This window comes from Bacteroidales bacterium, from assembly GCA_014860575.1.
Taxonomy (GTDB): Bacteria; Bacteroidota; Bacteroidia; order Bacteroidales; family JAAYJT01; genus JAAYJT01.
Genome location: JACZJK010000016.1, coordinates 115,344 through 346,029 on the forward strand (window position 1 = coordinate 115,344; position 230,686 = coordinate 346,029).

At 43.2% G+C, this 230,686-nt stretch carries 163 protein-coding genes and 1 tRNA gene (2 of these 164 only partly in view); 84 read left to right on the forward strand and 80 right to left on the reverse strand.

The genetic code is table 11. The features are described 5' to 3' along the window. The 11 genes from IH597_03410 to IH597_03460 form a co-directional block, all read left to right on the forward strand. Positions 1–970, forward strand: the 3' portion of a protein-coding gene (locus tag IH597_03410) for an inorganic phosphate transporter (GenBank protein ID MBE0661493.1). It extends 776 nt beyond the left edge of the window; the window shows 970 of its 1,746 coding nt (coding positions 777–1,746); its start codon lies off the left edge, out of view; the stop codon is at positions 968–970. A 114-nt stretch (positions 971–1,084) separates the two neighbouring features. Further along, complete coding sequence (locus tag IH597_03415) at positions 1,085–2,668, forward strand: porin (GenBank protein MBE0661494.1); 1,584 nt, start codon at positions 1,085–1,087, stop codon at positions 2,666–2,668. A 29-nt stretch (positions 2,669–2,697) separates the two neighbouring features. Continuing rightward, entirely contained in the window at positions 2,698–5,163 is a 2,466-nt protein-coding gene (locus IH597_03420; protein ID MBE0661495.1) for a lamin tail domain-containing protein, read from the forward strand. A gap of 187 nt (positions 5,164–5,350) precedes the next feature. Then, on the forward strand, positions 5,351–5,992 hold the full coding sequence (locus IH597_03425; protein MBE0661496.1) for a hypothetical protein: 642 nt from the start codon (positions 5,351–5,353) through the stop codon (positions 5,990–5,992). A 351-nt stretch (positions 5,993–6,343) separates the two neighbouring features. Further along, positions 6,344–6,811 (forward strand): CYTH domain-containing protein, encoded by a 468-nt coding sequence (locus IH597_03430; protein ID MBE0661497.1) that lies wholly within the window; start codon positions 6,344–6,346, stop codon positions 6,809–6,811. A 245-nt stretch (positions 6,812–7,056) separates the two neighbouring features. Continuing rightward, positions 7,057–8,691, forward strand: coding sequence for a DASS family sodium-coupled anion symporter (locus IH597_03435; protein MBE0661498.1), 1,635 nt, complete (start codon positions 7,057–7,059; stop codon positions 8,689–8,691). A 34-nt stretch (positions 8,692–8,725) separates the two neighbouring features. Next, positions 8,726–10,192 (forward strand): hypothetical protein, encoded by a 1,467-nt coding sequence (locus tag IH597_03440; GenBank protein MBE0661499.1) that lies wholly within the window; start codon positions 8,726–8,728, stop codon positions 10,190–10,192. A gap of 22 nt (positions 10,193–10,214) precedes the next feature. Continuing rightward, positions 10,215–11,414, forward strand: a complete 1,200-nt coding sequence (locus tag IH597_03445) for a T9SS type A sorting domain-containing protein (GenBank protein ID MBE0661500.1) — start codon at positions 10,215–10,217, stop codon at positions 11,412–11,414. Positions 11,415–11,599: 185 nt separating this feature from the next. Then, positions 11,600–15,472 carry a PKD domain-containing protein gene (locus IH597_03450; protein ID MBE0661501.1) on the forward strand — a complete coding sequence of 1,291 codons (3,873 nt, stop codon included), beginning with the start codon at positions 11,600–11,602 and terminating at the stop codon, positions 15,470–15,472. Between the two features lie 162 nt (positions 15,473–15,634). Beyond that, positions 15,635–17,326: a choice-of-anchor J domain-containing protein gene (locus IH597_03455; protein ID MBE0661502.1), complete on the forward strand. Its 1,692-nt coding sequence runs from the start codon at positions 15,635–15,637 to the stop codon at positions 17,324–17,326. Positions 17,327–17,407: 81 nt separating this feature from the next. Continuing rightward, the gene (locus IH597_03460) at positions 17,408–18,019 is read left to right on the forward strand and encodes an archaeosortase/exosortase family protein (GenBank protein MBE0661503.1); all 612 of its coding nucleotides are present in this window, start codon (positions 17,408–17,410) and stop codon (positions 18,017–18,019) included. Here IH597_03460 and IH597_03465 read toward each other — a convergent pair. The 5 genes from IH597_03465 to miaB form a co-directional block, all read right to left on the reverse strand. Further along, positions 18,002–18,913: a hypothetical protein gene (locus tag IH597_03465; protein MBE0661504.1), complete on the reverse strand. Its 912-nt coding sequence runs from the start codon at positions 18,911–18,913 to the stop codon at positions 18,002–18,004. The two genes, IH597_03460 and IH597_03465, sit on opposite strands and share 18 nt — an antisense overlap. A gap of 135 nt (positions 18,914–19,048) precedes the next feature. Further along, on the reverse strand, positions 19,049–20,731 hold the full coding sequence (locus tag IH597_03470; GenBank protein MBE0661505.1) for a C69 family dipeptidase: 1,683 nt from the start codon (positions 20,729–20,731) through the stop codon (positions 19,049–19,051). A 144-nt stretch (positions 20,732–20,875) separates the two neighbouring features. After that, positions 20,876–23,404, reverse strand: coding sequence for a polysaccharide biosynthesis tyrosine autokinase (locus IH597_03475; GenBank protein ID MBE0661506.1), 2,529 nt, complete (start codon positions 23,402–23,404; stop codon positions 20,876–20,878). 13 nt (positions 23,405–23,417) lie between these two features. Next, positions 23,418–24,209 (reverse strand): polysaccharide biosynthesis/export family protein, encoded by a 792-nt coding sequence (locus tag IH597_03480; GenBank protein ID MBE0661507.1) that lies wholly within the window; start codon positions 24,207–24,209, stop codon positions 23,418–23,420. Between the two features lie 111 nt (positions 24,210–24,320). Next, complete coding sequence (gene miaB, locus IH597_03485) at positions 24,321–25,685, reverse strand: tRNA (N6-isopentenyl adenosine(37)-C2)-methylthiotransferase MiaB (GenBank protein ID MBE0661508.1); 1,365 nt, start codon at positions 25,683–25,685, stop codon at positions 24,321–24,323. A gap of 167 nt (positions 25,686–25,852) precedes the next feature. Between miaB and topA the strand changes: the two genes are divergently transcribed. Both topA and IH597_03495 read left to right on the forward strand, forming a co-directional pair. Next, complete coding sequence (topA, locus tag IH597_03490; GenBank protein MBE0661509.1) at positions 25,853–28,177, forward strand: type I DNA topoisomerase; 2,325 nt, start codon at positions 25,853–25,855, stop codon at positions 28,175–28,177. A gap of 157 nt (positions 28,178–28,334) precedes the next feature. After that, positions 28,335–29,507, forward strand: a complete 1,173-nt coding sequence (locus tag IH597_03495; protein ID MBE0661510.1) for a formimidoylglutamase — start codon at positions 28,335–28,337, stop codon at positions 29,505–29,507. A gap of 207 nt (positions 29,508–29,714) precedes the next feature. On the opposite strand, the gene ruvC is transcribed toward IH597_03495, so the two are convergent. Next, on the reverse strand, positions 29,715–30,266 hold the full coding sequence (ruvC, locus tag IH597_03500; protein ID MBE0661511.1) for a crossover junction endodeoxyribonuclease RuvC: 552 nt from the start codon (positions 30,264–30,266) through the stop codon (positions 29,715–29,717). Between the two features lie 17 nt (positions 30,267–30,283). On the opposite strand from ruvC, the gene IH597_03505 reads away from it, so the two are divergent. Continuing rightward, positions 30,284–31,315 (forward strand): flippase-like domain-containing protein, encoded by a 1,032-nt coding sequence (locus IH597_03505; GenBank protein ID MBE0661512.1) that lies wholly within the window; start codon positions 30,284–30,286, stop codon positions 31,313–31,315. After that, positions 31,312–32,457 (forward strand): glycosyltransferase, encoded by a 1,146-nt coding sequence (locus IH597_03510; protein ID MBE0661513.1) that lies wholly within the window; start codon positions 31,312–31,314, stop codon positions 32,455–32,457. The genes IH597_03505 and IH597_03510 overlap by 4 nt, the downstream gene beginning before the upstream one ends. A 20-nt stretch (positions 32,458–32,477) precedes the next feature. Here IH597_03510 and IH597_03515 read toward each other — a convergent pair whose 3' ends face one another. From IH597_03515 to IH597_03545, 7 genes are all read right to left on the reverse strand, one after another. After that, on the reverse strand, positions 32,478–33,386 hold the full coding sequence (locus IH597_03515; GenBank protein ID MBE0661514.1) for a cation transporter: 909 nt from the start codon (positions 33,384–33,386) through the stop codon (positions 32,478–32,480). Further along, positions 33,383–34,105 (reverse strand): 2-C-methyl-D-erythritol 4-phosphate cytidylyltransferase, encoded by a 723-nt coding sequence (locus IH597_03520; protein ID MBE0661515.1) that lies wholly within the window; start codon positions 34,103–34,105, stop codon positions 33,383–33,385. Before IH597_03520 ends, IH597_03515 begins: the two co-directional genes overlap by 4 nt. 18 nt (positions 34,106–34,123) lie before the next feature. Then, a complete protein-coding gene (gene queA / locus IH597_03525) occupies positions 34,124–35,179 on the reverse strand; it encodes a tRNA preQ1(34) S-adenosylmethionine ribosyltransferase-isomerase QueA (protein MBE0661516.1) in 1,056 nt (351 codons plus the stop codon). A 211-nt stretch (positions 35,180–35,390) separates the two neighbouring features. Continuing rightward, positions 35,391–36,113 (reverse strand): tRNA pseudouridine(55) synthase TruB, encoded by a 723-nt coding sequence (gene truB, locus IH597_03530; protein ID MBE0661517.1) that lies wholly within the window; start codon positions 36,111–36,113, stop codon positions 35,391–35,393. A gap of 33 nt (positions 36,114–36,146) precedes the next feature. After that, positions 36,147–36,938, reverse strand: coding sequence for an undecaprenyl-diphosphate phosphatase (locus IH597_03535; protein MBE0661518.1), 792 nt, complete (start codon positions 36,936–36,938; stop codon positions 36,147–36,149). After that, positions 36,939–37,223 carry a DUF3098 domain-containing protein gene (locus IH597_03540; GenBank protein MBE0661519.1) on the reverse strand — a complete coding sequence of 95 codons (285 nt, stop codon included), beginning with the start codon at positions 37,221–37,223 and terminating at the stop codon, positions 36,939–36,941. A gap of 23 nt (positions 37,224–37,246) precedes the next feature. Beyond that, a complete protein-coding gene (locus IH597_03545) occupies positions 37,247–38,125 on the reverse strand; it encodes a cell division protein FtsX (GenBank protein MBE0661520.1) in 879 nt (292 codons plus the stop codon). A 313-nt stretch (positions 38,126–38,438) separates the two neighbouring features. Here IH597_03545 and IH597_03550 point away from each other — a divergent pair, with 313 nt between their 5' ends. Continuing rightward, positions 38,439–41,435: a leucine--tRNA ligase gene (locus tag IH597_03550; GenBank protein MBE0661521.1), complete on the forward strand. Its 2,997-nt coding sequence runs from the start codon at positions 38,439–38,441 to the stop codon at positions 41,433–41,435. On the opposite strand, the gene IH597_03555 is transcribed toward IH597_03550, so the two are convergent. From IH597_03555 to IH597_03590, 8 genes are all read right to left on the reverse strand, one after another. Next, positions 41,432–44,374: an SPOR domain-containing protein gene (locus IH597_03555; GenBank protein MBE0661522.1), complete on the reverse strand. Its 2,943-nt coding sequence runs from the start codon at positions 44,372–44,374 to the stop codon at positions 41,432–41,434. The genes IH597_03550 and IH597_03555 overlap by 4 nt on opposite strands. A gap of 70 nt (positions 44,375–44,444) precedes the next feature. Beyond that, entirely contained in the window at positions 44,445–45,005 is a 561-nt protein-coding gene (locus IH597_03560) for a DUF4402 domain-containing protein (GenBank protein ID MBE0661523.1), read from the reverse strand. Then, positions 45,002–45,886 (reverse strand): molecular chaperone, encoded by an 885-nt coding sequence (locus IH597_03565; GenBank protein ID MBE0661524.1) that lies wholly within the window; start codon positions 45,884–45,886, stop codon positions 45,002–45,004. Before IH597_03565 ends, IH597_03560 begins: the two co-directional genes overlap by 4 nt. A gap of 127 nt (positions 45,887–46,013) precedes the next feature. Further along, entirely contained in the window at positions 46,014–46,526 is a 513-nt protein-coding gene (locus IH597_03570) for a DUF4402 domain-containing protein (GenBank protein MBE0661525.1), read from the reverse strand. Between the two features lie 90 nt (positions 46,527–46,616). Then, a complete protein-coding gene (locus tag IH597_03575; protein ID MBE0661526.1) occupies positions 46,617–47,123 on the reverse strand; it encodes a DUF4402 domain-containing protein in 507 nt (168 codons plus the stop codon). A gap of 258 nt (positions 47,124–47,381) precedes the next feature. After that, the gene (locus IH597_03580) at positions 47,382–51,335 is read right to left on the reverse strand and encodes a DUF2341 domain-containing protein (protein MBE0661527.1); all 3,954 of its coding nucleotides are present in this window, start codon (positions 51,333–51,335) and stop codon (positions 47,382–47,384) included. A 461-nt stretch (positions 51,336–51,796) separates the two neighbouring features. Next, positions 51,797–52,234: a hypothetical protein gene (locus IH597_03585; GenBank protein ID MBE0661528.1), complete on the reverse strand. Its 438-nt coding sequence runs from the start codon at positions 52,232–52,234 to the stop codon at positions 51,797–51,799. 409 nt (positions 52,235–52,643) lie between these two features. Beyond that, entirely contained in the window at positions 52,644–53,993 is a 1,350-nt protein-coding gene (locus tag IH597_03590) for a sigma-54-dependent Fis family transcriptional regulator (protein MBE0661529.1), read from the reverse strand. A 369-nt stretch (positions 53,994–54,362) separates the two neighbouring features. Here IH597_03590 and IH597_03595 point away from each other — a divergent pair, with 369 nt between their 5' ends. Beyond that, positions 54,363–60,425 carry a hypothetical protein gene (locus tag IH597_03595; protein ID MBE0661530.1) on the forward strand — a complete coding sequence of 2,021 codons (6,063 nt, stop codon included), beginning with the start codon at positions 54,363–54,365 and terminating at the stop codon, positions 60,423–60,425. Between the two features lie 171 nt (positions 60,426–60,596). Here IH597_03595 and IH597_03600 read toward each other — a convergent pair whose 3' ends face one another. Together IH597_03600 and IH597_03605 are read right to left on the reverse strand one after the other, a co-directional pair. After that, positions 60,597–63,968: a S8 family peptidase gene (locus IH597_03600; GenBank protein ID MBE0661531.1), complete on the reverse strand. Its 3,372-nt coding sequence runs from the start codon at positions 63,966–63,968 to the stop codon at positions 60,597–60,599. 266 nt (positions 63,969–64,234) lie between these two features. After that, a complete protein-coding gene (locus tag IH597_03605; GenBank protein ID MBE0661532.1) occupies positions 64,235–65,446 on the reverse strand; it encodes an aminopeptidase in 1,212 nt (403 codons plus the stop codon). A gap of 94 nt (positions 65,447–65,540) precedes the next feature. Between IH597_03605 and aspS the strand changes: the two genes are divergently transcribed. From aspS to IH597_03625, 4 genes are all read left to right on the forward strand, one after another. Next, the gene (gene aspS / locus IH597_03610) at positions 65,541–67,283 is read left to right on the forward strand and encodes an aspartate--tRNA ligase (protein MBE0661533.1); all 1,743 of its coding nucleotides are present in this window, start codon (positions 65,541–65,543) and stop codon (positions 67,281–67,283) included. An 87-nt stretch (positions 67,284–67,370) separates the two neighbouring features. Continuing rightward, complete coding sequence (locus IH597_03615; protein MBE0661534.1) at positions 67,371–67,565, forward strand: AbrB/MazE/SpoVT family DNA-binding domain-containing protein; 195 nt, start codon at positions 67,371–67,373, stop codon at positions 67,563–67,565. 44 nt (positions 67,566–67,609) lie between these two features. Continuing rightward, positions 67,610–68,824 (forward strand): U32 family peptidase, encoded by a 1,215-nt coding sequence (locus IH597_03620; protein ID MBE0661535.1) that lies wholly within the window; start codon positions 67,610–67,612, stop codon positions 68,822–68,824. Further along, on the forward strand, positions 68,824–69,669 hold the full coding sequence (locus tag IH597_03625; GenBank protein ID MBE0661536.1) for a histidinol-phosphatase: 846 nt from the start codon (positions 68,824–68,826) through the stop codon (positions 69,667–69,669). The genes IH597_03620 and IH597_03625 overlap by 1 nt, the downstream gene beginning before the upstream one ends. 344 nt (positions 69,670–70,013) lie before the next feature. Here IH597_03625 and IH597_03630 read toward each other — a convergent pair whose 3' ends face one another. From IH597_03630 to IH597_03660, 7 genes are all read right to left on the reverse strand, one after another. Then, positions 70,014–71,000, reverse strand: coding sequence for a ketoacyl-ACP synthase III (locus IH597_03630; protein ID MBE0661537.1), 987 nt, complete (start codon positions 70,998–71,000; stop codon positions 70,014–70,016). Positions 71,001–71,012: 12 nt separating this feature from the next. Further along, positions 71,013–71,987, reverse strand: coding sequence for a phosphate acyltransferase PlsX (gene plsX, locus IH597_03635; protein MBE0661538.1), 975 nt, complete (start codon positions 71,985–71,987; stop codon positions 71,013–71,015). A 103-nt stretch (positions 71,988–72,090) separates the two neighbouring features. Then, positions 72,091–72,276 carry a 50S ribosomal protein L32 gene (gene rpmF / locus IH597_03640; protein MBE0661539.1) on the reverse strand — a complete coding sequence of 62 codons (186 nt, stop codon included), beginning with the start codon at positions 72,274–72,276 and terminating at the stop codon, positions 72,091–72,093. A gap of 22 nt (positions 72,277–72,298) precedes the next feature. Further along, on the reverse strand, positions 72,299–72,814 hold the full coding sequence (locus IH597_03645) for a DUF177 domain-containing protein (protein ID MBE0661540.1): 516 nt from the start codon (positions 72,812–72,814) through the stop codon (positions 72,299–72,301). A 301-nt stretch (positions 72,815–73,115) separates the two neighbouring features. Beyond that, on the reverse strand, positions 73,116–73,691 hold the full coding sequence (locus tag IH597_03650; protein MBE0661541.1) for a hypothetical protein: 576 nt from the start codon (positions 73,689–73,691) through the stop codon (positions 73,116–73,118). 382 nt (positions 73,692–74,073) lie between these two features. Further along, a complete protein-coding gene (locus IH597_03655; protein MBE0661542.1) occupies positions 74,074–77,697 on the reverse strand; it encodes a fibronectin type III domain-containing protein in 3,624 nt (1,207 codons plus the stop codon). 1,049 nt (positions 77,698–78,746) lie between these two features. Continuing rightward, the gene (locus tag IH597_03660; GenBank protein ID MBE0661543.1) at positions 78,747–81,980 is read right to left on the reverse strand and encodes an FAD-dependent oxidoreductase; all 3,234 of its coding nucleotides are present in this window, start codon (positions 81,978–81,980) and stop codon (positions 78,747–78,749) included. 239 nt (positions 81,981–82,219) lie between these two features. Here IH597_03660 and IH597_03665 point away from each other — a divergent pair, with 239 nt between their 5' ends. The 3 genes from IH597_03665 (at position 82,220) to glmS (ending at position 86,395) form a co-directional block, all read left to right on the forward strand. After that, entirely contained in the window at positions 82,220–83,047 is an 828-nt protein-coding gene (locus IH597_03665) for a glycogen/starch synthase (GenBank protein MBE0661544.1), read from the forward strand. Between the two features lie 42 nt (positions 83,048–83,089). After that, the gene (locus tag IH597_03670; GenBank protein ID MBE0661545.1) at positions 83,090–84,418 is read left to right on the forward strand and encodes a DUF4270 domain-containing protein; all 1,329 of its coding nucleotides are present in this window, start codon (positions 83,090–83,092) and stop codon (positions 84,416–84,418) included. Positions 84,419–84,556: 138 nt separating this feature from the next. Next, complete coding sequence (glmS, locus tag IH597_03675) at positions 84,557–86,395, forward strand: glutamine--fructose-6-phosphate transaminase (isomerizing) (GenBank protein MBE0661546.1); 1,839 nt, start codon at positions 84,557–84,559, stop codon at positions 86,393–86,395. Here the strand turns inward: glmS and IH597_03680 are convergent. Together IH597_03680 and IH597_03685 are read right to left on the reverse strand one after the other, a co-directional pair. Beyond that, positions 86,382–88,049, reverse strand: coding sequence for a S41 family peptidase (locus tag IH597_03680; GenBank protein ID MBE0661547.1), 1,668 nt, complete (start codon positions 88,047–88,049; stop codon positions 86,382–86,384). The two genes, glmS and IH597_03680, sit on opposite strands and share 14 nt — an antisense overlap. Positions 88,050–88,161: 112 nt before the next feature. Next, positions 88,162–88,245, reverse strand: a tRNA-Leu gene (locus IH597_03685). Positions 88,246–88,407: 162 nt separating this feature from the next. Between IH597_03685 and IH597_03690 the strand changes: the two genes are divergently transcribed. From IH597_03690 to hemH, 9 genes are all read left to right on the forward strand, one after another. Next, positions 88,408–89,340, forward strand: a complete 933-nt coding sequence (locus IH597_03690; protein MBE0661548.1) for a ribose-phosphate pyrophosphokinase — start codon at positions 88,408–88,410, stop codon at positions 89,338–89,340. 28 nt (positions 89,341–89,368) lie between these two features. Then, positions 89,369–90,004, forward strand: a complete 636-nt coding sequence (locus tag IH597_03695) for a 50S ribosomal protein L25/general stress protein Ctc (protein ID MBE0661549.1) — start codon at positions 89,369–89,371, stop codon at positions 90,002–90,004. Positions 90,005–90,117: 113 nt separating this feature from the next. Then, a complete protein-coding gene (locus IH597_03700; protein MBE0661550.1) occupies positions 90,118–90,681 on the forward strand; it encodes an aminoacyl-tRNA hydrolase in 564 nt (187 codons plus the stop codon). A gap of 214 nt (positions 90,682–90,895) precedes the next feature. Continuing rightward, on the forward strand, positions 90,896–94,495 hold the full coding sequence (locus IH597_03705) for an alpha-amylase (GenBank protein ID MBE0661551.1): 3,600 nt from the start codon (positions 90,896–90,898) through the stop codon (positions 94,493–94,495). 180 nt (positions 94,496–94,675) lie between these two features. Beyond that, a complete protein-coding gene (locus IH597_03710) occupies positions 94,676–95,023 on the forward strand; it encodes a hypothetical protein (GenBank protein ID MBE0661552.1) in 348 nt (115 codons plus the stop codon). A gap of 217 nt (positions 95,024–95,240) precedes the next feature. After that, on the forward strand, positions 95,241–97,340 hold the full coding sequence (locus IH597_03715; GenBank protein ID MBE0661553.1) for a TonB-dependent receptor: 2,100 nt from the start codon (positions 95,241–95,243) through the stop codon (positions 97,338–97,340). A gap of 209 nt (positions 97,341–97,549) precedes the next feature. Further along, entirely contained in the window at positions 97,550–98,800 is a 1,251-nt protein-coding gene (locus tag IH597_03720) for an MFS transporter (protein ID MBE0661554.1), read from the forward strand. Between the two features lie 20 nt (positions 98,801–98,820). Then, complete coding sequence (gene hemG, locus IH597_03725; protein MBE0661555.1) at positions 98,821–100,191, forward strand: protoporphyrinogen oxidase; 1,371 nt, start codon at positions 98,821–98,823, stop codon at positions 100,189–100,191. Continuing rightward, complete coding sequence (gene hemH / locus IH597_03730; GenBank protein ID MBE0661556.1) at positions 100,188–101,207, forward strand: ferrochelatase; 1,020 nt, start codon at positions 100,188–100,190, stop codon at positions 101,205–101,207. Before hemG ends, hemH begins: the two co-directional genes overlap by 4 nt. Before the next feature lie 182 nt (positions 101,208–101,389). Here hemH and IH597_03735 read toward each other — a convergent pair whose 3' ends face one another. Both IH597_03735 and IH597_03740 read right to left on the reverse strand, forming a co-directional pair. After that, positions 101,390–102,913: a glycine--tRNA ligase gene (locus IH597_03735; GenBank protein ID MBE0661557.1), complete on the reverse strand. Its 1,524-nt coding sequence runs from the start codon at positions 102,911–102,913 to the stop codon at positions 101,390–101,392. A 151-nt stretch (positions 102,914–103,064) separates the two neighbouring features. Then, complete coding sequence (locus tag IH597_03740; protein MBE0661558.1) at positions 103,065–103,691, reverse strand: DUF3795 domain-containing protein; 627 nt, start codon at positions 103,689–103,691, stop codon at positions 103,065–103,067. A 260-nt stretch (positions 103,692–103,951) separates the two neighbouring features. On the opposite strand from IH597_03740, the gene IH597_03745 reads away from it, so the two are divergent. The 3 genes from IH597_03745 (at position 103,952) to IH597_03755 (ending at position 107,141) form a co-directional block, all read left to right on the forward strand. Continuing rightward, on the forward strand, positions 103,952–104,716 hold the full coding sequence (locus tag IH597_03745; protein MBE0661559.1) for a T9SS type A sorting domain-containing protein: 765 nt from the start codon (positions 103,952–103,954) through the stop codon (positions 104,714–104,716). A gap of 74 nt (positions 104,717–104,790) precedes the next feature. Further along, a complete protein-coding gene (locus tag IH597_03750; GenBank protein ID MBE0661560.1) occupies positions 104,791–106,428 on the forward strand; it encodes a tail fiber domain-containing protein in 1,638 nt (545 codons plus the stop codon). A 110-nt stretch (positions 106,429–106,538) separates the two neighbouring features. After that, the gene (locus IH597_03755) at positions 106,539–107,141 is read left to right on the forward strand and encodes a DUF3109 family protein (protein MBE0661561.1); all 603 of its coding nucleotides are present in this window, start codon (positions 106,539–106,541) and stop codon (positions 107,139–107,141) included. Positions 107,142–107,153: 12 nt separating this feature from the next. Here IH597_03755 and IH597_03760 read toward each other — a convergent pair whose 3' ends face one another. From IH597_03760 to IH597_03780, 5 genes are all read right to left on the reverse strand, one after another. After that, positions 107,154–107,669, reverse strand: a complete 516-nt coding sequence (locus tag IH597_03760; GenBank protein ID MBE0661562.1) for a ferritin — start codon at positions 107,667–107,669, stop codon at positions 107,154–107,156. Between the two features lie 375 nt (positions 107,670–108,044). Further along, positions 108,045–109,124 (reverse strand): chorismate-binding protein, encoded by a 1,080-nt coding sequence (locus IH597_03765; protein MBE0661563.1) that lies wholly within the window; start codon positions 109,122–109,124, stop codon positions 108,045–108,047. A gap of 13 nt (positions 109,125–109,137) precedes the next feature. Further along, positions 109,138–109,554, reverse strand: coding sequence for a hotdog fold thioesterase (locus tag IH597_03770; protein MBE0661564.1), 417 nt, complete (start codon positions 109,552–109,554; stop codon positions 109,138–109,140). Positions 109,555–109,666: 112 nt separating this feature from the next. Further along, on the reverse strand, positions 109,667–111,283 hold the full coding sequence (lnt, locus tag IH597_03775; GenBank protein ID MBE0661565.1) for an apolipoprotein N-acyltransferase: 1,617 nt from the start codon (positions 111,281–111,283) through the stop codon (positions 109,667–109,669). Positions 111,284–111,292: 9 nt separating this feature from the next. Beyond that, positions 111,293–112,486, reverse strand: a complete 1,194-nt coding sequence (locus tag IH597_03780) for a phosphoglycerate kinase (protein MBE0661566.1) — start codon at positions 112,484–112,486, stop codon at positions 111,293–111,295. Positions 112,487–112,692: 206 nt separating this feature from the next. Here IH597_03780 and IH597_03785 point away from each other — a divergent pair, with 206 nt between their 5' ends. Both IH597_03785 and IH597_03790 read left to right on the forward strand, forming a co-directional pair. Beyond that, positions 112,693–113,850 (forward strand): methionine aminotransferase, encoded by a 1,158-nt coding sequence (locus tag IH597_03785; protein ID MBE0661567.1) that lies wholly within the window; start codon positions 112,693–112,695, stop codon positions 113,848–113,850. After that, positions 113,838–114,632 (forward strand): amidohydrolase, encoded by a 795-nt coding sequence (locus IH597_03790; protein ID MBE0661568.1) that lies wholly within the window; start codon positions 113,838–113,840, stop codon positions 114,630–114,632. Before IH597_03785 ends, IH597_03790 begins: the two co-directional genes overlap by 13 nt. Before the next feature lie 9 nt (positions 114,633–114,641). Here the strand turns inward: IH597_03790 and IH597_03795 are convergent, their stop codons facing one another. The 3 genes from IH597_03795 to IH597_03805 all read right to left on the reverse strand — a co-directional run bounded on the left by IH597_03795 (position 114,642) and on the right by IH597_03805 (position 116,777). Further along, on the reverse strand, positions 114,642–115,346 hold the full coding sequence (locus IH597_03795; protein MBE0661569.1) for a pirin family protein: 705 nt from the start codon (positions 115,344–115,346) through the stop codon (positions 114,642–114,644). Between the two features lie 165 nt (positions 115,347–115,511). Continuing rightward, entirely contained in the window at positions 115,512–115,985 is a 474-nt protein-coding gene (locus tag IH597_03800) for a DNA starvation/stationary phase protection protein (GenBank protein ID MBE0661570.1), read from the reverse strand. A gap of 138 nt (positions 115,986–116,123) precedes the next feature. Further along, positions 116,124–116,777 carry a peroxiredoxin gene (locus tag IH597_03805; protein ID MBE0661571.1) on the reverse strand — a complete coding sequence of 218 codons (654 nt, stop codon included), beginning with the start codon at positions 116,775–116,777 and terminating at the stop codon, positions 116,124–116,126. Positions 116,778–116,959: 182 nt separating this feature from the next. Between IH597_03805 and IH597_03810 the strand changes: the two genes are divergently transcribed. Together IH597_03810 and IH597_03815 are read left to right on the forward strand one after the other, a co-directional pair. After that, positions 116,960–117,895, forward strand: coding sequence for a LysR family transcriptional regulator (locus tag IH597_03810; protein MBE0661572.1), 936 nt, complete (start codon positions 116,960–116,962; stop codon positions 117,893–117,895). 244 nt (positions 117,896–118,139) lie between these two features. Beyond that, positions 118,140–118,634 (forward strand): prolyl-tRNA synthetase associated domain-containing protein, encoded by a 495-nt coding sequence (locus tag IH597_03815; protein MBE0661573.1) that lies wholly within the window; start codon positions 118,140–118,142, stop codon positions 118,632–118,634. A 196-nt stretch (positions 118,635–118,830) separates the two neighbouring features. On the opposite strand, the gene IH597_03820 is transcribed toward IH597_03815, so the two are convergent. Then, on the reverse strand, positions 118,831–119,289 hold the full coding sequence (locus tag IH597_03820) for a GNAT family N-acetyltransferase (protein MBE0661574.1): 459 nt from the start codon (positions 119,287–119,289) through the stop codon (positions 118,831–118,833). Positions 119,290–119,347: 58 nt separating this feature from the next. Next, positions 119,348–120,499 carry a metallophosphoesterase gene (locus IH597_03825; GenBank protein MBE0661575.1) on the reverse strand — a complete coding sequence of 384 codons (1,152 nt, stop codon included), beginning with the start codon at positions 120,497–120,499 and terminating at the stop codon, positions 119,348–119,350. Between the two features lie 140 nt (positions 120,500–120,639). Between IH597_03825 and IH597_03830 the strand changes: the two genes are divergently transcribed. The 8 genes from IH597_03830 (at position 120,640) to IH597_03865 (ending at position 131,133) form a co-directional block, all read left to right on the forward strand. Continuing rightward, complete coding sequence (locus IH597_03830) at positions 120,640–121,200, forward strand: sigma-70 family RNA polymerase sigma factor (protein ID MBE0661576.1); 561 nt, start codon at positions 120,640–120,642, stop codon at positions 121,198–121,200. A 44-nt stretch (positions 121,201–121,244) separates the two neighbouring features. Continuing rightward, entirely contained in the window at positions 121,245–122,432 is a 1,188-nt protein-coding gene (locus IH597_03835; GenBank protein ID MBE0661577.1) for a FecR domain-containing protein, read from the forward strand. 101 nt (positions 122,433–122,533) lie between these two features. Further along, positions 122,534–125,821: a TonB-dependent receptor gene (locus IH597_03840; GenBank protein ID MBE0661578.1), complete on the forward strand. Its 3,288-nt coding sequence runs from the start codon at positions 122,534–122,536 to the stop codon at positions 125,819–125,821. Between the two features lie 12 nt (positions 125,822–125,833). Beyond that, positions 125,834–127,192: a RagB/SusD family nutrient uptake outer membrane protein gene (locus IH597_03845; protein MBE0661579.1), complete on the forward strand. Its 1,359-nt coding sequence runs from the start codon at positions 125,834–125,836 to the stop codon at positions 127,190–127,192. 20 nt (positions 127,193–127,212) lie between these two features. After that, positions 127,213–128,121, forward strand: coding sequence for a choice-of-anchor J domain-containing protein (locus IH597_03850; protein ID MBE0661580.1), 909 nt, complete (start codon positions 127,213–127,215; stop codon positions 128,119–128,121). Between the two features lie 55 nt (positions 128,122–128,176). Next, a complete protein-coding gene (locus tag IH597_03855) occupies positions 128,177–129,040 on the forward strand; it encodes a choice-of-anchor J domain-containing protein (protein MBE0661581.1) in 864 nt (287 codons plus the stop codon). 83 nt (positions 129,041–129,123) lie between these two features. Next, positions 129,124–130,263: a beta-aspartyl-peptidase gene (locus IH597_03860; GenBank protein MBE0661582.1), complete on the forward strand. Its 1,140-nt coding sequence runs from the start codon at positions 129,124–129,126 to the stop codon at positions 130,261–130,263. An 18-nt stretch (positions 130,264–130,281) separates the two neighbouring features. Continuing rightward, complete coding sequence (locus IH597_03865) at positions 130,282–131,133, forward strand: cyanophycinase (GenBank protein MBE0661583.1); 852 nt, start codon at positions 130,282–130,284, stop codon at positions 131,131–131,133. On the opposite strand, the gene IH597_03870 is transcribed toward IH597_03865, so the two are convergent. Together IH597_03870 and IH597_03875 are read right to left on the reverse strand one after the other, a co-directional pair. After that, positions 131,127–133,124, reverse strand: coding sequence for a Type 1 glutamine amidotransferase-like domain-containing protein (locus IH597_03870; protein MBE0661584.1), 1,998 nt, complete (start codon positions 133,122–133,124; stop codon positions 131,127–131,129). The two genes, IH597_03865 and IH597_03870, sit on opposite strands and share 7 nt — an antisense overlap. Before the next feature lie 31 nt (positions 133,125–133,155). Then, positions 133,156–134,649, reverse strand: a complete 1,494-nt coding sequence (locus IH597_03875) for a right-handed parallel beta-helix repeat-containing protein (protein ID MBE0661585.1) — start codon at positions 134,647–134,649, stop codon at positions 133,156–133,158. A 76-nt stretch (positions 134,650–134,725) separates the two neighbouring features. Here IH597_03875 and IH597_03880 point away from each other — a divergent pair, with 76 nt between their 5' ends. Continuing rightward, positions 134,726–136,627, forward strand: a complete 1,902-nt coding sequence (locus IH597_03880) for an amidophosphoribosyltransferase (GenBank protein MBE0661586.1) — start codon at positions 134,726–134,728, stop codon at positions 136,625–136,627. Between the two features lie 226 nt (positions 136,628–136,853). Here the strand turns inward: IH597_03880 and IH597_03885 are convergent, their stop codons facing one another. The 6 genes from IH597_03885 to IH597_03910 all read right to left on the reverse strand — a co-directional run bounded on the left by IH597_03885 (position 136,854) and on the right by IH597_03910 (position 147,479). Beyond that, on the reverse strand, positions 136,854–137,246 hold the full coding sequence (locus tag IH597_03885) for an HIT family protein (protein MBE0661587.1): 393 nt from the start codon (positions 137,244–137,246) through the stop codon (positions 136,854–136,856). Positions 137,247–137,262: 16 nt separating this feature from the next. Beyond that, positions 137,263–137,736: a transcription elongation factor GreA gene (gene greA / locus IH597_03890; protein MBE0661588.1), complete on the reverse strand. Its 474-nt coding sequence runs from the start codon at positions 137,734–137,736 to the stop codon at positions 137,263–137,265. 99 nt (positions 137,737–137,835) lie between these two features. After that, positions 137,836–138,894, reverse strand: a complete 1,059-nt coding sequence (locus IH597_03895) for a PorV/PorQ family protein (GenBank protein ID MBE0661589.1) — start codon at positions 138,892–138,894, stop codon at positions 137,836–137,838. Positions 138,895–138,939: 45 nt separating this feature from the next. Continuing rightward, the gene (locus tag IH597_03900; protein ID MBE0661590.1) at positions 138,940–143,178 is read right to left on the reverse strand and encodes a T9SS type A sorting domain-containing protein; all 4,239 of its coding nucleotides are present in this window, start codon (positions 143,176–143,178) and stop codon (positions 138,940–138,942) included. A gap of 51 nt (positions 143,179–143,229) precedes the next feature. Then, a complete protein-coding gene (locus tag IH597_03905; protein MBE0661591.1) occupies positions 143,230–146,901 on the reverse strand; it encodes a carboxypeptidase regulatory-like domain-containing protein in 3,672 nt (1,223 codons plus the stop codon). 119 nt (positions 146,902–147,020) lie between these two features. After that, complete coding sequence (locus IH597_03910; protein MBE0661592.1) at positions 147,021–147,479, reverse strand: hypothetical protein; 459 nt, start codon at positions 147,477–147,479, stop codon at positions 147,021–147,023. A 561-nt stretch (positions 147,480–148,040) separates the two neighbouring features. Here IH597_03910 and IH597_03915 point away from each other — a divergent pair. Beyond that, positions 148,041–148,430, forward strand: coding sequence for a hypothetical protein (locus tag IH597_03915; GenBank protein MBE0661593.1), 390 nt, complete (start codon positions 148,041–148,043; stop codon positions 148,428–148,430). Between the two features lie 204 nt (positions 148,431–148,634). Here IH597_03915 and IH597_03920 read toward each other — a convergent pair whose 3' ends face one another. Then, positions 148,635–150,056, reverse strand: a complete 1,422-nt coding sequence (locus IH597_03920) for an adenosylhomocysteinase (GenBank protein ID MBE0661594.1) — start codon at positions 150,054–150,056, stop codon at positions 148,635–148,637. A gap of 166 nt (positions 150,057–150,222) precedes the next feature. Here IH597_03920 and meaB point away from each other — a divergent pair, with 166 nt between their 5' ends. Further along, positions 150,223–151,332: a methylmalonyl Co-A mutase-associated GTPase MeaB gene (meaB, locus tag IH597_03925; GenBank protein ID MBE0661595.1), complete on the forward strand. Its 1,110-nt coding sequence runs from the start codon at positions 150,223–150,225 to the stop codon at positions 151,330–151,332. 141 nt (positions 151,333–151,473) lie between these two features. Then, entirely contained in the window at positions 151,474–152,976 is a 1,503-nt protein-coding gene (locus IH597_03930; protein MBE0661596.1) for a glutamine synthetase, read from the forward strand. On the opposite strand, the gene IH597_03935 is transcribed toward IH597_03930, so the two are convergent. Further along, positions 152,977–154,053 (reverse strand): flippase-like domain-containing protein, encoded by a 1,077-nt coding sequence (locus IH597_03935; GenBank protein MBE0661597.1) that lies wholly within the window; start codon positions 154,051–154,053, stop codon positions 152,977–152,979. A 248-nt stretch (positions 154,054–154,301) separates the two neighbouring features. Here IH597_03935 and IH597_03940 point away from each other — a divergent pair, with 248 nt between their 5' ends. Further along, on the forward strand, positions 154,302–154,727 hold the full coding sequence (locus IH597_03940; protein ID MBE0661598.1) for an Hsp20/alpha crystallin family protein: 426 nt from the start codon (positions 154,302–154,304) through the stop codon (positions 154,725–154,727). A gap of 100 nt (positions 154,728–154,827) precedes the next feature. Next, on the forward strand, positions 154,828–155,727 hold the full coding sequence (locus tag IH597_03945; protein MBE0661599.1) for a DMT family transporter: 900 nt from the start codon (positions 154,828–154,830) through the stop codon (positions 155,725–155,727). Positions 155,728–155,744: 17 nt separating this feature from the next. On the opposite strand, the gene IH597_03950 is transcribed toward IH597_03945, so the two are convergent. The 4 genes from IH597_03950 to IH597_03965 all read right to left on the reverse strand — a co-directional run bounded on the left by IH597_03950 (position 155,745) and on the right by IH597_03965 (position 160,324). Then, a complete protein-coding gene (locus IH597_03950) occupies positions 155,745–156,821 on the reverse strand; it encodes a phosphatidylserine/phosphatidylglycerophosphate/cardiolipin synthase family protein (GenBank protein MBE0661600.1) in 1,077 nt (358 codons plus the stop codon). A 150-nt stretch (positions 156,822–156,971) separates the two neighbouring features. After that, positions 156,972–157,286 carry a hypothetical protein gene (locus IH597_03955; GenBank protein ID MBE0661601.1) on the reverse strand — a complete coding sequence of 105 codons (315 nt, stop codon included), beginning with the start codon at positions 157,284–157,286 and terminating at the stop codon, positions 156,972–156,974. Positions 157,287–157,585: 299 nt separating this feature from the next. Then, the gene (locus IH597_03960; protein ID MBE0661602.1) at positions 157,586–158,353 is read right to left on the reverse strand and encodes a response regulator transcription factor; all 768 of its coding nucleotides are present in this window, start codon (positions 158,351–158,353) and stop codon (positions 157,586–157,588) included. A 27-nt stretch (positions 158,354–158,380) separates the two neighbouring features. Further along, positions 158,381–160,324 carry a tetratricopeptide repeat protein gene (locus tag IH597_03965; GenBank protein MBE0661603.1) on the reverse strand — a complete coding sequence of 648 codons (1,944 nt, stop codon included), beginning with the start codon at positions 160,322–160,324 and terminating at the stop codon, positions 158,381–158,383. 135 nt (positions 160,325–160,459) lie between these two features. On the opposite strand from IH597_03965, the gene IH597_03970 reads away from it, so the two are divergent. From IH597_03970 to IH597_03990, 5 genes are all read left to right on the forward strand, one after another. Next, entirely contained in the window at positions 160,460–161,335 is an 876-nt protein-coding gene (locus tag IH597_03970; GenBank protein ID MBE0661604.1) for a YicC family protein, read from the forward strand. A 10-nt stretch (positions 161,336–161,345) separates the two neighbouring features. Next, positions 161,346–161,912, forward strand: coding sequence for a guanylate kinase (gmk, locus tag IH597_03975; protein ID MBE0661605.1), 567 nt, complete (start codon positions 161,346–161,348; stop codon positions 161,910–161,912). Between the two features lie 103 nt (positions 161,913–162,015). Beyond that, entirely contained in the window at positions 162,016–163,311 is a 1,296-nt protein-coding gene (locus IH597_03980) for a (Fe-S)-binding protein (GenBank protein ID MBE0661606.1), read from the forward strand. A gap of 22 nt (positions 163,312–163,333) precedes the next feature. Continuing rightward, entirely contained in the window at positions 163,334–164,125 is a 792-nt protein-coding gene (locus IH597_03985) for a (Fe-S)-binding protein (GenBank protein MBE0661607.1), read from the forward strand. A gap of 10 nt (positions 164,126–164,135) precedes the next feature. Beyond that, positions 164,136–164,783, forward strand: coding sequence for an oxidoreductase (locus IH597_03990; GenBank protein MBE0661608.1), 648 nt, complete (start codon positions 164,136–164,138; stop codon positions 164,781–164,783). Positions 164,784–164,820: 37 nt separating this feature from the next. On the opposite strand, the gene IH597_03995 is transcribed toward IH597_03990, so the two are convergent. Further along, complete coding sequence (locus tag IH597_03995; protein MBE0661609.1) at positions 164,821–165,909, reverse strand: bifunctional 3-deoxy-7-phosphoheptulonate synthase/chorismate mutase type II; 1,089 nt, start codon at positions 165,907–165,909, stop codon at positions 164,821–164,823. Between the two features lie 350 nt (positions 165,910–166,259). Between IH597_03995 and asnS the strand changes: the two genes are divergently transcribed. From asnS to IH597_04030, 7 genes are all read left to right on the forward strand, one after another. Continuing rightward, positions 166,260–167,657 (forward strand): asparagine--tRNA ligase, encoded by a 1,398-nt coding sequence (gene asnS / locus IH597_04000; protein ID MBE0661610.1) that lies wholly within the window; start codon positions 166,260–166,262, stop codon positions 167,655–167,657. A 235-nt stretch (positions 167,658–167,892) separates the two neighbouring features. After that, complete coding sequence (gene rpoN / locus IH597_04005) at positions 167,893–169,377, forward strand: RNA polymerase factor sigma-54 (GenBank protein ID MBE0661611.1); 1,485 nt, start codon at positions 167,893–167,895, stop codon at positions 169,375–169,377. 13 nt (positions 169,378–169,390) lie between these two features. Then, a complete protein-coding gene (locus IH597_04010; protein MBE0661612.1) occupies positions 169,391–170,014 on the forward strand; it encodes a hypothetical protein in 624 nt (207 codons plus the stop codon). Positions 170,015–170,067: 53 nt separating this feature from the next. Then, positions 170,068–171,204 (forward strand): DNA polymerase III subunit delta, encoded by a 1,137-nt coding sequence (locus IH597_04015; GenBank protein ID MBE0661613.1) that lies wholly within the window; start codon positions 170,068–170,070, stop codon positions 171,202–171,204. A gap of 119 nt (positions 171,205–171,323) precedes the next feature. After that, positions 171,324–172,442, forward strand: coding sequence for a hypothetical protein (locus tag IH597_04020; GenBank protein MBE0661614.1), 1,119 nt, complete (start codon positions 171,324–171,326; stop codon positions 172,440–172,442). Positions 172,443–172,549: 107 nt separating this feature from the next. Beyond that, positions 172,550–173,008: a gliding motility lipoprotein GldH gene (locus tag IH597_04025; GenBank protein ID MBE0661615.1), complete on the forward strand. Its 459-nt coding sequence runs from the start codon at positions 172,550–172,552 to the stop codon at positions 173,006–173,008. An 18-nt stretch (positions 173,009–173,026) separates the two neighbouring features. Next, positions 173,027–175,378 (forward strand): transglycosylase domain-containing protein, encoded by a 2,352-nt coding sequence (locus IH597_04030; GenBank protein MBE0661616.1) that lies wholly within the window; start codon positions 173,027–173,029, stop codon positions 175,376–175,378. Positions 175,379–175,390: 12 nt separating this feature from the next. Here the strand turns inward: IH597_04030 and IH597_04035 are convergent, their stop codons facing one another. The 3 genes from IH597_04035 to IH597_04045 form a co-directional block, all read right to left on the reverse strand. Next, a complete protein-coding gene (locus IH597_04035; GenBank protein MBE0661617.1) occupies positions 175,391–177,394 on the reverse strand; it encodes a S8 family serine peptidase in 2,004 nt (667 codons plus the stop codon). Positions 177,395–177,623: 229 nt separating this feature from the next. Further along, complete coding sequence (locus IH597_04040; GenBank protein ID MBE0661618.1) at positions 177,624–179,423, reverse strand: hypothetical protein; 1,800 nt, start codon at positions 179,421–179,423, stop codon at positions 177,624–177,626. A 75-nt stretch (positions 179,424–179,498) separates the two neighbouring features. Continuing rightward, on the reverse strand, positions 179,499–180,236 hold the full coding sequence (locus IH597_04045; protein MBE0661619.1) for a glycosyltransferase family 2 protein: 738 nt from the start codon (positions 180,234–180,236) through the stop codon (positions 179,499–179,501). A 301-nt stretch (positions 180,237–180,537) separates the two neighbouring features. Between IH597_04045 and IH597_04050 the strand changes: the two genes are divergently transcribed. The 6 genes from IH597_04050 (at position 180,538) to IH597_04075 (ending at position 188,183) form a co-directional block, all read left to right on the forward strand. Next, entirely contained in the window at positions 180,538–181,404 is an 867-nt protein-coding gene (locus IH597_04050) for a glycosyltransferase family 2 protein (GenBank protein ID MBE0661620.1), read from the forward strand. Continuing rightward, positions 181,401–182,135 carry a methyltransferase domain-containing protein gene (locus tag IH597_04055; protein MBE0661621.1) on the forward strand — a complete coding sequence of 245 codons (735 nt, stop codon included), beginning with the start codon at positions 181,401–181,403 and terminating at the stop codon, positions 182,133–182,135. The genes IH597_04050 and IH597_04055 overlap by 4 nt, the downstream gene beginning before the upstream one ends. Continuing rightward, positions 182,122–183,438 carry a Coenzyme F420 hydrogenase/dehydrogenase, beta subunit C-terminal domain gene (locus IH597_04060; GenBank protein MBE0661622.1) on the forward strand — a complete coding sequence of 439 codons (1,317 nt, stop codon included), beginning with the start codon at positions 182,122–182,124 and terminating at the stop codon, positions 183,436–183,438. The genes IH597_04055 and IH597_04060 overlap by 14 nt, the downstream gene beginning before the upstream one ends. A gap of 232 nt (positions 183,439–183,670) precedes the next feature. Continuing rightward, positions 183,671–184,627: a flippase-like domain-containing protein gene (locus IH597_04065; protein ID MBE0661623.1), complete on the forward strand. Its 957-nt coding sequence runs from the start codon at positions 183,671–183,673 to the stop codon at positions 184,625–184,627. Further along, positions 184,620–185,624, forward strand: a complete 1,005-nt coding sequence (locus IH597_04070; protein MBE0661624.1) for an NAD-dependent epimerase/dehydratase family protein — start codon at positions 184,620–184,622, stop codon at positions 185,622–185,624. Before IH597_04065 ends, IH597_04070 begins: the two co-directional genes overlap by 8 nt. A gap of 6 nt (positions 185,625–185,630) precedes the next feature. Beyond that, positions 185,631–188,183, forward strand: coding sequence for a glycosyltransferase family 2 protein (locus tag IH597_04075; GenBank protein MBE0661625.1), 2,553 nt, complete (start codon positions 185,631–185,633; stop codon positions 188,181–188,183). Here the strand turns inward: IH597_04075 and IH597_04080 are convergent. Further along, complete coding sequence (locus tag IH597_04080) at positions 188,180–189,628, reverse strand: hypothetical protein (GenBank protein ID MBE0661626.1); 1,449 nt, start codon at positions 189,626–189,628, stop codon at positions 188,180–188,182. The two genes, IH597_04075 and IH597_04080, sit on opposite strands and share 4 nt — an antisense overlap. Before the next feature lie 222 nt (positions 189,629–189,850). On the opposite strand from IH597_04080, the gene IH597_04085 reads away from it, so the two are divergent. Both IH597_04085 and IH597_04090 read left to right on the forward strand, forming a co-directional pair. Next, positions 189,851–191,500 (forward strand): hypothetical protein, encoded by a 1,650-nt coding sequence (locus IH597_04085; protein MBE0661627.1) that lies wholly within the window; start codon positions 189,851–189,853, stop codon positions 191,498–191,500. Positions 191,501–191,619: 119 nt separating this feature from the next. Beyond that, the gene (locus IH597_04090; protein MBE0661628.1) at positions 191,620–193,497 is read left to right on the forward strand and encodes a mucoidy inhibitor MuiA family protein; all 1,878 of its coding nucleotides are present in this window, start codon (positions 191,620–191,622) and stop codon (positions 193,495–193,497) included. Positions 193,498–193,509: 12 nt separating this feature from the next. Here the strand turns inward: IH597_04090 and IH597_04095 are convergent, their stop codons facing one another. Continuing rightward, complete coding sequence (locus IH597_04095) at positions 193,510–195,999, reverse strand: bifunctional UDP-N-acetylmuramoyl-tripeptide:D-alanyl-D-alanine ligase/alanine racemase (protein MBE0661629.1); 2,490 nt, start codon at positions 195,997–195,999, stop codon at positions 193,510–193,512. 239 nt (positions 196,000–196,238) lie between these two features. Then, on the reverse strand, positions 196,239–197,321 hold the full coding sequence (pdxA, locus tag IH597_04100; protein MBE0661630.1) for a 4-hydroxythreonine-4-phosphate dehydrogenase PdxA: 1,083 nt from the start codon (positions 197,319–197,321) through the stop codon (positions 196,239–196,241). Positions 197,322–197,486: 165 nt separating this feature from the next. On the opposite strand from pdxA, the gene IH597_04105 reads away from it, so the two are divergent. The 4 genes from IH597_04105 to IH597_04120 all read left to right on the forward strand — a co-directional run bounded on the left by IH597_04105 (position 197,487) and on the right by IH597_04120 (position 200,685). Continuing rightward, complete coding sequence (locus tag IH597_04105; protein MBE0661631.1) at positions 197,487–198,350, forward strand: nucleotidyltransferase domain-containing protein; 864 nt, start codon at positions 197,487–197,489, stop codon at positions 198,348–198,350. A 54-nt stretch (positions 198,351–198,404) separates the two neighbouring features. Further along, a complete protein-coding gene (locus IH597_04110; GenBank protein ID MBE0661632.1) occupies positions 198,405–198,818 on the forward strand; it encodes a GxxExxY protein in 414 nt (137 codons plus the stop codon). A gap of 121 nt (positions 198,819–198,939) precedes the next feature. Beyond that, positions 198,940–199,797, forward strand: a complete 858-nt coding sequence (locus IH597_04115) for a metallophosphoesterase (protein MBE0661633.1) — start codon at positions 198,940–198,942, stop codon at positions 199,795–199,797. 132 nt (positions 199,798–199,929) lie between these two features. Continuing rightward, positions 199,930–200,685 carry an alpha/beta hydrolase gene (locus IH597_04120; GenBank protein MBE0661634.1) on the forward strand — a complete coding sequence of 252 codons (756 nt, stop codon included), beginning with the start codon at positions 199,930–199,932 and terminating at the stop codon, positions 200,683–200,685. 24 nt (positions 200,686–200,709) lie between these two features. On the opposite strand, the gene IH597_04125 is transcribed toward IH597_04120, so the two are convergent. The 4 genes from IH597_04125 to IH597_04140 all read right to left on the reverse strand — a co-directional run bounded on the left by IH597_04125 (position 200,710) and on the right by IH597_04140 (position 205,776). Continuing rightward, a complete protein-coding gene (locus IH597_04125; GenBank protein ID MBE0661635.1) occupies positions 200,710–201,105 on the reverse strand; it encodes a BPSL0067 family protein in 396 nt (131 codons plus the stop codon). Between the two features lie 94 nt (positions 201,106–201,199). Next, positions 201,200–202,729 (reverse strand): trypsin-like peptidase domain-containing protein, encoded by a 1,530-nt coding sequence (locus tag IH597_04130; GenBank protein ID MBE0661636.1) that lies wholly within the window; start codon positions 202,727–202,729, stop codon positions 201,200–201,202. Further along, positions 202,722–203,615, reverse strand: a complete 894-nt coding sequence (locus IH597_04135) for a hypothetical protein (GenBank protein MBE0661637.1) — start codon at positions 203,613–203,615, stop codon at positions 202,722–202,724. The genes IH597_04130 and IH597_04135 overlap by 8 nt, the downstream gene beginning before the upstream one ends. A 190-nt stretch (positions 203,616–203,805) precedes the next feature. Beyond that, complete coding sequence (locus tag IH597_04140; protein ID MBE0661638.1) at positions 203,806–205,776, reverse strand: tetratricopeptide repeat protein; 1,971 nt, start codon at positions 205,774–205,776, stop codon at positions 203,806–203,808. Positions 205,777–206,006: 230 nt separating this feature from the next. Here IH597_04140 and IH597_04145 point away from each other — a divergent pair, with 230 nt between their 5' ends. Beyond that, complete coding sequence (locus IH597_04145; GenBank protein ID MBE0661639.1) at positions 206,007–206,579, forward strand: DUF1684 domain-containing protein; 573 nt, start codon at positions 206,007–206,009, stop codon at positions 206,577–206,579. A 20-nt stretch (positions 206,580–206,599) separates the two neighbouring features. Here IH597_04145 and IH597_04150 read toward each other — a convergent pair whose 3' ends face one another. The 3 genes from IH597_04150 to IH597_04160 are packed head-to-tail and all read right to left on the reverse strand — an operon-like array spanning position 206,600 to position 213,134. Continuing rightward, complete coding sequence (locus IH597_04150) at positions 206,600–208,762, reverse strand: T9SS type A sorting domain-containing protein (protein ID MBE0661640.1); 2,163 nt, start codon at positions 208,760–208,762, stop codon at positions 206,600–206,602. A 5-nt stretch (positions 208,763–208,767) separates the two neighbouring features. Beyond that, a complete protein-coding gene (locus IH597_04155) occupies positions 208,768–210,948 on the reverse strand; it encodes a T9SS type A sorting domain-containing protein (protein MBE0661641.1) in 2,181 nt (726 codons plus the stop codon). A gap of 5 nt (positions 210,949–210,953) precedes the next feature. Beyond that, complete coding sequence (locus tag IH597_04160) at positions 210,954–213,134, reverse strand: T9SS type A sorting domain-containing protein (protein ID MBE0661642.1); 2,181 nt, start codon at positions 213,132–213,134, stop codon at positions 210,954–210,956. A gap of 197 nt (positions 213,135–213,331) precedes the next feature. Here IH597_04160 and recJ point away from each other — a divergent pair, with 197 nt between their 5' ends. Next, complete coding sequence (gene recJ, locus IH597_04165) at positions 213,332–215,083, forward strand: single-stranded-DNA-specific exonuclease RecJ (protein MBE0661643.1); 1,752 nt, start codon at positions 213,332–213,334, stop codon at positions 215,081–215,083. On the opposite strand, the gene IH597_04170 is transcribed toward recJ, so the two are convergent. The 3 genes from IH597_04170 to IH597_04180 form a co-directional block, all read right to left on the reverse strand. After that, positions 215,080–215,703: a LysE family transporter gene (locus IH597_04170; GenBank protein ID MBE0661644.1), complete on the reverse strand. Its 624-nt coding sequence runs from the start codon at positions 215,701–215,703 to the stop codon at positions 215,080–215,082. The genes recJ and IH597_04170 overlap by 4 nt on opposite strands. Before the next feature lie 214 nt (positions 215,704–215,917). Further along, positions 215,918–217,069, reverse strand: a complete 1,152-nt coding sequence (gene hemW, locus IH597_04175) for a radical SAM family heme chaperone HemW (protein ID MBE0661645.1) — start codon at positions 217,067–217,069, stop codon at positions 215,918–215,920. A gap of 168 nt (positions 217,070–217,237) precedes the next feature. After that, the gene (locus tag IH597_04180) at positions 217,238–218,740 is read right to left on the reverse strand and encodes a hypothetical protein (GenBank protein MBE0661646.1); all 1,503 of its coding nucleotides are present in this window, start codon (positions 218,738–218,740) and stop codon (positions 217,238–217,240) included. A 204-nt stretch (positions 218,741–218,944) separates the two neighbouring features. Between IH597_04180 and IH597_04185 the strand changes: the two genes are divergently transcribed. Beyond that, positions 218,945–220,852: a S9 family peptidase gene (locus tag IH597_04185; GenBank protein ID MBE0661647.1), complete on the forward strand. Its 1,908-nt coding sequence runs from the start codon at positions 218,945–218,947 to the stop codon at positions 220,850–220,852. Positions 220,853–220,965: 113 nt separating this feature from the next. Here IH597_04185 and metG read toward each other — a convergent pair whose 3' ends face one another. After that, the gene (gene metG / locus IH597_04190; protein ID MBE0661648.1) at positions 220,966–223,062 is read right to left on the reverse strand and encodes a methionine--tRNA ligase; all 2,097 of its coding nucleotides are present in this window, start codon (positions 223,060–223,062) and stop codon (positions 220,966–220,968) included. 395 nt (positions 223,063–223,457) lie between these two features. Between metG and IH597_04195 the strand changes: the two genes are divergently transcribed. Both IH597_04195 and IH597_04200 read left to right on the forward strand, forming a co-directional pair. Beyond that, positions 223,458–224,483 carry an LD-carboxypeptidase gene (locus IH597_04195; GenBank protein ID MBE0661649.1) on the forward strand — a complete coding sequence of 342 codons (1,026 nt, stop codon included), beginning with the start codon at positions 223,458–223,460 and terminating at the stop codon, positions 224,481–224,483. Between the two features lie 193 nt (positions 224,484–224,676). Beyond that, positions 224,677–225,039: a YraN family protein gene (locus IH597_04200; GenBank protein ID MBE0661650.1), complete on the forward strand. Its 363-nt coding sequence runs from the start codon at positions 224,677–224,679 to the stop codon at positions 225,037–225,039. A 14-nt stretch (positions 225,040–225,053) separates the two neighbouring features. On the opposite strand, the gene IH597_04205 is transcribed toward IH597_04200, so the two are convergent. Then, positions 225,054–226,175, reverse strand: coding sequence for a universal stress protein (locus IH597_04205; protein ID MBE0661651.1), 1,122 nt, complete (start codon positions 226,173–226,175; stop codon positions 225,054–225,056). Positions 226,176–226,586: 411 nt separating this feature from the next. Between IH597_04205 and IH597_04210 the strand changes: the two genes are divergently transcribed. Further along, a complete protein-coding gene (locus IH597_04210; protein ID MBE0661652.1) occupies positions 226,587–228,092 on the forward strand; it encodes a pseudouridine synthase in 1,506 nt (501 codons plus the stop codon). Positions 228,093–228,337: 245 nt separating this feature from the next. Here IH597_04210 and IH597_04215 read toward each other — a convergent pair whose 3' ends face one another. The 3 genes from IH597_04215 to IH597_04225 all read right to left on the reverse strand — a co-directional run. Further along, the gene (locus IH597_04215; GenBank protein MBE0661653.1) at positions 228,338–229,312 is read right to left on the reverse strand and encodes an adenosine kinase; all 975 of its coding nucleotides are present in this window, start codon (positions 229,310–229,312) and stop codon (positions 228,338–228,340) included. A 265-nt stretch (positions 229,313–229,577) separates the two neighbouring features. After that, a complete protein-coding gene (locus IH597_04220) occupies positions 229,578–230,480 on the reverse strand; it encodes an aldo/keto reductase (GenBank protein ID MBE0661654.1) in 903 nt (300 codons plus the stop codon). Positions 230,481–230,534: 54 nt separating this feature from the next. Next, on the reverse strand, positions 230,535–230,686 hold the 3' portion of the coding sequence (locus tag IH597_04225; GenBank protein MBE0661655.1) for an endonuclease. Its footprint extends 1,006 nt past the window's final position; the window shows 152 of its 1,158 coding nt (coding positions 1,007–1,158); the start codon falls outside the window, past its right edge — the gene reads right to left on this strand; the stop codon is at positions 230,535–230,537.

The window sequence follows — 230,686 nt, forward strand, 5'->3', positions numbered from 1 at the left end:
GCTTTTTATATTTTCAGCGCAATCGTTGGCCACACTCATTTCATCATTGGGGCTGCCTCCTTTGCCAATGGTACCCGTTTCGAGCACACAGGTGGTAATTGGATCGCTTTTAGGTATTGGCATGGTAAAAGGGGTTCGCGAAATAAAGTTTAAAGCGTTATGGGGCGTTGCAATTGGTTGGATACTTACACCTATAGCTGCCGGGGTACTCACCTATGTTGTGCTGTTTTTTGTGCAGAATGTCTTTAACATGCAGGTTACACTGAGCCGGTTGCCCGAAACCATTGCACAGCCCAGACCTGCTGAGTTACAAGAAGCTGTTGAAAAAATAAACATGGTGTTGCCCGGAATATTCATTGCTGCTGCAGCAATCATTATTGTGCTGGTAGTGCTTTATTTTAACCAGCAGAAACTCAGGATGAAAGCCGAGAACGAACTGTTGTTTGAGCAGAACCAATCGTACACATCGCAAAAAGTTTTGAATGAGTTGGCGCTGAATGTGATCCAGATGGAGAACGAATTGCTGAACAGTAAGCTGGAGTCAAAGCGAAGGGAATTCATAAATGTGGCGCTTAATATTACCGAGCAGCGGTCATTCCTCGATAATGTTGCAACGGATCTTGACCATATTATTAAAGAAAGCGACCACCAGGAGGGCAAAAGCAAATTAGCAGAGTTGCTTTTGCTTATCAAACAGAAAATGTCGTTTTCAACTGAAACTGCGGAGTTTTACACAAGGATCGAAAAAATACATAAGGATTTCCAAACCAAGCTCGAGGCTGGATTTCCTGATTTAACCGATCAGGAAAAACGACTGGCCACTCTACTGCGGGTTAATCTTTCAACCAAGGAAATAGCTTCGCTGATGAACATTACACCCAAAAGCGTAGAGATAGCACGGTATCGTTTAAGGAAAAAACTCAAGCTAACCAAAGGGGATAACCTGATTCAGTATCTCACGAATTTATGAATAAACCCAAATACAGATTATTATAAGGCTTCCATGATTGCAGTATTCTAATTAACAATGAAGACAAGTTATATTCACAAACAGGTCCATTTATACACCAAAATCAAAATTTTTATGAAACAGAAAAGTGTTTTATTAAGCATCGTGCTAAGCATCTTATGCCTGGTTTCGTTTGCACAAACCCGGATTGTTAACGGCAAAGTAACATCTTCGGATGGCGATGTTCCGCTGGCCAATGTCAGCGTACGCCTGAAAGGAGCAATCACTGTTGCCCAAACGAAAGAGGATGGAACTTTTTCAATTGAAGTGCATCAGGGATCAACGGATATGTTGATATTTTCACACCCGGATCACGATGAAATTGAATTCTTCCTGAACGGTAACACTACGGCCAAGGTTCAAATGACCGTAAACATACGCTATAATCAATACGGCGTAAGGGTAAACCGCAACCCATTATTTGTTGAAGAGCGGAATGGAATCCTTGTTTTTGAGAACAAGGATCAGACCCATAGGGTTTGGTACGATGTACGCGTCCAGGCTGATGGTGCCATGTTTTTTGGCGAAACCTATAACGATATAGGCAATGGAACTTCTATTCGGCGCGCACGTTTTGCAGTTAAAACAGAGTTTGCCAAACATTGGTACGCTGAATTTGATATGGATATTGCCAATTCACAGCTTGAACTGAAGGATGCCTATTTACAACGCAGTTTTGGTAAAAACTTTGAATTAAGGGTTGGTAACTTCAAAGAAAGTTATTCGATGGAATCAACAACTACTTCCCGTTACCTTACATTCATGGAAAGGCCAATGGCCGTTCATTGCTTCGCCCCATCCCGCCACATTGGACTTGCAGCCAATTATAATAAAAACTGGCTACTTGCCCTCGGCGGCATCTATTTCCAAAAGGTGGATGACATTGAGGAGAGAACCTTCTCACTCGACAATAACAAAGACTTTGGCATAGATGAAGGCTACTCGCTGACCGGGAAACTGGTTATCATGCCATTTTATAACGATATGAATAAAGGACTGCATTTTGGTGTGGCAGGTTCATACCGCACTCCCAAATCCGATGCCGAAGTGGCCGGAACGCATAGGTATAGTGTGCGCTCACTTACTTCCATCAACAGGAAGAAATATATGGATACCGACCTTATCGGGAAAGTTGACAATACAACCCTGGGCGGTTTTGAACTGGCCGGATATTACAAAAACATCAGGATACAAAGTGAATACCTGATGAGCAGTGTTAACAGGTTAGAGGATTTGGAAACCCTCAATTTCGATGGCGGATATGTGTTTGGAAGCTGGCTGCTGTTTGGTGGTAAATACAATTATAACACCAGCGAAGGAGAATTTACCCAGGTAACACGCGGCAAGTCGTGGGGCGATGTTGAACTGGCCTTACGTTTTGATTACCTCAGCCTGAACAGTGATATGGAAACGCTGATGGGTGGCGCAGGCGAAGGCATAACTTTTGGCCTGAATTATTACGCAAACAATAACGTAAAAATTATGCTTAACTATGCTTACCTGAACCATGACCGTTATGCAAGTGGAAAGAACAAGCTGTTTGTAGGATACGATGCCAATGGCGAACTCACCCGCATCCCACAGCTTGTGGTTGATGGTAAAGGCAAGGCCGGAGAAGACTATAGCATGATAAGCCTCAGGTTCGAAGTTGATTTTTGAGAAGTCTAAAACATTAATAATTGAAGAAAATGAAAACAAAGTATTTAGTATTGATCGCGCTAGTACTCAGCCTTGCTTTTAATGGCTGTGTGAAAGATGAAATCTTCCAGGGTCCTCCTATCATCAGTGACATGGTGCTTAATCCGCAGGTTCCTTCCGAAAACCAGGCTGTAACCGTGACTGTGAAAGTGACCGATATGAATGAATTGAAAACGGTAACATTGCATTACACTCCCGGAAGCGGTGCCAGGGTTTCAATTCCGATGACTTCAACTGTTAACAACCTGTTTACTGCGCAAATACCTGGACAGGCAGCAGATGTAACTGTCAATTTTTATATAGAGGCTGAAAACAATTCTGGTAAAATATCTTATCATCCTTCCGGCGCCCCAGCTACAACTGCTGCTTACACAGTAGGTGCACCACTTATTGTTATGAATGAGATATATTCCCGTGGTCTTCCTGAGGATCCGGATTGGATTGAAATATACAATGGTTCTGATGTACCTGTTGATATCAGTGGTTATACAGTTTATGATAATGGAGGTCAATCCGGAGCCAAACCAAAACTTCCAGTTCCCGATGGAACCATCATTCCTGCAAAAGGATTTTATGTAGTTGTAACCGATATTGGCGGTGAAAACGGCTTTGGAATTTCAAGCGGAGGCGAAGAACTTTGGCTGGAAAACGACAAAGGGAATGTCATTGACAATGTGAATTGTCTGGCTATGGATATTACACAGAGTTATGGCCGCAATCCCGATGGCGTGGGTAGCTGGGAGTTGCTGAATACTATCACCCGTGGCGGAGCCAATAGCACATCTGCTCCTGCCCCGCTGGTCAAAATGAATGAAATTTTCAGCCAGGGCGCAGTTGATAACCCGGATTGGATTGAACTTCACAATGGTTCTAATTTTACTGCTGAAATTGGTGGATATAAAATTTATGACAGCGGCGGACAATCGGGAAGTAAACCGAAATTTGAAATCCCGGCTGGTACTACCATTCCGGCATTCGGATTCGTGGTTATCGTGGTTGATGATGGAACTGCCAGTGGTTTTGGGCTCTCAAGCGGAGGAGAAGAAGTTTGGCTGGAAAATGCTGCCGGAACCATCCTTGATAATGCAACCTTCCCGGCACTTGAGGCTACGCAGTCGTACGGCAGATATCCCGATGGCACTGAAAACTGGCAGGTTTTGTTTGTGGTTACCCGTGGTTTAGCAAATGACAATTCCACTCCTCCTCCACCCGCACCGGTGCTGATGAATGAAATATATTCACGGGGAACTACTGATGATCCCGATTGGATTGAAATTTATAATCCTACAAACAATCCGGTTGATATCAGCGGGTATAAAATCTATGACAGCGGCGGCAATGCCGGAACCAAACCCAAGAAAGAATTTCCGGCCGGAACATCCATCCCCGCAGGTGGTTTTGTCGTGATCGCAACTGAAGGCACAGGCGACGCAAGCGATTTTGGTCTTTCCAGCGGAGGCGAAACAGTCTGGCTCGAAAATATTGAAGGATCAGCTATAGATAGCATTGCTTTTCCGGCGATGGATGTAACCCAATCCTTTGGGCGCATGCCTGATGGAACCGAAAACTGGCAATTGCTGAATACAATCACCAGGGGAGCGCCAAACAGCAATGCGACGCCCATTGTCGTACTATTGAATGAACTATATTCCCGTGGCACAACTGAAGATCCTGATTGGATTGAAATATTTAACGCCTCAACAACCGATGCTGATATTAGCGGTTTCAAGATTTATGACAGCGGTGGCAATGCAGGCACCAAGCCTAAGAAAGAAATCCCGGCAGGTACAATCATTCCGGCAGGTGGTTTCTTTGCGATCGCAACTGAAGGCACAGGCGATGTAAGTGATTTTGGCCTGTCAAGTGGAGGCGAAAAGGTATGGCTCGAAAATGTAGCTAATACGGTGATTGACAGCGTTGAATTTATAGCAATGGAAGCAACTCAAAGCTACGGGCGTTTCCCTGATGGTTCGGAGAATTGGCAGATTCTGAACACGATAACACGGGGTTCAGCAAATAGCAATGCGATGCCAAATCCCATATTTATGAATGAAATATTTTCAAGAGGAACTACTGAAGATCCCGACTGGATTGAAGTTTATAACACTTCAACTACAGACTTTGATATCAGTGGGTATAAAATTTATGACAGTGGCGGACAGGCCGGCACAAAACCTAAAAAGGAATTTCCGGCCGGTTCAGTTATTCCGGCATCAGGATTCCTTGTGATTGTGGTTGACGATGCCGATGCAAGCGGTTTTGGATTATCCAGTGGCGGAGAGGAAGTTTGGCTCGAAAATGCAAATGGTGAGCTGATTGACGATATCGTTTTTCCGGCGATGACGGAAGTCACCTATTCATACGGTCGCAAACCTGACGGATCGGCTAATTTTTTCATCTTCACTGAGATAACCAGGGGCGCTTCAAATAACAATGCTGCAACATTAGGCAAATAGTATATAATTACAGTGACTGCCTTAACCTGTAAGTCTGGCTATTTTTGTCAATCTGATCCGCCACGGCGGATCAGATTGACATGAATTAGTCTCTTAAGACAGCCTCGGTTCTTGTGAACCATAAAGACTCTCTTGTTTTACAAGTGGTGGTTACCAATGTTATAGATCACTTTAATACTACAATACAATGACAAAAGAAAAATTTGAGATAGGCCAGATTTCGAAACCCCGCTTCGAATTCCGCTCCTTTGGACAGAACTTTGACAATGCCCATTTCAGGATGGCCAGATTTTCGGCTCCGGTGCCGGAGAAAGTCTGGGAACGCCACTCTGACGAGATTTACATCTTATCGAGAACCAACGACATCAATAACACCAAGATTCGCGATGGCAAAATGGATATAAAAACCTATGTGCAAACCGTTGACGGCCTTGAGCAATGGAACCCGCTGATGAAAGGCGAATTCCCGATCAATGCCGATGTTTTAAAAAACGAGGTGTTTCCTGCATTTCAGGTTCAGATGCCGGAACTCACAAAAGAGGTTTATACCTACGATGAATTCCTTGAAATGATTAGCAAGCACCCTGATCTGCAGGCTGTAAAGGTGCACAAACAGCGCCTGGGCTACATGGTTAACGATACAATCTGCGAGTTCGGAGAGGTACTCATCAACGGTGCCAGGGTAGTTACAATCAATTCGGAGTCAACAGAAGTTGCTGATATTTTAAAAACCCTCAGGGATTGCAACCTCGAAGGAGTGGAAAACATCAACTACCTGCAGGCCATCAAGCGTGTAATAGGAATGATTGACAAACCTTTGGCAAACTAATACAAATAGGTTTAGGAGTTTAGAAGTTTATATGTTTAGTAATTGACAACCCTAAACCCCTAAACCTCTAAACCTCTAAACCTCCTAAACTCCCTAAACCTCCTAAACTTCTATACTTCTAACCTGAAAACTCCAGAAACAACAAAAATCAAATATCAAAAACCAAATAAATCCAAAATTTTAGTGACCGAAAATATAAACAGTCGAAATAGCTAACTCTCTGAAAATGTTTTGAATTTGATGTTTTTATTTTTGGATTTTGGATATTTTGAATTTTGAATTTTATACCCCCAAAGCAAAAATTATTAAAACAAGACACTAAACCCCCTAAACCCCCTAAACTTTGTAAAAATGGCACAAGAAATAGAACGTAAATTTTTGGTGAAAGGCGAATTTAAACCCTTTTCACAGAAACAAACCCGCATCACCCAGGGTTATCTTTCATCGGTTCCGGAACGCACGGTGAGGGTTCGGATCAAAGGCGACAAAGGATTTATAACCATCAAAGGAATCGGAAGCGCTTCTGGTGCAAGCCGCTATGAATGGGAAAAGGAAATCCCTGTTGCTGAAGTGGACGAACTGTTGAAAATCTGCGAACCGGGCGTAATTGACAAAACCCGTTACCTGGTGAAAGCAGGAAAGCATACCTTTGAAGTGGATGAATTTTATGGTGAAAACCAGGGACTGGTGGTAGCCGAAGTTGAACTGGAATCAGAAGAGGAAAACTTTGAGAGACCCGATTGGCTGGGCGAAGAAGTAACCGGCGATGTGCGTTACTTCAACTCCATGCTGATGAAAGAACCGTATAGTAAATGGTAGCGTTTGGCGTTTGACGTTCGGCGTTGGGCGAATTGAGAGCGATTAATGATTTACGAATGACGATTTTGAATTTTGAGCCTACTTCGAAAAGTCTTTTTTTTTCTCTATAGAGGCTTTCAAATAGGCTGATCTTGTCATCCTGATCCGCCGCGTCGGAGAAGAGTGACAAAAAAATACTAAGCTCAGTAGTTTGAGACTTTTCGAACTAGACTCAATTTGGATTTTGAATTTTGAACAAATTAAACATGGCTGACCAGGAAAAGCATCTCATTGAAAATGGTGTCGAAAAAGGGTTCGATCCGTTGGACATGCACAATTACCGTATTGAAAAACTTCCAAAACGGCAAAAGTCGGATTTTGAACGATACCTGGCCATGGCTGGGCCACCGCTGGCGCTTATTGCCTTTTTCCTGCTTGGTTTTGTAATCAAAATTCCATTTTTGCAGGAAATTGATGCGGCCAGCCTGGTAGATAATGCAGCGAGAAAGGCTTTTGATAAAATAGGCCCTGAAGCATTCATCCGCAGCAATTATCTGATGCTGGCAATTTTTGTGGCAGCCATAATTCTCTGGATCACCGAAGCCATTCCCAACTATCTTACTTCACTTATTTTAATTGTGAGCCTTGTATTGACCGGTGTTTTACCGGAAAAGGAAGCCTATGCCCAGCTAGGACATCCGGTGATGTGGCTCAATATTATGTCGTTTGTGCTGGCAAGCATGCTCGTGAAAACCGGGGTTGCCAAACGGTTTGCCTTGTGGTTCATACTTCGGTTCGGGAAAAATGCCTCCAACATTTTCCTGAGTTTTATCGTCATCAATATGGTGTTGTCGGCTTTTATCTCTGCCACAACGGCCAAAGCAGCAATTCTGTTGCCGATATTTATGGTCATTGCGGCCATTTACGGCGCACGCAGCGGCGATGGCAAGAATAATTTTGGCCGCAGCATTGTATTGCAAAACCTGCTCAACATCAATCTTGGCGCGGGGGCTTTTCTTACAGGTTCAGGCGCCAACCTTCTTGCTGCTGCAATCATTGGAGGTGCTATTGGTGGAACCATTTATTTTTCTGACTGGATGCAGGCCATGTTTCCGGTTATGCTGATCCTGATGTTCACCGGCTATATACTCGCTATGAAGGTGTTCTTTCCCTTACCCGAAAATGAACGTGTTCCGCAAATCAAAGGAGGAATGGAACGTTTGCGCAATGAATACGTCAAACTTGGCAAAATTGATTTCCAGGAAGTGAAGGCAACAATCATTTTTATTCTGATCCTTACTTTCTGGGCTACAGATAAACTGCATGGCATCAGCGCCACCGCAGTGGCCTTTGTGGGAGCAATTGTTGCACTGCTTCCGGGAATCGGGATTGTGAAGTGGAATGATGTTGACATTCCCTGGCACCTGATGCTGTTTTCGGCAGGCGCTTATGCCCTTGGCTCAGGCTTTGCCATCACCGACCTGCCTTCAATCAGCGTCAATGCTTTTTTCGATCATCTTGGCATTGGCGATCAAACCCATTTCTGGGTGCTTTATTTATTACTCACAGGGGTCATGATTTTCAGCGCACTGATTTTTCAATCCAAAACCATGCGGGCAATGATTTTTGTGCCAATAGCAATAGGGGTGGCCAACAGGTTTGGATACCCTGTGATAAGCCTGGCGCTTCCGGTAGCATTTATGATAGAACATGTGTATGTGCTGCCATTTAACAGTAAACCGGCCGCGCTGCTTTATGAAACCGATATGTATAGTTATGGCGATTCTTTTAAATTTGGATTCACCATGATGGTTACAGGCTGGTTGCTGAACATAGTAGCCGGAGAAACCTGGTTCCGTTATCTGGGAATTACACCCGATGGAGTTTTTGGGATATTCTGAACAATAACTCAACGGAATCATAAAAAACAGATGAATGATTGAAGAGGTTCTGAAAATACACGATAAGTTTTCAATTGAGATAAAACTTGGGTTCATTGCCAGGAAAAAAATGAAGGTAAGTGATTTTGCCTGCAATACCTGGATGTTTATTCCCAACAGCCTTGATGTAAATCAAGCCACCCTTTCTAAAATGGATTTCTACCGGATGATAAAATCCAATATCAGGCTTATCACTCCTGTTTTTCTTCTGCGCGATATTGCTGACGCCAATGGCTCTCCGTTCAAATTTCTTGAGCAATCATTTGTTAATCTTGCTTCATCGCCCACAAGATCAAAAACGGCTGAGTATGAGTATCAGATTAAAATGTTTTTGTCCATTCTCAAAAGTGCCATCCGAAACGAGATAAACCATATCAGCGGCAACAACATCCATGACGACCTGGCCTTTCTCATTGATAATTATACTAGCAATATCTACAAGATTGCTGAGAATTACAGGAACCTGCGCAGGATCATTAATGTGCCAACAGTTACAAAAGAGGTGCTTAATTATTATTTGTTTGGCGACGAATTCATGAGCAACCTCATTGAACAGCACACATTTACACTTATCAGCGAATTGGAGAAAAACACGAATGTTAAAAAAGGGTCCTATCAACAACTTTCTTCACTTATCAGTAAAGAAATCGCTTATAAAAAAGAAAAGGGCTACCTGGTAGTTGAAAAGAACAGCCCGGATAAAAACAAGGATTTGGTATTCCGCCTGGGTTTGCTGAAAAAATATGCCGAAAACGAATTGTTTCTGAATGCCGATAGAAAAAGGGATGGCGCTATTGCCGAGCAGGTTTATTATAGCCTTGCGGCGGGTTTATCAATGATCTTTGCCACAGCAATTGCGTTTTCATTTCAGCAACGGTATGGTAGTCTGACCATGCCCTTTTTTGTCGCCCTCGTGATTAGCTATATGTTGAAAGACCGGATTAAAGACCTGAGCAGGTTTTATTTTGCCCATAAATTAGGCCGGAGGCATTTTGATCAAAAAACACAGATAACATTAAACGAAAACGAAATTGGCTGGAGTAAAGAAGCCATGGATTTTATTTCAGAAACCAAAGTGCCTGAGGAAGTGATGCGCATGCGGGCCCGTTCAGCAATTCTGGAAGCCAATAACAGGAACAATATGGAAAAGATCATTTTGTACCGGAAATTGGTGAGGTTAAACCGCGAAGCCCTTGATCGAAGCAGCAAGTTTGCCACCTCCGGCATGAATGAAATCATCCGCATAAATTTTTCAGGCTTTATCAATAAAATGGACGACCCGATTGTTCCTGTTTATATGCAAGGCGAGGATGGCGGCAAAAGATATGAAATTGTTAAAGGTGAGAAAATCTATTACGTGAACCTGATCATGCAGCTTAAGAGCGAGGATCAAATGGAATACCACCGTTATCGCATTGCCCTGAACCGTAAAGGGATCAGGAACATAGAATCCTTTCAGTAATTTTAATGTGAACCATGATACCATGAACCTTATGATAAAACCGCTTACGCTCCTGATCCTGCTTTTATTTGCCCTGCCCGAATCCCAAACACAGGTGAAGGAAGCCATGAAACTGTGCGAACACAACGCTTTTTCAACAGCCAATCCCAAAAGTCAGTCCTATACAATTGATCTCAGGACCATCACAAGGCTACCCGCATCGCTTTATGAAAGCTCTGGGATTGTGGTCAGCAATGAAAACCGGATATGGTCGCACCAAGATTCGGGCAATGAAAACATGCTGTATTGCTTTGATACCACTGGCAGCATAATCCGCACGCTTGTGATTTCAAATGCGCAAAATATTGATTGGGAAGATCTTGCTATTGATGATCAGAACCGGATTTACATTAACGATGCAGGCAATAACAACAACAACCGAACCGATCTTGTGATTTACCGCATCCCCGATCCCGAAACTTTCACGGGCAGTTTTGTCAATGCTGAGATCATCAGCTTTACATTTGAAGATCAAACCCAATTCCCACCCCCTCAGTCAAACCTCAATTTCGATATTGAAGGGCTCATCTGGCATGACGACTCATTGTTTCTTTTCACGAAAAACCGCAGTGTTCCGCAAAATGGCTATTGCAAGATGTATAAGCTTCCATCTGAACCTGGAACATATACTGCTATTTTGCTGGATTCCGTTTATTTGGGAAATACCAATGCCATGGCCCGTGTCACAGCCGCTGATATTCTTGCTGAAACAGGAGAATTGGTTTTACTTACCGAAACCAGAATTGTTTCTTTTACCAACTATACCGGCAACAGGTTTTTTAATGGTGAAATGCTTGAATATGTTTTCACATACGCACCCGGACAAAATGAAGGCCTGGCGTTCATAACGCCAAACAGACTGTACATGACCCAGGAAGGAACAGGAGGAATTCCAGGATTTTTATACGAGATTGTTATGCCAATCACCGGCATACCGGATGGTCCAACCGGTCAGTTGAAGTTTAATGTTTTTCCAAACCCAGCCAGGGATATTCTCAGCATTAGCAGTTATTTTTCTGATCCGGCCTTGCTGGAGCTTTACGATATTCACGGCAAGCTCTTATATCAATCCGAAATAGGCAGCAGCCGTCAGCTTGATGTTTCCGGCTTTGAACCTGGAGTCATTTGCGTCAGGCTCACCGGAGATAATCAGTATTTTACAAGAAAGATTGTTAAATTGTGATGCAGGGCTGAATAAAGGATCATATTCATTCAATCTGTTTAAAACTCCTGTTAAATATTAACATTCAGGTAATGGCTCATCGGTTTATAATGTGTTATTTTGCATAAAAATAGGCTTGAGCAAGCAAGTCATTCTCAAAATAAAACATATCATTTTAAAATATTAATAACCAATAATTTAATATCATGAGAAAAAAGGTGCTACTTTTCAACAAGATCACATTTATTGCATTTATTCTTTTGCTGGGCAGCAATATTGCCAAGAGCCAGCAACTGCTTTATTATTGGAATTTTAATGACAATGTTCCCCCTACAAATGCCAACTGGGCTCAACCCATTCCTTCTCAGATTGGTGGTGCTCAGATTAGCTACACTTTTACCGAAGCATTTTCCTTTGCTGGGACAACCTTCAATGGCATTGAAGGTGAGGTAAATGGTGGAAGCTTATCCCCGCGCGGTGGTGTTGATAATATTAATAATGGTGAGTCTTTTACGATGTCAATTCCTACCACGAGTTACGAGAATATAGGATTATCATATGCCACCCGAAGGACATCCACCGGTTTTACTACACAGGAAGTTCAATATACTACCAATGGCAGCACCTGGCAAACGAAACAAATAATTGATATCTCTGGCTTTGATAACAATTGGTTGGCAAACCAAGTGATTACATTAGATTTTACCGGAGATGCCGGCGTAAACAACAATCCGAATTTTGCTATACGGATTATTGTTACCGGATCTACATCTTCTGCTGGTAACAATCGTTTTGACAATATCAAAATAACCGGCTTGCAACCTGGTGCAGTTCTCCCCCCGGCTAACCTCAATGCCGAAGCCGTCAGCACTTCACAAATTAGCCTTGACTGGGATTTGAACAGCAACAACAACGATGTACTGCTGGCATGGTCAGCCGATGGTGTTTTTGGCAATCCTACCGGTACTTACTCCGTTGGCGCTCCGATTACAGGTGGCGGCACTGTGCTTTATTTTGGATCGGCTACATCCATCAACCATTCCGGTCTTGCTGCCGGCACAACCTATTATTACAAAGCCTGGTCGAAATCAGGCAGCGATTATTCAACTGGAATAACAGCCAGCGAAACCACCTTCCCTGATCCGGCCACCACTACCCTGCCCTATACTGAAACTTTTGACGCTGATCTGGGCAACTGTTATGTTTACAGTGTTTCCGGACCCACTAAATTCTGGAATTATGCAACCTTCAGTGGCAATGGTTTTGCACAATCGAATGGTTTCAATTCAGGCGATCTTGAAGAAGACTGGCTGATCCTGCCAGGCATAAATCTTAATGATTATATCAATGAAGTACTCACCTTTGAAACATGGTGGAGATACGGAACCGACGATGTGAATAATTATCTTAAACTTTTTTATTCAGCAAATTATCCCGGAACAGGCGATCCGACATCTGCAACCTGGACAGAACTTGCGTTCATTCAGCCAGCAATTGAACAAACATGGACAGGATCAGGTAATATTGATTTGTCTGGAATCAGTGGTTCCATGGTTTATATTGGTCTCAAATACAGATACGAATCCGGCAGCTATAGGTGGTGGGAAGTAGATAATCTCTCTGTCACCGGAATTCCTAGCGGATCGACTGCCACTAAACTGAGTGTTTCTGACGTAAACAATGGTACTTCTCCTTCGGTGCTTACACCTTTTGAAGTAACCGTTACAGCCTTAAACGACAGCAACATGCCCGCTGCAGTCAATGCTGATACACCGGTGACTTTATCGCTGGCAAGCGGAACCGGAGCGCTCGGAGGAGCACTGGGTGGAGTCATTCCGCAAGGCGAAACCAGCGTTACACTTGCAACAGTTACCTACAATATTGCTGAAACCGGTGTTTCAATCAGTGCTTCCGCTACAGGCCTTACTTCAGGAACCAGCGCTCCATTTGAGGTTCTGTCTGCGGCTAACCATCTGGCATTTGTAAATGTTCCTGCCTATGGACAAATCAGTTCTCCAGTTACACCTTTTACCGTTGAAGCGCGCCGGGCAAACAATACACTTGATCTTAACTTTACCGGAAACATTACCCTGTCAAAAGCAAGTGGTCCGGGAACCATAACCGGAACTCTTGTTTTACCGGCGGTGGCAGGTGTTGTTGAGTTCAGCGATATTGAATTTGATCAGGCGGGAACTTATACATTGCAGGCTGCTTCGGGAAGTTTAACCAGCGCCACAAGTACTGCATTGGTTATTTTGGGTGAACCCCAGGTTGTAGCAGAAATCTTACCACAATACATAATGGGCAATAACCCTGGCAACAACAGGCTTCCCTTTGCTTTCCGGGCAACTTTCAGTAACCTGATACCCAATGCTATCTATAAATACATTAATCAGGCTGTTATTAATACCGACGAGCCGACCTCAGCCGGTGCCGGAAATGCCATTTATGTTACCACAAGTGGTGATTTTATCCGGTCAACAGGAACGAGTTTTACCAATCCCGATCAGCATTACGAATTTACTACCAATGCAAGTGGCACTTTTACCGGATGGTTTGTTACGGAGCCCACAGGAAATGCTAGGTTCACACCAGGCAACCAGGTATTTATGCGTATCAGGTTGAACAATGGTGCAGGCGGAACTTCAGCAGCCCATTACCTGACAATTGCAGAATCTGTTACTGTGCTTGGACTGGGAACCGAAAATGATGCGTTACAGGGCTCTGGTGTTTACGGCAAGCATTTCTCAACAGGCAAGAACTTCGCATTACTTTACGATAATATTGCAGGAACAGGCAGGCCACTTTCCGCTTCATTTATCGAAAATGACGGAACCACCGGGGGTACTGCATACCCAATATTCTATCAGAATCATGTTGATGGCCTCGAAGGCTCATGGGGCGCTTTGATTCCCAATCAGCTGGTCAATGGCCTTCGCCGCGTTGAAATCCGCGACAGGACAAGTGGAAGTATTATTGCCGGATCTGCTACCGTTGCGAATGGTATCTGGCCTTATGGTTCTAATACTGTGAACCCAACAACTGGCACTACCGGATTGCTTATCACACCCTGGCCTAATTTTGTTGCCAGCGCTGTTAATGTGGCTCCGGGAACTACAGTTACATTTACAGATCTCACATTGGGATCACCAACTGCCTGGAACTGGGAATTTATTGGGGGAACACCAAGTTCCTCTTCGCTGCAAAATCCATCCGTTATATATTATAATACCGGTGAGTTTGATGTGACCCTGGAAATAACCACAGAATTCGGAACCGAAGTTATCTCCAAGACCGAATACATCAATGTGAACCCCTTGCCCTGGCCCGAATTCTCAGGAACACCCACCGTTGTACCCATTGGCGAAGGCGTTACATTTACCGATATGAGTACGGGCGATCCAACTTCATGGTCATGGACTTTTGAAGGAGGCACACCGGCCACTTTTAACGGACAAACTCCGCCTGCAGTGACCTATAGCACACCCGGCCAATACGATGTTACCCTCGTAGTTTCGAACCAATGGGGTTCAAACGACATTACCAAAACTGATTATATCACTACTGGATTCCCACCTGTGGTTGACTTTTCGGCAAATACTACCAATATCATCGAAGGACAGACGGTAATTTTCAGCGATCTTACGCAACATGACCCAACCACCTGGGCTTGGGAGTTTGAAGGTGGAATACCGGCAACTTCTGCGAACCAAAATCCTCAGGTTGTGTATAATGCTCCCGGAAGTTTTTCAGTGACACTTACCGCAACCAACCAATTTGGCGAAGACATGTTGACCAAAACCACGTACATTGTGGTAAATCCTGTTGGGATCAGCAATCCGGAGGTGCCTCAATTAGTGCTTTGGCCAAACCCAGGCAGCGGTCTTTTCAACATAAGTTTACCGCAAGCAGGAATGGTAGTAAAAATTTACAATCTCACAGGGCAGATGTTGATGCAAACAATCTTAAACAAAGGAATCAGAGAATTAAATATTAGCCATTTAGATAAGGGAGTTTACATTATTGAGGGTGCTGCAACCGATGGTTTCATTGCCAGAACCAAACTACTGCTTCAATAGTGAGTTCTTAACCAGCATTAAAATTCAATTCCGGCAAATGTTTTTTGAGCAAATGCCGGGATTGTAAATATAATTCGTGGTACAAAAATTGTTGCTTAAAACTGCTACTTTTATGCTTTAATTTTAAAGAAAAATCTTTTTACGAACCAAAATAATTTAATCATGATTAAAAACTTACATTCAATTTTTAGCGCATTGGCAATCACACTATTGTTAGTGTTTGCAACCAATGCTTTGCATGCACAAACGCTGCTTTATTACTGGAACTTTAACGACAATGTTCCGGCAACTGACGAAAACTGGACTCAGCCCATAATGTCGCAAATTGGCGATGCAGAAATAAGCTACACATTTACTGAAGCATATTCATTTAGTGGAACTACCATCAATGGAATAGAAGGTGAAGTAAATGGTGGAAGTTTTGCCCCTCGTGGTGGCGTTGATGTTGTAAACAATGGAGCTTATTTTACAATCACAGCCCCAACAACAGGTTATCAGGACATCATCCTCACCTATCCCACGAGGCGTACTTCCACAGGTTTCCATACTCAGGAAATACAATATACTATTGATGGTACCAACTGGCTGCCCAAGGAGAGTATTGATATTTCGTTATTTGTTAGCAATTGGGTAGAAGGGCAGGTAATAAACGTTAATTTCAGTGGGGTTGCCGGTGTTGACGACAATCCGGATTTTGCTATCCGGGTAATTCTGACCGGAGCAGGCACTTCTGCTGGAAATAACAGGATTGATAATATCAAGGTGACTGGTTCGCAGCCAGGCGCTGTATCACCACCAGCAAATTTTTCAGCCGCCACGGTGAGCGTTTCGCAAATTGACCTTAACTGGGTATTAAACAGCAATAACAACCCGGTTCTCATCGCCTGGTCAGCCGATGGTGTATTTGGAAACCCCAGCGGTTCTTACGATATTGATGACCCAATTACGGGCGGTGGCACTGTGATCTACATGGGTGCGGCAACAAGCTTTTCACACGAAGACCTTAGTGCTGGAACCCCATATTATTACAAAGCCTGGTCTCAGCAAGGAAGTGATTATTCAGCGGGAGTAACAGCACAGGCAACTACCACACCATTGCCGGCGGTTACTGCTTTACCGTATAATGAAGTTTTTGAAGCCGATTTAGGCGATAGCTATGTTTACAGCGTTTCGGGGCCTACCAAATTATGGAATTTTGCAATTTATGAAGACAATGGCTATGCACAGATCAATGGCTTCAATTCAGGTGATGTTGAAGAAGACTGGCTCATTCTGCCAGGAGTAAACTTCGATGACTACGAAAACGAAGTTATGACTTTTGATACATGGTGGCGCTATGGAGAAGATGATGACAACAATTACCTTAAACTTTTCTATTCTACCGATTATCCGGGAACTGGTAATCCTGCCACGTCAACATGGACAGAACTTGCATTTACAAAGCCAACTGCTGAGGATACCTGGGCTTCATCGGGACAAATTGACCTCACCGGAATTACCGGCGAAATGGTTTATATTGGATTTAAGTACCGCTATGAAGCCGGAAAATACAAATGGTGGCAGGTGGATGATATTTCTGTTCTTGGCGATCCAACAGGTATTGACGATGGGCCGGCAGCTTCATTATTACAAATCGGGCCTAACCCAACATCAGGAAGGGTTACGCTAATGTTGCCAGAAACCAACCAGAAAATATTGGTTTACAACATAACAGGAAATGTGGTTCTTGAAACTACGAATTTGGAAAAGAGTTTCGAGCTTAACATGGGATCACACAGTAAGGGAATTTATATCATAAAAGTAATTTCGGCTGATGGCGTAAGATCGTCACATTCAAAATTGATTGTACAATAGCGTCTGTTCGATCCCGATAATAAGCTGCGGCAAAAATCATAATTTATCCTTTGTCAGGTATATTTTTATGATCTTTGCCGCATGGCTTTTTACTCCCGTACCACAGCACAGCTGAATCATTTTATACGCAAGTACCAGTTACAGGCGCTACGCGAGGTGTTGATCTTTTCGGTCATAACCATAAGCTTCCATTATTTGTTCCGGGCTTTTTCCGGTACAATTATGAGTACATGGCCAATTCCTGACATTTCAGGATTCACAGTTGATTTGCTTTTTAAGAACAGTTTGTGGTTTAATGTTAACGTTCTTGGAATGGACATTACAACGGTTGATACAACCTTCTTTTTTAGTGATAAAGGATATATTCACATCAACCATTCCTGTTCCGCCGTTAAACAATTCCTGCAATGGCTGGTGCTGATGATACTTTACCCCGGTCCGTGGAAACACAAATTATGGTTTATTCCGGCAGGTATTGTGGTGCTTCACTTTACCAATATTTTCAGGATCGTTGGCTTATCGGTAGTTTTATTACAATGGCCTGAATATTGGGATTGGAGCCACGATTGGGTTTTCCGTCCGTTTTTCTATGTGGTGATTTTTGCTATGTGGGTATTCTGGGTTGAGCGCTTCTCAAAAAGAAGCCTGAAAAAACAAACAGCCGGGGCAGGAAATTTACCGCAAGGTGAATGACGTTTGCCCGATTTCACTGTCGTCGGCAAAAATGGTCACCACATAAGTTCCTGCCATCATGGGTTCCTGGTTATTACGATTGATCCAGTTGGTGCAAATTTCAATCTCTTCATTTTGGTAGTCAACTTCCCGGTTCAGGGAATACTGCATCACATTGCCTTTGTAGATAAATGAATAATCATCACCCAATCCGGCAACAAGAATCAGGTTATCGGGTTGTGCAATTCTTACATATACTTCTCTTTTACCAGCAGGGGTAAGCCCGTTTGCAGCCAGTGAGTAACAAACCCTAACCAAATCCACCCGCCTTGCACGGTCAGTTTCAACTTGTTTGCCGCCTATTCCACGAATATTCAGTGGTGTTGCTGTAATGTTAAAAGCCCTTAAAACGGCTGCTACTTCCACTTGCTCAGTAAGTATTTCTTTGTCTTTCTGTAGTTCCTGGGTTAGCATTTTTTCACGCTCAAAATTTGCCCTTATGGTAACGTTCTCGGTTTTTAATTCTCGGTTTTCGGTATAGAGTGAATCCATCTGGCGCAGGTAGCCTTGTGAGATGCTGCGTAGTTGTTCCAGTTTGCGTTGCACCTTTACATATTCCCATTCAGTATCAAGCAAGCGTTTGATTTCGCTGGCGTTGGCCAGTATAAGGCTGTCTTTCTGATTTAATACTTCAGTGAGGTTACCAAATTCAAGTTTCACATTTTCGTGTTCGATGAGGAGGGAATCAAGCTCATATTGAAATGCGGTACGCTGAATTTCTTTCTCTGTCGCAAGTTGGGTGAGTTTGCTTGTGTTCACAAAGAGTAAGATGCCAAGCACAACAGCCAATAAGGCAAGAATTATGATAATTATCAGCGATAACCACGACGATCTTTTGTTTTCAGTTGCTTCCATATACTACTTATGATTGATGATGATTATAGGAAAATAAACCTAATTATTGTTGGTTCGTGCAAAGATAACTATAAAATACTCAAATGAAAAAGGCTGCCATCTGGTGGCAGCCTCTTTTAAGCATCATTCAAGGTCTTACTCAACCACTTTTAAATGATCACCTGTTTCTTTTACAATCCGCCTGTACCATTCTTCGCCATATCCCGGGAATGAGACTTTGGGATTACGGTTTGGCGGATCGGCGTATTTTATGTTGCCGTCGAGGTACTTCATAAAGAGGTCCTGGTAAAGCAGGCTCCAGCGCTCAAACGTATAATCTCCCTGTTTTACCGAGTATTCAGTAAGGAATTGAACGGCAAGGTTTTTATCGGCAGCATACAATTCTTCGGCTGCTTTATCAATGGCAGGAGTATAAACAATAAACTTATTTTCAAGTTCTTTTTGAACCTTTTGTATATCAACAATCACTGAATCATAACGCATATAAGCGAGATGGGCTACTTTGTTGAATATCCAGAATGCAGCATTGTCCGACCACTCCATCATTGCACCGTTACCTTCGGCAAAGGATGCAGGGGTTTCTGTGATTGAGCAATACATGGGTGTAAAAACAGTGCTTTTGGCGTCATCAACGCCAAACCAGATAATGCCACCAATGGAATTGGGCAGCCATGAACGGGATTGGGTCACAAACACAAAACCACTCTGTTGGGTAGCCACAGCGCGTTCGTTGCAATAGGCAACATCATCAACTTTCCAGGTGAGCGGACGCCAGCGATAAGGTTTTCCGTGAGCTCCGGCACCCATGTCTTTGGTCATATCAAGCGCTGTGCCTTCGTAGGCATCGCGCATAAATTCCATCATATCCTGAACCGAAACTTTCCGGTTTGGCTTGATCCAAAGTGGCATGCGGTTTTCAAGATTGTGACCCATGGCGTAATCGAGGTATTGGTCCATATCGTCATGAACCTTACGAAATACTGTCCATACACGTGCTTCACAGAAACGTGCACCGCCAAATTCAACCGGTGCATAGATATCAGAAAAACTAAAGTCCTGGTCCTTGCCTTCAAAAAAGCCTTTTGCACGCGCAAAGCTTATCACATCGTGCGAATAAATTACTTCAACGGCTGGTTCGTAAATTTTATCAAATTGCTTTGAGTTGATGGAAGTTTTCTTGTTAGCCAGCGGAAAAGTTGTGATCCTGGCCTGGTTAGCATGCCCTGAAATATAACCGTCGGGGATGCGCATGGCCACCCAAACAGCTCCTTTTTCGCCTTCGCCTTTGCCTATCATTTCAAAAATCCAGACTTCATTCGGGTCAGAAACCGAAAATGATTCGCCTGAACTGTAATACCCATATTCATCAACCAGTTCAGCCATAATCTTAATGGCTTCGCGGGCAGTTTTGGCCCGTTGCAGGGCCACATAAATGAGGCTGCCGTAATCCATGATTGCACCTGCCTGGGATTCAAGTTCAGACCGGCCGCCATAAGTTGTCTCGGCGATGGCTACCTGGTGCTCGTTGATGTTTCCGACAACATTATACGTTTGGCTTGCCTGTTTAATTTGTCCAAGATATTTTCCGGTATCCCATTCATAAATATCGAGCATTGAACCTTCGGGCCATGTTGCAGCTTTCCAGTGGTAGAGTTCGCCATACAGCACATGCGAGTCTGCCGAATAACTTATCATGGTGGAACCGTCAGTTGAAGCGCCTTTGGTAATCAGGAAATTGGTACAGGCCTGAACGGTCCTGGCCGCTCCGATTAGCAGGAATAATCCCAGCAAGACAACGGTCAGATGGTGTTTCTTCATTGTTTAAAAGTTTTGGTGAGCAATTACTTAACGTTGACAAAAGTAACGCTTTTCCCCGAAATAGCAATCAGCCAATGGTTCGCAACGGCAGACAAATGAAAGGATTTATATGAAACCCAGGGAATATGAAGCAGTATAAAAGGCTTAGGCCTTAGTGTTCGGATTATTGGTGTCGGTATTCGGAGTAGGCGCTGACGGTTTTTTGAAAAGGCGCTTCCATGCAGATTCCTTGTTGTCGTTGGCGTCATCGGAATAGTAACCGTAGCCATAACCATAGCCATATCCGTAACCGTAGCCATAACCGTAACCATAGCCATACCCATAACCGTAGCCATACCCATACGAATTTTTAGTAAGCTTCACGTCGTTGATAAGGATGGTAGTATTGGGAATGCCCCTGAATTCAACATCTTTCATAATGGCGGCAAAAACCTTTTTAATTGTATAGTTCTGACGGGCTACAAAGATTTTAACATCGGCATGCTGCATGAGCAGGAAAGCATCGGTTACGAGGCCTACCGGGGGTGTATCCACTATTATATAATCATACAACTTGCGAAGTTCACTGAACATTACCCCTGTTCTATCTGAAGCGATTAATTCCGAAGGGTTCGGGGGTATAGGCCCGGCCATGATAATATCAAGGTTCTCAAGTGGCGATTGTTGTATGATCTCCTGCAAGGTGTTTTTGCCAATCAAATATTTGCTGAGCCCATTTTCGTTTGACAATCCGAAATCCTGATAAATCTTTGGTTTACGTAAGTCGAAACCGATTAACAATACTTTTTTACCATACATGGAATAAACCGTGGCCAGGTTGGTTGAGGTAAATGTTTTTCCTTCGCTTGGCATAGTAGAGGTAAGCAAAACAACCAAACTATCCTTTCCTTTTGAGAAAAACTGGATATTGGTCCTGATGGATCGGAAGGCCTCTGCAATTGAAGATTTTGGTGATTGTGCCACAATGATATTGCTGTCGTAGCGGCTGTTAATTATATGGCCGATAATAGGTATGTTCGTAATGCTTTCAACATCTTTGCGTTCAATAACCTTATCATTAAAGTAATCCTTACCCATGATATAGCCAACCGGAAGAACCAGTCCCAGCAGCAACGCGATAGTAAAATTCAGGGTTTTTTTTGGGAAGACTGATTCGAAAGAGCCTGGGCGTGCGATATCAATCACCTCATTGTCAGGGAAATTGGAGGCTTTGGTAATGGCAGCTTCTGACCTCTTTTGCATCAGGTAGGTATAAATTGCGTCGTTGAACCTGAATTTTCTTTCAATACCAAAAAGCTGACGTTGGGTTGCAGGCAGGGTGCTGATTCTTTGCGTAAGCAGATTTATCTGCTTGTTTTTTTCTGCAATCGCTATTTCTGAAGCCCTGATAATACTTTCAACATTTTCGAGCAAATTATTCTTCACATTACCAATCCTGCTGTCCATGGCTATAACCAATGGGTTTTTGGGCGTTGTCCGGATAAGTAGATCCGATTTTTCAGAATGCAATTTTAGCAACTCAGCGATCAATTGTGTAATCATCGGGTCATCAATTCCCATTGAGGAAGGCACAATGATTTCGTCAATATCATCACGCGATTCCTGTATATATCTGCGGAGATGGTTATAGTATTTTGATTGAACCACGAGTGCAGCCTTGTCCGTTTCAAACTGTTTCATCTGGTCAAAAACCTGTTGAGCCTGGAAATCGAGGTTCATGACTTCTGAAGCAATTTTGAAATCCTGTAATCTTGCTTCGGCCATGTTCAACGAATCGGTAATATCACCCAGTTGGGCGTCAATAAAATCAATGGTATTGGTAGCAACCAGGTTTTTCTTGTCCAGCGACCTGTCGAGATAAACATCAATAAGTGTATTGATGAAATCTACGGATTTATTAATGTTGTTGCCCTTAAAGGAAACCTCAAGGATGCTGGCTTCACGGTTGATGGGTTCAATTTCGATATTAGCGCTAAAGTCCTTGGTAAGTGCATCAAGATTGTTGAAAATGAAAATAAACTTTTTGTTGCGGATGTCTTCGTCCAGGAAGTCTTCATTCAGCAGCATCTTAAAATTAAAATACTGCCCTTCAATTGTCTGGCCGAAACTATAAACCCCTGACAGGTTAATTTTGTCAGCGCCCTTTTCTGTAGCCTTGAAAGTGGTGAAATCATAAAGGTCGAGGTTCTCACCTTCGGCCTCAATTTTAAACTCATTGTTGGATAAAACGCTCACCATGAATTTCAGGTTCGCAGGCTGAATATTCGCAATGTCAGGGATCACAACAAAAGGGCTTTCATTATATAATTCCCTGATGATGAAGTTTTCCTCGAGATAATACGAAACTTTAAGATCCAGCTCCTTTATAGCCCGGTTTGAAAGCCAGTAAGATTTGAGAATCCCTATTTCATTCTGGATGTTTTGCGTACTGCTCATCAATGAAATGCCCAGCAATGCCTGGGGGTCCATTCTCGATTTGTCGTCCTTGATGAGGACGGTGGTTTTAACCTTATAAACCGGAAGGGTGTATTTATTGAACAGAAATGCTATAAGCAGGGAGATAAAAATAGTTATCAAAAAAAAGTACCAATAGCTGTAAAGTTTGAAAAACAGCGTTTTGAAATCAATGCTTTCTTCTACTTGTTGCTGGGAGTTATCTCTGATTGGATCCACGATGCGGTCTTATTTATTTAAAGAAGTTTAAAATCAACAATGTTGTTGTGACGGTTGAAAGCAAAATAGCATATGGGAATGTGGTAAAGGCAAATGTTTTTGATTTCATTGCGGAAACATAAATCACATCGTCTGGCATCAGGTAGTAATACTCTGATTCAAGGATTCTTCTTGATGATAGGTCCAGCGAATGGACTTCCGATCCGGTAGCCGTCCTGCGAACCAACTGTACATTTTTCCGGTCGCCCCAGGTACTCATATCTCCCGCCATTGCCAGGGCTTCGAAAATACTCAAGCGGGTTTGAAAAACAGGAAACTGGCCCGGGCGTATCACTTCGCCAAGCACAGCAATGCGGAAATTAACAAGTTTTACGATCACCGTAGCATCACGCATGTATTCATTGATTGCTTCCTGCACCTGTGCTTTAATTTCATCAAGCGTTTTGTCCTTCACCAACACATTGCCAATTACGGGAAATTCAATGAAACCCTGAGGGTTCACACTATAACTGCTTAGATAAACACTCAGCTCATTGTTCAGATACTGACTGTAAACCCCACCCGGTTGAATGCTGAAAAGGTCTGCCGTTTGGTTGTCGAGTCCCAGCACCCTGATGTACAAATTGTCGCCGGGCTGGATCAGATAGTCTTTCTTGAAATCATTGTCATAGTGTATCTTTGGTTCTTCGTCAACAAGGTATTTCAGTTTTTTTTGCGGAACACAAGAACCCAGGAGCGCAAGAACAATTATTGACAGGGTCAGCAACCGGAAATTTGCTTTCAGGGAGGGAATGGTATGTTTCATTGTTTGTTTTGAGTCAAATTTGGCTTGCAAAAGTAATATTTTCAGCGGAAATCTAAGATACCCGAAGTGATTAAGCTTAACATTATGATACAATGAACCAAAATGACGGTGTTAATTTTTCATCTCACCAATGAGTGTTGCCGGTGTGCATTTGGTAATCAGCACTTTTACATAGGTTCCGGGTTTGCTCTCAGCGCCGGTAAACACCACCACTTTGTTCTGGCTGTTGCGCCCCATGAATTGTTTGTTTGAGCGTTTTGAAGTACCCTCAACGAGGACGGTAAAAGTTTGCCCAACATCCCTAAGATTACTCTGGTGTGATAACTGCTGCTGCAGCTCAATAATTTCGCTGAGGCGACGACTTTTTACAGGTTCGGGAACATCATCGGGCAGTTTTTTTGCTGCTATTGTACCAGGGCGTTCAGAGTATTTAAACATATAGGCATAATCGTATCCAACCCATTGCATCAGCGAAAGGGTTTCCTGATGCTCATCTTCGGTTTCGCTACAAAAACCGGTAATAATATCGGTGGTAATGCTGCATTCAGGCAGGTTTTGCCTGATGGCTTTTACGCGATCCATATACCATTCGCGGTCGTAACGGCGGTTCATAAGTTTAAGAATGCGCGAGCTTCCTGATTGAACCGGAAGGTGAATGGAGCGGCATATATTTTCATTGCGAACCATGATTGCAATCAATACATCGGATAAATCTTTTGGATGAGATGTTGCGAACCGCACCCGAAGCAAGGGGTTCACCGCTGCCACTTTTTCAAGCAGCATCGGAAAGCTCACATGGCCAGCGTCACTTTCCCATGCATACGAATTTACGTTTTGGCCCAGCAGTGTTACTTCGCGATAGCCATTATTAAATATATCATGGCATTCAGCGATGATAGTTTCAGGATTCCTGCTTCGCTCAACGCCCCTAACCGAAGGCACCACACAATAGGCGCAATGGTTTTCGCATCCACGCATGATGGAAATGAACGCCGAAACATGATTGCTGTCTAACCTGACGGGGTTGATATTAGCATAGGTTTCGTCGGCTGAAAGTATCACGTTGATAGCTTTCTGCCCGCTCCCGGCAACTTTGATCAGTCGCGGGAGGTCGCGATAGGCATCGGGTCCTGCAATCAGGTCAACATAGGCGGCTTTTTCAAGCAAGGACTCTTTCATGCGCTCGGCCATGCAGCCAAGCACACCAATCACCATTTCCGGTTTTTCCTTTTTTAAATGCCGGAACTGCTGCAAACGTTGCAAGACCCTTTTCTCTGCATTTTCACGGATAGAACAGGTGTTCACAAAAACAACATCAGCATCTTCCAAATTCTGGGTTGGTTCATAGCGGTGATCAACTAAAATGGAGTTCACAATTTCGCTGTCAGAGAAATTCATCTGGCAGCCAAAAGTTTCAATATATAGTTTTTTACTCAAACTGTCGTTTATTAATGATATGGTATAGCGGGAGTTCATAAAAGAACAATGCGTTCAAAACCCCTGCAAAATTAGTACTATAACAACATTGAGTGTGAATAATTGTTTTGAAATTAAAAAGTTGATTTGGCACAACTTAACTTAAATGCGTTACTTTGCAGCCGTTTTTGAAAAAATAACAACCAATAATTCAGGAGCTAAAAAGCATGATAAAAAACCTTGTAATTGTTGAATCACCCGCGAAAGCAAAAACCATTGAAAAATTTCTCGGCAAGGATTTTCAGGTAAAGTCGTCATTTGGTCATGTGAGGGATCTCTCTAAAACCCAGTTAGGCATAGATATCGAAAAGAACTTCGCTCCGAATTACGAAATATCGCCTGATAAAAAGAAGATTGTTGCGGAACTGAAAAAACTTGCCGGCGAAGCTGAATTGGTTTGGCTTGCCACTGATGAGGACAGGGAAGGGGAAGCTATTTCATGGCATCTTGCTGACTCCCTCAATCTTGAAGAGTCAAAAACCAGGCGCATTGTTTTTCATGAGATCACAAAAAATGCAATCCTGAAAGCGGTTGCGAACCCGCGCGCAATCAATAAACAACTGGTTGATGCCCAGCAAGCCCGCCGTGTGCTCGATCGTTTGGTTGGGTATGAAATTTCCCCGATTCTCTGGAAAAAAGTGAAGCCTTCCTTATCTGCTGGTCGGGTACAGTCCGTAGCTGTAAGGCTGATTGTTGAACGCGAAGAAGAAATCAAAGCTTTTAAAACAACTCACTTTTATAGGGTTGTCGCTTTGTTTGAAGTTAAAAACGATGATGGCATTTATCAGTTCAGCGCTGAACTGCCCGAGCGGTTGAAACTTGAAACTGATGCAAAGACGTTTCTTGAGAAATGCATTCCCGCCAGTTTTTCCGTTGCGGATATCGAAACCAAACCTGCTAAAAAATCACCGGCCCCTCCTTTTACCACATCTACTTTACAACAGGAAGCAAGCCGCAAACTTGGTTTCTCAGTAGCTAAAACCATGTTGGTGGCCCAACAGCTCTATGAAGCCGGAAAAATCACTTACATGCGAACCGATTCGGTAAATCTTTCTGATACAGCCCTGGGTTTGGCAAAACAGGAAATAGAAAATCTTTTTGGAGGCAATTACGTTAAAATCAGAAAATACGCTACCAAAACCAAGGGAGCGCAGGAAGCCCACGAAGCCATCAGGCCAACGTTTCTCAGCGACAGGGAAATTGAAGGCGACGCTTCACAACAAAGGCTGTACGAACTGATCTGGAAAAGAACCATCGCTTCACAAATGAGCGATGCTATACTCGAAAAAACCAATGTTGACGTCAAAATTTCCACAACACCCGAAGTACTTGTTGCTAAAGGTGAGGTAATCAAATTTGATGGGTTCCTCAAAGTTTACATGGAATCAACCGATGATGATAACACTGAAGGCAAGAGCGATGTTTTACCTCTTATGAAGATTGGCGATCCGCTGGATTTGAAGGAAATGAGCGCCACGCAGCGGTTCACACAGCATCCGCCACGATATACTGAAGCCAGCCTGGTTAAAAAACTTGAGGAACTTGGAATCGGACGCCCTTCTACCTATGCGCCTACCATCTCAACAATTCAGAAAAGAGAATACGTAGTTAAGGAAGACCGGCCGGGTCAGCAACGGGAATTTGTACAACTTTTATTAAAGAAGGGTAAGATTACACAAACCAACAAAGCCGAAAATGTTGGATTTGAAAAGAACAAATTGTTCCCAACAGATATCGGGATGCTCGTAAACCAGTTTCTGGTTCAGAATTTCATCAATATCCTCGACTATAATTTTACCGCCAATGTTGAAAAAGAATTTGATGAGATTGCCTTAGGCAATAAAATATGGAATGATGTTATCAAAGACTTTTATCATCCTTTTCATAAACAGGTGGAGGAGGTGCTAACAACTTCTGAAAAAGTGAAGGGAGAAAAATTACTTGGCCAGGATCCGAAAACAGGAAAGAATATTTATGTGAAGCTTGGCAGGTATGGTGCCATTGTGCAGTCAGGAGAATCGGACAGCAATGAAAAACCACAGTTTGCAGGCCTTAGAAAAGGACAAGGCATGGAAACCATTACACTTGAAGACGCACTTGAGCTGTTTAAGTTTCCACGCATCATTGGTTCGTACGAGGATAAGGAATTGAGCATTGGGATTGGTCGGTTCGGGCCGTATGTAAAACATGGTTCACTTTTTTTCTCTTTAAAAAAAACCGACAACCCGTATACGGTTGAGGAAGAGAGGGCGATTGAAATCATTGAGGAAAAAAGGAAAGCTGAAAGAGAAAAACTGATCAAAGAATTTAAAGAGAACGCAGACATCAAAGTGCTCAACGGGCGCTACGGGCCATATATAGCTAAGGGAAAAGAGAATTATAAGATTCCTAAAAAGATGGATCCGGCTTCCCTTTCGCTTGAGCAATGCCTTGAAATAATTGAAAAAGAAGGCCCGAAAAAGCCATCAAAAGGGCGGGGCAGGAAAAAGTAAGTCAGATTAGGTACTTACAAATTCGAACTTAACTGGAGATTATTTCAGATTTCAGATTTACGATTTCGGATTTTGCCGCGTTTGAGCAAATAATGCAATCTCCGGAAGCCTGGCAATTGTTTTATTCGCATATTTGCCTGCACAATCCCTGCTCCCAATGGAAAACAGTTTCTTTTTACAGCCCGTTGATTTACCGGACGACTCTTCTTCTCTGAAAACCGAATCGTTGCTGGCGACTCAGATTACACAACACATTGCCGGCAAACAATTTCCTGACATTTCATCTTGCCAGGTTGCCATCATCGGTGTTGAAGAAAGCCGCTATGCCGTTAATAATGCTGCCGGTTCCGGTGGACCTGATTTTGTCAGGCAATGCCTCTATAATTTGCATGAAGGGCCATTCAAACTTGAAATTGCCGACCTCGGAAATATCAGGCAGGGCCATACTGTTGAAGACACTTACGCGGCTCTTACGGAAGTACTCGTTGAACTGCTTGAAAAGAAAATAACGCCCATCATCATCGGCGGCAGCCAGGATCTGACTTACGGTTGCTATAAGGCTTATGAAAAACTCAAGCGCATCATTAACATTGTTGCGGTTGATAATCAATTTGACCTTGGAACCGAGGAGAATTCGATGACTTCTGAAAGTTACCTCCGGAAAATTATCGTTCAGCAACCCAACTATCTTTTCAACTACAGCAATATCGGGTATCAATCCTATCATGTTGATCAGGCAGCCATCAAATTAATGGAGAATATGTTTTTTGATGTGAGCCGCCTGGGGGTCGTGCGATCCGACCTGCATGAAGTAGAGCCGTTTATCCGCAATACCGATCTCCTTACTTTTGATATTGGAGCTATCCGTGCTGGTGATGCCCCTGGTCATGCTACCGCAGGCCCCAATGGGTTTTTTGGCGATGAAGCTTGCCAGATTGCCCGTTATGCAGGGCTTTCGGAAAAACTTACAGCCATTGGTTTTTTTGAGTACAATCCGAAATTCGATCAGCGGGGATTTACGGCAAATCTTATCGCTCAAATGATCTGGTATTTTCTTGAGGGTTTTTATAACCGTAAAAATGAAGATCCTGCTGTGAACATGGACGACTTCATCAAATATTACGTTCCGGTGAACTCAACCGAAGAAGGAATTGTGTTTTACCGCAGCAAAAAAACCGACCGCTGGTGGATGGAGATCGGTGCGAAACTCAATATCAAAAATGAATACCGCCGGCACAACCTTATACCATGTTCGTTCAAAGACTATAATACTGCTACCGAAAACGACATACCCGATCGCTGGTGGAAGGCATATCAGAAGCTGATGTGATTTGCGTCTAAATCAAACAATATTTTGTCCAGCTGTGGAGGATGAGGATGTCTCAAAACCACTGAGTTTGGTGTTTTTTGTCATTCTGAGCGCAGCGAAGAATCTAATGTACAATCAAATAGAGTTCCTTCACTTCGTTCAGGATGACAAGATTTGACCTTCTAAGACAGCCTGTTAATATTGGTAATAAAAAAACACCAAAATCGTCTATAAAATCCTTTTCGGGTTGTCCTGTATAAAGGCTTTCCAACTACTGTGTTTGTGGTTGGTTTCGCTTACTGGATTATTTTGATACGAATGGCAAACTGCTGCAGCCAGTCCGTCGCTGGCATCCAGGTTTTCAGGAATTGGAACCGATAACATTCCGGCCAGTATTGCCGCCACCTGTTCCTTTGAGGCATTGCCGTTACCTGTGATGGATTGTTTGATGCGGCGCGGAGAATACTCATATACTTCAACACGCCGATATAAAGCAGCCGCCATGGCTACACCCTGTGCACGGCCAAGTTTAAGCATGGACTGAATGTTTTTCCCGAAGAAAGGCGCTTCAATGGCCATTTCATCCGGGAGATACTGGTCAATAAGCTCAAGCGTAGTTTGAAAAATTGAATTTAATTTCAGCAGATGCGAATCTTTCCTGCCAAATCCTTTCGATCCAAATGAAATAAGCTCCAGGTTCTTACCTTTGCACCTGACAATTCCATAACCCATGATATTGGTGCCCGGGTCAATACCTAGTATAACACGATCTTTTTCCAAAACCTGAAGCGTTTTTAATGAAGGCAAAAGTACGCAAATCGTTAAACTTCCTGCTGCAAATCGGTATCATCCTGGTAGCTTATGGGTTTATTTACAGGCAAGTGGTTCAGAAAATGGAAATAACAGAGCTGGTGACCGGTTTAACTGCAAAATTCCATGACAGCACTTTCTTGATTTACCTGGGTTCGGTATTCCTGCTAATGTTTGTAAACCTTGGCGTTGAGGCCTGGAAATGGAAGTTCCTGATCAGTAAATTTGAAACTGTCTCCTTTATGAATTCCTTCAAGGCTGTATTTTCCGGCATTACCGTCAGCGTGTTCACACCTAACAGGGTTGGTGAATATTTCGGTAGGGTGTTCATTCTTAAATCGCTACATCCGGTGAAAGGCATTCTGATCACCTTTATCGGTAGCATGGGGCAATTAATGGCAACAATCCTTATCGGTTCATTCGGAGTGTTGCTTTTTCTGCCACGCATTATGGATGCATTTATTTTTCCGAACCATTTGATTTTTATTGGCATTGTGATAACAACGCTGATAATATTGACCTTACTTGTTGTTTTATACCTTCATTTTTCGATACTGTCGCAGTTTGCCAGAAAGCTTTTTCCGGCTAAGACTGAGAAAATAAACAAATACGCCGGTGTATTTGAGAGTTATAGCAGCGCTGATCTTTCCTATGTGCTTTTACTCAGCATCCTCAGGTATTGTGTGTTTACAACGCAGTTTATCCTTTTGCTGCTGGCGTTCGAAATGAAATTACCCTTCATGCATTACCTCATCGTAATCCCGGTAATTTTTCTTGTCATGACTTTAATTCCATCAGTTGCGCTTTCTGAATTAGGAATACGCGGAAGTGTATCGCTTTACCTGATTAGTTTATTTTTGAATGAAAGCGCTGGAATTTACGATCCTTCATCGCTTGGAATTGTTGTTGCTTCCACCTTGTTGTGGCTTATCAATCTTGCGATCCCGGCCATCACCGGGGCTGTTTTTGTGTTCAACCTCAGGTTCATCCGATCCAAAAATAATCAATCAGGATCATGATTGTCGTAAGCACAATTTTCGTAACAATTGCGATTCTTTATGCAATCCTGATTTTAAGTCTTGCGTTGGGTTGGCGAAGAGTTCCTGATTTCAGTTGTGAGAGAAATATCGCTGCGCCATCAACAACTTTTGCCAGCATCATCATTGCGGTTCGAAACGAAGAAAAAAACATTGCAACATGCCTGAATGATTTACTCAAACAGGATTTTCAGCTTTCTAATTTTGAAATCATAGTGGTTGACGATCATTCAATTGATGCTACGTATTCTGAAGTGAACGAAATTGTGCTTAAACATAGCAATGTTAAATTATTCAGTCTGGCCAATTTACCTCAGCACGCCAGTGGAAAAAAGGCTGCAGTTTCTTTTGGTGTGGGGCAGGCCCATGGCGAACTCATCATCACTACCGATGCCGATTGCCGGTTCTCAACAGACTGGCTTACCTGCATAGTGGCATATTTTGAGCAGCACAAACCGGTAATGATCAGCGCCCCGGTTGCCTTTATACCCCAGGGGAGCATTATTGGCAATTTCATGGAACTGGAATTCATTAGTCTTGTTACCGCCGGAGCAGGCGCACTGGGATTGCGAAAACCATTAATGTGCAACGGTGCGAACCAGGCCTTTCGTCGGAATGTTTTTCTTGAACTCAATGCATTTGAGGCCAACAGCAATATGGCATCAGGCGATGATATGTTCCTGATGCATGGTATCCGAAAAAAGTATGGCGCAAATGCCATTCACTTCCTGAAATCAGTAAAAGCGATAGTAAAAACACCGGCACCAGCAAACCTGCATGAATTCCTGATGCAACGCATCCGCTGGGGTTCAAAAACAAGGGCTTATCCGGACAGTTTTACAGCCGTCGTAGCATTGGTTGTTTTCCTTAACTCCATGCTTTTGTCGGGAGGAGTAATATCATTGCCATTTTATAGTGGTCTACTCTACCCGGTTCTGACAGGCTGGGGTCTTAAAATTGCAAGTGATTTTTTATTGCTTTACAGGGGATGCGATTTATTTGATCGCCGCAAATTACTATTTTGGTTTATTCCCTTTCAGGCAGTGTATGTGGTTTATATTACCCTGGTTGTGTTTATGTCCTTATTTTCAGGATACCGTTGGAAAGGACGGAGTCACCGCTAAAAAATTCCTGAACATTCACTTTAAGATTGATTCCTGCTTAATCCGGCTGTGCTGTTAGGCTCCATGTGTATGGTAGCCGTTATTCCGGTTTCTTCGAGTATGGCGATCTCAATTTTTGAAGCAATATCGTGCGCGTTGTGAAGGGTCATATCGTGTGGCAGCTTGATATGGCAGGTAAGCTCGGTGTGATCTCCATAATTATGCGTGTGAACGTGATGAAGCTCAACATCACGGCCAATTACTTTTATAGGAATTTCTCTCAGTAAATCAACAAGTTGCTTGCTTGGCTTTTCACCAAGAATGCTCTGTGTTGAGTCTTTAATTATATCATACGCAGCATAAAATAAAGCTATTGAAACTAATATTCCAAGAGCGCCATCCATCCACCAGAAACGTGATCCGAAAATAATACCTACCAGGATCAGCAACGAAGATACCGAATCGCTACGATGGTGCCAGCCGTCAGCTTTTACGGATTTAGCGCCGGTTTTCCTGTAAATCCAAAATGCATATTGGGCCAGTGCCTCCTTTATAACCACCGACAGCACCGTTGCTACCAAAGCAATTGTGCCATATTGAGCTCCTTCATGATCCCGAAGCTTCCCGATCGAGTCAATCAGGAAGTTCAAACCAACAACTGCAAGCAAGGTTCCGATTATAAGTGCTGCAATCCATTCGGCTCGCCCATGACCGAAAGGGTGTTCATGATCGGCAGGCCTTGCAGAAATCCTGATCCCCACCAATAGGATCACAGAAGTAAGTGAGTCGCTGAGCGTATGCCATGCATCGGCAATGAGCGCTACTGATCCGCTTACAATTCCCGCCCAATATTTGATCAGAAATAGCCCAAGGTTGGCTGCCAGGGAGAACCAGCCTTCTTTTTTTGCAAGGCGAATGTTGTTTTTGGGATCGCGGCGACTAACAATCATAAGTCCTTGATTTTTGCATTCAGCAAAGCCTCGGCAATAGTTAAGTCCTGCGGGTTAGTTACTTTAATATTCCCAGCACTTCCTTCAATCAGTGTTACTTTTTCACCTGCTGCTTCTACCACTGTTGCATCATCAGTGAAATGAACCTGGTATTGATGCAGATAAGCTGCTTTAATTATGGAACATTTGAAAACCTGTGGTGTTTGAACCAACCTTAGCGTATTTCGCTCAACTGATTTGTGAGCCGGGCCGTTAACCATGCGAACCGAGTCACTTATGCCTACCACGGGAACCACAGCACCCGATTTCTCTGCCGATCGGAAAGTATTCGTTATTAATTCGGAACTTACCAATGGTCTTGCTCCGTCATGAATAGCCACCAAACTATCATCATCTATAAGGCCAAGACCATTTTTAACGGAATGAAAGCGCTCAGGCCCGCCTTCAACAACTTTATGTGGAATTATGAAATTGTATTGTAAGCAGAGCTCACTCCACGGGTTCATATAATCCTTTGGGATCACAACAACAATGCTGATACCGGGTTCGGCTTCGTAAAAAGCTTCAATGGGGTGCATCAGCATGGGCCTGCCGCACAAAAGTTCAAACTGTTTCGGGAGCTTGTTACTAAAGCGCTTACCGGTTCCGGCAGCAACTATGATCACGGATTTTTTCAAAGCTCTTGCACTTAATGCTGAGTAATAAAATGTGCCAGGCACTGCTTGCCGAAAGTCATGTCAGATAATTAACATGGCATCACCGTAAGAAAAGAATTTGTATTTCTTCTCAACAGCAACTTTATAGGCTTCCATAAGGAAGTCATAGCCTGCAAATGCGCACACCATCATCATCATGGGCGATTGAGGTAAATGGAAATTACTTATCATGCTGCTGGCAATACTGAAATCGTAAGGCGGAAAAATAAACTTGTTGGTCCAGCCTTTATAAGGTTTTAACAAGCCCGATATAGTAACTGAAGATTCTATGGCTTTCATAGATGTGGTTCCAACAGCACAAACCTTTTTCTTGTTTAGTTTGCTTTTGTTTACGATTGAAACGGCCAGGTCCTCAATAAGCATCTCTTCCGAATCGGTTTTGTGCTTGGTGAGGTCTTCAACTTCAATTCCCCTGAAGTTGCCAATACCAGCATGTAAAGTTACTTCGGCAAACGATACGCCTTTGAGCTCCAGCCTTTTCATAAGTTCCCGGCTGAAGTGGAGTCCGGCAGCAGGAGCTGCAACAGCGCCGATATTTTTGGCGAAGATGGTCTGATACCTTTCTTTGTCTTCCGGTTCAATATCACGCATACGCTGAATTTCTTCCGGCAGGGGCGGCCTTCCGATAGCTTCAATATTCCGTTTGAACTCATCGTACGATCCATCGTACAGAAAGCGAATGGTCCGACCGCGAGAGGTTGTGTTGTCAATTACTTCAGCTACCAACGAGTCGTCGTCGCCGAAATACAATTTGTTGCCAATACGGATTTTACGGGCAGGATCAACCAAAACGTCCCAAAGGCGTGTTTCGGCATTGAGTTCGCGTAATAAAAAAACAGTGATTTTTGCGCCGGTTTTTTCCTTTTCGCCGGTAAGCAAAGCTGGAAAAACCTTAGTATTATTGAGGATCATCACATCACCATCGCCGAAATATTCGAGGATGTCAGTAAAGTGTTTATGCTCAATGGTCTGGCCCTTTCTATTGAGCACCATGAGCTTTGCTTCATCGCGGTTACGCGCTGGGTGTTGTGCGATCAGGTCATTAGGCAAGTGAAACCTGAATTGTGATAACTTCATACAGTTCTAATAATCAATACCGATCTTGGAAAACGGGTGCAAAGATATGGCTTTTGCCTCTGAAAATCAAGTCCTAAAGTAAATTACTCATGAATCTTTTTTAATTTCATGATTTTTGCCATACTAGCTGTACTGACATTACCAGGCTATGATCCTGAATAACAGACAAGGCAGGATAATCAGAAACGATTTTAAAAATGCACGTAAATTCCTACAGTTCGCCTGGCATTTTTCCTATTTCCATTATACTGTTCAAAAGGTCATCAACTTCAAAGGCACTAATTGATTCAAAGTGGCCAATCCTATCGCGGTGCAAGGATTTGAGGTAAGCACCGCTGTTAAGCATAATGCCTAAATCACGGGCGATTGATCTTATATAAGTTCCTTTGCTGCAAACGATGCTGAACCCAACATCAGGCGGTTCGTAAGAAGAGATTGTAAATGCACGGACCGTTACTTTGCGGGATTTCAGCTCAAGTTCTTCCTTGTTGCGTGCAAAATCAAAAGCCCTTCGTCCTCCGATTTTTATTGCCGAAAATACTGGTGGAACCTGGTCAATTTCTCCTGTTAAATTACAGACCGCTTTTTGGATATCTTCTAAACTGATGTGGTCAAAAGGGTATGTTTGATCAATCTCAGTTTCCAGATCAAATGAAGGTGTGGTAGCGCCAAGTTGAAAGATGCCTGAATATTCTTTTTCCAGTTCCTGCATGCTTTCAATCTGTTTTGTGTGTTTACCACTGCACAGTATGAGCAACCCGGTGGCCAGCGGATCAAGCGTTCCTGCATGTCCGATGCGAAGTTTGGGAATGCCCATGTGCTTTTTTACCGCGTAACGCACCTTATTCACGACATCAAAAGAAGTCCAGCGATAGGGTTTGTTTACCGGAATAGTTTCGCCGGCTAAAAAGTCGAATGATTTTAATTTGTGCATCAGCAAGAGTTAAGAATGCGGCCCGATAAAGGCTCAGAATATTGAAAAAGCGATTGCAAGCAGACCAATAACAAGGCAATAAATAGAGAAGTAAGCAATATTGCCTTTGCGAACCAGCGCCAGCATCCAGCCACAGGCAATAATCCCTGAAACAAAAGCGGCGATAAAACCGACACCGAGTGGTAAAAGTTCATTGTCAACTGAAAAAGGTTCGGTAAACAAATCTCTGGCTTTCATCAACGTGGCCCCTGCAATTGGTGGCAAAACCATAAGAAATGAGAACTGGGTGGCGGCGCTTCGTTCGACGCCCAGCAATAAGGCGGTGCTAATGGTTGCACCCGATCTGGAAATCCCAGGTAAAATGGCTATGGTCTGGGCTATGCCAATGATCAGCGCATGAAAGTATCCCACTTCTTTGGTATTTGTTTTTACGAACCGTGTTAAAAATAAAATGGAGGCTGTAAGCAGTAACATAAAACCTACCAGCATAATGTTACCATCAAAAAACTGTTCAATCTGCGATTCAAAAAGTAAGCCGACAATCCCGGTTGGGATCATAGAAATTATAATCAGCGTGACGTATCGTGTTTCGGGGTTCCATTCAAAACGTAAAGTTTGGGTTATCAGATGCCAGATATCTTTTCTGAACACCACCAGAATGCTAAACATTGTAGCTGTATGAACAACTACCGAAAACATCAGATTATCAGAAAATTCAGTGCCGAGAATGGCTTTTCCGAGTTCGATATGACCGCTGCTGCTAACGGGAAGAAATTCAGTAAGCCCTTGAAGTAATCCAAGGATGAGCGCTTCTAACCAGGTCATTTAGTCTGCTTGTTTGTCAGATACTGGCTTTTTCATTATCGCATAAACGCCGATGACATACCCGGCAAGCACTAAAATAGGTGCAAGTGTGATGCGGCGGAAACTGAAAATAGAGCGGTCAAAAACATTAGGATCTTCTGAACCACCTCCGGACATCATGATGAATCCCAGCATGATAAAAAGCAAGGCAAGTATCACAAGAAAATAGTTTGACCTGTCAAAAACGAGTTCGGATACGTTTGAAGACTTTGGATTGGATCTGGAGGTGTCGGGTTTTGGTGTCATGGTAAAATGATATATGGTAAATCTTATTGATGCAATTCGTCGAGACTGGAACGCAAATACTTTCCAACTGCAAAGTAAGTTGAAATAAACGAAATAAGAACACCGAGAATTATCACTGACCCCATCAGGATCAAAAGCATATCAATATCTTGAATGGCTGATAGTTCCGGCATTTCCTGCCGTAAAAGATACAATACTCCCGCAAGTAGCAAAATGGCAATAAGAGCGCTGTAAATACCATGCAATATTCCTTGTACGATAAATGGTTTACGGATAAACGACTGGTTTGCCCCCACCAGTTGCATGCTGCGGATCAAAAAACGTTTTGAGTACACTGACAATCGGATTGTATTGTTGATCAAAGCGACGGCTATGAGCAGTAACAACAAACTAAATGCAAGCAAAACCAGGCTGATACGCCTTATGTTTTCATTTACAAGGTGAACGAGCGATTTCTGGTATAGCACTTCTTCAACAGCCGCATTGGTAAGCAGACTGTTTTCAATGTGCATCATGCTGTCAATGTTGGCCCAGTCTGCATTTAGTTTTATATCAATGGTAGGAAGCAGGGGATTATAACCAATAAAAGCGATGAAATCTTCGCCAAGCGCTTCTTTCAGTTCTTCAGCAGCCTTTTCGCGTGGAATGTACTCGGTTTGTTTAACATAGGATTCGCTTTCAAGCTGCTTAAGCAAACTACCAATGGCTTTTTCCTGAACATTGTTTTTAAGGATTACCGAAAGCCCGATATTTTCTCTTATCAATATTGAAAGCCGCTGCCCATGCAGCACAATCATTCCGATCATTCCGAGCATGAACAGCACCAGGCTGATGCTGATTATCGTAGTGATGTACGACGATTTTAATCTTCGCCGTGTATGCTTATCATCTTGTTTTGCCATAATCCTGATTAGACGGGCGAAATTACAAAAAAGAACGCTTCACAGGGTGAAGGTGAATTTGTGAGTGGTTAATTAGTAGAGTGATGCAGTATTGGAGTGATGGAGTGGTGGAGTGTGGGAGTGATGGACTTGACGGGATGCAAGCCCCGAGGCACGAGGGGATGGCATCCCTGATTGCTTAAGTCCACTTTCCCTTGAACTTTGAACCTGGAACCTTGAACCCGGACCCCACAACCTTCACTGAATTTTCCTAATTTTGCGCTCTGCCAAATTTAAGCAACAGATAGATAAACACTAAAACATACCCCGGAATATGGATTACAACTTCAATGAAATAGAACGCAAGTGGCAGCAATACTGGAAAGCAAACGATACCTACAAAGTTGGTATTGATCATAACAGGCCCAAGTATTATGTGCTTGATATGTTTCCATATCCTTCCGGCGCCGGCTTGCACGTTGGGCATCCACTGGGATATATTGCATCTGATATTTATTCCAGGTACAAACGGCTGAATGGGTTCAATGTATTGCATCCTATGGGTTTTGATGCCTACGGACTGCCTGCCGAGCAATATGCCATCCAAACCGGGCAGCATCCTGCGGTAACCACTGAGAAAAATATCCTACGCTATAAAGAACAGCTTGAAAGAATAGGCTTTTCATTCGACTGGAGCCGCGAGGTTCGAACCTGTGATCCTAAATACTATAAATGGACGCAATGGACTTTCATAAAACTTTTTGAGTCGTGGTATAATAAGAAAACCGATAGAGCCGAATCCATTGATAGCTTGATTGCTGCTTTTAAGGAAACCGGAAATACAGGTATTGAAGCAGCAGGTCCAGCTGTTGAAAGTTTCACAGCGGCTGAATGGAATGCAATGAGCGAAAATGAGCAACAGCAAATGCTGATGAATTACCGGCTGGCGTATTTATCTGAAACCCTCGTAAATTGGTGTCCCGAACTGGGAACCGTTTTGGCTAATGATGAGGTAAGCAATGGTTTTTCGGTTCGCGGAGGACATCCGGTTGAGCGCAAAATGATGCGGCAGTGGCAATTGCGCATTACTGCCTATACCCAGCGACTGCTTGAAGGACTTGATACAATTGACTGGTCGGAATCTATCAAAGAAATCCAGCGAAACTGGATAGGCCGCTCCGAAGGAGCTGAATTAAGTTTTACAGTTACTGCTACCAATGGTGAACAGCTTGAAATTGAAGTTTTCACAACCCGCCCCGATACCATTTTCGGAGCCACTTATATGGTTTTGGCCCCTGAGCATGCATTGGTTGAAAAGATTACAACTGCCGAAAAGGCAATTTCTGTTGAGGAATATGTAAAGTGGGCAAAGAACCGCAGCGACCGTGAGCGCATGACAGAAGTCAAAAAGGTGAGCGGGATGTTTACCGGCGCTTACGCGGTCAATCCGCTGAACAATAAAAAAATTCCCGTATGGATTGCCGATTACGTGCTCATGGGTTATGGAACCGGCGCCATCATGGCGGTTCCCGGTCACGACAGTCGCGACTTTGCTTTTGCCCGCCATTTCAACCTGCCCATTGTACAGGTAGTTTGTGGACATGGTGAGGAACCTTCTGACCCAGCAAACTGGGAGGGATCCTACGATGCAAAAGAAGGCGTGATGATCAACTCAGGCTTCATCAACGGAATGGATGTTCAGGATGGGATCAGTAAAACAATTGAGAAGATCGAAGAAATGGGCATTGGACGCGGAACCATTAACTACCGTTTGCGCGATGCCATTTTCAGCCGCCAACGTTATTGGGGCGAACCTTTCCCGGTTTATTATAAAGACGATATGCCTTACATGCTTCCAGAAGAGGAGCTTCCGCTCGAATTGCCTGAAGTTGATGCTTATTTGCCTACCGAAGCCGGCGATCCGCCGCTGGCCCGTGCAAAGAATTGGAAAACCCAAGAGGGTTGGCCACTTGAAACCAATACCATGCCTGGCTTTGCTGGCTCCAGCGCTTATTATCTGCGCTATATGGACCCGCAGAACGATGAAGAATATTTCTCGAAAGAAGCCAATGAATACTGGGAGAATGTAAACCTGTATATCGGGGGAGCGGAACATGCCACCGGTCATTTGATCTATGCCCGTTTTTGGAATAAATTCCTGTTTGACCTCGGCCTTGTATGCAAGGATGAGCCTTTTCAAAAACTGATCAACCAGGGGATGATACAGGGAGTAAGCCAAATGGCCAGAATACTTTATTATAGCCCAGAGAAAACGGAAGAGAACTTATTTGGTGGCGTTTCAAGTAACTCTTTGAATCAACCACCGTTTGAAGTTCCTGAAGAAAGTAATAATGTCACAACATTCATACTCCCAGCTAATTTCCCACAAATGTTTGTTACTGAACACTTAAGGCATATTCCATTAGAGTTTGTTGATGAAAAAACTGGCGTGTTATCTGAGCAATCCTTATTAGAATTAAAGAAGCATTATCCTTTATTTGAGAAAGATAACTATAGGATTCCAAATTCTGATGAAGTTAGAAGTGTTATCAAGCCGTATTACTATGATGAGTTCAAGTCTGACTGGAATGATGAATGGGATTCATATTTTGAAACTGGGAAAGTGCTACTTAAGCCAGAAGTTGAAAAAATGTCTAAGTCCAAATTTAATGTTGTTAATCCCGATCAACTGATTGAAAAATACGGAGCTGACACCCTTCGGTTGTATGAAATGTTCCTTGGCCCGCTGGAGCAATCCAAACCCTGGGACACCAACGGTATTGAGGGCGTTTTCCGTTTCATTCGAAAACTCTGGCGCTTGTATCACGATCACGAAAACAATTTCGTGGTAAGTGATGAGGAGCCAAGCCCACAGGAATTAAAAATCCTGCACCGTACCATTAAGAAAGTAAGGGAAGATATTGAGCGCTTTTCGTTCAATACAGCAGTGAGTAGTTTTATGATCTGCGTAAACGAATTGGCTGAAATCAAGTGCAACAAACGCCCAGTTTTACAGGAGTTGGCAATTCTTATTTCGCCGTATGCGCCACACCTTGCCGAGGAGTTATGGCATCAACTTGGCAATGCCGGAAGCGTTTGCGATGCAACTTATCCGGCTCACAACGAAAAATACCTGGTTGAAAACACCTTTGAATACCCGGTTTCATTCAACGGGAAAATGCGGTTCAAACTTGACCTGCCTCTGGACATGCCGGTTCCTGAAATTGAACAGGCAGTGTTGAATGCCGAAGAATCAGAGAAATGGTTAGGTGGAAACCCACCACGTAAGATCATTGTGGTTCCGAGAAGGATTATCAATGTGGTAGTTTAATCGCCTATTCTTCCCTGGAAGGAATTTATCCCTTGATTTTGCAATGTTGTGAAGCATTCAAGCGCTTCGGCCTGAGTTCTGAAATATCCGAACCTTAATTTGAACAAACCATCTTCCATCACTATTCCTGAAGGGAATGGAATAAATTCCATCAGCTGAATTTTTAAGACCCTGGCAGCTTGCTCCGTTGTGAATGCTCCGGCCTGAATGTAATACACTCCCCTGTTCAGATCGAACCCATCAGGGTTTTCATTTTCTACGATTTGTGGTTCTATCTCTTCAGCTATAGTTTTATCCGTTGATATTGCAACCCCTTGCTCTGAAATTACAGTTTGCTGTTCTTCAACCTGACCGGGAACAGTCAGGGTTGCGCCTTCTTCACTAATACGGTGCAGGGTAAAATCGAGTCCGTCAACAATATCGCCATAGCTTAAAGCTTCAATCTTGAAGTCAATGCGATTTGGCTCCACACGTAATCCCAACTTTTGTAATTGCGCTGAATCAACTTCTGCATAATAACTGCCCGGCGACAGGCCGAGATAAGTCAGATAACCATCTGATTCCGACATGATTTTTTTCACAAATGTGCCATCGGCCTTGTAGAAGTTCACAAGTATACGGCCCAGGCCTCTGCTTACGCGATCCTCATACAAAGCTATCATACCATTGACTTCGCCCACTGGCAGTATAGGTATTTCAAGTTTTTTGAACTGGTTGGGATCAATGTAAACGCTTAATATCTTTTCACGTAGGTGCCAGGCTATGTTATCCAGTCCGCTTTCATCCAACTCAAGCAGATAGCTTGCATATGGTTCAAGTTCAATAACGCGGATCAATGTATCATTAAGTGTTCGAATAATACGGCCACCGTTAATCCTGACTGCCAACCCGGTTGCCAAAGGCTCGTCCTTATCACGGATGCCATTGTGATTTATATCAAGGAAAGGTATAATGGTTAAGCCACCACGCCCGATTGAAGAACGGTTATCAGTGTGAATATAATTGTTGCCACTTCCAAAAGAAATGCTGCCACGCGCTCCCTGGCTTGTGGTAAGGAAGTCTTTGGTGATACGCGCCCCGGCATTTGTTTGTGCAAATGAAAGATCCCAGCGGAATGAAAAATCCAGGCTACGATAGGCCATCCGGACATTTTCTTCGTATGAAACTGAGAAGTAACCTGATCGTAGAATTTTCTTTTCAAGTTCAGCCTTAATGGAAATCAGTTCTTTATTATTAACATCAAGCTGGGCCTGGGGTCGGAGAGAGAAGCCGCGGCCCAGCCGCATACCAAGTGCAAGATTGCTGTAAACAAACGGAGTGCGCTGGTCAATCCAGCTTGCATAGGCCGAAAGGTTCGCACTTATTCCCCCTAAATGCGTAGAGAGGGTCATGTCAGCGGTGTTGTAATTCAGGTTTTCATAAATATTCTGTCTGAATGATAAACGAGTGAAACCTTTGAACTTTAAGAAACGCAGAGGAATTGCAAGCATGGCCTTGCGTTCTTCAAGATAATTAAAACGGATGGCTTGCTGGTCTTCTTCATAATTGGCATAATCCAACTCAAACATCAGATTTGATGGAAGCCGGTAACTGAACAAGGCCCTGGCTCTGACACCATGGGCATATTCCCCGCTCAACAGCATATTATTAAAGGGAGTAACAGAAGCTGACATGAATGGAATTTCTGCCCCAGCGCTAATGGATGAGAGATATTCCATACCGCCACCAAGTGTAAGAAAGCGATTCACTCCATAATTCAAAGCAGCACGCGAATAAATGGATTGATCTCCATCCTGTACCATACCGCCGGTAATATTGTACTCCAGTTCACCTTTGGGCAAAAAATTATAAGGGATATTAAGATATTGTTCCTGGATACGCTCTTCACCATAAGGCCCATAAAACTTAAGCACAACCTGCGAAGTTCCATAAACCATCGGGACATCGAAACTGAAAAACCCCGAAGCATCAGCAGTTACGTAATCAACTATTACATTATTAATGTAAAGTTCAACAGTCCAGCCGGGTTCAGTAAAATCAGTTAGGGTATATTCTCCAAAGGAGCGACGGAAAGTTGTTGGAGCATTGGTTGCTGTGACCCCTATAACCGGATTGTATATTGATGAAATTGAACCAGTACTGATTTTTCCAACCCTTACCTGTTTGATTAATATTGTATTATTATTAGCCCAACGCCAGAGGTAATGCTGGTTTCGATCATTAAATCCGTCGCGTGTTGAGTAGTTGAGATAGATATTGGTTTCACCGCCCAGCATCTCGGATCCAATACCCAGTGATGCACGCGTATCAGATTCATTGCCATTGATCTGGCTTGAACTGATTCCCCAATCTATCATTCCGAACCTTAAAAGATTGTAGTGACGAAAAATGGTTGTGTCTACTTCAACCTCCCCTCTTAACCTTTCAATGTTTTTACGCATCTGTTCCAACCTTAGTTCCCTTATCGCCGGCAATTCAAGTTCGGTTTTTAGTTCGACTGACAGGCTGCGGAAATGAAAAGTACAATATAATCCGAAGGCTTTGCCAAAAACACCTGTGTAGAGGAATAATCCAAAATCTGTTTTAATGAGCTCGCCTTCTTTTAAGGGTATGGATGTTCCGTCAATCTGTATTTGCTGGTTGGTATGATCAACGAGGTAGCGTTTTTCTTCATCAATTAAAAATCCGCTGATAGAATCCAGATGGTGGGATACTTTATGATTGATCCGCAGGTATTGAAATAACTCAGCAAGAGGTAACAGCAATTGGTCGTTTTCATAGGAATAAAGTGCATTGATCTCGAAACTTCCAACGCCTTGTACACGCATAAAAACAAATATCTCCTCGTATTCGGGCTCAGATACAATATCAGCAGCTAACAACCTGCACGGATACAGGCAGCAAACAACCAGGAATGCCAGTAAAATTGATCTGTTCATAGAAAATAACAATCCGTTTGATTATTTGATGAGGCTGCAAAAATGGTGAAAAATTAATGGTTGGTAGTTATCATTCCTGGATAAAAGTCACATTAAAATTACCTGTATATTCTCCTGCCGGATTCGAAATAATGCTCCCAACATGAAGCGTGCCTCCGATTTGCACAGGGGTTCTGAATGGGTGTCCGGCTGAAGTTACAAAACTTGTCCCCTTATCGGTAGGTCCTATGGTCATAGTCATGGTTTCCCCTCCTGCAATACGTGTAAGGAAAGTGGTTTGAGGACTGATCATGATATTTACAAGTCGTCCGGGAAGCAATTCAATTATAAAAATAGCAGGCTGACCTAAGCCACCAGCCAGCACAACGGTTCCTGTTGCAGAGCGCGAGCCAGTTGGGCTGATGATTACATTTCCTCCGGCACTGCCTGTATAAAAACCACCAAATCCAAGTTCCTGTGTTGCAAAAACTCTTATCTCACGTGGAGGTGGGAATGGAGAACCTTGTGCAAAAACGTTGTTAAAGACGCCAATTGTTAAAAAGAAAACGAAAAACAGCATCCGGAAAAAGCCAATGGTATTGTTGCTTTGGACGAAAAGAGGAAAGAATATTATTCTAAGGTGTTCAATCATTTATTCAGTAAAAGTTCCTGCTCATCATACATTTCTGGCTTGGCTTCGCTGGCGCTGCTATACCGGACAACAAGCTTGCCGGAACTATAGTCAACTCCATCGGGTTGACTTAGCTGCATGGAGAAGTTACGTTTGGAATTGGGCGTATATATGGCTATTCCCCTTACTATTCCCACTTCAATGGGTTCGCCGACAGAAGGAACATAGTTTATCGTCAGATCTCCATACACCGATTGATTACCTTCACGATTCATGGTCAGCGAAAAATCAGGTGGAGTATCTTCATTCAACTTAAGCGTCAGGTTGCTAAGCCTAACTCCGGCATTCAATTCGCCAATCCTGATAATAACAGGTATTGTGATACCAAATATGGGTGTAAGCCTGATACCGATAGCGGAAGTATCGGCTAGCATGTCTTCTTCTCCAAGAGGCTTCTCGTCAGGGACAGCCCTGAAGTACATATGCGACCTGTACTCTCCATTAACCATATCGGGCAATCTTCGCAATTGCATGCGAACCACCTGCGATTCGTTTGGAGCCAACGTTACTGAACGCGGGAAAAACCGGAGATATGCATCAGCAAAAAACTGTCCCGGTTCGGGACTTTCTATTTGTTCAAAGCCTCCCTCTTCGGTCATTCGGTATTGCACAAATGAAATTGAATATTTTGCTGTATCCTGGCCGGTATTTGCCAGGGTTATTTCCTGCTGTTGTCTGTTGCCTTCAAATACAACCCTTCGGGGTGTGATTAATAAATCACCCTGTGCACTCAAAGCTAGAGGATAAGTGGACAAGGCAATAACAACTATAACAAACATAAACTTTACAGTTGCAAGAATCTGATATCCACACATGTTTTTGTGAAGGTTTGTTGATGTCATGGCAATGAATTTTAATGAATCCTCAAAACTACTATTTTTTTGAATCTAAATATTTAATCCGTTGAGGCAGCTATAAATAAATTGTTGTGCTGGTCCAATGGAATAATGAAAAACCACCGTTTCAAAATCAATTATACGAGAAAGTCAGTTGAAAAGTTCCTGCATAGACGCCTACCGGGTTATCTTCATTGGGGCCAACATTAAGCACAGCGCCAATGCTCACCAGTCTTGAACCATCGGGCAAAGTGCTTGCTTCTGCACCTGCCGGCGGGTCAGACACCCATCCATCAACAAGCATAGTATTGCTGCTGCTCTGGTGTGTTAATACCGAAGGCCCATCGGGCAACTGTATTGTAAATGTGGCATCAGGCGCACCGGTGATAGTAAAGCGTCCGGGAGTATGTGGCCCGGATGCCAATATTACCGTTCCTTGCGCCGAACGAATACCGTCCGGACTGATCACAATGTTCCCCCCATTGGTTTCTGGTGAAAAACGGCCAAAGTTAAGTTGCTCATTTTCCTGCACAGTAAGGGCTTCGATGACCTCGGCAAAGGCTTGTGCCGTTATGCTGGACTGCGACCATGCATTGCCGGAAAGCATCACAAAAAGAGCGATTGCGGTAATGAGGCTGCGGTTCATAGTATTGTGTTAGTTTATAAGTTCCTTGAGCTAAAAAGAAAAAAGGGCAAGTGATCTGCATCATTTGCCCTTCCGTTCCCAATTTATTTTTTAGTTGTAGTTAACAATCACATCAAAAACACCTGTGTATGCGCCAGCTGCTTGGTCTGCATTTACATTCAGTGTGGCACCTACCTGGAAGGTTTCTGTTCCTCCGGTTAATACTTCTTCAGCATTGTGTACAAAAGCTGTCAGTTCCATATCTGGACCAACTCCGCTAAGCTTGATTGCTCCGTCTGCGGGCAAGGTAATGGAGTAAACAGCTCCCGAAAATCCTGTTGCAGTAAATTCTGCTGATGAAATGGTTCCTGGTACTGTTGGAAACGTTGCTCCTCCTGCTTGTGTCCTGTTATTTGAAACATCAACTGTTACTGTGCCGATTGTAGCGCTGGCAATAATGTTACCAAATGCTAAATCTTCAATTTTTTCAATTGAAATAGGGGTAATGATAAATGCGGTAGCAGTGGCTTGATCTGAAACATTGTACTGGGCGTTTACGTTTTCAACTGCGATTGTCATCAGGAAAAGACCGGCGAAGAGAGCGATTAATTTTTTCATTGTTTTGAATTTTTGAGTTAATGATTTTTATTTGCTTGAATTTTTTGTTCTGTGTTTGCTGTTAACAAAATGTTAAAAAACCATGCCACAAAAATAAAGCACACGTTATCAGCAACATGTCATTTGGTATGGCATCAGAATCAGTCCCAAAACGGGAAAAGCGTTATAAAGTCAGGACAAAATTGCCCGGATTTGGGCAGACGATTATATGGTTTAGGCAATGGAGGTTCGGATCACACATGAATTGTAGCCCAGGCTTTAATATAGGAAGATTTTGCGTGAGAGAGAACCCTTATTACCAAGTATGCGTGCGATGTACAAGCCTTTTGAGTAATGAAGAATATTGGTAGTTGTCCCTCCATTGATAACCTCATGCCTGATTTTTCTACCCGACAAATCGTAAAGCTCAAAAGTAAATATACCTTCTGCCAGCCGGAGGTCTATTTGAATTTGTTGGTTGTACGCATATATGCTACCCGGAATAGCCTGATGTGGGTCAGGGAAATCACCAGCTACAAATTGGAGGATAAAACGACCGGGTCTATCGTTTGTGCCGGCTTCAAAAGTATAAGATGGATTAATCTTCAGGTTATGGATTTTGCCAGTCTGCTTATCATGAAGTTCGAGCATATCAAACAATCCGGTTGGGAAAACCGCTTCAAGAGAATAAGCGCCATTTTCGCCTGCCTTAAAAGCGATAGGGATCACAGGATATTCAGCATTTTTCCCAAGTAATTGCAAAGAATAGTTTTGTCCGTTTTTAGGAATAAATAAACTAGGAGCTTTTTTAACAAAACTGAATTTTTTTGGGGAACCGGTGGCTGTTTTGGGCTGGTTAAACTCCAGCATTACTTCATCGTATCCAAATCCGTCAGATGATTTTACAACCAGGTGTAGAGCATCACCAACTTCTTTCGAGCTTTTTAGCCAGTTTCCGGCATCATCATGAACACGAACTTCATCGGTCATTCCAAGCATGCCTGATGCAACGGCTGATTTAATAAAGAAACCCTGGGTTGGTGCAATATAACGCTTAACTCCGAGCGTGCCTTCGTCGCTTACCGAAGCGGAATTGAATATGCCATAATTAAAAGCGGTGTCGTTCCAGATCCAGATATCATAACCATCGTTTGAAATTTCGAGGTCGTTTCTTGACCAACCGCTTGAGGCTTTCCAATCAATTGATGAAGGGTATGGGTTTCCAACCAGATTGGCGCCAGACTCATTGCCCAACCCAACTGACTTGGTTATAGCTATATTCATCGGCCCACTATTTAGAATCCCGGCGAAGTTTTTTGTCGGGTGTTCATCCAGATAGGCTACAAGATAACCCTTTCCTGGTATGAAATCAGCACTGCTATGAACCTCATTCCATGTTGGTGGATTTTGTGTGTTGAGCAAATATACCCATGAGGTATCGGGTTCGAACCAGGTGTAAAAATCATACCTTGTTCCATCGCCATAGCTGCCAGGACCGCCGGTTGGAGTGAATTCCCCTGAAATTTCCTGATTTGAAACAGCTGAGGAAAGCAGGTGCCAGGCTTCGGGTTCACCACTTATATAACGTTGAAATGTGGCTGGCGTATTTGAAGAATAGTGCAAAAGCGAACCTGTTCCAAGGCTCGATGACCTGATTATCAATCCTGATTCCCCCGAATAGTTGGTAAGCTGGTTCAGCACAGTTAATGTGCTTGTTGAGTTTGTTGTCAGTAATGCCCCGGATTGTATTTCCAGATCGAATATTGTTACATCTGAAGATATTATTTCCGGATCATTGTTAGAGATTGGGATGATTACGAATGATGATTCGTCGGGCAATACGGGCTTGCTCCAATTACCAGGTTTATTCCAGTCGCTGTCAATATTGCCGGTCCAAACCCATTTACACAGATTTCCAGCACTCAATTCGCCGGAAATGATAAAGAAGTTTGATGGGTCATTTTGATTATTGAATTCTGTTGCGATCCAACCAGCATCATGAACTTCTGCCGAGATGGAGACTTCATCAATTTGTCCGACGAAGTAATTGTCTCTCCTGCCAATAAACTGTATAGCCGTTGCAACAGGGTTTAAATCATTGCAATTGCTTGTGAAGGTAAAGTTCAGAACACCGTCAATAAACAACTGCTGAGGTTGACCGGTTTCGTAAGTATAAACTATGTAGTGCCAATTTGCGCCTGCCCCGTTTGTAATACTTCCGGGGTTGTTTATCCAGCTACACCAGGTGCTGTTATTGCCATATCCTCCATGAATAGTAGTGTGTGAGTAAATCCATAAACCTGGTGAGCGGATAGTTGTACCACCAGCTCCACTCCCTATGAACCCATGATAAGCATTATCAGGTTGATTGGATCGGATCCAAAGGGAGAAAGTGCCTTTGGTTCCCGGAAGGATATTGGTTCCAAGGTTAATGGCATCGCTTCCTGAAAACTGTGTTGCGGATCCTATTTTCCCATTTACCTGCTGCGGATTGCCTTCATAAGAAACGCTATGGTGAGCATTAGCCGTGTAATCTGTTGTGATTTCGGATGGCGTATTTTGATTTAAGTGGTAACGAGCCTTGTATTTCGATGACCATGTATTTGCAGTAGAAAGATCAATAGAGACGTTACCTTTTCCATAATACATCTGTATAATGGTGTTCTGAAGATTGCTTAACACAGGAATTCTGATCCAGGCGATGAATTCTCCAGTGCTTCCGTCGTATTTTTCAACCTGGTAATCCAGTGTTGTTGAACAGTCATCGAGGGTAAATAGAATGTCATAACCATTGGGGTTTTGCACTTTTCCACCATGTAAAGTATGCCTCAGATCGGGGTCAGTGAAACTTACCAGCACCGGAAAATCCTGGTGCGATCCACTGCCTTCCACCTTTGATGCAAGGATTGTAATTTGTTTTCCATTGGTAAACAACGCCGGTGGGTAGAAATCCAATACTTCGATATAATTTGTCTTGGTTTCAGTGTACGTCCCATTGAGGGTGAGGCTGACTGTTTTACTGCCGGATGTGCTATAGATTACATCATGTGGCCCTGGTGTGGTAGCTGTTGCGGGTATTGCACCTGCTCCGAAATCCCAAAGCCATGATGTTATGACTCCGGTTGAATTATCCGAAAATGTAATTGTTTCTCCAGTAAAGGTTGTTAGCGGATCAGCAATAAAATCAACTTCATATATAGCTGGCGTGCCGGTTAACGTAACATCATCAACTGACCAATACCAATCCCAGGTGCCGGTATAATTCCATTTTATACTCACTTGCGATTGATTGTCCAGTTCAGGAACGACGATGCTAAAGAAAGTGGGATTAGAAATGGTTTGTGTCCATTGCTGAATATTGGACCAGGATTGGCCACCATTAGTACTGTAGGCCAAACTGGCTGTAGAATATATGTATTGGCGAAAGTAATGCGAAAATGACAAAGTAATACTGTTGAACCCTGAACAATCAATTATTGGTGAAATTAAGTCAGTGTTTTGAGAATTTCCACTGCCATAGGCATCACTATTTAAGTACGCGTAGTTTCCAACGGTACCATTCATTGATCCACCCCTTCCTATTTGCCATATCTGGCCGCTACCCTGATGGTCGGTTATTATCCAGTCAGTTGGAAGGTTATCTGAAGTGTTAAAGTTTTCGGAAAAGGGCAACGAATAAAGGTTAACTACCGGCGTATAATTTAACTCCAACTCAATAAGATCAACATAAACCAGACGGCGATTACCGCCTCCAATGCTGCCAGTGGAGGTAATCAGGACTTGCAGCGAATTCAGGTCTTCCCTGGTAAAATTATAACCACTCCAGGTCTGAGTATACATGGTAAAATTGTGGCTCATGTCTAAAGTCATGATTTTATTACCAAGAAGGTTGTTGTTGACCCTTAGATTAATGTCCAACCCTCTTGTATTTCCACTACTACTGCTTTTACAAACCCTTGCCCTTACAGTAATTTCAGAATAAACTCCCGGGTAGGTTGGGTTTCCTATGCTCACTTCGGCTGTTGAATTTGCATTATTTGGGCAGGTAATAAAAGCCCCATTTGGGTTTTGTGATCCTTCATTAATTTTAGACCACAATGGCGGTGTTGTCCACACTCCTGTTGTTATATCACCGTCTGGCTGTCTGATCTGGTTAGTTGGCTGTGCATTGGCCAGCAGCATTCCCGAGAACAAGACACTAAAAAGAATCAACGTCTTTAATCTTACGATCATTGTAATAAAGAGTTAAAAACCGTCATGATGCTGTAAAAATAGAATATTTTATTCACTCCGGGTATATAATTCAATTAAGTTCGAAAATCTCGTTCATTCTGTAGAGCCAATGTTGAAAGAGCCATTTACAACTTTCATTTTAATCAAGAAAAGCCGCAGTATCTTACTGCGGCTTTCAAACCAATAAACCAACCAACCAATTATTATGAAAATTTATAATATGCTTCTTGTAAGAAATCAATATTTATAACTTAAATGCAACCAGAATCATCGTTCCTTCTAATGAAGCATTTGTATAAAGCGGACAAACAAATTTGGTTCGGGAAAACGAATCCGCAATCCACATTGGAGAATTTTGAATTATACTTTGTTTGCCATTTGTAACGGTCAAATACGATCTAAAATCAGTTAAAGTGCTTGGTAACTCGTGATAGAGAGTCATTGCTTTTTTTGTTAGTGCATTAATTGTAGGCAAAAATTACGTGGTAGCTGGCAGAAAAGTTTTTCTCGGCTTCGGCGCACAATTTCTCTTTGACCGAACCGTACAACCGGAACACCCGCTTACCATGGGAGTCGAGCATGTATGATAAGTTTCCAAGATCAGTAGTAGCCAGGAACGATGCTTGTGTTCCGGCTTCTCCGGTCATAACATTTGTTTTCACTATCAGGTCGTATGCAGCCATTGCGCCACCATTTAAAGAAATTTCACCAAGATCAAACTCTTTGCCTGAGCTACTTTGAGGCACCATTACCCAGTCATTTGTATTCGATGAAGTACCAATACTTTCAACAACTTCAGCGAAAATATGTCCTGTTACCCGCACCTGTGCAATCAAAGAACCTTCAAATAACGGAAACATTAAAACAATTAAACCGATTATCGTTTTTGTTTGCGCCACCGTGCAAATGTTTTACATTGCGTTAATTAATGCGCTAAAATAGTAAAAGATATTGCCGCGAGTAAAATAAACAGGTAATAAAATTTTAATAACTGAGATGTTGAGGAAAAATTATCGTTGTATTTCCCATTAATACAGGAGTATAACAGAAATTCATTAATTCCAGAAAGGTAAAATATATTTACATGGTCCTTGCGCGTACTGTAAAATATTCAGCAGAACCAATATAAAGAATTGGTCCTTTCGAATTTTTGAGAAAAATTTGAGTTGAAAACCAGAGTTTACTTTGAAAAATCAGCAGCTTGTTAAAGTCCTCGCCGTAGCGAGGATTCAGCATCAAAATGACTTTGTGGAGTAGACTCAAACTTAAAGGTCGTGAGGCGTATTGAAAAGAAAACTCCAAATGGGTTTAGTCCCTTTTGAGTTTATATTTTTCGATTTTTGCATTTAGCGTTGGGCGGGTGATATCAAGTATTCTTGACGCTTCCAGTTTGCTCCAATGCACTGCCTTAAGAATTCGTTGTATGTGATCCCTCTCAACATCGGCTAGCGAGACCAGGCTAATATTTTCATTATCCGACAAAGATTTATCCTTGTAATTAAGGTGAACATGTTCGCGTTCCAACACATCGCCGCGTGATAGTATAACGGCCTGGGTCAAAACATTCTCCATTTCCCTTATGTTACCGGGCCAGTTGTAGCTTTTAAGCAGTTCAACAACACCATCTTCAATCTTAACAATATTCTTGTTTAGTTTCCTGTTCAGTTTCTGGATCAAATGAGTTAACAATTCAGGAATGTCTTCAAGCCGGTCCCGTAATGGGGGCAAAACAATATTGAAAACCTTGAGATTGAAATATAATTCTTTCAGCAACGTACCTTTTGCAACAAGATCATCAAGGTTTTTACTCGACGAAGCAATTATCCTGGATTGGAAAGCAGGAGTGTGTTCCAGGTCATTTTTTTGGAATTCCATTTCCTGTAAAACCCGTAGCAGTTTACCCTGAAGATGAATGGATAATTGTGGAAATTCATCAATAAGCACAGTGCCTTCGCCCGCCAGATCCAGTTTTCCTCTTTTATCTCTTTTTGCACTATCAACCAATCCTTTGGTATTACCGAAAAGTTCTGCTTCAAGCTCGGCTTCATCAGCGGCGCTGCAATTTACAACTACCAATGGATGATCACGTGTTATTCCGCTGTAATGAATAAGCCTGGCTACCTGTTCTTTGCCCGTGCCGGTTTCTCCGGTTACAAGCACATTCATTTTAGTAAGCGAGATGCGACCAATGTTTTTAAATATTTCCCGCATAACAGGCGTCTTGCCTGCCAAGAGGTTATCTTCAATGGCTTTACGGGCGGTATATGAAATTGTTTCCGTTAAGCTCTGACTTTGAATCGAGGCCTGGATCCCATTACGTATGGCTTCTAGTAATTCTTTTGGCTGGATGGGCTTTTCAATAAAATCATAAGCACCTGCCTGAATGGATTTTATAGTTAATGAAACATCGCCATGAGCAGTTAACACAATTACCGGGATGCCAGGCTGCATCCTCGCCATTTCAGCTACGACATCAAGCCCCGAAATACCTGGCATTCTGAAATCAGTTACAACAAGATCCGGGTTCCGGTTTTTAGCTACAACCAGACCCGATTCTCCATCACTTGCCGTCATCACCTCATATCCCGATTTTTTAAGCAGGTTGCCAAGCAGCAATAAAATAATCTCATCATCATCAATTACCAGTATTTTTTTCATGATGCTACCAGTTTAAAAAATAATTGTTGTCCGAATTGATCCTGATACATTCTGAATCCCTATAAAAACTTTACACTTGTAAAACTATTATCAAAGGTAAAATATTTGTTGACAAGTCCGACCCATATTTTAGCCAAATAAAATTTTCAATTATCTGACTATATGTTGAGTAATTTAGAAGTTTTGCGAACCGACTCCCAACGATAAAAAATGTTTACAAAAAGATAATGGCTGAGAAAGTGAACGAATATCTTAAAAGCTGTTTCTGTTTTTATGAACCAAATTAAATACCAAGGTAAATTTTGAACTCATGGAACAATTGTTGATATTTGCGTAGCTTCGAAGTTTCAAACAATAAAATAATGTGCAATGAAAACGATCTTATTCAAAACTCTTGCTGGTTTACTGGCGGTATTAGCCCTGTTTTTGTATTTCACAACTTACTCATCCAAGTCATCTATTATGCAACCAACCATTTATAAAGAGTTTTGGCAAAAAGCTGACTCTTTGAAAGATGCAGGAATACCGGGCGCCGCAATGACTGTTGTGGAGCAAATCCATCAACAGGCAAGGCTCGAAAATAATCCACCTGAACTTGTCAAAGCAATTCTTTACAAAATCAGTCTGAGTTCTGAATTTGAAGAAGATCATCTTGAAAAAAGCCTTGCCATGGTTGACGAAGCCATAGCCTTGGCCGATATGCCTGCCTTTTCGGTGTTGCATTCCATACAGGCTGAATTATATTTCAGATATTTTACAACCAACAGGTATTTGATCCTGGATCGCACCACAATTGATCAAGCTCCAGGCAACGACTTAAAAACATGGGATGCTGAAGCCATTATCACAAAAGCAGCATGGCATTATCTTCAGTCAGTTAAAGATACTGACGAGCTTAAAAAAACAACTGCAGATTATTTTTCATCCATCATCGAAGAAAAGGAAGAGTCAAAAATTTATCGCCCTACGCTGTTTGACTTGCTGGGGCATCGTGCACTTGATTTTTTCATGAACCCTCAAGCTTCAATTATTCAACCCAGAGATCCTCTCAGCCTGAACCAGGAATCTTATTTTGCCAGGGCAAATAGCTTTTCAAACGAGGTTTTGCCCGAGCCATCATCATTGTCATTTAACTATCATTCACTTGAAATACTCAGGCAATTGATCGGGTTTCATCTTCAGGTAGATAGAACATTGGCGCTTGTTGATTTGGATCTGAAAAGACTTGCCTGGCTTCGCAATAACGCAACATTAGAAACCAAAGACCAGCTTTATTATCAGGCGCTTGAGCATCTTGAAAAAGAATATGCGAGCACTGCAACATTTCCTGAAATTACGTATGCCATTGCAACCGAATTGGTTAGAATGGGCAATACTTACGATCCCTTTAACAATCCTGAGCCGCGCCTGAAAATTAAGGAAGCGATTGAGAAACTGGAAATCGCTATTAAAAATAATCCTGGACTACCTTCAGCGAAAAACTGCAGCAACCTACTGACGCAGATAACCCAGCCAAATCTTCAGGTTCAGATGGAGTATGTCAACCTACCGGACAAACCTTTTAAGGCGTTGGTTTCGCATAAAAATGTAAAAAAAATATATCTGCGTGTTATCAGCCTCGAACCTGAAGCTGACCGAGAACTCAGAAATACCAACAAGGAAGAAAAGGACTTAATTAAGGCCTATCTAAACTTGGAGCCTTACACTTCCTGGCATCAGGAATTGCCAGATGACGGAGACATGCAAACACATAACACCGAAATTCCCTTTCCGGCCTTACCCAAAGGATATTACATCCTGATCGCAGGTCTTGATTCAGCTTTCAGTTCTGAGCCGCAAACGCTGGCGCACACTTCATTCTGGAATTCTGCAATAAGTTTTGTTACTCGCAATAACGCGGATGGAAGCATAAAATTCCTGGTGTTGGATCGCGAAAACGGTAAACCGCTGCAAAATATTAGTGCTACCACTTATCAACGGCAATATAATTCAAATACCCGCTCGCATGATTTTATAAAAGGCAAGAGCTTTACAACTTCAAGTGATGGAACTTTTACCATACAGGCTCCGGAAAAGCGTGCACCGCATTCATCCTATGCACTTGATTTTCATTCAGCTAAAGATCGCTTGTTTACAGAAAACTTCTTTTCACAACAACGTTATGATCACGACAACCGCATGCGCACCCAAACCTTCTTTTTCACCGATCGCGCTCTGTATCGCCCTGGCCAGCTTGTTTATTTCAAAGGTATAGTAATTGACACCAACGGTGAAACGCATGAACTGAAAACAAATTACCGCATCACTGTTACACTCTATGATGCCAACTATAGGAAGGTTTCAGAGTTAGCGTTGGTTAGCAATGAGCATGGATCATTTTCAGGGAATTTTGCGCTGCCTTCTGATTTGCTCACCGGCAGTTTGCAGTTAAGCAACGAAAATGGAAACATTTCATTTTCAGTTGAAGAATATAAATTGCCCCGATTCGAAGTAAAATTCGATACGCTGAAAGAAAGCTACAAACTCGGAGAAACATTAAGCATTCATGGGCAGGCTATTGCTTATGCCGGAAATCCCATTAGCAATGCGCAAGTCAGGTTCAGGGTTACGCGTCAAGCCCGTTTCCCATTCAGGGACTACAGATACAGATCAATTTTTCCATCCGGTCCACCAACTGAGATTCTTAACGGAGAAATTCAAACCGATGCAGAAGGGAAATTTACAGTCACTTTTATTGCTGCTCCAGACCTGACAATTTCATCGGCACACAAGCCAGTATTTATATTTAATGTGATGGCCGATGTAACCGACATTCAAGGTGAGACCCAAAGCGGAAGCACCATGATCGGTGTTGGATATATCTCCCTAATTCTTAGCTCCAATATCAATGAACTGATTGACCGCAATGAATTCGACGGATTTACCGCCAAAGCCACAAACCTAAACGGTATAGAACAGGAAGTTAGCGGTGAAATGAAAGTAAGTCGGCTTAAACAACCCAGCCGGCTGATGCGAGAAAGAAATCATAGCCGCCCCGATCGCTTTGTTATGGATAAAGCCACTCATGATAAATTGTTCCCGCTCGATGTGTATAATTATGAAAATGATCCGGAATCCTGGGAAATTGAAAGCATGGTGTTCTTATCCGAGTTCAACACCGGATTGAAAGATAAATTAATGCCACCCAGCTTTGGATCGTGGGAACCCGGAACGTATGTAATTGAATTGAAAAGCAAAGATGCATTCGGCGAAACAGTTGAGTTTAAAAGGCATTTCACAATTTTTAAACCATCGGATCGCAAGCTTCCTGGACAGCATATTTGGTGGTCGCATGTATTAACACCAACGTTGGAACCGGGTCAGAAAGCTAAAGTACTCATTGGTTCATCTATCCGGTTGACAGTTCTTTACGAGCTTGAAGTAAATGGCGAAATCGTTAGTAGCCAACGCCTGCGTTTGAACCGTCGCACACGGATGCTGGAAATCCCTGTTACCGAAGCCCATCTTGGCGGATTCAGGGTGTTGTTAACCTCAACAGCGCATAACCGGGCGTTTACTGAGGCCATTGACATTATCGTACCGGATAAGCGCAAAGAGCTAAAGATTGAACTGGAAACCAAACGCAACAAGCTTGAACCAGGAGGCCGTGAAGAATGGAAAATACTTATCAGCGATCACAAAGGAAAACCTGTGATTGCCGAAATGCTCGCTGGCATGTACGATGTTTCACTTGATGCTTTGAAGCCTCATAACTGGAATTTCAATCTGTATCAGCATTATAAACGACGCTTCAATTGGGAAGCAAATTCTGCCTTTAGCCAAACAACAGCTAATGCAGCATTTTTAAGAACCTACCCGGATTTTTACAATCGCGAATACGATAAGCTAAACTGGTTCGGTTTCGAAATGTATGGATCTCCTTTCATGGATTATCGTTCCGGCGGTATGCGTTATGCGAACGCCACAATGATGATGGACCAGTCACTTCCTGAGGCAAAAGGCCTGCTTGTTGATGCTGAAGCTGATATGGAAGAGATGGCAGTCGCAGATTCTGAGCCGGCTACTTTATCAGCGCCGGTCAACATGGTTCGCAGAGATTTCCGTGAAACTGCATTTTTTTATCCACAATTGCTTAGCGATGAAAAGGGTGCGGTGAGCCTGAGTTTCACGGTTCCTGAATCACTTACCCGTTGGCGACTTATGGGCTTGGCTCACACCACTGACCTCAGCCAAGGATATTTTGAAGAATTCTTTGAATCCAGCCGCGAAGTAATGGTGGTTCCCAATCCGCCACGGTTCTTCCGCCAGGGCGATCAGATGGAATTCAAAACCAAAGTTGTGAACACAACCGATAAGGAATTGGACGCACTTGTGAAACTGGAATTGTTCGATGCGGTAACAATGGAGCCAGTAAATAATGAGTATGAGCTGGATGCTGAACTCCAAAAACTTGTAATTCCGGCAAAAGGTTCGAAGGATTTTGCCTGGAGCATCAGCGTACCACTCGACGGGCCTTATGCCGTAATTTACCGCGTAACCGCCATGGCAGGTTCGCATAGCGATGGCGAAGAAAACATGCTGGCCGTACTCACAAACCAACAGTTGCTTACCGAGACGATGCCAATGTTTGTGGGAGCCGGTAGCAATACCACCTTCACACTCGATAAGTTGTTGCAGTCCGGAAAGCCCGGCTCAACGGCAATGCACCACCAGCTTACACTTGAATTTACCTCCAACCCGGTGTGGTATGCTGTGCAGGCCCTTCCATATTTGTCAGAACCTAATTACCGCAGCGCCGAAGCCCTTTTCAATCAATATTATGCGAATCAGATGGCAATGCATATCATTAACAACAATCCTGAAATTGAGCGTGTATTTGAGGTGTGGCGTAAAACAGATCCTAATGCATTGCTCTCCAATCTTGAAAAGAACCAGGATCTGAAAAGCATTGTGATAGAAGAAACTCCCTGGCTGAATGATGCCCTGGGCGAATCAGAAAGAAAAAGACAGATTTCCGCGTTGTTCGAACGCAACCATATTGAGAGTGAATTGCAAAAAAGCCTGAAGGCCCTGCTTGAAATGCAACTGAGCAACGGCGGCTGGCCCTGGATGCCCGGCATGCACGACAGCCGCCATATTACCCAACAAATTGTAGCAGGCTTTGGAAGGTTGCAAGCAATCGTAACATTAAAGATTGAAGAAAATCCGGAATTGCTAAAACGCTTGCAGCAAGCAGTTCAATACCTTGATGAGCGTATGGAAGAAGAATACAGGAAAATAAAAAATCCTGAAGATCCAAAGCTAAATGCTTTGAATGCTGGAGTAATCCAATACCTCTGGGCAAGGAGTTACTGGGCCGGCAATTTCGCTATGACCCCAAAGTTTCAGGAAGGATTTAGTTTCTGGAAAGCCCAGGCAGAAAAGCATTGGACTGGTCAGAACCTATACTTACAGGGAATGATTGCCCTGGCACTGCATCGCATTGGTGAAGGAACTGTTCAGCAAGGCATCATGCGATCCATTGAAGACAGGTCGTTGGTAAGTAATGAAATGGGAAAATACTGGAGAGATTTGCGTCAGGGTTATTACTGGTACCAGGCACCCATCGAAACGCAAGCGCTTTTAGTGGAAGCTTATGCTATAATAAATAAGGATATGGCTTCGGTTGAGAAAATGCAACAGTGGCTTATTACACAAAAACGCACACAGGCCTGGAAATCGAACCGTGCCACTGCCGAAGCCATTTATGCCATTTTGATGCGTGGCACCCAAACACTGGCAACTAACCGCGACCTCAGCATTAAGATAGGTAATCTGACCATCAATCCATCCAACGATCCCGCCATCCGTGAAGAAGCTGGTTCGGGCTATTTCAGGATTTCGTGGTACAGGGATGAGATAAGTCCGGACATGGCAAAGATTACCGTTAACAATGCCGGAAACACAATTGCCTGGGGCGGTTTGTACTGGCAGTATTTTGAGCAACTGGATCGCATTACACCTCATGAAACGCCGCTGAAGCTCAGCCGCAGCATTATGCGTGAAGTACTGACGCCATCTGGCCCAATGCTGGAAACTGTTACAACTGAAAAACCCCTGAAAGTAGGTGATAAAATGATCATGCGAATTGAATTGCGCGTGGATCGTGACCTTGAGTACGTTCACATGAAAGACCTGCGTGCTCCAGCCTTCGAACCCATAGAACAAATTTCCGGGTATAAATACCAGGGCGGACTTGGGTATTACGAGAGCCCGCGCGATGTAGCTACGCACTTCTTCTTTCAATATCTGCCAAAGGGAACATGGGTATTTGAATACCCGGTGGTGGTTTCGCAAACCGGCGATTTCTCCTCCGGAATCACAACTATACAATGTTTGTATGCACCTGAATTTACGGCACACAGCGAAGGCATCAGGATAATGATTGATTAGAATTTCCTCGTAGAGACGCGATGCATCGCGTCTCACAATGACGAATTTTGTCATCCTGAACGAAGTGAAGGATCTCTCTACGTAATTGTAAATAAGATTCTTCGCTTCGCTCAGAATGACATAAATTGTAGAATAAGAGGATTTTGAGGCAACCTCGTCTCTACAGAATGCCTATCTGAATATTAAAATCCGCGTAGAGGATTGGCCCTGATCGCTATATACAACCAGGTTGTAAATGCCCTGTGAAAGCTGGCTCAAATCCAATGAATAACTGAAATGACCATTTTCGATGGCAATGGGTTCGGAATACACCGTTTCACCCAATGAATTGCTGACAAAAATAAACCCGTCTGTTTTTACCCTGCTGTCGAAGGCAATGATAAACCTTCCCTCAGAAGGATTCGGGAAAACCCTCATGTTGAGCAAATTGATTTCTGCTATACCCACCGAATTGAACAATTCAATTTCCAACTCCTGCGACACTTCACTTTGTCCGCAATGGTTTATAGCAATGACTTTCAAAGTGGCATTGCCAAGGAAATCAGTATTCCATGCAATTGTTGCCTGAACTCCATCCGCGCTTAACGCACCGGCTTCTTCGGGTTCTAACACCCATTCGTAATGATCTGCATTTGTGATGCTTTCGATTTGATAAGAACTTTGAGTGATCTTGTGAAGGTCAACAGAAGCGGGTCCTGCGGGAGTGGCTGGCTGGACAGGCAATTCTTCAATTGTTAGAAGCAAAACATCTGTTACGCTTTCCTCTCCGTCAGAAACTGTAAGTGTGAGAGTCACCTGGCCGATCTCAATATCTTCCAGCCCCGGTGTGTAAACCGGATTCAGAATATTTGGATCGCTAAATGAACCGTTTCCGCTGCTTGTCCATTCAATGCTGCTAAAGTTGCTGGCGTATGCCTGTAATTGAAGGATAAGGTTCTCGCAAATAGTGGCATTAATACCTGCCCAGGCAGTTGTAACAGGAGACAGTGGAAAAGAAACCACATCAATCCATGCGGCATCTTCTCCTGAAGAGATGGTTGTATTTTTTTTGTACATCCAGGCAAAACTATTTGAACCGGCGCTTACAGGGTAAGTAACTTTGTCCCAGTCAACTTCACCGGACCATTCTCCCATTAGTTGCCAGTTAATGTAAAAGCGAAGGAAGTCGTTGGTCGGTTCGCTCGAAACACGCCTGTAGAAAGATACGGAATCATCTGCGCTGACATCGTAATTCAGCAGGATAACTGACATTTGATCATGATCAATATCGCCCGACTTTGCACTGAAAGAACCCTGGTAGGGATCCGCAGGTGTTACCACCCACGGTTGATGGCCGACAAAATCCCAGTTATAATTGCTGAAGTTGCCGGCTTCAAAACCTTCTACTTCCAGCCCAACCCTCATGAAGAATGTTCTGGTGAAGATGTAACTGCCATATTGCACATTGCAAACCATTTCAATTACTGAACCAATAGGAGCAAAGTCCTTCACTTCTGCATCAAAAAGTACTGTTTGAAAGCTTGAAGGAGGCATGGTTTCAAATGGGAAATGACTATTATGGATCGTTAAAAACGGACTGCTCACTGTTATTGTAAGCTCCGGATTAATGGCATCCATTTGCCCGTTGCTGAAAATATCAAAGCTCATTCCAACCAATTCTACCGGATCAAGTTGCCCGTTTCCATTACCAGCGCTGTCGTCAATGAGCATGGAACCAATCACCATATTTGGGGCATGTGCCATGATCGAGAATGAATTTTTCCAGACCAGGTTTCCGTCAGTACTTTCAACCTTAAAAACCATCACATAACCTCCCGGAATCTGACCCGAAGTGTTGAATGAAACCGCATCAGCAATTTCAATAGTTTCTCCCGGTTCAAAAGATCCGAAACTTACAGTATCGCTCACCATGCTTACATAAGGGGATTCTGTAGTAATCGTTGTTTCAACATTTTCAAATCCAAGCCCTGAATCATTTACAAGGGTAAGACTCAGCTTTATGAATTCCTGTGGGTTTACGAACCCGTTGTTATTGCCTTCATCATCGTTAACACCGTGAGAAACATACACAGGCCCTGCAAAGTTGGTTTGAATGATGGCTGCAAGAGCATCAACCCTTCCGGCTCCAAAGGTGTTACTTTTAAGTGGGGTCATAGCCAAAGCGGTTTCTTCCAGCACCTGGCTGAGTTGTGCCGGTTTCAGCCAGGGATTTTTTGAGAGCACTAAGGCCATAACTCCTGCCGCGCCGGGAGCAGCCATTGATGTTCCGCTCATTACTGCATAACCCGAAGTGTTTGAGTGCGAGAGTGATTTCACATTCACTCCGGGAGCGGTTACATCAGGAGTGATCAGGCCTGAGCCCGGATTATAGGGATAATCGCTATAAGGTTGGATGTTTTGCCATGTTACCGGTCCCCGGCTTGAAAAAGCTGCAAGGTCATCTGATGCATCAGTTGCACCAATTGTAACAACGGCTGAACGACCTCCTGTATCAGGCTGATCCGGATTGCGCCAGGGCGCAGGAACATCGCCCGGAGTGCGCACATTTGACGGGGCTGAACCACCTCCTTCGTTTCCTGATGCTACTGAAGCAATTACACCCGCAGCCAGCGCATTGTCCATGGCATCACGCCAGCTTGCCCTGTCGGGGTTCCAGGCATGTTGCCAACCCAGCGATAAGCTCATCACATTTGCACCGTGTTCAACGGCAAACTGTATCCCGTCCCACACACCTGCTTCAGTTCCTCCGCCATCGGATCCGAGCACCTGAAGCGCCATGATTTTTACCGAAGGGGCCATTCCTGTTTGCGAACCGGCATTGCCATTGCCTGCCACGGTTCCGGCACAGTGGGTGCCATGTCCGTGATAGTCCATTGGATTGTTGGTGTTGTTTATAAAGTTCCAGCCATGGAGGGGAAAATCGGCATGGGACCACATGTTCCCTTCCAGATCGTCATGATCATAGTTCACTCCGGTATCCAGCACAGCCACCACAATGCCTTCGCCTGTGAAGCCCAAGCTCCAAACCTGTGGTACATTCATGATGTTGACATTGTATGTGATCTCTTTCGAACCAACATATTCAAGCTCAGTGATTTCAACAGGATCAATCAGAATGCGTTCTTCATCCAGATCTATTCGTTCAATATCGGAACGGTTGGCAAGCTGCGTGATTGCTTCCGGAGTTGCGTAACAGTTGATCACATTGGCGATCCAAAGCGGTTTTACCTGGATGACTTCACCTGTCTTGCTCAAAGCATCAAGTTCCTTCAACAGACCTTCCTGCGATGCGTTCGCAAAGGATTTCAGTTCAGTTACGATATATGAGCGGACTTGTGCCTGGTTCAGATGCTGAAGGATATCTTGTTTTGATGTAGGATCATATTGTTCTACAAGCCGGATGTTTATGGGTAACAACTCAGATTTGTGGGTTTTGCTTATCTCTGAAACCAAATCAGGAGTCAGCTTATTTTGTGCAACTGCTGTTGTTGCAACCTGCGCTACAAGCAATACAACCAGCAAAAGGGTCAGTTTATTTTTCATTAAATTCTGATTAGCATTGTGATGTTGAGAAAGAAAGCAAAAGTAGGCAAAAGGACTCACAATAAACTGAATTAACGTTTCTGCGACAGGTTGGACTTTTGTGACCTTGTGTCCACTCCGGAAAGAAATTTGAACCACATAGACACATAGCTCACATAGACGGCACATAGTATAAAACGCTGATTAAAAACTATGTGAAGACTATGTTTCTATTGTGTCTATGTGGTAAAAAACGGTTTTGTTATATTTTTGGAACAGGCTCAACCTTACAACCCCAACTTCCCCCTTATTTTCCTTGACATGGCATTCTTGTTCACCATGAGAGAAATGGTTTTGTAACGGACAAATGTTTCGGAAGCATAAAGGTATCCGCCATAAGGGTTGTTATCGGTTCCCCATGAGTTTTTAACAATGTAATACTTGTTGCCATTTTGGTCTCTTGCGGTACCAATAATATGCATGGCATGATCGTCGGTAGTCGTGAAATTATCGAATCCGGTTTGGCGGTCTTCCTGCGTGATTTTCTTTTCCTGTATAGGTTCCTTGAAGCTGTAAAGCATATCATCTTTCTCCTTTTGTGTTAGCTTCTCCCATCGTCCGCGTTCCATTCCGTCAAGCACTCCGGGATCAGTTTCGGGAACAATGGCAACACCATTGCGGTGCGAGAACCCTTTTTCACTGATATCGCTGGCCCACACAACAGTATATCCGTTGGCAAGTGCGCCGTCAATCACCTCCATAAGCTCATCAACAGGAAGATTCCAGGCTTTTTCCCAGTTCCAGTTGTCGGGCACCTCCAGGATGAAATCTGTATAGAACGGGTGATGAGTGAATGAAGTTAACTGCACAAAATCATCGGCTTTTACTCCCAGCATTTCAGCAAAACTTTTTGGGGTATAGGTTTTTCCTTTAAATGTAAATTCTTCAGGGTAAGAACCAAGATAGGCATCCAGTAAGCCGTTGAACCCATCTTTCCAAACCGGTGTAAGTTTGCGGTTTGGGTTCTTGATCACGGCATCTACGTAAGCCTTCAAAACGGCGTCCATCTCACCATGCACATGGTTTTCCTCACCAATTACCTTGCCTGCGTAGGCTTCTTCCGAAACCACGCCAAAGTTGGCCATCACCCAGAATGGATCAGGCAATGCGCCACCTGCTGCAAAATTTAAACTCCCGTTTAATCTCACGTATCGTTCTGCTTTTGCAGTATAGGTATGTCTGACCACAAACATTTCGGAAAGTGGAATTTCACCAATTCCCATGCGGAGTAATTCTGATTCAATAAGGGCATGTGTTCCGAAGCTCCAGCAAGTACCGGAACGGAATTGATTTTTTACAGGAGTTGCAGGCAAGCGGATCTCATCAGTAAAAACATAGCCTTTATTCTTTTCCGTAGCCGTGTCTTCCTGGGCCAAAGCCTGGGTAGTTGAAAATACCAGCGCGAGCAAAAGAGCTGTAATTAAATGTGTTCTAAGCATGGCAAAAAGTTTTAAAAGTGAATAATGATGTGTTACGTTGGCGCAAAGGTAGTAAATAGGTAATTTCGCAGGCTCAAATTTAAAGCAATACAGCATGTTACGAACACATACCTGCGGAGAACTTAGAATAACTGATGTAGGAACCAAAGTCAGCCTGTGCGGGTGGGTGCAACGTTCCCGCGATTTTGGCGGGATGACCTTTTTAGATCTGCGCGACCGATACGGAATTACCCAATTGGTTTTCAATATGGAAACCAATGCATCACTTTGTATAAAAGCCCGTGAACTGGGCCGTGAATTTGTGATCACAGTCAATGGCGTGGTGGCTGAACGCAGCAACAAAAATCCCAAAATGCCTACCGGTGATGTTGAAATCATTGTTGATGCTTTTGAAGTGCTCAACGAGTCAAAAATTCCTCCTTTCACCATCGAAGACAACACCGATGGCGGTGATGAACTGCGGATGAAATATCGTTACCTCGATTTGCGGCGCAACCTCGTAAAACGCAACATGGAACTTCGTCACCGGATGGCTATTGAAACGCGCAGCTATATGGACAGCCTTAATTTTATTGAAGTTGAAACCCCGGTTCTGATAAAAAGCACTCCTGAAGGCGCCCGCGATTACGTTGTTCCTTCAAGAGTGAGCCCTGGGGAGTTTTATGCACTTCCCCAATCACCACAAACCTTTAAACAATTGCTGATGGTGGCCGGGTTCGACCGCTATTTCCAGATTGTGAAATGTTTCCGCGACGAAGACCTGCGTGCCGATAGACAGCCCGAATTCACACAGATAGACTGCGAAATGTCATTCGTTACACAGGAAGACATTTTTAACACCTTCGAAGGTTTGGTGATCCACCTTTTTGATAAGGTGAAAAACGTTAAAATTGATAAACTGCCACGTATGAGCTACGCCGATGCCATGAAAAATTATGGCAGCGATAAACCCGATATCCGTTTCGGGATGACTTTTGTTGAACTTACAGATTTGGTGAAAGGTAAGGATTTCAAGGTTTTTGATGATGCCGAACTCGTTGTTGGAATCAATGCCAAAGGTTGCGCAGAATATACCCGCAAGCAACTGGACGAACTGACCGATTTTGTTAAAAAGCCCCAGATTGGAGCCGGTGGTCTGATTTACCTTCGGTACAATACAGATGGATCATTGAAATCTTCCGTTGATAAGTTCTATTCCGCTGATGACTTGAAAAAATGGGCGGATGCATTTGATGCCAAACCCGGCGACCTTATACTCATTCTGGCAGGAGTAGCAGGAAAAACACTCAAACAACTTAATGAGCTTCGCCTTGAGATGGGCAACTGCCTTGGCCTTCGTAATCCGGAAGTTTTCATGCCCTTGTGGGTGTATGATTTCCCCTTGCTTGAGTGGGACGAAGGATCGCAACGCTTTTATGCCATGCACCATCCGTTCACTTCACCCAAACCCGAAGATATTGAGTTGCTTGATTCCAATCCGGGTGCAGTACGTGCCAATGCCTATGATATGGTTATTAACGGCGTGGAAGTCGGAGGTGGTTCAATACGAATCCACAACAAACCTTTGCAGCAGAAAATGCTGAAACTGCTTGGTTTCTCTGATGAAGATGCGCAGGCGCAATTCGGTTTCCTGATGAATGCCTTTGAATTTGGCGCCCCACCGCATGGCGGCATCGCCTTTGGTTTCGACAGGCTTTGCTCACTTTTTGGCGGCAGCGAATCCATCCGCGACTTTATTGCTTTCCCAAAAAACAACGCAGCACGTGATGTGATGATTGATTCACCTTCTCGCATCTCATCAGCACAGCTGGAAGAGTTGGGGATTAGGATAAAGTAGGCAGGAGGCAGCGGCAGCAGGAAGGGATCAAAGCCCCGAGGCACGAGGGGATTGAAGCCCTGGAATTGCACAATTATAAAAATAACTATGGAATTACCAGTTATCAAAGTAGGAAACTCAGGCGTGGAAATTGTTGAGATAGAAGATTGCATTGAATTGCGACCCTCAGCAAAACCACGTGAAAATTGGGAAGAAGCTTTCAAGCAGATGAATAGGAACAACGACGACACGTTGCTTATTGATGATGTTTTTGCTGATGAAATCTCTAAAGATTGCTGTTAAACCACTCCAACAGCATGAACAACCCAAAGCCCCCCATCGAGATCATGTCCCCAGCCGGTTCTTACGAAAGCCTGATGGCTGCTATTCAGGGAGGAGCTGATTCGGTGTATTTCGGTGTGGGAACCTTGAATATGCGGGCGCGCTCATCAATGAATTTTACGCTGGAAGATCTGGCACAAATTGCCACTATTTGCCGAGAGCACATGGTTCGCAGCTACCTTACCGTGAACACGGTGATTTATGATGAGGAAACGGCTTACATGCAAAGTGTGGTGGATGCAGCCAAAGATAATGGCATTACGGCCATCATTGCTTCGGATATTGCCGTGATGGAATACGCGCGAAGCAAAGGTGTTGAGATTCACATTTCCACACAGTGCAACATTACCAACTTACAGGCTGTGCGGTTTTATTCGCAATATGCTGATGTGATGGTGCTGGCCCGTGAATTAAGCCTGGAGCAAATAACTGCGATCACCAAAAAAATTGAAGAAGACAATATCCATGGCCCGACGGGAAAAAAAATTGTGATTGAAATCTTTGTGCATGGTGCCATGTGCATGGCGGTTTCCGGGAAATGTTACCTCAGTCAGGATATGTTCAATAAATCTGCGAACCGTGGCGAGTGCTATCAACCGTGCCGCCGCGAATACCGTATCCGCGATTTTGACGACGAGGTGGATCTGAATATTGACAACCATTTTATCATGTCGCCCAAAGACATGAAAACCATTGATTTTCTGGATAAAATTGTCGGGGCAGGGGTGAGGGTGCTTAAGATTGAAGGCCGTGGCCGTGCGCCGGAATATGTGAAAACCGTTACACAATGCTACCGCGAAGCGGCCGATGCGATCCTTGAAAGTAACTTTAATCCTGAAAAAGTTGAACAGTGGAATCATCGCTTGAACCAGGTTTATAATCGTGGATATTGGGAAGGGTATTATCTAGGCAAGACCCTTCCAGAATGGACGAATGTGTATGGTTCAAAATCAACACGAAAAAAAACTTACGTCGGCAAGATCACTAATTATTTTGCGAAAATCGGGATTGCGGAAGTTACCCTGGAAACCGGAGACCTAATAATTGGAGATGATTATGTAATCCTTGGTCCAACGACCGGAGTTTATGAAGGCAACATCACTGAAATCAGGGTTGATGAAAAAATAGTCGAAAAAACCTTTAAGGGCGAAATTTGTTCCATTCCTGTAAAAGAAACAGTTCGCCGCTCTGACAAACTCTATAAAATCACCGACCGTTGATGCAATGGTTCAACCACCACACCCACTCTACTTTCTGCGACGGAAGCAAACCACCTGTTGATTATGTTAAAACTGCACTGGAACTGGGTTTTTCCGTTCTTGGTTTTTCGAGCCATGCTCCCCTGCCTTTTGACAACACTTTTGCCCTCAGGGATGAAAAAGTGGAGGAATACCGTCAAACCATCCGCTCGCTGAGTTATGAGTATGCCGGCCAACTGGAAATTCACCTCTCAATGGAAATTGATTTTATTCCAGGATTGATGGAAGATTTCAGCTATTGGAAGAAGCGCGCCAACCTTGATTATGTGATTGGCGGTGTTCATTTATTGGTTCCTCCCGGCACCCGGGAATTGTGGTTTATTGACGGCCCCAGGCGCGAAACATACGATCAGGGTTTGAAGAAGTTCTTTGGCGGAGATACACGTAAAGCGGTTCGCACATATTATGATCAGTTGAACCAGATGGTTGAAAGCCAGGCTCCCGATGTAATTGCTCATATTGACAAGATCAAAATGCACAACAACGAGCGATTTTTCAGCGTAAACGACAACTGGTATCTGGATATGTTTTTTGAGAACCTTGCGCTGGTGAAGAAAAAGGGATGCATTGTAGAAGTGAATACGCGGGGGCTTTACAAAGGCCGCTGCAACGAACTATTCCCGAATCTCACCGCCTTGAAAAGAATTAAAGAATTACAGATTCCGGTTACGCTAAGTTCCGATGCCCATGCACCGGAAGACCTTTCAAAGGAATTCCCTTATGCACTTGAACTAATTAAAACTGCTGGGATCAAGGAATTGATGGTTTTTAGCTGCGGGAAATGGAAAGCGGAGGCGATTCAATAAATGTTGCCACGGATGCACGGATGAATATAAAAACAGTTGCCACGAATGTACGAATTGAAGCCTTGCCACAGATGCACAGATGAATACATTGCCACGGATTCACGGATGAAAACATTGCCACGAATTCAGGGATGAAAACATTGCCACGGAACATATCCAACCCTTGGGAAAATTAGCTATGAAGGTTGAAGACCTACAACTGTATGACCATTGTATGACAATAGTCTAACCACTGAATGACTACTGTATTACTCCAATACTCCAGGCTTCGACAAGCTCAGCCACCAAGTACGCTAACCCTGCAATCTCCCCTTCTCCCCTTCTCCATCTCTCCCCGTCCTGACTTAATAACCCCACTTCAGATACATCGCTCCCCAGGTAAATCCGGCACCAAAGGTGGCCAGGATGATGTTATCGCCTTTTTTTAGCTGCGATTCCCATTCCCAAAGGCAAAGCGGAAGTGTTGCAGCGGTGGTGTTGCCGAATTTATGAATATTGATCATCACCTTGTTTTTGTCAAGCTTCATGCGTTGAGCAGTAGCTTCAATAATGCGCATATTGGCCTGGTGAGGAACCAGCCAATGAAGGTCGTTGGCGGTCAACCCATTTTTTTCCATCAGTTCAACCGAAACATCAGCCATTTTTGAGACAGCCCATTTAAAAACTGCCTGTCCTTCCTGATAAATAAAATGTTCACGTGCATTCACTGTTTCATATGAAGCCGGTTTTTCTGAACCGCCAGCCTTTTGATGCAGATGAACCCGGCCTGCACCGTCACTTTGCAAAATGCTGTCAATGATGCCATAACCATTTGCACTGGGTTCAAGCATAACAGCGCCGGCGCCATCACCAAAAATCGGACAGGTAGTCCTATCGGTATAATCAACAATGGATGACATTTTCTCAGCGCCTACAACAACCACTTTTATATGTGTTCCCGATTCAATGAACTTCGCTGCAGTGGAAAGGGCATATAAAAAGCCGGAGCAACCGGCATTCAGATCAAAACTAAAGGCGTTTTTTATCTCGCACTTATCGCTGATGATGTTGGCGGTGGCCGGGAATTGCCTGTCGGGTGTTACGGTGGCGCAAATCAGCATGTCCACTTCCGAGGGGTGGGTTCCGGTTTTTTCAAGCAATTGGTTCACAGCCTTGTGCCCAACTTCCGAAGCGCCAAATTCACCTTTAATAATTCGTCGTTCCTTTATCCCGATGCGGGTCATGATCCACTCATCGGTTGTGTCAACCATGTGGCTTAATTCATCATTCGTCAGTACATAATCAGGAACATTAGCTCCAATTCCTGTAATGACTGCTCTACTCCTGGTCATTGACTGTAAATTTTAAATATCGTCTGCTGATTTATTGCTCAATGTATGCTTCACCAGCGCTTCTTTAATTTTTTTGGCGAGCCCTGCTTCATGCACTTCTTTTGCCAGCAGGATCATGTTTTTTATGGCCTTATCATTCGATATCCCATGTCCGACAATAACGGTTCCATCAACACCAAGCACAGGGGTTCCACCATAATTTTCATAATTGAAGCGATCGAGATATTCATCCTGAATGCCTCTCTTGACCAAAATGCGGTAAATGGATTCGGCTTGTTTAAGTACTATGTTTCCTGTGAATCCATCGCATACAATCACATCGGCCTTATCTTTAAAAATATCACGACCTTCGATATTGCCTGCAAAATTGAAATCTTCGGTATTTTTCATCAACTGATGCGTTGATTGTGCCAGCAGGCTTCCCTTCTTTTCTTCTTCGCCAATATTCAGCAATCCAACTCTAGGGTTCGAAATATTGTGAACATACTCTGCATACAATGCACCCAGAATTGCAAACTGGTAGAGCGTTTCGGGTTTCACATCCGGGTTGGTTCCTACATCAAGCAGGATATTAAAACCGCCGTTTACTTTAGGAATTATCGCGGTTGTAGTGGGTCGTACAATTCCCTGAATAGTGTTCACAGAATAAATAGCGCCTACCAACATAGCACCACTGCTTCCTGCGCTGGCGAAAGCGTCAATTTCACCTGATTTCATCATGCGGAAGCCTACAGCAATGCTTGAGTCTGGCTTCTGAATCAGCGCTTTGGTGGGTGAGTCGCCCATGCCTATTACCTCAGTGGCATTGATTATGATAAAGTCATCGGGATTAGCATCCAGGGCAACCAATTCATCGTAAATCAGTTGCTTTTTCCCAATAAGAACAATTTGATCCTTTTTGTCGAGTGTGCGTTGTGCGAGAATAGCGCCTTCAAGCGTTGCTTTAGGAGCGAAATCGCCGCCCATTACATCAAGTCCGATTTTCATAGAAATTACAATTAGTTAGCAAAGCATTGGTTTGCATCAAATAAAAATCAGCCCTGGAAAATACCGGGGCCTGCGCTGTTTTCCCTGAAATAACCTGATGGAATTAAGCTGTGGCAGCCTTTTCTATTGTAAGTTTGCCCTTATAATGTCCGCAATCAGAGCAAACCCTGTGGTACAACACGGGAGCTCCGCAGTTTGAGCAAACAATCAAAGTAGGTGCAACTGCTTTGTAATGTGTTCTTCTTTTATCCCTCCGGGTTGTGGAGGTTTTCCGTTTTGGATGTGGCATATCAATTCAAATTTTAACGTAATTACTCTTTCAATTTTTTCAGGGCATCCCAACGTGGGTCTGCTTTTTCAACTGCTTTTAATTTCTCCAGTTCTTTCAGGACTTCCGGATCGCAACCGCTGCTGCCATCGTCGTTATCGGGATGCACATGGCGGATGGGAACCGACAGGATGATGTATTCATAAATATAATGCCCTACATCGAAGCGTGTTTCGTTTTCCGGGATCACGATCACATCATCACTTTCCTCATGACTCTCGCTGCCGAATTTTACAAAAAGCTGATAGTTCCCGGCTATTTCAAGTGGGAAAATATCAAGGCAGCGATCACAAACCACTTCAATAGAGCCGGAAACTGAAAAGTCAAGGATCAGCATGCGCTGTTGTTTTTCCATTTCCACTATCACTTGAAGCGATCCGGTTTTATATTCCGAATACTCAAATTCCTCAAAGAACCTGTTGTCAATCTCAAAGTCAAACTGGTGTTTTCCAGGCTTTAGCCCTCCAAAGGAAATCACATACTGCCTCCTGTAATCCACCGCTTGAGATTTTTAGATTAAGGGGCGCAAAATTAGGAATTTTCTTTGGAATAGCAAAAGATTATTGTTGCCCGGAAAGAAGCGTGGGACAAATACTTGGAAAGTATTAAGTTCAGCAGTGATGCAGTGATACTGTGATACAGTTATGCAGTTTGGAGTGATGGAGTTATGTAATTATTAATTCAAAATTCCAGATTTAAGATTCAGCAAGTGACAGTTATTTTGAATTTGATATTTTGGAATTTGGGTTTTGAACTTTGAATTTTGAGTTTTGGATTTTGTTTTTGAATATTTTAACTAGCTATTCAGCTTTTTTAAAGATTTTAAACCCGATACCAAGATTAATGTCAAAGGAACGGTAATGCTTCGGGTAATTGGTGTCTATGAGGTTGTACCTTCCTTTAACGTCAAGATAGGTGCGATCAGACAGCCACCATGAAAAGCCTGCTTCAGGAGCCAAAAAGAACCCTGTATTGACTGAGGTTTCAAGCCATTCATTAGATACAGAGTGCCTAATAGTCAAACCCGTTGAAAGCCCTGCGAAGGGCATCAGTTTTGAGCTGCCAAAGTACTTCCTTATTTCCGGGGTCAGAAGTAAATTGTTAGATCTTGTAACCTGTCTCTGTCCGTCGGAGTGATTAAATCTGGCATAGCCAAATTCGTCTTCAAAGCTTAGCCCGATGGCCATGTTTTTTTCAACGAGATACAAGGCATAAGGATTTAGCCTTAATCCTACTCCAAAATAATCGTTTGTTGTAGAAAAAGAGCCATTTACATTGCCAATAACTCCACCGATCACCTCGCCTTTTTCAAGCTGGGCCATCAACTTGGTAGTCCCTAAACAAATGATAAATAAAGCCAGTGTAAATTTTCTCATGATGAATGGTTTTTAGTTTATGATTGGAATTTAATACTGCATAAAATTAATCCCATTCAACGCATCTGATTGTTAACAATATTTAAAAAATCAGAAGATATATTAAAATGACTTCTGGCTCATTTTCCACAAACTGTGATAATTCATTCGTGATTTGATCTCAACTGATGTGAGGCAACTTGGATCTGGAATTGTATTAAGACCATCGTTTTCTGAAAACATGACTTTTTTGGAATGCCACTCCGAAAAAGTAAACATTGTGATCGAAGCTAAATGAATATGTTGCGCGGTTCTTAATCTTACTGTTCAAATGTATATACAATCCATAGAATAAAAAAGGCCGTCCCCGAAAAGAGACGGCCAATTAAGATATAAACCCGGTTTATTGTTTTTCAAAGCGTTTAATAAATGTTCTGTTTTCAGAAATTGCTTCAATCAGATACATCCCAGGTTGCAAGTAAGCAACATTAACTGTTGCCTCGAATGCATGCCGGCTGAGCAGTATTCCTTGTAGGTTGTAGATTCGTATTTCTTTAGCATCGGCTCCGTTAAGCATCACGTTCAACTGGTTGTCAGATACCGGATTGGGATACACAATCAACTCAGCATCCGTGGATTCGCCTGAAGGACCGGCAAAGTTTTGCGTAGCTGTATTCGAAATAACAACGGTATAATCCTCAACTTCTCCACGTGCGAATATTTCACAGGAGGTCGGACTTGCATTGTATTTCATTGAAACACGCATTCTGGTCGGGCCATTCAAAGCAGTTGTTGGTACAGTAAAGCTTCGGCTGATAGAAGTTGAAGTGGTTTTATTAACATTTACTATCTCTTCCCCGGAATCCAGAAAATCACCATCCTGATTGTAGTCAATCCATATTCGATAGGCTTCTCTGTATTTGGTGCTAGTTCTACCCGGCGTAATGATGATTGTATTGGAAGTTCCTGCAACCAGTGTGGCAGATAAGTTGGTAAAGTCAGCATATCCGCCGTTGTTTCCAGAGTTGTTGTTGATGCTTCCGAGTTGCACTCTTTGAATCCATTCATCTGCTGTACTGTTACCTCTCGAAGTGCAATAGGTTATTGTATTAGCCAAAGTGGTTACATTTACCACATTGCTTGACGGCGAAATATTTCCGGCGGCATCTCTCGCTTTGACAGAGAAAGTGTATGCTGTACTTGCCATTAATCCGGTAACTGAAGCTGTTGTTCCTGTGACTGTCTGAATCACATTGCTTCCCTGGTAAACATCATAACCGGTTACGCCTACATTATCAGTGGAAGCCGTCCATGAAAGGTTTACAGATGTTTGAGTAATGTTTGAAGCAGCAAGGTTTGATGGAGCTGTCGGTGCCTGAGTATCAGGAGGTGCAAGTGTGGTTACATTCACAACATTGCTTGACGGCGAAATATTTCCGGCGGCATCTTTTGCTTTGACCGAGAATGTGTAGCTGGTACTTGCCGTTAATCCGGCAACTGAGGCTGTTGTTCCTGTTACTGTTTGTATAATACTGCTACCCTGATAAACATCATAGCCGGTTACGCCCACATTATCAGTGGAAGCCGTCCATGAAAGGTTTACAGATGTTTGTGTGATGTTTGAAGCAGTAAGATTCGACGGGGCTGTCGGGGACTGGGTATCAGGGCCTGCGGAAACTATTGTAACTGAGTAATCTTCAACTTCGCCATAAGTAAAGGTTTCGCATGCAGTAGGAATGCCATTGTACTTCATAGAAACGCGCATTCTTGTGGAACCTTCAACCGCACTGGCCGGAATGGTAAATGATCCGCTGACAGGTGTATTTGTGGTTGCTGCCTGAGTAAATACCTGCTCTCCGGCATCGGCAAAATCACCGTCTTTGTTATAATCAATCCATACTGCATAGCCTTCTGAATATACAGTGCCTGTCCATGTTGGAGTAACTGTAATGGTATATGACAACCCTTTTGTAAGGCTGGTAGATATATTTGTAAAGTCAGAATAAAATTGTGCGCCCGAAGGATTGTTAATGGTATTTAACTGCACGCGGCCTATATACTCATCATTTGTATTTGTACTGGCTGAGGCGCAATAATTAAGCTGCACTTCGGTGGTGGTGAAGTTGACCGACGCAGTATAGGCTGAAGTTGAATTATCAGGGCATTTGCTTCTCACCTGAACTTCGTACTGGGTTTGAGGTGTAAGTCCTGTAAGGTTGGCTGTTGTGCCTGAAACACTCTGGGTAATCCAAGTTGTAGCACCTACCTGACGATATATAAGATCATATGTAGATCCAGGTACAGCATTCCACGAAATACTTGCCGTTGAGGAACCAACACCAACTACTGTGAGCCCGGTTGGCACTGTAGCGTTACAAACAATAGGTGTGGCAGAAACCCCGGTAATTATCAGGCTGTAGTTCTGAGAACCACCCGATAATGTTCCTTTATGGGTAACGGTAACGGTATAAGTTCCGGCAGCACCTGTAACATCTACCCGCTCATATGGATCTTTAACGTTATCGCCGCGATCGTTGGTATTTACTCCGGTAAGCCTCCAGGGCAAGTGGGTGGTTGCTCCCTGCGTAATCCTCAGGTCGAGGTCGTTTACCAGACGGGCTATGGTTGAATTGGTGGCTGTAGTAGCAGTGCCGGCAGGATCTGTCCATGAAATGGAAGCCATCAGGTTATTGACCCCATCGGCATCCACCTGAATGGTGTAAGTTTGTCCCTGCATCAGGGTAAGCTCGCTGATGATTGACTGGTCTCCGTTTTGCGAAATGGCTTCCGCCGCCCTTTTGGTATTCATCAGTCCCCATCCCCAGTTGGCATCAGGTCCGGCAATACCGGCATCATCGGCGGTGTGCAGCGCAAGTCCTTTGAGAGTTGCAGCCCGCATATAACTGCCATTTACATTGTTGGCATGTTGTTGCAACAAAAGCAATGAACCTGCTACGTTGGGCGATGCCATTGATGTTCCGGTAATGCTGGCATAAGCGGTATTGCTGCTTTCGTAGGTTGAATAAACCGAGGTTCCGTTTCCGGTGATATCGGGCTTGATCCTGTAATCATCTGTAGGGCCCTGACTGCTTGAGCTGTTGATGGAAACACTGATTAAATTACCGGCATCGTCGATGTTTGCATCCTGGGCATTGGCAACCACCATATTGTTTTTCGCTGTGGCATGACCGGTAAGTTTGTCGTATTGCGGGAAGGATGGATTCAGCGGGGCAGCATTATAATTGGTTGATCCGTCATTTCCGGCAGCCACTACCATCAGATAATAAGGTGCATTATAATGTAGCGCATCCCAGTCTCTGGAATCGGTAATATAAGCTCCGAAATAATAATCAGGAACAAGATCGGAACGATAACCATAGGAATGATTGGAAATAAGCATTCCATTTGCTGCGGCAGTGGTAGCTTCAGCCAGGTCGTTGTTCCATTCATAACCAACAGCATAGGCCTGAGGAGCCATTCCTTTTGCAGCGGCTACTACTCCAGAAGCTATAATGGTTCCGGTTACGTGAGCTGAATGGTAGTTCAGCGTGGTAGTTCCGTCTCCGATGGAGAATCTGTCGGTGCCTCCTGGGCCGTCATACTCCTGGTGTGTTGAACGGGCAAGCCCGCCATCCCACACATGGGCTATCATGTTTTGCCCGTCGAGGTTATATCCGGTTGAACCGCCAATATTCACGTGGTTGGTTCTGGTTGATTTGGATGCAGCCACATTCAGGGTTCTATAATAAATCAGACTGCCATCGGGATCAATGCGCTGAAGTTCGGCATATCCACCGTCTTCAAGTGTCAGCTTTACTGAAATACCCTTTTGCTGCGCGTAAAGCACAGCTGCATGCTTTTCCAGGGTAGCTTTTCCCTGAAATTGGCTTTGTAACTCACTTAAAATCTGTTGATCATACCTCAATGTAATTTGTTCCTGTTGTTGTTTGGTTTGCCCGAAAGTATTTATGGCTGAAGCAAACACCAGCAAAAGAACAGCTGCTGCCAAATGTAATTTTTTGCTCATACAATTAAATTTAAGTTTAGGTGGGTTCTGAAAATTTGTTTTTTTTACTTTTTCAAACACGGATTAGAACCCATTAACTCTGTGTTGAAAAAGCCTCCCAATAGTGCAACTTGTCTTTCAATTCAAAATCAAGAAACACAAAGACGTGTTTCAATCCCCCGCTCAGCTGGGGTATATCGCCGTTAGTGGTTTAATGCTTTATCCAAAAAAACAGAAAAGGTAACAAAAAAAGCCAGGGATGGATCTATTTATTATTCGCAGGTGTTTTGAAGGGCTTCAAAGCACTTTATTAATAGATAGCATTATTTGAGTTGTAATTCACAAAATTGCATTTTATCCAATAAGAACAGAAAAAGCGGCAGTGCAATTGCCGCTTAGCCGGTTTTTTTTATATTTTAAACGTTATTTACAAATATATTTTCATTAAAAACCAACAAGTCACAAAGATAAAAATAACTCCAATTATTATAAACTTCATTTCATACGAAGCACTATCTGCCAAGTCATCGAAATCAGGCCCTTTCCATATTTCAGAAAATGACTTTATCTTATAGCCTGTCAGTATAGAGTAAAAGAAACGTAAAATCAAAACAATCAAAACTCCAAAAAATCTTGCTATAATTGACCCGTAAAACATATGCTATTTGTTTTGATTTGTATCAGTCCTTGTATTTAACTACAAAGGAGTAAAGTTAAAATACGTAAAAATTGAATTAACAAAATTATTTGTCCTTATTGTATGATTGTATTTTTTAATGCTTAAACCTCGTAGCTGATGAGAACCCTTTAAAACACTCTCTCCTATAAATAGTGGGCCCCCGCTGAGCGTAATTTGTAATTATCCAAACCTCCAGGGTTTCTGAAATTCCTGCACTATTGTTACAGCGCATCAAAAATAGTGTTTTTTGAATTGCAAATACAAGGAGGTTTGTACGGGATTTAATGCGATACCGGACGTTTAGTGCAAGTGCCGCAAAGCCGAGATCCTTCACTTCGTTCAGGATGACAAGATTTAACCTTAGCCGGGAATCAGACCATAATAAAGTCTTCTACTTAAACGCCTTCTCCAGCAACCCATCACCCTTTAGGTTCATGCGGCTGAAATATTCGGGAACGGGCTTGCCGGTGAGTTTATCAACATAGAGTTTTGCGAGGTATTGGCCCAGCATAAAGCCTTGTCCGCGCAAGCCGATAAACAAGCCAGCATCCACATCAAGCACCATGCGGGGTTCCACGTAATAACCGGCCCACACCGCCTGGAAACCAACGGATGAAAGGCTGGGAATCCAGTCGGTAAAAACTTCGGCGATAATCTCAATAAATTCCTTGGAGTTAATTTTCAGGTTTTTGTCGGTTTCCATGGGTTCAATGGCGGGGGAAGCGCAGCCGATCACCTGTCCGGTTTCGGCAAGCTGCTGCCCGTAAACGGCGGTAAAACCTTTGTAATGGCGGCGGTCAATCAGCATGGGCAAGGGCGTGCCGTTCACACCCATCATGGGCAGGCGGCGGGTGATAAAAGCCTGGTGTTTTACGGGAAACAATCCGGTTTCATGCCCCAGCTTGCGGGCAAACACATCGCCTTCGGGTCCCAAAGCATTAACAAAATGCGAAGCGTGAAACTCAATGTATTCCTTTTCGTGGTTCTGAACCAATGCAATATATCCTTTGCCGTTTTTGGTAACGTCAATCAGTTTGCAATCCTCCAACACCTCGCCGCCATTATCTATTCCGATCCGGCGGAGCAGGTCAACTACCCGGCCCGGAGTGGCTTGCCAGCAGTCTTCGGTAAGCAGTGCCGAAAGGTATTTTTTCAGATCCTTGCTGATGTAAGGCGATATTTCCTGGTGAAAATCTTTGGGTTCAATCATGCGTGCATTCGACCAGGCCATGGAAGCTTCCAGGGCTTTGTACATGTTCTCGTCGTGGGCGAAGGTCACATAGCGGATCGGAAGAAAATCAATATTGCTGATGCCTTGCAGTTCCCTGAAAATTTCCAGATTGTGGCGGGCAATGTCAGAAAGTTCGGGCAAGCTGAAGTTGGGCCTGCCGCCGGCAATATTGCGCCAGGATGCGCCACGGCCAAAATTGATGAGTGTGGGCTTGAGGCCTTCTTCGGCCATGTAGCGGAAAAGGGCGCTGCCACCAATTCCACCCCCCGCAATCAGCACCTGCACTTTTACTTTTTTAGGAGTTTTGCCAGTGATGTTGGTGATAATTTTATCGTGAACCGGGCGGGGATAAAGTTCTCCCAGCGAAACCTGGTTCGACAATGGCCCGCGTGGTGTGGGTTCGCCCACAATAGAGATTCCTGTTCCACCCAGGGTTTGCTTCAAACGCTTGATGCAGCGTTTGCCGCGGCAGGCGCCCATTCCCAAACGCGTGGTGTGTTTCACCTCATCCACAGAGATGAATTTGCGATCACCGATCACTTCACGGATTTCCTGCAGGGTCACATCATCGCAATGGCAAACGTATACATCCTCTTCCTTTTGGTAAGAGGTTTCTGTCATTTGAACCGGTACGGGATAATCGCTTTTGGCAACGAATCCTCTGATCTTGTTCAGTTCTTCGCCGTGGACATCCAGGGATTTCACACGGGCAATATGCGTTTTATTGGCCTTTTTCAGGATTTTCTCCACAATGCCTTCGCCAAGGATTTTGCCATTATTATCCACCAGGTAAACTTCGCTTTGCTCATCCACAAAATATTCGATGGGAAGGAAGAGCCAGTCTTTTTTCAGGTTATATCCGAAAATCGCGAGGCCGGGACATTGATACACGCAATCCATGCAACCCACACATTTCTCAAAATCTATTTGCGGAACCGTGCTGGTGCTGGTTTTGGTAATAGCACCGTGCGGACAGGCAAACTCGCAGGGATTGCAGGCAAAACCATACAGGCAGTCAATCTGAACATAAGGTTTTGAGATCATGCGTTCAGGGTTCGGAAGATAAGGCTCTTCAATGATTTTATGCGGGTGCTGCTGAGAGTCAATATATTCTTTTGAAACGGACAGGTAGGCGTTATAATCAATGCGTTCGTTCATTTCCTGCAGGATTTCATAAGCTACCTGCTGACCGCGCAACACTGCCGAAGTTCCTTCGCCAATGCGGATGGCATCGCCGGCGCCGTAGCATTTACGGCCAAAAATATCATTGCCCTTGATCAGGAGTTGGTCGTCGGGAACAAGACCAGTGCAGATGTTGATGGCGTCAATACCTTCGATGATCTTTTCGGTTCCCGGAATGGGCTGAAAGTTTTTGCACTCAGCAACCACGGCTCCGGTAATTCCATCATGATTTTCATTTGGAATGGCTTTCAGCAAAATATGTGAAAGCATGATCGGAATTCCCAGGCGGCGAACACGGTTGGCCTGCACCGGGAAACCGCCTTCAAAAGGCTGTGCCTCAAGAATGGCTTTCACATTAGCACCAGCCTGCATCAATTGGTAAGAAGTCAGGTAGCCAATATTTCCGGCTCCAACGGTTAGCACATTTTTACCAAGCAGCGTGAACTCGTTATTCATCATTTTCTGAACCACGGCCGCGGTGTAAACTCCTGGCAGGTCATCATTCTCAAAGGTTGGCATGAAGGGCACCGCACCTGTGGCGACCACAAGATAATCAGCATCCACGTAATAAATTTCCTCAGTCCTTACATTTTTTATGGCGAGGCGTTTGCCGTCGAGAATATCCCAAACGGTTGAGTTCAGAAAAATACCCTCATGGTTTTCACCGGCCAGGGTTTTGGCAATATCGAACCCACGCATACCGCCGAACTTTTTCTCTTTCTCAAAAAAGAAAAACTGATGGGTTTGCATGGTAAACTGTCCGCCAATCTGGTCGTTGTTGTCAATTACAATATTTTCAACTCCATGCTTGTTCAGTTCTTCACGAACCGCAAGCCCTGCCGGACCAGCTCCGACAATAACAACCTGCGTTTTATACACCCACACAGGATCATCCTTTTTATAATTTACAACAGGAGGCGTATAGTCTTTTGGTATTTCCTGAACCTGTTTTACCCCGTCAACAGTGGCAATGCAGATGCGTTTGATCTGGCCATCCACCAGCATTTCGCAGGCGCCACATTTCCCGATGCCGCATTCAAGACTGCGTTCACGGTTTTTAAGGCTATGGCTGTGCACGGGAAATCCGGCTTGGTGAAGCGCAGCAGCGATCGTAAAACCTTTTTCGCTGTCAATCGTTTGTCCGTTAAAATTGAAATGATGTTTTTCGCCGGTACGTATTTCAAGGATAGGGTGTTTCTCAATCTTGTGCATAGGATATAGGTGTGATGAGTGATGCTAAAGTATGCTAACTGAACGAGTTGATGTTTAATGCAGGATTTAAACAAAAGTTGTGCAAAATTACAGGATTTTATAGTACGCTGCTTCCCGGGAAAACTTAAATTGCCCAAGATTTTGAGAATCAACATAGCAAAATGCCTGGGTTAAAAACACAGCGATTTTTTTAATACCTTTGCAAATCTTAATCTTAAGGAATCTCATTTCTTCTTATCATGGAAAAAGTTAAAGTTCTTTTTGTTTCGCATGACATCACCCCTTATTTGAAAGAAAGCCACATGGGTTTGATTTCCAGGCACCTTCCACAGGGAATTCAGGAAAAGGGGCGCGAAATCAGAACATTCATGCCCCGCTTTGGCAATATCAATGAGCGCCGGAACCAACTTCACGAAGTGATTCGTTTGTCGGGGATGAACCTGATCATCAACGATAACGACCATCCTTTGATCATCAAGGTGGCTTCGATCCAATCGGCCCGCATGCAGGTTTACTTTATTGATAACGAAGATTATTTTAACAGGAAGTTCATCTTCAGGGATAAAGCTGGAAAATTTTACAAAGACAACGATGAAAGGGCAATCTTTTTCTCAAGAGGTGTGTTGGAAACAGTTAAAAAACTTGGCTGGCCACCCGATTTGATTCATTGTCATGGCTGGCTTGGCAGCCTGGTTCCGCTTTATGTGAAAACCGCCTACAGGGACAATCCTGTGTTTTCCGAATCCAAAGTGGTCTTTTCAGTTTACAACGATGATTTCGAAGAAATAATCAGCAAAGATTTTCCAAAAAAAATCAAACTTCCCGGCATTTCTTTAAAAGACCTCAAACACTATAAAAAGCCTACCTACGTTAGTATGATCAAAGCTGCTATTGATTTTTCAGATGCAGTGGTTATGGGACATCAGCAAATTCACCCTGAGATTAACCAGTACATCATCGAATCGGGCAAGCCGGTACTCAGTTATCTATCCGGGCCTGATTATATTGATGTTTACAACAAGTTCTATGATGAATTGCTTGTTCCGGAAACTGCAGCGAAGAAATAGCGATCGTATAACTACTTAAATCAACCCATCTTGAATAAAACGATGAACCTTAGCACGTTTAGATTTTTTGCGCTTGCTACCCTGGCTCTATGGCTTGGATCCTGTACTAAAGATGAAAATAAAATCGGCCTTGATATTCTACCCCCAGGCGAAGAATTGTTGCTTTCTTATACCGATACGATTACCGCTGTTGTTTACTCTTACAGGGAAGATTCGGTTAGGACCGATGAACTGTCAACAAGTCTTCTCGGGAGTTACTTCGATCCGGTTTTTGGCAAAACCACTGCAAGTGTTTTTACTGAGATCCGGCTTTCAACAGTAAAGCTTGATTTTGGCGAAGGAGCCGTTATAGACTCATTGATATTGAAACTCGCCTATCAAAATGTATATGGCGATTCATCAACCGTACAAACTTTCAGGGTGTTTGAACTTACAGAGAATATAAATATTGATAGTGCTTACTTTTCTAACCAGATGAGTGCTTACCAGGCCAGTGAGTTAGGATCTGTAACAATGGCGCCGCTTATTGACAGCATTTTGGTTGATACCGTAAAGGTAGCTCCATACCTCAGAATCCCACTCAACCAAGCGATGGCGAATAAATTACTATCAGCAGATAGTACTCACTTTGAATCAAACGAGAAATTTGTTCAATTTTTCAAAGGATTATATATTACTGCCGATCCGGTGAATATGAGCGGACAAGGCGCTCTATTGACTTATAATCTTCTCTCAACAGCTTCAAGCCTCACAGCTTATTACCATAATAACGAAAAGGATTCGTTGCAATACACTTTTAGCATCACCAGCGCTTCTGCCAGATACAGTCATTACGAACACTATGACTATGCTGATGCAGATCAATTGTTCAGACAGCAGGTAATTGATGGTGACACAGCATTAGGTTCTGAAAAGGTTTATCTGCAAGCGCTTGGTGGCGTAAGAACCTATCTTCGCTTCCCCGGACTTTCCACACTTGGTTCGCAAATAGGTTCGGGAAACAGGGCAATGATTTCAGTTAATGAAGCGCAGTTAATCTTCAATCTCCAGGAAACAAGTCCGGCCGTGTCGCCTCCTTCCCGTATCATCATCGGAAAAAACGTAGATGCTGATGGAACAACAACTGTGCTGGCTGATCAGATTGAAGGCGAAAGTTATTTCGGAGGTTTTTACGAAAGTGATTCACTCCAATATCGTTTCCGTTTGAGCCGTTACGTTCAGCAAACCTTGCTCAAACCTGACGAAGATGAATTTGGCCTGGTTCTGCTAATCCCTAATGCATCGTTTGCTCCCCAAAGGGTGATCTTAAACGGTGGCGCTTCCGAAACCGGACGAATTAAACTGGCAATAACTTATACCATAGTGGAATAGCATTGTACCGGTAAAGTTTCAAGTGAAAACCTGAAAATTCTTTTTCATTGTCCGGATAGCAAGGCTTTTTACTCGTTAGAACCAGGAAAGCATAAGCCGGTATTTTTTCAACTACTTTTGTGAATTAAAAATCAGATTATGTGCGGAATTGTAGCTTATATGGGTCAAAGGCAAGCATATCCTTTATTGATGAAAGGATTGCATCGCCTGGAATACAGAGGATACGACAGCGCAGGTGTGGCATTGCTTGATGGAAGCCTGCGATTATATAAACACCAGGGGAAAGTTGCCGATTTGGAGGCCTTTGTTAAAGGGAAGGATGTTTCCGGCAACCTGGGTATGGCTCACACCCGATGGGCTACTCATGGTGAACCCAACAACGTGAATGCCCACCCACATCAATCACCCACCAGCAACCTCGCCATTATTCACAATGGAATTATTGAAAATTATGCATCACTCAAACTTGAGTTGCTGGCACGCGGTTATGAGTTTAAAAGCGAAACCGATACCGAAGTCCTTATCCATCTCATCGAAGATATTCAGATAAATGAAAATGTTGATCTTGTAAAAGCTGTTCAGATTGCATTGAACCAGGTTGTGGGAGCGTATGCCATTGTTATCCTCTCAAAAGGTGATCCTGACCTCATGATTGCCGCCCGAAAAGCCAGCCCGCTGGTTGTGGGCATTGGTGAAAACGAATTCTTTGTGGCATCCGATGCAACGCCTATCGTTGAGTATACCCGTGATGTGGTTTATCTTGATGATGAAGAAATAGCAATTATACGTCGTAACGAGGGGCTTAAAATCCGAACAATTGCCAACATTGAAAAAACGCCTTATCTGCAAAAACTGGAGCTTAACCTGAGCCAATTGGAAAAAGGTGGATTTGATCATTTCATGCTGAAGGAAATCTATGAGCAGCCCCGTTCCATCCGCGACAGCATGAGAGGCCGGATAAAGCTTAATGAAGGGATTGTTGCTCTTGGCGGGATTTTAGAATACGAACAGAAACTGGTAAATGCCCGCCGAATTCTTATTGTAGCATGCGGAACTTCGTGGCATGCGGGTTTGGTAGGCGAGCACCTGATTGAAGAACTTGCGCGTATTCCGGTGGAGGTTGAATATGCGTCTGAGTTCAGATACCGGAACCCGTTGATCTACGAAGACGATGTTGTAATTGCCATTTCCCAATCAGGAGAAACCGCTGATACATTGGCTGCCATAGAGTTGGCCAAATCAAAAGGTGCAACCATCATCGGCATCTGCAATGTTGTTGGAAGTTCGATAGCACGTGCCACCCATGCCGGTTCATATACGCACGCCGGCCCTGAAATAGGCGTTGCTTCAACCAAAGCTTTTACAGCCCAGGTTACTGTGCTGGCCATGCTGGCGCTGCGTCTTGCCAACAAAAGAGGATCAATCTCGCATTCCCGCTTTCACCAACTGCTGCATGAATTGGATTCTATTCCCGAAAAAGTTGAAAAGGTATTGGCTTCGAACCAACATATTAAAGACATTGCCTTTAAGTTTAAAGATGCCAAAAATGCCCTTTACCTTGGGCGGGGATGCAATTTCCCAGTTGCGCTTGAAGGCGCACTGAAACTCAAAGAGATATCTTACATTCATGCCGAAGGTTACCCAGCGGCGGAAATGAAGCATGGCCCTATCGCCCTTATTGACAAAGAAATGCCCGTGGTAGTTGTGGCCACCAATAAAACCATTTATGATAAGGTTGCAAGCAATATCCAGGAAGTGAAAGCGCGGAAAGGAATTATCATCGCCATTGTGAATGAAGGGGATACAACCATTGAAGAAATGGCTGATTACTCAATTGAAGTGCCTGAAACAGATGAATTGCTTTCTCCCCTGGTTGCTACTATTCCGTTGCAATTGTTTTCATACCATATTGCTGTAATGCGGGGCTGTAACGTTGATCAGCCGCGGAACCTGGCCAAGTCGGTTACTGTTGAGTAGTTCCTGCCAAAGCCAATGGTACGGGACTTCCGATATTCCAGGTATTCAAAGCTTCAGTAGCTCTATTAAAGATCTTATCGGTTTCAAGGAAAATGGGATAAAAGCCTTCGTCATCAAATATATTTCTTGCAATATATGATTTCAGAAGATGGTTGATCCTTTCCTTTGATTGTTGTATGCTTTTTTTCTCGGTCTTCGCATCCTGACTTTCGGCGTATGAAACAAAATCATTGAAAACGGCATCAGTGATCTGGAAATCTTTGTTGTATACCCCGGGATCAGGATATTTTTTCAGGGCTTCGCGCTGTGAATCAGTGTAATCGAAGGCAAATTGGTAAATAAGCCCCTGGTTTGCCACTGTGTTGAAATAAGTGAGATTTTCATCCCGTTCAATCGTTACATAGATATCGGGCATGATACCACCGCCGCCATAAACAACCCTTCCACCAGCGGTAGCATATTTCAGTGAATCGTTGAACTCAATACTTTCAGGATCGTCCAACTCGCCACTGGCAACACGGTTGTAAAAATCGTGGTAATAGTCATCCAAACCGTTATCGTAGGGTTTTTGAATGCTGCGGCCGGCAGGAGTATAGTATCTTGCAACCGTAAGCCTTACAACGGAACCATCGAAGAGATCCAACTGTTCCTGAACAAGGCCTTTCCCAAATGAACGCCGTCCAACAACCAAACCACGGTCGTTGTCCTGGATTGCACCAGCAATGATCTCACTTGCCGAAGCTGAACCTTCATCAATCAGCACCACCAAAGGAAGGTTAATAAATGAGCCTTTTCCGGTTGAATAGGCCATCTGTCGGGGCCGGTTATGCCCTTCGGTATAAACGATGAGTTTCTCTTTTTCAAGAAATTCGTCGGTAACCCTGATGGCAGCCTGAAGGTAGCCTCCTGAGTTGCCCCTGAGATCAAAGATCAGTTTCTGCATGCCTTCTTTTTTAAGATCGCCCATTGCAGTGAGGAGTTCCTCGTGGGTAGTGGCAGAGAATTTACTGAGTTTGATGTAACCTACTGAGTCGTTCACCATAAATGAAATGTCAATGCTGTAAGTTGGGATAACATCACGAATGATAGACAGATCAATAAGTTCAGATACTCCGCGACGGTAAATGCTCACATTTACCTTAGATCCTTTCTCACCTTTGAGTAAGCGCACCACATCCCTGTCAATCATGTTAACACCTGCAACCAGGCTGTCGTCAACCCTTACTATGCGGTCTCCGGCCATGAGTCCGGCCCGTTCTGATGGCCCACCAACGATGGTTTGGATCACGGTACAGGAATCCCTTTCCATCCTGAATTGTATGCCAATTCCTTCGAAGGCACCCAGCAATGGTTCATTCACGTCGGCAAAATCTTCGGCGCTGATAAACTGCGAATGTGGATCAAGGCTTTTGAGCACTCCTTCAATCGCATCTTTTTCGAGTAATGATTTATCCACCGGATCAACATAATCCTGCAGGATGAATTGGATAACATCATTCACCTTGTTGTATCGCGAAGGCTGCAGCAGGGAAACAGTTCCCTGGTTGACCGGTGAAACCCGTATGAGCCGGCTTCCCAGAAAAATGCCGGCAATTACGCTAATCGCGATGATAATAGGGAAGTATATAATGAATCGGGAAAAAATTGGTTTCATAAGAATGATTTAAGGATCAGATAAGTAAGTAACGAAGTTTCATACCGGTTTATTTAATAGGGACTAAAAGAAACAAAAAAAGCTTTCAGATGCTGAAAGCCTTTTTTCGCTGTACCCGGAGCCGGAATCGAACCGGCACGGGAATTACCCCATTGGTTTTTGAGACCAACGCGTCTACCTATTCCGCCATCCGGGCATCAAAAGAACTTTGTCGTTTTTAAACGAGGTGCAAAGATAGTAAAAACAGCATTCTGAAATATCTTTGCTTCAATTCATATCATAAATTTGAAGAACGCAGCAAATATTTGTAGTTTTGCCGCCTCAATTTCAGGCAGCCAACCCCAAAAACCAACAAATAATGTCACCAGTAGTTAACATCTTTTCAGGTCGGGGATCAAGGTATCTCGCCGAAAAAATTGCAGAATCCTACGGAAAAAAACTCGGCGATATTATCCTGACTGAATTTAGCGATGGTGAATTTCAGCCCTCCTTCGAGGAAAATATCCGCGGTCAGGAAATCTTTATAATCCAATCAACTTTTGCCCCGGCCGATAACCTTTTTGAATTATTGATGCTTATTGATGCCGCCAAGCGTGCTTCGGCAAAACATATTGTTGCTGTTATCCCTTACTTTGGGTTCGCACGACAAGACAGAAAAGACAAACCACGGGTTTCAATTGCAAGTAAACTGATTGCGAACTTGCTTACAGCCGCAGGAGTGCAACGCATTATCACCATTGATCTGCATGCTGATCAGATCCAGGGTTTTTTCGATGTGCCGGTTGATCATCTTTTTGCTTCCTCCATTTTTGTGCCCTACATCAAGCAATTGAATTTACCCAATCTTACTATGGCTTCGCCTGATACGGGTGGAACACGCCGTGCTGCGGCTTACGCTAAAATGTTGAATACCGGTTTCGTGATCTGTTACAAACAGCGCGGAAAGCCCAACGAAGTTGAAACCATGGCCCTGATAGGCGATGTGAGCGGAAAAGATGTGGTTCTAATTGATGATATTATTGACACGGCAAATACAATTACAAAAGCAGCCACGCTGATGATGGAAAATGGTGCCAGCAGCGTCAGGGCTTTTTGTACGCACCCTCTTCTCACACATCATGCGTATGAGCAAATTGAAAATTCTGCATTTACCGAAGTCGTGGTTACCGATACCATTCCGCTTCGCAAACAAAGTTCGAAAATCCGGGTTCTTACAACAGCCAAACTTTTAGCCGATGTGATTTCAAGAGTACATAATTTTGAGTCCATCAGCTCGTTATTCAAATTCTAATTTTATAAATCACTTAAATTTTTTACAAATGAAAACAGTATCTATGAGCGGTTCCCTTCGCGGGAACGTAGGGAAAAAAGATGCAAAAAAAGCCAGAAAAGATGGCATGGTACCATGCGTGCTTTACGGCGGAAAAGAACAGGTTCATTTTACGATGACTGAAAAAGCATTTAAGCCGATTCTTTTCACTCCTGATGCATTTCTGATCAATCTTGAAGTTGACGGAAAAAAATATGATGTGATCCTACAGGATGTACAATATCATCCAGTTACCGATTCGGTGTTGCATGCCGATTTTATTGAAATAATGCCAGGGAAAACGATTAAGGTTTCTGTTCCGGTTAATACTGTTGGTGTCTCAAAAGGCGTGCTGCGTGGCGGAAAATTAACTAAGAAGTTTCGCAAGTTATTGGTTAAAGGCCTTGTAGAGAATATTCCTGACAGCATTGATGTGGATATCAGCAAACTCGATATTGGTGGCTCTATCAAAGTTTCGGATGTGAAGGTTAAAAATATTGATTTACTTGATCCTCCAAGTGCAATGGTGGTAACCGTTCGTACTGCAAGGGTATTGGCCTTAACACCTGAAGAGGAAGAAGAAGAAGCTGCTGAAGCTGCAGCAAAAGAAGCAACACATGAGGCTGAAGGCGAAGCAAAAGAGTAATTCCTATTAGTTTAGAAAGCCGTCAGGAGAACTTTATCTGAACAGCCAGTAATCTACGGTTGTTTTGATGAAATCCTTTCCCCGACGGCTTTTTGATTTTAATTGCATAACAAGTGAAATATCTGATTGCCGGATTGGGAAACATTGGCGACGAATACGCCAACACACGCCACAACATTGGTTTTATTGTGCTTGATGCGCTGGCTGGCGTACTCAATGCCACTTTCTCATCAGGACGGTATGCCTCTGTGGCCAATGCAAAATTTAAGGGAAGAACACTTGTGCTCATCAAGCCATCCACTTATATGAACCTCAGCGGCAAAGCCATTAGATATTGGCTGGAAACAGAAAAAATTCCCGTTGAGAACATGTTGGTGGTCAGCGATGATCTTGATCTCGATTCAGGTGTTTTGCGTATGAAACCAGCAGGAAGTGGCGGTTCGCACAATGGTCTGAACCACATTATTGAAATCTTGGGAACCACAAACTTTCCCCGTTTGCGATTCGGTATTGGAAATGATTTTGCAAAAGGATACCAGGTGGACTATGTACTTGGGCGTTGGACCCGGGCAGAAGAAGAACTTCTTAAACCCAAAGTGCTGATGGCAGCTGATATGGTAAAAAGCTTTGCTACCATTGGCATTGACAGGACGATGAGCCTGTATAATAACAAGTAAAGGGCTAAATCCAAAGCTCAAAGCTCAAAGTTCAAAGTCTCAAGCCCCAAGCCCAAAATCCAAAGTTTAAAACCCAAATTCCAAAATATCAAATTCAAAATAGCTGACATTTGTAAATCTCTGAATCTTAAATCTAAAATTTTGAATTATTAATCCATCACTCCAACACTGCATTACTGCATCACAGTAACACTGTATCACAAAAAAAGAACCCATGTTTGAATTTCATATTGCGAAACAGGTCCGTGAAAAATACCAGCTCGAAGAAACATTGTTTGCCACCGATGGCAATGTCATCTTCGCCGATTTTATTGCCGTAAGGCAGTTTGTGCATCGTGTGAACCAAATGCGCGAACCGGAGCAGCATATCTATCCGGGCGAGGTGAATGCTGCCGGACTGATTGATGAAATATTTCACCTGGTTTTGCGCGAATACGAAGCAAATGTGAATAAAGATGTGTTTGAAAAAGCAGTAAAAGCAATCGGCGGGAAAATTGGCGAAAAGGCATTCAATGGCTTGCTCGAGGATTTTATTGAGAAATTTCCTCCTGCTCCGGTTTACAACGGCGAGCAGACAGCGAAACAATATCTGCAGGGCCAAACCAGTGAACGGTCCAATGCAGCCATTGCTGTTGAAGAAGCCATGATGCTAATCCTGGCCAATTTCAACCCGGCCAACAAAAAACTGAAGGAGTTCTTTGATGAGGAATATCTTTCCGAACCCAAAATCTTCAGGCGCTTTGCTGATGCACTCAGCGAATTCATTGCAAAGGAACCTCCGTTCGGGCCAAAAAACCAGGATGTGTTTACTTTGTTGAAAACACCCTTGCAGGCAGCTTCTGCCGATTTGTTTGCGCAACTGGAATACATCCTTGAAAACTGGAAAAGCATACTGCCGGAGAAAATCCTGGTTCGTGTTCTCAAAGGCAAAGACCTGATGAAAGAGGACGTTCAAATGGGAGGAGGTTTTGGCGAAGCGCCAACCATTGTCCCCACCTACGAAGCAGGCGATGCATCATTCAACGTTCCAACGTATAAAGCGGGCGATACATCTTTCACCCTGGGCAAATCGGGTTACCAGTTTGCCAATGACGCCGCAAAGGATTACGAAGAATACGAAAATTTCACCACCGACACCCACTGGATGCCGCGTGTGGTGTTGCTGGCAAAAAACACTTACGTCTGGCTCGACCAGCTTTCAAAGAAATATCAGCGGGAAATCCGCCTCCTCAATCAGGTTCCTGATGAAGAACTTGATCAGATTGCCCGCTGGAATTTCAACGGCCTTTGGCTGATCGGAATCTGGGAGCGAAGTGAAGCTTCAAAACGCATTAAGCACATCATGGGCAATACGGATGCGGTTTCGTCAGCTTACTCATTGTATGATTATGAAATTGCAGCTGATCTTGGTGGTGAACAAGCCTATCAGAATTTGAACGAACGGGCTAAAACCCGTGGAATTCGTCTGGCCAGCGACATGGTTCCCAACCACAGCGGAATTTTTTCAAAATGGGTGTTAGAAAACCCTGATTATTTTATACAGAGCCAGCAGCCGCCATTTCCGGCTTACAGGTTCACTGGTGAGAACCTTTCGCAACATCCGGATATCGAAATCAGGATTGACGATGGTTATTATTCTAAATCGGATGCTGCTGTGGTTTTCCAGCGCATTGACAAGCGCTTTGCCGATGTGCGCTACATCTATCACGGCAACGACGGCACCAATATGCCCTGGAACGATACCGCCCAGCTTGATATGCTCAAACATGAAGTACGTGAAGCCGTAATCAACAAAATTTTTGACGTTGCCTGCAGGTTTTCTATCATTCGCTTTGATGCGGCAATGACGTTGGCCAAAAAGCATTTTTCACGCCTTTGGTATCCGCGCCCGGGAAGCGGAGGCGATATTCCATCACGCACTGATTATGCCATGAGCGAAGATGAATTTGATGCCTTATTTCCGGTGGAATTCTGGCGCGAAGTAGTAGATCGCATGAATAATGAAATGCCGGAAACCTTGCTGCTGGCCGAAGCATTCTGGATGATGGAAGGTTATTTTGTACGAACCCTGGGCATGCACCGCGTGTATAACTCGGCTTTCATGCACATGCTGAAGAACGAAGAAAACGAAAAGTACCGCGACCTCATCACCAATACTTTGGAGTTCGAACCTGAAATCCTGAAGCGCTACGTGAACTTCATGAGCAATCCGGATGAGGAAACTGCCATCCGCCAGTTTGGTTCGGACGATAAATATTTTGGTGTGTGCGTGCTCATGTCTACCCTGCCGGGCCTGCCCATGTTTGCCCACGGGCAGATTGAGGGCTACACCGAGAAATACGGCATGGAATACCAACGGGCCTATTACAACGAAGAACCCAACCGGTGGCTGGTAGAAAGGCATGAGCGCGAGATTTTCCCTTTGACCCAAAAGCGATACGTTTTCAGCGAAGTGGATCAATTCAATATCTTCGATTTTGTCGCTGATCATGGCCACGTGAATGAAAATGTGTTTGCTTATACGAACCGTTCGGGAAATGACCGGGCGCTGGTGCTGTTTAATAATAAATATGAGGCAACCACCGGACAAATCCACACCTCAGCACCAAAACTCACCAAACAAGGTGCGGATAAAATAGCAGTTACAGTAAATCTGGGTGAGGCACTTTCAATTAATCCTGATACGAAGTTTTATTGCATTTTTCGGGAGCATGTTTCCGGGCTTGAGTTCCTGCGCAGTGGCCATGAAATAAATCAAAATGGATTTGGCTGGGGCCTGCAGGGTTTCGAATACCGCGTGTTTATGGATTTCAGGGAGGTGTTTGATGAGAGTGGTGTGTATGAAAAACTCTGTGACGAACTCAACGGTAAAGGCGTTCAGAGTATTGACAGCCTGATCGAAGAATCCCGTCTGAAAAACGTTCATGAAGCTTTTGAACATCTGCTGGCAGATGACTTGATCAATTACATAATTGATGAATTGATCAACCCGAAAGAAGAAAACAATTCCCTTCCTGATCCTGATTTTATCATCCAACGTCATAAATACTTTGCGGATCAGGTAAAATCAAAACTAAGCGAAGAATCCGTTAAGCAATTTTCCACGGAAACGTTCACCGGTTCGCTAAACGCACTTCAAAACACATTTGAGCTGGTTCACACAAAAAAAGAATTGCATGCTGACTATTTTTCAAAAACACAAGTCAACTCGCTCGATGAAATGCTGGTGGTTGGCAGCAGGAATCTGTATCGTGAAAACGTGAACATACTTGTTGCTTATTTCGCAATTGAATCACTTCAGGAAATATCGGGCATCAGCGACAAACTCCATTTGATAAATGGGCTTTTGCTGGATAAACCCCTGCAAAATTTACTGAAAAGAACCGGTAGGGGAGAAAAGGACATTGCACTCGACATCACACTGATTAAACTTCTGCTTAAACATGAAACAGGTTTGTTCTTCCCAGGACCTGCAGAGCTCAAAAACGTTTCCGGAATTCAGGAGAAACCAGTTTCTGGTTTTCTTCAAATGCTTGATGATGCTCATGTTAAAGAGTTCATTGGTGTGAACCTTTACCAGGATGTCTGGTATTACAGCAAGGAGAATTTTGAGGAATTGGTGGGCTGGGTGTTTTCGCTGGGATTATTCAAATACATGGCTGAAGCAAGCAAAGACAATCGGGATGATTCATCTTTAAAAGACGGCATTGTGCGGGCATTAGATATTTCGCTTTTGCTTAAAGAGAATTCAGAAAAGTCGGGGTATGAGTTTGAGAAGTTAAGAAATTTGATCCGGAGAAATATCACTACCTGATGTGACCAGAGATAAGTAGTATAAGTCCGTGACTTAGGAGCTAAAAATTGAACTCAGTCCGGTATTCATATAGAGACATGTTTCGATGTTTATTTAAACCCGTTCTAAATTTCTCTGATTCTATTTTCTTTTGCAGTACCTCAATACCTTTTTGCTACTTTTGCTCAAAATTGCGCGAGCATGTTTTTCTTCGGACTGTTTTCAACACATTTGCCCTACATCCTGGTTGGCATTATTTACTTTGCCACCTTTGCTTTTGCATCGCTGCAGGCAATGAAGGCTGGTGTTCTGGAAGAACAGCATGAAGAGCAATCCAATGAGATCAGTGTTCAACCCCAAAGCTCCGGCTTTGCTGATGTTTTCTTTTTTGATGAAACCCCTCAGGATTGTTCCGAACCCATTGAACCAAGCGGGCTTCTAAAACTACCACCGACAACTGTAATTGAATTTTTCACTGGCACTGAACCACCGAATTCGTCTTATCTATCCGGACAATTATTTGTCCGCCCCCCACCCGTTTTAGCATAGTTTCAGATTGTCTCCAAAATAACCACCTGCCTGATTGTTCGGGTAGCTGGTTGTATTTAGGCGGTCTCAAAAGGTTGAATCTTGTCATCCTGAACGCGGTTAATGATTTCTATTTATTTGAATATTAGATTCTTATCCGCCGTGGCGGATCAAGATGACAGGGTTTAGCAGAGACAGCATCACAAGGGTATAAATAAATCTTTCTAAAACATACAACATGAACAAGATAAAGCTTATTCCTATTATAGCATTGTTTACTTTAGTGGCAGTTAATATGCAGGCACAATTGGTTTATCTGCAAAGTGATACCATCAAAATGCCACAGGTATTGCTTGACGAGATCACCATCCGCGCACCCAAGGAAAAAACCACCGTCCGCGAATTGCCGGGCTCTGTTTCAATAGTTACTTCCCGCACAATCAACGAAGCCGGAATCAAAACTGTAAAAGACATAACATCACTCACCCCTAATTTCTTTATGCCCGATTACGGATCCAAACTCACATCGCCGGTTTACATCCGCGGAATTGGTTCGCGCATTAATGAGCCTTCCATCGGGCTTTATGTGGACAATGTACCTTACTTCGATAAGGCGGCATTTGATTTTGATTTCTTTGATATTGAGCGCATCGAAGTGCTGCGCGGGCCGCAGGGAACGCTGTATGGCCGCAATACAATGGGTGGAATCATCAACATCATCACCCGTTCGCCATTGGATTTTACAGGCACAAGGTTCATGGTATCGGCAGGTTCATACGGGCAATACGCTGCCGGGATAAGTCATTTTGCCAATCCGGTAGCCAATTTTGGGTATTCACTTTCGCTGAATTACCGTCATAACGATGGGTTCTTTACCAACCAGTTTAACGACAGCAAAGTGGATCACATGGATCTATATGGTTTCAGGAACCGCCTCGTTTGGAAAGTAAATGACAGGTTGACGCTGGAAAATGTGTTGGGCATGGAGTTCAGCAATCAGGGCGGATATCCATATGCATTGGTAACCGATACTGCCAATGTTACAGGCGAGATTAACTACAACCACGAATCAGGTTACGACCGCGACCTTTTATCAAACGGTTTCATCGCAAGCTATAAGGCCGGCGCTTTTGATGTTGTTGCAACTACCTCCTATCAATACCTGAACGATTTCCAGGATGTTGATCAGGATTTCACGGCTAACCCCTTGTTTATCGCCACACAAGCGCAGTTACAGAACATGGTTTCGCAGGAGGTAATTTTGAAGTCGAATAAGAAACAAAGGTATGAATGGCTTGTAGGCGCTTACGGTTTTTACCAGGAATTCGACAGGAATGTGGCCGTAAGCAATCTGCCAGCCAATATGTTGATTCTGCGTGATTTTACCGAAACCAAACAAGGCCTGGCAGTTTTTCATCAGTCTACTGTGAATGATTTTCTGCTCAAAAACTTGTCTCTGGTTCTTGGTGTGAGGTTCGATCTTGAAACCAACCAACTGGCGTTCAGTAATAATGTGCTTGTAAATGAAAACCCTTTCATAAGCAGCGATACTCTGTTCCCTTCCATGCAGTTTACTGTGGTTTCGCCAAAAGTGGCCCTGAACTACTACATGACGGAAAATTCAAACGTGTATGCCCTGGTTTCAAAAGGATATAAAACCGGAGGGTTCAATGCCATTTATGAAGACGAGGAAGATCTGATGTTCGACCCCGAACAAAGCTGGAACTATGAAGTTGGGTTCAAAACGTCATTGATGCAGAATAAATTACAAATGGAAGCTGCCTTATTTTATATTGACTGGAGCAACCAGCAGATTTACCAGACTGTTCCCAGCGGACAAGGTTCCATGTTGAAAAATGCAGGCCATTCGGTGAGTAAGGGCGCGGAGTTAAGCGCCAGGGCAAGGTTGCCGTATAATTTTGAAACAATGCTGTCCTACGGGTTCACACATGCAACATTTATTTCTCATGTGGTAAATGATAACTTGAATTACAACGGGAATTTCATACCATACATCCCGAAACATACTTTTGCAATCCAGTTGAACAAGATGATTGAATTTCCTGAAAATCCAGTTGCTGATCGCATGAAGATCTCAGCCTTGTATCGCGGAGTTGGCGAGCACTACTGGAATGAGAGTAACGGTTATGCTCAAAGCGCTTACGGAATAGCCGACCTCAAGCTGAGAGTGGAACGGAATAAACTGGGATTGGATATTTGGGTCAGGAACCTGTTAAATACTGATTATTCAGCTTTTTATTTTGAGGCAATAGGAAATCGCTACTACCAGCCGGAAAAACCTTTTAACTTTGGAATCAACCTGACACTAAGCCTCTAAATTTATTCGTTCCAGAATAGAGCCTTTTGATAATGAGTTGGCAGTTAGCAATAGGCAGTTGGCAGTAGCAGTAGGCGGTAGCAGTAGGCAGTAGCAGTAGCGGTAGGCTTTACAACTGTATGACAATTGTATGACAACTGTATGACAACTGCATCACAATACAAACGAACAATATATAGGTAAGTATCGAAACTCAAGCACCTGATTTAATGCCCAACACCGACTGGAAGAAGTACCCCGTTTTATTCAATCTTTACATTGCACAGGCAGTACCGATGAGTTTTTTCACTACGGTAGTACCTGTAATTATGCGGCAGGAAAACTACTCCCTGGAAGCTATCGGCATGCTTCAACTTGTTAAACTGCCGTGGGTGTTGAAATTTCTTTGGGCTCCGATAGTGGATAACAACACCAGCAGCCTCGGACACTTCAAGCGCTGGATTTATGTTTCGGAATTCTTTTATGCCGGAATTATTTTGGCAATTGGCTTTTTCAGCCTGCAAGTGAATTTCAGCCTTATTGTGGTGCTTATGTTGCTGGCCGTAATCGCCTCTGCAACTCAGGATATTGCCACCGATGCTTTTGCCATCCACATTCTGAAAAAGAAGGAGAGGGGCTACGGAAACAGTATGCAGTCGGCCGGAGGTTTTGCTGGCCATTTGATCGGTAGCGGTGTGTTGCTGGTTGTGTATTATTACCTGGGATGGTTTTTCCTGCTATTCTTTCTTGCCGTTTTTGTTTTGCTTGCGCTGATACCGCTTGCCTTTTACCGCAAGGCCTGTGATAAACCCGTTGTGCATGGTGTACGTGTGAACCTTGCTGACATCACCGGATTTTTTCGGGTTCCGGGAATGTACAAATGGATCATCATACTATTTTTCTATTATTCCGGCTTAATGGGCATCATGGCAATGCTGAAACCCTACCTGGTTGACCTGAATTACAATGCAAAAGACATTGGCTTGATGGCTGGAATTTTTGGAACCGGCATTGCGTTGGTCGCCTCCATTTTTGCAGGATTTATTGTGAAAAAGATCGGTTACGCGAAATCGCTTCGATACTTTCTTGGATTAAGCTTGCTGGCAGGGATTTACTTTTATGTGATGAGTATTTCGGGTGAACCTACTACAGTAGCAGTGTATGCCGGAATCTTTCTGCTTTGGCTGGCTTATGGTGCTTCTATGGTTGCCGTTTACACTGCAGCAATGGACATGGTGCGACCCGGTCGCGAAGGCACCGATTTTACCTTGCAAATTGTGATTACTCACCTCAGCGGTTTGGTGTTGGGCGTGATGAGCGGAAAATTCGCCGATAGCTTTGGATATGATGGTTTATTTTTGACCCAGGCATTGTTGAGTATTGTGGCTTTTGGATTGTTGATGTTGCTAAAGCCAGATTTGTTGAGAAAGCATGTTGAGAATGAAGTTTCAGAAAATGTTGAACCAAAAGCAAAATGTTAAAACTAAGAACTCTTTGAAGAATGATTGAGGAACGAAGTAAAAAAGTTGTAATCATCGGCGGAGGGCTTACGGGCCTCACCCTCGCATATTTATTGCAGCGCAAGGGTGTTGATTTTATCCTACTTGAAAAAGATGAAAAGGCGGGAGGTGTAATCAGAACCCATCATCATGACGGTTTTACTTATGAAATTGGTCCCAACACCGGAATCATCGCCCACCCGGAAGTAGCCGAGCTTTTCGAAATGCTCTCTCCCGATTGCGAGCTGGAACTTGCCGATCCAAAAGCTGAAAATCGCTGGATACTAAAAAATGGGAAATGGCATGCACTGCCATCGGGATTTCTTGCTGCTGTTAAAACGCCTCTGTTTAGCTGGAAAGATAAATTCGGAATTCTATCAGAGCCATTCCGTAAAAAAGGCGATGACCCGATGGAATCAATAGCCGGACTGGTGAAACGCCGCCTTGGCCAATCCTATCTCGATTATGCGGTGGACCCTTTTATTTCCGGAATTTATGCCGGCGATCCTGATTCACTCATTACAAAATATGCGCTGCCCAAACTCTATGCATTGGAACAGAATTATGGCAGTTTTATCAAAGGCGCTGTCAAGAAAGCCCGGGAGCCACGAAGCCAGCGTGATCGCAAAGCCACGCGCAAGGTGTTTTCAGCTAAAGGTGGATTAGGTAAGCTGATTGCCGCACTCGTAAAAAATATTCCAGAAGAGCGCCTGGTGTTTTCAGCAAAAGACATAAAAATTGCAAAAAACGGTAATGAGTTTACTGTTGGTTTCAAATCCAGCAATGATGATCTGGTGAAGGTTCAGGCTGAAAAAGTTGTAACAACAACCGGCGCTTATACGCTGACGGATTTATTTGATTTTATTGACCCAAATCAGCTGTTGCCGGTTACAAAGTTGAATTATGCAAAGGTGGTTCAGGTGATCATGGCTTTCAGGAAATGGAATGGGCCTGTATTGAATGCTTTCGGTGGCTTGGTTCCAACGAAAGAAAACCGTAAAATCCTGGGTGTGCTTTTCCCTTCGTCCATTTTTCAGAACCGGGTTCCTGAAGACGGTGCGCTGCTGTCGGTTTTTCTTGGTGGCGTTAAGAAACCGGAAATCTACGATATGGATGACACAACATTACTTGAGTTTGTGAATTCAGAGATGACGGATCTTTTACACACCAATCTGTCTGAACCTGCTTTTACCGAAATTCACCGCTACAAACATGCGATACCGCAGTACGATATAGCTTCCCCGCAAAGGCTGCAGCGCATTCACGAACTTGAAGAACAGCATCCGGGTTTGATCCTTGCCGGCAATATCCGCGACGGCATCGGCATTGCCGATCGTATTAAACAAGCCACTGAAATATCAAAGATTATATGAGAACCGCCATCATCCTTGCCAATGTAGGAACCCCGGAAGCGCCAAAGGTTCGTAAAGTTTACACTTACCTCACGCAGTTTCTGAACGATCCGAGGGTGATTGACATTCCCTGGTTATTTAGAAAATTGCTGGTGAACCTGATTATCATCCCTTTCAGGGTTCGCAACTCAACAAAGCTGTATAAAATGCTTTGGACAGAAAAAGGTTCACCGCTGCTTTACCTGTCTGAGAGACTTGCCGGGAAATTGGAAGCAAGACTTGGCAGGGATCACAAGGTTTTTGTAGCAATGCGTTATGGAAAACCTGCTCTGAAGGATGTGGTTCAGCAAATAAAAGAAGGAAAGTTTGACGAGGTGGTGATTGTGCCCATGTTCCCGCAATACGCTTCTTCCACCACCGGCACGGCCACCGATGAAATCCTGAAACAAATAAGCAAGTGGAATGTGATTCCATCAATTCGTTTTATGGGACAGTTTTATGATCATCCCGCCTACCTTGATGCTTTCTTGAAACAAGTGAGCAAATACAATTTAAGCGATTACGACCATTTTCTTTTCTCATACCACGGCCTCCCCGACAGGCATGTGAACAAGGTTCACCCAACTATAAGCGTTCACAACTGCAATTGTGAAGTAACAATGCCGGAACACGGTGCATATTGCTATAAAGCCACTTGCCATGAAACCACGAGGCTGCTGGCTGACCAATTAAAAATTGCGAAAAGTAAATATACCGTTGCATTCCAATCGAGGTTGGATAAAAACTGGCTCACACCTTTTTCCGACAAGGTTATCGTTGACCTTGCAAAATCCGGCAAAAAGAAAATTCTGGTCTTTGCCCCATCCTTTGTAACCGATTGCCTTGAAACCATTATCGAAATTGGCGTGGAGTATGAAGAATTATTCAAAGAAAACGGTGGAGAAACCATGCAACTCGCTGAAGTGCTGAATGATTCGGATATTTGGGCGGAGGGGTTGAGGGAGATGATATTGGGTCCAAGCGGAAAATTGATTTGAACCACATAGACACATAGCACACATAGAAAAGACATAATCTTGAAAGTCTGGAAACAATTGGTTTTAGTAACCTTACAGTTTTAAAAGTCAAATCTGTACAATTTTGCAATCGGATTGCAAAACTGTACAGAATTATAAGGAATGACCCTGATTAATTAAAAACTTGATGAGTAATTCTTCGGCTATTGCGGCCTGAGTTTCTTTCTGATAATTTCCTGTAATTGCCCGATATCAACCCTTTCCTGCATCATGCTGTCGCGTTCGCGGATGGTGACGGTATTGTCTTCGAGGGTTTGGTGGTCAACCGTGATGCAGTAAGGCGTGCCAATGGCATCTTGCCGACGATAACGGCGGCCAATGGAATCCTTCTCCTCAAACTGGCAGCGGAAATCAACTTTTAACTCGTCCATGATTTCGCGGGCTTTTTCGGGCAGGCCGTCTTTGGCAACAAGTGGAAGCACGGCTGCTTTTACGGGTGCCAAAACAGGCGGAATTCGTAAAACTACCCGCTCGCTACCATCGTCGAGTTTTTCTTCTTCGTAAGCATTGCTGAGTACAGCAAAGAAAGTGCGGTCGAGGCCGATAGAAGTTTCGACAACGTAAGGAACATAGCTCTCATTGATTTCCGGGTCGAAATACTGGAGCTTTTTACCAGAGAATTTCTGATGGGCACTAAGATCAAAGTCGGTGCGGGAATGAATTCCTTCCAGTTCCTTAAACCCGATGGGAAACTCAAACTCAATATCGCAGGCGGCATTGGCGTAATGCGCCAGTTTATCGTGGTCGTGAAAACGATATTTCTCAATAGGCAAACCCAGCGAAAGATGCCATTTCATGCGTGCTTCCTTCCAATAGGTATACCATTCCATTTCGGTTCCCGGCTTCACAAAAAACTGCATTTCCATTTGTTCGAACTCACGCATGCGAAACACAAATTGACGGGCTACAATTTCGTTTCTGAATGCTTTCCCTATCTGTGCGATCCCAAAGGGGATTTTCATGCGGGCTGATTTCTGAACGTTCAGGAAGTTCACGAAAATCCCCTGTGCGGTTTCGGGTCGCAAATAGATAGTGTTCGCACCTTCGCTGAGAGAACCTATTTGCGTAGAAAACATCAGGTTGAACTGGCGAACCTCTGTCCAGTTGCGGCTGCCGGAAACGGGGCACACAATTTCGAGGTCTTCGATGAGGGTTTTAAAAGCAGCCATATCTTCTTTTTCCATGGCCGAATACAACCTGCTCTTGATTTCCCCGATTTTCTGCTGGTACTCTACGATGCGGGGATTGGTTTCAAGAAAAAGCACACGGTTAAAGCTATCGCCAAAACGTTTTGCGGCTTTTTCGGCTTCTTTTTCTATTTTCTCTTCAATTTTAGCAATGTGATCCTCAACCAGAACATCGGCTCGGTAGCGTTTTTTTGAATCCTTATTGTCAATCATTGGATCGTTAAAAGCATCCACATGGCCTGAAGCCTTCCAAATGGTGGGGTGCATGAAAATGGCTGAATCCAGCCCAACGATATTTTCGTGGTGCTGTACCATGGCTTTCCACCAATGGTTGGCAATATTCTTTTTCAGCTCAACTCCAAACGGGCCGTAATCGTACACAGCGCTAAGTCCGTCGTAAATTTCACTGGATTGAAAAACAAACCCATACTCCTTGGCATGGGATATTATTTTTTTGAGGGAATCTTCGTTTTTTATCATGGCGCAAAAGTAGAAAAAAAATAAGCGCTGATTGATGCAGGCCAACCGTATGGTTTTCCTTTATACAAGCTGAATTCATTTGCTTATCTCTGCGATGTATTCAATTTTTCAGGATAGCATTGTGCTACATTTCGGATTTTGCCGGTTTGAATTATCGCTTATTATTCAGCTTCAATTCTATGTTCAGTGAATCAGCAACTTTAATTAAGAAATCTTTAATATGCCTGCTCTTTTCTTTGAGTTCAAGCTCGTTATTCAGGTTTTGCGCAAAACCAAGGGTTTCATGTAATTTGTCCACGGGTAGTAAAGCACAACTGAGACAATAAAAACCTTTTGAGCGGCCATCATCATAATTGTTCAACAGTTCATTCAAAATCTCCATTCGTGTCTTCTGGTTTTCTAGGAACTTTTCAATCCCTTTGGACTGGATGAAATCAAGATTTGCAAAAACCTTTTTATGGGTCACAAATGAGTCATAGCCATTTTTCTCTGAATCAAATCGTTTGCAAGGATACTCCGGGCAATCGGAACAAACTTCAAACTTGTTTTTGATCACGCAGCAAGTCAGAAATCCACACGAAGGATGTTTCTCTTTAAAGTTCAATCCGCCACAACCCGGGCAAGCCGAATTTCCTGAGGTATAGAACCGGGGGCATAGCCCACAATCTATTCCACAGCTTCCTATAGTTTCATATTGCTTTAATTTCTCTGCCATTTTGTTGAGAACCGGATAGCGCGGGATTTGATTTCGTTCCAGCTTAAAGCCATAAGTTTTCATTGAAAAACAAATATAAGTCTTTTGTTGTGCCGAAAACCACAACAACAGGATTCTTCAGGTTTGGCTACCAGGGCTGATACTTTATTGAAGTTTTAGTATTCAAAATAAACCAAATTGTATTTTTCTTGTTTAAAACAATTATAAATAGCATCAGGGTGAAATATAATCTCTTACAAAACTTCATGAACAAACTACCTTTTGATGTACGCTGATCACTCTGGAACGCCTTATTACCTTGCTAGTAAAGAAATACATACAACATGAAGCATACAATACTTTTCTTACTTTATATGACAACCCTCTTCTGGACAACCAATAGCCTTTTTGCACAACAGGGATTTGTTGCCTTTGGCGGCGAAGCCACAGGCGCAGGTGGCAACCTGAGTATTTCCGGCGGTCTGATTGATTTTGAATATTATTCATCCGCCCAGGGGAGTCTGAGTCTTGGGCTGCAGCATAGCTGGGATGAGATTGCCAGTATCCCGCCATTACTTGAAGTACCCAACACTATCGTTGGCAACGGTCAACTGCTTTGTTTCAATGCCACACAAACAGTAACTATAGCAGGCGATGGGAAACAATTTACCGTTCAGAATGGAGGCCATGCCGACATAATTGCAGGCCAGAATATTTTTCTGTTGCCGGGAACCGTGGTTTTACCCGGTGGAAGTCTTCATGCATACATTTCAACAGAATATTGCGATGATTCGGAAAGCATACTTGCGTCAGCAGAAAATGAATCTTATCAGGAGTTTCAGGGTTTCGAACCCGAAAGAAGCAGTAATTTTTTCAGTGTTTTTCCGAACCCTACTTCAGGAAACCTGACACTTGAAATGACTGATAATAAGGGGTTCTCAAGCATCCGGATTGAGATATTCAATGCACAGGGCAATCTGATCCTCACCACCAATGAAGCAGTTGCAAAACAATACAGCTTAAGCATAGCAAATAAACCGCCGGGTGTTTACCTCATCAGGGTATTAAGAGATTTAGAAATTGGAATTCAAAAGATTATCAAATATTAATCACGCCAATTTACATACACACCCACTTTGAACCAATTTTCCCAGGCAAAAGAATAACAACTAAACTCAAAAACATGAAAAGGATAATTACTACAACAATCTTATCATCATTGATCATCGGTGTAATGGCACAGGCCCCATTGCGGATCGGTTACCAGGCTGTGGTTCGCGATAACAGCAATCAACTCATTGTTAACAGTGAGGTTGGGATCAGAACCACTATTCTGCAAGGATCGCCTGAGGGAACGGTCATTTATCAGGAATTGCATTATCCCAATCCGGAAACAAACGTCAATGGACTTGTAACACTTCAAATTGGCGGCGGCTTGCCACTTCAGGGTTCTATCAACGATCTGCAACTGGATCAGGGCCCATTTTTCCTCAAAACTGAAACCGATCCCAACGGAGGAACCACTTATACAATTACCGGCACTACGGAGTTTTTAAGCACACCGTATTCATTGTATGCCAATAAAGCAAATCCTGTTGGTCCGGCCGGAGGTGATCTGACAGGTACTTATCCAAATCCTGCAATAGCAAATTCGGCGGTTACAAATGCCAAATTGGCCAACAATTCAGTTACTACAACTAAAATTGCCAACAATGCCGTTACTGGAGCAAAAATTGCTGATGGTGCTATCACTCCAGAAAAGATCGCTAACGGTGCCGTTACTAGTGAAAAACTGAACAGCATGGGGGCAACTATAGGAAATCTTTTAAGCTATAATGGATCAGCCTGGACACCAGTGGCTAAAAATACAGTAAGCCCCTGGAATATCAAATTCAATGGTGATATTGATTTTCCTAATGGCCGTGTACACATAGGCCCAAGCTGGGGCTCTATGCCATCCAACTGGAATCTTACCGTGTTAGATACCACACCTACATACCTTACTGTTGGCGGTACTACTTTTAATACAGGCGTAAATGGTGGTTTATCGTTCACCGAAGGTTTCAATAGCATTGGCTCATGTGGGTTTGATTTTTTTGTTGATGGCAATGCTTTTGGTTATACCGGCTTGTTTCTGGTTGGCGGCTGTCCCACAAAAAATGACACCATCTTTGAGGCGAACCGCTTTGGTGAAATAACCTTCCGGGACCAGGTGACCATACACTCCCATGATGTCTTGGCCACAAATACTTATGCAGACTTCCAGGTAAACCACCGGGCCTTAGCCAATACAACCACCACATCAACCAACAGAAGAAAAGGGATCGCACTCAGAAGCTACAATACTTCTACCCGTCAATGGAATATTGCTACCCGCGACAACAACAACCTCGAGTTTTTCTATAATGGCACGTTGAGGGGTACCTTCAGCGCTGCAAACGGGGTTTATACTTCGAGTTCTGACCGGAAACTGAAAACGGACATTGAGCCTTTGCCGTCCGTGCTTTCAAAGGTGAAATCCCTCGAAGCCTTCAGCTACCGCTTTGAATGGCAAACCGAAGAAGAGCAGGAACGCAGCATCGGTTTTATGGCACAGGATGTAATGCAACATTTTCCGGAACTGGTTTACGAAGCTACTCATGATGACGAAGAAAGCTGGTATCAATTGAATTATTCGGGATTTGGAGTTATTGCCCTGAAAGCTATTCAAGAGCAGCAGGTAATAATCGAAACCCAGCATGAAAGAATTGCAGCGCTCGAACAGAAGTTAAATGAAGTGCTGATGCAAATTGAAGCGTCAGCAATCAAGGCTGAAAAGTAATTTCATCAAGCGCAATCAGAGCGTTTGAAAATGATAGCTTGTCAAAGCTTTAGGCATCACATTTAGAACCCAGACAGGCTGTTGTTGAAATTTACCTTACTTTTGTCCTCATGATTCCTGTTGGAGAAACCCTTGTATCCGATGATGTTGCTAATGTTCGCTTTTGCTGCGATCTGCCCCGCTGCCTTGGTGCATGTTGTGTGGCGGGCGATGCCGGAGCCCCTTTGGAAGAGGATGAAATAGCGCAAATACAGGACAGCCTTGAAGAAATAATTCCTTATATGGTCACCAAAGGAATTGAGGTGGTTCGGGAGTCAGGTGTTTTCGATTACGATGCGGCAGGTAATTTTGTGACTCCCCTAGTGAATGGCCGGGAGTGTGCCTTTGTTTATTTCACCGGCAAGATTGCACGCTGTGCCATTGAGAAAGCCTATGATAGCGGCAAGATTGATTTCCGTAAGCCGGTTTCCTGTCATTTATATCCTATCAGGATTACATCCTACAACGGCTTTGAAGCAGTAAACTACCACAAGTGGTCAATTTGCAACAAAGCGCTTACCAACGGCGCAAAACTTGATTTTCCTTTGTTTCGCTTCCTCAAGGATTCTCTGATCCGGAAATATGGCGAAGCGTGGTATAATGAGCTGGTGGAAACTATCATGCAGATGAAAAAAAACCCTGAGAGCAGACCGCTTCAGGGTTATTCAAATTAATTTATCAATAGCTTATTCGCCTACACCTGCTTCAGGAGCTACTGCAAGAGCCGATAATTCCTTGTCAATATGGAAAAGTCCGCCCTTGGCATCACCAGCCAGCTTAAGCTGGTCAAGCACACCTTTTACGAGGCTTTCTTCTTCAATTTGTTCCTGAACAAACCATTGAAGAAAATTATGCGTGGTGTAATCCCGCTCTTCTATACAAAGGTGAACGATTTCGTTAATGCTATGCGTTACATGCACTTCGTGCTTCATCACCTCTTCAAACAAAGAACTGAGGTTGCCAAACTCAAGCTTGGGTTGCTCAAGCGATTGCAATTCGGCATGTCCTCCACGATCGTTCAGGTATTTTAAGAATTTCAGTTGGTGCATACGCTCTTCATCACTGTGCTTGTAGAGGAAAGCTGCCGCTCCGGGATAACCCTGTACCTCACACCATGAAGCCATGCTCATATAAATGCGTGAAGAATGTTCTTCCAATGCAATTTGATCATTGATTGCTTTTGCAATTTTTTCGGAAATCATAATTTATTCATTTTTTGTGGTTAAATATGCCTGTTAATAAGGATACTAAAGTAACAAAGCCAGTTTGTTTTTGTTTTACAGACCCGGAAAATTGAGAATTAAGAGCGTCATGCGGTTGTGATACGATGGTCATACAGTTGAAATACATGGTCATACAATTGTCATACAGTTGCTACAGTTCATCTCCATTACTCCAATACTCCATCACTCCAACCAATCAACCAAAGATCAAAGCCCAAAATCCAAAAAATAAATTCAAAATGGATGTAATTTGTGAATTTTAAATCTTAAATCTGGAATTTTGAATTAATAAATCCATTACTCCATACCTCCATGACTCCAACAAATTCACCAATAGACCAATTAACCAATTGACTATTCCAACACTTTCTCAATCACGGATAGCAGCGTTTGGGCTTTAAGCTCAGTTTCTTCCCATTCTTTTTCAGGAACCGAATCTTTTGTGATCCCTCCTCCGGCAAAAAGTATCATTTTTGATGATGTGATTTTCATACAACGCAGGTTCACAAATAAATCTGTTTTCCCTCTAAAGTTCACTGGACCTAGAAATCCGGTGTAATATTCACGGTTGTGGGATTCGAATTGTGAGATAAATTGAAGTGCCTTTGCTTTAGGAATGCCGCAAACAGCCGGAGTCGGATGCAAACTATTGATGATCTGAACTAATGTTTCATCATCCGGAGTTCCAAAACTAAAATTTGTACACAGATGTTCCATCGCGCCAGCCTGTTTTGTAAAAGGGCCAGAAACCTCAAGATTATGAACACGATGACCTGCCAGTGTTGTTTGAATATATTTGCTGACAATATTCTGTTCTTCACGCTCTTTTACTCCCCAATCACTTTGTGAGCCTGATTTCCGTGTACCAGCAAGCGCCATGGTGTTGCATTCACTGTCATGGCAAGAGATCAATGTTTCAGGTGTAGCACCCATCCAAATACCATAAGGCTGTATATGGGCAATGTAAACGAATGCATTCGGGTAAGTTTTGCACAGCGTATTATACAATCTGATCAACTGCTGGTTCGAAAAACTTTCAATCACAGTTGTTCGCGAAATCACCACTTTGTTTGCCTCGCCAGACTTAAGAAGTTCAATCAGCTTTTTGAGGTCCTGGATATAAGTTTCTCTATCCGTATTGATTGTCATTTTGATTTCAGGCAACGATTCTGATAACTGCATTTGATCAATCAGCGAATCAGGAATGTCTGATATAATCTCTGTAACAGCATCTGGTTCAAGAAACACTGTCGGATTTTGAGATGAGTTTATAAACGGAGATAGAATGAAGCCATGAAGATTAAATGCTTCCTGTAAAATGATAGGTTTGATTTTGCCGGAATAAATTGATGATCCTGATGATCCGGGCATTCTGAAAATCACGAACGGGCGCTTTACTTTATTCTTTTGTTGTTGGTTATCGGGCTTTAGCATCTTGGTAATCTTATCATTTTTTATCAATCACCATCACCGTTAACCTTGAAATACAAACCAAACGGTTCCGTTCATCGCTGATGCGGATTTCCCAGACATGCAGTTTTCTTGAGTGCGCGATCACTGTTGCTTTGCCAAAAACATAACCCTCTTTCACCTTGCGCAGGTGGTTAGCATTTATCTCGATCCCAACGATAGCCTGTGTTTCATTGTCAGTCATCAGCACTGAACCTACGCTCCCAAGTGACTCGGCCAATGCAGCGCTGGCGCCACCATGCAACAGACCGGCTGGTTGTTTTGTGCGATGATCAACCGGCATACGGGCACAAATGTAATCACTGCCCAATTCTGTGTATTCGATACCAAGATGTTGCATCATGGTGCCATTGTTCATGGCGTTAAGATCGGGAAGGGGAATTTGTTTGAGCATTATAATTTGTTTTATGAGGCTAAAGCCACTTGATCATTCAGTTTTCGGGAACCGTCAGCTAAAGCTGACGGCAATATGTCTTTAGCCAACTGATTATAAAACACAATTCATATCAGGCTTTAGCCACATTTTTATTCTTCAATCGCAACATTACTGAAATCAGTAACATCAACACTGCACCAAATGACGAAATGCGTGCAATATAATCGCCGAAACGCACGTAAAAAGTCTGCCCATCGCCGGTATAAACAGTTTGCCTGATCACGTCCGGCTCCCAGTAGTTGGTGGCTTGCAGGATATCACCACGCTTGTTAACAAAGCACGAAATACCTGTATTTGCTGATCTTGCAATGGCACGCCTGGTTTCTATAGCCCTTACTGAAGAAAATAGTAAATGCTGGCGATGCCCGGCTGTGTTTTCCCACCAGCCGTCATTGGTGATCACAAAAATCAAATCCGCTCCATTTTTTACGAAGCCAGCCATAAATTCCCCATAAACCGATTCATAACAAATGGCGGTTCCTATTTTCAGCCCTTCCGAAGTAGAAAAGGGCGTTCGTTCTTCATCCACACCCAGGGTTCCCACTGTACCACCCAGGTCAAAAGCCAGGTTCTCAATGAACTTAACATAGCGAACCAAAGGCATTACTTCAACCCCGGGAGTGAGTTTTGATTTATGATAAAGCTGAAAATGTGAAGACGTATCGAAAATCATGGCAGTATTATAGGCTTCATAATACAAGTCGGCATCCCGGAATTTTCTGGCTCCAGGTGTTAGTTTCTCAGCAGGTTCAAGCATTCTTCTGGAAGACAGGCCGATTACTATGCTTGCACCGGGATAATCATAGAGGTATTCACGGAAGTGGTTCACGCTCGGCGTATTATTCATGTTCTCTTCCCACACATATTCCTGGATGGCGCTTTCGGGACAAACGATAAATTGCACTTCTTCATCAAGTTTTTGAACCGCAAGATCCCATATCCGGTCAGCTATTTCAAGCGGGGGTAGTTCGTATTGTTCGCCATAAGGGTCCACGTTAGGTTGGACCACAACAATATCAACCGGCTGGCCTTTATCTTCCTCCCATGTTTTATAAATAATTTGTGAAATCAGAATCGGGAGTAGGATCAGAGAAAAAACAAGCGCACTTCGTGAAAGCATTTTTTTAGCTGAATAGCGTTGCCGCAACTTTTTCCATGAAAGGAAAATCAAAATGTTGACAGCCAGCACCCAAACACTCCCACCAAAAATACCTGTAAATTCATACCACTGTATCCACGTTGGATAAGCGCTGAAACCATTGCCCAGGCTCAGCCAGGGCCAGTTCAGATCCCAGTGGTGGTGTATAAACTCAAAGGTGATCCAAAAGAAAACAAGTGAAAGATATCCCTGGGATGGCTTTGTAAGTGTTCGGCGGACAAAATGAAAAAGTACAAAGAAAACCGTCATGAAGATCGAATTCAATACTATAGCCAGGGCTGCTCCAACCGCTGTTGAATGAACAATCCACCAGGTAGTCAATAGGTTCCAGATAAAAAACGACCATAAAAGGTAGGGGACAATAGAAAAAACCGAATTGATGTTTTTTTGTTTCCAGAAATGATCTTCAATGATCAGCAGCGGTACGAAGGCGGTAAAAAGCAGGCTTGGCAATCCGTACATTGGCCAGGCGATGCTCAAAAGCAATCCGCTCAAAGACGAAAGCAAAATCAGGTGGAAGCGCTTCATGTTCTTTTATTAGTCGTTTTCAATCGCTGCAACACCAGGTAAGGTTTTGCCCTCAATATATTCAAGCATAGCCCCGCCACCAGTTGAAACATAGCTTATTTTATCGGCCAGTTTAAATTTATTGATTGCAGCTACTGAGTCGCCACCACCTACCAGAGAAAATGCACCTTTTTCGGTAGCCCTTGCAACAACTTCGGCAATGAACTTTGTACCATGCTGGAAATTGCACATTTCAAAAACTCCCATTGGCCCATTCCATAGGATGGTTTTGGAATTCATTATAATTTCCTCAAATTGCACACATGAGCGTTTTCCAATATCCAAACCCAGGTATCCATCTGGAATTTCATTTGCAGCACATTCCATTCGCTTTGCGTCGTTAGCGAAAGCGTCGGCGGCAATAGTGTCAACCGGAAGATACAGATCGGTGCCAAATGCCTTGGCTCCCTCAATAATATTTTTAGCCACATCAAGCAATTCATTCTCAACCATGGAGCCACCGATTTTTCCGCCCATTGATTTTATAAAAGTAAACATCATGCCTCCGCCAATAATCAGGTTGTCAACTTTCCCGATCAGGTGATTGATGACCTGAATTTTCGAAGACACTTTTGCTCCGCCAAGGATTGCTGTGAAGGGGCGTTCAGCATCATGGACTACTTTCTTTAAACTGCTTACTTCAGCATTCATAAGGCGCCCGAACATTTTATCATCTGGAAAAAACCTTGCAATTACAGCCGTTGAGGCATGTTCGCGGTGCGCCGTTCCGAAGGCATCATTGATGTAAACATCACCAAGGGCAGATAATTTTTTTGCGAAATCAACATCTCCTGCTTCTTCTTCCTTATAAAAACGAAGGTTCTCCAATAGTAGAATCTGCCCGGGTTTGAGTTCAGCAGAGAGTTTTAAGGCTTCTTCGCCAATGCAATCATTGGCAAACAGAACATCGGTTTTGAATAACTCGTTAAGATACTCGACTAAATGTCTGAGCGAGAGCTTGTCTTCAGGGCCTTTTTTGGGCCTTCCCAGGTGCGACATCAGGATGGCCGAACCACCTTTTGAGAGAATTTCGCTGATTGTGTCAAACGTGGCGTCAATGCGGTTTGTATCGGTAATTTTTTGATCATCGTCAAGCGGCACATTATAATCTACCCTGATGAGGGCTTTCTTTCCATTGAAGTTATAGTCTTTTAACGTTTTCATTTTTATGTGGTTTTTAATGTTATGAATTTGAATGAACACTTATAAAGCCGTTTGCAAATATAGGTATTTGATTTTTTTGGCTGCAAACCAGTTATTAAGTCTTTGTATTTTATTATGTTTTGTTTCTACGAACTTGAAGCAAGTGGTTTTTATGTTTTTGAGCAAAACTTTAAAATCTTACCTTTGCCTGCTAAAATTATTATCTGATGGAAAATTACCCCTGGTCAGTAGGATCGAAATTGCCAAATATGGGCACTTCAATCTTTGCAGTAATGACCCAATTGGCTACTGACCATAAAGCCATTAACCTTTCGCAGGGCTTTCCTGATTTTCCTGTTTCTGAGAACCTGATATCATTGGTTCATAAGTACATGAAGAAGGGGTACAACCAATATGCCCCCATGCCCGGAGTACTTCAATTACGAAAAGCCATAGCCGAAAAAATCAAAAAAACCTTTGGGGCAGAGTACGACCCGATAACTGATATTACTGTTACGGCGGGCGCAACGCAGGCCATTTATGCAATTATCTCTGCTTTTGTGCGAACCGATGATGAAGTCATAATTTTTGAACCGGCTTACGATTCGTATGCACCATCGGTAAAAATAAATGGTGGTCTTGTGAAATATGCTACCTTGCAGCAACCCGATTTTAGTATTGACTGGCAACGATTCCCGGCATTGATTTCGAACCGGACGCGCATGATCATTATCAATTCACCGCATAACCCTACAGGTACTGTGTTGAGCCATAATGATATAAACCAACTGATCAGGATTACCCGCAATCGCGATATAATCATACTTAGCGATGAGGTATATGAGCATCTCATTTTCGACGGGCTGCAGCACGAAAGTGTCAGCAAATACCCCGAACTAGCTTCAAAAAGTCTGGTAGTTGGATCCTTTGGCAAAACCTTTCATGCAACCGGATGGAAAACAGGCTTTGTGGCAGCGCCTGCCAACCTCACTTCTGAATTACGAAAAGCGCATCAATTCATTGTTTTTGCTTCCAATACTCCTGTTCAGCATGCGATAGCAGAGTTTTTGGAAGATGAAGAAAATTACATTCACCTTCCGGGGTATTACCAGCAAAAAAGAGATTTATTCTTCAATCTTACAAAGGGATCAAGATTCAAACCGTTGCCATGTAACGGAACCTATTTTCAAACGCTTGATTATAGCAATATTTCTGACGAAGATGAGATGGAATTTGCTATTCGGCTCATCAAAGACCATAAAATTGCTTCGGTTCCGCTATCAGCGTTTTATTATAAAAACGATGATAATAAGCATTTGCGTTTCTGCTTTGCTAAAACCGAGGAAACACTTGAAAAAGCGGCTAAGATATTATGCAAGATTTAAAGGTAAGCATTGTACAATCCGATCTCGCGTGGCGTGACCCCGAACGCAATCTGCAACATTTCGATGCACTGATTGCTTCAATCACTGAACCTACTGATCTGATTGTACTGCCCGAAATGTTTACCACAGGGTTCACAATGCAGCCGGAATCGCTCGCCGAAGATGTAAAGAGCACAACCTTAAAGTGGATGCTTGGCAAAGCAGCCGAAAAACAATGTGCTGTGATGGGAAGCTACATCGTAGTAGAGGATGGGAAATATTTGAACCGTCTTTATGTAGTGTTACCAAACGGCGAATCATTTTTCTATGACAAAAAGCATCTTTTCAGGATGGCGGAGGAGGATAAATTTTTTACTCCCGGAAATGAAAGATTGGTAGTTAAACTAAAAGGTTGGAAATTAAATCTCCAAATTTGCTACGATTTGCGTTTCCCTGTTTGGTGCCGGAATTCATACAAGGCCGGGGAATACGATTTTGACTGCCAGATATTTATAGCAAACTGGCCCGAAATCAGGAACCATGCCTGGAAAACTCTCTTAACAGCAAGGGCCATTGAAAATCAATCGTACGTTGTGGGCGTAAATAGAATCGGTTCTGATGGTAATGGAATCTCTCATAGCGGTGATTCAATGGTTATTGATCCGTGGGGCGCGAAAATTTCAGAAACCTTACCACATCAGGAATTGGTTGAAACCATAACACTTTCGGCAGGCAAACTTGAATCTTTCCGGAAGAATATCACCTTTGGCCTCGACTGGGATAAATTTGAACTCAAACAGTAGTACGCAGATTTATTTCATCGGCACCTCGATGACAATCAAATCAGTATCCTGTTTTGCCGAAATGCTTATCTGAGGCTGATCAACAATTCCCATTCCATCACGTTGCCCTAGCAATTCAGTGTTTACCTCAACTTCACCGCTGATCACAAACAAATAAACACCGTTATCTTCAAGAAAGGGTTTATAGTCAACTGCGTTTTTTTCTTTTAGCACAATGCGCGATAAATAGGCTTTCTGATGAATGTATAGTGAGTTGTGAGCGCCATCGGGCGAAACAAGCAATTGAAATTGATTGATGCGTGCAGCCGGATCAAAATACCGAGAGTCGTAGCGCGGATCAATATTCATTGACCTGGGATAAATCCAGATTTGCAAAAAATTGGCTTTCTGATCGGACGTGGCGTTGTGTTCGGAATGTGAAATTCCTTTGCCTGCCGACATTACCTGTACTTTGTTGACATCAATAATATCGTCCGAACCATAACTGTCGCGATGGGCCAGGGCACCGGTTATAGGAATGGAAATGATTTCCATGTTGTTGTGCGGGTGCAGCCCAAAGCCGCTTCCGCCTTCAATAATGTCATCGTTCAGCACCCTCAGTTTCCCGAAATGCATCCGTGATGGATCGTAATAATCAGCAAAACTGAAAGTGTGATGCGATTTAAGCCAGCCGTGATCGGCATAGCCCCTGGTATTTGCACGGTGTAATATCATGATTGGTTTTTTTGAACCACTAAGGCACTGAGTGCACTAAGTTGCACTAAGATGTTTAGCTTAAAGATGGGATTAAGTGCTGAGTAAAATTCTTTTGAAAGACTCTTAGTGATTCTCAGTGTTCTTAGTGCCTAAGTGGTAATTGGTTCGGGAGTCAAATTAGATTTATCCGAGATAAGCCGAATACATCCAAACAAGCTTTTCCTGCTCACGAATGTAGTCACTCATCAGTGCATTCGTACCTTCGTCGTTAAGCTCAGCTGAAAGATCAAGAATTACGCGTTCTTTTGCAATCATGATCTTGAAGGCTTCGAGTATTTGTTTTACAGCTTCGTTGCCGTCACTTACAACTTTTGAGTCCTTTACTTCCGACGTTTTAAGGTAGTCGCTGTAAGAATGTTTTGGTGTGGCTCCGAGTGTAAGAATACGCTCAGCCACCTCATCAATTTTCAGGATCAGATCGTTATATAATTCTTCGAACTTTACATGCAGCTCAAAAAACTTTGGCCCTTTGATGTTCCAATGGAAACCACGGGTATTGGTATAAAATACCTGGAGGTTGGCCAACAAGTCATTCAGCTTTTCAGCAAGTTCTGTGGATTTTTGGACATCAAGTCCTATTGCATTTGTAGTTTTCATAATTTCAGTTTTAAAGGTTTATAACTTGTAAGTTTAACCAAAGAGGCACCTTGAACACCAGATTTGAGCTTTCTGCAGGCCTAAAGTTTATTGAGTATTTCTTAGTGCCCTCAGTGCCTCAGTGGTAAAAGGATAACCTTAGTTCAGGTCTGTTTTTGCCAGGTAGAAATCAATCATCTCATATTTACTGGCAATGCGCTCTTCCATTTCATCAACTGTCTTTGGCGGAGGTACAATGGCTTTGTCGCCTGGTTGCCAGTCGAGCGGAAGCGCTACCTTGTGTTTATCGGCTGTTTGCAGGGCTGTCAGGGCACGAATGATTTCGTTCATATTACGGCCAACATTCAGCGGGTAATACATGATCAGGCGAACCTTGCCATTCGGATCCATAATAAATACAGCCCTTACAGCGGCAGTTTCACTTTCGCCGGGTTGCAACATTCCGTAGAGTTTTGAAACCTTCATATCAATGTCGGCGATAATCGGAAATTTCATCAAAATTCCGAGCTTCTCTCTAACATTGTGAACCCACGCCACATGTGCATGAATGCTGTCAATGCTTAATCCCATAAGCTTGGTATTCAAAGCCTTGAACTCATCCTCACGCAGGGCAAAACCCGACATTTCGGTAGTACAAACAGGTGTGAAATCGGCGGGGTGTGAAAACAAAACGACCCAACTTCCTTTGTTGAATTCCGAGAAACGGAGTTTTCCGGCTGTGGTCACTGCTTCAAAATCGGGAGCCATGTCGCCGATACGGGGCATCTGGTAAAATTCTTGTTGATTTTCCATGGTTTTTGTTTTAAGATGAATTAATTGATTGATTATTTTTTGTTATGAAAATGTACTGTATTTCTTGTTGTTTAATAATGGTGCAAAATTAATACGTAAGGATACATCAGTCAAATTGATAATATTTATAACATGATAGATAATAACTATATCTTTGCAAGCTAATTTCTTTCAATATGAACATCACGCTAAGTCAACTGGAGTATATACTTGCCGTAGACAAGTACCGCCACTTTCAAACAGCGGCCGATCATTCCTTCGTAACACAGCCTACTTTGAGCATGCAGATAAAAAAACTTGAGGATGTAATGGGCGTTTTGATCTTCGATCGCAGCCGTCAACCGGTTCAGCCAACACCTATCGGAAAAATGATTATTGAGCAGGCCCGTGAAACGGTGAATGCAGCAAAAAAAATTGAAGAAATCATTGAAGAAGACCATGGCGAACCCACTGGCGACATAAGTATTGGCGTGATTCCAACCATTGGACCTCATCTGATACCGGGATTGATATCAGGCTTAACGGCAAGGTACAACATTGATTTCCAGTTTGAAGAAGCATTGACAAATGAAGTGATTGAAAAAGTTAAAACCGGTGTGCTTGATGCCGGCATTGTTTCAACACCCCTGCACGAAAAAGGAATTGATGAAATTATTCTTTATTATGAACCTTTATGGGTGTATGCTTCTGAAGGTCATCCTCTGTTACAAGCTGATACAGTGCATCCCGACGACTTACTTACTGACAGTCTGTGGCTGTTAACTGACGGGCATTGTTTCAGGGAACATGTGCTTAAACTCTGTAGCAGAAATATTCCTGCCAGTTTTAATAAATTCAGATATACAACCGGGTCGTTGGAAGCGTTGACCCGTATTATCGACAGGCAGTATGGATATACTTTATTACCGCACCTGGCCACACTGGAAATGACTGAAGAAAAAAGGCGATTTTTGCGTAGTTTTTCTAAACCTGTTCCTAAGAGAGAAGTTAGCCTTATTGTAAGAAGTGGTTTTCTAAAACGGCGGTTAATCAACCTTATCCGCGAAGAAATTGTTAACAACCTGCAGCAGGGATTGATACTGGAGACTGAAGATGCCGTGTTGAAGTGGAAAGACTGAGAGAAGATCAAAGATCAAAGTCTAAAATTCCAAGTCCCAAATTCCAAGAGGTAAAATGAATGAAAAACTAGAATTGGATGAACAATTTTACTAATAGACCCCATACTGTTGATCAAGTAACAACTGAATGACAATTGTTTGACTATTGTATGACCATCTATGACAACTGTATAACTATCGTAAGACCACGGTTTACTTCATGCAAAACACCACATTATTATATAGCCAACTAAAACCTGCCACAATGAGAGGAGATCCGAAACTTTATGAACTTTTTGAGTATTTAAAAATAACCTTCGATTACTACGAACACCCTCCGGTTCCTACCGTTGAGGAAGCTGCGCTCTATTGGAAAGACATAGAAGCAACCCATTGTAAGAACCTTTTTTTCCGGAACCACAAAGGAAACCGGCATTATCTTGTGATCCTTGAGTATACGCATTCATTGGCAATTAAAGACCTCGAAAATCGTCTTAAACAAGGAAAGTTAACTTTTGCCTCCGCTGAGCGGATGATGAAATATTTGGGCGTTACTCCGGGTTCGGTATCTCCACTTGGGCTTATCAATGATATGGATCACCATGTGCATTTATTCCTCGATGAGAACCTGCAGAATTCAAAAACCATCAGTTTTCATCCATGCATCAATACAGCCTCGGTGGTGATCAAATACAGTGATTTTCTTCGTTTCCTCGACCACCTGGGGAACACCTATGAATATGTTAGGTTGTATGATTAACCTAGGTCATTGGGAATCCACTACTCCAACCAATTAACTAATCAATGCAAAGATCAAAGTCTATAGAACAAAATCCAAAGTTCAAATACAAAATCGATGTCGTCTGTATATTTACGAATCTTAAATCTGGAATTTTGAATTAATAATTCCATTACTCCATCACTCCAACCAATCGACCAATTAACCAATTACACACTTAACTCTTAACCCATTCAAACATCCTGTAATGCTGGTCTTCCATTTCTAGTGAGCGGTAAACCGCCTGCGCATTTTCATTGGTGTGGAATACATAAAGCCTTATTCCTTTAAGACTTTCACTTGCAGAAACCAGTTCTTTGATATGCCTATACATACTCCTGAAAACACCTTTGCCGCGGAACTCTGGTTTCACATACACCGATTGCAGCCAGATAAATGTTCCGTTGCGCCAGTCGCTCCATTCATATGTGGTGAGCATACAGGCAGCTATCTGATTCCCTGATTCAGCAAAGTAATATTTTCCTTTAGCGGGATCGGCAAATACGGCCTGAACACCGGCAGAAACAACTGTATGCTCAAGAACCATATTCTCGGTTTCTCTGGCCATTTCTACCTGAAATCCAATGATGTGTTCTGCTTCACCTGGTCTGGCTTCACGCACATTGATAGAATTCATTTGTTTGTTGTTTGATGGTAATCAACTAAGCAAAAACTTGTACCAATTTTAAGTTTTGTTATTCTGAAAACCTTAGCCGGATGTTAACGATTTCCGGCCTGGTACCAATCCTTACAGGAGGCCCCCAGGTTCCAACACCAGACGACACATACACATGCATCCCGGATTTGTTAACATATCCATATCCAACCTCATAAATGGCGTCAATTATATAATTAAGTGGCCAGATTTGTCCGTTATGTGTATGACCTGACAAGTGCAGGTCAATACCGTTTTCAAGGGATTCGTTGAGTGTAAAAGGCTGGTGATCCATCAAAATCAAAGGATATTCCTTGTTTATCGCTGCCATAATAACCGGCAGATCTTTTCTGGGCTTACCTGAGAACCTGGGCTTATCGCGGTCTTCGCGGCCTATCAGATAAAAACTGTTTTCAATGAGTACTGCGCTATCGCGAATCATTTGTACTCCATGTTTCTCAAGGTAATCCACGGCCGGGTCAACACCGCCAATATATTCATGATTACCGGTAACAGCATACACACCCAGTTTTGATTTTAATTGCTTCAGACCCGAACCGAGATTTTTTTGGATTACAGGATTAAGATCTTCATCAAAGACATCCCCAGCCATTAAAATTAAATCGGGGTTCAAACCATTAATTTTGTTAACAATTCGATCCATATGCCTGTTTGCAAGAATAGAACCGAGGTGAAGGTCTGACACCAATGCTATGTTAAGTTCTTTGAAATTGCCTGCTGGTTTTGGAATGGATAAAGTGAACTCACGTATTACTGGTTTTCGGGCATTGAAAGCCCCATAGGTAATCATTATTCCGATTACAGTAATTACACTTAAGAGAAGATAACGCTTAAAAGCATAAAGGTTGCCTGTAATGAAGGATGGTATAAACGGTAGGTAATAGTCAGCCAGGCGGATGATATCAATAAGCAGAACAGCCAGGAGGAAATAAAGCATAGCTGCCAGCCAGTAGGATCCAATAATGGTAATACCCATTGTAAGTTCCGATAACCAGATTTTTTCAAGAAATCTCCCGGCAATAAAGGAAAATGCTAGCATCCAGAAACCAATCTTAAAATACAATGCCAACCCCTGGGTTCCGGGGAGTGCCATGCTGAGCCTGGTAAACAGATAGTAGTGTACTGAAAAGTAAATAGTAAAAACGATTGAGAAGAAAATGAGAAAGGCCATTGATTTCATTATTTGTGATATAGTCTGATGCTCTAGAACGCTGGAATAATCATTAAGTTTGCATACCGGAAGATATTTTCATTCATTTTTTTAAATATCTTAGGATCTCCTAAGTTTACCTCAGAAAGCAAACGCTTAAAATGGATAATGAAGACGCCAGATTACTGGAATTATTTAAAACAAATGAGCGCGAAGCTTTCAGGGAACTTTTTATCCGCTATTATAAACCAATGGTATTGGCTGCTAAAATTTATTCCAACAATGCTCAGGAAGCGGAAGACCTTGTGCAGCAGGTTTTTGTGAAAGTATGGGAAGAAAAGCTTTATAACCGGATTAATACCTCTTTTAAGCGCTATTTGCAGGTCTCTGTTCGAAATGCCTGTTTCAATCAGATTGCAAGTATTAGGGCAAAGCCTGCCATTGAGCGGGATATGAGTGAAGATATGCTAATCGGTCAGGCAATTGACTTTATGCTCATCCGTGAAGAGGTACAGATATTTGAAAAAGCCTTCGATGCATTGCCCATGCAAAGCAGGGTGGTTTTTGAACTGGTTTATTTTGAAGATCAGCCTTATAAAACAGCGGCACAAACACTTAACCTTTCGCTGAACACCATTAAATCGCATCTCCGCAATGCAATCCGTATCCTGAAAAACAGCCCTGTCATAAATAGTTATTATAGCGATAGAAAAAAATCCTGATACAGGCTCACCCTTTTTCTATTTAATATTGTCATTAGTTTATCATGAAAGAATTAAACGAAACTCCTCCTATCCCGGATGTTATATTACAATTTCTCACCCAACAAGCTTTGGGCAAACTGGATCATACCGATTTGGGATTGCTTGAGCAGTGGATAGAACAGAATCCTGAGAGGATTGATGAGTGCATTGCATACAAAGGCCAGCTGAAAAAATATTACTGGATTTATCTTTCAAAATCTGCGAAAGAACCAGAAACAATCATTGACGGTTTACTTGGCAAAAGGCAACACCAAAGTAAAACAAGAGCAATGCTAATCAAACTTCTGCCCTATGCAGCAGCATTGTTTACGCTTGTTGGGCTGGGGTGGTTTCTACTTCAATTTAACAACGATACAGAATCTTCGATTGCTCAAACCGAATTGAAAGTTTTGGAAAGATACAGTAATGCTGTACTTGTTTTATCTGATGGCAAGCAGATAGTTCTTGATGACGAAAGTACTCATCTGTCTGGCGAGAACGGAGTTCGCATTACCAATCAACCTGGTGAGTTTTTGCGTTATGATCAGGAAGCGGTAGGTGGTGATGCACCCCGTATGAACCGTCTGATCGTTCCGGCCGGCGCCCGCTATCAACTGCAGCTGGCTGATGGCACCCGTGTCTGGATGAACTCCAGGTCAGAACTTGAATATCCTGTTGCTTTTTCAACGGATTTGCGCAGGGTCAAACTCAGCGGCGAAGCTTTTTTTGAGGTGATGACCAATTCTTCAGCGCCATTTATCATTGAAGCAAATGGATACGAAGTCTTGGTTCATGGAACTGCTTTTAATGTTTCGGCTTACAATGACGATAATTTTATTCAAACCACCCTGGTTTCAGGGGTAGTGGAAATGAGCAGCCGCGAAGGATTGGCATATAAGCTCAATCCAGGGCAAATGGCCATGTTTTCTCATCAAAGCCAGAAATTTGAGATCGGATATGTTGATACAAGATTATTCACTTCCTGGAAAGAAGGCGTTTTACATTTTAACAAAATAAGCCTTCAAGATTTAGCCACCAAGCTGGAACGCTGGTATGATGTTGAAATCAGTTTTGAAAACGAACTGGCAGCCGGTTTTCAGTTCAGCGGTGCCATGGAAAATTCACGCGAAATCCGATTCCTGCTCGATCTGATAGGCCGGGCTGCAAATGTGGAGTTTGAAATAAACGGGAAACAAATAATTGTGAAATGAGAAACCGGGAAATGCTGCAACATCTCCCGGCCAGTCAAAAATCAAAACCCCGAAACAGTGAAATCAGAGTAACAAATGATTAATAACCTAATTACAAAAGTATGAATAAAAAACTACGAAAACGTGGCCCATACAGGTGGAACGTCTTCAAAATTATTGTGATCGGTATGAAGATTTTCATGTTACTCACTTTTATTGGCACGGTTCAGGTAAGTGCATCACTTTATTCGCAGAACAACCTGATTAGTCTCAATTTGAAGAATGCCACAGTTTATGATGCTGTGAACGAAATTGCTCATCAATCGGAATTACTCTTCATTTTTCATGAAACGGATGACTTGGCGGTCAGACGGATAAACATTGATGTGAAGTTGGTGAGCCTTGATCAAGCCATGAAGGAAGTGCTCAAGAACAGTCAACTGGAGTATGATCTTGTTGAGAATTACATTGTTGTTAAACCTGTTGCGGTGACTGCTGAAGCGGGAACAATTAAGCCTCAGCAACAGGAAAAAATTACCATCAGCGGGGTTGTGACCTCATCCGAAGATGGCGCCACCATCCCGGGAGTTACCATATTGGTTCGCGGTACAAAAGCAGGAACAACCACCGATCTTGACGGCAATTACCAGATTGATGTTTCGCCTGAAAACACCCATCTGGTTTTCTCATTCGTAGGAATGATCACCCAGGAAGTTGCCATCAATAACCGTTCAGTAATCAATGTGGTTCTTGAACCGGCAGTTCTTGACCTAGGCGAGTTGGTTGTTGTGGGTTATGGCACTGAATCAAGCCGACTGGTTTCTGGTTCATTGGGTGTTGTTAGCGATGCAGAACTTCGTGAAACACCATTGAAAACCATTGATGGTGTTTTGCAAGGCCGTTCGGCCGGGGTCTATATCAGCCAGAACTCTGGTACTCCCGGTGGAGCAAATTCAGTAAGAGTAAGGGGCAACAGTTCCATTTCAGCCGGAAATGAACCGCTGTATGTAATTGATGGCATCCCGATGACTAGCGGTAATTACGGACAGATTGGTTTTTCGGGTCAAAGCATAAATGCATTGTCTGACATTAACCCAAACGATATTGAGTCCATCACAATTTTGAAAGATGCGTCAGCCGCAGCCATTTACGGCGCGCGTGCTACCAATGGTGTCATTCTGATCACCACACGCCGGGGCAATCAGCAACGAACCAATATCAGTTTCAATGGTTCATGGGGATGGCAGGAAGTTGCAAAACAACTTGAAATGCTGAGCGCTGATCAATGGCTTGAATATATGAACAAGCAGCCGGATCCAACCAATCCTGTTGACATCAATTACCTCAATGAAATATTCAGGGTTGCTCCAATGAACAGTTACGAATTGTCAGCCTCGGGAGGGGATGAGAAGACACAGTTTTTCATATCAGGGAACTATTTTGATCAGACCGGTATCATCCTTGGAACCGATTACCAGCGTTTGAATGGCAGGATGAACCTGGATCACCAGTTAAACAGGAACATTAAAATTGGAGGGAGCCTGGGCACAAGTTATTCCATGAATAACAGGGTTGAAGGCGACAGGTCGCTACATGGAGTGCTTCCAAATTCCATATCACGGCCACCGATTTATCCCATCTACAACGAGGATGGCACTTATAATCAGGATGGTTTTTTTGCGAACCCAATTGCAATAGGAAAAGAGGCAATCAATGAAGCACATTCCTATCGAACCATTGGAAACGTTTTTGCCGATATCAGAATTCTTGAAAACCTGTCTTTTAGCTCGAGATGGGGAATGGATTACCTGAGTTTGCGCGAACATAGTTATGACCCGGTTACCACACGGCAGGGAGCTACAACCAATGGACTTGGAATTGAGGCACAAACAAATGTCCTGAATATTGTTTCGAATAATCTCTTCAGATATACCAACACCTTCAGCAGCTTGCACAATGTCGAAGCCCTTGCAGGCTATTCTTTTGAAATGTTCAAACGCCGCAATCAGTACGCCGAAGGAATAGATTTTCCGAATGCATATTTCCAATACCTGCTTGATGCCGGAACCATTCGTCTGGCTGATGCCAGGGCCACTGATCGCGGAATCAATTCTTATTTCGGGCAATTGAAGTATAATCTCGATTATAAATACATCATTTCACTAAGTGGTCGTTTTGATGGTTCTTCAAAATTCGGGACTAATAACCGCTATGGTTTCTTTCCTGCAGCCTCACTCGCATGGCGTCTGAGCGAAGAAGCATTTTTTCAGGATATGAACCTTGCTGTTAACGAATTCAGGTTGAGAACCAGTTACGGGCTCACAGGAAATGACGGAATACCCGATTTTGCTTATATGAACCTTTACAGTGGCAGAGCAAATTATCTCTCAAGACCAGGCATTGCTCCGGCAGGCATGGCAAATGATCTTCTTAAATGGGAAACCACCACCCAATTTAATGTTGGGGCCGATGTTGAATTTTTTAAAGAAAGGATCGCTCTTTCAATTGATTATTATTATAACGTTACCAGTGATTTGCTTTTTAACCGGCCAATCTCGCCGACCAGTGGCTTCAGTTCAATCACCACCAATATTGGTGAACTAGAAAACAAGGGAATGGAACTTTCACTGAATACAGTAAATGTCAAAGCAAGCAATTTTAAATGGGAATCGAAATTTAACGTTAGCCACAACAAGAATAAAATTCTTTCACTATACAAAGATCAGAACCTGCTTGATCTCGACAGGTATAGCCCAAGCGCAGTGATTGTTGGCCAGCCGATGAGCGTTTTCTTCGGTTTCCGCAGCCTGGGTGTTGACCCCAGCACCGGCGATCTGGTTTTTGATGATGTTGATGGCAACGGCGTTATAAATTCTAACGACCGTGTGGTGATTGGCGATCCTAATCCATTGTTTACAGGAGGTTTCTCCAACTCATTAACTTACGGACAGTTCGACTTAAGTTTCTTCATCCAGTTTTCCTATGGCAACGATATTTTTAATGCCTCCCGCATCTTCACAGAAGCCATGACTTTTGCCGATGAAAACCAAAGTGAAGCGATTTTGAGGCGTTGGCAAAATCCTGGCGACATCACCGATATTCCACGTGCTGATGCTGACAACATCAATTCAAACAATCGAATTTCTTCCCGCTTCGTGGAGGATGGTTCATACGCAAGGTTGAAAAACATTACCCTGTCCTATTTAATGGACAAGAGATTAATTGAAGGTATTGGAGTCAGAAGCGCCCGTATTTATATATCAGGAGCCAACCTGTTCACCATTACCAATTACTCGGGCATGGATCCGGAAGTCAATTACAGGGGTGATAGCAATCTGCTCAGGGCAACCGATTTCTTCACATATCCACAGGCTAGGACATACACCATTGGAATCAATTTAGGACTTTAACTGAACACAAATATGAAAAAACTAATCTATATTTCTTTGTCATTGATCCTGTTCTTTGGATCGTGCGAAGTGCTTGATGTTCAACCGTATCATTCCATACCGGCTGAGGATGCTATTACCAATGCTGCACAGGTTGAGAGTGCAATCATCGGCTGTTATGATGCCCTGCAAAGTGATGGTTATTATGGAGTTAACTATCTTGTATTTGGTGATCTACCTGCTGATAATCTTTCCCATGTGGGTGTTACAGTAACCTGGGGGGAGTTTAACAACAATTCTATCCTGGCCGATAATGGCCTTGTTGAAAGCACATGGGCAGCAATCTATCGCATGCTTAGCAGGGTAAATAATACAATTGACAAAATTCCCCAGATCGGTTCGGACAAGATGTCGGATAACGAGAAAGCTACTGCCCTTGCAGAATTGAAATGTTTGAGGGCTTTAGGGCATTATGATTTAATGCGCCTATTTGGCCCGATCACTATCCGCGACAAAGCCGTTGGAAACGATGAGGAAAGTCTTAATCCTCCACGGCATTCTATTGAAAATGTGCTTATTTTGATCAATAGGGATTTGGATGATGCTATTGCCGGCCTTCCTTCGACCATTGTCAGGGGCAGAGTTTCAAAACCTGCCGCTCAGGCGCTAAAAGCACGGGTGGCATTACACCAGTATTACATTACACAATCCACTCCATTTCTTGATCAGGCCATTGACTATGCCACACAAGTTATCAACCATTCCGGTTTGCAACTTGAAACGGATTATGCAATCCTTTTTAATGTTGAGGTCGAAAATAATAGTGAAGGAATATTCCAGATAGTTTACAATGATCAGGACCGAAATCTCATTGCACGTTACTTTGCCCATACTTCGGTGGAGGGCAGGTATGAATTTTCGCCCACCCCATTTTATCTTACAGCTTTCCATCCGGATGATGTAAGGAAAGATATTTCCGTTAAAATGGCCGGAGCTGCCCCGTATGCTGTGAAAGCGAATGATGTTGCTTCCGGTACCGATCCGGTTTATGTACTTCGTCTTGCTGAAATGTATCTTATAAGAGCCGAAGCATCAACACTTCTGCAAAGGAGCACTGATGAAATCCTCAGCGATATAAATGCAATCAGGGAAAGGGCCGGGTTGCAGCCTGCAAATATTACAAGCTATGCCGGCCTGAAATTGGAGATAGAGTCGCAACGGCAAAAGGAATTTGCTTTTGAAGGACATCGTTGGTTCGACCTCGTAAGAACCGACCGGGCAATTGAAGTGCTTGAAAAGGTGAACAGCAGAAATCAATACTTTTTTCCGATTCCTCAAGCCGAGATTATTGCTAACGATAATCCCGGAATGTATCAGAACGGTGGTTATTAATTATTATTAAACCTTTCATTATGAAAGCAATAACAATACATTCAGCCTTTTTAATTGGCCTCTCTCTTTTGTTTTTGTCAATCAATGCCTGCAAGGAAGATGAGTTTGACGTGCCACAGGCAAGTACCCAGGCAAAATTTGATTATGAGGTCAGGGTTATCGTCATTGATGAAGAATTGGGAATAGAAAATTATGAAGTAAAATTGTTCAACAGGTCGGTTCTTGCAAAATCTTTACTTTGGGATTTTGGCAACGGAGCAACCTCCACCGAAGAAAACCCGGTTGTTATTTATACAAACGCCGGCCGTTACACAATTACACTTACCGTGATGCCCCATAATGAAGGTTTGCATTATAGCAATCTGGTTAAAATCGAATCATTTGCCTTTGGTAAACAGGTTTTGCTTTACGAAGATTTTAGCTCAGGAAGAGACTATCTGGATGAAGCTGAGTGGGCGCCTGAAGGCTGGCAGGCCATTGACAATGATGATGATGGCTTCAACTGGTACGCCAGTTACAGATTATCGGCAGGGGATACAATTTTTTCGCTTCGAAGTCAATCATATGATGGGTCAACGGGTGCATTAACACCCGACAACTGGCTGGTCACCCCTGAAATAAACCTTACTTCCTATGATGAAGCTGACGTTACTTTCCGGTTTACTGTGGGCGTTACTGCCAATACGCTTGTATATCGAAAAGAACATTACGGGGTATTCATTGCTATAGGGAATGACAATATTGAAAGTTTCACATTGTTGAGCGAAGAAACTTTTACAGAAGAAACCCCCAGAATGGTACCCCTGGAAAGGGAAGTCGACATCTCGGAATATGCCGGTCAGATTGTTTTTCTTGCCATCAGGCATTATAATGTAACCGATATGGACCGCATATTTGTAGAAGAAGTTGAGCTTTTTGTAATTGAATAACAGCATCAGAATTATTAGAAAATCAATCAATAATGTTTAATTAAAATCATCCACCATGAAAAAATTATCTTTACTCACGATCATTTTTGCTATGCTTTGTGCCGGTTTGAACACTACGGCGCAAAACAATCTGAAAAGTGCCGAGTACATCCTGTCGTGGGATGTATGCCCAACTGCCAACACACCCTCTTTCAGGGCTGAGTATTACAGCGTTTGGATTTCAACTTCAGGAAACACTCCTGACGATTTTACTACCATGCTGTTTGAAGAAACACTTTCAACAACCCACACTAACTGGGTTTACGAAAACCGCCAGGTGAATATTGATAACTATGCAAATGTGTCGGTTTTTGTAGCATTCAGGCATCATGATATTACCGATATGGATCGGATCGTAATTGACAATGTAAAACTGTTCAGGGTAAACAGCGATGGCGAAGAAGAGCTGGTTTATTTGTTTGAGAATTTCCAGGATGGAATTGGGAATCCGGCCGGTGAAGATTGGCTTCCCGAAGGTTGGGTTGCTATTGACGATGATGGTGATCAATTTAACTGGTACTTTGGAGAGCGCCAGGGCGAAGGTGCAATGAGAAGCCAATCATGGGACAGCAATCCGTTAACCCCTGATAACTGGTTAATAACTCCTGCCATTTTACTTGGAAGCGTTGGCATCAATGAACTTCCTGATAAGAGGGTGAGTATTTTTCCAAATCCTGCAAGCTCCTCTGTAAATGTAAATAGCAACTCAGAGATAAAGCAGATTGAACTGGTGAACATGGTTGGAACCCGTGTGTTGAGCCAGGAGATGAACGATCTTAACACCGGCATTGATGTTAGCTCATTCAAAAATGGGCTGTATTTCATGAGATTGTATACCATTGATGGCATTGTGGTTAAGAAACTGCATATCATCAAATAGTTTACAGATTAGCCTTAATTTTAAGAGGCTTTCTCAGGAGCATAAAACCTGGGGAAGTCTCTTATTATCAATGAACCAAAGTTATGATCCTCATTAAAAACTGCGAACTCTACACACCCTCATTCGAAGGTAAAAAGAATGTGCTGGTAGGTGGCACCAAAGTGTTGGCCATTGGAAATAACCTCAATCTTCCGGCAAACTGGGTGGTGACTGAGTTAGATGCCTCCGGGCTTTTTATGATTCCCGGACTGATTGACGGCCATGTACATATTGCCGGAGCCGGTGGCGAAGGCGGGCCTTCAGGCCGGACACCGGAACTTCCATTATATCGCTTTCTTGAAGCTGGCGTTACAACGGCTATAGGATGCCTTGGCGCCGATGGGATCACACGCAATGTGGAATCAGTGCTTATGAAAGTAAAAGGGCTCAGACAGCAAGGTATTTCTTCATGGATGTACACTGGTTCCTACCAGGTTCCCCCTCCCACCATTCTTGGTGATGTGGCCAAAGACCTCGCAATGATTGAGGAAGTAATAGGAGTTGGTGAAATTGCCTTATCCGATCACCGTTCTTCATTTCCGACTACAATCGAGTTGGTAAAACTGGTCAGCCAGGCAAGGGTAGGGGCGATGCTGGGTAAAAAATCCGGCATTATAAACATTCACATGGGCGATTTTAAAGATCCATTCAAACCTTTATACGACGCCTCTATTGAGGGAAAGTTTCCACTTAAGCAGTTCCTCCCCACCCACTGCAACCGAAATGCATGGATCTTTGAAGATGCCAAATCTTACGGGAAACAGGGATACATTGATATTACCGCCAGTGCTTATCCCTATTTCCCTGATGATGAGATCAAGCCATCCAAAGCCATTGCTGAATTTCTGAAAGCCGGAGTACCGCTTGAACACATAACGCTCACAAGCGATGGAGGAGGCTCATTGCCTTCGTTTGATGCAGAGGGCAACCTGATTAAAATTGAAATCGGCTATCCCAAATCAATTCTCACTGAAATTGCCGATGCTGTGAAAACCGATGGGCTCAGTATTGAGCAGGCTGTTAGCGTTGCCACGATCAACATTGCCAATGTACTGAAGCTGGAATCAAAAGGACGAATTGCCAAAGGCATGGATGCTGACCTTGTTTTACTCGACAAAGACTTTAACCTGCAACACGTGATCGCAATGGGCAAACTAATGGTTCGTGATGGTGAATTGATTTAACACAAATATTCAGGGTGTATGAGAAGAATTTTCAGTGTTTTTATTCTCTTGCTTTTTATTGTTTCTGCATGTCATGAACCTGAAAAAGCTGTTGAGCCGAAGGGGAAGCTTTTTATTATTGGCGGAGGGAAGCGCCCTCCCGGAATGGTTCAGCGTATGGTACAGGAAGCCGGACTGGAACAAGACGGTCACATAGTAATCCTGACAATGGCCAGCAGCGAGCCTGACACTTCTGCGTTTTATGCAGCCAAACAATTTATTGATCAAGGCATTTCACATATTGCTGATTTCAGGTTTTCAGGAGATGAAGAACCCAGTGCCGAACGCCTCGATTCACTCAGAAGTGCCAGCCTGATATATATTACCGGAGGCGATCAGAACCGCTTTATGGAAATTGTTACCGGAACTTCTGTTGAGGAAGCCATTAAAACTTGTTACAATAATGGTGGCATGCTTGCAGGCACAAGCGCCGGTGCGGCTGTGATGAGCGAGAAAATGATTACCGGCAACGAGCTCAAGAAAAGCGATTACCGCGAAACCTTTCGAACCATCGAAGCCAACAACATTGAACTGGGAAGAGGGCTTGGTTTTCTTACAACAGCCATTGTTGACCAGCATTTTGTCTGGCGAAGCCGCCATAACCGGCTAATAACGGCTGTAATCGAACATCCTGAATTAATAGGTATCGGAATTGATGAAGCTACCGCCATACTGGTGAAAGGCAATACGGCTGAAGTTATAGGGGAATCGCAGGTGCTGGTTTATGAGAATGCGGATAAGTCTTCTACTATCAATGAGGACGAAAAACTTGGTGCAAGATACCTTCGTTTAAGAGTCCTCCTTCCCGGCGAAACCTTCAGGCTTTATTGAAACACCATTACTTTTGCTGCTAAAATGGCTTCATTTGTTTGAACCTGTAGCAGATAAAGCCCATCTCTTAGCCCGGTTGTTTTGAAAGCTACATTTTGTTCGCCGCTTTGTAAAGCCTGGTTCTGGATGTACATCAATTGTCCGTTCGTATTATACAAGCGCAAAATGATACTGCCAGCTTCGGTGGAGTTTAATCGGATATTTATTGCCTGTGATGAAGGATCGTAATGGGCCTTCAAAGTATTATTTTGTGCCAGGTTTTCAACACCATATACAACATCGCCAACCATAAGATTATTTGGATACAGTAAGGTCTGAAAATTCATGATTTCAAAGCCTCCAACCTGTCGGTTGCGGTATAACTGTGCGTTTAAATCGTAATCACCTTCCTGGCTTGTGAGGATCATGGCAGGGCTTTCGCCATGAACGGTAATGTAGGAATAGGGGAATTCAACGTAATACTTCATGAAATTCCTCACCGTGAGCCAAACACCCCTGCGTACCTGTTCCTGTAGCATGGCATAGGGAAGCGCGGAGTTGGTGTTCTCGTAATAATCAGTAGAATACAGGTAGGTATTTGGCATGATGACCATCGTTGACAAAAGGTTAAGGCCGGGATTGAATGTAAGTTGCCCGTTAAAAGAAGCAGATGGATATGTGAGGTAATTATCGGAAACTACCACTGCGCCGGCCATACGGCTGTTATCGCCAACAAAAGCAACTACCACACCTGTTGAATGAATCTTTTCCATTAGCAAACTTCCGTTGCCACTTCCCGAAAACATAAAGTCATAAAGCGTTTGGTAAGCATTGCCTATGAAAACAAATTTCCAGGATTGCTCAATCAGTGCCTGGAATGTGGGGCTGGTATTGTTTGCCGGTATTGCCTGTTCAACTTCCACATTGGTTGCTCCTGCGTTATTAAAAGCTTGCTTGTATGCATCGGCCAGCGTTGAATTGGTTCCGGTAATGATCAGTATCGGCTCTGATTTCGATCCCAATGAATCAACCAAATGGGTGATAAAAAATTGATTTTCGCTTACGGGATCAGAGCCACTGAGTAAAACGGTTCGGTTTCCATATTCTGTAATCTGTTCAACTGACATTTGGGAGCCAAAGCCATTCACCTCAAAAGTGTTGAGATTGATACTGCAACCGTGCAGTAATTGTGTTGCTTTTACATCCTGGCACAGCAATTTGTTATTCTGATGACAAAATTCTCCATCACGATAGATATTGATGGCGGCAGTTCCGTAAGCATAACCCATTGGGTTTTCAGAATCAGACAAGTCAATGCAGAATGCAGTCATATCGTCCACTCCAATGCCGATAAGGTCTTCGCTGTGGTCGTTTTTCCATCGTGCCATAAATGCAAGCATACGAGCAAGGCGGCCTCGTTCAATAAAGTGGGAATCAAAAATATAACCCGGCATCAGGTTAAGAAAATCGTTTTTCAGGGTAATGCTGCTGTGAAAAATGTTTTTAAGGCATTCATCGGAGTACGCAGTACCATTTTCAGCGGTGTAGATGACACCCGATAAAATTGCCAGCCCAGCCGAGGTTCCCGCTATCACACCACCGCTGTTGAATTTGTCGTGAACAGCGTCCTGTGTTTTTGTGTTCCGGTACGTGAGATAATAATTCTTTTGATCACCTCCCCTGAAGAAAATCACATCATAAGCCATCAGGCTGTCGTAGGTAGCCTGTGAGTCAGCAATGGCAACGGAGTTTATAAGGAAGTTTTTTGCAGAGGCAGCGCCAAGGCTAACAAAATAATCGGGGAGCCATGAGGAGCCACTACTAAAACCAATGATGGCTACTTTTTTATTAACGGAGTTATCCACTGCCCAGGCATACGGAATATTGCTCCAGTCGTCGTAGTTCTCAGTTCCTCCGCCAACAATCATGATCTTGCCTTGTGCGAATCCAATGACTGAGAATAGGGAACATAAAACTGACAGAAGAGAAATGAGGAGATGGGATTTCTTCATGACTTTTGCGTTTAAGCTGAATAATGCTGGTTTATCTTGAAACAACAATCGAGCGGATTTCCATTTTTGAACCTGACCTGACCGAGAGAAAATACACACCATTTTCAATATTGCCAACATCAATTATGATGCGGTTATCTTTTGTGATAACCCTGTCTTTTTTCATTGTAATCCCATTGAGGTTCAGGATCGTGTACTGAATTACCCGGCCTGCCATAAGTTCTTCGTTCAGATGAACAGAACCTAAAGTTGACATTGGGTTTGGGAAAATGTTAAGGATCAGATTCTGTGGTTTCTCCTGCAATGGTAATTCATCGGTTCCCAAAGGAATAAGAATCGGCATATAATCAACAAGGCCAAGGTTAGGATCATCAGGTTGGTGGAATATTACCATCTCAACCGAATCAAGGTTGGTAGTTCCCCAATAATTGTATTGCGCTTTAAGGTTTTGTGCAGTGTTGTTATACAAAGCATACAAAGAGCCGTTATTCCCGTTATTATAAAAAAAGTTCTCGCCGGGATTAACAATGATAAAATCCCGCTCGCCCAGGTTTGGCCTTGCTGAGCCTTGTACGGTAATGCCCCAGAGGTTCCCGTTGATTGTATTCCCGCTTACCATAGCGGTGTTGGTTACGGCGCCGTTGAAGTTTAAACCGCTGCCACCCAGGTTTGGATTGCCCTGGATGTTGTTATCCGAAATCACATTATTGTGAATTTCGGTATGGATGGTACTGCCTATGGCCGCAATACCGTAACGGTTATTGGTGATTATGTTGTCTTCGATGATGCTGTAGCAATCGCCTCCGGCCAGTGTTGAAACCGCAATGCCGCCTGCCTGGTCGAACTGCCCGGTAATTGTATTGCCAACAATCCTTATTGTATCATTTCCTGAATTTCCAAGGTTGATCTGGGGCATATTGGTGTTATCAGTATTGTTGCTCCAGATGTGACAACCAATAATTTGAGGAGCGGCAAGTGCATTCGCTGCCGAAGCTATTGCCGGGCCTTTGTTTTGGTATATTTCGTTGTTAACGAGCCTCACTTTTCCCTGCGATACCTGTATGGCACCGGTAGTGTTTGATTTATTGAAATACCTGATCACACAATCTTCCACCAGCATATCCGAACCAATGATCTGTATCCCACCGCCATATTCAATCAGGCAGTTGTGCAGGGCTGAGGCAGGTGAGTTTTCAAACCTGAACCCTTTAAAAAACTGCGCTGGACTGGAAGCCGTAAGTATGGCCTGACCGGGTGGATTGGCTATAAAGACACCATAAATGGTCATCAATACATTAGGATCAAATTGAACCTGATCATTTGAAATTATCTTCAGCGTATCGTTGACTGAAATGGTAAGATCTCCATGTATCATATAGATGGAATTGTCAACGGTGACCACTCCACCTGAATGTAACACGAGGTCATCAAACGTCCAGCTCACACTTGTTCCTGGTGTAATAAACTGCCCGTGAACCAATAAGTTAACACAAAATAAAACCACTGATAGTAAAGTCCGACCCATAAATCATTATTTTTGTACCCGCGAAAGGAAGTAAAAAACTTTACACAAAAGTAATCATAATTCTAAACATCTCATTGTGAGCGAAGCCATCAAGCACGAATGTGGAATTGCCCTCATTCGCCTTTTAAAGCCCCTGGAATATTATTTAAATCGTTATGGAACCGCATTCTATGGGCTAAACAAGCTGCATCTGCTCATGGAGAAACAGCACAACCGCGGCCAGGATGGGGCCGGAATCGCAAACATAAAATTCGACCTAAATCCGGGCGAGAAGTATATGAACCGCCTGCGATCAGGCGCTGAATCACCTGTAAATAAAATATTCCTGCAAATATTTGAAACGATAAATCAAATCCATGAAAAGCATCCCGACAGGCTGCGTGATGTGAACTGGCTCAAAAGCAATCTTGATTTTACCGGCGAATTGTTTCTCGGGCATTTACGGTACGGAACCTATGGAAAAAATGATGTAACAAACATCCACCCGGTAATCAGGGAAAATAACTGGAAAACCAAGAACCTGGTTCTTGCCGGAAATTTTAACCTTACCAATGTTGACGAGCTTTTTAATAAGTTGGTTGATCTCGGCCAGTATCCGCTTGAAACTTCCGACACAGTGACCATGCTTGAAAAAATTGGCCATTTCCTGGATGATGAAAACGAGGAATTGTACCGGCGGTTCAAACAGGAAGGATATGTTAAAAAGGAGATCAGCCTTCATATTGCAGAAACGCTTGACCTGCAGAAAATCTTATCGCGGGCCGCTGACCAATGGGACGGTGGTTATACCATAGCAGGATTACTTGGCCATGGCGATGCATTTGTGATGCGCGATCCTGCTGGCATCAGGCCGGCATTTTATTATGCTGACGAGGAGGTTATTGTGGTCACATCCGAAAGGCCTGCCATACAAACAGCATTTAATGTTTGGATCGAAAAAATTAGGGAAATCAAACCCGGCCATGCGCTGGTGATCAAGAAGAATGGCGAATGGGGCGAATATCTTTGCAAAGCGCCAACAGAGAAACGCTCCTGTTCTTTTGAACGTATCTACTTTTCAAGAGGAACCGATGCCGATATTTACCTCGAACGGAAAAAACTGGGTAGGTTTCTGACCCCTGCAATTCTCAAAACAGTTAACTTCAACCTGAAGGATACAGTGTTTTCATATATCCCAAACACTGCCGCGGTTGCCTTTTACGGCATGGTTGAAGCGCTGACTGATTTTTGCAACAAAGTAAAGAATGAAAGACTTTTGCAACATAAAGAATCTCTTACCGAAGAAATCATTGGCGAAATTCTCGCGCTGGCCCCACGTGTTGAGAAGGTTGCTGTGAAGGATATCAAGTTACGAACCTTTATTACGCAAGACATTGGCCGAGAGGATCTGGTTGCCCATGTGTATGATGTCACTTACGGAATTATCCGAACCGATATAGACACCCTGGTTGTACTTGACGATTCCATTGTGAGAGGAACAACCCTGCGTAAAAGTATTATCCGCATCCTCGACCGGCTGGGTCCTGTGCATATTGTTATTGCATCCTCTGCGCCTCAGATCCGTTATCCGGATTGTTATGGCATTGATATGGCCAAATTGAGCGATTTTATTGCTTTCAACGCCGCCATCATGCTGCTCAAAGAAACGCATCAAACCAATGTGATCAACGACGTTTACAAGAAATGCAAGGCGCAGGAAAATCTACCGCCAGCCGAAATGGTAAATTATGTCAGGGAAATTTACAAACCATTTACCGCAGAGCAGATAGCCACGAAAATTTCTGAAATGGTCAGGCCCGAAAAAGCGAACGCCCGGGTAACAGTTATCTTCAACACTATAGAAAACTTACACGAAGCTTGTCCCAACCATACCGGCGACTGGTATTTTACAGGTAATTATCCCACACCTGGAGGCAATATGGTGGTTAACCGCTCTTTTATCAATTACATTGAGGGAAGAAACGAAAGAGCCTATTAGTAACTGGCAACCATTGATAATGGTTCGGCAATCAAAGGGTGCGGCATTGTTCATTTGTGTTGTGATGCAGTGATGCAGTAATACAATATTGCAGTGTTGCGGTGGCTGAGCTTGTCGGAGTCTAGAGTAATGGAGCGCTGTATTTAATTGCCAACTGCCAACCCCTCTCCGAAGGGTTTGTCTGTGGAACGCAAAAATTATAATTATTATTCCCAAATTATGAGGGCTATAGTGCTTTCACAATCATTTGAGTGATTTCCTCTAACTCCTCGTTCGTGAGCTTCAGTTTGGGTTGCTTGAAATCAATATCATAAATGGTATTGATAGGAACCAGGTGAATGTGTGCATGGGCCACTTCAAGGCCAATCACAGCAAGGCCAACCTTTTTGCATGGTATAACCTTCTTGATTGCTATCGCAACCTTTTTAGCAAATACAAAGTAATCAGAATAAAGCTTGTCGTCGAGATCGAATATATAATCTATTTCTTGTTTAGGTATCACCAATACATGCCCTTTGGCCAAAGGATTGATATCAAGAAAAGCCAGGAAGCGATCGTCCTCTGCTAGTTTATAGGCCGGGATTTCGCCACTTACGATTTTTGAAAAAATACTTGCCATGATGTTCAGTTATATTTTACCGTGAAATTTCAATTACCTTAAAGGCCATTTTTCCGGCTGGCACATCAATTTCGGCTGTTTCGCCTACGCTCAAACCAAGCAATCCTTTGGCAATAGGCGAGCTAACGGAAATCTTACCTTCCCGGATGTTTGCTTCATTCTCAGGAACGAGGGTATAAGTCATCACCGAGTCATTTTTAAGATTCTTGATTTTAACTGTTGAAAGGATCAACACCTTGCTTGTGTCCATCTTCGATTCATCAATCAAACGTGCATTCCTGATAATTTCCTGTAATTTGGATATTTTCAGTTCCAGCATGGCCTGTTCATTCTTGGCGGCGTCATACTCTGCATTTTCCGATAAATCGCCTTTGTCCCTGGCATCGGCAATTTGCTGGGATATCATAGGCCTTTCAACACTGATCAGTTGATCCAACTCTGCCTGAAGTTTCTTCAAGCCTGCCGATGTGTAATACGCTGTTTCTGTCATGTCCAAAACAATTTTACCGTTATCGAAATAAGATAAAAGACCCTCAAAAAGGGCCTTTTTATTGAAAACAAAAAAGTTAAAACCTAAGTTAAGTGGTTGTTAGAAAGTAAGTCTGGCACTTATGCTATGGGTTCCTGACCATGGGTCAGTATCCCTGTAAGAATAATCAACGGCAAAGATAGAACCTTTTTCTTTATTCAATGGAACCTGAACAGTTAATCCTGCTGAAGGCCCGGTAAAGGCGGTAGTTCTTTCAGCTTTATCTGTAATTCCATCCTCGTAAGTATAACCTGCCCTGAGCATAAGGTAATTTCTCAATGCATATTGCAGACCTCCTGAAAACTGGTCTTTAAAAAACGAGTTCGAAATAAAATTACCTGCGAATGTGAGCGTATGATCCTCTGAAATCAGAAAATCATATGCTGCACCGATAATAAGCTGTGAAGGCATTTCGTATTCGGCTGAACGTTGTTCAACGGTAAACTGGTTATCCTGTCCAGGTAGAAGAGTTCGTATGGCAAGTCCGTCGCCTGTGAAATGCATGGTAGGCCCGATGTTTTTGAGAGTGATGCCGAACTTGATATTTTCCAAATCACCGGTCACATACTGGATGCCGGCATCTATTGCAACACCTTGTGAGCTCATATCAGCAATTGACTGACTGATAATTTTGAGGTTAAACCCGCCGTAGATGCTATTTGAGAAAGCTTTAGCATACGAAATACCAATATTCATGTAACTGGGGGCAAAGGTTCCTATGCCACCTTCGGGAATTGCAACTGTGGTGATTGGTATATCGCCAAAACGCATTGACATAATGGTTACACCCAGTACGCCGGTTTCACTGACTTTTTGTGTGAACCCAAATGAATTGATGCTGATTTCAGATCCTTGCAACCATTGGGTGTTGGAGAATATCAGTTCAGTGCCATTAGTAAAAGCAATACCTGCCACATTACCAAACATGGCCTCAAGCCCGCGAACGCTGGCGGTATTGGCGCCTCCCCAACCGGAACTGCGGGCCCAGGGATTTATGAGCAATTCTGAGGCACCGGCTTCACCGGCACGATCCTTATTACCTGCCCAGATGTCATTCACAGGTAAGAGCAGAGCGATGGTAAGCAGACCAGCCAGGATGTATAATTGTAAGCTCTTCATATTGTATCTTTTATTGAATTTGACATTAAATTATTTGCTGATACATTAGAATGCATTAAGGTCCACTGGCCTTAGCGCACCAAACCATTTGATCGTTCTTTCCCCAAACTCATCCGCATTAATATGTATAATATATAATCCACCTGCAATGGGAATCCCTGCATCGTTTTTCAGATCCCAGTCAATGGATGTAATTTCAGAGTCCTTGGTAAACTGCCGGATAAGGGTTCCGTTAAGGGTGTAAATAGTTACAGTACACTTCCTTGGAAGGTTTGTTATCTTAATCCTGTTATCCAACTGATTGACTTCGTAATCTGAATATGCACGATAAGGATTAGGCACAACATTGATAAGGTCAAGGTCGTTTTTGGCTTTTTCAATATCGTTGGTAATAGGGGCAATTCCCGCTGTGCTGAAAGCATACATTGGATAGTTCCGGTTCGCAGTATCATTAACAATTGCAATTGAATCTCTCAATGGCAAGGAGTAGTACCTGTTGTAAGGTTTACCAACCCTGAGCCTGATATGTGCCTCGCTCGAAAGCCATTCAGCACCATCTACCGCTAATGGAATATTCACCCACATGGCTGTTGACCAGGCATAACGCTTGATAGGCGCTGACATAGTCAGATGTTGTCGCAACCAAACCCCTGCATCATACGCCGGTGCAAATGGCTTGTAACCAGGCAAAGGCAGTGAGGTTAATTGCTTGGTGTCCATGATATAAATATAGTGCATACCACCAAAAGCAAAACCGGCTTCGTTTACCGCATTGGAAGTTGGGTTGAACTTCATATCGCGGCCATTCTCACCAACCAGCCAGGAATTTTCACCGAACATAATATTCAGGCGTTCTCCAGTTTCTACGTTGATCGCATAACCCGGGAACCAGCCCATACCCGTCGCATTGATGTAGTTAGGATCATCGGGGTTGGTGCTAGGCCCGGCTTCAGGATCTGCAAAATTACCGTCCTTATCTACAGAAGCTGAGGATCTGACATCGAATATGGGCGTTCTGCCTTCTGAAAGATTGGCTTCTGGTGCTAATTCAATGACTACCGACCTGGTCCATTTCGATTTATCAGGTGTGAGCACGATATCAACACTGGCTATTTCTCCCAGCGACTGGAATGATTTTGATTGCAGACTTTGCGCAGGTGCGGTTTTTGCAACCGCGTCCTGGCCATCAAATGCCACGAGCTGATAAGGCGCCCATGTTCCTCCCAGCACATTTTCATATACATTATTAGGGTCCCTTGGCCATGTTGGCATATTCCAGTCAGAATTTCCGCCATCATTGAGGGTTCCTGATCTTACCCAGTTAAATGGACCTCCACCATCAATATCCGGGATACCGCTTAGCCAGGGTGTAGCATTATCTGCAAAAGTGATTGAGGCTTCAAGGAAACCATTGTTTTCAGCCAGCACAGCATAACGCGAAACAGTTCCATCAGGATCAGGGGATTCACCTACTTTATAGCTTCCCGGAGGATATATCTGTCCTATTTCAACAGCAATCCCGATTTCGGGAAAAATTTGTTCCTTAAAGGTAAAGATGCTGCGCTGTGAATCAAAGATTTCACCGGTGGTTTGATTGATAAGCTTCCAAGTAGTAACTATTTTGCTTGCTGTATCGCCACCAGAAATAAAAGCAAAAGCACCACCGGTAACGTTAAACACCTTCTGCCTGTACATTGAATCAAACTTCAGTATAAAATCAGCGGCTTTCAGGCTCAGAGGGTCAATAACCTTAACTTTAACAGGACCTTTGTCAGCAGCATAGGTTGGGTTATAAATGATCGGATAATTTGGATTGCCAAGGGATGTAGCCGAATCAACAGGAGGTTTTGCCAGGATGGCATCGTGGGTTCCAGGAATAAAATCCAAAACGTTGCCACCGTTGCCTTGTCCCTGCAATCGGGTAATTTCAACGCCATCGCCATAATTAGCTACCGGTGAAATGGGTCCGACAGTAATATGAGGGATAGCAGTGTAAACCCGGATGTTTCTTCTGCCTGCAAGAAATGGTTTTGTTTGTCCGTTGAGAGATTGTTCACCTGGAACCTGGGCGTTAGGGTCAGTTGAATATTTTTCATATTCGTTGTATGCGTAAGCCAATGCGAGATAATAGTATTGTTTGTGGTTCACAAGAGATTCATTCGAAAATGCATCCTGGGTTAATCTGAATGAGTTACGGATACCTGCATCAGAACCATTCACTTCCATCACTGGTACATTTGCACCCAACGATTGGTCGTAGTAATAGTTAACAAGTTTACTTACACCATTTTTTACGTCAACCTGGAATACCAGACGAGCAAGGTTAGGATCCTTGATATCAGCTGCACTTACTGAAGCGCTCTTCAACTGGAAAACCTGGTAGCCTTCAAAAACGTAGAGTGAATCTCCCTGTGTAATGTTATAATCAACTTCAGTATATTCTTCATTAAAGTTATTACCGGCATCGTTGGTTCTGCGGTTGGTGAGGTAAATGATAAGTTCTTTGTCAAGTTCGCGGAAGGTAAGATCAGGGGCATTGGGCCCGTCAACTACCTGGAAGCAATTATCGAAGAGCGCCTGGCATTTGTCGTCAACTACCCTTAACAACTCAACAGAAGCCCAGGGGCCGCCGGAAGCTGCGCGTGCCCAGGGAATACCCACAGTAATATAGTTTACAGCACCCGGACGCAAAGTAAATGGCCCTGCTGATTGAAGGAAACGGCGATCGTTAACGGGGTTTCCTGCTGTTTCCTCAGTCCAATAAATAGGCCCGGCAGGAGTCTGGAACCCGGTACTCCACATACAGGGATCGCTATCGCCTGGGAAAAGGAAATCTGTATCAGGGCCGTAGCCTCCTGCAGTTTCGTGTCCATTACCACCATAAAGCATTTTGGTTCCATCTTTCCAGATTCCACGAAGGTAGTTGTAGTAGTCAATGGCTACCTGCGGGTCGGTTTGATAAGGCTGAGCGCCAGCAGTAGTGTTGTTAAAATATGTAAACCTTCTCATCCCAAAACGTTCATTGTTGGGAATGCCATCGCCAAAGTTTACCCCATTAATTGCTTCAGCATAATGCAATTCCCGAACTATATCGCAAGGCAACAAGTTGCCGGACTCGTCAAAAGCAGATTGCCTGTCCTGTCCGTAAAGTGGTTGACCGGCTTCGATGCGATCCATATAAGGTCCCTGGAAGAAGTCAACTCCAATTGCTGGTGGTTGGTCTCCGTATGACCAAGGTTGGCCGGTACCGTCAACCGGTGTTCCGTTATAACAATAACCGAGTCCTCTGTCAACATCACAGCCAATGTAATCATCAAGGTGATGGCCAAGATCAGGATCAACCCACTGGCTGAAATAAGTTTCTCTTAAAGTAAAAGTGGAACGGTTGATGATTTCATAACTATAGAAGGTCATGTTGTTAATTTCATCGTTGGTGGCAAAGGCAAATGCTTGTGCACGGATTTCAATACCGATGGCATCGCCTCCGGTTTCGGTATGAATATTTCCTTTATCGTTGAAAACCCACCATAAGGTTTGGTCACCCTTTACTACCTGGTCAGATAAAATTCCATACAGCCAGTTGTTTGGATCATCCGGATGGTAATATTGGGCATCCATCGTAGGTGTGAGCGTTTGGCAAAGCTCACCAGTGAGATCATAATAAGGGAAATCACCCGAGTAAGGGTCATAGGTGCCATCCCCATCCCTGTCGTAAAAAGGGGCCAGGTAATAACTCTGCCCTTTGGTAACATCGCCATGAGCAGGCCATTTAAGGATCACTTCCGGTATTGTGTAGTTAGGATATGAGGCCGGATCATCCCACCATGCCAAATACTCGTCTACCTGTGAGCGGTTGATAGGAAAATGCTTGTCAAATTTCGCGCATTCTTCTGAATCGGTAGCGGCGGAACCATCAATAGTAAGTGGTCCGGTCCAGTAATCGTTACCAACCTGGCGATAACGCAAAGCAGCAAGTTTTAACTGGTTATTTACATCAATACCACCAATCCAGAGAGAAGCGGCAAACATGGACATTTTTCCTGATCCTTTTGGTATTTCATACTGGGAGCTTTCAAAGTCCCACCACATGTCTCCACCTGTATTTATACGGGTTCGAACATTCCCAATATCCAGGTAGCGAAATCCACCTCCAGGTAAACAGCCGGATGCAACCGATTTCACATCAACTTTTTTTATGTGATTATCGGGTACCTTTTCTGCAAATGAGTAGGACAGCGCCAAGCTGAAAACGAGTAAGATACAAGCCTGGAAAATCTTTTTCATTGTATTGGATGATTTAGGTGTTAAATTCATTTTGTTCCTGCGATATTGCTATTAGAAATTGAATGATACACCCAGGCGTATCATTCTAGGCAAACTGTAGTTAAACGGGCTATTAATCCTTATCGCATAGAGATCGCGGTATGCCTGAGGATCAAGCTGGGAGTTGATCTGGTTTTGAAATTCCGCAGCTGCAAGGAAGCCATCGTCATCTGGGTTGCCGGTGGCAGAATAAACACCCATGATGTTTTTACTGTCTAGCACATTATTTACCCTGAGATAAACGTTGAGGTATATTTCCCTTCGCTCGCCATCTTTCCTGATTGCACTAAGATTGAAATCTTTGTCAACACGTGCATCAATCCTGAACTGCCAGGGTAGACGAGCTCCGTTAATTGAGCCTTGTATTTGCCGCTGTCCGCCCAATTGATAAATCCTGCTGGATTTGGTATAAGGTGTTCCTGAGCCTCCGAAAATAATCACATTGAAACCGGCATTTTCCAGCCAGTTGATGGTTTTAACCTGATCGGTTCCTTTTATGGTGCGTGAGGTTCTTGGGCCATTGTATTCCGAGCCTTCGCCATAACGGTAATCAAAACTGAGGTTAACTGCATGGCGGCGGTCAAAATCCAGCGGTATCAGGTTACGTAAATTTGGCTGACCCGATTGGATAAGGGCACGGGCAGTTTCGGGGTTCGAACCGGTACCGTTTGCAAACTGCATGGTGTAACTGGCCCTTACACGGGCGTTGCTGGTACGCCGAAGGTCGTAGGTGACCGTTAAACCTTTTACAGTTCCGAAGTCAAGATTGTAAAATGAATAATATGTAGTAGGATATGCACCGGTAAAGCGGAAACTTTGGATCTGGTCACGAATTTCGCGATAGAAGCCTGAAATAGCCAGCGAAGAAGAATTGGTAAGCTTTTGCTGGAAGCCCAACTCATAGTCTATGGTTTTTTCGGGCCTCAGATTAGGATTCCCCAGTAAATCTGTTCCTCTTGTTTCGAGGAAGAAATAGTCAATAAGGTTAATTCGTCCACCAGTGGTAGGGCGTTGGGTTAACACGTTATAATGTGCAAAGAACAATGCGTCATCTGAAATTGGGAAAGAGAAAGAAATTCGAGGCATAACCGTCCATTGTGGATCATAGTCTTCAAAAGATTCGGCAGTAAGACCATTTTCATTCTTTAAATAGGGACCGCTTTCTTTTCCAATAGCTACCGTTGGGTCATCGGTAATTTCGAGTCCGGCTGCTGTGTACCATGTATTTCCTGAGCGATAGCCGGTAACTGCTGAAGGATTGTTTGGCTGGTCAACATAAATAACATAATCGCTGCCCATATTCGAGGGATGGTTTCCGAACCTGGTGTCTTCGGCAATGGTGTATGCTTCAGCCAGGAGGTAGGGGTCTTTAAGAACCATCTGATTGGCATCATATCTGTCAATACGGGCGCCAATATTAAAGATCAAATCCCTGAAGGCAAATTTATCCTGAACGTAGAATGCAGTATAAATGGGTTCAAAAGCGCCAATATGCCTTAAAAAGTTGCCATTGGCATCTTTTTCGTTGAAGAAATCATTCACACTTGGTTTACTTGATAATCTCTTACCTGTATGATCAAACCCGTAGTAACCAACAAGCTCATTTCCCTGGTTCAGTAGTTCATCGGCGCTGAACAGGTTTATATTAAGACCATCGGTAAGGGTAATAGTGCGTTTGATCATATCCTTATCATAATAGGTGAGCATGTTCGTGTTAAAATCATAAGAGTCAATCAACAGATAATCAAGTCCATCGGTAGGAAGCCCGAGCTCAGTACGCAGATTACGATCAAATGCCCTCTGTGAAGCCCCATCATACAGTCTAAAATAATTGATGGTATCCATGAAATTACCATTGAGGTACACAGCTTGTGGATTGGCTTTATCCAACTGCTCAATATGGAAATTAGTCAACCCACGCATAATAGTCCAAAGGCCTGCAGGGCCAATGCTGTAGCTGCGGTCAAATCGTTGTTCGTACTGCATACCCAGCTTGATTTCATGATTTCCGAGATAAGCGGAGAAATGGGCATTCACACCAAGCTGACTGCTTTCGAACTTTTGGAAGCCTGTTTGAAGTGAGCCTGCATTTCCCCACAAACTGTAAACGGCATCCGGTCCCCGTCCGTTTACTAGTCCACCTTGGGTTGGTACAATATCTTCAAATCTACGGATTTGCCCTTCACGGATATCATAGTATTGCTGCGTGTAGTTTGCCAGCACAGAGTTGATTTCTGCACGCTGGAACTGGTAAAGTGTGTCAAGATAAGCATTGTGTATTAAACCAGTTAATCCGGAGACATCATCAACTCCTGGTTCATACGAACGAACCATGTGTCTGGTGAAAGAACCAAGATAACCGTATTTGAAATAATCGTCCTTATGGCGAGCATCCTGTTGAGTAAAAGTATACACAGAATAATCGGCCTGGAGCGTATAATATACATTCTTAATAAAAGAGCGGCTTTCTGCATCCGTTGGGAAACGATGTGTAAGTCTGCCATAAACCCTCCAAGTATTCTCAGATACTTGCGCGTTGTTGTTGTAATTAAAGATTGAATTTGTAAAGCTGAAACTTCTGTTGTCAGAAAGGTTGTAAGAACCTCCAAACGAAAGATTAACATTGGGGGTAGTTCGCACATCAATTTTACCTGAAACATTGATATCCGTACTATTGGTATTTTGTGTAGCCTTCATGAATTCCATGTTGGTTTTCCGGATAAATTCAGAATTATAGAATGAACCGGCACCTGTAAGCGAAGGCCTGATTGGGTTTTTCTCAAGATTGGCAAGCACATCATCCTTTACTTTATACACACCGGTACTTGTTGGTCTGCCATCTTCCCTGAAGATAAATTCACCAGCTACAAAATAGCCCAACAATGACGTGGTTTTGTCTTTTCCACGGATTAGTGGCCCCTGCATGTTTAAACTGGCACGGTTATAGCCATAGGCATCCAGGAACTGGGAAGTTTCAATTTCTGCTCCAGCACCGAATGTACGCGAAGGACCGCGGGTTGTAACATTGATGATACCGCCAACTGCATCGCCGTATTGTGCCGGCACTCCGCCAAGAATTACAGATACCTGCTCAATGGCAGCTTCGGGTAATGACGATGAACCTCTGACACGGATTCCGTCAATGTACATGATGGTACCTTCTGCACGCTGCCCACGAACGCTGCCACGTTCACCATCGGCGGAGAAAACACCACCAACTGACACTGCAATTGCGTTTGCCGAACGGTTAGGCATTTTGGCAATTTCTTCGGCTGTAACCGTTGCACCACTGGAAGTTTGATCCTTGTCAATGAGTGGTACAGCATATTCCCGCACTTCAAATTCGTCGAGTGCAATGGCCGTGGGTTCCATCGTAACATCAAGAAATCGAATCTGATTGGCCGAAACAATTACGTTTTGAATGACCAAAGGCCTGTAACCTACATAAGTGGCTTTAACATCGTAACGACCAGGCTCAATAGGCCGGATTGAATACTTGCCGTCAAAATCACTGGTTGCACCGCCCACCTGCGATCCCCCTCTCTCGATAACAATATTTGCGAAAGGAATGGGCTCGTTGGTTTGCTGGTCGGTAATGGTTCCCTGAAGTGTTGCTGTTTGGGCGAAAACGTATGCACTAAATGAAAGTACAATCCCGAAAGTCAAGAGTAACTTTTTAAACATACCCTGTAATTTTATGTTAGGTGACTATTTCGTGTGCTAAGAGCCGGTAAAATTAACAATTATTAACATATATGGGCAAAAATATGAATTTAGCATTTAAAAAAAATTGCAGATTGCTTTCAATGATAGGGGCGCTCAAGGATTGCAGAATAAATCACTGCTTTACGTAGGTCGAAGATGTTGCTACGAGTTTTTTCCTTCATTTCATGATAAGGCACATTTTCAGCAACAAAATGTTCGCTAAAAGCAGGAGCCTCTTTTTTAATGAGATCCTCTGCTGCTTTAATTTCTATATCCGTATCCTCGTATGTAAAATATTGGGTCTTTGCCGAAATTTCTGCGGTAGCAGGTTTAACATTTTCCTCTAATTCTTCGTCAAACTCATTGAGGCCTGCTTCTTTGAATATTTCTTCGAAAATTGAGCGGGTTGGGGTAGAAGCTGGCTCAGGCTCATAAACCGGTTCGGCTTTGGGAACAGTCCGCTCCCTCTCTTCCTTCAGCTTTTTCTTTTGCCTGGCATTGTAGATGCTATACGCCACCCAGGCTATTCCCGCAAGTATATAAATAAGGTCATCCATTGTAAGCTCCTCCTGAATTTTGATTTTGTTGCGTTGTAAAACTTAAGGATGCTAAATACAGCTATTTGCATTTTTTACCAACAGGGCAGTAAAAATATATAATATTTGTTATACTGGGTCGGATTTGGCCTTAAAAGCATTTTTTTCTTTTGGACTGGTTCAGCTTAAGGCTATACTTTTTTGATTTTTGCATCATCTTCCTGGTTTCTTTGTTTTGGTTCCGGAAATGCTGCTTCCGTGACTCTTCCAACAATAATGTTGTTTCCTTTTCTTCAATTTCGACTTTCTTTGCTTCCTCCTTTTCTTCCGGAGTTAGTTTTGTGGCCTTGCAGTTTGTTAAAGTGCAAAAAGTCAGTAGTACAAGTAAATAAAGTATAATTTTCATGCGATCCTAAAGATATGCTGCGGGGTTTTAAGCAGGTTGCTTTAATCCAGGCGCAAAAGTAACCGTAAAATAATATTTTGGCAGCATCGTTTGCTTAGTGTATTATATTTTGTTCCACCATGATCCGTGCTTGCTTTAAATACTTAGTTTTTCTTGGATTATTTACTGGGATGATTTTGATGCCTTCCTGTGATAAGGATAAAGATTACGATGAGATCCCATTTGCCCATGTTGACTTTTACATTAACCCCAATTCATCGTTTTACTGGCAGCTGAACAGTCCCAATGGCTGGATATACCTTGTTGCCAATTCGCCCAGCCGCGGAGTACTTGTTTACCGCGATTTAAATGATCAATTTCTGGCATACGAGCGCACCTGCGCCCATGACCCCCTGGTTGAAGAAGCCAGGATTGAGGTTGAAGCCTCTTCCATAACTGCCGTGTGCCCTAGTTGCCAGACAAAGTATATATTATTGGATGGCTATCCTTTTGAAGGTCCCGGAAAGCGTCCGTTGAAGCAATATCAAACAAGCTATAACGGGAATACACTGCACATTTATAATTAAACATCTTATTTCTCCGTTTCAGAGAAAAGCCCTTCGTGGAACAGTTGGCAGTAGGCAGCCATGCTTCGCTGGCAGGCGGGTTGGAAAAAAATCCAAAAGAACAAAATCCAAAGTACAAAGAGCATAGACTTTGCATCACTCCACTACTCCATTACTCCAATCTGCACAACTGTATCACTGCAACACAGCATTACAACACTAATCCTAATACCTGTAAAGATCAGGCTTGAAGGGGCCGTGCACATCCACTCCTATATATTCGGCCTGTTCTTCGCTAAGTTTGGTCAGCTTTACACCAAGTTGGTCAAGGTGAAGCCTTGCCACCTCTTCATCAAGGTGTTTGGGCAAAGTATAAACATCAATGGTCATGTTTTTCTGCCAAAGTTCAATCTGGGCCAGGGTTTGGTTTGTGAACGAGTTACTCATAACAAATGAGGGATGTCCTGTGGCACAGCCAAGGTTTACAAGACGGCCTTCGGCAAGTATATAAATTGAGTGTCCATCAGCGAAAGTGTACTTATCAACTTGAGGTTTGATATTGATTTTTTGAACTCCATCAAGATCTTCAAGTTTCTCTATCTGGATTTCGTTATCAAAATGACCAATGTTGCAAACGATAGCCTGATCCTTCATTTTGGCCATATGCTCTGCAGTAATCACGTCTTTGTTTCCGGTAGCAGTCACGTAAATATTGCCCTCTGCCAATGCATCCTCAACGGTTGTTATCTCAAAACCTTCCATTGCCGCCTGCAAAGCACAAATCGGGTCTATTTCGGTAATTATCACCCTTGCACCATAGGCACGCATTGATCTGGCGCAGCCTTTGCCAACATCTCCATAACCGCACACAACTACAACCTTTCCTGCAATCATTACGTCAGTTGCACGCTTCAGGCCATCAGCCAATGATTCACGGCAACCGTAAAGATTATCAAACTTCGATTTGGTAACAGAGTCGTTTACGTTTATGGCCGGAAACAGAAGTTTGCCTTTTTCCTTCATTTGATACAGCCTGTGAACGCCGGTGGTAGTTTCTTCTGACACACCTTTGCAATCATCAACCAAACGATGCCATTTGCGTTTGTCTTCAACAAAAGCCTCTTTCAGCCATTTCATTACAGCGACTTCTTCGGCATTTGTGGGCGATGAGTTCAGCAATGTTGGTGTATTTTCGATGTCATAACCTTTATGGATCATGAGTGTTGCATCGCCACCATCGTCAACAAGAAGATGAGGGCCTTTTCCGCCCGGAAATGAAAGCGCCTGCAAGGTACACCACCAATATTCATCCAGGGTTTCACCTTTCCAGGCAAATACCGGAATGCCCTTGGCAGCAATGGCTGCAGCGGCATGATCCTGGGTCGAAAAGATATTGCAACTGGCCCAGCGAACATCAGCGCCAAGTTCTATCAAGGTTTCTATAAGCACAGCAGTTTGTATCGTCATGTGCAGTGAACCGCTGATGCGGGCATTTTTGAGCGGTTTTTCTTTGCCATATTTTTTACGCAGCGACATCAGCCCCGGCATTTCTTTCTCAGCTATTTCAATTTCCTTGCGACCCCATTCGGCCAGCTTGATATTTTTAACTTTAAAGTCGGTTCCGGAATTAAGCGTGGTGGTTCCCATGTATCTGATATTTATGTGTTCGTGTAATGCTTTTTAAAATGAGGTGCAAAAGTAACACTTTTTGCCGGAACCTTGCAGCCCTGATAGGGTTCAAAAAGCTGAAAGGATTTAAGCATCACAATCTGCGATTTAGGTTATTTTTGCATTTTAGTGTTTCAATCTTGGTATGTCAGAAGAAAAGAAACCATATAAATCGGCCATGCGGGTTCAGCATGGAATTGAACAACCACCTGTTATTAACCCGTTGGCTGCTGATAAGTATTCAAAACCGGTTCATGCACTTTTGGATTTGGATACATTTTATAATGGAATACTGCAAGGCAACCGGATGGTGCTCGGAAAAGCCATCACTTTAATTGAAAGCACTTTACCCGAACATCAACAATTGGCTCAGGCCATCATTGAGAAATGCCTTGCTCACAGTGGCAATAGCATTCGCATTGGTATCACCGGGGTGCCGGGAGTTGGGAAAAGCACGTTTATTGAAACGCTTGGAACCCGTTTGACAAATAATGGAAAAAAACTGGCTGTGCTAGCTATTGACCCAAGCAGTCAGCGCAGCAAAGGAAGTATCCTTGGCGACAAGACCCGCATGGAATCACTTTCAGCCAATGAAAATGCTTTTATCCGGCCTTCACCTTCTGCCGGAACACTTGGCGGTGTGGCCCGTAAAACAAGGGAAACCCTTATTCTTTGCGAAGCCGCAGGCTATAATGTCATCTTTATTGAAACCGTTGGTGTTGGACAATCAGAAACTGCTGTACACAACATGGTAGATTTTTTCCTGCTATTGATGTTGGCCGGCGCCGGCGATGAATTGCAGGGGATCAAACGTGGCATCATGGAAATGGCCGATGCCATTGTGATCAACAAAGCCGAGGCTGATAATCTTCCCAAAGCATTGCTTGCCAAATCACAGCTTGAAAATGCGCTGCATTATTTCCCCCCTTCTGATAGCGGCTGGAAACCCATTGTTGAAGTTTGCTCAGCGATAAACAACACCGGAATTGACATGGTGTGGCAGATCGTTGAAGATTATCTGGCTTTCACCACAGCTAACAATTACTTTGAGAAGCGTCGTAAAAACCAGGATCACAGCATCATGATGAATACAATTGAGGGTACTCTGATGTTTCATTTCAGGCAGAATAAAAAGCTTGCCGCGATGATGAGAGAAATTGAAGCAGGTCTTACCGATCAGAAGTTCAGCGCATATATGGCTGCACAAAAACTGGTTGATTTCTATTTGAAGGATATGGCTGATAATAAGCGGTAATTGGTGAATTGTAATCGGTGATCAATAATTGCGATGCGCCTGCAATTATCCAATTCAACTAAAAATTATAACTTTGCTCCCCATTTTAGCTGAGCGCTTAATAATTGCAACCCTGTTATATAAACCCGGAAAACATTTTTTATGCAGAACTCCATCGAACTCAATCCGAACCCACTGGTTCAGTACTTGAACAAACCCTCAAAAGATTTTACCAAGGCCGATCTCATCAAGTATGTAGAAGACCACAACATCGAAATGATCAATTTTCGTTACGTGGCCGGTGATGGAAGGTTAAAGACACTCAATTTTGTGATCAACAACCGCAAGCATCTCAACACCATTTTAACCCAGGGTGAACGTGTTGATGGCTCAAGCCTATTCAAATTCATAGAAGCCGGGTCAAGCGACCTTTATGTGGTTCCACGTTACAGGACCGCTTTCCTGAACCCTTTCAACCAAATTCCCACGCTGGATATTTTGTGTTCATATTATAATAAGGATGGCGATCCACTGGCCTCTGCCCCTGAAAATATCATCCGCAAAGCGCACCAGGTTTTGAAGGATAAAACGGGTTACACATACCAGACTATGGGAGAACTTGAATATTATGTAATCAGTGAGAAACAATCACTTTTCAGTGCAACCGATCAGCGAGGATATCACGAATCTACGCCTTTTGTTAAATGGGAACAGTTTAGGAATGATGCAATGGTTGCCATTGCACAAGCGGGCGGGGTGCTGAAATACAGCCATTCCGAAGTTGGAAATTTTCATATTGACAACCTCGACTATGAGCAAAATGAAATTGAATTTATGCCGGTTGATGTTGAAGATGCAGCCGATCAACTCGTCATTGCCAAGTGGATATTGCGCACATTGGCTCAGAAATATGGCGTGAACATCACATTTGCCCCAAAAATAACTGCCGGGAAAGCTGGTAGCGGTTTACACTTTCATACCAAACTTTTAAAAGACGGAAAGAACCTGATGGTCCAGGATGGTCGTCTGAGCGATATTGCACGCAAGGCCATTGCCGGGTATCTCGATCTGGCACCTTCGCTAACCGCCTTTGGAAATACCAATCCTACCTCATACTTCAGGTTGGTTCCTCACCAGGAAGCGCCAACCAATATCTGCTGGGGCGACAGGAACCGCTCTGTTCTTGTAAGGGTTCCGTTAGGCTGGACCGGCAAGCATAACATGATCAATGATGCCAACCCTGCCGAGCCACAGCACAATGCAGATTTCCAGGATGTTCAAACCGTAGAATTTCGTTGTCCGGATGGATCGGCTGATGTGTATCTGACCCTGGCCGGATTAGCTGTTGCAGCACGTCATGGACTTGAAATGGGGAATGCGCTGAAATATGCTGAAGATACTTACGTGGATGTGAATATTTTCGCTGATGAGCATAAGTCAAAAGTGGCAAAACTCAAACAGTTGCCACTTTCGTGCTGGGATTCAGCGAAACGGCTTGAAGAACAAAAAGAGATGTACATGAAGTATGGTGTTTTCCCGCTAAGCCTGATTGAAGGCACAGCAAAAATGCTACGATCCTACAATGATGAAAACCTCAGGGATGACATACAGCATGACCAGGGTAAAATTCTAAAGCTTGTTAACCAATACTTCCATTGCGGATAATCAGGAACTCCTGAACCTGATGCTCCTTCGCTTTCCGAAGTAAACCCTTCTAAACCATATCGGCAACACCAATACCCCGATAAAAATATAGGGGTAATAACTGATTAACCTCCACAAAATAGCCAGGGGAGTGCTAAGCCCTGCGCCTATAAATTCGCCAAGAAAGAGTGGGAAAAAATATTCAGCAATACCGCTACCCCCGGGCGTTGGGCTTATAAGTAAAATTACCCACATTATAAGTTGCCTTGCATATATCAGGAAGTGTTCGCTAACAGGTGCAAAAGCCATAATAAGTGCGTTAACCACCCAAAAGCGAGCTGTCCATGAGACGATTGTAGCTAGATAAGCTTTGAGCCAAAAAAGCAATGACTTGCTTCTCATTTCCGCAGAGGTTGTGATAAGTTCATCGCCGGTTTGCTCAGCCTGTGGCAGCCACCGCCTAAGAAAGCGAACTTTAAAAACGCTTACCAAAAGCTGTTTTACCTTGCCGGGGCTAATAAAAATTCCAAATAGAATGATGCCTGTGAGAACCAGTATAAACAGGTACCCAATAAGAAAAACCCCTTTGCTGCTGAACTTTAGGCCTGCGATCACAAAACTGGGTTCTGAAATAAATAGGTTGCTGGTTCCAACGATAAATATCACAACCGGAACCATAATAATGTAAAAGAGCTCATCGAGTAAGGCCGTTGTCATAACCACAGCTGTTGTCCTGCCCATGTTAATTCCTTCTTTGCGAACCACGAATAGCGCAACAGCCGCTCCACCAACAACTGAAGGGGTTATAGAAGAGGCAAATTCCCATAACATAATCACCTGAAAGCTTCTTTTCCAGGTGATTTCTCCATCAGTCAATAACCTGATGCGGTACATGTAAGCCAAATCTCTTATGACCATCAGGACGATGACCAGTAGAAACCAAAGTGCCGGATACGTCGCCCATTGAATATTTGAAAACAGATCAGGATCAAAGTCGCGAATAAACAAAACTGTTGCCGCTGCCAGGCCAATAAAAATAGGTATGGCAATGCGCCAGAATGAAAAGAAACGGAGTACCTGACGATGGCGGGCTGGCATAAGGATGGGTTATTTCAGGTTATAGAGCAATACTAACGATGTAGCAATAAATTTATGATTTCGTATAGTACATGTAATAACAAAGAAAACTGCCCTTGGTTCGGAAGACAAAAAGGCCGGAGCATAAATTCAGCTGATGACTAATTGGCGCATTTTGCATGGAGTAAATTGGATTTTAGCTGCTGGTACGTTTCTTGAAAAAGCGCCGTAAACATTAATACTATTTTAAATTAAAGGAGGAAAATAACATGACAATCATTCGCTGGAGCCAACCCGCCCGCCTTTCCGATATCTTTGATGATATTTTCACAAAGTCAATGGAAGGTATTGACAAGAAAAATTGCGATTGCATCCCTGCGGCAAACATCATTGAAAATGAAAACGCCTTTGAAATTCATATTGCCGCGCCTGGATATAATAAGGAGGATGTTCGTATTGATCTTGAAAACAATGTACTCACCGTGTCCTGCGATAAAAACAAGACCAATGGTCAGGACATTAATTATATCCGTCGTGAATTTGACTATGGAACTTTCAGACGTGCTTTTTCATTGCCGAAGGTAGTGGATACTGAAAAAATAGCTGCTGATTATGCAAATGGAATTCTGCAGATTAAGCTCCCAAAACCTGAAGAATCAAAAGCACGTTTAAGTAAGCAAATTGCTGTTTCGTAACATATTAAATGATTTTTTTAATTAAAGACTTATCAGCACGATAAGTCTTTTTTTATTACAGGTTCTTACATCATCAATATTAGCTGCAATTTTGCGGATCGTGAGTAATAAGGTAAAAGCACATATAGCTCTTTTGGTCAGCGGACTACTCTTTGGCGCCAATTACTGGATTGCCAAAGGAATAATGCCTGATCCAATGCTTCCGCGTCAGATTATTTTTATCAGGGTTTTCAGTGCAGCCGTATTATTTTGGGTGCTTTCGCTTACCTTTAAAAAAGAAACTGTATCTAAAAAGCATCTTTTACTCATTGCATTATCGAGTGCATTAGGTGTAGCTGTTAACCAGATTTTTTTCTTTGAAGGTCTCAACCTGACTACGCCAGTTGACGCTGCCATCCTGCATGCTACCAGTCCTATTATGGTATTGATCTTTGCTGCATGGGTAATCAGGGAAAAGGTATTATTCATTAATATGGTGGGTGTGATCCTAGGCGCTGCCGGCGCTTTGTTGCTCATCATTTCAGGCAAAGACGTTGCAGTTTTCAGAGGCGATCTTTTAGGCAATATTTTTATCCTTATCAACCTCGTGGCGTATGCATTATATCTTGTACTCATCAAACCCATCATGGAAATTTATCATCCTTTTACGGTTATGAAATGGGTTTTTGTTTTCGGGCTGATTGCAGTTACACCATTTACCATGCACACATTACTTGACTTCAAAATGCAGGTTCTCACCGGCAACACCTTACTTTCACTTGTATTCATTGTAATTGGAACCACAGTGATTGCCTACCTGCTTACAATATTTGGCTTAAAATACCTGAAAGCCAGTTCAGTGGGGTATTATATTTATTTGCAGCCTCTGATGGCTGGAATTATTGGTTTAATCTGGTTTACAGAGGCGGTTACCTGGATAAAGGCAATTGCGGCTTTCTTAATTTTTGCAGGCGTTTATTTTGTGAACCTGAAAAGGAAAGCATTGAATGAGAAATATTGACAAAAATCAAATTGCGCTTAGAATAGATGTCGAAAGGGAATTAGCAGTTGCGACAGGATTTTTTCAATAACCGGCCGGTTATTCCAGGCATCATAGTTAAAAGGGATACAGTAATTCAGTGTTTCACCCAAATGGGTCCTCAACAGCCTTATTGTTTCTGCATTGCTGCCAAAAAGCACGATTTCATGCAAATACCTGAAACTGCGATAATCGAAGTTTGCTGATCCGACTCCAAAAGTTTTATTGTCAATGAGGACAGCCTTGGCATGAAGGTTTGCCGGGGTGTAGAATAAAATCTTGACATTATTGCGATACATATGCCCGAGGTATTTGTTGCGGATTAAGTCAACTATCCTGACATCAGAATGCTCGGGCATCAGGATTTTCACATCCACACCCCGTATGGCGGCTTCAATCAACTCTTTTCTTAGTTTGAAACCCGGCACAAAATAAGGCGTTTCGATGATAATTTCCTTTTGTGCTTTTTTAATCAGGTCTTCATATCGTTTTTTAATCCGTTGGCGATAAATAGAAGGAATATCCTGAACGATTTCGAAGTCGCAATAGAAAACTGCTTTTCTATAAGTGAATTTGTTGAAAATATACTTGTTATAGATTTTGAAACTAGCCAGAAAGGATCGTTTAAAGTGAACTGCAATTTTACTTTTCAGCCTTAATTGAAGCTCTCTCCATTTAATAGAATGCCCTGCAATATTGGCTGAACCAATATAGGTGATGTGATCGTCAATGATAAGTAATTTCCGGTGGTTACGCCTGTGATTTTTTGTAAAGAAATCAAATGCAAGCACTATCTTTTTGAAGAACCTGATTTCTGCTCCGAAGCGCATCATTTCGCTGAAGTAAGCTAGCGGAACTGCGGCACCCCAGGAGTCAATCAAAATTTTAATTTTAATTCCTTCCCTGGCTTTTTTTGTCAGTGCATTTCTGAACCGGCTACCGATGCTATCATTACCAAATTTATAGGTTTCAAGATAAATATACTCTTTGGCCTGGTCTATGTCCTCAAGCATAGCCTCATACAAAGAAGGCGGATGATCAAACACCTGGTATCGATCCGATTTTTCTTCCATCATGGAAATATAGGGGGCGCTGATTTAATACATACAACTGTATGCTGAAGCGAAAGTATAAAAAAAGCACAAATGAAAAATACAAGTGCAATTGTGAACTTGTTTCCGGATGGCTGGTGTTGCCAATGGTTGTTGAAATAATCGGAAGCTGTGCTAAAACAGTAATAAACTTTTAATTCTTTTGATGTCGGCTTTCGTAAAATTGCGTGAAAAAATGTTATTGTTTGAGAGGGTCGTTATTTTAAGCAAGGTGCCAGATAGTGTTTCGGTAAATTCTATATTCCTGATGCTTAACCTGGGCACAGTTATCGTAAACATCGGTGCAAAGAGGGAGGATCTCTTCTTATAGATAATGTAATTGTTGTCAACGGTGATTGTTTCCAGCGACCACCAGTCTCTTCCCTTAAAAGATTCAGCTTTAAGGGTTTTTAGCGGTATTGTTTCAGTACCATCAGCCTGAGTCGTCATTGTTTTGCAAAGTTAAATTAGTACACGATCTTGTGTTACAGGCAATTATTGCAATTCTTGCTGATGTATTGACGCATTTATTTAAAACATGAAAATCTGTAGTGTGAAGATGCCTTCATGTTTGAAGCGAAAGTGCCAAAACCCGACCGGATTTTACAGCATTACAATAATTGCCTGAACTATGTCAATTCTGATTAATGAATCACGCGGCAATAATAAGAAATTGTAATACGTAAAAGCTGACAAATGTATAAGTGTATGGATTTAATTATTATTCGTAGGGGTTTTCCGGGTATTCGTCATTTATACAATGTCGTAATTGTCTTAAAGAGGCTAAATAATTCATCTTTTTTTCTATAAGAAACAGGAATTTTTGACCCGTCGCTCATAATGCAGATATTCTCGCCTCTGTTATAACGTTTAACATGTTTCAGGTTTATTATGAAAGATTGATGAATCCTGTAAAAAGCTTCTCCATCGAGCATAGTTGTATAATCTTTCATGGTTCGCGAAACAAAGATAGGTTCGCCATCAATCAGGTGGAAGCGGCTATAGTTTTGGTCGGATTCAACACTGATAATGTCATCGGTGTCAACAACATAAATGTTCTCGGAGGTTTTGAGTATGATTTTTTTCCCATCACTTTGTTTGCGAAAATGATCTATATATGTCATGAAATCCATGATGCGTGCGCTAAGATTTTCATTGTGCAGTGAAGTGCTCACCTTGCTTATAGCGAGTGTGAGCTCCTCAGGGTCTATGGGTTTTAATAAATAATCAAGGGCACTGAACTTAAAAGCCTTGATGGCATATTCTTCATAGGCTGTGATGAAGATGATTTTGAAATTGACTTGCTCAATCTGCCTTACCAGGTCAAACCCAGTACCATCAGGCATTTTAATATCGAGCAGCACCAGATCCGGATTATGTTTTCTGATTGAAAGCAAACCAGATTTGACATCCTCAGCCTGATCAACAACCTCTATATTATCACAATACATTTTCAATAGTTCAAATATTGTCTCTCGTGAACGGCTCTCATCGTCAACTATTATTGTTTTAATCATAGCGTTTGGCATTTAATTTTTCTACAATCAGATTGTGGGATGCTTATCATTAATGGTACGGTATGGGATATTAAAAGTTATAGAAGTGCCTTTTGCTTCACTATTTTCGTTGAGGGTTTCTATTATTTTTAATTCAATTTTTTGCGGGTTGTTTTTATTAAGAAGCTTCAGCCGTTCTTCAGTGATAGTTAATGCCAGTGAATCATGTTTAATGAATTGCTCCTGTGAGTTTAGCTTTGATTGGTTAATTCCAATGCCATTGTCCTGAATGTTGAAATATATCCACTTGTCAATAATTTTAAATTCAATATCAATATTGCCTTGTGTTGAAAGGTGCTGTATTCCATGTTCAATTGAATTTTCGATAAATGGCTGAGCAAGCATGGGAGGCACCATAATGAGTTCACGATGTATGGCAGCGTCAATTATTATATTGTATTCAAACCTGTTATTAAACCTTAATCTTTGCAGTTGTAGGTAATACTCAAGGGTTCTGATTTCGTTATCTAGCGTGATATATTCTTCCCTGGAGTTGGTAAGTACTAAACGTATAAGGCGGGCAAAATTTGATAAATACTTACCTGCCTCTGCCGGTTCATTCTTATAGACAAAGCTTTGTATAGCATTTAATGCGTTGAAGATGAAATGCGGATTCATTTGTGTTCGGAAAAGCTTTTGTTCGAGCAATGCGTTTTTATGTGAGGCGTACAATTTGCTTCTCTGGATAAGCAGGAATGCAATAATAATGATGGCGAGCGATAGCATTGCAAAGCCATAGGTAATTATGCGGCTTTCATTTAACCTAAGCTCTTGAATATTATTCTCCTGCTTTAGGTTCTCAATTAGCTGCGCCTTTTTCTCAAACTCATATTTAGCCTCTATTTCTGAAATTATGGCCCGCTTTTGCTGGATATTCAAGGAATCATTTAATACCAGTAGCTTTTGATAATTTGATGCTGCATCCTGGAAGTGCCCCGCAGCCGTTTGCACACGTGCCAGCTCTTTCATTACCAATATCTGACGATTGATGTTGCCGGTCAATTCAATTAATTCGTAAGATTTTTCCAGATAGGATAATGCCAGATTATATTGTGCTAAATCAGCATATGCCTGACCAAGATTCATCAACGAAACGGACTGGCTCTCACGATTATTAATTTCTATGTTAATAGCAAGCGCAGATTCAAAATACTCAATGGCCTCACTATGCCTGCCCATAAAACTATAACTCTTTCCAATATTGTTCAAGCCCTGAGCTGCTTCTCGCTTATTTCCCAGCTTTAGATCAATTTCAATGGCTTTTTGATAGTACTCAATTGCTGAGTCGTAATTGTTTTGAAATCTATGGATAATCCCAAGATTGTTATAAGTATTTGATAGGATTTTTTCCAAATTATTTCGCAGGGAGATTTCATGACTTCTTGTGTAATACTCAGCGGCTTTTTGATAGTTATTAAGATCCTTGTATATGCCGCCAATATTGTTAAATGCATTAGCCATAGCAGACGAATCTGCGATTGATTCCGCATGCCTGAGTGTCCGGAATGTATACGAAAGAGCCTCTTCATGCCTTCCTAGCATCCTGCAATTAATTGCTATCTTATTTTGCAAAACAGCAACAGTATTTGAGTCGTTTACAGCTTCATAAATATTCAGGCTTAACAATAGATGATCCAGTGCCTTACTGTAATTGGATATATAATAGTAAGCAGTGCTAATATAATGATGGGCACTGGCGATTCCTTGCTGATAATTAATTTTGTTTGCCAGTTCTATCGCTTCATTTCCATATTGTATGGATTTGTCCTGGTTCGACCGGGTATTCAATTGTATGAGCCGATTCAGTACATCTACCTTTTCCTTTCCTTTCAATCTGGGCAATAAAATCTCCAGACTGTCAATTTCGCCAGCGTGAAGCCTGAAAACAGACAGAAACACGAAAAACAGCAGCAATGATTTTCTCGTGGCCATTTTGAAATATTATACAATTCTAAGAAGAATTATCTATACTATGCTGTTGTTGTAAAAAGAAAGTTTAAAAATACGCACTTATTTTTAATTTGCAAGCAACTTATTACTGATTATCTTTGCTGAAAATGATTCGCTATGCTTAAATCAATGACTGGTTTCGGACAAGAAACCGGCTCCATAAAAGGTAAAAAGATAATTATAGAAGTACGAACCCTTAACAGCAAAACCCTTGATGCCAATCTTCGGCTTTCAGCAAAATTCAGGGATTTGGAGCCTGAAATTAGGACTATGCTAGGAAGTAAAATTGATCGCGGCAAGGTTGATCTGTATATGACCCTCGAAAATGAGACAGACTTTTCGGACTATAAAGTAAATCGCGATTTAGCAAAACATTATCTGAATGAACTTCAATTATTAGGTTCTGAGGTTGGTTTACCAATTACTGCAGATTTGTTGTCTACGGTTCTTCGCTTACCGGATGTAGTTACTCAATCGGCATCCGAAATGAGTGAAGAAGATAAGCAGTTGATCATGCGCATGTTTGAAACAGCCCTGGAGAAGGTTGATGCATTCAGAATTTTTGAAGGTGCTGTACTCGAAAAAGACTTCCGTCAACGAATCAATGCAATTTTGGAACTTTTAAAGGAAACAAAACCGTTTGAAGGTAAACGGATCGAAGACATACGCCAACGATTGCGGTCAGACCTCGCTCAGATTGAGCAGCGCATACAAATTGACAACAACCGCTTTGAGCAGGAAATCATTTATTATCTTGAGAAAATTGATTTTACCGAAGAAAAACTCCGGCTTGAGAAACATTGCAATGATTTTTTACGAACCATTTCGGATGATGTTTCTCAAGGCCGCAAACTGGGTTTCATCGCACAGGAAATTGGCCGCGAAATAAATACCCTTGGATCGAAAGCCTACAATGCCGATATACAGAAGATTGTGGTTGAGATGAAAAATGAACTTGAGAAAGTGAAAGAGCAATTGCTCAACATCCTGTAAACAGCAAACTATGAAACCCAAAATGATCATTATTTCTGCACCTTCCGGGGCCGGAAAAACAACACTGGTTAAGTATTTACTCTCTGAGTTTGCTGATATTGAGTTTTCAATTTCAGCGTGCAGCCGTTCCAAAAGAGAAGGCGAAACACATGGTGTGGATTATTATTTCCTTTCTGCTGAGGAGTTCAAAACGAAAATTGAGAATAACGAATTTGTTGAATGGGAGGAGGTTTATGCCGGATCATTTTATGGTACGCTAAGAAGCGAAGTGGACAGAATCTGGGCAAAAGGCCATCATGTGATCTTTGATGTTGATGTGATTGGAGGGTTGAATATCAAAAAACAATTTGCTGACAACGCATTGGCTGTATTTATAATGCCTCCATCCATTGAGGTACTTGAGCAAAGGATACGAAAAAGACAAAGTGATAGCGAAGAGCAAATTATCAATCGTGTTAAAAAAGCGGAATGGGAAATGCAGTTCGCTTCTAAATTCGACATCACCGTTGTAAACTGTGAAATAACCATTGCACACACAGAGTTGGTTGAAATTGTCAGGGAGTTTCTTGATCGATAAATGCCATATTCTAAGCTGCATACTTTTCATGTTGATTCAATTTGTCTACTGATTCATAAATAATTATTACTTTGGCCTACTGATTTACCAAAATTGATTCATTATGGCCAAACAGTTAATATTCCTTTTCGTATTACTCATCACACTGGGAGTTTTTGCCTGGACGATGAGCCGCATATTCTCCTTTTTCAATCTTACCAAATCCGCATTTCCTGTAAGAAATATCGGGAAAAGAATAAATATCACACTTAAAGTTGCTATCGGCCAGTCAAAAATATTACGCTGGCCATTTACCGGCTTGCTGCATGCCCTGGTTTTCTGGGGCTTTATGGTGATTACCTTTGGGAGCTTTGAAATGGTGATTGACGGACTTGCCGGAACCGAAAGAGTACTTGGAACTTTCGGCATCGTGTATGATATTATTATCGGCAGCGGCGATGTTTTTGCTGCCATTGTATTAATCGCTATTCTCGTTTTTCTTGCACGCAGGCTCTTTCTAAGCATCGGTAGGTTCAAGGGTGAAGAGATAAAAACGATCTCAAAGATTGATGCAAACATTGCCCTTACCATGATCTTGTTGTTGATGGTATCGTTGCTGGGCATGAATATCGGATATGTAGCGCTGCATGGGAACAATCAAATTGGCGTTTATCCTGTGAGCCAATGGCTGGCGGGTTACATCACCTCCGGCATGACCATTTATGGTGCGAATATATTCCATGAGGTCAACTGGTGGGCACACATCCTGCTCATTTTTATCTTTGCCAATATTCTTCCTTACAGTAAACACTTCCATGTGTTTACATCAATTCCCAATGTTTTTCTGAGCCGGTTGGAACCATTGGGATACCTTCCAAACATGGGAAATGTGATGAACGAAGTAAAACTGATGATGAACCCCGAAGCCGCCAACGTAGAAGCACCACCCATCAGCCGTTTTGGGGTCAAAGATGTGGAGGATACAAGTTGGAAGAATTACGCTGACGCATTAGCCTGCACTGAGTGTGGCCGGTGCACAGCAGTTTGCCCGGCAGCTATAACGGGTAAAAAGCTCTCGCCCCGAAAAATCTTTGTTGATCTACGTGCACGCATGAAAGAAAAAGGACCCGGCCTCATTAAAAACGGAATTGACTATTCAGACAACAAGAGCCTTATCCGTGATTACATAAGCGAAGAAGAACTTTGGGCTTGCACGACCTGCAATGCCTGTGCACAGGAATGCCCGATCAATATCAACCACCCAACGCTGATTTTAGACATGCGCCGCTACCTTGTCATGGAAGAGGCAGCCGCACCTGCCGGGCTCAATATGATGTTCACCAATATTGAAAACAATGGGGCGCCCTGGCAGCGTGGGCCGGAAGAGAGGCTCGAATGGACTGAAAGCCTGAATGCTTAAAAATATCAAAGCCTTTAAAACAATGACACATACAATCAAGGTTCCAATTATGGCCGACCTCAGCCAGCAGGGTACAAAACCCGAATATCTTTATTGGGTGGGCTGCGCAGGTGCTTTCGACGATCGCTACCAGAAAGTTGCCCGGGCATTTGTGAAAATCCTGCACCACCTCGGGGTCAGTTATGCCATACTCGGCAAAGAAGAAACCTGCAATGGCGATCCAGCCCGACGCGCCGGAAATGAGATGCTTTTTCACATGCAGGCTGCGCAGGTTGTACAATTGCTAACACGCTATGAAGTGAAAAAAATGATCACCACCTGTCCACATTGCTTTAATATTTTCCTGAATGAATATCCTGATGTCGGATGGCGTGGCGAAGTGATTCATCATTCGCAATTTCTTCAGCAAATGATAGATGAAGGAAAGCTGAAGGTTCCAAAAGATATGTTTAACAACCAGAAAGTTGTTTTTCATGACCCCTGTTATTTGGGTCGCGGAAACAATATTTATGATGCTCCCCGCCAGGTGATTGATGCGCTTGAAACGGATCGAGTTGAAATGCCGCGTAACAAAAGTTTCGCTTTATGCTGTGGGGCCGGTGGCGCACAGATGTTCAAGGAAGCTGAACCAGGCAGCAAGGAAGTATATGCCGAGCGAACCGAAGAAGCATTGGCAACTAATGCCGGTATTATAGCCACTGCCTGTCCTTTCTGCATGACCATGCTTACCGATGGCATTAAATATAAAAACAAGGAAGAAGAGGTCAAAAACCTTGATATTGCTGAAATGATTGCCAGTTCACTTGGATTATAAAAACAGCAAAGTGGAACTTTTTCAAACGCATGTTATCAGCCATAGAATATCAGGCACAAGCGGACATCTGCTCCGCATTCCTATGCTCCATGATTTTAAGCCAGGTCAGGTAGTTGGCCTGGGTTTGAAAGATATTTATCCCCCCCGGATTTACAGCATCGCCGGATCGGATTTCAAAACTTATATTGAATTATTATTTGATGAAAGACCCGAAGGCCTTTTATCTCCTAGACTTGCCCAACTCAACGATGGCGATGATATTTTGATAACAAAGCCTTTTGGAACCTTTTTCGGGAATCAGGAGCCTGCGTGGTGGATAGCCGGAGGAACCGGAGTTGCACCTTTTAAGTCAATGCTGGATGCTGGTCTGTTTCAGCAAAAAAACCTGATTCACGGAGTGCGGGAATCTGACAATTTTTATTTCGCTGACGATTTTTCACACGCGCTCGGGGAGAACTATATACGATGTTGCAGTGGTTCCAAAGAAGATGGGTGTTTTCACGGGCGTGTCACAAGCTACCTGGAACAATTACCGGAACTCCCTTTCGGCGTTCAGTTCTTTTTGTGCGGAAGTGCAGAAATGGTGGTTGACACCCGTGATGTGCTTATTGCAAAAGGCGTAGCATTTGACAGAATCGTGGCGGAAATATATTTTTAGGAATTCTTTTGACCCAAATCCCAGCGAAATCAAAACTTTACTTCCTGTTAAGGATTTCATTTTGCATCCGGATAGATTCATTGTGTACCAGTTGTAATAACCTGAGCAAAAAATCCCTGTCGAGGCCAAGTTTCTCAGCAGTTTTGAGACGACTGTTGATGATATCGCGCCAACGCTCAATTTGTAAAATGGTGATGTTGTGATCCCGTTTATACTCACCCATTTCATGCACAATGTTCATGCGTTTTCCGAGCACTTCAATGAGTTCTTTATCAATGCGATCAATATGTCTACGAAGGTTTTTAAGCTTATCGCTAAATTCCTGGTCGCCTTTTTCGATCCGGATGGTTAAATTATTGAGGATGTTTTTAAGCGCTTCAGGAACAATTTGCTGACTGCTGTCGGTAATCGCATTATCAGGGTCAGTATGGGTTTCAATCATAAGCCCGTCCATTTCCAGGTCAAGAGCTTTCTGCGAAACTTCAGCAATCATGTGGCGGTTCCCACAAATATGGCTCGGATCGCACAAAATAGGCAAGCCTGGAACCAAACGTTTCAGCTCAATTGGGATTTCCCAACGTGGATTGTTGCGGTAAGGGCCTTCGTCATAACAATGAAAGCCACGGTGAACTGCGGCAAGTTTTGTGATGCCTGCCTGGTTGAAGCGTTCGAGAGCACCAAGCCAGAGTTTCAGGTCAGGATTCAGCGGGTTTTTTACCATAACCGGAACATCAACACCTTGCAGTGCTTCCGCCAGTTCCTGGATAGAGAAGGGATTGCCGGTGGTTCGTGCCCCGATCCAAAGAATATCAATACCATGCGACAGAGCCTGCTCAATATGGCTTGGCCTGGCGACTTCAACGGTAATTTTCAGCCCGGTTTCAGCCTGCACTTCCTGCAACCATTTCAAGCCTTTCTCACCTACGCCCTCAAAAGCTGATGGACGTGTCCGCGGCTTCCAGATACCAGCCCTTAACGCTTTAACGAGCTGGATCTTCGCCAGTTGCCGGGCAATGGCCAATACCTGCTCACGCGATTCAGCGCTGCATGGCCCGCTGATAACAGCAGGGCGTTCGTGTTCACCAAGCCAGGAATTGAGGGGTTGTATAGAATATGAATCTGACATTGAGGCAAAATTAAAGATTTATCCTGAGCGGGAGGGTTATCCTTTTATCGAATCACTAATTGGCTGCTCTTTCAGAGCATCGAAAATCATAAAGTGATTTGACATAGTATAAAGTCACACTGGGCTTAAATTTAAAAACAAGATAATTAAGGTCAATCCCCCTAACCCCCTTTTCCAAAGGGGGACAAGCACTAAGCAACATTCCCGCCAAACTGCATTACTGCATCACTGAATTACTGCATCACAAATTAATAGTATTTTGGAAAGCTTTGATTTTTACAAGCCTGATTGCCCGCACCTAAAAAAATCGTTTTTTTGCAGAAAATATCAGATAGCATCATATGGAAGAGATTAAAAGAACAATGATCAAAGACCTGCTGAAGCCGGCAGGCGAATTACCAATCGGGCAAACCGTGAATGTTAAAGGCTGGGTGCGAACCAAAAGGGGAAACAAGAGTATAGCCTTTATTGCACTGAACGACGGATCAATTATACATAGCATTCAGATTGTGGCAGATGTGCAGGTTTTTGGCGAAGAGGCATTGAAATCTGTAACTACAGGTTCATGTATTTCTGTTAACGGAACATTGGTAGAGTCGCAGGGTCAGGGACAGCAAGTGGAGATCCAGGCCAAAGAAATAGTGGTTTATGGTACTGCTGACCCTGAAACGTATCCTTTGCAGAAAAAAGGCCACTCACTGGAGTTCCTGCGGGAAATAGCTCACCTGAGACCGCGCACAAACACTTTTGGCGCTGTGCTCCGGCTGAGGCATGCTATGTCATTCGCTATTCACAAGTATTTCAACGACAATGGTTTTTATTATATCCATACGCCCATCATTACCGGATCGGATGCTGAGGGTGCAGGCGCTATGTTCAGGGTAAGCACACTGGATGCTAAGAACCCACCTTTAAAAGAAGACGGCTCTGTGGATTATTCAAGAGATTTTTTCGGCAAGCAAACTAACCTGACAGTTTCAGGGCAACTTGAAGCCGAACTCGGGGCGATGGCACTTTCAAAGGTCTACACGTTTGGTCCGACTTTTCGCGCCGAAAACTCCAATACACCCCGCCACCTTGCCGAATTCTGGATGATAGAACCGGAAATGGCTTTCTATGATATATATGATGATATGGATCTTGCAGAGGATTTCCTCAAGTATCTGATCCGCTATGCGCTGGAAAACTGCATGGACGACCTGGAGTTCCTCAATAACATGTATGATAAAGAATTGATCGAACGCCTGAAATCAGTGGTTGAATATAAATTTGAAAGGCTTACTTATACCGAAGCTGTTGACATCCTGATGAAATCGGGGCAGAAATGGGAGTTTCCTGTTTCCTGGGGCACTGACCTGCAAGCCGAACATGAACGCTTCCTTGTTGAGAAACATTTCAAAAAACCTGTAATTCTCACTGGCTATCCGATTGAGATCAAGGCATTTTACATGAAACAGAACGAAGACGGCAAAACCGTGAGGGCCATGGATGTGCTTTTCCCAAGGATCGGGGAGATTATTGGCGGTTCGCAAAGGGAAGAAGATTACGATAAACTTTATCGCCGGATCAGGGAAATGCATATTGCGGAAGAAGAAATGTGGTGGTACCTTGAAACCCGTAAATTTGGTACAGCACCACATGCCGGGTTCGGACTTGGGTTTGAACGTCTGATGTTGTTTGTGAGCGGTATGGCCAATATCCGCGATGTAATCCCGTTTCCAAGAACACCTCAGAATGCTGAGTTTTAATGTGCTTTTAGTGATTTTGTAATCTATCGGATAAGATATATTTTGTATCTTGCAGGCAAATATTTAAGACCATACGTTCATGAACAGGCAAATTTTAATTGACAATGCTATTGTGTGGATTGCTCAATAAAAATTTGATGAGAATACTGAAAATTGATTAATGTGATATAACTTTTTAGCATAAACAGGTATTAACTGAAAGATATAAGCAAAGAAGCTCAACAATAAAACAACTATGCTCAACCAGAAACTGCAACAAAAATTACTACAGAAGCTATCGCCACAGCAGATCATGCTGATGAAGCTGTTGCAGATTCCCACTATGGCGCTGGAACAAAGGATCAAACAGGAAATTGAGGAAAACCCCGCATTGGAAGAATTATCAGATGCAGAAGAGAATACTCAATCAGAAGAAATTGAAGCGCAAGGCAGCGATGAGGATACTGACGAACCTAATCCGGAAGACATCAACGATCCTGACGAAGAATTCGATATCAGCGATTATATGGATGATGATGAATACATTCCATCATATAAAACCGCTGCCAACAACAACAGTAGCGATGATGAGCACAAACAGGTTCCATTTGTTTCCGGCACCACATTTCACGAGTTTCTAATGTCTCAGCTTGGTTTGCGCAACCTCACCGACCGCCAGATTGTGATCGCAAAAACCATTATCGGCAACCTCGACGATGCAGGCTACCTGCAACGTGAAGTGAGCGCAATGGTTGATGATTTGGCGTTCTCACAAAACCTGATGACTACCAAAGAGGAAATTGTTGAAGTGCTGAAAGTGGTTCAAGACCTTGACCCACCCGGGGTTGGCGCTCAGAACCTAAAGGATTGCCTGCTGTTGCAACTTAAACGGCTTGAGCAAACCACTGCCGTTGAAAACGCTGTGTTATTGCTTGAAAAGTATTTTGAGGAGTTCATAAAAAAGCACTACGATAAAATCCTGAAGAAAGCCAGGATCACTGAAGAAGAGCTGAAAGAAGCCATAGATGAAATCGTTCAGCTTAACCCCAAACCAGGCAACTCAATGGGCGAAACTGATCGTGTGAACCATTATGTGATCCCCGATTTTCTTATCCACAACAAAGATGGTGATCTTGAACTTAGCCTGAACAATCGTTATACGCCTGAACTACGTGTAAACCGCACCTATGTTGACATGCTTGAAACATTTTCAGAAAACAGGGGCAACAACAATACTCAACGAAAAGAGGCTGTAATGTTTATCAAGCAAAAAATTGATTCGGCACGCTGGTTTATTGATGCCATCAGGCAGCGACAAAATACGCTTTACCTCACCATGAAAGCCATTATGGATTATCAGAGGGAATATTTTGTCGATGGCGACGAAACCAAGCTGAAGCCTATGATCCTGAAGGATATTGCTGAGATTGTGAACCTTGATATTTCAACTGTTTCGCGGGTGGCCAACAGTAAATATGTACAAACTCCTTTTGGCACATTGTTGTTAAAAAGCTTTTTCTCTGAGTCAATGCAAACCGATAGCGGTGAAGAAGTTTCCACAAGGGAAATTAAAAAAATTCTTTCCGATTGCCTTGATGCCGAGGACAAAACCAAGCCGCTTACCGACGATCAGCTTACCGATATCTTAAAAGAAAAAGGTTATAACATCGCCCGCCGAACTGTTGCCAAATACAGGGAACAATTGAAAATTCCGGTCGCCAGGCTTAGAAAGGAACTGTAAACTGCTGATAAACATGTTTGAACGTATCGAAACAGCCACAGCCCGGGCCATATCCTACATTTTCCATCCCATGCTGCTTTCCACGTATGCAATGATAATCCTGTTCAACATGCGAGTTTACTTTTCCATGGGCATTCCATCCAAAGCAAAATGGATGATCGGGATATTGATTTTTATTATTACTGGCTTATTGCCCATGCTAACGGCTTTGCTTATGTCGCGGCTCGGGATCACCAAAAGTATACAAATGGACCAACGCGAAGAACGTATCTGGCCATTTGTAATAACAGCCGTCTTTTATTACTTGGGATATTACCTGCTCAAGCAACTTGAATTGTCGCCGGTTTTTCTTCTTTTTATGCTGGGGGCATTTGTTACTGTTGTTATAAGTTTGATGATAAGTTTTTTCTGGAAGATCAGTGTACATATGATCGGTATGGGAGGGCTGGTGGGCGCCTTCACAGGCCTATCGCTGAAAATTATGATAGACCTTCCAATTCTTATCATTGCCCTGATTTTTTTAAGTGGGCTTACTGGATTTTCCCGGCTAAAACTTATGGCTCATAGCCCTGCTCAGGTATTGGCTGGTTTTGTAGCCGGATTCTGTTCCTTTATGCTGCTTCTTTTACAGCAATAATTTTAAAAGTTTTGATCCGAGCCTGGTCTTTGAATACTGATTAAAACACAACAATGCAATTCTCCGGCATTATAGGCCAGCAGGCCGTGAAAGAAAAACTGGTTCAAACGGTAAGGGACAGCCGTATCAGCCATGCGCAGTTGTTTCTGGGACCCGAGGGTTGCGGAAAACTTGCTTTGGCAATAGCTTATGCGCAGTTTATCAATTGCACTGGCCGAACACCGGATATGGATGATTCATGCGGAACCTGCCCATCTTGCTACAAATTTGAGCAATTGGCCCACCCCGATCTCCATTTCGTTTACCCGGTGGCAGCTACGAAAGATGTGCCTAAAAAGCCGGTCAGTAAGAGTTTTGTGAGTAAGTGGAGGTCGCTTCTCCTTGATCGCAAGGGGTATATCAATCTTGCGCAATGGTATGATACGATTGGCATTGAAAACAAGCAAGGCATCATTAATGCCGACGACTGCAACGAGATTATCAAAACCCTGAGCTATAAATCTTATGAAGCGCAGTACAAGGTCATGATTATCTGGATGGTTGAGAAACTCTTTCACGCTGCCGCGCCCAAAATCCTGAAAATTCTTGAAGAACCGCCTGACAAAACGCTTTTTCTGCTCGTTGCTGAAGAGCCAGGGCAGATCATCAGTACTATTCTTTCGCGAACGCAATTGGTGAAAGTGAAAAAACTTAGCGATGATGATATTCGTACGTCCTTGATAAAGAATTATGGTGTTGAACCTAAAAATGCACACAAGGCAGCTTTGGTTGCCGACGGAAATATTATTGAAGCGCTTGATTTTCTGGCTGATGAAGGCTCAGAAGAATATTTCATTCAGTTCAGGCAGTGGATGCGTCTTTGCTTAAAAGTCAACATTGTGGAAGTGAATAACTGGATTTCCGGGATCGTCAAAATGGGACGGGAAAAACAAAAGGTTTTCCTTGCTTATGGTTCACAAATCCTTAGGGAGAGTCTTGCTGTTAAACTTCAGGGAGAAGATATATTACGTCGCGAAGGCGAGGAAAGAGAATTCGTGTTGAAGTTTACGAGAACCATTTCCAGCCAGTTTATTCCAGATCTGAGCCAAAAGCTGAATGAAGCGGCTTATCATATTGAACGCAATGCCAACCCTTCTATTCTTTTTATGGATCTTTCGCTGAAGATCAACCGTATGTTGAAAAGCCGTTGACAATAGAATAAGCTGGTAAAATTTAATTACTTTTGCTGGTTACACTCAGGCAGGATGACCTCAATGGCTGCAGCCTGCTGATTAAATAATAATTGGCATCAAAACTAAGCCTTACAGAAATGAATGACGAGACCCTGCGATATCCCGAAAATAATCCCTTTTTTACCCGCGGTTGTTGCCGCAAGCCCGATCCTTACGATAAAAATGACAATCTCTTCCGCCATAGTTGCGCTAAACTAGACTCAAACAATTGGCTCGATGAAATTCCCCTTCCTCCTGGGCAGCAAACATTCGATTGTATTGAAGTAAGGTTTAAAAATAACCGTAAAGATTTTTTCCGCTTGCCCTATGATATGGATCTGTTTGTTGGCGACATTATTGCTGTTGAAGCATCGCCCGGGCATGATATCGGTATCGTTAGCATGAAAGGTGAATTGGTGAGATACCAAATGCGCAACAAGAATGTATATCCTGATAAAAATGACATAAAGAAAGTCTACCGAAAAGCCCGATCAACAGATATTGACAAGTGGCTTCAGGCTGTAAACTGCGAAGAACGCACCATTTTTCGCACCCGCGAAATCACCTCAAAGTTAAATTTGAAAATGAAGGTGAACGATGTTGAATACCAGGGTGATGGAACAAAGGCAATATTTTACTATACCGCAGAGGACCGCGTTGATTTCAGGGAACTGATTAAGCTGCTTGCCGAGGAGTTTCGCATAAGGGTTGAAATGCGTCAGATTGGTGTGAGGCAGGAAGCCGGAAGGCTTGGAGGAATTGGCTCCTGTGGACGAGAACTTTGTTGTTCAACATGGCTTACAGGGTTTCAGTCTGTTACCACCAATGCCGCAAGGGCACAACAACTGTCACCGAATCCACAGAAACTGGCTGGCCAGTGTTCAAAGCTTAAATGTTGCCTAAATTACGAATACGCAGCTTATGTGGATGCGCTTCAGGGTTTCCCGGACAACCAGATTAAGCTGAAAACCCGCAAGGGCGATGCGTTTTATCAAAAATCTGATGTGTTCAAAGGCTTGATGTGGTATTCCTACTTTAACGATTCCGGGAGCCTTTTGGCCTTACCAATTGATAAGGTTCAGGAGATTATTGATGATAACCGAAAAGGTAAAATGCCCGAAAAACTTGAGGATTTTGCAAAAACCAAGGAACAAAAAGTTGATTTTGGCAGCGTCCTAGGACAGGACGACCTCACCCGGTTCGATAATGATAATTAATCATTCCAACCTGCGTTATTTTGAAAATGAACTTCTGTTAAGCAATGCAGTCTAACAAAAGCCAAACATGCCGAATTTGGGTTTTCCCCGGAATAAAACCAATAGTTTTGTTCCTGTTGGTTCTTGCAGTTGTGATCACAAGTTGCAATGATAACGCCTATTATGAAGAAATCAAGCCAGTGGAAGGTGAGCTGTGGGATATGAGAGATATCAAAGAATTCAGCGTTAATGTAGACAATTCCGAAGCTAGTTACAGGTTGATTTTTACAGTACGGAACACAACTGATTATGCCTATAGTAATCTTTACTTGTTTTTTACGACCACATATCCTGACCAGGAGATCACACGCGACACAATTGAATGCCTGCTTGCCGATCGGAGCGGACAATGGCTTGGCAAGGGTGTTGGCAAAATCAGGGAAAGCAGGTTCCTGATCAAAGACCGAATGAACTTCCCCGATACCGGGAATTACATTTTTACACTTGAGCAGGCTATGCGCGATGAAACACTCCCAGGCATTGCTGATATTGGCATACGCATTGAAAACATAGCTCAGGCAGAATAAAAACCTAAGAAATTCACTATGGCTAAAAAAGCCGGAAACACTCACAATTTTAGAAAGTACCTGATCCGCTTCTGGGTTACATTTGTCACAGCTATCTTATTTGTTGTCTTGCTTTTTGTTTCAATATCACTTGGGTGGCTGGGATTTATGCCCAGTTTCGAAACTCTTGAAAACCCACAAAGCAATCTGGCTTCTGAGATCATTTCAGCCGATCAGGAAGTACTGGGAAAGTACTTTATTGAGAACCGGACAAACATCACTTTTTCCGAACTCTCCCCTAACCTTATTAACGCCCTGGTTGCCACTGAGGACATACGTTTCACACGCCATTCGGGTATTGATGTACGTGCATTTGGCAGGGTTGCCTATGGTATAGTTACCGGAAAAAACATGGGAGGCGGTTCAACCATCACACAGCAGTTGGCAAAGAACCTGTTTCCCCGCCAACCTAACCGCACATTTTTGGGCATGGTGCTGGTAAAATTCAAAGAGTGGGTGGTAGCTGCTAAACTTGAACGCAATTATAGTAAGGAAGAGATTATTGCCATGTATTTCAATACCGTGGATTTTGGGAGCCATTCCTATGGCATACAAAGTGCTGCACGTACGTTTTATAACAAAGAGCCCAATCAACTTTCGGTGGATGAGGCAGCTACACTGGTTGGCATACTAAAAGCCCCATCCTGGTTTAGTCCGGTTCGCAGCCCGGAGCGGGCGCTTGGACGCCGCAATGTGGTTATGTCGCAGATGCAGAAATACGACTTTATTACCCTCGAAGATTTTGAAGCATTCAGAGCATTGCCAATTGATATGTCAAACTACCGTATTCAGGACCATAATGCAGGATTGGCACCCTATCTGCGTGAATACCTTCGTATTATCATGTATGCGAGGAAGCCCGATCCTGAGCGATACAACTCACGCGACCGATATGTTGAAGATTCAGTAAATTGGGCAGATAATGATTTGTATGGCTGGATCAATAAGAATGTTAAGCCCGACGGGTCGTACCACAATATTTATAAAGATGGCCTACGGATTTATACAACCATCAATGCAACAATGCAACGATATGCCGAAGAGGCCGTAACCGAGCATCTTTCACTTGATATTCAGCCCGCATTCTTCAAGCATTGGCGCAATGACCGCAATGCGCCTTTTGATTTCGAGCCATCAATGGCAAGAGAAGAGATTGCAAAAATTATGGAATCATCCAAGCGGCGCTCCGATCGTTATAGAAATCTCCGTCAGGCTGGCATGCCTTCCGATTCAATTGATATGAATTTTAAAACCGCCATACCTATGCGGGTTTTTACCTGGAGTGGTGAAAAGGATACAGTAATGTCTCCTATGGATTCAATCAGGTATTACAAATTCTTTATCCGTTCAGGGCTAATGTCAATGGAACCACAAACCGGTTATGTACGCGCATATGTGGGTGGCGTTGATTATAAACATTTTCAGTACGACCAGGTGAGCATGGGCCGCCGGCAGGTAGGTTCAACATTCAAACCATTTGTATACACACTTGCCATGCAGGAAGGTGATTACTCGCCATGCAGCTATGTGCCTAATGTACAGCAAACGGTTGAATTGCCTACTGGCGGGTATTGGGAACCAAGAAATTCTTCCCGGTTCAAGGAAAACGAAATGGTAACACTGAAGGAAGCATTGGCGAATTCCATTAACTGGGTTTCAGCTTTCCTGATCAAACGATATCCTCCTCAAGCCGTGGTTACTATGATCAGGAAAATGGGTGTTACTGCTCCAATTGACCCGGTTCCTGCTATAAGCCTTGGCACTCCCGATCTTTCGCTTTACGAAATGGTAGGTGCCATGAATACCTATGCCAACAAAGGTGTTTATATTGAACCGGTGTTTGTTACAAGAATTGAAGACAGGCATGGAAATGTGATCAGCCGTTTTATTCCACGAACCCAGGAAGCCATGAGCGAAGAAACTTCTTATTTAATGCTGGCACTGATGAAAGGGGTTGTTGAGAGTGGAACCGGTATGAGGCTCAGGGGCAAGTATCAGTTGCGAAACCCAATTGCCGGTAAAACGGGCACAACACAAAGCAACTCCGATGGTTGGTTCATGGGCATCACACCCGACCTTACCACTGGTGTATGGTCAGGAGGGGAAGATCGTAGTGTACGCTTTCGTATTATGTCACTTGGGCAGGGCGCCAATATGGCCTTGCCGATCTGGGCGCTATACATGCAAAAGATTTATGCTGATACTACCTTGAATATTTCTGTTGGAGATTTTGAGCCGCCAGCAAATGGGCTGGAAGTAGAAACAGATTGCGATTTATTTCACAGGCAGCAAAAGAAACAACAGAATCCTACATTGTATGACGATTTCTAGAATAATTAACACCTAGGGAGCCAGGCGCTGTAAAAGTAGTTTACCGGAATAGCTATGACTTCCAGTTATAATTTTGTAGAAATACATACCATCGCTACAGGCGTTGCCATTTGTATCCGTGCCATGCCACTGCCATGAAAAGTTTGAACCAATACCGGTATAAGGACGTGCCATAGTAACATTCTTTCCCTGTGAATCAATGATGACAATTTCAAACGATGATTGATCAGGGTTCTCAATGTGAAATGTAGTTGAACCCCTGAAAGGATTGGGCATAACATTTACCTTGAGTTTATGGGTGATGTGTTCATCAATACCCACCAACCTGAGAACATGAAGTTTTACCTTTACTGAATCTCCCTGTCCGCCTTGTCCTTCTATCATAATCATTGCCTGGTAGTCTTCTGGCTCAAGTCCGAATGTATTTACGTCAACAGTGATCGTGATACTATCACCGCCGGCCATTATGCCGGTATCTGGTTCAACACTTAACCACTGGGGATTGTCTTTGATAATGATATTAAAGCTGAGTGAATCAATCCCTGTGCTCGAAATTATAAATCCAGCTGTGGTTTCCTCATCAGGGTAGAGCGAAACATCAATTGAATCGAGGTCAGCATAAAGTTGGGGCAGCGGATTGTATAGCATAAGCATTGGATTGAAAACATTCAGTCTTCCTCCTGAAACTGTAAGCCCTAGAAGCGTTTCAAGCGAGTCAGTTCCATCAAGCAGATGTTGTTTTAACTGGAGGGCAGCGGCAGCAGGATTTTCTTTGTAAAAATCAATAAATACTGAGTCGGCTGAAGCCAGTATAAGTGCAACAGCGCCGGCAACATGTGGTGTTGCCATACTTGTACCGGTGCTGTAACCATAAGTATTGTTATTACGTGTAGAGTAAATGGAGGTTCCGGGTGCGCCCAGGTCAATTGTTTCAAGGCCATAACCTGCAGATGTAGCTTTAACATCCATGTGGGTTGTGTTGGTCACACTTATAAGGTGCGGACTGGGGAATGCCGTTGGAACATCACCTACTGAATCAATATTGATATTGAGATTGGCTGTTGCCGCAGCGCTCAAAATTCCCAGGGTTCCAAGGCTATCATACATAGCGCCCCAGATAGGATAATTCTCAGGTTGACCAAAGTTAACACCGAATGAGCTGTTTGTTGCGACTATAAATGCCCCATACTCTCCATCAGTTTCATCATAGAGTGCGCGCATATCATACACATAGGCATAAGCTGCCACCACTGTTGACTCATTGCCTGATGAACCGGCAATAGGCAAAACCTTTACATTCCAGTTCACACCTGTTACCCCGGTACCATTATTTCCAAAAGCGCCAATCGTACCCGAAACGTGGGTGCCATGATTACTGGCTGGGACATTTCCTGTACCGTTATAGGCATTCCAGCCGTGGAAGTCATCAATATAACCGTTATTATCATCATCAATTCCGTTTCCGGGAATCTCATTCCAGTTTTTAAACAGGTTAAGGTCAGGATGAAAAACATCACAACCGCTATCAATCACAGCAACCACAATCGTATCGCCATGCGCAGTTAATCCTCCAGTTGTAATTCCCCATGCATTCAGGGCATCAATATCGGCGCCGGCTAATCCACCACTCTGGCCTGTGTTCTGAAGGCTCCATTGAAGGCCGAAGAATGGATCGTCAGGAATTGAGTCGGAAGAAAGTTCCCGCAACTGAAGTACGTGTTCATGCTGTGCAAGCCGAACTAAAGAATTTTGCCGCAGCTGCGACAATAAATCCTCAGCGAGAATGCCGGCTTCGTCATACGAAACCAAAGCAATATTAAGCCTGTGCGAAAGAATACGTTCAACCTTAAAGTTGAAGGGAGCGAATTCCTGCGATAATGCACTCAACTGGTTCATATCAGATAGTTGAACCATCATTTTTCCAGGTATAATACTTCCGGGTTCAGACTGGGCGCTGAGATTTACTACAATTGCACCAAAGGCTAGTGATAGTATAAGTAATCGTATGGTTTTCACGGCTTGAATGTGTTTGAGAAAAGAAGGTTTAATAAATGAAGAACAGAATTAAATAAATCACAAGATATAAGTGTTTTAACATTCCGGATTTAGAAATGTTCTAAATTGGCTCAGGAAAATAGAAATGCGAAATGCAACGGGATGGAATTTACAAAAACTGACGTTGTGGAAAAAGTCAATCAATGGTTATACATCAGTTATGTAAACAGGGAAATGGAGATCAATAGGGTTATCTGTCGAATAATTCGATCTTGAGATTATCCACGTAAACCGGTTCTTTTCCTTCATACCATAAATAGACTTTCAGCCTGTCATCTTTTGAAACCACTTCTGGGGTAAGATAATCTATTTGTATTTTGCTCCACTTACCGGCTTGAGCCGCAAACTTTTCATCGCTCAAAAGGGTGCTACGGTATTTATAGATTTTCCCTTCATTATCAAATTGAACAACCAGCCGCAATTGCTTCATTGATACAGTATCAGGTGCAAAAACCCAGGCGCTTGCCCTAATCCATGCATAGTAATTATCTGTCAGTTCGTTAAAAGTAGTTGCATATCCATCGGAATATGGATTTGTATTATCCATCCTCAATGAATGGAGGCCTTTATAAACAATAATGGTATCATAAAAAGCATCTCTTCCTTTCAGTGGGATCTCAAAATCTAGTGTTTTCAATAACTGATAGTTGTAGTCTTCTTCATTTTCGAGTACTTCAACATCGCTATGTGGCCGTTCGATAAGCAGTAACTTCTTGTCTTCGGGCGAAGCCTGGCGTGAAAAAAAAGTTGCAAAAAAATACTCTTTCGTCATGCGCGAACCATCAATCACCCCAATTACCAACTGATAGGTTTTGAAAAGATGCAATAGGGTAAGAAGAATCAAAATCAGTAATAGTATGGCTCGCAGGATTTTTTTCCTTGTGATCACAAAATTTATAAAGACCCCCATCGGCAGGATGAGCATTGCGTAGGATTGAATAAACGCCCGCCATCCAAAACTGATAAGGCTGGTGAATGATGCAATCAGGTAGGTATTTAAAACTACAAAGATTAAAAGGGGCAAGGCATATCCCGGATATTTTCTGAACATCATCAGCAATCCCACAACAGTAAAAATCATCATTGGAGCATAAATAAACCAGCCTTTACGGAAACCAAAAAGCACACTGGTAAATTGAGGGTCGGAGAGCTTTAGCGTGGAGGAAGGATCATCGTAAGGAGAAAAGAAAAAACTCCCTGTTACTACCTTCCAGTAAATAATTTGCGGCAATACAGTTAAGATTATAATAAGCAGGGCTATTAGCAGATGGTGGTAATTCTGAACTAATAATACAACTTTTTGCCTGAAAGTCCTCCAATTATAAACTCCCCAGGCTAAAGGAATGATGAGTGAAATCATTTCACTGGGACGTGAAACAATGATCAGCCCGGTAACAAGCCCCATTAATGCAGCCTTACCGGTTCCCGGCTTATCATGCCAGCGGATGGTAAGCCAGATAAAAATAGTATAAAGTGTAAACAGATAAAGATGTGGGGCATCATTACCGTAAGTATAAAAGAAAATTAGGTTTGAACCTACAAAAAGAAAAAACAATGATAAGGCTGTGGTAACATCATCAAAAAACCGCAGCAGTATTTTTCGCGCAAAAAATAATCCCAGCAGTGAAATGATCATTCCGCTTACAAGCAATGCCCGCTGGTAAGGGAGGGAAAAACCATCGGCCGGATAATCGGTCAAAAGGGCTATGATATGCCCTGTAAAAAAACCCGGTAAGAACATGTAAGACATGCCTGCAAAAAAACGTATTACCAGTTGGCCATCGCTTCCGGCGCTGAACTGGTAAAACATCGGCGTATTGTTGTAAATACTGTTAAGGCTGTCAATTACTTCAAAGTTCCTGATGCCGATGTCGTCGTAAATAAAAAGCGCTGGTAAATAAAGGTAAGAGCCGTAATAATCGTACGATATATTATTGTTCGGTGGATTGGCAAATCTGATAGCAGAAAAACTTAGTGCTATTAAGAGCATTAGCAGCAGACTGACCCGATTCCCTGATTTTGTCATTATCGGTCTATATCATAAATGAGCATTCCACTCAACATCCTACTTAAACATCCTGCGACTAAAGATATTGTATTTCAGTATGCAGTAAATTGCCCGGAAACCATCCCTGGCGCCAATCTTTTTCCCTTCATCGTAAGTTCGGCCATAGTAGGAAATGCCTACTTCATAAATCCGGATGTTCTTTATTCTTGAAATCTTCGATGTCACTTCCGGTTCGAACCCAAAGCGGTTCTCCCTGAAGTAGATTTTTTTGATTATATCCGACCTGAACAATTTATAGCAGGTTTCCATGTCGGTGAGGTTCAGATTGGTGAACATATTTGACAGGAAAGTGAGAAACTTGTTGCCGATGGTATGCCAGAAAAACAGAATCCGGTGTGGGTTTCCACCTGCGAACCGCGAACCGTAAACAACATCGGCAACTCCATCAATAACCGGTTTCAGTAAGAGGTTGTATTCATTGGGATCGTATTCGAGATCTGCATCCTGCACAATTACATGATCGCCGGTTGCAAGTTCTATTGCTTTGTGAATGGCAGCGCCTTTTCCCCGGTTAACCGGTTGCGAGTAAAAAAGAAAATTTGTTGAGGGGTGGGTTGCAATATAGGCTTCAATTTTTTCCTTTGTTTTATCCTTTGAGCAGTCATTCACAATTACAATTTCCTTTTCAATATTATTGATCAGTTGCACATCAATTACCTTATCAAGAATGAGATGAATAGTGGGTTCTTCATTATAAGCTGGGATCAGGATAGAAAGTTTCCGGCAGTGTGTCATGGTCAATAATTTATTCAGGCGCAAAAATACTTTATTTATCTGCTGAACCGAAAGCGAAATTAATTTAAGCCCTTTATGCTTTGTGGTTTTTTGAGGATTAAAATCTCGCGTAACGTTTTAGACTCCCTAAACCCCCTAAACTCTCTAAACTCTCTAAACCTGATAAACCATTTCATTTCAAGCAAAGTTAACCTGTGTGCAGAAGTAGTTATTAAGCCCGCTAAGGATCACATGTTATTTCCTGATCATTGTTTAGCAAAGCATTATCTTTGCCAGCTCATTTCGAACTCAACTTAATCCGATGCCTGAAACTCCCGTCATTTCAGTTGTAATACCTGCCTATAACGAAGCCGAAGGCATTGCAACCCTGCTTGAAAAAATTGTCGTACTGGGCTACCATCAATCTTATGAAGTTATTGTTATTGACGACGGCAGCAGCGATTCAACCGCCGAAATCGTTAAGAAATTTCCGGTTCGCCTGTTGAGGCATCATACCAACATAGGGTATGGAGCTGCACTTAAGACGGGCATCCGCAAAGCAAAAGGTAAGAAGATTATCATGCTCGACAGTGATGGCCAACATGATCCTGAGTATATCCCCAAAATCGCTGCATTACTTGATGAGCATGAGTTGGTGATTGGCGAGCGCACTTCGGATTCCTTCCAGGTGAAGAACCGGCAGGGCGGAAAAAAACTGATCCGCAAAGTAGGGGAGTATCTTTTTGACCAGAAACTTCCTGATTTTAATTCCGGTTTGCGTGGTTTCGACCGCGAACTCATCAAAAGCATGCTGCACATGATGCCCAACGGTTTTTCGTTCAGCACCACCAGCACCATGGCTTTCATCAAGGAAGGCTATTCAATAGGCACCTTGCCAATTATGGTGGCCGAACGCCAGGGAAGACCAAGCAATGTAAAGTTTGTCCGCGATGGCAGTAAAACCATGCTTCTGCTTTTCCGGATTATCATGCTTTTCAATCCCCTGAAAATCTTTTTCCCATTCAGTATTATTGTAACCACACTTGGTATTCTTTGGGGAATTTATGCATATATTTTTGTAGGACGTTTTGCCAACAGCGCCACCCTGCTTACCATGCTGGGTATGTTCTTATTCTTTATTGGACTGATCGCCGACCAGATTGCCATTATGAACCGCAGGGTATCGTGAATATGATCTCAAAGGAATTCAAGCATAAGTGGAACGACAGGGATGTGGAAGCACATTGGGACATTGTGGCGCATAAATATGTTGCCGAAAACGAAAAAGTGAAGCAGGCACATGATCAGCGGTTTAAAGAAAGCATCATTCATCTCAAACTTCAGGCCGGACAGCGCGTTCTTAATATTTCAAGCCGCGATGCAGAAGCCGATGATTACATCCGGCGTGCTGAACCGGAATCGGAAGTCATCAACCTTGAAATCTCCGCTGGTTTAATGAAAGAGGCGCTGCGTTTGCGCCCTCAGATTCAGCAGCAAAAAATCAGCACTTATTCAAGTTTGCCTTTTACTGACGGATATTTCGATAGTATTCTAACCCTGGAAACCCTCGAGCATGTGGCTGAACCCATGAAGTTTCTTGAAGAATTGTTCAGGGTTGCCAGGCCCGGTTCCAGGATGGTATTGAGTTGTCCGCCATCATCAGCGGAATTACCTTACCAGATTTACACTTTCCTTTTTGGCGGTCACGGCGAAGGGCCTCATCGCTTTCCCCATCCGGATGAAGTGAAGCAAATGTTGAAGATTACAAAATGGAAACTGCTTGACCATTACGGTAGCGTGCTGATACCGGTGGGCCCGACAAGTATGCAGGATTTTGGCGAAAGGATCATAAAAAAATACAAGGGAACATGGATTGCCAACCTGGGAATCCGTCAATTTTATATTTGTGAGCGGGATTAAGGAATTACAGAAAGTGATCAATGGCGGGCTATGCAACCGCTGCGGCAGCTGTGTAGGTTTGTCGGGCGGAAAAATAGTGTTCGGAAATAAAGAAGAACGCTACCTGCCCCAGATCAATGGATCGCCGGATGCCGAAACCATGCAAACCATTTTAAAGGCGTGCAGCGGAAAAGCCTTTGATTTTCCCGAGAACCGCGGGCATTTCTTCGGGAAAGAAACACCATCGCACATTTATACCGGCGCCTACCGTGAAATCAGTATCGGTTTCTGTACCGATCCGGCAATCCGTCTGAACGCTGCAAGTGGAGGCATTATCACTTCCATGCTGGTTTATTTGCTCAGAACCGGTGAAATTGACGGGGCAGTAGTGCTGGGCATGTCGAAAATAAAACCCTGGCTTACCCAGGCTTTTATTGCAACCACCGAAGCGGAAATCCTTGCATCGGCCCAAAGCAAATACATCATAAGTTCCGTAAACGAAATCCTGCCTGAAATTCGAGAATTCAAAGGCAAGCTTGCTTATGTGGGGCTTCCCGGGCAGGTGCAGTCCATACGCGCATTGCAAAGGATGGATCATCCCTGGGTTCGGAATATAAAATACGTGTTTGGACCTTTTTATGGAAATACCTTGCACTTTTCATCGGTGCGCAGTTTTATGCGATCCTATGGCGAACATGATTATACACAAATCCAAAAGCTTTACTTCCGTCATGGTGAATGGCCCGGCAATATGCGGGTAGAATTGGCAAGTGGCAGGGTGTTGCAGCTTAAAAAATTCCATGCTAACTATCTGATCCCGTTTCACATTGTAAAAAATAGCCTGATCTGTACGGATCTCACTAACGAATTTACCGATGTTTCAGGCGGGGATGCCTGGGCCCCGGTGTATGAGGAACGTGGGAAAGGATTTTCAATGATCATTGCCCGCTCGGCAAAGGGAGAAGCATTGCTTCAGAAAATGAAAAAAGAAGGGTTTCTGGAACTTACGCCTATTACATTGGTAGAATCCATTGCCATGCACTCACATGGATATGATCTGAAAAAACGCGGGGCTTTCATCCGTGTAAAATTCATGAAAATGATGGGCATGACGGTTCCGGATTATGGATATGAAATAAAAGGTTTCAGCCTTTCCCGTTATTTGATGGAAGTAATTATTGATCTGATGTTTCTTGTGCTTGCTACTGCTCCGGCACGATGGCTGGTTGAGCAGTTTTCGCCGGTTTTTATCGGAAAATTGTTTGAACGCAGCCGTACTATCTGGAAAAAATCAACTAAAAACATAAAACGACAGGATTTGTGAAGACGGATTATAATATTGCGCCCCTGCGGAGATTTAATTGGTTCTGGATTATTTTACTACAAATATTGCGCGGCTCTGCCGCTGCAGATTAATTGTATTTTGCAAGAAACAAGTAAGAAGAGAAAATAATTGCTGCAGCGCAGCTTAACATTTGTAGCTGTTAAACTATTTGTTAATACATAGCTGCAGCGCAGCGAAATATTAAGATATTGATTTCAAAAAGCCAAATCAGATGACCACCGGATCAAAGCAACAAAAAACCGGGAAACGAATTTTTAACGCCCTAAGATTGTTGGGCGTTGTGTTGTTTGTAGTCATACTTTTCAGGGTTGATCTCAGGGCAATTGGCCAGGCCTTGCTTTCAACAAATATCCGTTTGCTGCTTTTAGGTGTTTTTTTTCAATTCATTGTATTACTGACCAAAGGAATACGTTGGCACCTGATGAACGATGGAAAAACAGCATGGAAATTTTGGGCGCTGAGTTTGGGCCGCTTTTACGAAAGTTATGCTATTGGTGTAGTCACACCAGGCCGCATGGGCGATTTGCTCAAAGCCGGCCATGAAAGCGGACGAAACAACATACTTGGCGCAGGCTTCCGGGTGCTGGCCGAAAGGGGAATTGATATCGGGATCTTTGTAGGTCTGGCGGGCTTATCAGTATTGTCGGGTTATTATATTGAGATGCAGCCGGTTATTGGTTGGTTTGTAATTGCCGGGGGAGCGATGGTGCTATTGATTTCTTTTCTTATACTGGCTTCTCGGTTCTTCACAAAGCAGTTAAATAAATTTTTTCATCGCTTTCCTGGAAAATGGAGAGAACTAAATCTGGAAGGAAGGCGCTATTCTGCTTACACCACAACCTGGATACTAGTACTAAGCCTGGTTTCTAACCTTAGCTATTTTGTATCGTGTTATTTCCTGGGCCTTTCAGCAGGGATTGAAGCCGGGTTTATTTGGATTTCAGGGGCAGTTGCCGTTTCCGGATTGCTGAATATGCTTCCTGTTACCATTATGGGCCTTGGAACCCGCGAGCTTATATTCTTATATGTTTTCCAGTCTTTCAGCCAGGGTATGGTGCTGGCATTTTCTTTCCTGGTAGTTCTTGTTGCCCAGATTGGCGGTGGTTTAATATCCTTAATCGCAGGGCAGTTCTTACTCTATAAAACCCGAAAATACAACTATGACTAATTATGTGATCCTAACCGGGGCCAATGGTTACCTGGGGTCTTACGTAGCCCGCGAACTTTTACAAAGAGGTCATGGCGTTATTGCCTGCAAGTACCCGCACTATGCCTCTGTGATTATCAGTCATGAACTCATGGAGTATGTGGATATTGATATTACTGAGCCGGCGGAGCAACAACTCGCTTTAAAAGAAGCCATATCCGGAAAGATTGTCATCGCACTGGTAAATGCGGCAGCATTGCTCGGCAGCTCCGACTACGAGGCCAATTTCAAAGTAAATGCGCAGGGTGTGGTAAATATGATAGACTTTTGCCGTTTACATGGAATCAGGAGATTTATCCAGATCAGCAGCGTAGTGGTTCTGAAAAAGATAAAAGGACCCTACGGAATCACCAAGCTAAAGGGTCAGGAATTGTTAATGGAATCGGAACTGGATTACTCCGTTTTTATTCCGGCCATGATTTTGGGACCCGAAAGCCTGGGACTGAACCGGGTTCTGAAAAACGTTTTTCGTTTTCCATTGCTTGTTCCCCTGATCGGAACCGGAAAGGAAACCCAGCACCCGATTTATGTGAAAGACTTTGCCAGGGTCATTGTGGATTCCATCGGATCGGAAAAGGCGAAACGCAAGGTGTATGAAATAGCCGGCGATACAGTGATCTCCTTCCGTAGTTTTATTCGTCTGATCCTGAAACATTACCAAAAGAAAAGGATTTTTGCTTTTATCCCGGCATTTGTGGCTTTCATGCTTGGCAAGTTTTTTCAGAAGGTTCAGAAAGTGCCAATGTTTACCGCCGAGCATGTGAAGGGAATACTCCAGGATTCAAACCTTGATACGTCCGCCATTAAAGCCGATCTCGGTTTCGAACCTGCACCACTGGAAACAGCTTTGAATGAAAGCCTGGATGAGATTGGTACAAACTGGAATTATTTCCTCGCTGCCAGACCAGAAAAAACCTATATTTTTGATCCCGGAACAAACAAATTTCAGCTTAAGTAAAATTTCATGCACCTTAGTATTATCATCCCCATGTACAACGAGCAGGAAACCGTAGGTATCCTGCTCGACGAACTGCTTAAACTTGAATTCCCCCAATTTGTTGAACACTATGAAATTGTAGTAGTTGACGACTGCTCCAGTGATAAATCATTTGGGATTGTTCAGGAATATTTAAAGAAAAACCAACAGATCAGCCTGCACCGGCATGAAATAAATATGGGAAAAGGCGCAGCGGTCAGAACCGGCATCAGCAAAGCCAACGGCGATACTTACTTGGTGCGCGATGCCGATCTTGAACTTGCTGTTGATGATATTCCCACATTACTAAATGCCATGCAAGAGCTGGGCGTTGAATTTGTGAACGGCTCACGCTATATGGCCGGTGTGAACCGCCCCTTGTCATCTTATCGCCGATACCTTGCAAACAGGTTTTTCACCTTCCTTACATCAGCAATTATTGATGTGAAACTCACCGACATGGCTTGCGGGTATAAGCTTTTCAAGAAAGATCTCTACAACCGCATCGAGATGAAAGAAAACCGCTTTGGGTTCGAAGCTGAACTGCTTATCAAAGCGCTGCGGCTAAAGCGAAACAATATTGCCGAGGTTCCTGTACGGTATTTCCCACGAAATGAAGGAGAAGGTAAAAAGCTTCGGAATATTGACGGGATAAAGATCTTGCTCACAGTTTTCAAGTATGGAGTCTTTCAATCAATTGGCAACTCTGCACGTCGGTTCAATGCTTCAAAATGGGCCATCATCCTCATCGCATTGGTTGCTTTGATAATTAACACAAATATCAGGTATTGGGAGAGGGATAACCGTGTGATTGCATGGGATGTTATCAGCTATTACGCCTATTTACCGGCGACTTTTATTCATGGTGATCTGACACTTGATTTTATTGATACGGAATACGGACAACATGGAAACCGGTTTTGGCCTGTTTATACACCTGAAGGCAAAAAGGTGATTAAAACCTCTATGGGCTTATCAATTCTTTATTTGCCTGCTTTTATGCTTGGACATGCCACAGCTTTTATAACCAACCACCCGGCCGACGGATTTTCACAGCCCTACAAATTTTTCCTAATCTGGGGCGGGTTTGTTTATCTGATTCTGGGTATGGTACTGCTTCGGAACATCCTCAGCAGATATTTTTCTAACTGGGTTGTTGCATTCACTTTGCTTGCCCTGTTTTTTGGAACCAATTTGCTATACTACAGCACTTTTGAGGCAACCATGCCACATGTGTATAATTTCTTTCTTTTTTCACTTTTTCTTTATCTAACTCTCCGTTGGCACGAAAAGCAAACCATAAAAGATAGCCTGCTCTTAGGATTGGTAACCGGGCTTATCATCCTGGTTCGCCCGACCAACATCCTTATTATTTTAGTGTTGATCCTGATAGGGGTAACTAGCTTTCTCGAATTGGGAAACAGGGTTGTGTTTTTTCTTAAAAGATGGAAACATGTATTGATTATGCTGGCTGCAGCGCTACTTGTTTGGGTTCCACAAATGATTTATTGGAAACATCAAACAGGCCAGTTGTTTTACTTTTCATACCCGGGCGAACAGTTCTTTTTCAACAACCCACAAATATTGAATGGCTTGTTCAGCTACCGGAAAGGATGGCTGCTGTACGCACCGGTAATGATCTTTTCAATTATTGGATTTGTAGCGCTTTATCGCCGTCAAAGACAGTTTTTCTTGCCATTGTTCATTATTATTGTGGTAACTGTTTATATTATTTATTCTTGGTGGTCGTGGTGGTATGGCGGCTCATTCGGTGGCCGTGCCATGATTGATTACTATCCTTTGCTTGCATTCCCGTTTGCTGCGTTTGTGGAATGGTGCAGCGAACAGAAGTTAATTCTGAGAAACTTTCTAATTACAATGATGATTTTGTTTGTACTTCAGGGAGCCTTCCACACCGTTCAATATTACTATGGGGCGCTGCATTATGATTCCATGACAAAAGCTGCCTACTGGAATTCATTCTGGAAAGTGAAGCCAGGTTTTTATTATTGGGATTTATTGGAGCAACCTGATTCCAAAAAGGCAATGGAGGGGATTGCTGCCATTATTCCTCAATCAAAAAACACAATTCCTGAATCATTAAAATGCGATTACGAAATACTTACCAGTGATGGAAAGTTCTTTTTCTCAACTGATCAGCGATTCTTTTTAGGTAAGCCCCATTTGCGTTCGGACGAGATGGCAAAATCAGGTAGCTACTCACTGAAACTTACCGCTGATGAACAATATGGTTCCGATTTTCAACTAAGAGCCAGGAAAGGGGAAACATATTTGCTTTCTGCCTGGAAATATCCCGCGGATTCTGAAGGCAGGATGGTTTTTGCTGCTCAGAAAGAAACTTCATTTTATAATGTGGTTCGCAAAGTAGTCGAAATTGATGAGAACGGCTGGGCCAAAATTGAAACAGAAGTCACAATTCCAGAAGGAGTTCAGGGATTGTTGAAGGTTTACCTCTGGAACAACGGATCAGAACCCCTTTACTTCGATGATTTTAAGATCACAAGAATTGGTAAACATTAATCAGGCTTTTTCTGAAAAACATATATCTCAAAATCACGGTTACCTATCACTTTAAACGGGTTTTTGGGCCTGAACACCATTAACTGCTCAAAATTGCCGCTTTCAATAACACGTTCCACAGGCAAACGCCCTTCGTTTGCTGAATAATGCGCATCCCAGATCAGCAGGCTTCCAGGTTCCATCTTGTTGCCGGGGTTTTCATTGTCAGGAATAAACTCCTGAATCAGTTGCCGGTCGTGGGGGTCAATATCCACGAAAAGAAAAATTGAAGGGTGAAAATAATATATTTTATTTGAGTCAAGTCCCTGGTTTTTAATCCAGGCCATTGCATCACGAAGCACCATGTCCGACTCACCTAGAGGAACAGGGAATCTGTAAATATTGAATGGTGTTATGACAATGAAATAGACCACAACGAACTTTAAAACTAACTGCAACCAGAAATTCCGGAACGACAGCAGTCTTTCAATCAAGTTGTAGCCTTTCAATGCAAAAAATGCAGCCAGCGGGATGGTCAACACCATAAAACGATCGAGGGCAAGTGCCCCTGTGCCCAGGTACCAGGCCAGCGAGTGAAAAGCAAGGATGCCGGCCAACGGTAGAAATATCAGGAGAAATTCATCAATGTGTTTTTCCTTTAGCGAAAAACGTGAGCGGATCAGATCGTAAAAATGCACGCCTATCCCTGGAATCATTAAAAATGCTAGTGGTAAGCCCCAGATGAATTTTGTTCGGTTGATATAGTACAAAATGCTGCCGCTGCCATAAATTGAAAATGATCCGGAATGATATGGAATCTTTGTAAACACCCAAAACAAGTCCTTAAAATGAAACCAACCTACCAGGGAATAAATAATTGTTGCAGTTATAAGCCACGGAATGTGTCGCCATTGACGTCGCAGCATGAAGGCGATTAAAAAAAGTGGCAATATGAGTAAACCTTCGGTTCGCGCAAAAGGAATGAATGAGATGACTATGGCCGACCACAACGGGAGATCCCTGAAATAAAGATACACAGCAAGCACAAGGATCAGACTGCCGGTTATCTCGGTCATTGAACTTGGCATTAAAGCCGCGTAAATAGGGGCAAAGAGAACGAAAAACACCATCAGCAAGGGGTTCTGAAGATCACGCCCCCGGGCAAGTTTGTATGCAAAAAATGCTGCCAGAATTCCACAAATTACATTGTAAAGTTTCGTACCCAACTGCCCATATTGCGAAAAAGGGCTGCTTAACAATGTGAAGATGGGTTTTCCCCAGTGATCCAGAAAATAATGAGGGTACTGGAAAGCATATCGTGAAATGCGGTGGTGGTGCCAATCGTCGCCGCCGCCATGACTTCCCTGCGAGATGCTTGCAATGACAGCAAATACGGCTAATAGCAACAGAAGCAATACAAAAACAAAGCATTTGTTTTCCAGAATTTCTTCGATCTTTTTTCTCATGAGTGGCTCTTTGTGCAATCCAGTGGAGTGATGGGTTTGTAAAATATTCAATTTCCAGTATTCTCAAAGCTACAATGGATGCGCAAAAGTAGGAGTTTATTTAAACTGCCGAAAGACAATATTCAGTGCTTCATGGTTTGTTACATTCGCCACAGAACTTTAGCTTTGCAGCAAATATTTTGTCCGGAACCCATTCAGCTAAAATTTCCGGAAACCAGCACCATGCAGAAAACTCAGAATTATTTACGCACAGGCTTACCGGTATTATCATTATTGATTGTTCCGGTAGTTTTAGTCGTGATAGGCTTCACGCTAAGAAAAATCAACGGCGGGTTTTCAATCTTCGCCATTGACCCCGAGTTCAGCTATTTGTACAGTGGAGTGCTGTTGGCCCAGGGCAAAATCAACCTATTTACCGACCATCCCGGAACCCCCTTGATAGTGTTGGCAGCCATAGTGTCGAGGATTGTTCACCTGTTTCGATTACCAGGCCCTTTCGTTGAAGACGTCATGCAAAATCCTGATATTTATTTGAATGCCATCAATCTAAGCATGATCGTCCTGATTGCAGCAGTAGTTTTTATTGCCGGCTTGTGGATGTATCGAAAAACAGGGAATCTTGCAGCCGTGTTATTTCTGCAAATCTCACCCTTTGTGGCCGAATCAGTTTTCTCATCGCTTGAACGCTATATGCCCGAACCCTTTTTTATAGCCGTTGTAGTGATGCTGGTTGCCGTGATTGTTGTGGATATTCATGGTAAGTTAAATGAGAGCAGCTTTCTTTCGAACAGGGCAATTATTTACGGTATAATCATTGGGTTCGGAATTTCACTGAAGTTCACCTTTGGTCCCTTCCTGGTCATACCGCTTTTCCTGCTTGGCGGTTTCAAAAAAAAACTGCATTATCTGGCAGCTATGGTGATTTCCTTTATCGTATTCACATTCCCTTTACTGAAAAGAGGGAAGGCATTTTTTGAATGGATAAAATCCATTGTAATGCACAGTGGAAAATATGGAAGCGGTGAAGCCAATGTACTTGATCCGAACCAGTTTTTCGCGAACCTGAAATCCATTTACCAGTCAGAAAAACACTTGATCTATGCGCTGGCGCTGGCAGCTTTTGTATTAATTATTTCACTGCTTCCGGTTTTCTACCGGAGGATCAAGAACAAAAAATATTTATTGGCATTGGCCGCCATTGGTTCAGCAATGGTATTGGGTATACTGGCCATCTCAAAACATTATGCGGCTTACTACCTCATCCCGTATTCCCTTCTCACGCTTGCTGTTGTTTATCTTTCTTTTACGATTTTGCTCGAGATAATTTCTTACAGAAAGAGGTGGCTTGAAGCACTGCTTTACACTGCAGCGGCCATAATAATTCTAAGCAATCCAATAAGTGTGACCCAATACCGGGTTTACAAGAAAATAAGGGTACAAAAGCAAGAGAATAAGCAACAGATCATAAGCGATGTGGATAATCTTGCCCTGAACGGGGGAGCGTTGCTGCTCAGTGCCGATAACTGGCATATCAGCAAAGAAAGCGGACTGTTTTTCGGGATGCTGATGACTCCGGGCGGGAGCAAGTGGTTTGGACCGGTACTGAATAAACTTTATCCTGATACATACTTGTTCAAAGAATGGAAGGGAAGTTATTTCGATTGGTTCGACAAACCCCATGAAGCTGGCGAACTCCTTGAAAAATATTCTGAAATTACAGCCATTGCCAAGCATTATAATCCTGGGGTTTATGAACAGCTTGAAGCAACTTTTACGAAAACCGGAATGGCCATTGTAGAGGTCATTTACCAGGAACCCACAACTAAGTTGCAGGTTTATAGAATTGCCCGGAAATCAACTGCTGAGGATTAGTGCAACACTGATTCCTGAAATATTCTTCAGGCTATATTTTTTCGACATAATTCTTAACTTTACGCCATACTTTCTGTGTGTTCAAAGATTTATTATTATCCCCACAAAACCCACTCATGATGAAAACAACCTTATTTTTTGCAGCATTAATGACCTCTTTGGTACTAGTAGCACAAAGCAGTCCCGAAAAAGAAATGCCAACAAAAATTGAAGAGGTTACCGTTTTTTTAAACGGCGCCCAGGTATTTGAAACCGGAAAGATTACAATTCCAGCCGGCAAAACACTTGTAAGGGTGAAAGACCTCTCGCCACACCTCGAAGAGCAGAGCATACAGGTAAAGGCTGAAGGCGATTTTACAATTCTATCGGTGAACCATAAAATGAACTTCCTGAGCGAGTTGAAACGCAACGCAACCGCCGACAGTTTGAATCTAGCCATCGAGAAGATTTCGTTAAGTATTTTGAATGATAACGCAAGGCTTGAGGTCCTGAAAGAAATGCTGAACCTGCTTGCAGTAAACAGATCAATGGGCCAGGAAAATGCCGGTGTATCATTGACCCAATTAAAAGAAGCGCTTACACTTTACGAAACTGAAATCTCAAAAATCAAGCTGGAAGAGATTAAAATCACTAACAGCATAGTCTCTAAAAAGGATGAGCAAAAAAAGCTGCAGGATCAACTGAAAGGTATCAGCGATCAGCTTGAACTGCCCAGCAGTGAGATAGAAATCCTTGTAAGATCCGACAAACAGTTGGATGCAAAGTTCTTTATCAATTACATTGTTGGCAATGCAGGGTGGTTCCCGAAATACGACATCAGGGTAAGCGATATTGAAAGCCCGCTGGAACTTACCTATAAGGCAGAAGTTTTTCAGAACACCGGAGTTGACTGGAAAAATGTAAAACTCAGGTTCTCAAATGGCGATCCAAGGCTTAGCGGGCAAATTCCCAATCTTGAACCCTGGCGGCTTAATTATGCCAGGTACACAACTATTTCCAGTGATCGTGCTGGAACGATGGCTCCGGGAAATATCCAACAAGTGCGTGGCGTTGTTTTTGATTCCCAAACCCGCGAACCGGTTCCCTTTGCAAATGTTGTGGTGAAGGGAACATCCATAGGCACAACCTCCGACTTTGACGGGAGATATGACCTCATGGTTCCCCCGGATGCAACACATTTACAGGTTACTTTTGTAGGTTACAAACCCAAAGAGATTTTAATTGATGCAGCAAATATTAATATCCCACTTGATTTAGCCGCCCTGGCTCTCGAAGAATTTGTTGTTGGCTCCATGCCTTCAAGGGTTGCTGGTGTGCAGGTAACCTCATATGCAATACCTAAACAAAAAGCGATTGCTCAGCCGGTAAGAACAACCATGAAAGAATACCAGACAACCGTTGAAATTGAAGTAGATGAACCGTATTCAGTAAAATCGGGCGGGGAAAAACTTGGAGTTGATCTGCGCAAATACCAGATTGAAGCCGATTATACTTACCAGGTTGTTCCAAAGGTGGATAAGGATGCTTTTCTTATCGCAAGGATCACCAACTGGGATCAGTATAACCTTTTACAGGGCGAAGCCAATCTTTATTACGAAGAAACCTATGTTGGCCGCTCTATTCTTGATACCAGGGCCATTCAGGACACGCTTGCTATTTCACTGGGGCGCGATCAGAATATAGTGGTCAGAAGAGAAAAAGTTGAGCAGTTCTCACGGAGAAGAATATTAGGCAGCAACATGCTTGATAGCCGCGGATTCAACATTACAGTGAGGAATACAAAGTCACAGCCTGTGAAGATCACTGTTTTCGATCAGGTTCCCGTTTCTGTTGTGAGTGATATTTCTGTAGCAATCACAGAGCTTTCAGGCGCGAAACACGATGAACAAAGTGGTAAAATTTCGTGGGAACTGAATCTTGCACCACAGGAGCAAAAAGAATTGAACTTTCAGTATGAGGTAAAGTATCCCGGTCGGGAAAGGGTAATATTTGAATGATTTAGAAGTACCTTATTCCTGAAAATACACCCGTTTTACCCTTCTTGAAATACCAGTAAGTACTTCGTAAGGAATGGTTTGCATGGCTTTTGCCAGGGCAGTGATGGGGTGGGAGGGAGAAAAAATGATCACCTCATCACCTTCGTGGGCCGGAATGTCCGTTATATCAATCATGCACATGTCCATACTGATATTGCCGGTGATGGGAGCAGGTTTTCCGTGAACCAGCAAACTGTACTTTCCGTTGCTCAGGCTGCGGCTGAGACCGTCGGCATAACCTACCGGCACAATGGCAATCTGCATATCCTTTACAGCTTTGAATTCCCGGTTATAGCCTATGGTTGATCCGGCAGAAATAAACCTGATTTGCGAGATAATGCTTTTCAATGTACTCACATGCTCCAGGAATGGCTGTTCATCCGAAAGATTGCTGATGCCGTACAACCCGATTCCCAACCTCACCATATCATGTTGCGCCTGCGGAAAACGGGCGATGCCGGCCGTGTTCAGGATATGTTTCAGGAAGCCATAACCCAATCCGGTTTGCAGTTCGCTGCACATGCGTTCAAAAGCTTCAATCTGCTGGTATGTGAACCCATCGTGATTGGGATCGTCGCTGGCGGCAAGATGTGAAAAAACGGATGCAACTTCAAATTTCGAATCCTTAAGTCTACTTATAAGTTGCGAAATATCGCCTTCATCAAATCCCAGGCGGTGCATGCCGGTATCAAGCTTGATGTGAATTTTTAAATGAGCATCCAAAGGTTTTCCGAACCGTTCATTTGCCTGTTCCAGCAAACTGAGGGTTCGAAGGTTGTAGATTTCAGGTTCGAGATTAAATTTAAAAATCCATTCATAGCCTTGTTCCTCGGGGTTCATCACCATAATGGGAAGCCTGATGCCGGCCTTGCGCAATTCCACACCTTCATCCGCATTAGCTACCGCAAGATAGTCAGCGCGGTGAAACTGCAGCACATTGGCGATCTCAAAACTGCCGCTGCCATAAGAAAAAGCTTTCACCATGGCTATGGTTTTCACACCGGGCCTTAGTTTGCTGCGATAAAAATTCAGATTATGCAGCAATGCATCCAGGTTCACCTCCAAAACGGTTTCATGGGTTTTTTGCTGCAGCGCTTGTATGATCCTTTCAAACCCAAACACCCTCGCGCCTTTTATCAGCATGCTTTCATCCCTGAAATCCAATGCCGGAAGCGCCTCCGACAAGGTTTTGGTGCTGGCGAAGAATGCTGCATTTCCCTTGAATTTATCTTGTTGTCTCATCATGGCAGGCCCCACTCCAATAAAACGGTTCGGGTTTTTGTTGTTGATAAGTTGGGCGATTTCGGCATACAAATCTGCTTCATTGCGCCCGCTTTGCAGCATATCTGACAAAATCACCGTTTTCCTGCGATGCTGGTTTTGCTGCTGCAGGAAATCAAGGGCGATGCCCAAAGATGAAAGGTCGGAACTGTAACTGTCGTCAACCAGCGAGCAATTGTTGATGCCTTCCTTGAGCGTGAGGCGCATGGCCACCGGGTGTAATTGCAGCATCCGCTCGGCAATTATTTCAATTGCGAACCCAAAGTGCAGCAGTGTGAGCCAGCAATGAATGGCGTTTTCCACAGAGGCTTCATCGGTAAATGGAACATTGATCGCAATTTCTGAATTGTTATACACAGCTTTTATATGTGTGCCGCTTTCTTGTTTTTCGCAGGAAAGGATTTGCAGATTGGCAATGTTTTGCCTGCTCCATGTGATAAGCCGTGGTTTGCGACTCCATTGCAAACTGTCGTAAGCTTCGATAATTTGTTTCTGATCGGCACAACAAATCAGTTCATTGCAATTCCTGAACAGTTCAAGTTTTTCACTTGCTTTTTGAAGGCCGGATTCAAAGTTTTCGTCATGAGCCGGGCCGAGGTTCGTAAAAATACCAAGCGTTGGTTGGATGATTTTTTCAAGCTTTTCCATTTCACCGGGTAGAGAAATCCCTGCCTCAAAAACACCAAGTTCATGGCCTTCATCCATTTGCCATACCGATAACGGCACCCCTATCTGAGAATTGTAACTTTTGGGGTTTCGAACCACATGCCTGTCGTTGCCCATAAGTTGCCACAGCCACTCTTTGACAATGGTTTTGCCATTACTGCCTGTAATCCCGATCACCGGAATATTAAATAATCCGCGACGGTGAGCTGCAAGTGCCTGAAGTGCGTCAAGGGTATCATTAACAAGTACAAAACTGGCATTACTTTGCAGCCACTCAGGTTTGGGTTCTGAACTGATAACAAAATTGCGGATCCCTTTTTCAATTAACTCAGGAATGTATTTGTGACCATCGTTTCGTTGGGTCACAATAGCAAAAAAAACATCGGCCTGAATGGAAACCGGTTTGCGGCTGTCAATTAGCAGGTGGTGGATCGCCGCATCAACATCGTTCCCCGGAAACAGTTTCCCGTGGGTGATTTCGGCTATTTTACGGGCTGTATATACGTACGCAGACATTTGTCAGAAGTTCAAGGTTCAAGGTTCCGGGTTCCAGACTGTTTCCGCCGGAAATGCATTGAAGTTTATACAATGGTCATACAGTAGTCAAACAATAGTCATTCACTTGAGCTTCAAAGTTGCCATTTTGCCAACTGCCAACTGCTACTGCCAACTTGTTCCATGTCTCTTAGCCCTTTAGTCTCCATGTCTCATCTTCCCATCTTCTCATTTTCACACCTTCTCATCTTCCCAGCATCTTACGATTCCGCTGCATCATTCCTGTCATCGCGGTGATTGACCAGTGGATTGCTTGTAAGTTCTTCGTATAAAACGCGGTTGCGGAAGATATCGCAGGCAAGGTAAAGCGCTTCCCTGAATGAGTCAGGTGATGCCATGTCTTTTCCAGCAATCTCATATGCTGTACCGTGAGCCGGGGAGGTTCGCACAATAGGCAAACCAGCCGTAAAATTCACACCCGATTCAAAAGATAAAGTTTTGAATGGAAGCATTCCCTGATCGTGATACATGGCAAGTATGCCGTCGAATTCACGGAATTTGAATGAGCCGAAAAATCCGTCGGCAGGAAATGGGCCATAAACGAGCATGCCGTCATTGAATAACTCCTGCACCACCGGTGTAATCATGTTGACTTCTTCCTCGCCAATCATTCCGTTTTCGCCGGCGTGTGGGTTCAGGCCCAAGACTGCTATTTTAGGTTTGCCGATATTAAAATCCCGTATTAACGAATCGTGCAAAGTCCTTATTTTTTTGAGAATTAATTCCTTGCTGAGCGCTTCGGCAACCTGCCGGATGGGTAGGTGTCCGGTAACCATGCCGATGCGCATTTTTCCGCTTACCATTATCATCAGGTAATCTTCGGTTTCGAACTTTGAAGCCAGGTATTCAGTATGACCCGGAAACTCAAAGCCGGCCTGACGGATAGCGTGTTTGTTTATTGGCGCTGTCACAAGCACATTGATAAGGTTGCGTTTCAGATCTTCAACGGCGGCCTCGAGCGACTGGTAAGCCATTTCACCGGATTCAGTGGTGGCAATGCCGAGATCAATCTTGACTTCGTCGTCCCTGAGGTTCACAATATTGGGTTTCTTGGCGCTTGCCTGATCGGCTTTGCGGATGATATTAAAATTAAAATCGCTGATGTTTATTGTTTTACGATGGTAAGAAGAAGCTTTTGAGGTGCCATAAACAATTGGGGTGAATAACTCACACATGCGCTGATCAGCCAGGGACTTCATGATAACTTCATACCCTATTCCGTTAATATCGCCGCTGGTAATGCCAACATTGATTTTGATGTCTTCGTCAGGTAGTTTGTTCATATCGTTTATAATTTGAGCCAAATGGGATGCTTTATGATAATCAAGTGCAAAGATAATTCTATTCCTCTGCCATCCCAATCAAAGTTCAAGTTTGTAAGATGCGGTATTTAACGAACCTGAATCCGGTGCTTTTTTAGTAAGTTTGCTCATTCAATACCATTTGTTATGCAGGATTTTGTAGAACAGTTTGCAAGTAAGGCTCTCAGCGGTTTAAAAGAAAGAGCAAAGGAACTCAAGTGCCTTTATGAAGTTGAAGAACTGATGAAGGACTCAGGCAGGAATGTGAAAGAGATATTCGAAGGCCTTTTAGTAGTTATTCCGTTGGGCTGGCAGTTTACTACCGTATGCGAATGCAGGATTATCTATGATGGAGAGCATTTTACTACCGAAGATTTTAAGGAGACGGAATGGAAACAAACTGCCGAAATTAATATTGACGGGAATATTGCCGGCGAAATACAAGTTTGCTATTCCCAGTTTATCCGGCTTACCGGCGACAGCCAGTTTCTGCCAGAAGAACAAAAATTACTGAATACCATTGCCGAGCGCCTAAGCCGTTACATTTTTACTCAAAAGCTCAGGAAGAGTGTTGAAGTTCTTTCTAAGGCCGACGACCAAACCCAACAACCAGAAGAACTCAAAGTAGTGCTAACTACCGATTCCGACGAACACTGGAAATGGCGTTACCGGATTGCTGAAATCCTGGCTTCTAAAATGGATATGAATCGTTTTGGTGTGAAAGCCATTTACCTCATTGGTTCTGCAAAGAATGCGAACGCCGGACCTGCCAGCGATATTGACCTTATGATACATTTTACCGGCAACGAGAACCAGCTTTGCCAGTTGAAAGCATGGGTTGAAGGCTGGAGTTTTAGCCTTGGATATTACAATCAGCTAAAAACCGGGCACAAAGTGGATCAACTAATTGATCTGCATATCATCACCAACAAAGACATAGCAAAGAAATCAAGCTTCGCAGTGCTCATTAATGGTATAGACGAAAGGGCGCGGCTGCTGCGGGAAGCGTGACTTTTTCACCACAATAGACACAGTAGGACACAATAGTGATAAATTAAAACAAATATGACACAAGCATATCTTAATGCTTTGACAAGAAAGATTATCGGAGCAGCAATTGATGTCCATAAGGAATTAGGCCCCGGATTGCTTGAGAGTATTTATGAGAAGTGTCTGATACATATACTCCAGGAAGAGAAACTCAAAGTGGTATCTCAACAAAAAATCCCCGTCACTTTCAGAGGGATTCAACTTGAGTGTGATCTTCGGTATGATTTGCTTGTAGAAGATATCATAGTTGTTGAGATAAAAGCTGTTGCAAATATTTTACCGATTCATGAGGCACAATTGCTCACTTACCTGAAACTGCTACAAAAACCAAAAGGCATTTTACTGAATTTTAATTGTACCAATATTTCAAAATATGGGCAGCAAACAATGGTTAACGATTTGTTTGCAAAGCTTCCAAAAGGGTATTAGCATCCAAACCAAATGTTTTTATAGAACTCTTAACTCAAATCTTTGAACAGACGAAATTGAAAACTTTAGAAATTCTACTGTGAACTAATGTGCCTATTGTGGTTCAAAACCTAATTACGCGATGATAGCCTACTTCGTCAGCGATTTACATGGGAAATTTGAGAAATATCTCAGCTTGTTTGATCAGATCAGGTTCGGAAAACCGGATGTTGTATTATTTGGTGGCGATATTTTCCCACACCACAGTCTTCGGAAGCATAAGGATTTTGAGCATATCAACGACTTTCTTCACGATTTCCTGATTCCTGAATTCATTAAGCTGCGCAACGAAATGCAGGGTTCGTACCCCAAGGTGTTCCTGATTCTGGGGAACGACGATGCCCGTATCGAAGAGCAGCACATCATTGAGGCCGAAAAACATGGCATCTGGAAATATTTGCACATGAGACAGGAAACGTATGGCGGATATGAATTTTTTGGATATGCCTACGTTCCACCAACTCCTTTTTTGTTGAAGGATTGGGAACGTTATGATGTTTCCCGTTTTGTTGATCCGGGTTGTGTACATCCCACTGAAGGCTATCGCTCAGTAGAACCTGACGAAGACATTGAATATGTGACCATTCAGCAGCACCTGGAGAGATTAACACTGAAAGCTGATTTCGCGAAATCTGTCTTTTTATTTCATTCTCCACCGTACAATACCCTGCTCGACCGTGCTGCCCTCGATGGTGTAACGGTTGAGCATGTGCCGGTAGATGTGCACGTTGGAAGCATTTCCATTCAAAGATTTATTGAGACCCTGCAGCCTCATATTACTTTGCACGGGCATATACATGAATCCACAAGGCTAACGGGTTCGTGGAAGCAACAAATAGGGAAATCATTTGCTTTCAATGCCGCGCATGATGGCCCGGAACTTTCAATTATTAAAATCCCCCTTGAAAATCCGCCGGAAGCCCAGCGTATTCTTGTGTAATTTTTTTAAAGAATAACAAACCAGGTCGAAATCAGTTTATTATTACCTGTTTTATTGCTGGCTTTTGCCTGTGTGCAACAAGCGCCGTAGAACCCTCTGGAAATCATAATAAACAATAAAGTATCAACTGCCATGAAGAATGTGATTATTTTCGATGATGCTTTTTATATACCGCAGCTCGACCGGGAAAGAAAGATCTGGGTTTATCTGCCACCCGGATATGAAAGCAGCAACCGGCATTATCCTGTGCTTTACATGCACGATGGGCAAAACCTTTTTGATAATACAACATCATATGTAGGCGAATGGGGCATTGATGAAATCATGAACAAGATGATTGAAGACGGGTTCCCGGGCATTATTATCGTTGGTATTGAACACGGTTCGGAAGAAAGACTCAATGAATATTCACCCTGGAAACATCAAAAAATGGGTGGCGGTTTGGGCGATAAGCATATTGCTTTTTTAGTGGAAACACTCAAACCCGCGATTGACAAAAACTTCAGAACCCTCCCCGATCGTGAAAACACAGGAATTGGCGGCAGCTCTATGGGCGGGTTAATCAGTTGTTATGCAATGCTGAAGCATCCTGAAATATTCAGTCGCGGGATTATATTTTCACCAGCATTCTGGTTTTCTGAAGAAAGTTATAAGTATGCAGAAAATATTGAAATCAACAATGAACTCCGGATGTATTTTCTTGCAGGTGGAAAAGAATACGGCGATTTGAATGTGATTGAAGCCACAAAGAAAATGATTGATATTCTTCGCGCTAAAGGTCTTTCTGAAAATCAATATCACTTCAAGACTGACCCTAAAGGCAAGCACACCGAAGCATTCTGGAGCAAGTATTTCGCGGAGGCAGTCCGGTTTCTGTTTGTTGGTTAGCAGGACGAAAATACGGGATTATAATCAGGCAGTCTCTACGATATAATACCATTTCGCATCATTCACGCTGCGCGATGGTTCATTCTTAAGCCTGATCTTTCTTCTCTTGGCCATTTTCTGGCTGTTCCATTGGTCAACAACGTTGATCCCAGCTGCATCGTGGCTTTCATAAAGGGATGCATGTCGCTGCATAAGTGGATATTTGCCATTTTCATCAAATGTTGCAATAACCGTCCCAGGGGAGATTTCTCCGGGAAGGCAACTCAATACTTTCTTACCCTGCATCCAGGTGGAAGTATGAGGTGCGCCTGCTGTTTTCTGTACCAAAGCAACACATTCATGGTTGCCTTTTTCATTGGCGTAGGCTGCGCTGCCATCCAGGCTTTGCAGATTCATTGTTGTGGTATAGGTTCTGGCCATGATTAACACTTTTTTTACGAACTGTTAGATTTATTTTTCAATTATCAGATTAACAACAATATCGGTTCTGTTAAAATATTCCGGAAGCTATAATTTACCAGGCAAAGGTGGTTAGATGTGCTGCTGAAAAAACCTTGAAAAGGGAGTTGAAATACTCACATTGCTGCCAATCGCTTCCGGGATTTGTGCAGTCCAGCCCGTAAACCGAAGTGTGAGTGAGGAGCTCCACAGGTACAATATAAGTTGAAATTGCCATGAATGTTTTTTCGTCAGTCATTAGCAATGTAAGATAAATGCCAACGGCATACATATTCCCGAGAGCATCGTAAACCGGTTCGTTGCCATTTGATGAAAGCCAGGCAATTTTCCTGTCATCATCAAATTCGAGCCAATAAGAATATTCTTCATCCATTTCAAAACCGCTGATCTGGAATGCTGCTGCCAAATGATAGTTTACATATTCCTGCACCTCAACCATCACGTCCTCAAAATCAGTGGTTGAAAAGTCGTCCTTTACACCGGCGTAAGACAGACCGATGTAGTCGTTACCCGGAAAGCTTACATTAAATGATTCATTGATGGCATCGTAGTATAACAACTGGCCTTCAGGAACTGCCAGCACAACACCATTGTTGATATCCTCGTATATGTCGAAACGCATGCTTTCATAATCGAGGGTCACATTAAATTCTTCCATTTCAGTAGCAAACTTCAGCATGTTTTCCGCATCATCCGATGATTCTACCATCTCATTGATTGAGCGGTTCTTGGTAAGGTAAAATTCAAAACCATTTGTTTCAATCGGTTCTGGGATATCCGAATGTGCAAGTTCTTTTTCTACCGAAGCCATATCATCCACCGAAGCATCAATGGTTGCCTTTGCAGAAAAGAGTTGCGCAAGTTGCTCAAAATTAGGAGGCAGTTCTCTGACGGCTGAGGCTTCAAGCTCGGTAAGGTATTTGGCAGGGATAATCCAGCTGACATTGCTTGCACCTTTTTCAAGTCCGCCGTCGCCTACACCAATAAGCCTGCCGCTCGGATCAAATACCGGTGAGCCAGAATATCCAGGCAACAAACTGCCTTCAAGGTACAGGATGTTGAGATCGAGCGTTGGAAATCCAATCCTTGCCAACGCGGTTTTATCCTTCTGGGGGATCAGATTAGCCAGGGTTTCCGGATCAACAAAACCTTTTTTCAGCGTTCGGGATGAACTACCTTGTGCACCGCTATTGTAACCAATTGCATAAATCTCGGTTCCGAACTTTATGGGTTGTTCAGAAAATGAGGTAATTGGCACTACGCCAGACGGAACGGGAGCCTGGCCGGGAAGGAGTTCAAGTAAAACCAAATCGGCTTTTTGCAGCACCTTCTTGATGCGTGCATCACGCCACGCATTGTTCAGGTATAGTACTTTAATATTGCCGCTCCTGCTCATGCCATGGAGAGATGTTACCACCTCGTTTGGAGACTTCCAGACAAAACCAGTGAGAACATTTGATTCTCTGGCGTTTACCGTAACAACTACCCTGACAACTGAATTTTTTACTTTTGCAGGGTCAAACTGGCCTCTGGCGCTTAGTACCAAGGCAAAAAGGAAGCTAAGAAGTACAATCTTTCTAATCATGGCTTAACACTTTAATGGTTGATAAATATAGGTCTTTTCTTTCAGTTTCCGGAAACCGTTCACGAACTTTTTCAACAATGGCTATCCAGCTTTGGCCGGCGGCTATTAGTTCTTCTTCAATATGCGACAATGAATCGCCCGGTTCTATTTTGCGAACCTTATCCAGATTTGTCATCTTGATGGTTCCAGACTGCGTTATTCCGCAAAAGCAATCGCGCATCGCAATCAAGGCCTTAGCGACCAGGTTTTCCGAAAGGTCCTTTTTATAAGTTTCGGCAAGTTCTTTCCACGTACCGCCTGCTGAGTTGAAGGTGTTGATGGTTTCATCTGGTGGGGCATCCTCGCTGGCATACATAAGTATATCGCATGAACCTGTGTTGATTGTGGAAGTGTACAACACATTAGCCTGCCGCCTTACTTTGCCAGTGTCTGCTTGAATAAACCCAAGTAACAATGAGTTGGCAGTAACGCTGTCAAGTCCGATGGCGAGGTATTCCTTTTTCTTATCCAGCAAAGAAGGTGCAAATGGTTCGCTTGAGCGGATATAGATACCGAGAATGATGCCGGCTACCGCAAACAGGCCAAAAGCACCAATCCGAAAACTTTTTAGAGCATCCAGGTATTTTTCATTCAGACCCAGGAACACCGCCAGCAGTGAAGAAATGGTTGCTATTACACCGCTTACTACCGGCGAAATAGACAAGCCCAGCAAAACACCGAGCAACAACCCGATTCCAAGGCCATTAAAAATTGCCGACACTACATTCAGCCGGGTTATTTTTGGTGGTGAGGTTGTAAGATGATCAGGATTATCTGTTGGAGACTGGATTAATGGTTCAGTTTCCGGAGTTTGGTCAACACCATCGTTTGGATTAAAATTATCCATAACCGAAGTTTTAAGGTTTTTAAAGAAGCGGACTAAATTGGAAGAAAGCAATTTCATTCCATTGTTGGTTATAGTGAACAGAAATCAATGAAAAGCAAGAATTCTATTTAAAACAACGCTGGATTAGTTTTGTTCCAAATGAATTGATTGAGAGTGAAATAAATTTGCGGAATCTTAAATGGAATTAAAATTATGCTATTCCTTCAACAAAATACATATCAATGGGGCCTTTGTATTTGGCTTCGATTTTGCCGCGGTACGCACATTTGAACCGGTTGTGAACCTTCTCGTATGTCATCTGTGAGACGTTTATCTTGCCCTCTTCTCCGCTTGATTCCATGCGTGAAGCTATGTTCACCGTATCGCCCCATATATCGTACTGGAACTTCCTGATGCCAACAATACCAGCAACCACGGGGCCTGTATGTATTCCCAGGCGCAGCTCGAAGTAAGGTTTATTCTCGTTTATTTTATGCTTTTTGAGCTCAAGCATGAATTTTTGTATTTCCAGCGCGGCAAACACAACATCCACAGGATTTGTAGTATTGGGAACCGGCAACCCTCCTGCGCACATATAGGAATCGCCGATGGTTTTGATTTTTTCGACGCCGTACCTGGCGATGATTTGGTCAAATGCCTTGAAGCAATGATCAATCTCACTCACGAGTTCCTGTGCCGAAACAACTTCCGCCATTTTTGTGAACCCCTTAAAATCGGTAAACATTACTGTTACCATATCGAAATTTCGGGCCTGGGAAGTTCCGGTATTTTTCAGTTCTTCGGCAGTTTCTGCAGGTAAAATATTCAGCAGCAAATCGTCAGAACGCGATTTTTCGTAATTGATGATCTTGTTTTTCTCTGCAAGTTCGTTTCGGGTTCTCCTCACATAGCGGTACCTGCTGAATATCCCAATAGCAATAAGAAGGAGTAAAGCCCCTACAATGGCAAAGGAATTGCGTATAATTTTCTGCCTTCTTATACTGAGCTTCTGTATTTCAGCATCTTTTGTAAGCAATTGAATTTCCTGTTGTTTCCTCTCGGTTTCGAATTCCTTTAACTTTTGAACGGCATTGTCTTTTTCAATGGTCATGATGGAATCCTTGATGGCCAGGTACTTTTGGTTATACTGAAATGCCTGCCTGAAATCATTTAACTCAGCATAAAGCCGGGCTTTGTCCTCATAAATTTTCATCAGATAATATCGCGCCCCAAGCCTTATGGCTATCGGTTCGGACTGCTCATAAAAACCCAGGGCTTTTGCCGGCTGGCCCAGGTTGCTGTAGATTTGAGCCATGCCGTTCAGCGCACTAATGATTCCGAGTTCATCATTGATCTCACGGGAAAGTGAAAGCGCCCTTTCTTCAAACATCAAGGCCGTTTTAAAATCTGAAAGCCCCATATGAGCCAGTGCGAAATTATGCAGGGCCATAGAGTAATCATATCGGTTATTGACGGTATCAATCAGCTTGAAAGATTTGGTGAAAAACTCCAACGCTTTTTCATGTTGCTCCAGGCCATGATAAAGAAGGCCAATGTTTCCGTAATTATAGGCAAGCCTTTTCAGGTCAGCACGGTTCTCATTGATTGCAGCGGCTTTAAGGTAATATTCAAGCGACTGGTCAATAAATCTCAGTTCAGAATATCGTGAACCAAGATTATTATAAATTTTGGCCAATTGTGCGCTATCACCACTGGCTTCGAAAATATCCCTGGCCTTCAAGGTATAGTTGATTGATTCTTCAAGACGGCCCTGAACCGACAGCGCTATACTGTAATTATTGTAAAGCTCACCCATCAGGCCCTGGAGATCATGCTTTTCTGCTATCACAAGTCCCTGGTCATACATCATAAATGCCGAATCGTACAAACCCTTGAGATCGTATGAAATCCCTGCGAGAAGAAACAAACGTGCAGTATGGGTTGAATCTCCGAATTCCTTTGCAAGCGGTATCGTCCTTTGAATTTGAGCACAGGCATGCTCGGGATCACTGAAGAGGTTTTGATTGATTTCGTCAATCAGCAAGGGAAAAAGAGACTTGTTTCCAGGTTGGCTTTCAAGGATAGAAAGAATGCTGTCGGCGTTTGATTTAAATTCCACGGAAACAGCAACCTGAAAGCCCGCGAACAGGCATAAAAAGAATGCAATAGTGGTAGTTTTCATCTTATGGCCGAAGTTTTTTGATAATGACAGGTTAGGGTTAACTTGAAAACATCTAGAGTTAATGATCAGATTTTCCTTTTACCCATAACAGCCAGCGAGAAATTACTGATCTGTTGTATGGATGAACAAAACTAGTTAATTTATGTTTAATGGCCTAATAATCATAGTTTTTGCCATTTTATTTCGAGGCAGAAATCCAAAAGAACTTAAAATCACTAAATCAAGTAATTATGAGCAGTTTTACAAATGAGACCGAAGCGCAATACAAGGCCAGGATTGAAGAGGAGCGCAAGAAGCTGAATCAGGCAATGACCGACGAGGCAAGATCTCCGCTTTCGCGCGATCAGATTCAACGTTTTAAGGGTTTAAGCTATTACCCGGTTGACACGAGGTTTAAAATCCACGCCAATCTAAGAAAGGATGAAGAAACCAGCACTCCGCTTCCCATGACAGATGGTTCAAAACAGGACTTCATAAGATACGGCTCGGCATCGTTCAACCTTGATGACGATGAGATAACACTTGAAGTATATAGAGATAAGAACCTGCCGGAATTGAGTGACCGGCCCGGCCGATTATTCATTCCTTTTCGCGACAATACCGCTGAAGCTGAAACCAGTGAAACCGGCAGGTTTATAGCCTTTGATGAACCAGAAAAAGAAGATGTGGTGGAATTGGATTTCAACAGGGCATACAATACGTATAATGGGCTAAACAGGTCACATCGCAGCATGATGGCTCCTGACGCAAATACCCCCAAGGTTAACTTTTCAGTTGGTCAGCGCAAATTTGAAGACAGGTAGTGCAGTGAATCAGGCCATGATTATTGCCTGATCAACTTTTTCATCTTGCCACTTCTGTTCTCGTTTAGTAATCTGTAGAAATACAATCCTTTGCCTGGGGCAGCAAAGGTGATTTGTTGCTGTTGGCTCGTAATGCTTCGTTGTATGATAAGCCTGCCTGCCGGATCGTAAACTTCAAGTATTACTGGTTGACCGTTCCATGCGTCGCCCACATCAATGGTAAAGTTATCTGAGAACGGGTTCGGATAAATAAAACCCGGGAAAATTTCATTTGTTCTTACAATTTCTTCGATCCCAACCACCCCGCCTGTGAATGTTTCCAGGGCAAGGCCTTTTTCGCCAAAAACAAAACCGTGCAAATTATTTTGAAACCAAATGCCTGTTAACGTCGTTGTTGCCGGAACTTCGATTGCATTCCAGGTAAAACCTCCGTCAATAGTTTTAAGCATGGTTTCATAATGGCCGGAACCTGCGGTATAACCTACATCAGGAGAAGAGAAAAAGATGCTCCTAAATTCCACCGGGTTCGAATTATTTAATGCAGCCTGGTTCCAGTTTATGCCCTGATGATCCGACCAGTATATGGCCTCGCCAAATGCGATAAAAATCTTCCCGTCATCTTTCATAAAAGCATCTGTCACCGGGGTAGCATTTGAAATTCCTCGCTCAGTCCAGGATAAACCGCCATCGTCACTTAAAATCAATGAGTATTCCCCGATAATAATAATATCGTCTGCTGATTGATAGAGTATCCGGAAATAATTATCAGAACCGGTATAAACATTTTGCCAGTTTTCACCTGCGTTGATTGTTTTGTAAACTTTGTTCTGGCCTGCCACAAAACCCATCTGAGAGCTAAAAAATTTAACCTCCATGGGCGTGAAGCTATCGGCAATTCCAACTGTTTCCCAGGTGGATCCTCCATCATCGGTTTTCCACAACGTAGCAATGCTCCAACCGGAAACAATATATCCATGACTTTCATCAGGGAAATGAAATGCAGGCGGGAACTCAAAAAGCTCAATGGAGCTTACTGCCTGCCATGTGACACCACCATCAATGGTTTTATGAATTTCCCAGAAAATGACCCCAAACAACTCATTTAAAAATGTGATGTAGCCGGTACTCTCATTTATAAATTGCACCTGAACTATGCTGCCTTTGAATACCTTCTCATAAAGAGGTGACCAGGAAATTCCATGATCCTCGGTTCGGAATATCAGGCCTTTGCTGCCGGCAGCGAATGCAGTGACCGGATCATAGAAAAACAATGCCCTGTCGGTCCACATGGAATATTCGGGCAGGGTGGCCGGTGTCCAGTTTGAGCCGCCGTCGAGTGTATAATAAATCTTGCTTTCATACATGTGCGATCCGTAAAGGACCATGCCCATCTGGGGATCGGAAAATGCAATCTTTCCTGTGTACATGGCATCGGCCTGGAAACTTAATTGCCATGTATTGCCTCCGTCAACGGTTTTATAAATCATGCCCATCATATCGCTATGATTTCCGTAGAGATATCCGGTGGTTTCATTCACGAAATCGAACGACAGCATTTGTGTGATTTCGAGCGGTGGGTTAAACGCGGGCGTCGCCCAGGTGTTTCCGCCATCAATTGTAGTGAGAAGATAATCTGTAGAAGAGGTAAGAATAACACCTTTCTGGTCGGTTACAAATCTAATTTCTTTCAGGTGTGAAGAAACGCCGCTAAACAATGTGATCCAATCGTCGCCGCCATTGCCTGTTTTCAGTATCAGGCCGTTATCGCCACATACAATTCCATGGTTCGCATTGAAAAAGTGAATGTCGTTCAACGAACTTTCAGGCGATGTTGTGTGAACCACACTCCATTGACTGCCCCCATCCGTTGTTCGAAGGATCTGACCATCAGCGGTGGTGATAAAACCAAGTAAGGCATCTGTGAAAATCACGCTTTTTAAAATTGCGAAATTGTTTAATCCTGCCGGGTTGCAATTCACATCCCAGCTCTCGCCCAGATTTTCTGAAATCATTACTGTTGAGCCTTCGCCAACGGCAACAATTATTTCTGTTCCCGGAATCCGGGCAATATCATTGATTGCGTTTTCCTGGGGTAGGTTAACGATGCGGTTCCATGCTTGCTGGGCTTCCAATAATTGCGGAAGCAGGGCAGCAAAAATTGTAAAGACATAAATTTTTCTCATGGCAATTAATATTTGATCAGTTTTGTTGTTTGACCAGGCCAGGTTTGGGTTCGCAGGCGCAATAAATAAATTCCCTGAGGCATGTTTTCAGTTGAGATAGTATGAGATTGGTTCTGATCAGTGATTTCACCAGACATGATAAGTTTCCCGGCCATGGAAAAGATTTCAAATTCCATGGTGCCTAAATGATCCTGGGTTAACGGTTCAATGGTAGTTAAATTTGTGAAAGGGTTTGGGTAAATATTAAAATACACGTTAGCATTAGCCTGAATGGGAGTATCAACTCCAACCAAACCTCCGGTATGCGTTTCGAGCACCATGCCCAGTTTCCCGAATGCAAAGCCATGTAAATCATCCAGGAAATAAACACTGTTCAATGGCGAAGTAGCCGGAATTTCAAGTGCATTCCAGGTAAGGCCGCCATCAATAGTTTTAAGCATGGTTTCAAAATTGCCATGGCCGGCGGCATAACCAATAGCGTGCGAAGAGAAAAACAGGCTTTTGAATTCTATTGGATTTGAACTTTCCAACACGCTGGCGTTCCAGGTGAGGCCCAAATCGTTTGACCAGGAAATGTCATCACCAAATGCGATGAAAATCGTTCCGTCTTCTTTCATCCATGCATCGTTTACCGGCCAGGCATTGTTGATTCCCCGCGCCGTCCACGATGAACCGTTATCGCTGCTGAAAATCAAAGAATGTTCACCAATGATCACAACATCATCAGCGGATTGATAAAATATTCTTAAATAATTGGCAGACCCTGTGTACACAACATCCCAGGTATTGCCGCCATCAATGGTTTTGATAATTTTATCCCCGGCAATGAAACCCGATTGCAGATCATAAAACCTGATATCAGCAGGCATAATGAAACCTTTTGTGAAAGTTATTTCTTCCCATTTTTCCCCGCAATCATTTGTTCGGTAAAAAGTGAATACATCATAATATAAATGAGCGGACGCAGCGAAGCCGTTTGTTTCATCCGGGAAATGAAAACAACCTCCATCCCCCCACAGGGTCCTGTTGATTTCCCAGCTTTGTCCTGCGTCACTTGTTTTCCATAAATTTTTCCCGGCTACGCCCCTCAATTCATGGCTATCAGTGGCGAAACCAATTGATGGATTAACGAACTGCACATTTTCAACCGGGAATTCAAATGTGTTCTGCGAAAGTTGCATCCAATTTATACCTCCATTATTGGATTTTATCAACAAACTGCAGTATCCGGCAGCTAATGCAATGTCAGGAGAAATATACAAGGCTGAGTTGATATCAAACCAGTAAAATTGCGCTGGTATTTGAGTGCTTTGCCATGTGCTGCCTCCATCAGAAGTATAGCAGATGCCCAGTTCCAACCAGCGATGGAAAGTGATAAAACCATGCATTTCATCTGCGAACGCCATACTTCCCTGGTTAACACCGGCTTCATCCAGTACTTCGATCCATGTTATACCGGCATCGGTGGTTTTATAAACTTTGCCATAGGAGTCAGACATAGAAGAATGTTGTCCAAAAATGAATCCTGTAGTATCGTTCACGAATTGCAAATCATACATCTCTGAAACATCTAAAGCTGGTGATAATGTTTTGGCCTGCCAGGTTTCACCGGCATCAATTGTTTCAAGTAAATATTCTTCCGATCCGGTGAGGATAAAACCCTTGGTATCTGAAATAAATTCAATTTCCAGCAGGTGTTCAATTACTGATGAACTTAGATAATCCCAGGTTTGACCGGCATCGGTTGTTTTAATAATCCAGCCATGATTGCCACAGGCATAGCCAAGGTTGTTATCAATAAAATGAAAATCGTTGAATGAAATGGCAGGCACGCCGGAATACACCTGCGTCCATGAGCTTCCGCCATTCGTGGTTTTTAGGATCAAAGCGTTTGAAGTTGAAATAAAACCGGTGTTGGCATTTAAAAAGTACACACTTTTAAGGTTCGCATAATTATTCAAACCGGCAGGATTAAATTGTAACTCCCAATTCTCCCCCATATCTGTAGAATACATTACTGTTGAACCCGCGCAAACGGCAACAAGCTTATTTGTTCCCGGAATAAGCATCATATCGTTGATGGTGTTTTCCTGGGGCAGATTTACAATATGGTTCCAGGCTTGCTGGGCTTCCAATAATTGGGGAAGCATTACAGCGAAAATTATAAAAACATAAATTTTTCTCATGGCAATTAATATTTGATCAGTTTTGTTGTTTGACCCGGCCAGGTTTGGGTTCGCAGGCGCATTAAATAAATTCCCTGAGGCATGTTTTCAGTTGAGATAGTATGAGATTGGTTCTGATCAGTGATTTCACCAGACATGATTAGTTTCCCGGCCATGGAAAAGATTTCAAATTCCATGGAGCCTAAATGATCCTGGGTTAACGGTTCAATGGTAATTAAATCAGTGAAAGGGTTTGGGTAAATATTAAAATACACGTTAGCATTAGCCTGAATGGGAGTATCAACTCCAACCAAACCTCCGGTATGTGTTTCGAGCACCAGGCCCAGTTTACCAAATGCAAAACCATGTAAATCATCCAGGAAATAAACACTGTTCAATGGCGAAGTAGCCTGAATTTCAAGTGCATTCCAGGTAAGGCCGCCATCAATAGTTTTAAGCATGGTTTCAAAATTGCCATGACCGGCAGCATAACCAATAGCGTGCGAAGAGAAAAACAGGCTTTTGAATTCTATTGGATTTCCATTTTCCAGACTGCTGGCGATCCAGGTGAGACCCAAATCGTTTGACCAGGAAATATCATCACCAAAAGCGATGAAAATTGTTCCGTCATCTTTCATCCATGCATCGTTTACCGGCCAGGTATTGTTTATCGCCCGCTCCGTCCAGGATGAACCGGCATCGGTGCTGAAAATCAAAGAATGTTCACCAATGATCACAACATCATCAGCGGATTGATAAAATATTCTTAAATAATTGGCAGAACCTGTGTACACAACATCCCAGGTATTGCCGCCATCAATGGTTTTGAGAATTTTATCTCCGGCAATGAAACCCGATTGCAGATCAGAAAACCTGATATCGGAAGGCATGAAATCCGATTTGAAAATTATTTCTTCCCAGTTTTCCCCGCAATCATTTGTCCGGTAAAAAGTGAATTCATCATCATAATAATCGGTGGATGCGGCAAAACCGTTTGTTTCATCCGGGAAATGAAAACAGCCCCCATACCCCCAAAGGGTCCTGTTGAATTCCCAGCTTTGTCCGCCGTTGGTGGTTTTCCATAGTTGATTCCCGGCTATCCCTCTTAATCCGGGGTTATCAGTTGCGAAACCAATAGTTGGGCCAACAAACTGCACATATTCAACCGGGAAATGAATGCCGCTCTGTGAAAGCTGTGTCCAATCCAAACAACCGTTGCTTGATTTGATCAGCAAACTGCGAGATCCAGCTGCTAGAGCAATATCGGGAGTAATATACAAGGCCGTGTTGATGCTAAACGAATAAAATGGCGCCTGCATTTGGGTATTTTGCCAGGTGTTTCCTCCATCAGAAGTATAGCAGATGCCCAGTTCCAACCAGCGATGGAAAGCAATAAAACCATGCATTTCATCTGCGAAAGCCATACTTCCCTGGTTAAGACTAGATTCGTGGAGTACTTCGATCCATGTTATACCTGCATCGGTGGTTTTATAAACTTTGCCATAAGAGCCAGTCGAAGAAGAATTCTTTCCAAAAACAAATCCAGTAGTATCGTTTACAAATTGCAAACCATACATCTCTGAAACTTCTAAAGGAGGTGAAAATGATTTGGCCTGCCATGTTTCGCCGGCATCAATGGTTTCAAGTAAATATTCTTCTGATTCGGTAAGGATAAAGCCCTTGGTATCTGAAATAAATTCAATTTCCAGCAGGTGGACAAGTACTGATGAACTTAAATAATCCCATGTTTGACCGGCATCGGTTGTTTTAATCATCCAGCCATGATTGCCACAGGCATAGCCAAGGTTGTTATCAATAAAATGAAAATCGTTGAATGAAATGGCAGGCACGCCGGAATATACCTGCGTCCATGAACTTCCGCCATTTGTAGTTTTCAGGATCAAAGCATTTGAAGTTGAAATAAAACCGGTGCTGGCGTTTAAAAAGTACACACTTTTGAGGTTCGCATAATTGTTTAAGCCGGCAGGATTAAATTGCAACTCCCAGCTCTCTCCCATATCTGTAGAATACAATACTGTTGAACCCGCGCAAACAGCAATAAGCTTATTTGTTCCCGGAATAAGCATCATATCGTTGATGGTGTTTTCCTGGGGAAAATAAAAAAGGCGGTTCCATGCTTGCTGGGCAAAAAGATGTAAATGGAAAAAGGAGATAATTAATAAGGTAAGGATTGCTGTTTTTCTCATGGTTTTTAGTTTTAAGGGGTTGTAAATTTAATAAAAAACCAGATGCCTTATATCGGATTTTCAATTCTTCCCATATTCATTCTGTTCTGATTTCTACATTAAAATATCCTGATGTTGAATTTGCTAAATTTTCATTTCAGGTTTATGTTACTTATCTGTAATTAAATCCTATTTTTGTTGATCAACAAAATCAAGACATGGACAAAAGGTGGGTAGTTAAGCATCCGGGTGATCTGCAGAAAAGCCGTCATTTGCAGGAAGTACTCGGAATCAGCGAAGTGCTTGCTACTTTATTGGTTCAGAGAGAAATCTACACCTTTGAAGAGGCAAAGTCTTTCTTCCGGCCTCAACTAGAACAGCTTCATGACCCTTTCCTGATGAAAGACATGGACAAAGCCGTTGTAAGGATCACGCAGGCAATTGAAAATAATGAAAAAATCCTTGTTTACGGAGATTACGATGTTGATGGAACAACTGCGGTTGCCCTGGTTTACTCTTTCCTTAAGGAGCGTTATGAACACATGGATTACTACATTCCCGACCGCTATCTTGAAGGTTACGGCATTTCGTACAAGGGAATTGACTTCGCAGTTGAAAATGGTTTTAGCCTCATCATAGCGCTAGATTGCGGAATTAAAGCCATTGAAAAGGTGGCCTACGCAGCCGAGAGAAGTATTGATTTCATAATTTGCGACCACCACAGGCCTGGCGACGAAATCCCAAACGCAATAGCAGTGCTTGACCCCAAAAGGAATGATTGTGATTATCCATATAAGGAACTTTCTGGTTGCGGGATTGGATTCAAACTGATACAAGGCCTGACACACTTCTGGGGTAAATCAAAAGATAAAACGCTTATCAAATACCTCGATCTGGTTGCCGTAAGCATTGCTGCCGATATTGTACCAATTACTGGTGAAAACCGGATTCTCACGCATTATGGCCTGAAATTACTCAACAGCAGTCCACGCCCGGGGATTCTTGCCATTATGCAGGTTAGCGGCATAACCAACACCGAAACCGAGACGTTTGCCAGGGAAATGAGCATCAGTGACCTCGTATTTTTTATCGGGCCAAGAATCAATGCCGCAGGAAGAATGGAGAGTGGCCGGGAATCTGTTTCCTTACTTATTGCTGATGATGCGGGAGCGGCTTCCTTGATGGCGAACCAAATCAACCAATACAATACCTCGCGCAGAAGCCTGGATATGCTTACAACCCAGGAAGCGCTGGATATGATCTCCGGAAATGGGATATTGCAAAAGAATAAATCAACCGTAGTATTTAATCCAGATTGGCATAAAGGTGTAATTGGTATTGTAGCTTCACGGCTCACCGATCATTATTACCGGCCAACCATTGTGTTCACAAGATCAAACGATATGATCACTGGTTCAGCGCGATCAGTCAAGGATTTTGATATCTATGATGCCATTGATGCCTGCAACCAGTATATTGAGCATTTTGGAGGTCATAAATACGCTGCAGGGTTATCAATCAGACCCGAGAATTTTGATGCTTTCTGCAGGCATTTCGAAGAAGTTGTTTCGGGCAGCATCACGGAAAAAATGCTGATCCCGGAAGTTGAAATTGACCTCACCATTGAGCTTAACCAGATCAACTCAAAATTCATGCGGATCCTCAAACAATTCGCACCTTTTGGCCCAGGAAACATGGCCCCGATCTTTCAAACCAATGGAGTGGTTGACACTGGCAGGGCGAGGGTAGTGGGTAAAAATCACCTGAAATTTGAAGTTGTGCATCCCGAAACCCGCGGGTTTCCCTTTCCTGCGATTGCTTTCCAGCAAGGCAGGCATATTGAAATGATGCTTACTGGAAAGCCTTTTAACATTTGTTATCATCTGGAGGAAAACTACTGGAATGGGAATGTTACGCTGCAGTTGAATGTGAAAGACATCAGCTTTGATGAACCGCCTTACAGAAATTAGAAGTTGAAGCAAACCCTTGCTATCAGCACAACACCAAAAAAACATAAAATAATACCAACTATCCTGTTCACCCAGGTCATGATGGCAATGGTGAGAAATTTTTTGATCCGGTTCGCTATGGCCACTTTGGCAAAGTCGGTTGCAAGAATTGTTACCAATGCTCCGGCAAAAAAGGCGAGGATGGCCGTTTTATCCTGGTCATAATTGGCGCTGATGCCCACCATGAGAGAAATCCAGAAAATCCAGATAAATGGGTTCGCAATATTTAAAAAGTAGCCCTTAAGTAAAAATGTTAAGGGCCCTGGCATTTTATCCTTCAGTCCGTTACCGTTTTCAACATCAAGTACCTTCCGGGTGTAAGTAACAATCCCAAAAATTATCATAATAATACCGCTTAACAGTCCAAGGAAAAGGTAATTGCGATCATTCACCAGCAATTGGGTGACACCCATATAACAAAGCAAAACAATAGTGATATCGCTGCCGATGATGCCCAAAGCAAGAAGCACACCCGCCCGTGGCCCCCGGTGAACACTTGTTTGCAGCAAGCTGAATAAAGCCGGTCCGAACAGCACAGCCAACGTTAATCCGAGTAAAACTCCTTCAAAGAAAGGAAGCATAATTGGTTTTCTGGCTAAATAATGATTTGCGAAAATAGTAATTTCAAGTTTGAGTTCACTCCGAAAAGACAATTTGCCCCTAAATCCCCTAAAGGGGACTTCCACATTCTGCTGATTTTTAGCGGTTCCCCCCACAGCAAATTAGTGAAAAAAAACAGCAAATATCAGCAATATGTGACTCTTCGGAGTAAACTTAGAATTATCAATCAAAATCTCAATCCTGTTGAAAAAGGCCGGCTGCAATATGATCAGCAAACAACTTCCCTTGTTTGCTTAGTACAATGCTGCGCTCCGTGTTCTGGAACCAATCATTGGGACGCACATTGCCACCGGTTATAATCAAAATTTGATGGTTCATTTTCAGTTGGCTCAGGGCTTTCTCTCCGAACCGTTGCCCAAAATATTCCAGGTCAATTCCATCCCTGGTTCTGATCGCCATCATGATATACTCATTGTGATGCTTAATCTCGGTCAGCATTTCTTTTTCGAAAATCAACTTTCCGGATCTGACCCCTTCAACGTATTTCGTCAGGTTCGAAACATTCCATTGCCTGGAAACGCCATCGAAGGAGTGAGCTGATGGGCCCAAACCCAGGTATTTTTCTCCTTTCCAGTAAGCTGAATTATGCCTTGATTCAAACCCCGGCAAAGCGTAATTTGATATTTCGTATTGAGAGTACCCTTCATTTTCCATCCATTGCATCAGGAAAAGGAACTGTGCGGTTTGCTCTTCATCAAGAACCGGTTCTACTTTATTGTGTTTGATTTTCCAGGCCAATGCTGTGGAAGGCTCAACAGTTAAAGCATATGCCGATAAGTGCGGTAGCTTGTAAGACCGGTAGATTTCAAGATTTTTTTCCAGGTCGGAAAGCGTTTGTCCGGGAATTCCGAAGATCAGATCAATGCTTATATTATTGAAACCGGTTTCAAGTGCATCTTCAATGGCCCGAAAAGCCTGTGCCGGATCATGCAGGCGGTTTAAGTAATGCAAATCGGCAGGAAAAAAGGATTGGATACCAATGCTGAGCCGGTTGATGCCGATGCTATGAAAAGACTTCAACTTTTCTTTGCTGATGTCGTCAGGGTTGGCTTCGATTGTAATTTCTACATCGGGGCTTAGCCGGAATTCACGCTTTATTTCGTTCAAAATACTTGCAATATCGCTTTCTGGAAGCAGTGTTGGAGTTCCGCCGCCAAAATAAATGGATGAAACCATTTCGCTACTTAAATAAGCGGATTGAAGTTTAATTTCCCCGCAAATCACTGCAGCAATTTCATCTTTGCCACGTTGCGATGCAAGGGAGAAAAAATTGCAATAATCGCACTTGGTGCGGCAAAAGGGGATATGGATGTAGATACCTGCCATAAAGAAAGTTCAAAGTTCAAAGTTCAAGGACAAGGGACGAGGGACGAAGGGACGAGCTGCCAGCAACCTGCAACAAAGTATGACAACCGTATGACAACTGTATGACCCAGCATCCAGCAACCAATTAACCGATCAACCAATTAACCAATCTACCAAACACACAATCAACTACTTACGCAAAACAATCCGAAAAACCGTCCCTTTCCCAAGTTCAGATGATTTGATAAAGATTTTGCCCCGATGGTAATCTTCAATAATACGGCGGGCCAGTGAAAGCCCCAGTCCCCAGCCACGTTGTTTGCTTGTAAATCCCGGATTGAAGACAGAGTTAAAGGTAGATTTTGAAATGCCTTTGCCGGAATCACAAAAATCAATAAGAACCTGCTTTGGCTCTTCGGTTACAACGATTTCGATCGTTCCATTTCCGCCCATGGCATCAGTGGCATTTTTCCATAGGTTCTCAATTACCCAGCCAAAAAGCTGCGGATTAAGCGGAACTATCAAATTGCCATGCTGTGGAAAGCGTGTTTGCAGCTTAACTTTTTTTGATGTACGTGTTTGCAGATAACCCGCAGCCTTTTCAAGTTCGCCGATTATATTTACGGGTTGCAAAATTGCCGAAGAACCAATCTTTGAAAACCGCTCGGTAATTACCTGTAGACGTTCAACATCTTTTTCCATTTCAGATGTTGTTTCGTTATCCACACCTTTCATTTTCAGAATTTCAATCCATGCCATGATGGCCGATAATGGCGTTCCCAACTGATGAGCAGTTTCCTTTGCAAGCCCGGCCCAAACCTGGTTTTGCTCCGATTTGCGTGCAGTACTGAAAAGCAGGTATGCAATGATTATGAAAACGGCGATCACACCAAATTGAAAAAAAGGATAGTATTTCAATTGGGTCAGCAATTGAGAGTTCTTATAAAAAATTAACCTCGGGCCTTTTGAAAATTGAATTTCAATGGGTCTGTTTTCAGATTCCATTTCCCGCACAATTTTAAGCAATGCATTGTTATCGCTGGCAACAGTGGCGTCAATATTGGTGTAGGCTACTACATGCCGTGCAGTGGTATCAGTAATAATAACCGGTACAGATGCTGAATTTCCGAGCACTTCAAGGAGAAATGATTTTTCGAGATTTTCAAGGTAATCACGGAGCTGAATAAAGGTTTTGGAATCCTTATAATACACATACATAAAATCCCGGTCGTCGAGGCGAAGGAAAACAGGTTCGTAAACGGAAAATTCTTCTTTAAGCGTACCCTCAAGGATTGTTTCGCTCTCAATCTCAAAATCAACATTCTCAAATATCGTAATCTTGCCTTTCGAATCGGTGATAATGACGGGAATATTATTGTTGCTCGAAAAAATCTTCAGCAAAAAATTCAATTCGTCTGAATCGTCAGTAACCCCAATTCTTTTGTAAGCTTCGGCGAGCAGTTCAATCCGTTTACGTTCTTCGGTTTTTATTTCTTCAAAAAAAACCTGGGTATAATGAATGAGCTGTGCCCGGTTTTGGATAGCCTCGGCCCAAATCTTGATATTGCGCCCTTCTTCAAGCGCGATCTGCCTTGCCAGGATGTTTGAATACCAAAGTGAAACGGAAACGATGCTGATGGCAACGATTCCGAGTATTATTTTCCAACGCTTTTTTTTGTGATAGATGTTCAAGGCAGTATGGTTAATTCATGAGCAGATCAGGATGTAATTTTTTGTTCGTGCGATCCAAAGGGTTTTAGAACCTTGCTTCTTATTTATGAATGTTTGCAAAAATAACGAAACCAAGTGGTTTTGATTGCACAAAATCAATAGCTGTCAGTATAATGCTAATTTGTATATTTGCGCCTTCCTGCAATCCAATAAAAACCAATAAAAATGAAAAACAATTATTTACTTTTCCTGTTAATCCCGGCAATGTTTATACTAATTACCGGGTGTAGTAATCAAAGTACAATGAGCGCAAAACAAATTCCACTTGAAGATTTTTTCAAAAACCCTGAAAAAACTGCTTACCAGATTTCCCCCGAAGGGAAGTACTATTCATTCATGGCTCCCTACATGAACCGTTTGAACATCTTTGTCCAGGAAATCGGGAAGGACGAACCTATTCAACTAACCAGCGACACCGCCCGCGATATTGCCGGCTATTTCTGGGCCAATGAAAACCGTATTCTTTATCTGAAAGATACCGGTGGAGATGAAAATTTCAAACTTCTCGCCGTGAATGCCGATGGCAGCAATGCTATTGCGCTTACCGATTTTGAAGGCGTTCGCACCATGATCATTGACGACCTCGAAAACATACCAAACGAAGTTATTGTCGGGCTCAACAAACGCGATCCCGTTGTGTTCGATCCTTACCGCCTCAACATTGAAACCGGCGAACTGACCATGCTTGCCGAAAATCCCGGAACCGTCCAAAGCTGGGTTACCGATCATGACGGAAAACTCAGGCTTGCTGTTGCCATTGTGGATGGGGTAAATGCCAGCATTCTTTACCGCGATACCGAAGCCGATGAATTCCGCACTGTGCTCACAACCAATTTCAAGGAATCGGTTTCCCCGGCATTCTTCACATTCGACAATCAAGCCATTTTTGCCATTTCCAACCTTGGCCGCGATAAATCAGCCGTTGTAATCTTCGATCCGGCAACCGGAAAAGAAACAGAAATCCTTTATGACAACGATGAATACGACGTTTCTTCATTGTTCTATTCACGTAAGCGCATGGTTCTCACCAGCGCCAGCTTTACATCCTGGAAACGCGAACGTCATTTCTTCGATGATGAAACATCCAAAATCTTTGATCGCCTCAACCGCGACCTCGGAGATTATGAGTTCGGGCTTAGTGCATCAACCCGTGCCGAAGATAAATATATCGTACGAACCTACAGCGACCGCTCATTGGGTTCGTATTACCTCTATGACAAAAACACCGACGAGTTAACTAAAATTTCGGACGTCAGCCCCTGGCTCGATGAAAACGAAATGGCCAAAATGGAGCCTATCAAATATACCTCGCGCGATGGCATGACAATTCATGGCTATCTTACACTGCCCAAGGGATTTACAATGGAAAAAGCCAAGGATCTCCCGGTAGTGGTTAATCCTCACGGCGGACCCTGGGCACGCGATACATGGGGTTTTAATCCCGAAATTCAATTTCTTGCGAACCGTGGATTTGCTATCCTTCAAGTAAATTTCCGCGGATCAACAGGATATGGCCGCGCGTTCTGGGAATCCTCATTTAAACAGTGGGGAAAAACCATGCAGGACGATATTACAGATGGCGTTAACTGGCTGATTGAACAAGGTATTGCCGACAAGGATCGCATTGCCATTTATGGCGCCAGCTACGGCGGATATGCTACACTTGCTGGCCTGGCGTTCACACCCGAACTGTATGCTGCCGGCGTTGATTACGTGGGCGTTTCCAATCTTTTCACTTTTATGAACACCATTCCTCCTTACTGGAAACCTATGCTCGATATGCTTTACGAAATGGTAGGCGATCCGGTTCAGGACAGTTTATTGATGCGCGATGCATCTCCGGTATTTCATGCCGATAAAATTGTTGCCCCGCTTTTTGTTGCACAGGGTAAAAACGATCCCAGGGTGAATGTAGACGAATCGGATCAGATGGTGGAAGCTTTACGCGCCCGTGGCGTTGAAATTGAATACATGGTGAAAGACAATGAAGGCCATGGCTTCCGCAACGAAGAAAACCGCTTTGACTTCTACCGCTCCATGGAGAAGTTTTTGCAGGAGCATTTGATGGAGTAAGGCTGGATTAACCGCTAAGACGCAAAGACGCAAGGTTTGGTTTTCAACTCTTTGCGCCTTCGCGTCCTTGCGGTGAACTGTCTTTGCGCCTTAGCGTCTTCGCGGTGAAACCACTACTTCACCTCACTCCCATTCTCCGTCTTTTCCGGAGGGCTGATAAAGAAAAGCTTTCCTGTACTATCTTCCGCCATCAAAATCATGCCGTGTGATTCGATACCCTTGATTTCGCGTGGGGCAAGGTTCACAAGAATAGAAACCTGTTTGCCAATGATTTCTTCAGGATTAAAATATTCTGCAATGCCGGAAACTACTGTGCGTTTATCAATGCCGGTATCAATTTTCAGTTTCAGCAATTTTTTGGTTTTGGGTACTTTTTCGGCTTCCAGGATGGTTCCGGTGCGGATATCCATTTTTATGAAATCTTCATAAGAGATTTCTGGTTTTGCAGGATTAGCAGCCGGTGTGCTGTTGTTCTGGTTTGCCTCTTTGGTTTTCAACAATTTCTGAACCTGTTTTTCAATGGCTTCATCTTCGATGCGTGAGAAAAGAAGTTCAGGCTGATTAAGCAGATGCCCGGGTTTTAACAAATCCCGTTGGCCGGCTTCTGCCCATGGCAAGGCTTCGAGGTTCAGCATTTGATAGAGCTTTTCGGAAGTGAATGGCAGAAATGGAGCTGAGAGCGCTGCAAGGTTCGCACAAACCTGCAGCGAAACATTCAATATCGTACGAACACGGGTTTCGTTGGTTTTATAAACTTTCCAGGGCTCGGTTTCGGTGAGGTATTTATTGCCGGCACGGGCCAGGTTCATTAACTCAGCAAGCGCTTCCCTGAACCGGTAATGCTCAAGGCTATGCGCAATGCGTGAAGGGAATTTACCGATCTCATCAAGGATTTCCTGATCGGTTGAGGTTAAGTCTGCCCGCTCAGGCACCTTGCCATCAAAATATTTATGGGTAAGCACCAGCGTACGGTTCACAAAATTACCGAAAATGGCCACCAGCTCGCTGTTGTTGCGGGTCTGAAAATCTTTCCAGGTGAAATCGTTGTCCTTGGTTTCCGGAGCGTTGGCCGTGAGCACATAGCGCAGCACATCCTGCTGGCCGGGAAAATCTTCAAGGTATTCATGCAGCCAAACTGCCCAATTGCGCGAAGTGCTGATCTTATCGTTTTCGAGGTTCAGAAACTCATTGGCCGGTACGTTTTCGGGTAAAATATAGGAACCTTCAGCCCTCAGCATGCCCGGGAAAACTATGCAGTGGAAAACAATATTGTCCTTGCCGATGAAATGCACCAGTTTGGTTTCATTGTCTTTCCACCAGGGTTCCCAGTTCACTTGTTCCTTGCTTCCCTGGCTTTTGAGTTCAGCATTTTTCTGATCCGCCCATTCGCGGGTGGCCGAAATGTAGCCGATGGGCGCATCAAACCACACATATAAGACTTTGCCTTTGGCATCGTCCAGCGGAACTTTCACGCCCCAATCGAGGTCGCGGGTAACGGCGCGGGGATGCAGGCCCTGATCAATCCAGGATTTGCACTGCCCGTAAACATTGGTTTTCCAGTCGTTTTTATGACCCTTCAGTATCCAGTCGGTGAGCCAGCCGGTGTATTTATCCAGTGGCAGGAACCAGTGTTTGGTTTCTTTCAGAACCGGTTGGTTCCCACTCAATACTGAGCGTGGGTTGATCAGGTCGGTGGGACTAAGCGAGGTTCCGCAATTCTCGCATTGGTCGCCGTAAGCTTTTTCATAATTGCAGTGCGGACAGCTGCCGGTGATGTAGCGATCGGCAAGGAATTGCCTGTTTTCCTCGTCGTAAAGCTGCATGGAAGTTTTTTCAATAAACTCGCCTTTTTCGTAAAGCGTGGTAAAAAATTGCGATGCCGTTTCGTGGTGTATGGCGTTGGAAGTGCGGCTGTAAATATCGAAGGCAATGCCAAAATCGGCAAATGACTTTTTGATGATATGATGGTATTTGTCAACGATTTCCTGTGGGCTTACCCCTTCCTGCCTGGCTTTGATGGTGATAGGAACCCCATGCTCATCCGATCCGCAGATGTAGATAACATCTTCAGCTTTCAGGCGCAGATATCGCACATAAATATCGGCCGGCACATACACCCCGGCAAGGTGGCCAATGTGAACCGGGCCGTTGGCATAAGGCAATGCCGCCGTAACGGTGTAACGTTTAAAATTCTTTTTATTCTCTGTCATATAAGGCGTTGATTGTAGCTGTTTTTGAAGTGTGCAAAGATATGGATTTTCGGCTGGAAGCTGTATTCCCAATCCTATCGCACCCGGCGAAAGGATAGATAAAAACCCGGTAAACGATCCCGTCCGACCGCTCCCCGCGGTCTGACGGATAAATCTTAAAGCCATTGAACTTGTCTGTCGTAAGAGCTGCACTAAAAAAATTATCCGTGAATCCGCCCCGGCAGACACGTCAGTGGCAACCAACAATCCGCGATCATCCGCTAAATCTGCTTCATCTGCGTTCTATTTCTTAATTACCCGTCAGACCGCCTGGAGCGGTTACAGCAAATACCAGATGCAGAAGTTTTGCCTTCTAAGTCCCAAATTATTTGCAGATTTGCAAAAAATCAGCGGCCATGACTACTCCCCCGTTTCTGAAAAAAGGTGATAAAATTGGCATTATAGCGCCCGCACGATGGGTCACGCCCGCAGAAATTGAACCTGTGCTGAAAGTTTTTGAGAGCTGGGGGCTTGAAGTGCTGAGAGGCGAAAACCTGTACAAACAATACCATCAATTTGCCGGAACCGATGAAAAACGCGCCGCCGATATGCAGTCCATGCTGGATAGCGACAATATCAGGGCCATCATCTGTGCACGTGGCGGATATGGAACGGTTCGTATTATTGACAAACTGGATTTCAGGAAATTTGCCGGAAACCCCAAATGGATAGCCGGTTTCAGCGATGTTACCGCTTTGCATTCCCATATCGAAAGGCAATACGGAATTGAAACCCTGCATGCACCCATGCCCTTCAGCTACAAGGATGACAATGCATCAGCAGAATCTTTCGAATCGCTGAGAAAGGCTTTGTTTGGCGAAAGTTTATCCTACGAAACCGAAGCGGGTAAGTTTTCAAGGAAAGGCACAGCACAGGCTCCGATCACAGGTGGAAACCTCTCCATGCTTTACAGCATCAGCGGCTCGGCCTCGGAATGCGATACGGCTGGTAAAATCCTTTTTATCGAAGACGTGGATGAATACCTGTATCATGTTGACCGCATGATGCAACAGCTTAAACGCAGCGGAAAGCTTGCCAACCTTGCCGGCCTGGTGGTGGGCAGCATGAGCAAAATGCGCGATAACCAGGTGGCGTTCGGGAAAACAGCACAGCAGATTATTGCCGAAGGCGTGAAAGAATACGATTATCCGGTATTGTTTGATTTTCCGGCAGGCCATGACGCTTTGAACCAAACCCTGATTTTGGGTCGAACCGTAAGCCTTGAAGTAGGAGAAAAAGCAAGACTTGTTTTCCTGCAACCCAGCCCGGAAAAGTTCAAAAAAGCCGCCCGCCGCAACATTCTCAAAAGCATTGGATTCACATTTTTACTCTTCGCTGCCATATATTTGCTCTACTATTTCGCGATCAAGATCTTGTTGTAAGTTCAAAGTTCAAAGTTCAAAGTTCAAAGTTCAAAGTTTAAAAGACCAACAAATTGACATATTAACCACTTAACACTCCATCACTCCATCACTCCATCACTCCAATACTCCATTACTCCAACCAATCATCCACCTACTGCATCACAGCATCACTGCATCACAGCATCACTGCATCACAAATCCCACATAAAAAATGGCTGAACACAACGAATTAGGCAAATCCGGCGAGCAATTTGCCGTTGAGCACCTGAAGAAACAGGGATATAAGATCCTTGAAACCAACTGGCGTTCAGGGAAATTTGAAATTGATGTGATCGCCCAGGGCAAGGATCAGATCATTGTTGCAGAAGTTAAAACACGCACATCAAACTTCCTCATGGAGCCCGAAGCCGCCGTTACCAAAGAAAAACGACGGATGCTGATAGGCGCTGCAAACATCTATGTGCAACGCAATAATATTGACCTCGAAGTCCGCTTTGATATTATTTCAATTGTGATCTCAAAGGAAGAGTTTCGCCTCAATCATCTTGAGGATGCTTTTTATCCCACCATGTAGCTCGGCGTTGATGGCTATTCCGAACGGAAAATGAAAACAGGTTTGCTGAAACGTGAAAGCGCCTGGCGTGTAATGCTGGGTGTGAATAACTTTGTGAACATGTTGCGCTTATGCGTATTGAAACTTACAAGCCCGATATTGTTGTTCCGCATATAAGTTTCCAACCCGTTTAGAATATTATCGCTGACCATGATGGAGCATTTAAGCCGTTGCGATGGATATTCTTCTTTGATGTAATTGTGCATTTCATCCATTTTAACTGAATCCCATGCCTTTTTCCGGCCTATGCTCACGTGCACACAATGAAGCTTCATGTCAAACAGCCGGATAAGATTAAGGAGCTTATTCAAGGCTGCATAATCAGTATCATCAAAATCGGTTGCATAAAGAATGTTCTTTGTTTTTTCAATCCCTTTAAAAGTCGCCGAAGCCGGTATGGTGAGCAGCGGCACATGCAATCTGTCAATGAGTCGTAAGGTTACACTGCCGAAGATCCCTGCAGTTTGTTCACCGATGCCATGGGTTCCCATAATGACAATACCCGGATTATACTTTTCAATTATCTCAACGATGGCTTCCTCGGCAAAACCATTGGCCAGGCTTGCAGAAATCCTGATCTTTCCAAGTTTTTTCCTTACAATGTATTGATTCAACTCATGAACAAGTTCATGCAACTGCTTTTTTGCTTTAATCTCAATCTCTTCGAAATATTTATCGAAGTTTGCCTGGTACATGTGAGCCCCCTCATAAGCAGGCATCTCCATGACGGGTTTAAAGTACGCATGAAATAGTTTTACTTCTGCCTTGAATTTTGCCGCCAATCCAATCGCATACTGGCATGCATTCAGGGAATAATCGGAAAAGTCAACCGGCAAAAGAATACGCCGCACGCTGTGCATTTGTTTCACCGTTTTTTCCTTGCCTTTTCCAGCAACATCACTTGCTTTTTTGATGATACGAAGGGCTTTTTCAACATCGTTGTCTCTTACCTTTAACTTCACACCGCTTCCAATAGCAGGCTGTACGATATTTATATTGGACAAAAAACAATCAATCCCTGCATCCTCAAGTTGTGATTGAAGCAGTAAAGCACGCGAATAGGTATGATAGGCAATTGTGGTAAGTTTATCTTCCATGACCGCAGTTTTTAAATTGAAGCCTAAATGTACAACTTATTACAAGCAACGCAACAGCGGGCTAGGAGTTTTTTATCTGCGAGCACCAAAAGAATGACTGAATTTTCGTACTTTTGCAGCCTAATTTTCACAAAATCAATGGAAAACAACAAAAGAGGGCAGGGCGGCAGAAAAAAGGATGACAACAATCCTGAGAAGCGTTCATCAAGGCCTCCACGCAGTAATAGTAAAACAGGTGCCAGCAGGACTGCCCGCACCGAAAAACCCTTCAAAAAGGAGAGATCAGAATCCGGCAGGGATGATTCCACTGGGTTCCGCAAAGATAAACCCACAGAATATACAAGATCAAGATCATCCGGCCCCGGAAGGCCATGGACAAGTAAGCAAGGCGACGACAAACCGTCAGGTTACATGCGCACATCGCGCACTGATTCCGGCGACGATAAGTCTTCGGGATACAAGCGCTCACCGCGTTCGGATTCCGGTGATTACAAACCATCAGGTTACGGCAAGCAAAGATCATCCGGTCCGGGAAGGCCACGGTCGAGTGAACGAAGCGACGATAAGCCATCGGGTTACAGACGCGATACACGTTCTGATTCTGGTGATTACAAACCATCAGGATACGGCAAAGAAAGATCATCCGGTCCGGGAAGGCCACGCTCAAGTGAGCGAAGCGATGATAAACCATCGGGTTACAAACGTGATACACGTTCGGATTCGGGCGATTACAAACCATCTGGCTACGGCAAAGAAAGATCATCAGGCCCCGGAAGGCCACGCTCAAGTGAGCGAAGCGATGATAAACCCTCTGGTTACAGGCGCGATACACGCTCTGATTCGGGCGAATACAAACCATCAGGTTATGGTAAAGAAAGATCATCCGGTCCCGGAAGGCCACGCTCAAGTGAGCGAGGCGATGATAAACCCTCTGGTTACAAGCGCGAACCGCGTTCGGATTCCAGCGATTACAAACCATCAGGTTACGGCAAAGAAAGATCATCCGGTCCCGGAAGGCCACGGTCAAGTGAGCGGGGCGATGATAAACCTTCTCGCTATGGCAAAGAAAGTACAGCCGGTTCGGGCAGGGGCAGATCATCGGATCGTGGCGAAGAAAGGCCATCGGCTTACCGCAAACCAAGATCTTCATACGATACAGGAAAACCAGCAGCTAGGAAATCACGGCCAGTTAAAGCTGATGAAAATGCGCCTTTGCGCCTGAATAAATTTATTGCCAATGCCGGGGTTTGCTCAAGGCGTGAAGCCGATAAAATGATTGAAGCCGGCGCTGTAACAGTCAACGGTGTAATCGTAACAGAACTGGGCACTAAGGTGAGTCCATCCGATAAGGTGCAGTTGGGTGAGCAAACGCTCTCGTCAGAAAGACTGCGCTATGTTTTGCTCAACAAACCCAAAGGTTATATCACAACCTCCGATGACCCTTTCAAACGTAACACTGTGATGAACCTCATTGGCGATGCCTGCAAGGAACGAATTTATCCTGTGGGAAGGTTGGATCGTAACACTACTGGCCTGCTACTTTTCACCAACGATGGCGAACTCACTAAACGGCTTACCCACCCGCGTTTTGGCGTTCGCAAAATATATGATGTTGAACTTGACAAGACCCTGAGCAAAAAGGATATGGAGAGTATTGCCGCAGGTGTTGAATTTGAAGGTGAAACCATCATTGTTGATGAGATTGCGTACGTTGAATATGAAAAGAACAAAAAGCATGTTGGCATCGAACTGCATTCGGGTCAGAACCGAGTGGTACGCAGGATTTTTGAACAGTTTGGCTACGAAGTACTAAAGCTTGATCGCGTAATGATCGGCAGTCTTACCAAGAAAGATTTGCAACGCGGTTTCTGGCGGCATCTGACTGATATGGAAGTTAGGATGCTGAAAAGGCTTTGAAAGTTCTGAACTTCTGATGTTGCATTTGATAAACCGTACAATCGAAGTCTTTATAACACCCCCCAAGTTGCTGTCCCGATATGTAAAATCTTGTCATCCTGAACGAAGTGAAGGATCTCTTTTTGTCTGTAGGCTAGATTCTTCGCTGCGCTCAGAATGACAAAAACAACAAACTGAAGTTTTGATATAGCCACATAAAAAGAATCACAGAGAATCGCACTGATTTTTTTTCGAACCGGGTTAGTTTAAAGATTTTCAATTTCCGCAATAATCCCCGGCCAGAACTCTGCGGGGATTTTCGCCCCGATATGCCTTATCACATTTCCTGAAAGTATGGCACCGGCTTGTCCGCATTTCTGAAGTGGCAGTTTGTTTAAATAGCCATGAAGAAATCCGGCTGCATAAAGATCGCCAGCTCCGGTTGAGTCAATTACGGTAGTGGGAATGATCCCAATCGTGTATAATGATTCGCCTGATTTTATCAACGAACCCTTCGCTCCTGTTTTCACAATAGCAACCTCGCAGTGCAGTGCCAGGGACGAAACAGCAAGTTCCGGTTCCAGCCCGGTGAAAGCAGAGGCTTCTTCTTCGTTGGCAAACACGATATCCACATAGTTTTTTACGATGCCGTGCAGGAACTCCAGATTATCTTCTACAACATTGTAGCTTGCCAGGTCGAGCGAGACTTTCATTCCCGCAGCCTTTGCCATTTTCACTGCGGTTTTAATCAGATGATGGTTCTGAGCAAGGTAGCCTTCGATATGCAGGAGGTCAAAGCCCTTGAAATGATCTTCGAGCAGATCGGAAGCGGTGAGTTCAAGCGCTGCTCCTAAAAAAACCGCAAATGTGCGTTCAGAATCCGGAGTAATAAAAGCAACTGCGGTTCCGGTTTCGGTTGAGGTGTGAAGGAGTTGGGGAGAAATCCCGCTGTTGATCATATCCAGATAAAAAATGTTTCCCAGATCATCAGGGCCTATTTTGCCAATGAAAGCAGTTGAAATACCTAATCTGGCAAGCCCGTGAATGGCGTTGGCGGCAGAGCCACCGGAGGTTAATTCCCGCTTAAGGTTTAGTGTTCTGAGAAGTAAGTCATCAACAACACTGCGGCCAACATGATGCATGCTGCCTTTGGGTAAGCCTTTTTCTATGAGAAGTTCATCATTTGGGAGCATGATCATGATATCAACCAATGCATTGCCGAGTCCGAGAATTTTGAGCATAATCTGAGTTTTAGGATTTAGGTTGGCAAAGGTCTTAAAATAGTTCAAAGGGTATCACGAAAAGTGAAGACAGTTTTCTGCAGTGGGATAAATATTTTGCAACGGGTTGTAATTGAGCTTCCATGCTTGAGTCTACTCCCTAAAGCCATCAAGCCCCTAAAGGGGACTTTCACAAATTGCTAATTTTTAGTGTTTCCCCTTTAGGGGTCAGGGGCTAAAACGCTAAAAATCAGCAATTTGTGATTTTTTGGAGTGAACTCAATCTTTAAGGTATTTCTACACCGCTCGATGCAACCAGAATTGAAAACCATTGCTCCTGGCTCAGATTGATTTTTTCTGCTTCAACCGCTTTTCTGATCCTTTCAATATTTCCGCTTCCGAGTACAGGTAAAATACCGGATGGATGTTTGAAGAGCCAGGCAAGCGCAACCTGGTCAATACTATAACCTCCAAAGGAATTTCCTATTTCGGTGAGAACCTTATGCAGGCGTTCAGCTTGCGGATCATAGCTGCTGAATAACCTTCCACCGGCAAGTGGCGACCAGGCCATCGGTACAACGCGCTGTTGCTGGCATTGGTCGAGAATGCCATTATAAAAGGAATCGAGGCACATTACTGAAATCTCTACCTGGTTGGTGACCAAGGGAAAATCAAGGCGGGATTGGAGTAAATCAAACTGTGAGGGCAAAAAATTGGAAACGCCGAAAAACAGCACTTTCCCCTCATCGCGCAGTTGAACGAAAGCTTCGGCTGTTTCGTCGGCATTCATCATTGGATCGGGACGATGGATCAAAAGCACGTCCAGAAAATCGGTTTGCAGTGCTTGTAAGGAGTTTTCAACAGATTGAATGATATGTGCACGGCTCGTATCGTATGTTTTGATAGAATGCGCGGGACGCTTGTCAGAAACCAGTTTAATTCCGCATTTACTCACCAATTGCATGTTGCTACGCAATGCAGACTGACCTTTCATGGCCTGGCCGAATAGCCCCTCGCATGAGTAATTGCCATAAATATCTGCATGATCAAAAGTTGAAATACCAGTTTCCATGCATTGCTTGATAAAATCAAGCAGTTGAACTGATGAGAAATCCCATGAGTTAAGGCGCCATAATCCGATGGCGGTTTTTGAAAAGCCTGGAAAATTCTCCAAGGAGGTGTTGTTCATATTTCTAAAATTTGAATTTGGACAAAAGTACTTTTATATCAGCAATGCTTGCACCTATCTTGCTGTTATACTTATTTCCGGTACTGTTCCAGAAGTTTTATAATCGCTTGTTGCCCCACTTCCTGAAATACTGAATATTTTAAAGTAGTAGACTTTATTGGCTGTTAAACCCCGGAATATAGCAATTTGTGTTCCGTAAGCAATGT

What these genes read in the sequence shown, in the direction of transcription:
- IH597_03865 (MBE0661583.1), top strand. Translation starts at nt 130,282, where the DNA reads ATGAGAAGAATTTTCAGTGTTTTTATTCTCTTGCTTTTTATTGTTTCT.
- IH597_04155 (MBE0661641.1), bottom strand. Translation starts at nt 210,948, where the DNA reads ATGAGAAAAATTTATGTTTTTATAATTTTCGCTGTAATGCTTCCCCAA.
- IH597_03860 (MBE0661582.1), top strand. Translation starts at nt 129,124, where the DNA reads ATGATCCTCATTAAAAACTGCGAACTCTACACACCCTCATTCGAAGGT.
- IH597_04105 (MBE0661631.1), top strand. Translation starts at nt 197,487, where the DNA reads ATGCAGGATTTTGTAGAACAGTTTGCAAGTAAGGCTCTCAGCGGTTTA.
- IH597_03705 (MBE0661551.1), top strand. Translation starts at nt 90,896, where the DNA reads ATGTTTGAATTTCATATTGCGAAACAGGTCCGTGAAAAATACCAGCTC.
- hemH (MBE0661556.1), top strand. Translation starts at nt 100,188, where the DNA reads ATGAGAACCGCCATCATCCTTGCCAATGTAGGAACCCCGGAAGCGCCA.
- IH597_04090 (MBE0661628.1), top strand. Translation starts at nt 191,620, where the DNA reads ATGAAAACAACCTTATTTTTTGCAGCATTAATGACCTCTTTGGTACTA.
- IH597_03895 (MBE0661589.1), bottom strand. Translation starts at nt 138,894, where the DNA reads ATGAAGAGCTTACAATTATACATCCTGGCTGGTCTGCTTACCATCGCT.
- IH597_03840 (MBE0661578.1), top strand. Translation starts at nt 122,534, where the DNA reads ATGAATAAAAAACTACGAAAACGTGGCCCATACAGGTGGAACGTCTTC.
- IH597_04125 (MBE0661635.1), bottom strand. Translation starts at nt 201,105, where the DNA reads ATGGCCAGAACCTATACCACAACAATGAATCTGCAAAGCCTGGATGGC.
- IH597_03770 (MBE0661564.1), bottom strand. Translation starts at nt 109,554, where the DNA reads ATGCTCAAACAAATTCCCCTTCCCGATCTTAACGCCATGAACAATGGC.
- IH597_04020 (MBE0661614.1), top strand. Translation starts at nt 171,324, where the DNA reads ATGAATGACGAGACCCTGCGATATCCCGAAAATAATCCCTTTTTTACC.
- IH597_03430 (MBE0661497.1), top strand. Translation starts at nt 6,344, where the DNA reads ATGGCACAAGAAATAGAACGTAAATTTTTGGTGAAAGGCGAATTTAAA.
- topA (MBE0661509.1), top strand. Translation starts at nt 25,853, where the DNA reads ATGATAAAAAACCTTGTAATTGTTGAATCACCCGCGAAAGCAAAAACC.
- hemG (MBE0661555.1), top strand. Translation starts at nt 98,821, where the DNA reads ATGATTGAGGAACGAAGTAAAAAAGTTGTAATCATCGGCGGAGGGCTT.
- IH597_03835 (MBE0661577.1), top strand. Translation starts at nt 121,245, where the DNA reads ATGAAAGAATTAAACGAAACTCCTCCTATCCCGGATGTTATATTACAA.
- IH597_03425 (MBE0661496.1), top strand. Translation starts at nt 5,351, where the DNA reads ATGACAAAAGAAAAATTTGAGATAGGCCAGATTTCGAAACCCCGCTTC.
- IH597_03870 (MBE0661584.1), bottom strand. Translation starts at nt 133,124, where the DNA reads ATGAAGAAATCCCATCTCCTCATTTCTCTTCTGTCAGTTTTATGTTCC.
- aspS (MBE0661533.1), top strand. Translation starts at nt 65,541, where the DNA reads ATGTTACGAACACATACCTGCGGAGAACTTAGAATAACTGATGTAGGA.
- IH597_03830 (MBE0661576.1), top strand. Translation starts at nt 120,640, where the DNA reads ATGGATAATGAAGACGCCAGATTACTGGAATTATTTAAAACAAATGAG.
- IH597_03815 (MBE0661573.1), top strand. Translation starts at nt 118,140, where the DNA reads ATGAGAGGAGATCCGAAACTTTATGAACTTTTTGAGTATTTAAAAATA.
- IH597_03930 (MBE0661596.1), top strand. Translation starts at nt 151,474, where the DNA reads ATGCAGAACTCCATCGAACTCAATCCGAACCCACTGGTTCAGTACTTG.
- IH597_03805 (MBE0661571.1), bottom strand. Translation starts at nt 116,777, where the DNA reads ATGGAAAATCAACAAGAATTTTACCAGATGCCCCGTATCGGCGACATG.
- IH597_04130 (MBE0661636.1), bottom strand. Translation starts at nt 202,729, where the DNA reads ATGATTAGAAAGATTGTACTTCTTAGCTTCCTTTTTGCCTTGGTACTA.
- IH597_03565 (MBE0661524.1), bottom strand. Translation starts at nt 45,886, where the DNA reads ATGACATCAACAAACCTTCACAAAAACATGTGTGGATATCAGATTCTT.
- IH597_03995 (MBE0661609.1), bottom strand. Translation starts at nt 165,909, where the DNA reads ATGTCAGATTCATATTCTATACAACCCCTCAATTCCTGGCTTGGTGAA.
- IH597_03655 (MBE0661542.1), bottom strand. Translation starts at nt 77,697, where the DNA reads ATGAGCAAAAAATTACATTTGGCAGCAGCTGTTCTTTTGCTGGTGTTT.
- IH597_03855 (MBE0661581.1), top strand. Translation starts at nt 128,177, where the DNA reads ATGAAAAAATTATCTTTACTCACGATCATTTTTGCTATGCTTTGTGCC.
- IH597_04080 (MBE0661626.1), bottom strand. Translation starts at nt 189,628, where the DNA reads ATGAGAAAAAAGATCGAAGAAATTCTGGAAAACAAATGCTTTGTTTTT.
- IH597_03715 (MBE0661553.1), top strand. Translation starts at nt 95,241, where the DNA reads ATGAACAAGATAAAGCTTATTCCTATTATAGCATTGTTTACTTTAGTG.
- IH597_03540 (MBE0661519.1), bottom strand. Translation starts at nt 37,223, where the DNA reads ATGACACCAAAACCCGACACCTCCAGATCCAATCCAAAGTCTTCAAAC.
- IH597_03460 (MBE0661503.1), top strand. Translation starts at nt 17,408, where the DNA reads ATGGCTTTTTACTCCCGTACCACAGCACAGCTGAATCATTTTATACGC.
- IH597_03665 (MBE0661544.1), top strand. Translation starts at nt 82,220, where the DNA reads ATGGAAAAAGTTAAAGTTCTTTTTGTTTCGCATGACATCACCCCTTAT.
- IH597_03970 (MBE0661604.1), top strand. Translation starts at nt 160,460, where the DNA reads ATGCTTAAATCAATGACTGGTTTCGGACAAGAAACCGGCTCCATAAAA.
- IH597_03905 (MBE0661591.1), bottom strand. Translation starts at nt 146,901, where the DNA reads ATGTTTAAAAAGTTACTCTTGACTTTCGGGATTGTACTTTCATTTAGT.
- meaB (MBE0661595.1), top strand. Translation starts at nt 150,223, where the DNA reads ATGTCAGAAGAAAAGAAACCATATAAATCGGCCATGCGGGTTCAGCAT.
- IH597_04045 (MBE0661619.1), bottom strand. Translation starts at nt 180,236, where the DNA reads ATGACACACTGCCGGAAACTTTCTATCCTGATCCCAGCTTATAATGAA.
- IH597_03755 (MBE0661561.1), top strand. Translation starts at nt 106,539, where the DNA reads ATGATTCCTGTTGGAGAAACCCTTGTATCCGATGATGTTGCTAATGTT.
- IH597_03765 (MBE0661563.1), bottom strand. Translation starts at nt 109,124, where the DNA reads ATGCTAAAGCCCGATAACCAACAACAAAAGAATAAAGTAAAGCGCCCG.
- IH597_03630 (MBE0661537.1), bottom strand. Translation starts at nt 71,000, where the DNA reads ATGACCAGGAGTAGAGCAGTCATTACAGGAATTGGAGCTAATGTTCCT.
- hemW (MBE0661645.1), bottom strand. Translation starts at nt 217,069, where the DNA reads ATGGCAGGTATCTACATCCATATCCCCTTTTGCCGCACCAAGTGCGAT.
- IH597_03480 (MBE0661507.1), bottom strand. Translation starts at nt 24,209, where the DNA reads ATGAAACATACCATTCCCTCCCTGAAAGCAAATTTCCGGTTGCTGACC.
- IH597_04115 (MBE0661633.1), top strand. Translation starts at nt 198,940, where the DNA reads ATGATAGCCTACTTCGTCAGCGATTTACATGGGAAATTTGAGAAATAT.
- IH597_04215 (MBE0661653.1), bottom strand. Translation starts at nt 229,312, where the DNA reads ATGCTCAAAATTCTCGGACTCGGCAATGCATTGGTTGATATCATGATC.
- metG (MBE0661648.1), bottom strand. Translation starts at nt 223,062, where the DNA reads ATGACAGAGAATAAAAAGAATTTTAAACGTTACACCGTTACGGCGGCA.
- IH597_04150 (MBE0661640.1), bottom strand. Translation starts at nt 208,762, where the DNA reads ATGAGAAAAATTTATGTCTTTACAATTTTTGCTGCCCTGCTTCCGCAA.
- IH597_03960 (MBE0661602.1), bottom strand. Translation starts at nt 158,353, where the DNA reads ATGATTAAAACAATAATAGTTGACGATGAGAGCCGTTCACGAGAGACA.
- IH597_04040 (MBE0661618.1), bottom strand. Translation starts at nt 179,423, where the DNA reads ATGCTCTTAATAGCACTAAGTTTTTCTGCTATCAGATTTGCCAATCCA.
- IH597_03690 (MBE0661548.1), top strand. Translation starts at nt 88,408, where the DNA reads ATGTCACCAGTAGTTAACATCTTTTCAGGTCGGGGATCAAGGTATCTC.
- IH597_04205 (MBE0661651.1), bottom strand. Translation starts at nt 226,175, where the DNA reads ATGGAAGATAAACTTACCACAATTGCCTATCATACCTATTCGCGTGCT.
- IH597_03590 (MBE0661529.1), bottom strand. Translation starts at nt 53,993, where the DNA reads ATGAAAAAAATACTGGTAATTGATGATGATGAGATTATTTTATTGCTG.
- IH597_04200 (MBE0661650.1), top strand. Translation starts at nt 224,677, where the DNA reads ATGGCTGAACACAACGAATTAGGCAAATCCGGCGAGCAATTTGCCGTT.
- IH597_03465 (MBE0661504.1), bottom strand. Translation starts at nt 18,913, where the DNA reads ATGGAAGCAACTGAAAACAAAAGATCGTCGTGGTTATCGCTGATAATT.
- IH597_03435 (MBE0661498.1), top strand. Translation starts at nt 7,057, where the DNA reads ATGGCTGACCAGGAAAAGCATCTCATTGAAAATGGTGTCGAAAAAGGG.
- IH597_03550 (MBE0661521.1), top strand. Translation starts at nt 38,439, where the DNA reads ATGGATTACAACTTCAATGAAATAGAACGCAAGTGGCAGCAATACTGG.
- IH597_03505 (MBE0661512.1), top strand. Translation starts at nt 30,284, where the DNA reads ATGAAGGCAAAAGTACGCAAATCGTTAAACTTCCTGCTGCAAATCGGT.
- greA (MBE0661588.1), bottom strand. Translation starts at nt 137,736, where the DNA reads ATGACAGAAACAGCGTATTACACATCGGCAGGCTTGAAGAAACTTCAG.
- IH597_03545 (MBE0661520.1), bottom strand. Translation starts at nt 38,125, where the DNA reads ATGGCAAAACAAGATGATAAGCATACACGGCGAAGATTAAAATCGTCG.
- truB (MBE0661517.1), bottom strand. Translation starts at nt 36,113, where the DNA reads ATGCACAAATTAAAATCATTCGACTTTTTAGCCGGCGAAACTATTCCG.
- miaB (MBE0661508.1), bottom strand. Translation starts at nt 25,685, where the DNA reads ATGAACTCCCGCTATACCATATCATTAATAAACGACAGTTTGAGTAAA.
- IH597_03845 (MBE0661579.1), top strand. Translation starts at nt 125,834, where the DNA reads ATGAAAAAACTAATCTATATTTCTTTGTCATTGATCCTGTTCTTTGGA.
- IH597_04065 (MBE0661623.1), top strand. Translation starts at nt 183,671, where the DNA reads ATGACCACCGGATCAAAGCAACAAAAAACCGGGAAACGAATTTTTAAC.
- IH597_03495 (MBE0661510.1), top strand. Translation starts at nt 28,335, where the DNA reads ATGGAAAACAGTTTCTTTTTACAGCCCGTTGATTTACCGGACGACTCT.
- IH597_03515 (MBE0661514.1), bottom strand. Translation starts at nt 33,386, where the DNA reads ATGATTGTTAGTCGCCGCGATCCCAAAAACAACATTCGCCTTGCAAAA.
- IH597_03910 (MBE0661592.1), bottom strand. Translation starts at nt 147,479, where the DNA reads ATGGATGACCTTATTTATATACTTGCGGGAATAGCCTGGGTGGCGTAT.
- lnt (MBE0661565.1), bottom strand. Translation starts at nt 111,283, where the DNA reads ATGAAGCGCTTCCACCTGATTTTGCTTTCGTCTTTGAGCGGATTGCTT.
- IH597_03740 (MBE0661558.1), bottom strand. Translation starts at nt 103,691, where the DNA reads ATGAAAACTTATGGCTTTAAGCTGGAACGAAATCAAATCCCGCGCTAT.
- IH597_03950 (MBE0661600.1), bottom strand. Translation starts at nt 156,821, where the DNA reads ATGATGGAAGAAAAATCGGATCGATACCAGGTGTTTGATCATCCGCCT.
- pdxA (MBE0661630.1), bottom strand. Translation starts at nt 197,321, where the DNA reads ATGAACAAACTACCTGACGAAGACATCAAAATCAATGTTGGCATTACC.
- IH597_04110 (MBE0661632.1), top strand. Translation starts at nt 198,405, where the DNA reads ATGACACAAGCATATCTTAATGCTTTGACAAGAAAGATTATCGGAGCA.
- IH597_03570 (MBE0661525.1), bottom strand. Translation starts at nt 46,526, where the DNA reads ATGAACCGCAGCCTCATTACCGCAATCGCTCTTTTTGTGATGCTTTCC.
- IH597_03735 (MBE0661557.1), bottom strand. Translation starts at nt 102,913, where the DNA reads ATGATAAAAAACGAAGATTCCCTCAAAAAAATAATATCCCATGCCAAG.
- IH597_04160 (MBE0661642.1), bottom strand. Translation starts at nt 213,134, where the DNA reads ATGAGAAAAACAGCAATCCTTACCTTATTAATTATCTCCTTTTTCCAT.
- IH597_03595 (MBE0661530.1), top strand. Translation starts at nt 54,363, where the DNA reads ATGAAAACGATCTTATTCAAAACTCTTGCTGGTTTACTGGCGGTATTA.
- IH597_04015 (MBE0661613.1), top strand. Translation starts at nt 170,068, where the DNA reads ATGCAATTCTCCGGCATTATAGGCCAGCAGGCCGTGAAAGAAAAACTG.
- IH597_03875 (MBE0661585.1), bottom strand. Translation starts at nt 134,649, where the DNA reads ATGGGTCGGACTTTACTATCAGTGGTTTTATTTTGTGTTAACTTATTG.
- IH597_04010 (MBE0661612.1), top strand. Translation starts at nt 169,391, where the DNA reads ATGTTTGAACGTATCGAAACAGCCACAGCCCGGGCCATATCCTACATT.
- gmk (MBE0661605.1), top strand. Translation starts at nt 161,346, where the DNA reads ATGAAACCCAAAATGATCATTATTTCTGCACCTTCCGGGGCCGGAAAA.
- IH597_03785 (MBE0661567.1), top strand. Translation starts at nt 112,693, where the DNA reads ATGGAAAATTACCCCTGGTCAGTAGGATCGAAATTGCCAAATATGGGC.
- IH597_03470 (MBE0661505.1), bottom strand. Translation starts at nt 20,731, where the DNA reads ATGAAGAAACACCATCTGACCGTTGTCTTGCTGGGATTATTCCTGCTA.
- IH597_03825 (MBE0661575.1), bottom strand. Translation starts at nt 120,499, where the DNA reads ATGGCCTTTCTCATTTTCTTCTCAATCGTTTTTACTATTTACTTTTCA.
- IH597_03450 (MBE0661501.1), top strand. Translation starts at nt 11,600, where the DNA reads ATGAGAAAAAAGGTGCTACTTTTCAACAAGATCACATTTATTGCATTT.
- IH597_04220 (MBE0661654.1), bottom strand. Translation starts at nt 230,480, where the DNA reads ATGAACAACACCTCCTTGGAGAATTTTCCAGGCTTTTCAAAAACCGCC.
- IH597_04185 (MBE0661647.1), top strand. Translation starts at nt 218,945, where the DNA reads ATGAAAAACAATTATTTACTTTTCCTGTTAATCCCGGCAATGTTTATA.
- IH597_03680 (MBE0661547.1), bottom strand. Translation starts at nt 88,049, where the DNA reads ATGAAACCAATTTTTTCCCGATTCATTATATACTTCCCTATTATCATC.
- IH597_03670 (MBE0661545.1), top strand. Translation starts at nt 83,090, where the DNA reads ATGAACCTTAGCACGTTTAGATTTTTTGCGCTTGCTACCCTGGCTCTA.
- IH597_03985 (MBE0661607.1), top strand. Translation starts at nt 163,334, where the DNA reads ATGACACATACAATCAAGGTTCCAATTATGGCCGACCTCAGCCAGCAG.
- IH597_04135 (MBE0661637.1), bottom strand. Translation starts at nt 203,615, where the DNA reads ATGGATAATTTTAATCCAAACGATGGTGTTGACCAAACTCCGGAAACT.
- IH597_03660 (MBE0661543.1), bottom strand. Translation starts at nt 81,980, where the DNA reads ATGCACAAGATTGAGAAACACCCTATCCTTGAAATACGTACCGGCGAA.
- IH597_04210 (MBE0661652.1), top strand. Translation starts at nt 226,587, where the DNA reads ATGCGCACATCGCGCACTGATTCCGGCGACGATAAGTCTTCGGGATAC.
- plsX (MBE0661538.1), bottom strand. Translation starts at nt 71,987, where the DNA reads ATGAAAATCGGACTTGATGTAATGGGCGGCGATTTCGCTCCTAAAGCA.
- IH597_03445 (MBE0661500.1), top strand. Translation starts at nt 10,215, where the DNA reads ATGAACCTTATGATAAAACCGCTTACGCTCCTGATCCTGCTTTTATTT.
- IH597_03560 (MBE0661523.1), bottom strand. Translation starts at nt 45,005, where the DNA reads ATGATTGAACACCTTAGAATAATATTCTTTCCTCTTTTCGTCCAAAGC.
- IH597_03885 (MBE0661587.1), bottom strand. Translation starts at nt 137,246, where the DNA reads ATGGCAAGTATTTTTTCAAAAATCGTAAGTGGCGAAATCCCGGCCTAT.
- IH597_03820 (MBE0661574.1), bottom strand. Translation starts at nt 119,289, where the DNA reads ATGAATTCTATCAATGTGCGTGAAGCCAGACCAGGTGAAGCAGAACAC.
- IH597_03510 (MBE0661513.1), top strand. Translation starts at nt 31,312, where the DNA reads ATGATTGTCGTAAGCACAATTTTCGTAACAATTGCGATTCTTTATGCA.
- IH597_03605 (MBE0661532.1), bottom strand. Translation starts at nt 65,446, where the DNA reads ATGCTTAGAACACATTTAATTACAGCTCTTTTGCTCGCGCTGGTATTT.
- IH597_03940 (MBE0661598.1), top strand. Translation starts at nt 154,302, where the DNA reads ATGACAATCATTCGCTGGAGCCAACCCGCCCGCCTTTCCGATATCTTT.
- IH597_03790 (MBE0661568.1), top strand. Translation starts at nt 113,838, where the DNA reads ATGCAAGATTTAAAGGTAAGCATTGTACAATCCGATCTCGCGTGGCGT.
- IH597_03955 (MBE0661601.1), bottom strand. Translation starts at nt 157,286, where the DNA reads ATGACGACTCAGGCTGATGGTACTGAAACAATACCGCTAAAAACCCTT.
- IH597_03615 (MBE0661534.1), top strand. Translation starts at nt 67,371, where the DNA reads ATGGAATTACCAGTTATCAAAGTAGGAAACTCAGGCGTGGAAATTGTT.
- IH597_03555 (MBE0661522.1), bottom strand. Translation starts at nt 44,374, where the DNA reads ATGAACAGATCAATTTTACTGGCATTCCTGGTTGTTTGCTGCCTGTAT.
- IH597_03720 (MBE0661554.1), top strand. Translation starts at nt 97,550, where the DNA reads ATGCCCAACACCGACTGGAAGAAGTACCCCGTTTTATTCAATCTTTAC.
- rpoN (MBE0661611.1), top strand. Translation starts at nt 167,893, where the DNA reads ATGCTCAACCAGAAACTGCAACAAAAATTACTACAGAAGCTATCGCCA.
- IH597_03850 (MBE0661580.1), top strand. Translation starts at nt 127,213, where the DNA reads ATGAAAGCAATAACAATACATTCAGCCTTTTTAATTGGCCTCTCTCTT.
- IH597_03535 (MBE0661518.1), bottom strand. Translation starts at nt 36,938, where the DNA reads ATGACCTGGTTAGAAGCGCTCATCCTTGGATTACTTCAAGGGCTTACT.
- IH597_04140 (MBE0661638.1), bottom strand. Translation starts at nt 205,776, where the DNA reads ATGAAAACTACCACTATTGCATTCTTTTTATGCCTGTTCGCGGGCTTT.
- IH597_03745 (MBE0661559.1), top strand. Translation starts at nt 103,952, where the DNA reads ATGAAGCATACAATACTTTTCTTACTTTATATGACAACCCTCTTCTGG.
- IH597_04095 (MBE0661629.1), bottom strand. Translation starts at nt 195,999, where the DNA reads ATGTCTGCGTACGTATATACAGCCCGTAAAATAGCCGAAATCACCCAC.
- IH597_03980 (MBE0661606.1), top strand. Translation starts at nt 162,016, where the DNA reads ATGGCCAAACAGTTAATATTCCTTTTCGTATTACTCATCACACTGGGA.
- IH597_04120 (MBE0661634.1), top strand. Translation starts at nt 199,930, where the DNA reads ATGAAGAATGTGATTATTTTCGATGATGCTTTTTATATACCGCAGCTC.
- IH597_03800 (MBE0661570.1), bottom strand. Translation starts at nt 115,985, where the DNA reads ATGAAAACTACAAATGCAATAGGACTTGATGTCCAAAAATCCACAGAA.
- IH597_03420 (MBE0661495.1), top strand. Translation starts at nt 2,698, where the DNA reads ATGAAAACAAAGTATTTAGTATTGATCGCGCTAGTACTCAGCCTTGCT.
- IH597_03750 (MBE0661560.1), top strand. Translation starts at nt 104,791, where the DNA reads ATGAAAAGGATAATTACTACAACAATCTTATCATCATTGATCATCGGT.
- IH597_03575 (MBE0661526.1), bottom strand. Translation starts at nt 47,123, where the DNA reads ATGAAAAAATTAATCGCTCTCTTCGCCGGTCTTTTCCTGATGACAATC.
- IH597_04195 (MBE0661649.1), top strand. Translation starts at nt 223,458, where the DNA reads ATGACTACTCCCCCGTTTCTGAAAAAAGGTGATAAAATTGGCATTATA.
- IH597_03710 (MBE0661552.1), top strand. Translation starts at nt 94,676, where the DNA reads ATGTTTTTCTTCGGACTGTTTTCAACACATTTGCCCTACATCCTGGTT.
- queA (MBE0661516.1), bottom strand. Translation starts at nt 35,179, where the DNA reads ATGAAGTTATCACAATTCAGGTTTCACTTGCCTAATGACCTGATCGCA.
- IH597_03455 (MBE0661502.1), top strand. Translation starts at nt 15,635, where the DNA reads ATGATTAAAAACTTACATTCAATTTTTAGCGCATTGGCAATCACACTA.
- IH597_03600 (MBE0661531.1), bottom strand. Translation starts at nt 63,968, where the DNA reads ATGAAAAATAAACTGACCCTTTTGCTGGTTGTATTGCTTGTAGCGCAG.
- IH597_03965 (MBE0661603.1), bottom strand. Translation starts at nt 160,324, where the DNA reads ATGGCCACGAGAAAATCATTGCTGCTGTTTTTCGTGTTTCTGTCTGTT.
- IH597_04145 (MBE0661639.1), top strand. Translation starts at nt 206,007, where the DNA reads ATGAGCAGTTTTACAAATGAGACCGAAGCGCAATACAAGGCCAGGATT.
- IH597_04085 (MBE0661627.1), top strand. Translation starts at nt 189,851, where the DNA reads ATGCAGAAAACTCAGAATTATTTACGCACAGGCTTACCGGTATTATCA.
- IH597_03625 (MBE0661536.1), top strand. Translation starts at nt 68,824, where the DNA reads ATGCAATGGTTCAACCACCACACCCACTCTACTTTCTGCGACGGAAGC.
- IH597_04030 (MBE0661616.1), top strand. Translation starts at nt 173,027, where the DNA reads ATGGCTAAAAAAGCCGGAAACACTCACAATTTTAGAAAGTACCTGATC.
- IH597_03620 (MBE0661535.1), top strand. Translation starts at nt 67,610, where the DNA reads ATGTCCCCAGCCGGTTCTTACGAAAGCCTGATGGCTGCTATTCAGGGA.
- glmS (MBE0661546.1), top strand. Translation starts at nt 84,557, where the DNA reads ATGTGCGGAATTGTAGCTTATATGGGTCAAAGGCAAGCATATCCTTTA.
- IH597_04170 (MBE0661644.1), bottom strand. Translation starts at nt 215,703, where the DNA reads ATGCTTCCTTTCTTTGAAGGAGTTTTACTCGGATTAACGTTGGCTGTG.
- IH597_03780 (MBE0661566.1), bottom strand. Translation starts at nt 112,486, where the DNA reads ATGAAAACGTTAAAAGACTATAACTTCAATGGAAAGAAAGCCCTCATC.
- IH597_03900 (MBE0661590.1), bottom strand. Translation starts at nt 143,178, where the DNA reads ATGAAAAAGATTTTCCAGGCTTGTATCTTACTCGTTTTCAGCTTGGCG.
- IH597_03650 (MBE0661541.1), bottom strand. Translation starts at nt 73,691, where the DNA reads ATGAGAAAATTTACACTGGCTTTATTTATCATTTGTTTAGGGACTACC.
- IH597_03795 (MBE0661569.1), bottom strand. Translation starts at nt 115,346, where the DNA reads ATGATATTACACCGTGCAAATACCAGGGGCTATGCCGATCACGGCTGG.
- IH597_03415 (MBE0661494.1), top strand. Translation starts at nt 1,085, where the DNA reads ATGAAACAGAAAAGTGTTTTATTAAGCATCGTGCTAAGCATCTTATGC.
- IH597_03935 (MBE0661597.1), bottom strand. Translation starts at nt 154,053, where the DNA reads ATGCCAGCCCGCCATCGTCAGGTACTCCGTTTCTTTTCATTCTGGCGC.
- IH597_03580 (MBE0661527.1), bottom strand. Translation starts at nt 51,335, where the DNA reads ATGATCGTAAGATTAAAGACGTTGATTCTTTTTAGTGTCTTGTTCTCG.
- IH597_03920 (MBE0661594.1), bottom strand. Translation starts at nt 150,056, where the DNA reads ATGGGAACCACCACGCTTAATTCCGGAACCGACTTTAAAGTTAAAAAT.
- IH597_04075 (MBE0661625.1), top strand. Translation starts at nt 185,631, where the DNA reads ATGCACCTTAGTATTATCATCCCCATGTACAACGAGCAGGAAACCGTA.
- IH597_04050 (MBE0661620.1), top strand. Translation starts at nt 180,538, where the DNA reads ATGCCTGAAACTCCCGTCATTTCAGTTGTAATACCTGCCTATAACGAA.
- rpmF (MBE0661539.1), bottom strand. Translation starts at nt 72,276, where the DNA reads ATGCCACATCCAAAACGGAAAACCTCCACAACCCGGAGGGATAAAAGA.
- IH597_03440 (MBE0661499.1), top strand. Translation starts at nt 8,726, where the DNA reads ATGATTGAAGAGGTTCTGAAAATACACGATAAGTTTTCAATTGAGATA.
- IH597_04070 (MBE0661624.1), top strand. Translation starts at nt 184,620, where the DNA reads ATGACTAATTATGTGATCCTAACCGGGGCCAATGGTTACCTGGGGTCT.
- IH597_03760 (MBE0661562.1), bottom strand. Translation starts at nt 107,669, where the DNA reads ATGATTTCCGAAAAAATTGCAAAAGCAATCAATGATCAAATTGCATTG.
- IH597_03695 (MBE0661549.1), top strand. Translation starts at nt 89,369, where the DNA reads ATGAAAACAGTATCTATGAGCGGTTCCCTTCGCGGGAACGTAGGGAAA.
- recJ (MBE0661643.1), top strand. Translation starts at nt 213,332, where the DNA reads ATGGACAAAAGGTGGGTAGTTAAGCATCCGGGTGATCTGCAGAAAAGC.